General features: G+C 48.0%; 180 protein-coding genes, 7 tRNA genes, 1 rRNA gene and 2 riboswitches. Of the genes, 67 read left to right on the plus strand and 121 right to left on the minus strand.

All coding sequences use genetic code 11. The features are described from left to right. The first annotated feature begins 235 nt into the window (after positions 1-235). Complete coding sequence (locus tag ITJ88_RS14950) at positions 236-1,885, plus strand: methyl-accepting chemotaxis protein (RefSeq protein WP_195866129.1); 1,650 nt, start codon at positions 236-238, stop codon at positions 1,883-1,885. Positions 1,886-1,933: 48 nt separating this feature from the next. On the opposite strand, the gene ITJ88_RS14955 is transcribed toward ITJ88_RS14950, so the two are convergent. After that, complete coding sequence (locus tag ITJ88_RS14955; protein WP_195866130.1) at positions 1,934-2,461, minus strand: NUMOD4 domain-containing protein; 528 nt, start codon at positions 2,459-2,461, stop codon at positions 1,934-1,936. Between the two features lie 132 nt (positions 2,462-2,593). Here ITJ88_RS14955 and ITJ88_RS14960 point away from each other — a divergent pair, with 132 nt between their 5' ends. Next, complete coding sequence (locus tag ITJ88_RS14960) at positions 2,594-3,172, plus strand: AAA family ATPase (protein WP_195866131.1); 579 nt, start codon at positions 2,594-2,596, stop codon at positions 3,170-3,172. Positions 3,173-3,208: 36 nt separating this feature from the next. Here the strand turns inward: ITJ88_RS14960 and ITJ88_RS14965 are convergent, their stop codons facing one another. Genes ITJ88_RS14965 through ITJ88_RS14975 form a run of 3 tightly spaced genes read right to left on the minus strand, consistent with a single transcriptional unit; the run spans position 3,209 to position 5,637 of the window. Continuing rightward, a complete protein-coding gene (locus ITJ88_RS14965; protein WP_195866132.1) occupies positions 3,209-3,550 on the minus strand; it encodes a GNAT family N-acetyltransferase in 342 nt (113 codons plus the stop codon). Next, the gene (locus tag ITJ88_RS14970) at positions 3,551-4,597 is read right to left on the minus strand and encodes a DNA alkylation repair protein (RefSeq protein WP_195866133.1); all 1,047 of its coding nucleotides are present in this window, start codon (positions 4,595-4,597) and stop codon (positions 3,551-3,553) included. Beyond that, positions 4,594-5,637 (minus strand): bifunctional transcriptional activator/DNA repair enzyme AdaA, encoded by a 1,044-nt coding sequence (locus ITJ88_RS14975; protein WP_195866134.1) that lies wholly within the window; start codon positions 5,635-5,637, stop codon positions 4,594-4,596. The genes ITJ88_RS14970 and ITJ88_RS14975 overlap by 4 nt, the downstream gene beginning before the upstream one ends. 162 nt (positions 5,638-5,799) lie before the next feature. Between ITJ88_RS14975 and ITJ88_RS14980 the strand changes: the two genes are divergently transcribed. From ITJ88_RS14980 to ITJ88_RS14995, 4 genes are all read left to right on the plus strand, one after another. Then, positions 5,800-6,375, plus strand: coding sequence for a class I SAM-dependent methyltransferase (locus ITJ88_RS14980; protein WP_023466855.1), 576 nt, complete (start codon positions 5,800-5,802; stop codon positions 6,373-6,375). After that, on the plus strand, positions 6,353-7,042 hold the full coding sequence (locus ITJ88_RS14985; RefSeq protein WP_195866135.1) for a response regulator transcription factor: 690 nt from the start codon (positions 6,353-6,355) through the stop codon (positions 7,040-7,042). Before ITJ88_RS14980 ends, ITJ88_RS14985 begins: the two co-directional genes overlap by 23 nt. After that, positions 7,039-8,388 carry a sensor histidine kinase gene (locus ITJ88_RS14990; RefSeq protein ID WP_195866136.1) on the plus strand — a complete coding sequence of 450 codons (1,350 nt, stop codon included), beginning with the start codon at positions 7,039-7,041 and terminating at the stop codon, positions 8,386-8,388. The genes ITJ88_RS14985 and ITJ88_RS14990 overlap by 4 nt, the downstream gene beginning before the upstream one ends. Positions 8,389-8,523: 135 nt before the next feature. After that, on the plus strand, positions 8,524-10,317 hold the full coding sequence (locus ITJ88_RS14995) for an acyltransferase family protein (protein WP_195866137.1): 1,794 nt from the start codon (positions 8,524-8,526) through the stop codon (positions 10,315-10,317). A 49-nt stretch (positions 10,318-10,366) separates the two neighbouring features. On the opposite strand, the gene ITJ88_RS15000 is transcribed toward ITJ88_RS14995, so the two are convergent. The 3 genes from ITJ88_RS15000 to ITJ88_RS15010 all read right to left on the minus strand — a co-directional run bounded on the left by ITJ88_RS15000 (position 10,367) and on the right by ITJ88_RS15010 (position 13,311). Then, positions 10,367-11,419 carry a copper resistance D family protein gene (locus ITJ88_RS15000; protein WP_195866138.1) on the minus strand — a complete coding sequence of 351 codons (1,053 nt, stop codon included), beginning with the start codon at positions 11,417-11,419 and terminating at the stop codon, positions 10,367-10,369. Next, positions 11,353-11,880, minus strand: coding sequence for a copper resistance CopC family protein (locus ITJ88_RS15005; RefSeq protein ID WP_195866139.1), 528 nt, complete (start codon positions 11,878-11,880; stop codon positions 11,353-11,355). Before ITJ88_RS15005 ends, ITJ88_RS15000 begins: the two co-directional genes overlap by 67 nt. A 63-nt stretch (positions 11,881-11,943) precedes the next feature. Next, on the minus strand, positions 11,944-13,311 hold the full coding sequence (locus tag ITJ88_RS15010; RefSeq protein ID WP_195866140.1) for a copper amine oxidase: 1,368 nt from the start codon (positions 13,309-13,311) through the stop codon (positions 11,944-11,946). Positions 13,312-13,558: 247 nt separating this feature from the next. Between ITJ88_RS15010 and ITJ88_RS15015 the strand changes: the two genes are divergently transcribed. After that, the gene (locus ITJ88_RS15015; RefSeq protein WP_195866141.1) at positions 13,559-14,578 is read left to right on the plus strand and encodes a hypothetical protein; all 1,020 of its coding nucleotides are present in this window, start codon (positions 13,559-13,561) and stop codon (positions 14,576-14,578) included. A 58-nt stretch (positions 14,579-14,636) separates the two neighbouring features. On the opposite strand, the gene ITJ88_RS15020 is transcribed toward ITJ88_RS15015, so the two are convergent. The 4 genes from ITJ88_RS15020 to ITJ88_RS15035 form a co-directional block, all read right to left on the minus strand. Then, positions 14,637-15,122: a FixH family protein gene (locus ITJ88_RS15020; RefSeq protein ID WP_195866142.1), complete on the minus strand. Its 486-nt coding sequence runs from the start codon at positions 15,120-15,122 to the stop codon at positions 14,637-14,639. Then, the gene (locus ITJ88_RS15025) at positions 15,115-16,488 is read right to left on the minus strand and encodes a PepSY-associated TM helix domain-containing protein (protein WP_195866143.1); all 1,374 of its coding nucleotides are present in this window, start codon (positions 16,486-16,488) and stop codon (positions 15,115-15,117) included. Before ITJ88_RS15025 ends, ITJ88_RS15020 begins: the two co-directional genes overlap by 8 nt. 79 nt (positions 16,489-16,567) lie before the next feature. Further along, the gene (locus tag ITJ88_RS15030; RefSeq protein ID WP_195866144.1) at positions 16,568-17,014 is read right to left on the minus strand and encodes a hypothetical protein; all 447 of its coding nucleotides are present in this window, start codon (positions 17,012-17,014) and stop codon (positions 16,568-16,570) included. Then, entirely contained in the window at positions 17,011-18,381 is a 1,371-nt protein-coding gene (locus tag ITJ88_RS15035; protein ID WP_195866145.1) for a PepSY-associated TM helix domain-containing protein, read from the minus strand. Before ITJ88_RS15035 ends, ITJ88_RS15030 begins: the two co-directional genes overlap by 4 nt. Before the next feature lie 378 nt (positions 18,382-18,759). Between ITJ88_RS15035 and ITJ88_RS15040 the strand changes: the two genes are divergently transcribed. Genes ITJ88_RS15040 through ITJ88_RS15055 form a run of 4 tightly spaced genes read left to right on the plus strand, consistent with a single transcriptional unit; the run spans position 18,760 to position 21,920 of the window. After that, the gene (locus tag ITJ88_RS15040; protein WP_195866146.1) at positions 18,760-19,938 is read left to right on the plus strand and encodes a right-handed parallel beta-helix repeat-containing protein; all 1,179 of its coding nucleotides are present in this window, start codon (positions 18,760-18,762) and stop codon (positions 19,936-19,938) included. Further along, on the plus strand, positions 19,935-20,477 hold the full coding sequence (locus tag ITJ88_RS15045; RefSeq protein WP_230088888.1) for a nitrous oxide reductase accessory protein NosL: 543 nt from the start codon (positions 19,935-19,937) through the stop codon (positions 20,475-20,477). The genes ITJ88_RS15040 and ITJ88_RS15045 overlap by 4 nt, the downstream gene beginning before the upstream one ends. Then, on the plus strand, positions 20,474-21,265 hold the full coding sequence (locus tag ITJ88_RS15050) for an ABC transporter permease (RefSeq protein ID WP_195866147.1): 792 nt from the start codon (positions 20,474-20,476) through the stop codon (positions 21,263-21,265). Before ITJ88_RS15045 ends, ITJ88_RS15050 begins: the two co-directional genes overlap by 4 nt. A gap of 1 nt (position 21,266) precedes the next feature. Further along, positions 21,267-21,920: an ABC transporter ATP-binding protein gene (locus ITJ88_RS15055; RefSeq protein ID WP_195866148.1), complete on the plus strand. Its 654-nt coding sequence runs from the start codon at positions 21,267-21,269 to the stop codon at positions 21,918-21,920. 81 nt (positions 21,921-22,001) lie between these two features. Here ITJ88_RS15055 and ITJ88_RS15060 read toward each other — a convergent pair whose 3' ends face one another. Next, complete coding sequence (locus tag ITJ88_RS15060; RefSeq protein WP_195866149.1) at positions 22,002-22,583, minus strand: DedA family protein; 582 nt, start codon at positions 22,581-22,583, stop codon at positions 22,002-22,004. Positions 22,584-22,855: 272 nt separating this feature from the next. Between ITJ88_RS15060 and ITJ88_RS15065 the strand changes: the two genes are divergently transcribed. Further along, positions 22,856-23,641, plus strand: coding sequence for an NUDIX domain-containing protein (locus ITJ88_RS15065; protein WP_195866150.1), 786 nt, complete (start codon positions 22,856-22,858; stop codon positions 23,639-23,641). Between the two features lie 47 nt (positions 23,642-23,688). Here the strand turns inward: ITJ88_RS15065 and ITJ88_RS15070 are convergent, their stop codons facing one another. Next, a complete protein-coding gene (locus ITJ88_RS15070; protein ID WP_195866151.1) occupies positions 23,689-24,537 on the minus strand; it encodes a VOC family protein in 849 nt (282 codons plus the stop codon). A gap of 121 nt (positions 24,538-24,658) precedes the next feature. On the opposite strand from ITJ88_RS15070, the gene ITJ88_RS15075 reads away from it, so the two are divergent. Both ITJ88_RS15075 and ITJ88_RS15080 read left to right on the plus strand, forming a co-directional pair. Further along, complete coding sequence (locus ITJ88_RS15075) at positions 24,659-25,009, plus strand: winged helix-turn-helix transcriptional regulator (protein ID WP_195866152.1); 351 nt, start codon at positions 24,659-24,661, stop codon at positions 25,007-25,009. A gap of 103 nt (positions 25,010-25,112) precedes the next feature. Continuing rightward, positions 25,113-25,895 carry a nucleotidyltransferase domain-containing protein gene (locus ITJ88_RS15080; protein ID WP_195866153.1) on the plus strand — a complete coding sequence of 261 codons (783 nt, stop codon included), beginning with the start codon at positions 25,113-25,115 and terminating at the stop codon, positions 25,893-25,895. Positions 25,896-26,154: 259 nt separating this feature from the next. Here the strand turns inward: ITJ88_RS15080 and ITJ88_RS15085 are convergent, their stop codons facing one another. The 3 genes from ITJ88_RS15085 to ITJ88_RS15095 form a co-directional block, all read right to left on the minus strand. Continuing rightward, entirely contained in the window at positions 26,155-26,739 is a 585-nt protein-coding gene (locus ITJ88_RS15085) for a DUF4352 domain-containing protein (RefSeq protein ID WP_195866154.1), read from the minus strand. A gap of 167 nt (positions 26,740-26,906) precedes the next feature. Then, positions 26,907-27,842 carry an NADP-dependent oxidoreductase gene (locus tag ITJ88_RS15090; protein WP_023466832.1) on the minus strand — a complete coding sequence of 312 codons (936 nt, stop codon included), beginning with the start codon at positions 27,840-27,842 and terminating at the stop codon, positions 26,907-26,909. Between the two features lie 112 nt (positions 27,843-27,954). After that, positions 27,955-29,424 carry a methyl-accepting chemotaxis protein gene (locus ITJ88_RS15095; protein WP_195866155.1) on the minus strand — a complete coding sequence of 490 codons (1,470 nt, stop codon included), beginning with the start codon at positions 29,422-29,424 and terminating at the stop codon, positions 27,955-27,957. A 153-nt stretch (positions 29,425-29,577) separates the two neighbouring features. Between ITJ88_RS15095 and crcB (ITJ88_RS15100) the strand changes: the two genes are divergently transcribed. Together crcB (ITJ88_RS15100) and crcB (ITJ88_RS15105) are read left to right on the plus strand one after the other, a co-directional pair. Then, positions 29,578-29,976 carry a fluoride efflux transporter CrcB gene (gene crcB, locus ITJ88_RS15100; protein ID WP_195866156.1) on the plus strand — a complete coding sequence of 133 codons (399 nt, stop codon included), beginning with the start codon at positions 29,578-29,580 and terminating at the stop codon, positions 29,974-29,976. After that, on the plus strand, positions 29,977-30,327 hold the full coding sequence (gene crcB / locus ITJ88_RS15105; protein WP_064300526.1) for a fluoride efflux transporter CrcB: 351 nt from the start codon (positions 29,977-29,979) through the stop codon (positions 30,325-30,327). Between the two features lie 54 nt (positions 30,328-30,381). Here the strand turns inward: crcB (ITJ88_RS15105) and ITJ88_RS15110 are convergent, their stop codons facing one another. The 11 genes from ITJ88_RS15110 to ITJ88_RS15160 all read right to left on the minus strand — a co-directional run bounded on the left by ITJ88_RS15110 (position 30,382) and on the right by ITJ88_RS15160 (position 43,407). Then, on the minus strand, positions 30,382-31,236 hold the full coding sequence (locus ITJ88_RS15110) for a DegV family protein (protein WP_195866157.1): 855 nt from the start codon (positions 31,234-31,236) through the stop codon (positions 30,382-30,384). A gap of 69 nt (positions 31,237-31,305) precedes the next feature. Next, positions 31,306-32,334 carry an aldose epimerase family protein gene (locus tag ITJ88_RS15115; RefSeq protein WP_195866158.1) on the minus strand — a complete coding sequence of 343 codons (1,029 nt, stop codon included), beginning with the start codon at positions 32,332-32,334 and terminating at the stop codon, positions 31,306-31,308. 92 nt (positions 32,335-32,426) lie between these two features. Continuing rightward, positions 32,427-34,103, minus strand: a complete 1,677-nt coding sequence (locus tag ITJ88_RS15120) for a LytS/YhcK type 5TM receptor domain-containing protein (protein ID WP_195866159.1) — start codon at positions 34,101-34,103, stop codon at positions 32,427-32,429. 178 nt (positions 34,104-34,281) lie between these two features. Then, positions 34,282-35,598 carry a hemolysin family protein gene (locus tag ITJ88_RS15125; protein ID WP_195866160.1) on the minus strand — a complete coding sequence of 439 codons (1,317 nt, stop codon included), beginning with the start codon at positions 35,596-35,598 and terminating at the stop codon, positions 34,282-34,284. Between the two features lie 36 nt (positions 35,599-35,634). Further along, positions 35,635-36,003, minus strand: coding sequence for a MerR family transcriptional regulator (locus ITJ88_RS16410; RefSeq protein ID WP_029343230.1), 369 nt, complete (start codon positions 36,001-36,003; stop codon positions 35,635-35,637). Positions 36,004-36,157: 154 nt separating this feature from the next. Further along, positions 36,158-38,293, minus strand: a complete 2,136-nt coding sequence (locus ITJ88_RS15135) for a (Fe-S)-binding protein (protein WP_195866161.1) — start codon at positions 38,291-38,293, stop codon at positions 36,158-36,160. A 177-nt stretch (positions 38,294-38,470) separates the two neighbouring features. Next, positions 38,471-39,805 (minus strand): alkaline phosphatase, encoded by a 1,335-nt coding sequence (locus ITJ88_RS15140; protein WP_195866162.1) that lies wholly within the window; start codon positions 39,803-39,805, stop codon positions 38,471-38,473. Positions 39,806-39,909: 104 nt separating this feature from the next. Beyond that, positions 39,910-40,347: an NUDIX domain-containing protein gene (locus ITJ88_RS15145; protein ID WP_195866163.1), complete on the minus strand. Its 438-nt coding sequence runs from the start codon at positions 40,345-40,347 to the stop codon at positions 39,910-39,912. A gap of 55 nt (positions 40,348-40,402) precedes the next feature. Next, the gene (locus tag ITJ88_RS15150; RefSeq protein ID WP_050677289.1) at positions 40,403-40,822 is read right to left on the minus strand and encodes a hypothetical protein; all 420 of its coding nucleotides are present in this window, start codon (positions 40,820-40,822) and stop codon (positions 40,403-40,405) included. Beyond that, positions 40,812-41,234 (minus strand): YwiB family protein, encoded by a 423-nt coding sequence (locus ITJ88_RS16355; protein ID WP_370567847.1) that lies wholly within the window; start codon positions 41,232-41,234, stop codon positions 40,812-40,814. Before ITJ88_RS16355 ends, ITJ88_RS15150 begins: the two co-directional genes overlap by 11 nt. A gap of 472 nt (positions 41,235-41,706) precedes the next feature. Continuing rightward, a complete protein-coding gene (locus ITJ88_RS15160; RefSeq protein ID WP_230088890.1) occupies positions 41,707-43,407 on the minus strand; it encodes a glycoside hydrolase family 13 protein in 1,701 nt (566 codons plus the stop codon). A 350-nt stretch (positions 43,408-43,757) separates the two neighbouring features. On the opposite strand from ITJ88_RS15160, the gene ITJ88_RS15165 reads away from it, so the two are divergent. The 9 genes from ITJ88_RS15165 to ITJ88_RS15205 all read left to right on the plus strand — a co-directional run bounded on the left by ITJ88_RS15165 (position 43,758) and on the right by ITJ88_RS15205 (position 53,471). Continuing rightward, entirely contained in the window at positions 43,758-45,194 is a 1,437-nt protein-coding gene (locus tag ITJ88_RS15165; RefSeq protein ID WP_195866165.1) for an NAD-dependent succinate-semialdehyde dehydrogenase, read from the plus strand. Further along, positions 45,191-46,819 (plus strand): acetolactate synthase large subunit, encoded by a 1,629-nt coding sequence (locus ITJ88_RS15170; RefSeq protein WP_195866166.1) that lies wholly within the window; start codon positions 45,191-45,193, stop codon positions 46,817-46,819. The genes ITJ88_RS15165 and ITJ88_RS15170 overlap by 4 nt, the downstream gene beginning before the upstream one ends. Positions 46,820-46,824: 5 nt before the next feature. Next, the gene (gene ytxJ / locus ITJ88_RS15175; protein WP_029343222.1) at positions 46,825-47,151 is read left to right on the plus strand and encodes a bacillithiol system redox-active protein YtxJ; all 327 of its coding nucleotides are present in this window, start codon (positions 46,825-46,827) and stop codon (positions 47,149-47,151) included. Between the two features lie 238 nt (positions 47,152-47,389). Next, complete coding sequence (locus ITJ88_RS15180) at positions 47,390-48,925, plus strand: DHA2 family efflux MFS transporter permease subunit (protein WP_195866167.1); 1,536 nt, start codon at positions 47,390-47,392, stop codon at positions 48,923-48,925. 118 nt (positions 48,926-49,043) lie between these two features. Next, on the plus strand, positions 49,044-49,340 hold the full coding sequence (locus ITJ88_RS15185) for a metal-sensitive transcriptional regulator (protein WP_195866168.1): 297 nt from the start codon (positions 49,044-49,046) through the stop codon (positions 49,338-49,340). Positions 49,341-49,353: 13 nt separating this feature from the next. After that, positions 49,354-51,483, plus strand: a complete 2,130-nt coding sequence (locus tag ITJ88_RS15190) for a heavy metal translocating P-type ATPase (protein ID WP_195866169.1) — start codon at positions 49,354-49,356, stop codon at positions 51,481-51,483. Beyond that, complete coding sequence (locus ITJ88_RS15195) at positions 51,480-51,686, plus strand: cation transporter (RefSeq protein WP_035399161.1); 207 nt, start codon at positions 51,480-51,482, stop codon at positions 51,684-51,686. The genes ITJ88_RS15190 and ITJ88_RS15195 overlap by 4 nt, the downstream gene beginning before the upstream one ends. A gap of 87 nt (positions 51,687-51,773) precedes the next feature. Further along, a complete protein-coding gene (locus tag ITJ88_RS15200; protein ID WP_023466807.1) occupies positions 51,774-51,998 on the plus strand; it encodes a hypothetical protein in 225 nt (74 codons plus the stop codon). Positions 51,999-52,169: 171 nt separating this feature from the next. After that, positions 52,170-53,471, plus strand: coding sequence for a globin-coupled sensor protein (locus ITJ88_RS15205; RefSeq protein WP_029343217.1), 1,302 nt, complete (start codon positions 52,170-52,172; stop codon positions 53,469-53,471). Between the two features lie 56 nt (positions 53,472-53,527). Here the strand turns inward: ITJ88_RS15205 and ITJ88_RS15210 are convergent, their stop codons facing one another. Together ITJ88_RS15210 and ITJ88_RS15215 are read right to left on the minus strand one after the other, a co-directional pair. Then, the gene (locus ITJ88_RS15210) at positions 53,528-54,136 is read right to left on the minus strand and encodes a class F sortase (protein ID WP_029343216.1); all 609 of its coding nucleotides are present in this window, start codon (positions 54,134-54,136) and stop codon (positions 53,528-53,530) included. Continuing rightward, complete coding sequence (locus ITJ88_RS15215; RefSeq protein WP_023466804.1) at positions 54,108-54,896, minus strand: DUF4397 domain-containing protein; 789 nt, start codon at positions 54,894-54,896, stop codon at positions 54,108-54,110. Before ITJ88_RS15215 ends, ITJ88_RS15210 begins: the two co-directional genes overlap by 29 nt. A gap of 220 nt (positions 54,897-55,116) precedes the next feature. On the opposite strand from ITJ88_RS15215, the gene ITJ88_RS15220 reads away from it, so the two are divergent. Together ITJ88_RS15220 and ITJ88_RS15225 are read left to right on the plus strand one after the other, a co-directional pair. Further along, the gene (locus tag ITJ88_RS15220; RefSeq protein ID WP_195866170.1) at positions 55,117-55,575 is read left to right on the plus strand and encodes an Lrp/AsnC family transcriptional regulator; all 459 of its coding nucleotides are present in this window, start codon (positions 55,117-55,119) and stop codon (positions 55,573-55,575) included. Next, entirely contained in the window at positions 55,575-56,168 is a 594-nt protein-coding gene (locus tag ITJ88_RS15225; RefSeq protein ID WP_195866171.1) for a LysE family translocator, read from the plus strand. Before ITJ88_RS15220 ends, ITJ88_RS15225 begins: the two co-directional genes overlap by 1 nt. Before the next feature lie 45 nt (positions 56,169-56,213). Here ITJ88_RS15225 and speB read toward each other — a convergent pair whose 3' ends face one another. From speB to ITJ88_RS15240, 3 genes are all read right to left on the minus strand, one after another. After that, positions 56,214-57,086 (minus strand): agmatinase, encoded by an 873-nt coding sequence (gene speB, locus ITJ88_RS15230; RefSeq protein WP_195866172.1) that lies wholly within the window; start codon positions 57,084-57,086, stop codon positions 56,214-56,216. Between the two features lie 114 nt (positions 57,087-57,200). Continuing rightward, on the minus strand, positions 57,201-58,043 hold the full coding sequence (speE, locus tag ITJ88_RS15235; RefSeq protein ID WP_195866173.1) for a polyamine aminopropyltransferase: 843 nt from the start codon (positions 58,041-58,043) through the stop codon (positions 57,201-57,203). 144 nt (positions 58,044-58,187) lie between these two features. Next, the gene (locus ITJ88_RS15240; protein WP_195866174.1) at positions 58,188-58,859 is read right to left on the minus strand and encodes an NAD(P)H-dependent oxidoreductase; all 672 of its coding nucleotides are present in this window, start codon (positions 58,857-58,859) and stop codon (positions 58,188-58,190) included. A 378-nt stretch (positions 58,860-59,237) separates the two neighbouring features. Between ITJ88_RS15240 and ITJ88_RS15245 the strand changes: the two genes are divergently transcribed. Together ITJ88_RS15245 and ITJ88_RS15250 are read left to right on the plus strand one after the other, a co-directional pair. Continuing rightward, positions 59,238-60,794, plus strand: coding sequence for a BCCT family transporter (locus ITJ88_RS15245; protein ID WP_195866175.1), 1,557 nt, complete (start codon positions 59,238-59,240; stop codon positions 60,792-60,794). Positions 60,795-60,883: 89 nt separating this feature from the next. Next, the gene (locus ITJ88_RS15250) at positions 60,884-61,729 is read left to right on the plus strand and encodes a metallophosphoesterase (RefSeq protein ID WP_195866176.1); all 846 of its coding nucleotides are present in this window, start codon (positions 60,884-60,886) and stop codon (positions 61,727-61,729) included. 35 nt (positions 61,730-61,764) lie between these two features. Here the strand turns inward: ITJ88_RS15250 and ITJ88_RS15255 are convergent, their stop codons facing one another. Then, positions 61,765-62,259 (minus strand): YwhD family protein, encoded by a 495-nt coding sequence (locus ITJ88_RS15255; protein ID WP_023466794.1) that lies wholly within the window; start codon positions 62,257-62,259, stop codon positions 61,765-61,767. A 65-nt stretch (positions 62,260-62,324) separates the two neighbouring features. Next, positions 62,325-62,849 (minus strand): hypothetical protein, encoded by a 525-nt coding sequence (locus ITJ88_RS15260; protein WP_195866177.1) that lies wholly within the window; start codon positions 62,847-62,849, stop codon positions 62,325-62,327. A gap of 168 nt (positions 62,850-63,017) precedes the next feature. Here ITJ88_RS15260 and ITJ88_RS15265 point away from each other — a divergent pair, with 168 nt between their 5' ends. Together ITJ88_RS15265 and ITJ88_RS15270 are read left to right on the plus strand one after the other, a co-directional pair. Beyond that, entirely contained in the window at positions 63,018-63,203 is a 186-nt protein-coding gene (locus tag ITJ88_RS15265; protein WP_023466792.1) for a 2-hydroxymuconate tautomerase, read from the plus strand. Positions 63,204-63,275: 72 nt separating this feature from the next. Further along, complete coding sequence (locus tag ITJ88_RS15270) at positions 63,276-63,920, plus strand: NAD(P)-dependent oxidoreductase (protein ID WP_195866178.1); 645 nt, start codon at positions 63,276-63,278, stop codon at positions 63,918-63,920. Between the two features lie 54 nt (positions 63,921-63,974). Here ITJ88_RS15270 and ITJ88_RS15275 read toward each other — a convergent pair whose 3' ends face one another. The 3 genes from ITJ88_RS15275 to ITJ88_RS15285 form a co-directional block, all read right to left on the minus strand. Further along, entirely contained in the window at positions 63,975-65,153 is a 1,179-nt protein-coding gene (locus tag ITJ88_RS15275; protein WP_195866179.1) for a NupC/NupG family nucleoside CNT transporter, read from the minus strand. Between the two features lie 122 nt (positions 65,154-65,275). Continuing rightward, the gene (locus ITJ88_RS15280) at positions 65,276-66,130 is read right to left on the minus strand and encodes a phosphotransferase family protein (protein ID WP_195866180.1); all 855 of its coding nucleotides are present in this window, start codon (positions 66,128-66,130) and stop codon (positions 65,276-65,278) included. Continuing rightward, on the minus strand, positions 66,127-67,434 hold the full coding sequence (locus tag ITJ88_RS15285) for an HD domain-containing protein (protein ID WP_195866181.1): 1,308 nt from the start codon (positions 67,432-67,434) through the stop codon (positions 66,127-66,129). Before ITJ88_RS15285 ends, ITJ88_RS15280 begins: the two co-directional genes overlap by 4 nt. Before the next feature lie 145 nt (positions 67,435-67,579). Between ITJ88_RS15285 and lipL the strand changes: the two genes are divergently transcribed. Together lipL and ITJ88_RS15295 are read left to right on the plus strand one after the other, a co-directional pair. Beyond that, the gene (gene lipL, locus ITJ88_RS15290; RefSeq protein ID WP_195866182.1) at positions 67,580-68,401 is read left to right on the plus strand and encodes an octanoyl-[GcvH]:protein N-octanoyltransferase; all 822 of its coding nucleotides are present in this window, start codon (positions 67,580-67,582) and stop codon (positions 68,399-68,401) included. A gap of 16 nt (positions 68,402-68,417) precedes the next feature. After that, entirely contained in the window at positions 68,418-69,266 is an 849-nt protein-coding gene (locus tag ITJ88_RS15295) for a DegV family protein (protein WP_195866183.1), read from the plus strand. A gap of 66 nt (positions 69,267-69,332) precedes the next feature. Here the strand turns inward: ITJ88_RS15295 and ITJ88_RS15300 are convergent, their stop codons facing one another. The 9 genes from ITJ88_RS15300 to ITJ88_RS15340 form a co-directional block, all read right to left on the minus strand. After that, entirely contained in the window at positions 69,333-69,548 is a 216-nt protein-coding gene (locus ITJ88_RS15300) for a hypothetical protein (protein ID WP_149426666.1), read from the minus strand. Further along, entirely contained in the window at positions 69,541-69,951 is a 411-nt protein-coding gene (locus ITJ88_RS15305) for a hypothetical protein (RefSeq protein WP_195866184.1), read from the minus strand. Before ITJ88_RS15305 ends, ITJ88_RS15300 begins: the two co-directional genes overlap by 8 nt. Continuing rightward, complete coding sequence (gene floT / locus ITJ88_RS15310) at positions 69,951-71,471, minus strand: flotillin lipid rafts scaffold protein FloT (RefSeq protein WP_023466783.1); 1,521 nt, start codon at positions 71,469-71,471, stop codon at positions 69,951-69,953. The genes ITJ88_RS15305 and floT overlap by 1 nt, the downstream gene beginning before the upstream one ends. Beyond that, on the minus strand, positions 71,468-71,989 hold the full coding sequence (locus tag ITJ88_RS15315) for an NfeD family membrane protein (protein ID WP_055969938.1): 522 nt from the start codon (positions 71,987-71,989) through the stop codon (positions 71,468-71,470). Before ITJ88_RS15315 ends, floT begins: the two co-directional genes overlap by 4 nt. After that, the gene (locus ITJ88_RS15320) at positions 71,979-72,206 is read right to left on the minus strand and encodes a hypothetical protein (protein ID WP_195866185.1); all 228 of its coding nucleotides are present in this window, start codon (positions 72,204-72,206) and stop codon (positions 71,979-71,981) included. The genes ITJ88_RS15315 and ITJ88_RS15320 overlap by 11 nt, the downstream gene beginning before the upstream one ends. 151 nt (positions 72,207-72,357) lie before the next feature. Then, positions 72,358-73,545 carry a multidrug effflux MFS transporter gene (locus ITJ88_RS15325; RefSeq protein ID WP_230088892.1) on the minus strand — a complete coding sequence of 396 codons (1,188 nt, stop codon included), beginning with the start codon at positions 73,543-73,545 and terminating at the stop codon, positions 72,358-72,360. Positions 73,546-73,556: 11 nt separating this feature from the next. Further along, positions 73,557-74,690, minus strand: coding sequence for a YfbR-like 5'-deoxynucleotidase (locus ITJ88_RS15330; protein WP_195866187.1), 1,134 nt, complete (start codon positions 74,688-74,690; stop codon positions 73,557-73,559). Positions 74,691-74,741: 51 nt separating this feature from the next. After that, on the minus strand, positions 74,742-75,506 hold the full coding sequence (locus ITJ88_RS15335) for a TerC family protein (protein WP_087681790.1): 765 nt from the start codon (positions 75,504-75,506) through the stop codon (positions 74,742-74,744). Between the two features lie 189 nt (positions 75,507-75,695). Then, positions 75,696-76,553, minus strand: coding sequence for a TerC family protein (locus ITJ88_RS15340; protein WP_195866188.1), 858 nt, complete (start codon positions 76,551-76,553; stop codon positions 75,696-75,698). A gap of 329 nt (positions 76,554-76,882) precedes the next feature. Between ITJ88_RS15340 and folE2 the strand changes: the two genes are divergently transcribed. The 4 genes from folE2 (at position 76,883) to ITJ88_RS15360 (ending at position 82,273) form a co-directional block, all read left to right on the plus strand. Next, on the plus strand, positions 76,883-77,788 hold the full coding sequence (folE2, locus tag ITJ88_RS15345; protein ID WP_195866189.1) for a GTP cyclohydrolase FolE2: 906 nt from the start codon (positions 76,883-76,885) through the stop codon (positions 77,786-77,788). 109 nt (positions 77,789-77,897) lie between these two features. Next, a complete protein-coding gene (locus ITJ88_RS15350) occupies positions 77,898-79,664 on the plus strand; it encodes a LytS/YhcK type 5TM receptor domain-containing protein (protein ID WP_195866190.1) in 1,767 nt (588 codons plus the stop codon). Further along, on the plus strand, positions 79,645-80,340 hold the full coding sequence (locus ITJ88_RS15355; RefSeq protein WP_195866191.1) for a LytR/AlgR family response regulator transcription factor: 696 nt from the start codon (positions 79,645-79,647) through the stop codon (positions 80,338-80,340). Before ITJ88_RS15350 ends, ITJ88_RS15355 begins: the two co-directional genes overlap by 20 nt. Positions 80,341-80,479: 139 nt before the next feature. Next, positions 80,480-82,273 (plus strand): carbon starvation CstA family protein, encoded by a 1,794-nt coding sequence (locus tag ITJ88_RS15360; RefSeq protein WP_195866192.1) that lies wholly within the window; start codon positions 80,480-80,482, stop codon positions 82,271-82,273. Positions 82,274-82,550: 277 nt separating this feature from the next. Here ITJ88_RS15360 and ITJ88_RS15365 read toward each other — a convergent pair whose 3' ends face one another. From ITJ88_RS15365 to pta, 15 genes are all read right to left on the minus strand, one after another. Further along, positions 82,551-83,375, minus strand: coding sequence for an energy-coupling factor transporter transmembrane component T family protein (locus tag ITJ88_RS15365; protein ID WP_195866193.1), 825 nt, complete (start codon positions 83,373-83,375; stop codon positions 82,551-82,553). Beyond that, complete coding sequence (locus tag ITJ88_RS15370; RefSeq protein WP_195866194.1) at positions 83,366-85,069, minus strand: ABC transporter ATP-binding protein; 1,704 nt, start codon at positions 85,067-85,069, stop codon at positions 83,366-83,368. Before ITJ88_RS15370 ends, ITJ88_RS15365 begins: the two co-directional genes overlap by 10 nt. Before the next feature lie 70 nt (positions 85,070-85,139). After that, positions 85,140-85,691 carry an ECF-type riboflavin transporter substrate-binding protein gene (locus tag ITJ88_RS15375; protein ID WP_058704610.1) on the minus strand — a complete coding sequence of 184 codons (552 nt, stop codon included), beginning with the start codon at positions 85,689-85,691 and terminating at the stop codon, positions 85,140-85,142. Beyond that, positions 85,688-86,545, minus strand: a complete 858-nt coding sequence (locus ITJ88_RS15380; protein WP_195866195.1) for an SAM hydrolase/SAM-dependent halogenase family protein — start codon at positions 86,543-86,545, stop codon at positions 85,688-85,690. The genes ITJ88_RS15375 and ITJ88_RS15380 overlap by 4 nt, the downstream gene beginning before the upstream one ends. A gap of 372 nt (positions 86,546-86,917) precedes the next feature. Next, positions 86,918-87,361 carry a GDYXXLXY domain-containing protein gene (locus ITJ88_RS15385; protein WP_195866196.1) on the minus strand — a complete coding sequence of 148 codons (444 nt, stop codon included), beginning with the start codon at positions 87,359-87,361 and terminating at the stop codon, positions 86,918-86,920. Further along, the gene (locus ITJ88_RS15390; protein ID WP_195866197.1) at positions 87,358-88,545 is read right to left on the minus strand and encodes a DUF2157 domain-containing protein; all 1,188 of its coding nucleotides are present in this window, start codon (positions 88,543-88,545) and stop codon (positions 87,358-87,360) included. Before ITJ88_RS15390 ends, ITJ88_RS15385 begins: the two co-directional genes overlap by 4 nt. Positions 88,546-88,712: 167 nt before the next feature. Further along, on the minus strand, positions 88,713-90,692 hold the full coding sequence (locus ITJ88_RS15395; RefSeq protein WP_195866198.1) for a methyl-accepting chemotaxis protein: 1,980 nt from the start codon (positions 90,690-90,692) through the stop codon (positions 88,713-88,715). A 156-nt stretch (positions 90,693-90,848) separates the two neighbouring features. Further along, positions 90,849-91,148: a rhodanese-like domain-containing protein gene (locus tag ITJ88_RS15400; protein ID WP_029343185.1), complete on the minus strand. Its 300-nt coding sequence runs from the start codon at positions 91,146-91,148 to the stop codon at positions 90,849-90,851. A gap of 218 nt (positions 91,149-91,366) precedes the next feature. After that, positions 91,367-92,812: a glycoside hydrolase family 1 protein gene (locus ITJ88_RS15405; RefSeq protein ID WP_195866199.1), complete on the minus strand. Its 1,446-nt coding sequence runs from the start codon at positions 92,810-92,812 to the stop codon at positions 91,367-91,369. Between the two features lie 24 nt (positions 92,813-92,836). Beyond that, positions 92,837-94,666, minus strand: a complete 1,830-nt coding sequence (locus tag ITJ88_RS15410) for a beta-glucoside-specific PTS transporter subunit IIABC (protein WP_195866200.1) — start codon at positions 94,664-94,666, stop codon at positions 92,837-92,839. 105 nt (positions 94,667-94,771) lie between these two features. Continuing rightward, a complete protein-coding gene (gene licT, locus ITJ88_RS15415; protein ID WP_195866201.1) occupies positions 94,772-95,623 on the minus strand; it encodes a BglG family transcription antiterminator LicT in 852 nt (283 codons plus the stop codon). Positions 95,624-95,920: 297 nt separating this feature from the next. Next, positions 95,921-97,297 carry an amino acid permease gene (locus tag ITJ88_RS15420; RefSeq protein WP_195866202.1) on the minus strand — a complete coding sequence of 459 codons (1,377 nt, stop codon included), beginning with the start codon at positions 97,295-97,297 and terminating at the stop codon, positions 95,921-95,923. Between the two features lie 221 nt (positions 97,298-97,518). Then, complete coding sequence (locus tag ITJ88_RS15425; protein WP_195866203.1) at positions 97,519-98,820, minus strand: nucleobase:cation symporter-2 family protein; 1,302 nt, start codon at positions 98,818-98,820, stop codon at positions 97,519-97,521. Beyond that, a complete protein-coding gene (locus ITJ88_RS15430) occupies positions 98,817-99,401 on the minus strand; it encodes a xanthine phosphoribosyltransferase (protein ID WP_023466757.1) in 585 nt (194 codons plus the stop codon). The genes ITJ88_RS15425 and ITJ88_RS15430 overlap by 4 nt, the downstream gene beginning before the upstream one ends. A 75-nt stretch (positions 99,402-99,476) precedes the next feature. After that, positions 99,477-99,576, minus strand: a riboswitch (purine riboswitch). Positions 99,577-99,646: 70 nt separating this feature from the next. Beyond that, a complete protein-coding gene (pta, locus tag ITJ88_RS15435) occupies positions 99,647-100,633 on the minus strand; it encodes a phosphate acetyltransferase (protein WP_055969917.1) in 987 nt (328 codons plus the stop codon). 345 nt (positions 100,634-100,978) lie between these two features. Here pta and hemQ point away from each other — a divergent pair, with 345 nt between their 5' ends. Both hemQ and ITJ88_RS15445 read left to right on the plus strand, forming a co-directional pair. Further along, positions 100,979-101,755: a hydrogen peroxide-dependent heme synthase gene (gene hemQ / locus ITJ88_RS15440; RefSeq protein ID WP_023466755.1), complete on the plus strand. Its 777-nt coding sequence runs from the start codon at positions 100,979-100,981 to the stop codon at positions 101,753-101,755. A 92-nt stretch (positions 101,756-101,847) separates the two neighbouring features. Beyond that, complete coding sequence (locus ITJ88_RS15445) at positions 101,848-101,997, plus strand: hypothetical protein (RefSeq protein WP_023466754.1); 150 nt, start codon at positions 101,848-101,850, stop codon at positions 101,995-101,997. Between the two features lie 97 nt (positions 101,998-102,094). Here the strand turns inward: ITJ88_RS15445 and ITJ88_RS15450 are convergent, their stop codons facing one another. Both ITJ88_RS15450 and ITJ88_RS15455 read right to left on the minus strand, forming a co-directional pair. After that, entirely contained in the window at positions 102,095-102,463 is a 369-nt protein-coding gene (locus tag ITJ88_RS15450) for a DUF423 domain-containing protein (protein WP_023466753.1), read from the minus strand. Between the two features lie 2 nt (positions 102,464-102,465). Continuing rightward, complete coding sequence (locus tag ITJ88_RS15455; protein WP_023466752.1) at positions 102,466-103,071, minus strand: trimeric intracellular cation channel family protein; 606 nt, start codon at positions 103,069-103,071, stop codon at positions 102,466-102,468. A gap of 165 nt (positions 103,072-103,236) precedes the next feature. Here ITJ88_RS15455 and ITJ88_RS15460 point away from each other — a divergent pair, with 165 nt between their 5' ends. The 4 genes from ITJ88_RS15460 (at position 103,237) to ITJ88_RS15475 (ending at position 107,662) form a co-directional block, all read left to right on the plus strand. Beyond that, complete coding sequence (locus ITJ88_RS15460; RefSeq protein ID WP_058265463.1) at positions 103,237-104,865, plus strand: ABC1 kinase family protein; 1,629 nt, start codon at positions 103,237-103,239, stop codon at positions 104,863-104,865. Positions 104,866-105,006: 141 nt separating this feature from the next. Beyond that, on the plus strand, positions 105,007-105,858 hold the full coding sequence (locus ITJ88_RS15465; RefSeq protein WP_195866256.1) for a GRP family sugar transporter: 852 nt from the start codon (positions 105,007-105,009) through the stop codon (positions 105,856-105,858). A 17-nt stretch (positions 105,859-105,875) separates the two neighbouring features. After that, positions 105,876-106,661, plus strand: a complete 786-nt coding sequence (locus ITJ88_RS15470) for a glucose 1-dehydrogenase (protein WP_195866204.1) — start codon at positions 105,876-105,878, stop codon at positions 106,659-106,661. A 32-nt stretch (positions 106,662-106,693) separates the two neighbouring features. After that, on the plus strand, positions 106,694-107,662 hold the full coding sequence (locus ITJ88_RS15475; protein ID WP_195866205.1) for a cation diffusion facilitator family transporter: 969 nt from the start codon (positions 106,694-106,696) through the stop codon (positions 107,660-107,662). A gap of 433 nt (positions 107,663-108,095) precedes the next feature. Here ITJ88_RS15475 and ITJ88_RS15480 read toward each other — a convergent pair whose 3' ends face one another. From ITJ88_RS15480 to ITJ88_RS15490, 3 genes are all read right to left on the minus strand, one after another. After that, complete coding sequence (locus ITJ88_RS15480) at positions 108,096-108,731, minus strand: thermonuclease family protein (RefSeq protein WP_230088893.1); 636 nt, start codon at positions 108,729-108,731, stop codon at positions 108,096-108,098. Between the two features lie 150 nt (positions 108,732-108,881). Further along, positions 108,882-109,532, minus strand: coding sequence for an SDR family NAD(P)-dependent oxidoreductase (locus tag ITJ88_RS15485; protein ID WP_029343173.1), 651 nt, complete (start codon positions 109,530-109,532; stop codon positions 108,882-108,884). A gap of 60 nt (positions 109,533-109,592) precedes the next feature. Continuing rightward, complete coding sequence (locus ITJ88_RS15490) at positions 109,593-109,859, minus strand: DUF5327 family protein (protein ID WP_195866207.1); 267 nt, start codon at positions 109,857-109,859, stop codon at positions 109,593-109,595. A 57-nt stretch (positions 109,860-109,916) separates the two neighbouring features. Between ITJ88_RS15490 and ITJ88_RS15495 the strand changes: the two genes are divergently transcribed. Continuing rightward, positions 109,917-110,885, plus strand: a complete 969-nt coding sequence (locus ITJ88_RS15495) for a Gfo/Idh/MocA family oxidoreductase (RefSeq protein WP_195866208.1) — start codon at positions 109,917-109,919, stop codon at positions 110,883-110,885. Positions 110,886-110,917: 32 nt separating this feature from the next. Further along, complete coding sequence (locus ITJ88_RS15500; protein ID WP_064300486.1) at positions 110,918-112,579, plus strand: glycerol-3-phosphate dehydrogenase/oxidase; 1,662 nt, start codon at positions 110,918-110,920, stop codon at positions 112,577-112,579. Positions 112,580-112,623: 44 nt separating this feature from the next. Here the strand turns inward: ITJ88_RS15500 and bcaP are convergent, their stop codons facing one another. From bcaP to ITJ88_RS15530, 6 genes are all read right to left on the minus strand, one after another. Beyond that, positions 112,624-114,060: a branched-chain amino acid transporter BcaP gene (gene bcaP, locus ITJ88_RS15505; RefSeq protein ID WP_195866209.1), complete on the minus strand. Its 1,437-nt coding sequence runs from the start codon at positions 114,058-114,060 to the stop codon at positions 112,624-112,626. Positions 114,061-114,285: 225 nt separating this feature from the next. Continuing rightward, positions 114,286-115,581: a DUF2252 domain-containing protein gene (locus tag ITJ88_RS15510; protein WP_195866210.1), complete on the minus strand. Its 1,296-nt coding sequence runs from the start codon at positions 115,579-115,581 to the stop codon at positions 114,286-114,288. Between the two features lie 67 nt (positions 115,582-115,648). After that, positions 115,649-116,596, minus strand: coding sequence for a peptide-methionine (S)-S-oxide reductase MsrA (gene msrA / locus ITJ88_RS15515; protein WP_149426647.1), 948 nt, complete (start codon positions 116,594-116,596; stop codon positions 115,649-115,651). Positions 116,597-116,665: 69 nt separating this feature from the next. Continuing rightward, the gene (locus ITJ88_RS15520; RefSeq protein WP_195866211.1) at positions 116,666-116,848 is read right to left on the minus strand and encodes a hypothetical protein; all 183 of its coding nucleotides are present in this window, start codon (positions 116,846-116,848) and stop codon (positions 116,666-116,668) included. 60 nt (positions 116,849-116,908) lie between these two features. Further along, on the minus strand, positions 116,909-118,669 hold the full coding sequence (locus ITJ88_RS15525; RefSeq protein WP_195866212.1) for a solute:sodium symporter family transporter: 1,761 nt from the start codon (positions 118,667-118,669) through the stop codon (positions 116,909-116,911). A gap of 549 nt (positions 118,670-119,218) precedes the next feature. Then, on the minus strand, positions 119,219-120,700 hold the full coding sequence (locus tag ITJ88_RS15530) for an amino acid permease (protein ID WP_023466735.1): 1,482 nt from the start codon (positions 120,698-120,700) through the stop codon (positions 119,219-119,221). Positions 120,701-120,831: 131 nt separating this feature from the next. Then, a riboswitch (Lysine riboswitch) is annotated at positions 120,832-121,020 on the minus strand. Positions 121,021-121,185: 165 nt separating this feature from the next. Here ITJ88_RS15530 and ITJ88_RS15535 point away from each other — a divergent pair. Together ITJ88_RS15535 and ITJ88_RS15540 are read left to right on the plus strand one after the other, a co-directional pair. Then, positions 121,186-121,641 carry a MarR family winged helix-turn-helix transcriptional regulator gene (locus tag ITJ88_RS15535; protein ID WP_058265451.1) on the plus strand — a complete coding sequence of 152 codons (456 nt, stop codon included), beginning with the start codon at positions 121,186-121,188 and terminating at the stop codon, positions 121,639-121,641. Positions 121,642-121,779: 138 nt separating this feature from the next. Further along, a complete protein-coding gene (locus ITJ88_RS15540) occupies positions 121,780-122,871 on the plus strand; it encodes a diguanylate cyclase (protein WP_230088894.1) in 1,092 nt (363 codons plus the stop codon). A gap of 42 nt (positions 122,872-122,913) precedes the next feature. Here ITJ88_RS15540 and ITJ88_RS15545 read toward each other — a convergent pair whose 3' ends face one another. Continuing rightward, positions 122,914-123,519 (minus strand): TetR/AcrR family transcriptional regulator, encoded by a 606-nt coding sequence (locus ITJ88_RS15545; protein ID WP_055969891.1) that lies wholly within the window; start codon positions 123,517-123,519, stop codon positions 122,914-122,916. Positions 123,520-123,711: 192 nt separating this feature from the next. Between ITJ88_RS15545 and ITJ88_RS15550 the strand changes: the two genes are divergently transcribed. The 4 genes from ITJ88_RS15550 (at position 123,712) to ITJ88_RS15565 (ending at position 127,658) form a co-directional block, all read left to right on the plus strand. Further along, entirely contained in the window at positions 123,712-124,368 is a 657-nt protein-coding gene (locus ITJ88_RS15550) for an HlyD family secretion protein (RefSeq protein WP_035399222.1), read from the plus strand. A 12-nt stretch (positions 124,369-124,380) separates the two neighbouring features. Beyond that, a complete protein-coding gene (locus tag ITJ88_RS15555; RefSeq protein ID WP_064300480.1) occupies positions 124,381-126,072 on the plus strand; it encodes a DHA2 family efflux MFS transporter permease subunit in 1,692 nt (563 codons plus the stop codon). A gap of 345 nt (positions 126,073-126,417) precedes the next feature. Beyond that, the gene (locus ITJ88_RS15560) at positions 126,418-126,975 is read left to right on the plus strand and encodes a hypothetical protein (protein ID WP_023466728.1); all 558 of its coding nucleotides are present in this window, start codon (positions 126,418-126,420) and stop codon (positions 126,973-126,975) included. Positions 126,976-127,100: 125 nt separating this feature from the next. Next, positions 127,101-127,658, plus strand: a complete 558-nt coding sequence (locus ITJ88_RS15565) for a nitroreductase family protein (RefSeq protein ID WP_023466727.1) — start codon at positions 127,101-127,103, stop codon at positions 127,656-127,658. Positions 127,659-127,778: 120 nt separating this feature from the next. Here the strand turns inward: ITJ88_RS15565 and ITJ88_RS15570 are convergent, their stop codons facing one another. Genes ITJ88_RS15570 through ITJ88_RS15580 form a run of 3 tightly spaced genes read right to left on the minus strand, consistent with a single transcriptional unit; the run spans position 127,779 to position 130,748 of the window. Next, the gene (locus ITJ88_RS15570; RefSeq protein WP_195866214.1) at positions 127,779-128,981 is read right to left on the minus strand and encodes a CDP-glycerol glycerophosphotransferase family protein; all 1,203 of its coding nucleotides are present in this window, start codon (positions 128,979-128,981) and stop codon (positions 127,779-127,781) included. A gap of 31 nt (positions 128,982-129,012) precedes the next feature. After that, positions 129,013-130,038 (minus strand): ribitol-5-phosphate dehydrogenase, encoded by a 1,026-nt coding sequence (locus tag ITJ88_RS15575; RefSeq protein ID WP_029343156.1) that lies wholly within the window; start codon positions 130,036-130,038, stop codon positions 129,013-129,015. Next, complete coding sequence (locus ITJ88_RS15580; protein WP_195866215.1) at positions 130,035-130,748, minus strand: IspD/TarI family cytidylyltransferase; 714 nt, start codon at positions 130,746-130,748, stop codon at positions 130,035-130,037. Before ITJ88_RS15580 ends, ITJ88_RS15575 begins: the two co-directional genes overlap by 4 nt. Before the next feature lie 292 nt (positions 130,749-131,040). On the opposite strand from ITJ88_RS15580, the gene ITJ88_RS15585 reads away from it, so the two are divergent. From ITJ88_RS15585 to ITJ88_RS15595, 3 genes are all read left to right on the plus strand, one after another. Continuing rightward, positions 131,041-132,813, plus strand: a complete 1,773-nt coding sequence (locus ITJ88_RS15585) for a CDP-glycerol glycerophosphotransferase family protein (protein WP_195866216.1) — start codon at positions 131,041-131,043, stop codon at positions 132,811-132,813. Further along, complete coding sequence (locus tag ITJ88_RS15590) at positions 132,810-133,871, plus strand: acyltransferase family protein (RefSeq protein WP_195866217.1); 1,062 nt, start codon at positions 132,810-132,812, stop codon at positions 133,869-133,871. The genes ITJ88_RS15585 and ITJ88_RS15590 overlap by 4 nt, the downstream gene beginning before the upstream one ends. A 363-nt stretch (positions 133,872-134,234) precedes the next feature. Continuing rightward, positions 134,235-135,431: an MFS transporter gene (locus ITJ88_RS15595; RefSeq protein ID WP_195866218.1), complete on the plus strand. Its 1,197-nt coding sequence runs from the start codon at positions 134,235-134,237 to the stop codon at positions 135,429-135,431. A 52-nt stretch (positions 135,432-135,483) separates the two neighbouring features. Here ITJ88_RS15595 and ITJ88_RS15600 read toward each other — a convergent pair whose 3' ends face one another. The 3 genes from ITJ88_RS15600 to ITJ88_RS15610 are packed head-to-tail and all read right to left on the minus strand — an operon-like array spanning position 135,484 to position 137,170. Next, a complete protein-coding gene (locus ITJ88_RS15600; protein WP_370567849.1) occupies positions 135,484-135,978 on the minus strand; it encodes a DM13 domain-containing protein in 495 nt (164 codons plus the stop codon). A 60-nt stretch (positions 135,979-136,038) separates the two neighbouring features. Then, on the minus strand, positions 136,039-136,491 hold the full coding sequence (locus ITJ88_RS15605) for a DUF4385 domain-containing protein (RefSeq protein WP_035399231.1): 453 nt from the start codon (positions 136,489-136,491) through the stop codon (positions 136,039-136,041). A 49-nt stretch (positions 136,492-136,540) separates the two neighbouring features. Then, positions 136,541-137,170, minus strand: a complete 630-nt coding sequence (locus tag ITJ88_RS15610; protein WP_195866220.1) for a TetR/AcrR family transcriptional regulator — start codon at positions 137,168-137,170, stop codon at positions 136,541-136,543. A 108-nt stretch (positions 137,171-137,278) separates the two neighbouring features. On the opposite strand from ITJ88_RS15610, the gene kynU reads away from it, so the two are divergent. From kynU to kynB, 4 genes are read left to right on the plus strand one after another with little or no spacing between them, the layout of a single operon-like run. Then, the gene (gene kynU / locus ITJ88_RS15615; protein ID WP_195866221.1) at positions 137,279-138,556 is read left to right on the plus strand and encodes a kynureninase; all 1,278 of its coding nucleotides are present in this window, start codon (positions 137,279-137,281) and stop codon (positions 138,554-138,556) included. A gap of 10 nt (positions 138,557-138,566) precedes the next feature. Further along, positions 138,567-139,946 carry an amino acid permease gene (locus ITJ88_RS15620; protein WP_230088895.1) on the plus strand — a complete coding sequence of 460 codons (1,380 nt, stop codon included), beginning with the start codon at positions 138,567-138,569 and terminating at the stop codon, positions 139,944-139,946. A gap of 23 nt (positions 139,947-139,969) precedes the next feature. Next, the gene (kynA, locus tag ITJ88_RS15625) at positions 139,970-140,809 is read left to right on the plus strand and encodes a tryptophan 2,3-dioxygenase (protein WP_195866223.1); all 840 of its coding nucleotides are present in this window, start codon (positions 139,970-139,972) and stop codon (positions 140,807-140,809) included. A gap of 13 nt (positions 140,810-140,822) precedes the next feature. Next, complete coding sequence (kynB, locus tag ITJ88_RS15630; protein ID WP_029343146.1) at positions 140,823-141,446, plus strand: arylformamidase; 624 nt, start codon at positions 140,823-140,825, stop codon at positions 141,444-141,446. 40 nt (positions 141,447-141,486) lie between these two features. Here the strand turns inward: kynB and ITJ88_RS15635 are convergent, their stop codons facing one another. The 3 genes from ITJ88_RS15635 to cydD all read right to left on the minus strand — a co-directional run bounded on the left by ITJ88_RS15635 (position 141,487) and on the right by cydD (position 145,689). Continuing rightward, entirely contained in the window at positions 141,487-142,128 is a 642-nt protein-coding gene (locus tag ITJ88_RS15635; RefSeq protein WP_195866224.1) for a cyclase, read from the minus strand. Between the two features lie 124 nt (positions 142,129-142,252). Then, positions 142,253-143,962 carry a thiol reductant ABC exporter subunit CydC gene (gene cydC, locus ITJ88_RS15640; protein ID WP_195866225.1) on the minus strand — a complete coding sequence of 570 codons (1,710 nt, stop codon included), beginning with the start codon at positions 143,960-143,962 and terminating at the stop codon, positions 142,253-142,255. Further along, positions 143,959-145,689, minus strand: coding sequence for a thiol reductant ABC exporter subunit CydD (gene cydD, locus ITJ88_RS15645; RefSeq protein ID WP_195866226.1), 1,731 nt, complete (start codon positions 145,687-145,689; stop codon positions 143,959-143,961). Before cydD ends, cydC begins: the two co-directional genes overlap by 4 nt. A 208-nt stretch (positions 145,690-145,897) precedes the next feature. On the opposite strand from cydD, the gene ITJ88_RS15650 reads away from it, so the two are divergent. Continuing rightward, entirely contained in the window at positions 145,898-146,380 is a 483-nt protein-coding gene (locus tag ITJ88_RS15650; protein ID WP_064300467.1) for an Rrf2 family transcriptional regulator, read from the plus strand. Positions 146,381-146,402: 22 nt separating this feature from the next. Then, positions 146,403-146,771, plus strand: coding sequence for a nuclear transport factor 2 family protein (locus tag ITJ88_RS15655; RefSeq protein ID WP_195866227.1), 369 nt, complete (start codon positions 146,403-146,405; stop codon positions 146,769-146,771). 272 nt (positions 146,772-147,043) lie between these two features. Here the strand turns inward: ITJ88_RS15655 and ITJ88_RS15660 are convergent, their stop codons facing one another. Both ITJ88_RS15660 and ypfJ read right to left on the minus strand, forming a co-directional pair. Next, entirely contained in the window at positions 147,044-147,211 is a 168-nt protein-coding gene (locus tag ITJ88_RS15660; RefSeq protein WP_195866228.1) for a hypothetical protein, read from the minus strand. Positions 147,212-147,293: 82 nt separating this feature from the next. Continuing rightward, the gene (gene ypfJ / locus ITJ88_RS15665; protein WP_195866229.1) at positions 147,294-148,136 is read right to left on the minus strand and encodes a KPN_02809 family neutral zinc metallopeptidase; all 843 of its coding nucleotides are present in this window, start codon (positions 148,134-148,136) and stop codon (positions 147,294-147,296) included. A gap of 183 nt (positions 148,137-148,319) precedes the next feature. Between ypfJ and ITJ88_RS15670 the strand changes: the two genes are divergently transcribed. Continuing rightward, the gene (locus ITJ88_RS15670; protein WP_195866230.1) at positions 148,320-152,765 is read left to right on the plus strand and encodes a hypothetical protein; all 4,446 of its coding nucleotides are present in this window, start codon (positions 148,320-148,322) and stop codon (positions 152,763-152,765) included. 266 nt (positions 152,766-153,031) lie between these two features. On the opposite strand, the gene ITJ88_RS15675 is transcribed toward ITJ88_RS15670, so the two are convergent. Beyond that, positions 153,032-154,204: a glycosyltransferase gene (locus ITJ88_RS15675; RefSeq protein ID WP_195866231.1), complete on the minus strand. Its 1,173-nt coding sequence runs from the start codon at positions 154,202-154,204 to the stop codon at positions 153,032-153,034. A 49-nt stretch (positions 154,205-154,253) separates the two neighbouring features. Here ITJ88_RS15675 and ITJ88_RS15680 point away from each other — a divergent pair, with 49 nt between their 5' ends. Genes ITJ88_RS15680 through ITJ88_RS15690 form a run of 3 tightly spaced genes read left to right on the plus strand, consistent with a single transcriptional unit; the run spans position 154,254 to position 157,436 of the window. Then, the gene (locus tag ITJ88_RS15680) at positions 154,254-155,432 is read left to right on the plus strand and encodes an MATE family efflux transporter (protein WP_195866232.1); all 1,179 of its coding nucleotides are present in this window, start codon (positions 154,254-154,256) and stop codon (positions 155,430-155,432) included. 1 nt (position 155,433) lies between these two features. Then, complete coding sequence (locus ITJ88_RS15685) at positions 155,434-156,573, plus strand: glycosyltransferase family 4 protein (RefSeq protein ID WP_195866233.1); 1,140 nt, start codon at positions 155,434-155,436, stop codon at positions 156,571-156,573. Continuing rightward, positions 156,570-157,436 (plus strand): glycosyltransferase family 2 protein, encoded by an 867-nt coding sequence (locus ITJ88_RS15690; protein WP_195866234.1) that lies wholly within the window; start codon positions 156,570-156,572, stop codon positions 157,434-157,436. Before ITJ88_RS15685 ends, ITJ88_RS15690 begins: the two co-directional genes overlap by 4 nt. Here the strand turns inward: ITJ88_RS15690 and ITJ88_RS15695 are convergent. Next, on the minus strand, positions 157,420-158,031 hold the full coding sequence (locus ITJ88_RS15695) for a response regulator (RefSeq protein ID WP_075643154.1): 612 nt from the start codon (positions 158,029-158,031) through the stop codon (positions 157,420-157,422). The genes ITJ88_RS15690 and ITJ88_RS15695 overlap by 17 nt on opposite strands. 40 nt (positions 158,032-158,071) lie before the next feature. On the opposite strand from ITJ88_RS15695, the gene ITJ88_RS15700 reads away from it, so the two are divergent. Continuing rightward, complete coding sequence (locus ITJ88_RS15700; protein ID WP_195866235.1) at positions 158,072-159,406, plus strand: sugar phosphate nucleotidyltransferase; 1,335 nt, start codon at positions 158,072-158,074, stop codon at positions 159,404-159,406. A 41-nt stretch (positions 159,407-159,447) separates the two neighbouring features. Here ITJ88_RS15700 and manA read toward each other — a convergent pair whose 3' ends face one another. From manA to ITJ88_RS15765, 13 genes are all read right to left on the minus strand, one after another. Next, positions 159,448-160,398 (minus strand): mannose-6-phosphate isomerase, class I, encoded by a 951-nt coding sequence (gene manA, locus ITJ88_RS15705; protein WP_195866236.1) that lies wholly within the window; start codon positions 160,396-160,398, stop codon positions 159,448-159,450. A gap of 176 nt (positions 160,399-160,574) precedes the next feature. After that, complete coding sequence (locus tag ITJ88_RS15710; RefSeq protein ID WP_195866237.1) at positions 160,575-161,216, minus strand: peroxiredoxin-like family protein; 642 nt, start codon at positions 161,214-161,216, stop codon at positions 160,575-160,577. Positions 161,217-161,256: 40 nt separating this feature from the next. Next, positions 161,257-162,324 carry a YcjF family protein gene (locus tag ITJ88_RS15715; protein WP_195866238.1) on the minus strand — a complete coding sequence of 356 codons (1,068 nt, stop codon included), beginning with the start codon at positions 162,322-162,324 and terminating at the stop codon, positions 161,257-161,259. A 98-nt stretch (positions 162,325-162,422) separates the two neighbouring features. After that, positions 162,423-162,905, minus strand: a complete 483-nt coding sequence (locus tag ITJ88_RS15720; RefSeq protein WP_195866239.1) for a GNAT family N-acetyltransferase — start codon at positions 162,903-162,905, stop codon at positions 162,423-162,425. A gap of 65 nt (positions 162,906-162,970) precedes the next feature. Continuing rightward, entirely contained in the window at positions 162,971-164,329 is a 1,359-nt protein-coding gene (locus ITJ88_RS15725) for a DUF4179 domain-containing protein (protein WP_195866240.1), read from the minus strand. Next, on the minus strand, positions 164,304-164,846 hold the full coding sequence (locus ITJ88_RS15730; protein ID WP_195866241.1) for a sigma-70 family RNA polymerase sigma factor: 543 nt from the start codon (positions 164,844-164,846) through the stop codon (positions 164,304-164,306). The genes ITJ88_RS15725 and ITJ88_RS15730 overlap by 26 nt, the downstream gene beginning before the upstream one ends. 102 nt (positions 164,847-164,948) lie before the next feature. Beyond that, positions 164,949-165,386 (minus strand): GNAT family N-acetyltransferase, encoded by a 438-nt coding sequence (locus ITJ88_RS15735; RefSeq protein WP_370567852.1) that lies wholly within the window; start codon positions 165,384-165,386, stop codon positions 164,949-164,951. A 107-nt stretch (positions 165,387-165,493) separates the two neighbouring features. After that, complete coding sequence (locus ITJ88_RS15740; protein ID WP_195866243.1) at positions 165,494-166,195, minus strand: YjjG family noncanonical pyrimidine nucleotidase; 702 nt, start codon at positions 166,193-166,195, stop codon at positions 165,494-165,496. A 2-nt stretch (positions 166,196-166,197) separates the two neighbouring features. Further along, complete coding sequence (locus tag ITJ88_RS15745) at positions 166,198-166,668, minus strand: DMT family transporter (RefSeq protein WP_023466690.1); 471 nt, start codon at positions 166,666-166,668, stop codon at positions 166,198-166,200. A gap of 12 nt (positions 166,669-166,680) precedes the next feature. Continuing rightward, positions 166,681-167,343, minus strand: coding sequence for a Crp/Fnr family transcriptional regulator (locus ITJ88_RS15750; protein WP_370567853.1), 663 nt, complete (start codon positions 167,341-167,343; stop codon positions 166,681-166,683). A gap of 12 nt (positions 167,344-167,355) precedes the next feature. Further along, a complete protein-coding gene (locus ITJ88_RS15755) occupies positions 167,356-167,781 on the minus strand; it encodes a DMT family transporter (protein WP_023466686.1) in 426 nt (141 codons plus the stop codon). Between the two features lie 190 nt (positions 167,782-167,971). Next, entirely contained in the window at positions 167,972-168,826 is an 855-nt protein-coding gene (locus ITJ88_RS15760; protein WP_195866244.1) for a PPK2 family polyphosphate kinase, read from the minus strand. 74 nt (positions 168,827-168,900) lie between these two features. Further along, complete coding sequence (locus tag ITJ88_RS15765) at positions 168,901-169,755, minus strand: SDR family oxidoreductase (protein ID WP_195866245.1); 855 nt, start codon at positions 169,753-169,755, stop codon at positions 168,901-168,903. Between the two features lie 116 nt (positions 169,756-169,871). On the opposite strand from ITJ88_RS15765, the gene ITJ88_RS15770 reads away from it, so the two are divergent. After that, positions 169,872-170,210: a winged helix-turn-helix transcriptional regulator gene (locus ITJ88_RS15770; protein ID WP_041254964.1), complete on the plus strand. Its 339-nt coding sequence runs from the start codon at positions 169,872-169,874 to the stop codon at positions 170,208-170,210. A gap of 61 nt (positions 170,211-170,271) precedes the next feature. Here the strand turns inward: ITJ88_RS15770 and ITJ88_RS15775 are convergent, their stop codons facing one another. The 4 genes from ITJ88_RS15775 to ITJ88_RS15790 all read right to left on the minus strand — a co-directional run bounded on the left by ITJ88_RS15775 (position 170,272) and on the right by ITJ88_RS15790 (position 173,275). Beyond that, positions 170,272-171,264, minus strand: a complete 993-nt coding sequence (locus ITJ88_RS15775; RefSeq protein ID WP_195866246.1) for an NAD(P)/FAD-dependent oxidoreductase — start codon at positions 171,262-171,264, stop codon at positions 170,272-170,274. Between the two features lie 64 nt (positions 171,265-171,328). Further along, positions 171,329-172,222, minus strand: a complete 894-nt coding sequence (locus tag ITJ88_RS15780; protein WP_195866247.1) for a phosphotransferase family protein — start codon at positions 172,220-172,222, stop codon at positions 171,329-171,331. Next, a complete protein-coding gene (locus ITJ88_RS15785) occupies positions 172,219-172,701 on the minus strand; it encodes a GNAT family N-acetyltransferase (RefSeq protein ID WP_195866248.1) in 483 nt (160 codons plus the stop codon). Before ITJ88_RS15785 ends, ITJ88_RS15780 begins: the two co-directional genes overlap by 4 nt. A gap of 13 nt (positions 172,702-172,714) precedes the next feature. Then, entirely contained in the window at positions 172,715-173,275 is a 561-nt protein-coding gene (locus ITJ88_RS15790) for an isochorismatase family protein (RefSeq protein ID WP_195866249.1), read from the minus strand. Positions 173,276-173,405: 130 nt separating this feature from the next. On the opposite strand from ITJ88_RS15790, the gene ITJ88_RS15795 reads away from it, so the two are divergent. Further along, positions 173,406-173,579 (plus strand): hypothetical protein, encoded by a 174-nt coding sequence (locus ITJ88_RS15795; protein ID WP_195866250.1) that lies wholly within the window; start codon positions 173,406-173,408, stop codon positions 173,577-173,579. A 38-nt stretch (positions 173,580-173,617) separates the two neighbouring features. Here ITJ88_RS15795 and ITJ88_RS15800 read toward each other — a convergent pair whose 3' ends face one another. From ITJ88_RS15800 to rrf, 18 genes are all read right to left on the minus strand, one after another. Continuing rightward, positions 173,618-174,217: a short chain dehydrogenase gene (locus ITJ88_RS15800; protein WP_195866251.1), complete on the minus strand. Its 600-nt coding sequence runs from the start codon at positions 174,215-174,217 to the stop codon at positions 173,618-173,620. A 38-nt stretch (positions 174,218-174,255) separates the two neighbouring features. After that, positions 174,256-175,023, minus strand: coding sequence for an alpha/beta hydrolase (locus tag ITJ88_RS15805; protein ID WP_195866252.1), 768 nt, complete (start codon positions 175,021-175,023; stop codon positions 174,256-174,258). A 23-nt stretch (positions 175,024-175,046) separates the two neighbouring features. Further along, positions 175,047-175,613 carry a hypothetical protein gene (locus ITJ88_RS15810; RefSeq protein ID WP_195866253.1) on the minus strand — a complete coding sequence of 189 codons (567 nt, stop codon included), beginning with the start codon at positions 175,611-175,613 and terminating at the stop codon, positions 175,047-175,049. 75 nt (positions 175,614-175,688) lie between these two features. Beyond that, complete coding sequence (gene glmS / locus ITJ88_RS15815; protein ID WP_064300436.1) at positions 175,689-177,485, minus strand: glutamine--fructose-6-phosphate transaminase (isomerizing); 1,797 nt, start codon at positions 177,483-177,485, stop codon at positions 175,689-175,691. A 413-nt stretch (positions 177,486-177,898) separates the two neighbouring features. Continuing rightward, positions 177,899-179,254: a phosphoglucosamine mutase gene (glmM, locus tag ITJ88_RS15820; protein WP_029343107.1), complete on the minus strand. Its 1,356-nt coding sequence runs from the start codon at positions 179,252-179,254 to the stop codon at positions 177,899-177,901. A 29-nt stretch (positions 179,255-179,283) separates the two neighbouring features. Further along, on the minus strand, positions 179,284-180,570 hold the full coding sequence (locus ITJ88_RS15825; RefSeq protein WP_064300434.1) for a CdaR family protein: 1,287 nt from the start codon (positions 180,568-180,570) through the stop codon (positions 179,284-179,286). Beyond that, positions 180,570-181,430: a diadenylate cyclase CdaA gene (cdaA, locus tag ITJ88_RS15830; protein ID WP_370567854.1), complete on the minus strand. Its 861-nt coding sequence runs from the start codon at positions 181,428-181,430 to the stop codon at positions 180,570-180,572. The genes ITJ88_RS15825 and cdaA overlap by 1 nt, the downstream gene beginning before the upstream one ends. A 79-nt stretch (positions 181,431-181,509) precedes the next feature. Next, complete coding sequence (locus tag ITJ88_RS15835; RefSeq protein WP_029343104.1) at positions 181,510-182,130, minus strand: anti-sigma factor; 621 nt, start codon at positions 182,128-182,130, stop codon at positions 181,510-181,512. 16 nt (positions 182,131-182,146) lie between these two features. Beyond that, positions 182,147-182,710, minus strand: a complete 564-nt coding sequence (sigW, locus tag ITJ88_RS15840; protein WP_023466660.1) for an RNA polymerase sigma factor SigW — start codon at positions 182,708-182,710, stop codon at positions 182,147-182,149. 125 nt (positions 182,711-182,835) lie between these two features. Further along, on the minus strand, positions 182,836-183,744 hold the full coding sequence (gene rocF / locus ITJ88_RS15845; protein WP_029343103.1) for an arginase: 909 nt from the start codon (positions 183,742-183,744) through the stop codon (positions 182,836-182,838). 211 nt (positions 183,745-183,955) lie between these two features. Next, a tRNA-Ala gene (locus ITJ88_RS15850) sits at positions 183,956-184,031 on the minus strand. A gap of 9 nt (positions 184,032-184,040) precedes the next feature. Continuing rightward, positions 184,041-184,112: transfer RNA gene (locus ITJ88_RS15855), tRNA-Gly, on the minus strand. A 6-nt stretch (positions 184,113-184,118) separates the two neighbouring features. After that, positions 184,119-184,191: transfer RNA gene (locus ITJ88_RS15860), tRNA-Lys, on the minus strand. A 4-nt stretch (positions 184,192-184,195) separates the two neighbouring features. After that, a tRNA-Tyr gene (locus ITJ88_RS15865) sits at positions 184,196-184,279 on the minus strand. A gap of 37 nt (positions 184,280-184,316) precedes the next feature. Beyond that, a tRNA-Thr gene (locus ITJ88_RS15870) sits at positions 184,317-184,389 on the minus strand. 13 nt (positions 184,390-184,402) lie between these two features. Beyond that, positions 184,403-184,477, minus strand: a tRNA-Glu gene (locus ITJ88_RS15875). A 2-nt stretch (positions 184,478-184,479) separates the two neighbouring features. Continuing rightward, positions 184,480-184,554 (minus strand) — tRNA-Asn (locus ITJ88_RS15880). A gap of 11 nt (positions 184,555-184,565) precedes the next feature. Then, positions 184,566-184,642 (minus strand): 5S ribosomal RNA (gene rrf, locus ITJ88_RS16490); the annotation flags it as partial.

Genomic DNA, 184,642 nt, shown 5'->3' on the forward strand with positions numbered 1-184,642 from the left:
CAGTCCATCAGCCTGAGAACCTATACGGTCTGTCTCAGGAGGGGTGATGGCACACCCCTACCTCAAGGCTCGGACGAAGCAGAAATGGATTGAGTCCGCCAAGCACTTGAGAATCCCTCCCTCACCAACGGTGTGGGCTTGCGGCTTTAGCCGTGGGAGTGTCAAACAAGCCGTACAACACCTTCATACATCTTGACTCTTCTCCTTCCGATAGGTACACGGGAGGAGATGTTTTATGCTTACGAAAAAACGATTACTGGCACAACAACTAAATGGATGGTTGATTCCGATCGTCGCCATCGGACTGATCGTGATCAGCGGTCTAAGCGTCTACGCTTCCTATCAACAATCCGTCGCAGCAACCGAGGAACGGCTGATGCGTGAATTGACGATGTTCGACGCGAACGTCCGGGCAACGTTTCTCGCGTATCCGGAGGACGCAACAGACCGCTCGCGTGCCATTAAACGATTGCAACAGCAACAGCGAACCGACTTATCACGTGACGACTACACGGTTCGCTTTCAAAGCCTGAACACGAGTGAGGCGTTCCGACCGTTGACACTCGAACCGACAAAACGAAAACAACTACTACAGCACTTAAAGAATACACGTACATATGCCTTTTCGTATCAAGACCAATTTCTTGTCGCGATGACGATTCCAGAACTCGATGACGTCATCTTACTGACGACCGACCGTGATAAATTAATCGCCCCTGCTCGAGATTTAGCTTGGACACTCGTCTGGGTCAGCGTAGTCACACTTGTCAGCATCAGCCTCTTGATTCGCTGGCGAATTCAGCGCCAACTGGCACCGTTATCGAAACTCGCCTTACAGATTGAAGAAGCGCATGCGAAGCGATCGTATCGTCCATTAACGCTCAAAACGACGACCTTTGAGTTACAACAGCTGACGTTTCAATACAATCAGTTAATGCAACAAATTAATGACTTAACGACGGAGATGCAACAAGCCAGTCAGGAACTTGAATCCGTCCAGCCCCACTTCTCTTCGCGCTTATCGGCGATGGATCAATCGGTGCAAGCCGTCGATGAAGTCGCCGGTTCCTTACTTGCGCAATCAACACAGATGGATCAGACAATCGTTGCCTCGACACGTTTGACGGCACAAGGACACGATGCGTTAAGCGAAATGCAAACGACACTGCTCAACAGTCAACATGCCGTAACCCGTTTTCAACAGACTGTTCAGACGAATCACACGACACTTGAGACCTTACAAGAGGAAAGCCAGTTGCTGAAGGAACAATCCACGACGACAGAGCAGATTTTGCAACAGACCTCACACCTACAGCAACAGATGGATACCTCAATCTCGCACATCCAGCGTGTTGCTGAAGAGACACGCCGTTTGTCGCTGAACGCGTTAATTGAGGCAACCCGTGCTGGAGAAGCTGGTCGTGGCTTCACGGTCGTCGCTAAGGAGGTCGAAAAACTCGCAATTGATATTAGGACGAGTACGGACCATATCCGGCAGGTCAATCAGATGTGGACGGCGGGGCTCGATCAAGTCGAACAAGCACTCTCGCAGATGACGGAACGGTTTCTTTCGACGTCACAACAACTCGAGACGGCAACGGAGCATTTAAAACAGATGCTGACTGAAGCGACGACGATTGAGACGACACTGGGTACCGTGGAACACCAACGTCAAATCGTCGCAGATGTTCAGTCGAACATGCAGGAACATCTGCAGTCCGTTCAGCAGTTGATGTCGGAGCTCTCGTCTTACAGCCAGGTGCTCGGGGAACAGATGCAACACCACGTCACCCAACAGACGGAACTGAAGACACATAGCGCCGTACTCGAGTCACGGATCAGTTCGTTGCAACAGACCGTTCGCTCGAGTGAATCGCCGGCCTAAATAAAAGGAGCGCCCGCCATTCTTGGCAAGCGCTCCTTTCCTCTGTTCTCAGCCGATATAACGTGCTTCCTTTTTATCGATGATGTTGCGAATCCGGTTCTCCGTCACCTGATACTGCTCTGCCAATTGACGAATCGTTTTCCCTTTTTCGTATTGCGCGCGAATCGCTCGAATCTGAAATGGCGACAGCGTCACATGTTGACCTAACAAGAGATCAAACTCACCAAGTAGTTCGTTATATTGCTGATCGATTGAAGGCAGGACGTCTAAATTCGACAACTGATCGTCAGCCCGTTTGCCGTTGCGTCGGACGAGTTGTGCTTCCGTGACGTCTGTCGTCAGAAAAGCTTGTGCAACAAGCATTCCGACCTGCACGCGTTCTCCTCGACCACGTTGATAAAGCGTGACTTTCCGGTAGCCTTCCCGATTGAGCCGTGGACGGAGCAAGACACCTTTTCGGCGTTGCCGGACACCGCGACACGTCACGATCGTCCGGTCGAGCGACCTTACGCGACCTAGCGACGAGACTTCATATATACCTACATAGCCGATGACGGCTTTCCATTGTTCTTGCATGATTGTCCTCCTTCAGACAAGGACACGACGGGACTTCATACCTGAATTATACCAAATTACGAACAAACGTTCTAGTGATGTCACTCGTCGGAATGTGCTATTCTTAGCAGAAAAAGGAAATGAGGTTCGTCCATGAAATTTGTCTTGTTACTTGGTCCGCAAGCGGTCGGAAAGATGACGATCGGTCAGGAAATCGAACGGTTGACGAAGATGAAAGTCTTCCATAACCACCAGACGATCGACCTGTTATTGCCTTATTTTGATTTCTCTGAACCCGCACACCATCGCTTAAAGGATACGATCCGCCGCGAAATGTTCAAGGAAATGGCGAACAGTTCGCTTGAAGGTGTCCTGTTTACATTCCTCTGTCTATTCGGCGTCGAAGGCGGCGGTCTCGAGTTCATTGAAGAGACAGTCGAATTATTCGAACAAGCGGGTGCTGACGTCTATATCGTTGAACTCGATGCGCCGGTCGCAACCCGTCTGCACCGGAACACGACCGAAAACCGATTGACGCATAAAGTAACGAAGCGCGATCTCGCTGCTTCTGAACAGAACTTACGCGAGACGGCGGACGGATATCGGACACGCTCGCTACCGGGCGAACTACCGGACGTCAACTATCTCTTCCTTGATACGGAACAGTTAAGTGCACGTGAAAGCGCTGAAGCGATTTGCGATCATTTCAAATGGTCCAAAACAACGGTCTAATCACTAAAGCCCCGTCCTGCTCAAGCAGGCGGGGCTTTAGTGATGGAGTTCGCGTGCATATCGATTCGCTTGCAACTGAAATCCGTTCCGACGCCAGACCGTCTCACTGCCTGCCTCGCCATAGACACGCGTCAGTAATAACGTCCGCGCGAGATACGATAGAATCGATGTCAGTGCTTCCCTGATGTACCCGCGCTGATCATCCTCATCCGTCGTCGTGTAACGTAAGTTTCCGGTCGATCCATTCCATGTGAAGGTAATCGTTCCGACGATCGTTCTCTCACGTAACGCATGTAGCGTCCACTTACAACCCGATTCTTCATCCGTTGCTTCGACAAACAGACGTGACGTCGTAAAATCCGGATGTCTCCCTTGCATTCAGCTCTCCTCCTCGACCTCGAACGTTGCTGTCGCGTAAGCCTCTCCGTTGATCAAAATCGTCAATGTATGTGTTCCGGGATAATGGACACGCGTCGTCATGTTCCGAAACGATTGGCGTCGTTCGACGTGTAAGACACCTTTGACTTCCCGCTCCCGCAGTTGAAACACCTTTCGACTCGTTCTGCGTTGTTTGACGTAATCGATCGCGTATTCAAGACGCAGACGTTGTTCAACGGAACTGTGCACTTGAAACGAAAATTGTAACTCCTGACCAATCGTCACCGGTGAAACGACCAAGTCCGTCACCGCGACCTCACCTTGCGTAACGTGTCCGAACAACTGCAACACGTCAGGGTTTCCGCGCTTCAGTAACGTCCGGGAGGCGTGGCGCAAAATCCAGTCCGTGTTCGGATCTGTTCCTAAGTGGCGTTCGATTCGCTCGATCAAGTATTCCGGATGTGTCTTTGAAATATCATTCAAATGATTGGCGACACTTTTTCGGACGTAGAGTGACGGATCCTGTAGTAAGGCATCAAGAATCGGTAATGCTGGACGCGGGTCAGCAATCAAACGTGGAATCGCTTGTCCCCATGGTAGACGTGGTCGTGTTCCTTCGGACGCTAAACGCCGAACGTGTTCATCGTCTGATCTTGTCCATTTAAGTGCCTGCTCGAGGAAACGTTCCTGATCAGCAAGTAAAAAGCGACGAACGGCGAACTCTGAAGTCGAATGTGGCGTCAACTTGGCAAGTGTCTCTATCGCAAGCGTCCAGTCAGCAAGGTCTGCCGTCCGTTCGACATACTCTGGAAAAACAATTCCCGGTAACCCGGTAAACTGCGGTGCGAGTCGCTCTAGCTCCCCCGCTGCATCCGGAAACGCTGGCAAGATCGTCTCTAGTGTCTCCGCCACACGACGGACGCGTTGTTTAAACGCGAGTTCTTCCCAGTCCTCCCGTTCGACTCGTCTTCGAAAATCCGGTACGTCGACCGCTGCTCCTAAGCAATCGAGCCAACTCGGTGAAAATACATCTTTAATCAAACTCATCCTTCATCCAGTCCCCTCTGTGTGCGCTCCAGTTTGAGCAATGTTTCCTTGCGTGCGAGTCCACCTGCGTATCCACCTAAATCTCCATTCGTCCGAATAACCCGGTGACACGGAATGACGATTGCCAGTTGGTTCGCTCCGTTTGCTCGTGCGACGGCGCGAACGGCGGTCGGTTGACCGATCCGGATCGCCAGCTCTTGGTACGAGATCGTCTCCCCGCTCGGAATTCGCTCGAGTTCTTCCCAGACGCGGCGTTGAAATGGTGTCCCGTACCGCATCAAGGGTGTCTGAAACGATACCGGCTCTCCTTTGAAATACCGACGGAGCTCCGCTTCAATCTGTCCAAAGACTAGTGACTCCCCGGGGACGATGACAGCGCGCGCTTTTAAACGCAATTGTTCGATTTCCCGCTCCAGTCCACGTCGGTCGACGAACTCGAGCAGATGTAAGAGTTGATCGTCGGCAATCGCCAGCATCGAACCGAGTGGTGTATCAAGCCATTTGGCGCGTAAGACCTGCCCGTCAAAGCGCGATGGTGCTTGTCCGAGAATCCGTGCCGATGCCTCACGAAAACCACTACTCGATTCATAACCTCCAGCTAACTGTCCTTCGATGACCGGCTTACCAGTCCGGATCTCCTTCATCGCAAGCCCCATCCGTCGTGCCCGAGCATACGCGACGAACGTCATCCCGAAACGCTTCTTGAACTGACGGCGTGCCGTTGATTCGTCGAGACCAAGTGCTCGGAAATCGGCCTCCTTGAATCGTTTGTCTGGTTCTGCCTCGACCGCTTCGATCAAGCGTTGAATCGTACCATGATCTCCGGGATAAGCAAGCGGATGACAACGACGGCACGGTCGATAAGAGGCAAGTAATGCCTCTTGCGCCGTCTCAAAAAACTCACAGTTCTCCGCTTTCGGTTTTCGTGCCGGACACGTCGGACGGCAAAAGATGCCGGTCGTCTTGACGCCGACGAAAAACGTCCCTTCGTACGTCGCGTCCCGGCGAACGAGCGCTTCATAATACGTGTGATGTTCCATCGCCTTCCCCTCCTTTGTCCTTAGTATACCGGCTTATCCAGTCATCATGTCGCCGAAAATCAGGCATTGATATGTTTAAGATTCACTTAAGAAACATCGTCCTGTTTTCGAAAGGGACGACGTGCATACTACATGATATACTCAACGGAAAGTAGGGTTTTCATGTTTGATTTCTTAAAAGAAGCACTTCACGCACCACTCCGTGTTGGAGCCGTCGCACCAAGCAGTCCACGTCTGGCTGAGATGATGGCACGACGCGCCGTCGCCGATCGTCCACGCCAGATTCTTGAAGTCGGAGCGGGTGACGGGGCAATCACAAAAGCTTTACTGGCCGCTCGTTCGCCGGAAACACATCTTTTGATTTGTGAACGGAGCGAAACGTTCCGTCCGGCACTCGAACAATTGCTGGCTCAAGAAACGAATGTCACCCTCTTCATTGGTGACGTTCAAGGATTATCCGATTCATGGAGCGGACAGATTGACGTCATCGTCAGTGGTCTCCCGTTTGCGTCATTCCCGGCAGCGTTACGGCATGACTTACTAGCACAGTTCCAAACGTTACTACGACCAGGCGGTCACTTCATCGCCTTTCAATACACCCGGTTCCAGTTCAAGATGTTCCGGGACTATTTCCAAGAACACAGTTATTCGCACACGCTCTACAATCTGCCCCCCGCTTATGTTTTCGAGGGGGTGCAACAGGAGGAATCTACACATGCCCACGCTCTTGATCGTTGATGATGAAGCAGATATCCGTCAATTGCTTCGACTGTATTTAACCAATGAAGGGTACGAGATCATTGAAGCCGAAAACGGTGAGGAGGCATTAGCGACTCTTGCAACGCGTCCAGTTGATGCGATGTTGCTCGACGTGATGATGCCCGTTCGTGATGGCTTCTCGACCGTTCAAGCAGCACGTGCTGCCGGTCACACGTTACCCGTCTTGATGCTGACAGCGAAACGCGAAGACATGGATAAAATTCAAGGTTTGACCTTCGGGGCGGACGATTACATCGGTAAACCGTTCAATCCGCTTGAAGTCGTCGCCCGCGTCAAGGCGCTACTGCGCCGCGTCAGTCAGTATCATGTCCCGACTACTGCTTCAGCGATTCAGGTCGGTCCGTTCACACTCAAAGAAGACGAACGCGTCATCTTTAAATACGATGTACCGCTCGCCCTGACCCGCCGTGAATTTGATTGTTTAGCGCTGTTCTTGAATCATCCGCGTCGTGTCTTCTCGGCTGACGACCTGTATGAACGGGTCTGGCAGGAGGAAGCGCTCGGTTCCGCGTCGAACGCTGTCATGGTCCTGATCCATAAGCTCCGTGACAAAATTGAGGATGTCCCAAAAGAACCGCGCCACCTCCAGACGGTCTGGGGCGTTGGTTACAAGGTTGAGCCATGAGACGGATTAAACTAACTGTTTGGATGCTCGTCTTACTACTGCTTGCTGCGCTCCTCAGTACTGCATTATCTTGGTTGTTGTCTAGCCAATTACCGATTGGCACAACGACGATTCCTCGTTATTACTATACGACAGAAGCGCAAACGATTCAGGACGTCAAACAGGACATCACTCGCTATCAACAAGGGCAAACACCGAACGGTCCTTACGAATGGGCAGTCTATGGAGCGGATGGGCGTCGTATCGCTGCGTCCGACAAATATCCGGAAGATTTGACGCCCAGTCGACTGCTCGCTGCCCAAACGCCATCGGAACGTGAGCCCTCTAACGAAGGAAAGATACGGACATTGCATCATATCGAAGCCATTTCCCTACCGAACGATGAGTCTGGTTTTTTCCTGACAGTAAAACGAGAAAAACCAACATTAAATGAATATCAAGTCGGTAATCCGAATGCCTTCTTCATTTTACAAGTCGGCTTGTTCATCCTCTTTTTACTACTCTTGACGCGTTGGATTGCCGGATTGTTCCGGGAACTCGAGCGACGACTCGAACGGTTGACGGTCGAACCGCCACCAACTGAATCACTCCCACCGGTCAGAGGACCGAAGGAGTTTAAACTGTTCGCCCAATCGATCGAACGAATCGAGCAGGAACTCCGAACGTTACGGATGCGTGATCAGGAGCGGTTCGTCGAGCAGTTGCGCTTGATCACCAGTCTATCGCATGACTTACGGACGCCCTTGACCTCAATCCAAGGTTTCATCCAGTGGCTGACGGAAAAACATGAGACGTTATCCGCGACAGAACGGACGGAGCTTCTAGCGGTCGTCACCCGCCAGTCGGAAACGCTCGCTGCCCGGATCGATGAACTGTTCACGCTCGCTAAATTATCGAACACTGATTATCCGGTCGAACGGATCTCACTCGACCTCGTGACTTTAACGGAACAAGTCCTGGAGCTGTTTCCTAGCACTTCCGCTACTGTCAATGCTCCTGCACACGCGACTCTCTTTGCCGATCCGATGCTCTTACGGCGCTTGCTTGAGAATTTGATTCGCAATGCAACACTTCACGGGACCGGGGATCTTCGAATTACGATCAAAGAAGAAACAGAAGGCGTCCAGCTGATCTGTTCGAATGCGATTGAATCGACTTATACGCTAGAGGAACTAAACGAATGGCTGACGCCGTTCGGGACGTCCGATGCTTCCCGCTCGTCTGGTGGCTCCGGCATCGGTCTGTCGATTGTTCAGCAAATCATGGCACGTCATGCAGGGAACGTCGCGTTGACTTCACAAGACAACCGCTTCATCGTGACCTGTCGTTTTCCACATGTTTCGTAAGCCTGCATCCGATGTGCGCATCGGGTGCTTTTTTGGTTAGGTTGTTACTTCTTAGACACTTCTTTGAAATTGGAATTCGATACACTAAAGACTGTTAGAAATTAGTTGTCGTTTTAAAGGAGTTGTTCGTGTCTTATGAAATCCTCGTCTCGTTCGATTACATATATGCCAGGGCTTGATGGCTTACGTGCCTTTGCTGTTCTATCTGTCATTCTCTACCATCTGTCTGTTTCATTCTTCTCCGGTGGTTTCCTCGGTGTTGATCTCTTTTTCGTCCTATCCGGTTATCTGATTACCGGTCTCTTGTTACGCGAGTGGCAAACGACCGGACGCCTCGATTTGAAACGGTTTTGGATTCATCGCTTCCGTCGCCTATTCCCAGCCCTATTCGTCATGCTGTTACTCGTTCTCGGGTACGTAACCGTCTTTGAACGCGAACTGTTGCATACGGTTCGCCAAGATAGTGCCTTTGCGCTCATTTACGGGACGAACTGGTGGTATATCTTCCATGACGTCTCGTATTTCGAGTCGTTCGGTAAACCGTCACCGATCCAAAACCTTTGGTCGCTCGCAATCGAGGAGCAGTTCTACCTGCTATTCCCGATCTTACTTTGGTTCGGAATGAAAAATCGCCGACTGTTCCTGCAATTGATGGGGGTTGCGGTCGGTGCATCCGTGCTCGCGATGGCGATTCAGTTCACACCCGGTGAAGATCCAAGTCGCGTCTACTATGGCACGGATACTCGGTTATTCGCCCTATTGATTGGGAGTCTGCTCGCGTTCGCATGGCAGCCGACTCGCTTTAAGCTCGATATTCCGACACGCGGTGTCCGGTTACTGAATCAAACAGGTGCCGTTACTTTGCCACTCTTGCTTATATTAATGATCGTCACAAGTGAGTTCGGCAGTTTCTTATACCGGGGTGGCTTTTTCCTTGTCGCCGTCCTTGCTGCGCTATTGATTGCTACAATTGCTCACCCGGCGTCGATCTGGAGTCGCTGGTTTGCGCATCCAGCACTTGTTGCGATTGGTAAACGATCGTACGGTCTGTATCTGTGGCATTTTCCCGTCATCACACTGATGACGCCGGTCGAGCAAATCGGTACGTTCTCATTGTTCCGGACCGTGCTGATCGTCGTCGTGCTTGTTGCCTTGACCGAAGGATCGTATCGCTTCATCGAACGTCCGATCCGTCAGCATGGACTGTCCGGTTACCTAAAACGTCTATCGTTACATCCGCGACAGTTACGTCAGTTTTCAACGATGCAGTGGACGAGTGTTGCCGTGTTGACGATCCTCATCGTCAGCTTCATCGGTAACTTATCGATTCTTGCTGTCTCCGATACGCCAAAGCCAGAACCTGCCTTCGAGAAAATAGCGGCGCCAAAAGAAAAACCGAAGCCGGTTCTTAAACCGACGACACCGAAAGCAACATCCGATCAGCGAAAAATCTGTCGCCCGACGCTTGCGATCGGCGACTCGGTCTTGCTCGGTGTCGAAGATTATCTCGGCAGTACGCTCAAGCAATTAACGATTGATGCGAAACTCGGTCGTCAGCTGCGAGAAGCGATTCCGCTGAGTGAGCAGTATGCCGCGTACAATCAGCACGGACGGCAAGTCATTCTACACCTCGGAACGAACGGTAGCTTCCGGAAGGATCAGTTGAACAGTTTACTCGATCAATTCGCAAATGCCGATCACGTCTATCTGGTCACTGCACGCGTCCCGCGTCCATGGGAAGCAGAAGTCAATCAGATGTTACGCGAGGCATCGAAGCGGAAGCGAGTCGAACTGATCGACTGGCATGCCGTTGCCGTCAAACATCCATCTTACTTCGAAGAGGATGGTGTCCATTTGAATATCAAGGGCGCACGTGCCTATTCGAAGATTCTTGCGAAGGCAACGAATTGCGCTGTTTCAACAAAATAAAACCACGTCAAACAAGGTAGCGGAGATTTCCTCCGCTACCTTTTCATGTTCACCCTGTCGCTAGCAATCCAAGATAAATCAGACTGACGCTGAATAAGCTTAACAAGACACCCACTGCATGGCGACGATATCCGAGTAAGAGCAGTGGTAAGCTCGCAATGCCCATCATCAAGACCCACCCGTCCCCTGCTGGACCACTGACCGGTAGTTGCCCTAGCGTCGGTTGTTCTAGACGACTGAGTGAAGCGCTCGCCATGAACAGCAATATTAAAATGATACTTTCCATCCGGAGTAGTGGACGCGGATCGTACGTTGAGTCAAAACGCAACCGACGCCTTACGAGCGTGCCATTACAGAAAGCATAGAATAAAAGCGGCAACAGCAAGAGATGCTTCAGTAACAACGCTTGACCGTATGGCACACCCCAGAGATTCGGATAACGTTCAAGCGGAATCGCCAGTTGCATCAGTAACAGACCCGACAGGATGACACCCGTAAAGGCAATCCGGGCAAACGGACTGAACCAACTTAAAAAGGCAGACCAATGAGCGGTCGAGCGGGCACCGATAGCTACCCAAAACACGACACCGATCCAAGCTGTCACACATAAGAAGTGACTAAATTGAAGTGTCCACCCGAGCGCACCGTATTTGGCCGCCGCGTGACTCGTTCCTGCGATGCCAATCCATAACGGGATCGTCAAGAGTGCGAGCAGGATGGACCGTCGCTTTTGCCACGCGAGTACAATCAATAGGAGTAAAGCAGAGAAGTAAACGACAAGAAACATCCGACCGATATGCAACTCCAGTAATCCTGTTCGAAGAGCCTCTGTCATCGTTTGCGTCGAAAGCAGAAAACGAACGGCACCGATGACTGGGATACTCGTTCCAAGAACAAGCATCCCGAGTCCCGCTAACGCCCATGACGCACCGTCCATTAATGGCGGTTTGCGTTTCGTTGAGATGAAGCGTAATACCAAATAGCCCATCCAAAGCGCACCACCCATGTAGACGAGTAGTTCTCCTAGAAACGCACTCATGTCGTGCGACGACGTAACAACAGAAGGATGACGATACTGATTAACAGTCCTCCGACGATCCATGGGAGCAGTGTCGGAACGAGTCCTTTTGAAACAGGTTCTGCTTCCGGAACAACTGCTGCTTTTGTTTCCATCGGCTCAGCCTTTTCTACGGTGCTTGTTTCAGCTTTTGTCGCACCCAGTACCGTAAAACGAATCGTTCCTTTCACCGGATGACCATCATCTGAAATCGATGCCCACTTGATCGTGTATTTTCCTTCCGTTAAAGGCTCTGAGACGACAGCACTCAGTTCATTTCCGATGATAAGTGGTTTTGCGAGAGATTGTTCGACGCCACTCGCATCTACTACACGTAAGGTGCTCGTTTTTTCAACAGCCTCACTGAACGTCAACCGGATTCGATCGACGGGTTCAGATAATGCCGATCCCTCTGCCGGATTCGAGCTTTTTAGACTCGTATGTGCTTCGACCGATATGGGCAACAGACAAATGAGGAATAGAAGTACAAATCGGATGATGCGCATGTCGTTTACCTCCTTTCTGCTTGATGTGTACAAGAAAACCCGCTGTTGCCAGCGGGTCGTCCTTTATTGTTGCGGGCGACGACGGAGTGCGAAGAATCCAAGGATCGATGCTGCTGCGATACCAAGTAGTGACCACACGATGCCTGTCGTCGATGATTCTTGCATCCCACCAAGACCTGTGTTCGGCATTCCAGATGGTGCGCCTTTGAATTTATCTGGGAACTGATCGACGATTGCTGTCGCAGTTCCTTCCCCTACGCCGTACATATGCGCGTACGCTTCGCGAATCGCTGGGTACGTTTTGTCATAATCTTTTTCATTGTAGCTATTGAAGGCAAGCAAGAGTTGGTCAATGTGAACCTTCAACCCTTCTTCCAAATCTTTCGCTTTCAAGCGTCCTTCTGTTGCTGCATCGAGGAATGCTGCCTGTTCAACACGGTACTCATCAAGTTCCTTCACAGCCATGTCGCGTGCTTGATCATCTTTCGCACCTGTTGCTTTGACATAATCAACGAAGTAGCCGATATGGCTCGACCAAATCTTTTTGAATTGTTGCGCTGCTTCGCTACCATAAACAGAACCAATCGAAGCAGTCAGGTCATCCGTATTTTGATTCAAGGCACCAGCTGCAGCATCAAAGTCTTTTGCTCCGTCAATCCCTTTTTGCATTGCGAGCACTGCAAGCGCCGCGTGCTCCGAGAAGTTCCGGTTCAGTCCAGCACGAAGATCGGCTGCTGGTGTATCAACTTTCGTATTTTTGAATTTATCCGGGTACTGATCGACGATCGCACCAGATAACCCTTCTCCCACCATATACATATGCTCAATCGCTTTACGTAGATTGCTATAAGCAGCGTCATAATCACCCGCTACATAGCTATCAAACGATGTTAACAGTTGTGTGATATGGACTTTAAGTCCGGCTTCCAGATCCGCTGCCTTCAGACGTCCTTCTGTTGCCTTATCAAGGAATGCAGCCTGTTCGACGCGGTACTCATCCAAATCTTTTAGTGCTTTTTGTTTCGCATCTTCATCTTTTGCTCCGGTCGCTTTGACGTAATCGACGAAGTAACCGATATGGCTCGCCCAGATTTCTTTGAAGGCAGCGCCTGCTTCCTCCCCGTAGACTGATCCGACAGCTGCCGCTAAATCATCCGTGTTTTGATTCAAGGCACCCGCTGCTTGTTCAAAATCTTCTTTACCATCGATCCCTTTTTGCATCGCAACGACTGCGAGATATGCGTGTTCAGATAGAATTTGATCAAGTGTCGCTCGCAAATCCGATGCTGGGGACGAGACGTCCAGTGAGACTTTTCCTGAACTATGAGACATCTTACTATGGTCCTCATTACCGTGAGCACTGACACCTGCTACTGGAATCAACAATGCGGCACTAAGCGGAACAGCGAGATACGACTTTTTCATCTTCATCTTATGAACACCCCTTTGATTTTTATGGACTTCACATAGATAACGTAACAAGTTCATAAATAGTTTTATTTTTTTACTTTTTTTATTTAAAATATTTTTTTGTCAGAAATACATTCATTTATTACTTTAATTATTTTTAGTTTTTATTTACTCATTTCAAGAAATAAACAACTTATTTTCTAACGATTTCATTAAAATCTTCTTATCACCATATCTTTTATTTCTTATTCAGAACAGGAGTGGACTCATGAAACGGATCGTCATTGGCGCATTACTGGCTTCTCTCGTCGTCTCACAAGCAATTGGACCAGTCGAAGCAAAAAGTAAATCGAAAAAGAAACCTGTCGTGCAGGTCGATCAAGACAAAAATGGTATTCCGGACGCTTGGCAAAAACAATATCATTTGGGATATGGAAAACAAGTCGCAACAAAAGATTACGATCGCGATGGTTTGACGAATACTCAAGAGTATCAACTTCGCCTCAACCCTACAAAATCGGATTCTGATCAGGATCGGATCAAAGATGGACAAGAGGATGCGGATCGCGATTCACTAACAAACACGCAAGAATACAGTGTACGTCTCAATCCATTGAAGAAGGATTCTGATCAAGATGGTATTTCTGATGATAAAGAAGACCAAGATCAGGATCGATTGACGACACGAGAAGAGTTCATCGTCGGTACGCAACCACTGACAAAAGATTCAGATCGCGATGGTATCAAAGATAACGAAGAGGACCGCGATCAAGATACACTTTTGAATGAAGACGAATTTGAACTCGGTTCTGATCCAACAAAAGCCGATAGCGATCAGGATGGAACACGAGATGATCAGGAAGATACGGATCAAGACGGCGTTCAAAATAATCAAGAACTCAAACGGATCATAATCAAAGTAACGGATACGAACAAGAAAAAGTTCGAGTGGCGCTACAGTAATGAACACCAACGGAAAGAACTCCGTTTTAAAGATGAGATCGGTATCACTGATGTCGCGACGTTAAAAGACCGCCTTCTCGTCACGCCATCGATGACGGAAGAGGAATTAGTAACGTTAGTTGCACAAGCACTTCAATTGCCAAATATCAAAACGTTACACGTCCAGATCAAGTTCTATAATGGACAGGAACTCAAATCAGAAGATGAGCACTCGGATGACGATGATTCTTCGGATTACTCAGATGATGATGATCAAGATGATGATTCAGACAATCATGGTGACGATGACGGGGATGACCACGGAGATCATGGTGGTGACGATTAATCATCTATACGAAAAAGAGAGAACGGAAAATTCCGCTCTCTCTTTTTTCATACTCCTATTAATGATGATGACCGCTACTGCCACCAGCTGGTTTTGCTCCACCTTGTAAAATCTTCAAATCTTCTTTCGATAACTCACCGACGATGAACTGTTGCGTTGGCATGATCATATCGCCGTTGCTGCTCGCATGTGCTTTGACATAATACAAGCCAGACTTCGGAAGTGCTTTTGCAATCGTATAGACACCCGGTTTCGTTTCCTCTGCCGGTTCCATACTATAGCGTACGGTTCCGTCCGCTTTCCAGATTTCAAAGTGGACGTAGTCGACTTGTTGAGCCGGTTTCGCTTCACGCCAGACCGTCGCTTCGAACGTCTGCTTTTTCTCCGCATCCGGTTGTACGTCTTTTGGGACATTCATTTTGATTGATAACGGCTTAGATACGACATATTGTGCCGCTGCATCGGAGTCGACCGCACAGCCAGCAAGACTCGTCGTCGTGACGAGCAGTCCGCCGAGCACGAGTGTTTGCATCGATTTACGCATTGAAGAACCTCCTTACACTCGGAATACGACGGATGACGAGGAAATCGAGTAGCCAAACGACGAGCAACGAAAGTCCGACGAGCGGGAAGACGATCCCAAGTACGACGAGTACCGCAAGGAATCCTTTTAACATGAATGCTTTCGGACCTTTTGGCGCCCCCATTCCCTTACTTGGTTTCCGCTTCAGCCAGAGATAGAAACCACTGACTGCCACGAGAATGATTCCAAGACAAATCAAGAGACTGATCAATTGGTTGAACCAGCCGAATTCCGTTCCTTTGTGGAGCGTGATTCCGGTCGCGACGATTTTCCCGACGATACCATAGTTGTCATAACGGTAGTCGGCGAGCACGGCACCGGAATATTGATCGAGATGGATCGTCGCTTCATCCTGTGCTTTCGCTGGATACGCGGATAGTGTATAGACACCGCTCGGATCACTTGGAATACTGATCTTGAAGCTTGGATCCATCCCTTGCTGTTTGCCGATCGCAACGATATCATCGATGGAAGCTGGAACAGTTCCTTCGACTTTCGATTGCGGCACATCAAGTGTTTCGGCAGCCCACGGGACTTCCGCGATATCCTTCGTTTGAAGTGTTGACGTCGGTGCATCGCCACCCCAGATCGACGGTGGATAGCCAAGTCCTTGGTTCGTGACAAGTGACTGGAAGTTCGCTCCCCAGAAGCCGGACCACGGAAGACCTGTCAAGATGAGGAACAGCATCCCTGCTGTAATCCAAAATGCAGGAACCGCGTGAAGATCACGACGGAATAACTTCTTACCTTGACGAAGACGCGGGAACAAAACACCTGACAGTCCCTTTTGCTTGCGTGGGAACCATAAGAATAATCCTGTCACGATCAAGACGATTGCCCAACAAGCAACGAGTTCGACAATTCGGTCACCGGTCGTCCCTGCCATCAGTTCTCCGTGGATTTCTTCAATTTTGTTCATGATTCGATCGTCGTCCGATAACGTTCCGATGATTTTCCCAGAGTATGGATTGACGAAGACTGTCGCCGACATCTTAGGTGACGAGATGTTCACTTCACTGGATCGATCGTCCGATTCACCCGGTCGGTATGACGTAACGAGCGCGTCCGGATACTTTGCTTTGACGCGATTGATCTGTTCCGTCGCCGTGATGCGATCTGCTTTTGGTGTGACTTCATAATACGATTGATACAGGACGTTTTCGATTTGTGGCTTAAATAGATAGATCGATCCTGTCACGGCAAGCATGACGAGGAACGGTGCAAAAATGATACCAGCATAAAAGTGCCACCGCCAAATCGTCCGGTACGCTTTGTTAGATGACGTCGTGACTTGTTTCTCTTCCGTCATCGCTTGCGGTTGATTCATGACATTACCTCGGTTCTCTAAAATATTCATATGACATCATGAAGGTGAGGTCGCTCATCGCTCGCTCACCTTTACATGATTAATGATGATGATGTCCGTGTCCACTACTCGTTGACACGTTCGACTGAAAACTTGCTTGTGCGTCTTTGAAATCCGCGTCAGACACCTTTCCGACACGAACGAGTGTTTTGGGCGTATAAACGGCTTGACCTGAGTGCACCATGCCGTTGACGACATAGATTCCTGCCTGCTTAAACGGAACACTACTGACATAATGTCCTTCCCGATGTGTCGTCTCGAATGTTTCCGTTTCCTCACTGCCGTATGGTGTCACTTGAACATGAACTTCATCGACATTGTCAGGATGTTCGATCTCAACGGACACCGTCGTATTAGCAGGTGACTCCATTTTTTCCGGTGCATACAAGCCGACTTTCATCGCGACCGGAGCCGCTTTCGTCTCGAACTGACAGCCCGCTAATAACACGGCACTCCCAATCATGACTGTCGTAACGATTCGTCTCATGCCGCCACCTCCTCTTCCCCTGTCCGGCGACGGAACAGAATGAAATCAAGAATTAAGATCGCAAAGACGGAAAGCGCTGCGAGTGGCATCGTCAGACTGATCAGGACGATCAGCAGTGCGACGATTCGTTTGACACGCTGGTCGACGGCACGTTTTGGTGCCGATAATTGACCCGCGCCATTCCGGCGTTTCCACCATAAAACGAACGAACTCACGACAATGAAGATCAAACCGAGACATAGTGCGAGTCCAACGAGTTGATTCAATAGACCGAAAAGACGTCCTTCGTGGAACCCGATTCCCATCGAGATGGCTTTTGCCATGAAGCCATAATCGGCAAACGTGACGTTCGACAAGACATTGCCCGAGTACTGATCGACGTTCATCGTTTTTTCCTTCAGCGGCTCACTATGCAAGGAAGAGAGTGTGTAAACCCCTTGTTCTCCTTGTGGCAAGCTGATTTGATAAGGTCGCTCCATACCAAGTTGTTTTGCTTGTGTTGCGATGTCCGTCACTGACAACGAGATCGGTTTTGCCGGTCCAGAAGTCGGAACGACATCGTTTTGTGTTGCCCATGGAATATCTTGTGCGATATCCTTCGTGACGATTTGCGATTGCATCGTCTCATCCGGACCAAAGGCATACTGTGGGAAGTTCGAGTTCGTCTTCGTCGCAGCCGTGTTGATCCATTCGCCTGCTACACCAGACCAGGCTAGTCCAGAACCGATGATGATCAGAAGACCAAGCGTTGACCAGACAGCAACTGATCCATGCAGTCCCTTCCAGAAGTTACGTGATCCTTTCGACTTCTTGAATGAAGGGAGAAACACACGTTTAAAGCTCCCTTGTTCCCCACGCGGCCAAAATAGATATGTACCTGTGATCAATAAGATGATCGCCCAGCTAGCTGCCAGTTCAACAAGCAGGTTCCCGACTTTCCCCGCGAACAGTTCTCCGTGAATCGTCTTGATGAAGCCAAGAGGTCCATCCCCCATCCGTTGTCCCGTTACTTCTGCTGTGTACGGATCAACATAGGCATATCCAGCTTCTTCCCCAACTTGAATCCCCATCCGTATCGTCCGATCCGCATCTTCAAATTGACCGATCGACGTGATCGTTGCTTTCGGATACGCATCCTTGACCGCATCTATCTGTTTTTCAAGCGTAACGGGTTTTCCTGTTTCTTGTGTGAAAATCATATCACCATATAAAGCATCTTCAATTTGCGGTTTAAAGAGATAAATCGATCCTGTGACAGCTAAAATGATAAAAATAGGTGCAAAAATAATACCTGCATAAAAATGCCACCGCCACATCGATTGATACCAACTCTGCCGCTTTCTTCTGACGTGTTGTTCTTCTTTCATCGTGATCCCCCTTGACCCCAATTAAATATGTCCACTCTGTGAACACCTCTTAGTATAAGCGGTTACAAACCATTTTTAGACAGCTACCTGTGACGATAAATTGCCAATCCGGTGTGTAAATCAGGTGTCTTTTAAGAAGTGTTTACCGTCATTTTTTGACAATGATTTCACTTTTTTTATGTATCATTTCTTATTTCAGAAAACATACTTCTTTTATAAAATTACGCTTCTTATAGTATGTCATCCGGCAATTTCCATTTAAAAATAGTATGTAGAAAATATGAATTATTTAGGTGTTAATCACTAACTAAATGACACATTTTTTCATGGATGTTTTTGTATACTGTGTCAGTAACCGTTTCCATAAAGGGGGAATACATGCGCTATCTATGGATGATCCTACTCATCATGATTCTGTCATCTCCATCGACTATCTATGCCGAGCAACAGACAGTCGTACAAAAATCGATTTCCTTACATACCGGTGAACACTTTGATGGTCAAGGACAGACATTCGCTTCCTGCGATCAACCTGCTTTTCAGATAAACGGAACGGATGTCCAATTGACAAATGTTCACATCAAAATGTGTCCAGGCACGAAACACCCTGCTATTTTGATGAAACAATCTAGTGGTAGCCTGCATCACATTTCGATTGATACCTCGCATGTAGGAATCCAGATGACAGACGGAAAACGAATCGACCTTCAAGACATTCAAATCACGGGGAATAAACAAAAAGAGGGAGTCGCCATATTCGACGGACGTCACATCTCACTCGAACACATTCAGATCAATCGGGTGCGTGACGGAATCTATGTCGAAGGTGGAAGCGATATTACGATGAAAAACGTCGAGACACAACAATCTCGCTACGGCATTCACTTGATGTTCCCGCGTCATGTCTCCATCGATCGTCCACGAATGTCGAAGAATCAGGCAGGTGCGATGATTATGGGAACCACCGATGTCACGGTTTCAAATGGTCGGATGATTGATCAAAAGAGTGCATCCGGTAACGGGTTCATGTTGTTCGATGCTAAACAAACAGTACTTCAATCCAATCGTGTAACGGGGAATCGAGTCGGGATCTATGCCGAAAAATCGGAAGATACGAAAATCATGAGCAATGACATTCAAGGCAATGTACTGGGTTTTCAATTGAAACAAGCCAACGGGATGATAATCTCTAAAAACGATGTCCGGGGTAATCGCTATCCGGTGACGATGATTGATTCTGCAGACAATCAATTAGAAGGAAACGACTGGGATAGCCAGACACTTGATCTGAATGGAGACGGTAATAGTGAAATCCCTTATCGCACCGATCCTTATCTGTTCTTGCTAACCGATCAATATGAGGCACTCGAACCGCTCTACGGTTCCCCTGGCCTATTCATATTAGGTCATCTGTTACGAAGTCCAGAGGAAGTCACATTAACAGACGCTACCCCGAAACATCATGCGTTTGACTTGAAATGGCATACCAATTTGCTAGGTTTCTGTTTAATTGGAGCAACATTACTATTATGGATTTTAGGGAGGAAACGAATATGAATACAACAAAAAAATGGATGACTGGATTAATGATCGGCGGAGCGAGTGTAGCTCTTGCTGCCTGCTCAACTGCTTCTGCCGAGCCGTTTGAGATTAAATGGGGAAAAACGGAATGTGAAGTCTGTAAGATGAAAGTGACCGATCGTCAATTCGCTGCGGAAGCAGTCATGGAAAATGGAAAAGGATACGCGTTTGATGATATCGGGTGTCTGATGCGCGACTGGTACCCAAAACAAAAAGAAGATAAGATCGCCGCGATGTACGTCAAGGATTACAAGACGAAAGCATGGGTGGAGTTAGAAGACGGACATTACGTCTACGATGAGATGGCAAAAACGCCGATGGCCTACAATATCGTATCATTCGGTAAAGAAACGGATGCCAAATCTTACATGAAGGATCATGGTGGAAAGCTCATGGATCTGGATGATTTGAAAAAGCATGACTGGAAACGCGGTAAGATGGAAATGAAAATGGATGGAGAAGATAGCGAGATGAAGATGGACGATAGTTCGTCTGATGAAGGACATAGCCATTGATTCGTTTTTGGCGCGTCGAGTGGCATCGCACGCTTCGTCAAAAAGAAACGTACTTTTTCCTGATCGCGTGGCTCGTCGTTTTAATCTTACTCGGGGGTCTCAGTCAAGCGCTACCCGTGGCAACGGATTACACGAATATCAGCTCGACGCTCCTGACGATCATTGGATTGATTTTACCTCTATTCGTATTACTGATGACCGCCGTTCAATGGGGCAGTGAACGAGAATCAAAGCGCATCCGGCTCTATCTGACGTATCGCATTCACCCGTTCCGATTGATTTGGACACGGTTTTCGACGTTTGTCACGACACAATGGATCGTCTTGCTGTTTGCAATCGGTGTAGCATCATTTTTTGTATCCGTGTCTACTCAAGCCTGGCTTGGACTCTTTCTGTATGCTGCCGGGCTGATTGTTTTTTGCGCCGCTCTTGGTACATGGATTGGAACATGGAGTCGTTCGCGTCTTCATGCTGTCATCATTGCCTTTTTCACTTGGGTGTTCCTTGTCCTTCTTTGGCCGACCTTACTTGTCACCATCGTCTCGTTTTTTCCTTACGATAGCCAGTTGACGACAATAATCGTCAGTACACTGTTGAACGGAACAGAACTGCTGCGGATTTTCATGACTGCTCGGTTAGCTGCGCCTGACGTCTTTGGTGGATTATTCGAGCCGTTCATGGGGGTCTTAGCTGGCGGAAGAGGCATTTTGTTGCTTGTTGCCTATCTGATGCTTTCAAGTGGTCTCTTTTTGTATTTAGCCATGCGGGGAATGACAAAGGAGGACTAACATGATTTACTTTCAAAATGTCGGCAAACGTTACAAGAAGACGTGGGCGTTACAACCAATGTCCGAAACGCTACAAGCTGGTACGATCCTTGCTTTAAGTGGACCGAACGGTGCCGGAAAATCAACCATTTTAAATCTACTCACTCGCTCGATTCGTCCGACTGTCGGTACCATCCAAATGGATACCACATCTGTCGCTTTCATGCCGGATGATTTCGAATTTGAAGCCATGTGGACCGTCCAAGAAACCTATGTCTATTTGACAGCGATGCAAGGTGAAGAAGCAGACCTATCTATTTTAGAGCGCGTAGGTCTCTTCGAACATCGAAACAAAAAAATCTCAATGCTTTCTAAAGGCATGCGTCAACGTCTATTGCTTGCCCAAGCCCTCATCACTCGCCCCACTATTCTTTTACTGGATGAACCGACGAACGGATTAGACCCTAGCTGGATGAACATGTTATCCCTCCTCTTACGTGAGGAAGCCGAGCGAGGTTGTACGATCGTCCTTTCAACACACCAACTCGATATCGCCTCTCAACTTGCCGACGAAATCTGGTGGCTCGATCAAGGAGTCGTCCAAGAAAAAATCGTAGTGACTGATGCTTCTGTCGCCTATGATCGTTTAAGTCATCACTTTCTCCATCAATCGTAAACGAGATGTGCGATTCCGCTACACAAAAAGATCCATCCATTCAGCTTCTGCTCATGGATGGATCTTTCTTATGGCATCACTTTACATCGAAGACCTCTCTTCTACCGCATCTTTTTGACGACGATGATGCACGATACCGATGACGGCAATCCCGATCACGATGATCACGACAGAGCCGACGATTCCTGGATTCACCTGCAACCAGTTCCACAGTTCCGACCAGGTGACGGCTTCTCCGATCCGGACGATCAAAAAGGTCCAAAGACCTGTATACACGCCTGCTGCTAAGAACGTCATTACTAAATAGCGTGGTAACGGATAACCGAGGAGTCCGGCGACATAATGAATCGGGTGTCTGACTCCGGGTAAGAAGAACGATAGTCCGATTGCCCATAATCCCCGTCGTTCAATGATTTTTTCTGCTCGCTCCAAGAAACGTGATTTCATCCAGCGTTTGACGAGCGGAATCTCACGGAAAAATCGAGCAAGTAGATAAAACCACGTAAAGGCGATGAAGAAGACCGGCCAAGCGGTCAACCAGATGACGATCGGGTACATCCCCTCTCGTAATCGAAGTGCTGCAAAACTCATCATCAAGACATCGTCCGACAATGGGGTGAACATGATTCCGCCAGCCAGGCGGACGAGTGCCATGATATCCATCACGTATCCCTTCTTTCTGTTTCTCTCTATATTCAGTATCCCCGATTTTTCTGAAGTTGAGCCCTATCCATTTCTTAAGTTCTTCTTTAGTTACACTTTTCTGATCAAAAGAGATCATCATTGATGATTTAAAGTCACGTAGACCGGAGGACATGTATGCGCAATCGTTCAATAAAACATCCTTTTCCCACATCGAGAAAAAGGGTTTCATCCATCCGTTCGAGAAGGGGTACAACGTACATCTGAACGCTCATCTGATAGGAGGAATTTCCATGTTACATCGCCGGAAGACCTATACGATTCGTCCCGAACGCCTAGAAGAATTCACTGAGTTTTTCCATACCTATTTGTACCCGCTCCAAGTCAGTCATGGTGCCCGTCTTGTTGGTCGCTGGGTGACCGAGGCAGAAGATGAAGTCATCGCCATTTGGGAATACCGTGACCGCGAACACTTCGAACAAGTCGATCGTGATGTCCGCAACAGTGCCTTACGTCGCGAAGCGATGAAGAAGCGCGCGCGCCTCGGCAAAAACCTCTATATCAAATCCTATGAAGATTTCATGACGTCGACTGGTACGTATGCTCCTCCTCGCGCGATCGTCAGCGTGACCGCGTATATCACGAATGATGCCGGTGAAGTCTTACTCGTTCGCAATCTCCACCGGGGTGATACGTATGAGATGCCGGGTGGACAAGTCGAAAATCATGAGTCGATTCTTGACGCCATCAAACGGGAAGTCAAAGAAGAAACCGGTGTTGATGTCACAATCGATGGGATTACCGGAATCTATCAAAATGTCTCAAGCCACGTCCTGTGCGTCTGCTTCCGCGGGAAAGCGGTCGGTGGTGAACTTACGACACAAGAAGGTGAAACGACGGATGTCGGCTTCTTCCCACTGACACGTGACTCGCTGAAGGAGTATATCAAACGGGAACACTTCCAGTTGCGGACGCTTGATGCGATGGATCCACACTACTTCCCGCATGCCTTATATAAAGTCAGACCGTATGAACTGATCAGCCGGTATGACGGCAATACGACGTCGTCGTCACGGTAAACCAAAAATCCCCTTACAGTGTTTTCACTGCAAGGGGATTTTTTCGGTTACGTTGTTAATCGAGCGGTAATTCCAGCATCATCGGTGACATAGACATCGCCTGCTTGATTCGTAACGGTATAAGCAGAAGACTTCAACGCCTCGCTCGCTGCTTGAAGCGTCGCTTGATCCGGATAACGTAGCGTCCAGTAGACAAGTCCAACCGCATCTTCCGGATTCGTCGGTGCGTTGACTCCAGACCAGACGTTCAGACCGATGTGATGGTGATAGCCACCGGCAGCAACGAACAACGCACGCATTCGCGAAGCGTCAGCGGCCACTTCAAAACCAAGCGTCTCGACATAAAATGTCCGCGCTGCTTCGAGTGTCTTGACGTGGAAATGGACATGTCCCATGACCGTCTCGCTCGGCATGCCGTACCAATCTTCTTCTCCCGCTTCGACGAGCATGCTTTGCCAATCGACGGGATCCGTCGTCATCTTAACGTCGCCATTCGCTTCATACGTCCATGTCTCACGTGGACGATCGGCATAAATCTCGATCCCGTTCCCGTCTGGATCCGACAGATAAAAGGCTTCACTGACGAGATGGTCACCTTGACCAATCTCGATTCCTTGTTCGATCAAATTCCGGATGACGAAACCAAGTTCTTTTCGGCTCGGTAGCAAAATCGCAAAATGGTATAACCCGGCGACCGAGTTCGGTGGAAAACGGCGGGCATTCGGATGGACTTCAAGTTCAACGAGTGGTGTATCTTGTGCACCAAGTACCGTTAGCTGATCCGTTTGCGTCAGCACGCGTAATCCAAGTGACGTTGTATAAAATAAAATCGAACGATCGAGGTCCGTGATTCGCAAGCGAACAGGACCGAGTGTGATTTGTGGATGAATGGACATCTTGTTTCCTCCTTCAATGAAATAGCTCGTATCCCTATTATTACGCGGAAGCGATCGAAGCGGAAGTAGGCACGAATAAGTGGTATAGTATCCTAAACGATACCATGAAGGAGGAAGACCGATGGAAGAGACACCAAGCTGTCGCGTCGAGACAGCACTCGAAATCTTGACCGGAAAATGGAAACCGTCGATTTTACTCGTCTTGATCACACACGGAACGCTCCGCTTCAGTGAATTGAAACGACAATTGCCGAACATTACGCAAAAGATGCTGACGGCTCAACTACGCGAACTCGAACTGAACGATATCATTCATCGCGAGATTTATCAGGAAGTTCCCCCCCGCGTCGAGTACTCGCTGACGGATTATGGTCGGACGCTTATCCCGGTTCTTGACGCCATCAATGCATGGGGTGAACAACATGTCCTCCATCTTGAACAGAAAGAAAAATTAGCATCTGCCTCTCAATGAGAAATCCATTTCAATGTGATTTCTCATTTTTTATGGAAAAACCTGTCTATTATCCCGTATACTGACGTAATAGACTTCTGTTTTTGGAAAGGAATGAGTCCTTATGCATCAACTTCATGCGATCGAGCAACTGGTTGCTCGACTCAAACAAGATCCTGCAGTCGAAGCTATCTTCTTGAAAGGATCTTTTGGACGGGGAGAAGAAGATGTCCATTCAGACATCGATCTGTACTGCCTCGTCTCGGAAGAACGTCAAACAAAATTCTTATCGCGTCGTTTGTCCCACCTTTCTGCTTATCGTTCAATCATCTGGAAAGATGAGATTGATATCATCGCCCCTCAAATGATCGTCGTCTATGATGATCTGCTACATATTGATTTATTCACAGTGACGCTTGATTCGCTGAACCATAAGGATCAATTGCGTGTCTTATATGATCCACAAGAACAGTTGACGGACTTTACCGACATATGTGACTTAACACTTTCTGCTCAAGAAGCGACCGATGAAGCAATCGATGCCGTCTGGTTCTTGTTCCAATATAAAAAAGCAGCAGCTCGCGGAAATGACTTATGGGCAGTCGAGATGCTCCGTAGCGCCTTGATCAAGTTCGCAAAAGTCTTACTCCATCATCATGCTCCTGAACGAGCGCAACTGGGATTAAAGACGATTCCGACGACATTGCCAGACCATCCACGCCTTGCTCTTGAAGCAATCTACGACGTCCTGACACCCGCAACGCATGCTGAAGCGGCTCAACGTTATCTAGCGTGTCTAGAGACTGAACGGCACGCACTCGACCAGACGCTTGCCGCACATCCAGAGACGCTCGCTTTACTCGATCGATTAACGCCTGAACTCTCGATCCAACAATCAAGACGGTAACAAGAAGGGGCTGACTCAAAAGTCAGTTTCCACAAAGATAAGGGTGGCAGAATGATGATTTGCCACCCTTATCTCGTAACCAAAAGAGTGACGCGTTTCACGCCACTCCTACAGGAAAAGCGCATTGTTGCGCTGTCAGAGACAAACAAGACCCGCTTTCCTGCTTCAATGAAGCAGGAAAACCGGCTTGTGTCTCACCTGAGGAAAGGGCGTGAAAAGACGTGTCATTTTTTTATTGAGTCTCTTCTATGGTCGCTCATTACCGTGTCAATTGAATCTCTTTTGATTGTCCACCTGCCCAGCCAAAGCCAGACGAGACTTCAAGCTTCGGATTTTTCACCTGTTTCGGTAATTCGAAGACGATGTTGCCGGTTTTCTCGATATTCGGGTTGATCGTCTCTAAGAAGAAGCCCATGCCGTCTTCATTCGCATAGAGATCGAGTTCCGTATCGGCTGAATACTCGGTATCGCCGACGTTCACTTTAAACATGTTGCTATCAACGAACCGTTCTTCCTTGTCTCCATTTAGAATCGTCAGACCGATGACTAAGAATTGTCCTGACGTTTTCTTTTCGCCGAGGACGTTCGACAATGTATCGACCATCTTGACGTCATTGACGACGTACGTCAGTTTTCCGACCTTTACCTGATCATTCACCCCGTACATTTTCTTGACCGGCTTCGCGGTTGCTTTTGCTTTTACTGGTTTTGCTTCTGATTTGACTGCTTCTTGTTCGACTTCTACTTTTTTCTCCGGTGCTGCTTGTTCTTCGTCATCTCCTAGATTTCCTAAAATGACTGCGCCGATCACGATAATTCCTGCCCACTTCAATCCTTTTTTCATGTTACTTCCTCCTTTTAATGTGGCTGACTCACGTCTGATAGCCCTAGTATAGGAAGAAGCAACCCCTTATCCTTTACACTTTTTTAACCAGGTTATTTTTTGTTTAAGGTTCGATAAAAAGATTGACAAAAATAAAAGAGAACGCTGATTTCAGCGCCCTCCTCTTCTTATTCTCCTTTGACCCGAATGACGATTTTTCCTTTTGCGTGTCCTTCTTCGCCATAATCATGCGCTTCCTTGATTTGATCCAGATCAAAGATCCGATCGACGACAGGTTGTAGCTCGCCACGTTCGACAGCTTTAGCGATATGTTGTAAACGCTCACCTGTCGGTTGCATGAAGACGTAGGCTGAACGCGCATTATGCTCTTTCGCTTGTTCTTCATCAGGTGGTGTGGAAATCGAGACGAGCATGCCGTTCGGCTTCAGCATCTGATAGAGTTCCCCTTGCTTATCGCCACCCATCGTGTCAAACACAAAATCGACGTCGCGAACACGATCGGCCGGATTTTCCTGTTTGTAGTCAATGACTTCGTCGGCTCCAAGCGCTTTTACCCAGTCGACATTTTTGGTACTTGTCGACGTGATGACGTACAAACCATTCGCTTTTGCAAGTTGAATCGCAACCGTTCCAACGCCCCCTGATCCGGCACCAATGAAGATCCGGTCACCCGGCTTCGCATCCATCACTTCGAACATGACCTGCCACGCTGTATGCGAGACGAGTGGCAGCGACGCTGCTTCAGCGAAACTGAGCGATTCTGGTTTTTTGACGACGAGGTGGGCATCGACTGCGACGTACTCGGCATATGTTCCTTGGCGAGCGATTTCCGGACGGCTGAAGACAGCGTCCCCGACTTGAAGATCGGAGACGTTTTCTCCGACTTCCTGAATCACACCGGCAACGTCCCAACCGATGACGAGCGGCATTTCGTAGCTCAACATTTGACGCAAGTATCCTTCGCGTAGTTTCCAATCGACCGGGTTTACACTCGCGGCATAGACTTCGATTAAAACATCATCTGGTCCGATGACCGGCTTGTCCAGTTCTCCGACCTTAAATTGTTCCGATCCACCATACTGTTCAATGTAAGCTGCCTTCATCCGTTGACTCCTCCTTCAATATTCGTTCCCTATCTTCTTCCCCGTCCGTCCTACCGACAAACAGTCTGAAGATACACAACAGCTCCCCATCGATCGATGAGGAGCCGTTTCGTTAACGATTCGTTTGCTGAAGGGTGGATGCCGTCTCGTTCAAGGCATGAATCGCCTGTTGCAGTTCCATGACCTGACCGACTTGATGACGCGTCAAGCCGGATAACGACTCACTTTGCGCGAGCAACGCATTCATGAACGTATCAAGTTGACCTGCTGCTGTCGTGATAGCAGTAAGACTGCTCGTCATCGTCGCGAACTGGGTCTGCGCCGACTGGATCGAACCGACGACTTCTGTTGCATCCATCTCAATCGTCTGCAGCGCTAACTGACTCTCTGCCATCCGCTCTTCCTGCTCACGTAGTAATGTCGTACTGGCATGAATCGAGTTGCCGGTTTGCGTGACGTCCTGATCAACCCGTTCGATGATCGCATTGATTTCTTTCGACGCTTCTGCCGTCTGTGCTGATAGATTACGAATTTCTTGCGCAACGACCGTAAAACCTTTTCCGAACTCACCCGCACGAGCTGCTTCGATCGATGCGTTAAGACTGAGCAGGTTCGTTTGCGCCGCAATCGCATTGATGCTCGACGTGATGGCGACGATTTCTTGGAACCGTCCAGCGAGTTGTCCGAACGACGTGACCGACTCATCCATGCTCGTCGTCAATTGTTGCAGGGATTGTCCGGCAAGACCAATCGTCTGCCTGCTCTGTTCGGCTGTCGTCCGCGAGGACGAACTGCGCTCGAGTGCGTGATCGACTGAAACGGTCACTTCCTCCATCCGGTTAACTTGCTGTTCGTTCAATTGACGGATTTCACGAATCGCTTGGACGCTACCTGCTGCATCATCTGCCAGCTGTTGCATCGCCAAATCAACCTGACTGAAGGAATCCTTCGCTGCGTCGACCGTTTCACTCATCTCTTCCGTGAATGTCGTTACTTCCGTTGCGGTTGCTGCCGTTTGCTCGAGGGCAATTTGCGACGTTGCCGCGTAGGCTTCCGACCGTTCTTGTTCTTGGCGGACGGCTAGCATGACGTTTCGTCCAAAGACAGCGACGAAAACCGCTGCTGAGAAAATCATCAAATAGATGACATAGGCGACGATCAAATCGAATGCATTCGTAAAGACAATCGTTCCAAGCATTGTGAATACAGCCATTTCAACTAAGCCAAGGATTCCGGCGAGAATGACCAAACGCGGAATCAAATAGACGATTGAAATCGTCAAGTAAAGATAGGCGATCGTCCAAATGCTCGGCGACGGCAAGGTCATCAAAACGAGAGCAAGGACGAAATACGTTAACGTCACTTGGACGTACTTCCCGCTCGGGCGATGTCCAAGTAGGCGGTTGCCCACAAGCAACGCGACCGTCAAGATCAAACCACCGACTAAAAACTGATAAAACACACTGATTGGGACGTAATTCATTTGCGAAAATAAGAAAATCAATGGATGCGCAATCGTAATTAACGTTGCAATCAGGCGGGACAAAATCTTTGTACTTTGTTGCTCGAGGGCAGATACCATCTTGTTCAAACTCCTTCACCTTATTAAAGTCATACAGTTGTTCATCGGCAGAAAGAATTCATTCGTTAAGTCCCTCAAGTGACTTTTTTTCTTGACGCTTTCTTGAAAGCGGGAGTACGGTTAACGTAGACTTTTTCAGAAAAGAGGATTCATATGCTGTATGTACTCGTAGGTCTCGCAGGTGTTCTCGGAGCCTCGGCACGGTATGGGCTCGGACTGCTGATTGGCGACTTCACGACTGGTCCGTTCCCGTGGCCAACGCTTGTCATCAACTTGATCGGGAGTTTTCTGCTCGGCTACGCGACACACTTTTTATTTCGAACGAAACTCTTACACCAATATGCGATCACAGCCATCGGCACGGGTTTCATTGGCTCCTTTACGACGTTTTCGACATTCAGCGTCGAGACCGTGACCTTACTCAACGAACATCATTTAGCGGACGCGTTCCTCTACGTACTCGTCAGCCTATTCGGCGGTTTGTTCCTATCTTATCTTGGTTACACGCTCGGAACACGACGACTGCGTCACGTGACGAAAGGACGTGAGTGAATGACGCTACTTGCTCTTGCCATCGGTGCTTTTTGTGGCGCCATCAGTCGGTTTGCCGTCAGTCAATGGATGAAGACGTTTTGGAAACGCGAATTTCCACTAGCGACGTTCCTGATTAACGTACTCGGTTCGTTTTTGCTTGGACTCGTCATCGGTGCGCATCTGGATACGACATGGACGTTACTCTTAGGTACAGGTTTCCTCGGATCATTTACAACGTTCTCGACGTTCAAAATCGAGACATTGCAGCTATTTCAGGACGGAAATCGTAAAGTGCTTACCCTCTATCTCATCTCGAGCTATGGTTTCGGGATTCTTGCAGCTTTCCTTGGAATCACACTTACAGCTTGAACGAAACAAGAGGCGACGGAAAAATCCGTCGCCTCTTGTCGTATCCGTTTTAATTTAATCATTCATCCAGAATAGACCGACCGTCTCTGCTCCGGCATGCGTCCCGATTGCTGGTCCGAACGTGCCTTCGAGAATCGTCAAATCCGGGAACTTCGCTGCGACTTGTTGCCGCAGTTCCGCTGCCATTTCCGGTGCCATCGTCGTCGCGACATAAATCCGGTTCTTGTAGAACGTGTGCTGACGCATCGATTCGTCGATTTGTTTAACCATTTCAATGTAAGCTTTCTTTAAAGAACGTGCTTTTTTGAATGGTACGATTTTTCCGGCTTCATCCGTCGTGATGATCGGTTTAATGCTGAGTAGGTTCGCAAGAAACAAGTCACCGGATGAGACACGTCCACCACGGCGCATAGTCTCCATATTACCGACGATCATATAGAAATGAGTCTTTTTCGTCAATGCTTGTAAGGCAGCGACGATTTCCTCGACGGATTTCCCCTGTTCCGCAAGCTCCATCCCGTAACGAATGAACTCTTGTTGGTTCTCAAACGCTGTATGAGAGTCGATGATATGAACCGGGAAACTGGCTGCTTCCGCTGCTGATGCTGAACTTTGGACGGTACTTGAGAGTCCATTCGTACAGTGCACTGCAATGGCACAGTCATAGCCTTCTTCTTTCAAGCGTTCGTATGTTCCGACGAATTCACCGAAAATTGGTTGTGATGTTTTGGCAATCAGTTTCTTATCCGCATCAAGCGCACGGAACAATCGCTCGACCGTGATCGCATTCTCTTGATACGCCGTATCACCGAGCAAGATTTGAATCGGTACGACATTGACGCCGATTGCTTCTGCCTCTTCCTTCGTGAAATAGGCCATACTATCGGTCACCCATGCTATTTTAGTCATTTCCCTAGCCTCCGTTAGATTCTTCTCGCTTTATCCTACCATATACAGAAGTGGAAATCGCAAGAAACGTCATGACATCATCTGAAAATGAAACGATGTATGCTTATGATAGTGCTCATCGGCATGCAAGACGACGGAAGGAAAATTCGGTTGGTTGATCGCATCCGGTAATCCTTGTGTCTCAAAACAGATTCCGAGGTATGGGGTTGCTCGTCTTCCGCAAATCGTAAACTCGCCCGACAAATGATTAGCGGTATAGACGACGACTCCCGGTTGATCCGTCACGACGCGCAATCGCCGCCCGCTGATGGGTTCATCGAGAACAATTTCTCCATTCTCTCTAAGCAGGAAGGGATGATCGACCCCACTACCCGCTTGGCGGAGTTGTTCATCTGATGCATGTGTCACCTCATGCAGGGGACGGGCATCGAGAAAATCAAAGGCAGTGTCTGTCACCGGGAGAATGTCACCGGTCGGTACCGCATCTTTCGTCAACGGAACATAAAAAGGTGCATCCATTCGTAACAGATGCTGTTCAATCGTCGTCTTCGCCTCACCCGTCAAGTTAAAGTACGTATGATTCGTCGGACTGAATGGTGTCGAAGCTGTCGTCTCCGCTTCATAATGGATATGCAGGACGTTCTCGTCCGTCCATTCGAACGTCAGCGTGAACGACAAGTGCCCCGGATAGCCGTTCTCCCCACTCGGACTATCTAAACGTAGAACAAGTTTGTCGTCGTTGATTTCGTGCGTGAACATTCGGTTCGCCCAATTTTCGCTTCCTCCATGGAGGTGATGTTCACCCTCATTTTGTTCAAGGACGTACGTCATCCCTTCGAGTGCAAACGCGCCATTTGCGATTCGTCCGCCGACGCGTCCGATCGTGGCGCCTAAGTGATGCGGATCATCTTGGTATTCTGATAGGTCGTCAAACGCGAGTACGACATTTTCGATCATTCCATGCTGATCCGGAACCCGGATGGCAAGAATTTTTGCGCCTCGGTTCAAGATATCGATACTATGCCCATGCACATTCTGTAACGTGAATCGTAACAAGGACTGATCACCTAGTTGTCCCACTTCTGTTGTCGTAATCATCATCTGCTTCCTCCTGTACGATACATTTTCCTGTTTTCGTATTTACCCTCGGAACGAGACAAAAAAACAACAATGGCAAAAGACCATTGTTGTTACAGAGACGGAAGTGCTAATCGCACTTCGATCCGAGTCCCTTGATGGATGATCGAGTGGACGTGTAATGTTGCAGTCGGACCGTATGTCACGTCTAATGCGCGTCGAATCAGGAACAGGTTCGAATCCCCCGCTTCCTGTTGATCCAGTTGTTGCATCACAGCAAGCGGCATCCCCTGTCCGTTATCTGTGACTTCGATGACCCAGTCTGTCGTCGCCTTGAAGGCACGGACATCAATCCGGTGATGTCGTCCTGCCTTTACGAACGCATGACGTAGTGCATTATCGACGAGCTGCGTCACAAGGAACGGGAAAACGAAGTATTCTTCAACAGCGGTCTCGATATCAAGATCGATCGTGATATCAGCGGAGGTCAGTTGATTCGGGCGACGTCGTGTTCCTTCTAGTGATAAATAGGCCTTCAGAGTCGCCAGTTCCTCGCGGAGTGGATGTTCATCATGCCGCGTCGCTGCCGTCAACAGTTGAAGTAGCGCATTCAGTTGATGTTTCACAGGAGTTCCCGGATCAGCTGTCCGCTGGATTTCTTCGATGATGCCTTTCAGATAGCTGACATGTAACATCGGTTTCATCTTTCTTCCGCTTAACCGGAGCAACTGATCTTCTCGATGCATATGCAGCTCTCGTGCTAATAAACGGACGAGTTGTTCCGTCATTCGCTCGACGGTGTCGTCAAATAAGTCTTTCGAAAAGTAACAGATGACACCTGCTTTTTGACCGTTAATGCGCATCGGATGAAAACTGAGAATTTGTCCCGTTTGCTCGTCTTCCTGTCGGACGGGTTCTTCTGCTTCGATCCATCGTTGTTCCTCACGTCTTGGTTGCTCGCCACAGACTGCTGGTTGCTGGTCCGTCATATCGATGACGACCTCTGTCGCCCCGAGCACGACGATCCGTTGCATCTTCGTCTCCTTCAATAATGTCGCTCCGATCTGCCGTGCGACTTCCGACGTCAATCCCTGCTTTCGTAAGGGTTGTAACGCTTGCAGTAGACGATCGGATCGCTCGGTCTGGCGAACGAAAAGATCACCTTCGAGTCGAAGTTGTGTTCGTAAGATCATGATGAACAGTACGACCCCACACATGTTTGCGAACAGTAACGGAAAAGCGGCACGACTCATCAAATCCAGTGCTTCTGCTGTATCAGGTGCAAGTAATAATGTAATCCCACTTTCGAACAATAATGCCGTCAATACGATACCGATGGGTGGAACGAGCGCATAACCATCATGCAAGCGCCAGCGTTTTCGATACCAGCCGCTCGCAAGTCCAGCGAGCATGGCAATGATCCAACCGGCTTCTGCCCCTAACGAACCGAGTACGTAGCGGTGTAGACCAACCAAACATCCCGTAATGCCGCCGATCACTGGTCCACCAATCAATCCGCTCGTCACGATGACAGCGAGTCGGGTATCGAGCAACAGGGCATCCTTCTCGACAGCTAATCCGAGTAACGGATCAATCGTCGTATCTTGCGAGAGTTCAATTCCTGCGTAGTTCATCAAAATACCGGATGACACGAATGCAAAGAGCAGTGGAAGATTCATTCCGCGGTCCATCTTGAATATGTATCGGGAAATGCGCCACTGGGACAATAAAAAGGCTAACAGTGCTAACATACCTAAACGACTCAGTAAGAATGGGATCTGCTCGAGCACGGAATACCTCCTTGTTTCATAGGACGCGAATCAACAATAAAGTCGTATTAGATTACATTCCCGCTCCTCTCTGCATTCTCCTATCATGACGGCTGAAAGTTCGCACAATCCGTCCATTCTTGATTTTTTGACTGATGCGATGAAAAAAAGCCGGTTCCTCCATGAGGAACCGACCACCTTATGCTTCTGCTTGTTCAGCTGGATGCAACCAAATCTTGACGCGATTGATTTGATAGTTTTCCATCTCCATCACTTCGACGGAGAAGTCCGGTGTGTCGATATGCTCACCTGGCTGAAGATCGATGTTATGCATCTGAATCCAGCCACCGATCGTATCGACATCTTCGACATTCGTAAAACGAATATTGAAACGTTCTTCCAAGTCAGCGAGCAAGACTGTACCGTCGAGTAGGAACTCGTCCGATTTGACCTGTTCGATTTCTTCGACTTCATCTGCATCGAATTCATCACGGATTTCACCGACGATTTCTTCGAGTAAGTCTTCCATCGAGACGAGTCCTGCCGTTCCACCGTATTCATCGACGACGAGAACGAGATGGGTCCGGGTCCGTTTCATCTTGCGAAGTGTCTCTTGAAGCGACGTCACTTCCGAAACAACCGGTAAATCCTTCAGATAATGTGTCACCGGATGCTCATTGCCGTTCGCATAATCCGTCAAGACTTCTTTGACGTTGACGTATCCGAGAATCCGGTCTTTATCATTTTCTTCTGTAACCGGATAACGCGTGTATGGATTATCCATAAAGATTTCCATCAGTTCATCCTTCGTCAAACGTTCCGAGATCGTCTCCATCCGCATTCGCGGTACCATCAAGTCTTTGACGATGTGCTCATCAAACGCAAAGACGTTTTGCATGAGGGCAAGTTCCGTTTGGTTGATCTCACCACTTTGGAAACTTTGCGCCATGATGATTTTCAATTCATCTTCCGAGTGGGCTTGTTCGTGCCCTGCTGGTTTGACACCGAACAGACCGAGGAATAAGCGCGCTGAACCGTTGAGTAACCAAATGAATGGGTACATGATTTTACCGAACACATAAAGTGGACGGGCAAACAACAATGTCATGCGTTCTGCATACTGAATCGCAAGCGTCTTCGGAGCAAGTTCACCAATGACGACGTGTAAGAACGTTACGGATACGAATGCGATACCGAACGACAAGAGTGTCGAAACAGCAGCAGAGATCCCGAAGTCATCGAAGACAGGATGCAATATCTTTTCAACGGTTGGTTCACCAAGTGCCCCAAGACCAAGTGCCGTGACCGTGATACCAAGCTGACAGGCAGACAAGTAGTAATCGAGATCGCTCGCGATTTTTTTCGCAAGGACGGCACTTTTGTTCCCTTCTTGAATCATTTGATCCAAACGCGACATCCGAACCTTAACGACAGCAAATTCCGATCCGACAAAAAACGCCGTCAACGCAATCAACAAGACCACTAAAAATAAATTGATGAATAATATAGTATCCAAAATCCCCTAAACAGGGGTCACCTCCATTGTTTTGTATTAAAGCTGTGCAATCAAGGAAGCAATCAATGTCAGACGCCGGGACAGTTCTAAGCGGATCGCTTGTTTTTCGACGTCCGTCGAATCTAACAGACGCTGCTCGAGTCCTTCAACCGTCGCCTGAAGTTGTTTCACTTCCTGATAAATCGTCTCCCCTGTTTTTTGTTCCCGTTCCGTAAAAGAAGCAAGAATCTCTTGCAGGGAAAGCCGTTGAGACTTCAAATATTCAATCTTTTCGATTTGATGAATGACCGATTCGTCATACAGACGGTAGCCAGACGCGGTACGCTCTGGTGTTAACAGACCGAGTGATGTGTAGTAATCGATTGTTCGTTTTGATAAGCCGGTGGTCTCCGCGACCTGACCGATTCGAAGTAACGCCTTCCCAAAAGATTCTCACCTCCTTTCTATAGCTAGTTCTTTTATCTTATCATGTCAAAACCATACAGTAAAACGTCGCGCTTTTTCAGAGAAAAAACGACTACTCCCGTTCGCACGAGAATAATCGTTCCATCTTACTTTTTTATACGGTTACGACAGGTTCTTCGACGGGTATACCGACGATCGACCGTTCCAGTAATTCAACGACGTCGTACGTGGCAACCGCCTCGTCGACTTCCTTCGCCTTCGTGCCGTCACTGAGCATCGTCAGACAGTATGGACATGCTGACCCAATGACAGACGGTTGGACCGTCAACAATTGTTCCGTCCGTGCGACGTTGACGCGTGCGCCGACTTTTTCTTCTTGCCACATCATCCCGCCGCCAGCACCGCAACACATTCCCTTTTCCCGGTTGCGTTCCGTCTCGACGAGTGTGATGCCTGGAATCTTCTCGAGAATATAACGTGGTGCGTCGTAAATATCATTGTAGCGACCAAGGTAACACGAATCGTGATAGACGACACGCTCCTTGACTTCATGAAGCGGTGTGATCCGTTTCTCGTCAATCAGTCGTGCGAGCAATTCCGTATGGTGATAGACTTCAACGTCCGGACTCAGTCCGAAGTCTGGATACTCGTTTTTAAACGTGTTGTAGGCATGCGGATCAATCGTGACGATCTTTTTGACGCCATATTTCTCAAATGATTTAATGTTGGCTTCCGCGAGTTCTTGGAACAAGACTTCGTTCCCGATTCGGCGCGGTGTATCGCCCGAGTTCTTCTCATCGTTTCCGAGAATCGCAAACGAGATGTCTGCCTCATTTAGAATACGTGCAAACGCCATCGCGATTTTTTGACTTCGGTTATCGTACGACCCCATCGCACCAACCCAGAACAGGTACTCGAAGTCTTCGCCCGCTTTTTTCTTCTCCTTCGCTGTCGGAACGACGAGTTCATCCCGGTTTTCCCGCCAGTTTTCGCGTTCTTTCCGGTTCATTCCCCATGGATTACCTTGACGTTCGATGTTTGCCATCGTCCGTTGCATCTCCGGATCCATCTTGCCTTCCATCATGACGAGATGACGACGGAGGTCGATGATCTTATCGACATGTTCGTTCATGACCGGACACTGATCTTCACAGTTCCGACAAGTCGTACACGCCCAGATCTCTTCTTCCGTAATGACGTTCCCAATCAATGAATCCGGAACGATATCCATCTGTCCGGCTGCAGCCAGTGAAGCGATTTGATTGCCTTGCGATCCTTCGAACGCAAAGGCAGGTGCCCATGGCGAACGTTGAGTGATTGCTGCCGTTTTCATGTTGAGATGGTCCCGTAATTTAACGATCAAATCCATCGGCGACAGCATCTTCCCCGTTCCGCTCGCTGGGCACATATTCGTACAGCGTCCACACTCGACGCAGGCATATAGATCAACGAGCTGTTTCTGATTGAAATCCTCGATTCGGTTAACCCCAAAGCTGAATTCCGCTTCGTCGTCTTCTGCCTCTTCCATGACCGATAGATCGATCGGTGCCAAACGCCCGACTTTCGACGTTCGACCGAGCCAGACGTTGGCTGTACCGGCAATCAAGTGTGCATGTTTACCTTGCGGGATGTAAACCATGAAGCTAAGTAAGAACAGTAAGTGCGCCCACCAGAAGAAAACGAATAATCCAAACGCAACTGATTCCGGTACCCAACTGAATAAGAACGCGATGCTTGAAGCAACCGGTTCACCGAGCGTCGAATGATTCTCATAGACAAGGAAGAATCCGTTTCCGAACAGGACAGCGACCATCAAACCACCGATGAAGATCAACGCAAGACCTGCCATGAAATTCCGCTTCAAGCGGACGAGTTTCTCGACGTACCGGCGATAAAATCCCCAAACGACGGCAATCAAGATGACAAGCATGACGAGTTCTTGGAAGAATGTAAAAATCGGATAAAGCGGACCGAGTGGGACGTGCGGGAAACGCTGACCGACGGCGAGTCCTTTCCAGATAAAATCGATCGCTCCGAATTGAACGAGTAAGAAGCCATAGAACATCATGACGTGGATAGCGCCACTTTTCTTATCCTTTAATAATTTCTTTTGACCGAAGACGTTGACTAAGACCGCGTCGAGTCGTTCTTTGTTCGTCAGTGTCCATTCCGCCTTTTTCCCCCGTTTGATGGCGGCATAACGACTTTTGACGAGTGACGTGAACAGATAGCCCGCATAGCCGATAACGAGTAGGAAGGCAATCCAGTTAATGAGTAAAAACGTATTCATGTTCGAACAAACCCCTTTCCCCCTAAAGCAGTTGTGTTGAAATGAGTATAGCATATAATGAATGGCTATTCATTCATTTTTTTCATTTAGTTTTTACTGCGTCACACAAGCAGATACGTACTCAAAAAAAATCAAGCGGTGGATGATCCACCGCTTGATTTAATCACGTCCAATACGTCATTTTTTTAATTTCATGGCATTGGCCATCAGACCAGGGATGTCCGTATTTTCATGCAATCCACTGAACTGTTCGCTTTGTGGACCGTACGCGTAGAGCGGAACGTCAACACCAGTATGCACGGCAGTCGTCCAGCCGACATACGCTCGTTTACTGATCATCTCATTCAATGTCATGACGCGTTTCTTCGCATCCACTTTTTGCAACGTCTGAATTTCTTCAGCCGTCAAATCAAACGTCGTTTCTCGTTTGACGACAGAGGCGATGTTCGATAAGTCGTCGTTGAACTGACGAACCATCTCATCCCCCGTCGCCTTGACGTTTTTCAAGACTTCCGGTTTCGCTACGTACTCATCGTATCCACCGACGGACATACCACCTGTATCATGGTCACCGGCGACGACGACCAATGTGTGTTTATCTTTTGCTGCAAAACGAAGCACTTTTTCGACTGCCTGGTGGAACGCTTCTGCATCCTTCATCGCCCAAGCAGCATCATGCGCGTGACCCGCCCAGTCGATCTGACTTCCTTCTACCATCAAGAAGAAGCCATCGCGGTCTTTCTTCAATGTTTGCAGGGCTTTCGATGTCATCGTCGCAAGACTCGGTTGATTCGTATTTTCCCGGTCCAGTTCTGGTGCCATTCCTTCTTCTGCAAACAATCCAAGAACTTTACGACCGTTCGTCTCATTCAGGCTTTCGAGTGAATCCGCATACTGATATCCTGCTCGTTCGGCTTTCCTCACCAGATTACCAGCCTCTTGAACGCCACCATTCTTTTGATCAAAAAAGAACTTCTGACCGCCACCAAGTAAGACGTCGACTTTCATTTCATCCATGTATTGCTTCGCGATGTCCGCTTCGTTCGCACGCGTTGCGACGTGCGATGCAAAAACAGCTGGTGTTGCATGGGTAATGGCTGATGTCGAGACAAGTCCTGTTGCTTTACCGGCTTGATCCGCCCGATCAAGAATCGACGCCACTTCTTTTCCACTTGGATCCATACCGATTGTTCCGTTGTTCGTTTTTGTTCCTGTTGCCATCGCCGTTCCGGCAGCAGCTGAATCGGTCACTTTCGTGTTTGCCGAATACGTCCGCATCATTCCTTTTAAGTGACCGTCGAGTTCCGTCTCCTCGCCTCCTTGATACCAGCGATAATTCGTTGCATAGGCAGCTGAATAACCGTCCGGAATCATGAAGATGACATTTTTAACCTTTGCTTGTTTCGTGTTTTGTTTTGCCTCGACCGGCTGAGCCGATTCATATGTATAACCCGCAACTCCCGTCATAAGCACTGTACCGAGAATACCTGTCGCCATCCATTTCTTGTTCATTTGTGTTTCCTCCCTGTTCACGATGATGGTTTCATCATACCGAGAGAATGTAAATGAACGATGGAGACGGCTTTAAGGAATGTAAAGAAACAATGACAGCCGAGTTACCACTTCATCTCTTCAAACATGTAATAGCCTTTGTGCTGTTCTTTTAAATATGCCGATAATGGAAGACGAACGTCTTCACTTGTGATGTACTCCGCTAACTCCGTTTGATTGATCCACTTCGTCTCGATGATTTCTTCATCGGGATCATTTGGATCAAGTACACCACTCACTTCGCAGTCAAAATACGTCACGAGGCTGTGCGCTTGATACGTCGGCATGAAGTTCTCCGTTAAGAAAGCAAACGACGACGATGTGACCGTCAAACCGGTTTCTTCTTCCACCTCGCGACACAATGCTTGCTCGAGGGTCTCTCCAGATTCAATCTGTCCACCGGGTAAGCTCCAGCGCTTCTCTTGACCCGATTGATTATTGACGATGAGCAGTTGATCGCCCTTTCGGATGATCGCGACGATGATTCGATAGAATGGATACATGACGCTTCCTCCTAAAAAGACCATCTTGCCTAAAACAAGATGGTCCACTGATTGTTTATTCTAAACCGAGCGACTGTGGCAGACGAACTGCACGTGCGAAGGCATTTTTATAGTCCTTTTTCGCGACTAATTTTTCGACTTCACGGATTGCTGGATGCTGTTCGTCCGCAAACGCACCAAGGATCGTCAAGTAACGCTCGTATACTTGATCGTCTTCCTGACGTGCTTTCAAGAGCGCTGTATACAGCATGACGGTATCTTCACCGTATAAGACCGGTAATTCTTCATTGATTAAAAGTAACGTATCGATCGACTCCGGGTCGACCTTCGGATTGTATTCCGTGATGACCTGCTCTGCGAGTCCTTCGAGTTGATCGCGCCATTCGTTGTAGCGCGGCTCATCGTTTTCGAGCCATTCAAACCATTCCTCTTCCAACATCTGCTCCATTTGACGTACTGTTTGTTCAAATGCCATTCGTCTCACTCCGTTTCCAAGTTAAATCAATCGTATACGTACCGACTGCTTGTCCATTCATCTTTAATGTATAGCGAAACTGCATCTGCTGCCGTTTCATCTCAATCGTCTCCGTGTCCGTTTCCATCAACATCTGACCGAATTGACTGCCATACTGGCTTTTGGTCGTCTCTCCTAAAATGAAGACATGATGCATCGCAACAGGACCTTTGCGATTCAAAGCGATCTGATCTTTTGACCATTTGATCGTCGTATCGATCGGTTGTTCATCCGGCTGAACGAACTTCACGGCAAAACCGTCTTTTGTTTCGAACAACGTGCCGTCCGCCTCAAGTTCGACCGATTCACGCATCGGACCGTCTTCGATCGTCGTCACCTGTCGTAATGACACCGGGTACTTTACTGGTTTCACTTCTATCACCTCATCGTTTAGCGTACACGATTTTTTCGTCTGATGCACCTTCTGCTTACATGCAAGAAGAAAATGTAGACAAATGGACTGACTCAAAAAATGACGCACCTTTTCACGCCCTTTCCTCAGGCGAGACACAAGCCAGTTTTCCCGCTCCATTCGAGCAGGAAAACGGGTCTTGTTTGTCTCTGACAGCGCAAAATTGCGCTTTTTCCTGTAGGAGTGGCGTGTAACGTGTCATTCTTCTTTGTACCCGGAAGGAGAATCAGAAAAGCGTTTTATTCACTCGACATCGCTTCCTAGGGAAAAACAAGCAAGAGCGACCCTGCAGCGAAGCGAAGCGGCGCGATGCTTGTCCCAGGAAAACGATGCGAGACGAACAAAAAAAGCGCAATCCTTCTCGTTAGAGAACAATTGCACTTATCTTCAGTCTCAAACGGATTCGATGTACTTCGAATCCGTTCAAAACATATTAGCGGACACGGTACAGACGAGCTTCGAATGGACGAAGTTCCAGTTCTGTTCCTTCATGGTGCATCGTCGGATAGTTGCCGAGCAACATATTATCCGAGTGCAAGATGATATCCGTATCGATTTCTGCTGTTTCGCCTTTTAAGTTCGTAACGACCAAGAACTGTTCGTCACCAAGTGTCCGTGTATACGCGTAGACTTTCGTATCTTCCGGTAAGATGAGATCGTACGCACCGTAAATCAATGTCTCTTCCATCTTACGGATTTGGATCATTCGTTTGTAGAAGTTCAAGATTGAATCTTCATCTTGTTCTTGCGACGCGACGTTGATGTCCGCGTAGTTCGGATTGACACCAAACCATGGAGATTGATTCGAGAAGCCACCGTTTTGCTCATTTGTCCACTGCATTGGTGTGCGTGAGTTATCACGGGACGAGTTCCAGATGACTTCCATGATTTCCTCATGTGTTTTCCCGAAAGCAAGTTGCATCTCGTACATATTTTTTGTCGCAACGTCATCATAATCCGAGATGTCCGGGAATTGAACGTTCGTCATCCCAATCTCTTGTCCTTGATAGATGAACGGTGTGCCTTGCATGAAGAAATACATCATTGCAAGCGACTTCGCGCTCTCTTTCCAGTATTGTTCCTCGTCACCCCAAAGAGAGACCGAACGAACCTTATCGTGGTTTTCGAGATACAAGGCATTCCAACCTGTTGCTTCAAGTCCTTTTTGCCATTTCGTCAGCACTTGTTTCAGTTTGACGACGTCGACGCCTTTTTCAGCGTCGGCGCGCCAGAGATCCATGTGCTCGAACTGGAAGACCATGTTCATCTTGCCATTCTCTTCTCCGACCCAGAGATCTGCTTCTTCCGGCGTGACGCCGTTTGCTTCTCCGACTGTCATGATATCGTATTTCGAGAACGTCTCATCCTTCAACTCTTCGAGATACGCATGGATGCCTTCGACGTTCATATGCATGTCGAATGACGGAACATACGGCATACCGAGCGGGTTCGGGAGATCAGCGAATGATTGATCCTTATTGATGTGACTAATTGCATCGATTCGGAAACCGTCGATACCTTTATCGAGCCACCAGTTGATCATCGTATAGACGGCTTGACGCATGTCGCGGTTTTGCCAGTTCAAGTCTGGTTGACGACGCGAGAAGACGTGCAGGAAGTACTGCTCCGTCTTTTCGTCATATTCCCATGCTGATCCACCGAAAATACTTTCCCAGTTATTCGGTTCTCCACCATTGACGGCATCTTTCCAGATGTACCAATCGCGTTTATCGTTGTCTTTTGATGAACGTGATTCAAGAAACCACGGGTGTTCATCCGATGTGTGGTTGACGACGAGATCAAGCAAGACCTTGATGTCACGCTTGTGCGCTTCTTCCATTAAGAGATCGAAGTCCGCCATCGTACCAAACTCATCCATGATGTCTTCATAATCACTAATGTCATATCCGTTATCGTCGTTCGGTGACTTGAACATTGGGCAAATCCAAAGAACGTCGACGCCAAGATCCTTCAAATAATCCAGTTTTGCGATGATACCCGGAATATCGCCGATTCCATCGTTGTTTGCATCGTAAAAGCTGCGTGGATAGATTTGGTAAGCAACTGCTTCTTTCCACCAAGCTCGTGTAATTGTTTGTTGGGCCGTTTCAGGGCGCGGTATCATTTGTGTCATGTGTCGTGAATCCTCTCGTAGGTCAGTCTTTGGAGTATTATTTTCATCAGTCAGGTTACTTTTATACATATAGCGCAACCGATTGCGCAATTCCTCTACTTTCATCTTATCAAATCCACTTTTAAAGTCAATGTTTCGAGGGTGATTCCACCATTTCACATCAACGGTTGTCACTCTTCGTTCACACTGAATATTTCAGGTCGTTTTACATTACATTTACTGAATTATCCTACACTGTTTATCGGTCGATTTCTACCCTTTTGCATAACCTTTCCTTCCGAAAGTGAATCTTTTTTTCTTCGTTCGGGTATACCCTTACCAATGCATATAAAAAAAGGGGGATTTTCAGGATGAAGGGACAATTCTTTATTGGTGGACAATGGCTAGATCACGGACGAGAACGGACGGATGTTACGAATCCAGCTACTGGAGAAGTCGTCGGTAGTGTGCCAAACGGAACAAAATCAGACGTCAACGACGCAGTAGAAGCAGCACGGAAGGCATTTCCTGATTGGTCGAAACGGACAGTCTACGAACGTGCCGAACTTCTTGAGAAGTTATATGCGAAGATGATTGAGAAAAAAGATGAACTGGCTCGCCTGATGACGCTTGAAATGGGGAAACCGCTCGCTGAATCAGAAGGTGAAGTGCAGTATGCCGCAAACTTCGTCAAATGGTTTGCAGAGGAAGGAAAACGCGCTTATGGACGTGTCATTCCAACGCATGATGCTTCTAAACGACTTCAAGTCATTAAACAGCCGGTTGGTGTCGTTGCTGCGATCACACCATGGAATTTCCCGGCTGCCATGATTACCCGAAAGCTTGCTCCGGCACTCGTCGCCGGATGTACGTTCGTCATCAAACCACCAACAGCGACTCCGCTTACCGCACTTCGTCTTCTTGAACTCTGTCAGGAAGTCGGGATTCCAGAAGGCGTCGTCAATGCCGTTACAGGTAGCGGGAAAGCGCTTGGTGAATCACTCGCGACACATCCACATGTCGATAAGATTACCTTCACTGGTTCAACCGAAGTCGGACGGACGCTGATGGCTCAAGGAGCAGAGACGATTAAAGCGATGTCGCTTGAACTCGGCGGACATGCCCCGATTCTCGTCTTTGATGACTGTGACCTTGATTTAGCTGTCGCTGAGACGATTAAGTCGAAATTCCGTAATGGCGGTCAAACGTGCGTCTGCGGAAACCGGATTTACGTATCCGACTCGATCTATGACGCGTTCGTTGAAAAACTCGGTCAAGAGACAGCGAAGCTGAAGACCGGAAATGGTTTGGATGCTGAGACGAAGATTGGACCGATGATCAATAAAGCGGGTTACGATAAAGTCAAAAAACATGTTGACGATGCGACATCTGCTGGTGCGCGAGTCGTCACGGGCGGAACAGGAACGACGGATGAAGACAATGATGTCTATTATTATGAAGCAACCGTTCTCGCAGACGTAAAACCCGGCATGCTGATCATGAACGAGGAGACGTTCGGACCTGTCGCTCCCGTCCAGCGTGTCAGTTCGGATGAGGAAGCAGTTCGTTACGCCAACCAGACACCGTTCGGTCTCGCTTCGTACGTCTTTACGAAGGATTACGCGCGTGCGATTCGTGCAATCGAAGGGCTTGATTACGGAATCGTCGGCTGGAATGACGGCGTACCTTCCGCTGCGCAAGCACCATTTGGTGGAATGAAACAGTCCGGTCTCGGACGCGAAGGTGGCAGTGAAGGACTCGAAGCGTATCTCGAGACAAAGTACATTTCCATCGGTGGACTAGCGTGAACGCGGCGGATTGGTTCGTCCAATGTTTAGAGGCAGAGGGCGTCACGCATATCTTCGGTGTTCCCGGTGAGGAAAATATTACATTGCTCGAATCACTCAGTCGTTCATCGATCACGTTCATCACGACACGTCACGAAACGAACGCTGCGTTCATGGCAGCGATGTTCGGTCGCCTGAGTGGGCGACCGGGTGTCTGCTTATCGACGCTTGGTCCCGGTGCGACCAACATGATGACCGGTATTGCAAGTGCGACGATGGATCACTCCCCTGTCGTTGCGATCACAGGTCAAGGCGCGACAGCACGGCAACACAAAGCATCGCATCAAATGTTTAATCTCGTAGACCTCTATCGTCCTGTCACGAAGTCTAGTACGTCCGTTCTGTCAGCGGAGGTCATTCCGGAAATCGTTCGACGTGCCTTCGCGACAGCAAAAAGCGAAAAACCAGGGGCAACCCATATTTCTTTTCCAGAAGACATTGCAAAACAAGAACGTGATCAAGCAGCGACACCCCTACAGCAGGACAGTACACCAACGCATCTCCATTCCTTGACGATTGACGATCCCGATGCCTTACGTCTGATTGAGCGCGCAAAACGTCCAGTCATCATTGCTGGATTTGGTATTCATCGACAACAAGCACTCGATGCGTTTCGAGCATTCGTCGAAAAGCTCCAAGCTCCCGTCGTCGAGACGATGATGGGAAAAGGAGCGATTTCTTCGCACCATCCGCTTGCTGCACACACGATCGGTTTACCAGACGTCGATTACAACCAGCGGATTCTCGATGCGAGTGACCTCATCATCACGGTCGGCTACGATATTACGGAGTTACCTCCGCAAAAATGGAATCCGAAAAAGACACCAATTGTCCATTTGGATACGAATCCTCACGAAATCGATGCCTATTATCCGGTCGTCGCGAACCTAGTCGGACCACTCGTCGATATGCTGACTGTATTGACTCCTTTACTGCCCGAGCGTGCGTGGAACGACTGGCAACAAGATCGCGATAAATTACGCGACGAGATTCAAGAAACGTACTCGCTTGCTTTGCCTTTACATCCTCAAAGTATCGTCCGTGAACTCGAACGAACTGTCGGCGAAAATGGCATGGTCTTTTCGGACGTCGGCGCACACAAAGTCTGGCTCGCACGCCATTATCAAACGACACGTCCGGATCAGTTATTCATTTCCAACGGATTTGCTTCGATGGGCTACGGTTTATCGAGTGCACTTGCAGCCAAGCTGTTATATCCGGACCGGCGAATTGTCTGTGCCGCTGGAGATGGTGCCTTTTTGATGAATGGTCAAGATCTTGAAACTGCCGTTCGTCTGAAGCTTCCACTCGTCGTGTTGATTTGGCGTGACGGAACCTATGGACTCATTGAATGGAAACAACAACAAGCGTATGGGCGGTCGTCCTACATCACGTTTGACAATCCAGACCTCGTTCAACTGGCTCACGCTTTCGGCGCACTCGGTCTCCGTGTCGGTGAACACGGCTCCCTCGCACATTGTCTCGATCAAGCATTTGCAAGTGATGGACCCGTTTTGATTGACTGTCCGGTCGATTACCGGGAAAATCTAAAGTTAAGTGAACGTCTCCGGACGTATGGAGGGTGATATACATGACACAACCACGTAAGCTGCAATCCATTTCTGATTTTGATCAATTTGCGTCCGAACACACCGCGTTCGTGATTTGCAAACACAGCACGACATGCCCGATCAGTGCCGCAGGCTTCTCAGAGTATACGAAGTTCGCGGATGAAACGTCTGTTCCAACGGCGTATCTTTTCGTCCAAGAAGCACGGACGTTATCGAATCACATCGCCGAACATTACAGCGTTCGACACGAGTCACCACAAGTCTTATTCATTCAAGACGGTAAATCGGTCTGGACAGCCTCTCATTACGACATCACGAAAGACGCACTCGAAACAAACGTCCAGTAATGCTAGCAACAAGGCCCCGGCTGTTTTAAATCGAAGACAAAGCGTAATTTTCTCTAATGAGAAGGATTACGCTTTTTTGTTTACTTCACTAGAAAAACGCTTTCAATCTTACATAAAAAATAAAATTATCTTTCTTAGCTATTATTATTTGTAATTCGAACTAAATCAGATTAAGATAAACTACAGATAGAACGACCGTATAGAAATATGTACCGTCAGTTTAGTTAGGAGGATATTCATGCAACAAAGTGCTACTCACACAGCTCGAGCTCCTTACGGCATTCTCGCCGTTTTGATGATCGGGGCATTCATTGCTTTCTTAAATAATACGTTGCTCAACATCGCCCTGCCTTCCATCATGAAGGATCTTGCGATTGAACCATCAACTGCCCAATGGCTGTCGACTGGTTTCATGCTCGTCAACGGTGTCTTGATTCCGACATCTGCGTTCTTGATTCAAAAATATTCGGTTCGTCGCCTCTTCTTACTCGCGATGACGCTCTTCTCGGCCGGAACGATTCTTGCCGGCTTCGCAGAAGTCTTCCCTGTGCTACTCGCAGGACGAATGATTCAAGCATCTGGTTCTGCAATCATGATGCCGTTACTGATGAACGTCATGCTCGTCAGTTTCCCGATTGAAAAACGTGGGACTGCGATGGGCTTCTTCGGATTAATCATGATGGGGGCTCCAGCGATCGGACCGACGTTGTCTGGTTGGATCATCGAGCACTATGATTGGCGGATGTTGTTCCACTTCATCACACCAATCGCCTTGATCGTTCTCGTTGCTGGTTTCTTCTTACTTCGTGACGTCAAGGAACGGTCTGCCACTCGGATCGATTTCGCTTCCGTGGCACTTTCGTCACTTGGTTTCGGTGGCTTACTGTATGGATTCAGCTCAGCTGGCTCTAAAGGTTGGGACAGCTTCCACGTCTACGGCGCGTTGATCGTCGGAGTCATCGCACTCGTGACATTCATTTACCGTCAGCTCCATATGGAACGTCCGATGCTCAACTTCAAGATTTATCGTTACCCGATGTTCGCCTTGTCTTCTGCGATCTCGATGGTCGTCACGATGGCGATGTTTTCTGGGATGTTATTGCTTCCGATTTATGTCCAGACGATTCGCGGTATCTCACCACTTGATGCCGGTCTCATGCTATTACCAGGAGCGATCTTGATGGCCGTCATGTCCCCGATCAACGGGAAACTATTTGATAAGATCGGTGGACGTCCTCTTGCGTTGACTGGTTTGTTCATCACAGTCGTTACTAGTTATTACTTCAGTCAGCTTGAGATGGATACGACGTATACGCATCTGATCGTTCTGTATTCATTACGGATGTTCGGGATGTCAATGGTCATGATGCCAGTCTCGACGAACGGTTTGAACCAGTTACCAACACGCTACTATCCACACGGCACAGCGATGAACAATACGTTGCAACAAGTATCCGGTGCGATCGGAACAGCGTTGCTCGTAACGATCATGTCGACGCATGCGAAGACACGTGGAACAGAACTCGCGGCTGAAGCGGCGAAAAACATGACGAGTCAACCGACAGCTGAAGCGGCTGCTGCTTTAAAACAGCAGATTACGATGCAAGCGACGCTTGATGGAATCAATTATGCGTTCTTCATCTCGACGTTCATTGCTGGTTTAGCATTCGTTCTTGCCTTCTTCATTAAACGGGCGACACAAGCTGAAGATATCATCAGCGATCAACGCTCACTGAACGAAACGATCGTCAAACCACAGGTTTCCAATCAATAAGTACAAAAGCAGTCGCTTCTCGCGACTGCTTTTTTATCGCTCAAGCTATATACTGGTACCCCCCATACCTATATGTTAGAGTAAAGATAACAACAAGATCATCAAAGGAGGTACGACTATGACACACGATCACCCCGTCGTTCCACGAACGAACGAAGAACAAGATGCGTTGATGAAACGACTAAAGCGTATCGAAGGGCAAGTCCGTGGCATTGCCAATATGGTATCTGAAGATCGGTATTGCATCGATATCTTAACGCAAACGGCATCGATTCAAGCAGCATTACGACAAGTCGAACTACAAATCATCGAGCGCCACGTCAAGATGTGCATGCATGAAGTGGCCACCCGTCAAGACAGCACGGACGCTTACGTTGATGAGTTGATGGCAGTCATCGCTCGATTGAAAAAGTAAGGAGGGTTTTCTGATGTCAAAAACGATTGAGTTTGATATTGAAGGCATGACGTGTGCCGCCTGCTCCGCCCGGATTGAAAAAGTCCTCAACCGGATGGACGGGGTCGAAGCAACGGTCAACTTGCCGCTTGAAACCGCTCGTGTTTCGATCTCTGATGCCTATGACGATCAAGCAATCATCGAAAAAATCCGAAAAATCGGCTACGAGGCAACGGTCAAACAAGCACCACACGCAACCAAATCAAATCGCCGGATGCTGTATCGCTTTATAATCGCGGCCATTCTATCGTTACCGTTGCTCGCGAGCATGCTGACGCATATTCCGAACAGTCCGTTCCACTTTCCATTCTTGATGAATCCGTGGCTACAGTTTGCTTTAGCGACACCGGTGCAATTCATCATCGGAGCGCCCTTCTATAGTGGGGCTTATAAAAGTTTACGGAGCGGTAGTGCCAACATGGATGTCCTCGTTGCACTCGGAACATCGGCAGCTTACTTTTATTCCGTTGCTGAAATGCTGCTCGTCTCTGATATGCCGCATCTCTACTTTGAGACGAGCGCGATTTTGATTACACTCGTCTTGCTCGGGAAAGTCCTCGAAGACCGTGCGAAACAACAGACGACGGGAGCGATTAAAAGCCTGCTCTCCCTACAAGCAAAAGAAGCCGTCGTCTTAGAGGACGGGAAGGAACAAGTCGTTTCGATTGAGGCGATTCAAACCGGGATGATTTTACTCGTAAAACCTGGGAACAAAATTCCGACAGATGGTGTCATTCGTGCAGGCGACGCGTATCTCGATGAGTCAATGTTGACCGGCGAATCCGCGCCTGTCCATAAAACGGTTGGGGCATCCGTCATTGGCGGCACGCTGAATACGAATGGATCTTTACAAGTCGAAGCGACAAAAATCGGACAATCGACGGTTCTCGCACAAATCATTCGCGTCGTCGAACAAGCACAGACTGAAAAGGCACCGATTCAACGACAAGCCGATCGAATTTCTGGTGTGTTCGTGCCGATCGTCGTCGCCATCGCACTTCTGACGTTAGCTGCTTGGTGGATGATCAGCGGCTCCTTCGCGGAAGCGATTCGTCCTGCCATCGCGGTGCTCGTCATCGCTTGTCCATGTGCGCTTGGACTTGCGACACCGACTTCGATCATGGTCGGAACCGGAAAAGGGGCGGAACGAGGGATTCTCTTTAAAGGGGGCGCTCAACTTGAGAACCTCCAACATGTCGATGCTGTCGTCTTTGATAAGACCGGAACACTGACAGTCGGTCGCCCCGTCGTCGTCGAAACGTTCGGTACGGAGACAGCGCTCGATTTCGCTGCTGCGCTTGAACGACAATCGGAACACCCTCTTGCTCGCGCCATCACAGCAGAACGGGATGTCGTCTTTGATATCGAACGGTTCCACGTCGAATCAGGACGCGGGATCACAGGACAAATCATGGGACATGATCTGATCGTCGGATCGGCGCGAATGATGCAGGAACGACACATCATCCTTCCTGATTGGACATCACCTGGAGCGACACTCGTATACGTCGCTGTCGATGGAGAAGTCGCCGCCGGATACGCCATCCGTGACGCGCTAAAAGATTCAGCGAAAGAAACGATCCGGCGGTTGCGCGAGACTAAGGAAGTGTATCTCTTGACCGGTGATCGTCGTGAAGTCGCCGATCATTTAGCAACAGAACTGGAACTCGATCCAGCGTTCGTCTTTGCGGACGTTTTGCCGGTTGAAAAGGCAGATGTCATTCAGTCACTTCAACAAACGAAACGTGTCGCGATGGTCGGAGACGGTATCAATGATGCCCCTGCTCTAGTAACGGCGGATGTCGGCATCGCGCTCGGTAGCGGAACGGACGTTGCCCTTGAAGCAGCAGACGTGACGCTACTTGGACACGACTTAAAACAAGTCTTACTTGCGATCGAACTGAGTGAGCAGACGATGAAAAACATTCGTCAAAATCTCGTCTTCGCACTTGGCTACAATACGATCGGTATCCCGGTCGCTTTTTTCGGTCTGCTTGCCCCATGGCTTGCGGGTGCCGCCATGGCATTCAGCTCTGTCTCTGTCGTGACGAATGCGTTACGATTAAAACGTACCCCACTATCTGAAGGAGGAACATCATCATGAAAGAAACAACATTATCTGTTATCGGTATGACATGCAATCACTGTAAAGCGAGTGTCGAATCCGCTCTATCTGAAGTCGAAGGTGTGCAACAGGCAACTGTCTCACTCGAACAAAACCAGGTTACAGTCCAACACGAAGATGTTCCTCGTGAACGTCTCGTCGATGCGATTGAAGAGATCGGCTATGATGTGCCGACTGCATAATTTTTTTAAGCCAAACTGCTTCTAACACGCAGTTTGGCTTTTTTATTTTTTGAAAAGCGGGAATGTACGGAATAAGGAGGGGTTCGTATGGTACCGAAAATCGAATTCGTAGAACACTTCGACGACAACAAAGGAAAACGATTTAAAATCGAACTTTGGAATCTCGGAACCTTCACATTCAGTGCCGAGTCAGCTCGTGGACCTGTCACCCGTTTCACCTCCATTGACATTCAATTCGTTCAAGCTTGCGTTCAACGAATGCGCTCGATCGTGGACGCCAAAAAAGCATTTCAGGAAGACCAACCAGTCTAATCCTGTTCTTTTTCCATTCTCCTCATGGCACTTGCCATGAGTTTTTTTGTTTCCGGTCAATGTTTTTCAATATTCTCGTCTTTTTTTCGAAAATCAGTATCACTTCGTCAAGATGAACCGATAAAAGACAGACATCATTTTATTCACATCTTGAGTACTGGAGGCAACTACGTGCGTAACCCTTTTAAAAGTAAGACTACTTCGGCTTATCAAGCTACCATCGGCTTTCCTGATTCCCGTCTCATCACAAAGACGGCAGATCCTGATCTCACATCCCGTCTCGTATACATGGGCTATACAGAAGAACAGCTACAGACGCTCAAATCGATGGCACCTGTCGTTCAAGGGATTTTAGATGAGGTCCTTGAACAAGTTCTCGATCACCTTCTATTAAATCCAGAGATGGCAACGATTGCGAAACAATCATCGACACGTGAACGACTGAAAAAAGTCTTCGCCGACTACTTCACGAGTCTACTGACAGGAAACATGGACGAGTCGTTCCTCGCGATGCGGACGCGAATGGGACAGACGCATAAACATAACTTCGTTCCCGTCACTTGGTTCATCGCTTCGTATGCAGCGTTTCAGACGTTGTTGATTCCAAAAATCGTTGAACATTATCAGCATGATCCAGCGCAACTGACGACAGCCGTACTCGCTTTGACACATGCGATGAACTTAGATGCTCAAATCGTGACGAGCCAGTATGTCGATTCTCGTCTTCATGAAGTGACAGCAGCGAACGAGTCGCGTCGTCAACTTTTGACAGACGTCGTTCGTGTCAGTCAAGAAGTCGCAAGCTCGGTTGAGCATACGGATCATGCCATCATTGAGACGAGCCGTCGTGCCTCACAAGTGTTGGCAGAAACAGCTCAGACAGAGCAGACGAGCCAGCAGCTCGTTCAAATGACGATTGCCAACGAACGACAGATGCAACAGATGGAGCAACAATTCGCTCAATCGACACAACAAGTCGGTACTTCGCTTGAAAGCATCCATGAATTGAAGACGACGTCGGATGACATCGTCCAGATGACGCAAAGCATCGAAGCGATCGCCAATCAGACGAACTTGCTCGCGTTGAATGCGTCAATCGAAGCAGCACGTGCCGGTGAACACGGTAAAGGTTTTGCTGTCGTCGCGACGGAAGTCCGGAACCTCGCTGAAAATGCTAAGTCATTGAGTAGCAGCATCAACGGTCTGATTCAAAAGAACAATGGGAATATCACACAACTTGTTTCTCAGATGGAAGACATCACACGCGCCAACACCGCATCTCAGCAAGAATTGCAACAAGTTAAACAAGGAATTCAAACCGTTAAGAGTGAGATGGAGAACTCCCTCACCTTATTTGGACGTAACAAGGAAAACCTCGGGCAAATCGTCGAGACGATCCAAGGTCTCAGTAAGACGACACAAGGCTTGACGACACTGACGACGGATCTCGTCGCGGCTTCCGAAACACATTAAAAAATAGGCAATTCTTATTCACGGTTCTGACCGAAATAAGAATTGCCTATTTTACTTTATTCGTCTTGTTCTGCTGTGACGACAAGACGCTGATCGTATCCTTTTGATTCTGAAAACGTACCAATACATGAAATGAGCGTCAGTTTGTTCATGACGGTCGCACCGAAGATTGATCCGACAGGTGCTTCATCAACAGGATAGGACATGACGTTCGTCACCACGTATGATACCTGTTGTCCTGCTTTTCCCGTCACTTCAATTCGTTGCCCTTTTTTCATCTTGGCTAAATCATAAAAAACAGCGGGACCTTCTTGATCATCCAAGTGTCCGGCTAGTACAACATTTCCGGTTTGTCCGGCTTTTGCTCCGTACTTGTACCAAGCGACCTGATCGGTCTGTTTCGGAACATCCATCCGTCCTTGTTTATCCTTTCCGACGACTTCGATGTTCGCTTTCACATCGAGCGTCGGAATTGTAATACGCGTCGGTATGAAAGCCTCTTCGTCCACCTTTTCGGATGGAGTGGACGAAGAAGACGTCGTTGTTTCGGTTTGTTTTGGTTTTTCCGGCTTTGTAGCATCTGGAGGTGATCCCGATTGGCATCCGGCTAATACGAGTAAGAGAAGCAGGCTGCTCTTAAGCGTTTTGTTTACGACGGACGACATACGCTGTTCCTACTAACAAGGCAGCAGCTGCTGCGACTGCCCATGGTGTAGCAGAAGCCGTATCAGATGAACCACCAAGTCCTGTTTCTGGCATTGATGCCATTTCACCACCGTCTGGGATCAAGAGGACTTCAAATGCTGGTTCGCCTTCAAGTAAGCCGATTGCGAGTGCTGTATAGTTTTTACCACTGTCGAGTTTGACGCCATCCAGTGCTTTGACGACATCCGTTGCGCCTGCAGGACGGACTTCGAGGTCATACGTACCTGCATCAAGTGTACCGTAGTCAGAGACTTTCGAGAATTCAAGGTTACTGAAGAGTGGGTCTCCACCTTTTGGTGCGACATCAACAGCTGGTGCATCTGGTGCAAAGTGTGCGACACGAACCATTGATTTTCCATCTTCGCCTTTACCGTTGTCTTCCATGACCGCGAGTTTGATATCAGCTAATTTGCCGATTGCTGCGACCGAATAGAATTTACCAGCTTCGACGTTGAGTGTTTGAGAGAGCACAGGATCTTTTGTAGTTCCTGCAGCGAATACTTCTACTTTATGTTCGCCAGCTGGTAGTGTGAGATAATCTGTGACATCTTTGAATTTTGCTCCTGATACCGCTTTTTTGCCATCGACCGCGATATCGACTGCCGGAGCATCTGGTGAAGCATGAATGACACGAACCATTGCGTCATCTGCTGCGCCTACTGGTAGCACGAATAGTGCAAACAGTAACGTAGCGGTCACAAACGATAAGAGTTTCTTCATCTTTTTTCCACCTTTCTGATTGTCAAATGTACATCGCTCTCAAACCAATGTTCTTACACTTCAGAACATTTCCTTCGTGGTGACATCTTAAACTTAAGACACTGCCGTAAATGTGTAAAGATTTCAGTGTGCTATGAACTTGTTTTACAAACACATTGACTTTTTATTTATTTTCGAAATAAAATATTTTAAATAACAATAGAAAAGAAGGTTAAAAGCTATGGATTCCTACGATTTAAAAATTATTAATTTTTTGAAAAAGGATGCCCGGATGAAATGGTCAACACTTGCACAACACATCGGCTTATCGGCACCGGCTGTTGCAGAGCGAGTTGCCCGCTTACAAGAGCAAGGTATCATCCGTCAGTTGACGACGGTGCTAGACCCTTCCTCCTTTGACTATCGCCTTGCTGCATTCGTCGCTGTTTCACTCGAGCGACCAGAACATCGAGCGCCATTTCTAAAACGAGTTCAAGAACTTGAACATGTACTGGAATGCCATCACGTCGCCGGGGACGATGACTATTTACTCAAAATACGCTGTCGGGACACGGAACAGCTTGATGAAATCATCACATACCAGATTAAAGGGCTACCAGGTATCCTGCGGACAAAAACGACGATCATCATGCGCACGGAAAAGGAATCGCTTCATTTTCCGTTACCCGAGGTCGACTGATGTTTACGACTGGTTTTGGAATCGGGTTTGCGTTAGCGGCCCCGGTCGGTCCAATCGGCCTTTTATGCATGCAACGGACTCTTCGACATGGACGAATTTCCGGCATTGTTTCCGGACTCGGAGCCGCAACGGCAGACTTCATTTATGGATTGCTTGCATTATCTGGTTTTTCCCTCGTCCAATCTATACTCACCCAAGCATCCTGGATGCAACTGATCGGCAGTCTGTTTTTGTGTTACATCGGCTGGTCGATGTTTCAAGCTTCTTCGAACGCCTCGATTTCCGATACAGCCTCGTCACGGTTAAGTGGCTATCTATCCGTCTTATTCCTGACGTTCTTAAACCCGATGACAATCACGCTATTCCTGGCGTTGTTTGCACGCTTTGAGTTAACGATGACGAACGGACAGGATGCGTTTTTGTTCCTAATCGGTATTTTTCTCGGTTCTGCTGCTTGGTGGGTTATCCTAGCGAACATCACGCACCTGCTCAAGCACCAGCTTGCGGCACCCACTTTACGTATCATCCAGTGGACGTCAGCCAGTCTAATCATCGGATTCGGTGCATTCGGGGTCATTCAGTTCTTCTTTTGAGCAAAACAAAAGAGACCGACATTACGTCTGGTCTCTTTTGTTTTTTCATTTAATGAATCCAATCATCATTTCGCGTAATACTTTTGCTGCCGCGATCGCTGTCATGTCGGATTGATCGTACGCTGGGCATACTTCTACCAAATCCGCGCCGATGACGTCGACGTCTGCTCGTGCGATCATGTGAACGACTTCGAGCAGTTCCTTTGTCGTCACTCCACCGATTTCTTGTGTTCCTGTTCCTGGTGCTGCTGACGGATCTAGCACATCGATGTCGATCGTGACATAGACCTTTTTACCGGCAAGTGTCGGAAGAACTTGACGAAGCGGCTCGACGATCTCGTATTTGAAGAGGTTGTAGCCTGACGTCTTCGCCCATTCGAACTCTTCCTTCATCCCTGAACGAATTCCGAACGAATAGCAATTCTCTGGTCCGATCAAGTTTGCGATCTTCTTGAGTGGTGTCGAGTGCGACAATGGCTCTCCTTCATACTCGTCACGTAAGTCCGTATGCGCATCAAAGTGAAGCACGACGAAATCATCATAGTGTTTATCGAACGCTTTGACGACGGGCCATGTGACTAAATGTTCGCCACCCATACCGAGCGGGAACTTGCCTGCTGTCAGTAACGAATCGACGTATTCTTCAATCATATCAAGTGATTTTTGTGCATTCCCGAATGGTAACGGGATATCTCCCGCGTCAAACAACTTCGCATCGGCAATATCACCATCTAAGTATGGGCTATATTCTTCTAGACCAAGTGAGACTTCACGGATACGTGCCGGACCGAATCGTGAACCCGGACGGAAACTAACCGTCCAGTCCATCGGCATGCCGTACAAAATTCCTTTTGCATCTTCGTGAGTCGTTTGACTCGCGATAAAGACTTTTCCTGAATATGCTTCATCAAAACGCATGATCCATTCCCCCTATTCGTTGGTCGTTTACTGATGCAAACGCCTCTTAACCTGACAACAGAGCGATTTCGAAGATCGAAACCGCTCTGTTCATGTGTGCTATAGTGACTGAACTCAGTCGTTCGTCAAATCTTTAACGAACTTCGGAAGCGCGAAGGCTGCCGTGTGAAGCTCAGGCGTGTAATACTTCGTGTCGATCTCGTGGAAACGCTCTGGTGCAACTGCAAGCGGATCGTGTTTCTTTGATCCGATCGTGAACGTCCAAAGACCACTTGGATACGTCGGAACGTTTGCGATGTAGAGCTTCGTGATCGGGAAGATTTCTTTGACGTCGCGTTGAACATCACGGATCAAGTCTGGTGTGAACCATGGGTTATCCGATTGTGCGACGAAAATGCCGTCTTCTTTTAATGCTTTTGAAATACCAGAGTAGAAGCCTTTCGTGAACAAGTTGACCGCTGGACCAACTGGTTCTGTCGAGTCGACCATGATGACATCATACTCGTTTTCTGCTTCTGCGATATGCATGAATCCATCCCCAACGATGACTTCGACGCGTGCATCGTCCAATCCACCTGCAATGTTCGGGAGGTATTTTTTCGAATACTCGATGACTTTTCCGTCGATTTCAACCAAAACAGCTTTTTCGACGGACGGGTGTTTCAAGACTTCACGGATGACTCCGCCGTCTCCTCCACCAACGACCAGAACCGATTTTGGATTCGGGTGTGTGAACAATGGGACGTGCGCGACCATCTCGTGGTAAACGAACTCGTCCTTATCTGTCGTCATGACCATTCCGTCAAGTAACAACATCGTACCGAACTCGTCCGTTTCAACCATCTCTAGGCGTTGAAACTCCGTTTGTTCGCTCTCATAAACGTGGTTGACACGGAATGTGATACCGTAATCTTCCGTTTGGTGTTCCGTGAACCATAACTTTAATTTTTGTTCCATTTGCGATAGAACCCCTTTCTTTCATCAAGACAAAAGTTGTTCGTATGCGAGTGGCGTTTACGGCGCTTCTTAATCATACAAAAGCGAGTATACCGAATTTTGAAAGAAACTTCTATATAATTCGAAAATTTTTGTCTTCCATCTTTACTCAACAAACGTCACGATTTCATCAAGTGGACGACGCTGCTTCTCACGTTTTGGTTCGTCTGCCCGGTAACCGAAAGCGACCATGACCGGCACCGTGAAAACAGAGCGATCGAGCAGTCCACGATCGACGAGTAATTGCTCGACGGCTTGCTGGTCGAATCCTTCGATTGGGCATGAATCGATTCCGATTTGTGCTGCCGTCGACATCATGTTCCCAAGTGCAATATAGGCTTGTTTTGCTGCCCAGTCTTCCATCGCTTTCGAGTTATCACCAATCGCGAAATCCTCCTCTAAAAACAGACCGTAACGCTTCGTCCGTCCGGCTTTTGCTTCTTCAGATAGACCAAGGAAATCCATCATTTGCGTGACATGTGGACCATCTGCCTGCATTTGTTCTCCTGTCCGGGCGAGGAACAAGACGAAGTGACTCGCTGTCGGCAATTGTCCTTGTGCGCCCCAAGAAATTTCTTTTAAGGCTTCTCGGATTTCTGGATTTTGAATGACGAGCATGTTCCACGGCTCATATCCGAACGAGCTCGGTGACAGACGCGCCGTTTCTAAGATGAACCGGAAATCGTCTTCTGGGATCATTTGACCATTAAATACCTTTGTCGCATGACGAGATTGAAATGCTTCAAGAATCGCTTGTTTTTGTTGTTGTTTTTCCATGGGAAATGCCTCCTTCAAAATGATGACTGCTCTTGTTATATCAAATCTGATTTCAGACCGCCTCTGATTTGCTCATATCAGTCATTACGTTAGTTTTTAAGTAAAACGGGAAATAAGAATATTGACGTCTTTCTTTTCATTATTTAAAAATTATTTTAAGCATTTGATGATCCGTCATTTTACATCTTTCCTTTCTGGTAATCCCCTTGTTTCTATGGTTTCATTTCCCAAACGGTTTGCTTTTTCGCACAAATGTTTGTTACGGTAGTCACCTGCGTGATTAGGTTTTGTTATCGGACAAACGGGGAATCATTATTGTCGTTGTTATCATTCGATTCAAAACAACCATGTAAAATTCGAAAGAAGGTGTGGAACACGATGGAAAATAATCGAAAAAGTAAGATCACAAAAGTCTTTATGGTATCTGTCATTTTCTGTGTGCTCTTTACCATATGGGGAATCTTACCGGAATCCCTAATCGGTGCAGCCAGTCTCGGAAATGTCACATCAATAGCACAATCGTTTGTCTCCAACCGTTTGGGTTGGCTTTATCTCCTCGGAATGAGCGCATTTCTCTTAATTGCCATCTTCCTTATTTTTTCCCGCTTCGGTTCAATCCGACTCGGTAAGGATTCAGACCGTCCTGAATACAGTTTGCTTTCCTGGTTCGCGATGCTCTTTAGTGCTGGTATGGGAATCGGGCTGGTTTTCTGGGGTGTTTCAGAACCACTGACGCACTTCCATACGCCACCAATCGCAACAAGTGACCCGACAGAAGCCGGTCCTCTTGCGATGCGTTATTCATTCTTCCACTGGGGCTTGCACCCTTGGGCACTATACGCAGTTGTCGCGCTTGCGATTGCTTACTCGACATTCCGTAAAGGGCGTCCCGCTACTATCGGGGATACCGTCGCTTCCCTAATGAAGCCGCGCTATGAAGCAGCCGGTAAAGGAACAGTTGAAGTACTCGCAATCGTTGCAACAGCTTTTGGTGTCGCAACATCGCTTGGTCTTGGTGCGCAGCAAATCTCAGGTGGACTCAACTTCCTGACGAGCAGTGTTCCAAATACGTTCACAACACAAATCATCATCATCGCTGTCGTTTCGGTATTGTATATGATTAGTGCTGCATCTGGTCTTGATAAAGGGATCGTCCGCCTCAGTAATGCCAATATCGTCTTAGCGACTTTATTGATGATTGGCGTCATGTTCCTCGGACCATTCAGCTTCATCATGGACCTCTTCGTGCAAACGACGGGCGCTTATCTGCAAAACTTACCGGTCATGAGTTTCCGTGCATCTGCCTTCAACCCAGATGAACGTGAGTGGATCAACGGTTGGACGATCTTCTACTGGGCATGGTGGATTTCATGGTCACCATTCGTCGGAACATTCATCGCTCGTGTCTCGAAAGGACGGACGATTCGTGAGTTCATCATCGGCATCATGCTCGTTCCAACGATTTTTGGTCTCCTTTGGTTCTCAGTCTTCGGTGGTTCAGCGATTTGGAACGAATTGTTCCAAAACGTCGACCTTATCTCGACTGTTAACGATAAAGGGGTTGAAACTGGAATGTTCGCATTGTTCGAGACATTCGGTGGCTTAGGAACATTCCTCAGCATTGTTGCCGTCTTCTTGATCACGACGTTCTTCATCACTTCAGCTGACTCCGCGACATATGTTCTCGGTATGCTATCGTCTGGTGGTAGCCTGATGCCAAGCTTACGCATTAAGCTCGCTTGGGGTGTCGTACAGTCATCGATTGCCGCTGTACTCTTGTATGCTGGTGGATTAGGTGCGTTGCAGGCTGCTGCCATATTAGCCGCTTTCCCATTCATCTTCGTAGTCGGGATGATGGTCGTCGCCCTATTCAAAGATTTGTCGGATGAACCCGACGCACAAAAAGAAACAACTGAATTAAAACAAGACGCTTAAATCGAATTGATTTCCTCCTTCCGTCGCATACGGAAGGAGGTCTTTTTTGTTATCCTGAATTATGATTAGTGGAAGAAATGAGGTGGCTTATGCGTAAACGTACACGCTGGCTGTTATCCCTTGGCGTCCTCGCCTTAGGGGGCTGGTTTTTATATCGTGAAAATAACGTCATTGATGTCTCACAGGTGACGGTCACGTCGAATCGCTTACCGGAAGCGTTTGACGGATATCGTGTCGTGCAGATCGCAGATTTACATGGCAAGGCGTTCGGAACTGAGCAAGAACGACTAGTGAAGAAAATTGATCGCGAAAAGCCGGATCTCGTCGTCATGACAGGTGATTTGATTGACTCGAGGCGAAACGGTGAAGAAGCTGCCCTTACACTCATGAAAGCGCTCGTCGATCGATACCCCGTCTACTTCGTCACCGGGAATCATGAGGTTCGACTCAATCTAACGATTTTGCCAAAGCTTGAACAACTAGGTGTCACCGTTCTCCGGAATGAATCGCGTGTCCTTAAATACCAAGGTCAATCGATTTCGTTACTTGGCATCGATGACCCGACGACGACACGATGGCGTGAAGGACTGTCGGAACCAGATGGGATTCGCCAAAGTCTCGATCAAGCACTTCAAGACGTGTCGCCTGATGCGTTTCAACTCTTGCTCGCCCATCGTCCGGAATATAAATCCTTGTACGCGGAACGGTCCATTGATCTCGTCTTGTCTGGTCATGCGCACGGTGGACAGATTCGACTACCGTTTACGAAAGGTCTGTATGCACCTGGTCAGGGCTTCTTCCCACAAGTAACAGCCGGTCGCTATCAGGAAGAAGGAACAGAATTAATCGTCAGCCGTGGTCTCGGCAACAGCCTGTTTCCGTTTCGTCTGTTCAATCATCCGGAACTCGTAGTCTTGACGCTAAAACGACCATAAAAAAAGAACGTGTGCCGCGGCACACGTTCTTTTGTTTAGACCAACGCCTCATGTAAAGCAGCGTCAGCATTTTCCCACATCTCCGGTTTATGTGTCTGCAAGAAATCACGCAGTAATTCCTTTGAACGCTCATCCATATGATCGACGACGATTCGTCCTTTAAGGGATTTATCCATCTTATTGACATGATCAGCAAGAATCTTAAATCCGCGACGTGCTTCCGCATCGACTAGCAGATCGCAGGCAGCGACACCACCATAATAGAATCCTTCCGGCTTACGACCGACCGTCACCCAGACGATCCAGTACAATTTACCGTTTGGCGTATCAGCTTTATCCGTCGTGAACTTGACGCGTTTCTCGATGGCTGCTTTCGCGTGCATCGCGCCCATATCGATGTAAGCTTCGCCGTCTTCCGGAGAAATGATGACGGGTGACATACTATTTAAGCTAAGTGTTCCGACACCAAATCCTCCGTGACCGTCTGTAGAGTTATCTGAAATGATATTGAAGTTAATCTTTTTTTCCATCGTGTTTTGTCCCCTTTTAATCCTGTTGCTTCTATCATACCGTATTCCGAGGTGTCTGCAACCCGTCACTCGTAACGGAGAAGCTGTAATTGTTCCTCTGTCGCTCGGCGAATCGTTGGGAGACGATAACACGTCATGGACGCAATTTCCTCATGTGCCGGGGGATTGACCTCTTCGAGATGAACCAAAGCGCGGTCAAACAGAGTCTGCGCAGCACGACCGAACAAGAAGAGACGTTCCAGAGAAGAACACCGCGACCGAATCGCACGTAACTGATGCGCGAGTTCTCGTACCTTCGCCTCGACCTCTTCTTCCATGTCAGCCGTCGGTTTTCGGTTTTGAAACAACGGTTTAAAACGCACATCGTCCTCAAGCAACGTCAGCATCCCGTATCGCTTTGCTTCTTTTTGGTTCAGCAGTTGCGCGAGTTCTTTATCCGTCACGAGTCGTCCGAACGGAATGTTCTGTTCAAAGACGATATCTGCGACTTCGAGTCCTTTAGCACCAGACAACGGATAATTCGTATCCTCCGGTAACGCCCGATCAAAAATCAGTAACGTATGAATCTTCTTCCGTATGATTGCGTCCATATGTCTCTCCTTTTCTGCCGTATGTGTATGACTACCTTCGCTTCCGACAAGAATAGCTCCTACCTTATACCCTTCTTTTTCGAAAACGATGTTCGAATTGACGAATCCCCTATCGAATGCGCTATACTGATGGCGTATCGTCATCATGCTAGAGGGGGAAATGAAGTCATGCCATATGTTACGGTTAAAATGTTATCGGGTCGTACAGTCGAACAAAAACGCGCTTTGATTGAAAAAGTCACGGAAGCGGTGTCGGAAACGACGAATGCTCCTAAAGAAAACATCACGGTCTTCATCGAAGAGATGGAAAAAACAGATTACGGTCAAGCTGGCGTCATGTTCGCGGATAAATAACCAACAAGAGACGTCCGGTCGTTACCGCACGTCTCTTTTTCCCATCTACTTGATCTCTAAGGAGGAAAACTTATGACTACTGTTACTGTACTTGGTGCGACCGGTCGAACGGGTCGACCTTTGATTGATCGGTTATTAGAAAACGGCTACGACGTTCGTGCACTCGTACGTTCCACGTCACCGGACTTACCCGTCCATGACCGACTTCACGTCCTGACAGGAGATGCGACAAATCCAGCGGATCTCGAACAAGCACTCACAGGAAGCACCGCTGTCTTCAGTTGTCTCGGTACCGATCAACAGCAGGTCCTCTCGACAGCGATTCCACATCTCGTCACGAAGATGAAGGAAGCAGGCATCGAACGGATCGTCTTCATTGGTACAGCAGGCATTCTCGATGCATCAGAAGAACCAGGGAAGTATCGTTTCCAATCGAGTGAGTCCCGTCGACGCTCGACGATTGCAGCCGAGGATCACTTGAAAGCTTATCTGACCCTAAAGGATGCAGACGTCGACTTCACCGTCATCTGTCCAACACAACTGACCGAAGACAACGCACTTGCTGCTGACGATCTATTGATTGAAACGACACGTTTTACTGCACCGACAGGTCCGATTCCCCGGGAAAACGTCGCCCAGTTCGCCTTTGAAGTTTATCGTGACGGAACCCATCATCGCGTCCGTGTCGGAATTGCTTCGCATGGATCAACTGAATGAAAAACAAAAAGAGCAATGGATCGCTGATCCATTGCTCTTTCATATGTGTAACGATTACAGCAAGACGCTGACGACGATTGCTGTCAAGACACTGACGAGTGTTGCGCCGTAGAGTAACTTCAGACCGAAACTAGCTGCAACGCTTCCTTGACGGTCGTTCAATCCTTTAACCGCACCAGCGATGATTCCGATTGACGAGAAGTTCGCAAACGAGATCAAGAAGACCGACACGATTCCGAGTGTGCGCTCCGAGAATTCTTTTGAGTATTCTGGAAGGCTCAACATCGCAACGAATTCGTTCGTGATCAATTTCGTTGCCATGACACTACCGGCACTGACAGCTTCCGCCCATGGAATACCCATGATGAAAGCGAATGGAGCAAAGATATATCCGAGGATTTCTTGGAACGAGATGTTTAGAACCATCAAAAAGATATCGTTGACCATTCCGATCAAGGCATTGTAACCAATCAACATCGCACCAACGATGATTGCGACTTTGAATCCATCCATGATGTATTCGCCGAGCATCTCGAAGAACGTTTGTTTTTCTTCGACGATTTCAAGAATATCTTCTTCCGGGTCAACCGTGTACGGGTTGATGATCGAGACGATCATGAAACCACCGAACAAGTTCAAGACGATTGCTGTAACGACATATTTCGGTTCGACCATCGTCATGTATGCACCGACGATTGACATCGAAACCGTCGACATCGCTGACGCACACAATGTGTAGAGACGATTTGCTGGTAATTGACCGATTTGTTTTTTGACTGTGATGAATACTTCTGATTGTCCGATCGCAGCTGAAGCAACCGCGTTGTAAGACTCAAGACGTCCCATACCGTTGATTTTTGATAGGACGAAACCGATACCACGCATTAAGAGTGGTAAAATCTTCGTGAATTGTAGAATCCCGATCAAAGCAGAGATGAAGACGATCGGTAACAAGACATTAATGAAGAATGGTTGTGCGCCTTCGTTCGCTAAACCACCGAAGACGAAATCAATTCCGATTGCCGCATAACTAAGCAGTTTTTCAAAGACTTTCGCGACGCCACGAATGACGATATATCCGAACGATGTATTGAGTAAAATGAACCCAAGTACGAGCTGAAGAACTAGCATGACCGCAAGCGGTTTCAATTTGATGCCTTTACGGTTACTGCTGACAAGGAGTGCCAAGCCGAAAACGATAGCCAGTCCGAGTAGTGCGATAAGATATTTCATGAAGTACCCCTCTATCTATTAGTTGTTTATCAGTTGTACATTCGTACGATGTCTGACGTTTAATCTCTTTCCAAGTAATAGAATAATCAATATTTCGAAGAACTACAAGAGGAAAAGTTCATTTAGTAACCGCTTTCGTTATTTTCATAGACTTTCAAGACAAACTTTTCCAAGCGTTCCCGAACATTGTCCTGACTAAGGTTTTGCCTTCCATATGCTTTCCACCCCGGATAGACGTCAATCGTTTCAGGTTCAAAATCAAAAACAGCCCGAATATCCCACGCGTGATCGTAAGAACGGTTCGTCTGTTTGAGATAACTTTTTAAAAAATGATCCGCTATCTCAACAGATTCGAGCAAGGCAAGATTCAAACGACAATGCGCAAGGTCGACTTCAATGGGTCCTACACACGCATTAATCCAATCAATCGTATGGCACGTTCCATTCATTTCGTATAACACATTGACCGGATGAAAATCCCGATGAATGAACCGAATCGTTTGACTTTCGTCCGGTTCGACCGCCAGTAGCTGACGCCACCTTTCCGGATGCTGCGTCCACGTCGGAACGTGACGATCCGTCGCATACGGCTGATAGACATACCGAGATTCTGGTACCGGTAGCGCATGGATCGCAGCAAGCGTCTGTGCCAGTCGTTCGACATATTGCTCGTCCACCTGATCAAGCCGAATCCCTCCTGGTGAACGCGTCATATATAACCACGGCGGTACTTCGTCTCTAACATCGGTTTGATAGTCCAACACTTCTGGTGCTAAGTCACCTGCTGCTTGTAACACAAACACCTCATGCAAGACAAGATCCGGCTCCTCCTGTAGCCAGTCTTGATTCGTATGGACACGAAGAACTCCCTCACCGACCCGAAAAACAAGGGAGGATGTCGCGCCTTTTAAGACTTCGACCTCTCCCTCCTGTCCAAGCTGTTGCAAGATTTTCGTAAGGACAGCGGACGATATCATGATGTCACGCTGCCAATCAATAACTGGTCGATTTGCATCTTCTCATTCGCATATTCGCGCAAGTCGTGCAAAATTTCTTGCGGGAAGAACAGCTTCTCATCCGTCTGGCGTGACGTCGCGATGGCTTGAACGAGCGGTGAAACTTGCGAAATCTCTTTCATCTGCCCATCCTTCATCTGCAGCATGATCGGCTGCTTACTGATTTCACCGTTATCTCCATATAAATCGTAAGGAAGACGACTGAGTTTATCTTCAAGCAGATAATACGTCGGATTCAAGCCGATTGCTTCAAACAACTCACACAACTTATCGTGGACGAGTTCACGTTTTTCAGCCGGATAATCGACATACTTGAACAACTTTCGGTCAACGAATCGCCTCGAGAGATCCGCAAGGATTGAATCCTGCTCGTTCGCCCACTGCTGAAAATAGAAGTAGACGATCGTCTCATCGAGCCCAAGGAAATCACGCAACTCCATCTTCTGATCAAATAGCGGCATCAAATGGATCGGTGCGATGGCAAATGGATATGCGGACAGGTACAACTCCTGCGCCCGCTCGAGAATCGCTTTTAATAGGTAATCACTCGAACGTGTCACCGGATGCAGGTAGACTTGCCAATACATCTGATACCGCCGCATGATGTAGTCTTCGATCGAATGCATTCCGGACTGTTTGACGACCATCTGATTATGGGCTGGACGCAATACCCGAAGCATCCGCTCGAGATCGAATTTTCCGTAGCTGACACCAGCAAAGTGTGCATCGCGCAATAAGTAATCCATCCGGTCGACGTCGAGTTGTGAGCTGATCATCGTAACAAGCAGTTGATTCGGGTGCGTCTTGTTGATGATCGACGCTACTTCTTCCGCAAATCCGTCTCCGACTTGGTCGAGGACTTTCTTGATTTCCGTATCCCCGAGAATGATCCGCTCCGTCCACGTTTCGTGATTCACACCGAAGACGTTCTCGAATGCGTGCGAAAACGGACCGTGTCCGACATCGTGTAAGAGTGCCGCAGCCAGCGTCAACTCCCGGTACTGATCGTCCCAATCGGCGCGACCGTTGAAGACATCGATCAGTTGACGCGTGATTTCATAGACACCGAGCGAATGATGGAACCGTGTGTGCTCTGCTCCATGAAACGTCAAAAAGGATGTTCCGAGTTGCTTGATCCGGCGTAGTCGCTGAAATTCACGTGTACCGATCAGTTGCCAAATCAATTGATCACTGACATAGATATAGCGGTGAACCGGATCCTTGAAGACCTTCGTCTCCTTTAATTGTCCTAATGATTGATACATATGTTTCTCTCCTTTAAATCGTGTCTATGTCGTTGTTGTTCGGTTTTGTTTCCAAGGATTCCTGTCTCCCGCGGCGCTTCGCACAGAAACTTTACACACCCTGTGCTATAATGATGTCGCAAATCTACAATAAAGGAACGAGCCTATGGGAATCGAACTCTTAAAACAAGAACATTATCGTATTTTTGATCAAACGTCACTCGGAACTGCTTTCCATGCGACACAATCGTTTGCGATGGACGACACATTATGTGCTTCCGTTGCAACAGAAGGAGCCGCACTCCGCTCGTGGATTCACCACGAAACCGTCGTCCTCGGCATCCAGGATGCCCGTCTTCCTCATCTTGCTGACGGTGTAGCCGTCCTGCATGAACATGGTTTCTCGCCCGTCGTCCGTAATTCAGGTGGTCTTGCCGTCGTCCTCGACGCCGGTGTTTTAAATATTTCACTCGTCCTACCGGAACGCGGCGGCATCGATATCGACAGTGGTTACGAAGCGATGCTGGCGCTCGTCCGTCGTATGTTCGCACAAGAAACGGACGCAATCGTCGCTGGTGAAGTCGTCGGATCGTATTGTCCTGGTTCTTATGACTTATCGATTGCCGGTAAAAAATTCGCTGGTATCTCCCAGCGTCGTGTCCGTGGCGGAGTTGCCGTTCAAATCTATCTTTGTGTCAACGGAAGTGGAAGTCAACGCGCCGCTTTAGTCCGTGATTTTTACGCGGCAGCGCTTCAAGATGAAACGACAAAATTCGTCTATCCGACCGTCGTGCCGGAAACGATGGCGTCACTCGAGGAACTGCTTGGTACTTCCTTGACGGTCGAGGAGTGCTTACGTCGTGCGTATGAAGCGTTACTTGCGCTCGGTGCTGATTTGACGCCCGCAACGTTGACGGAACTCGAGAATGAGCGTTTCGGCGTCAACTTGAGTCGGATGCTTGATCGAAACGAAAAAGCCCTAGGTTAAGAAAGGAGAGAACGTGATGATCCGATTGATCACAGATAGTGGTGCTGATGCACCAAAAGACATGTTAGATGCTTATGATTTTACGGTCATGCCATTTGGCGTATTGATCGACGAAGACACGTTCTTCGACGGAGAATCGATATCTCCGAAACAACTGTATGATAAGATGCGTGACGGTGCAGCACCGAAGACATTCCAGGTCGAAGTCAGCCGGATGGTCGAGGTGTTCACGCGTCACTTCGAACAAGGGGATCCCTTCCTCTACCTCGCCTTCTCAAGCGAATTATCGGGAACGTATCAAACCGCGAAGATGCTTACGGAGGAACTCGCGGAAAAGTATCCGAACGTTCCTTACTTGGTACTCGATACGAAAACTGCTTCGACAGGACAAGGATTGTTCGTTCTTGACGTCGCAGAATATGCGAAGACGCATTCGTTTGAAGAAACAGTGGCTTATGCTGAAGCCAAGGTGAATACGATTCGTCATCTGTTTACAGTCGAATCACTCGAATATTTGATGCGCGGTGGACGCGTTTCACGAGCTAGCGCCTTCATTGGTGGTCTCTTATCGATCTTGCCACTGTTGACAGTCGAAGACGGGAAGTTGATTCCAAAAGAGAAAATCCGTGGTCAGAAAAAAGTCATGAACCGGATCGTCGAGTGGATGGAAGAAGCACGTCCAACGATTGACGGACATCGAATCATGATTGGTCATGGGGATTCGATTGAACGGGCAGAACAATTAAAACAATTGATTGAAGCACAGTTTTCACCAAGCGAAGTCATCTTGACGATCGCCGGCGCAGCGATCGGTTCACATACTGGACCGGGACTCGTCGTCATTGGGTATGACCTACCACGTTAATGGCACTCATTCTTATCTTATAGTACGAAAAAAGGGACAGACTCTGTTTAGAGCCTGCCCCTTTTTTTATGAATTGTATCCAAAGAACAGCAATGCCATGCTTAATCCAAGCGAAGAGACGATGAACACGATCGCCATCCCACCCATTCCGAAGACTAACAGCTTCGGTAAATCACGTCGCTTCTTCAGAAGGGCAGTTAATAACCCGACGTTGATCAAGAGGACGACGAGGAACGGAAGCAACAGCATCCAACGTTCTTGCAGTAAAAATAAACTATCCATTTCTTTGCTCCCTTCTTTCAGACTCCAAGAATGGTCGGAATAGATTCAGACATAAGAAACGGAACAAAACATAAGCGAACAGAAGTGTCGATACTACTTCGAAACCAACATATCCGACATCACGCCACGTGATTCCTGTCGTCACTCCGGCGAACCAATACGGGAAGTCGACCGTCAACAGACTACACATTAAAGCGAGAACGGCTTCTTGACGTGTTTGTCGATCGTAAAGTGAGTAAGATGCCTTCTTTATATTGAATATATTCGCGATTCCGTCATCCGATGTGTATCCTTTGATGATACCAATGACGCCGCCTAGTACCGCCAGTGCATACCATGGAAGTGGCCAAGCGACATGAAAGAGTAGGAGTGCGAACACAATCAATAAGACGCGGATTGCCATCAGTCTTCTGTTTTCGATGCTGCCACCGCATCATGGGAATTTAAGTTAACCGTCAACGGCTTTGCTGTTCCTTTACCGGAGAAATTCTCAATCAACTCTTTGACATCTAATCCGGACGACGCCTTTAACGTTTCTTGCAGCGACGCCATCAAATCCGTCGCGTAACCGGTGACACGGTTCGCACCGCCACCTTCACCACTACCTGTATCAACGACTGTGATTTTATCAATGTTACCGAGTGGTGCTGCGATCTCCTTCGCGTATTCTGGCATCATCCGAATGACCATGTCGAGAATCGCCGCTTGTCCGAATTGTTCGAATGCCTGCGCGATTTTTTCTTTCGCTTCTGCTTCCGCAAGACCTTTCAAACGAATGATCTCTGCTTCTGTTTCCCCTTGTGCCCGCTCCGCATCCGCTTTCGCAAGACCATCCAGACGAATTCGTTCTGCATCCGCTTTGGCCGATGCCTCGATCCGGTATTTCGTTGCATCTGCTTCCGCATATTGCTTCGCACGGTCCGCTTGGGCCGCTTGCTCAATCGAGTACCGATCCGCGTCAGCACGTTTTTTGACTTCCGCGTCGTATTGTTTCTCACGACGAAGGATTTCGCGTTCTTCAAGCTCGATTTGTTTTTGACGCTCGATGATTTTGATTTGCATCTGTTGTTCCGTGACTTCTTGTTGTGCGCGTGCATTTTCAAGATCATACGCTTGGTCGGCTTTCGCCTTCGCGATATCTTGTTCGCGGCGGTAGTCCGCCATCTTCAACTGATTTTCTTTTTCCGCTTCAGCGATTTCAGTTGCACGTTCGAGTTCTGCTTTTTTCGCATCTTTTGAAGCTTCCGCCCGTTTGATGCGTGTCTCTTTTTCAGCGTCTGCCGTTGCGATATCCGCATCCCGGCGAACCTGTGCAATCCGCGGCTTCCCGAGGGATTCTAAGTATCCGTTCTTGTCACGAACGTCTTTGATCGTAAACGAAACGATGACGAGGCCCATCTTCGCCAGGTCTTGAGACGCGACCCGCTGGACTTCTTGTGAGAACTTATCACGGTTCTTATAAATTTCTTCGACGGTCATCGACCCGAGAATCGAACGCAAGTGTCCTTCAAGAACTTCACGCGCTTCGCCTTCTCGCTCCTCCTTTGATTTTCCGAGGAACTGCTCCGCTGCCGTCGCAATCTCAGAAATCGAACTGCCGATCTTAATGATCGCTGTACCGTCAGCCATGACCGGTACACCTTGCTCCGTATAAACTTCAGGTGTCGTGACTTCGAGTTTACTCGATAACAAACTTAGTGGTGTCGCCTGTTGGAAGACAGGTAACACGAATGTTCCGCCACCTCGAATAATTTTTACCCGGTTGCCGGACTCATCGGTATTGACGTTGCGTCCTCCGAGATAACTACCAGATACGATCAACGCTTCTTCCGGACCGACCGTTCGGTACTTCGTGATGAATAAGACGATCAAGGCAACGATCAAGGCGACCGCGACGATTGATACGATTAACACTGGATTCATGTAAACATCTCCTTTTTCCATTGTTGGGGGTATGTCACGACAGACGCGACACCTTGTTTGATCTCGATGACAAGCACCTTCGTGCCTTGTGGTAAAGCAGGTCCTTCAAACAGAACGGCTGACTTTGATACGCGTCCTGAGACGTCATCAAGTAAGATTTCACCATATCCTTCAGTCGGAATCGGCACGATGACGGTTGCGCTGCGACCTTCTAGCATCTGTTCCGAAAACCCAAGCGACTGTTCGGCTTGTGCCATCGGAACAAATAAAAAGATATGCATCAGCGTCGTCACTAATAACGCAATCACACTGCTGATGATTAAAATCAACATCGAACGAAGTGGACTGAGCTGTTCGAGTCCGAATCCGATGGCTGACGTGATGATGACAAAAGATAAGATCAACGTGGGATGAAAGATTTGATCGACGCCTGGAATGACGTCTGAGAATAGGATGGACACAAACACACCACAAGCAGCGGCCGCTAACGCATATAAATAAAGTGTACTAACGTCCATCTTCGTTCACCTCGATGTAAGGATGTGAGCCATACAGTTCGTGGTAAGCCCTTTGATAAGCAATCCGGTTTTCCTCAAACAATAAACGAGCCAATTCTTTTCCTCGTTGATCGATGGCCTCTTCTTGACGACGTAAGTATTTTTTCTGTGCGGCAAAATGACGTGCTAATCTTGCCTCAATCGACGGTTCTCGTTCACGCTGCAGCTCCTGTTTCATCGCTCCACTCCTTTCTGAAGTACTGGCTTTCTTTCTCTTCTACGCTTATTTTTTAGAAAATGTTTCAAAATGAATTCCATTTCTTTTCCTTTCATTAAAAGAAAAAACGTTCGTCCCATACAGAGGACAAACGTTTTTGAATAATTAGCGTTTATGAACGATTCGGTCGACGAACAATCAGACCATAATAGAGAATGAGCGCCAGGCAATCTAAGGTCATGATGATCAGTCCCATTGGAACAGCCGATTGCTCTCCCATGATCCCGACGAGTGGTGACACGAGCGAGCCGACGAGCATCGGCAAAAGCCCTAAAAGTGCCGAGGCACTGCCTGCCGTTGCTCCGTAATTTTGCATCGCTAAAGTAAAACCGAGTGTCGAGATCAAACCGACGCTTGAAACGACGAAAAACAGTGGAATCATGACGAAGATCAGCTGATCCGTTAACGTCAAGGCGAGGAACAATAAGATACTCGCACTCGCAACGATCGTCAAACTGATTCGCATCAGCCGCTCTGAATCGACACGACCCGCAAGGCGACCAGCAATCTGTGCTGCTAAGATGATTCCGATTCCGTTTAAACCGAACAAAAAACTGAACTGTTGCGGCGAAGCGCCATAAATATTTTGTAAGACAAACGGTGAACCGGAGATGTAGGCAAACATTGCGCCCATGACGAATGCTTGCGCGAACGCATAGCCAATGAAAACGCGATCCGTCAATAAGCGTCCGAACGTCTTCAACGTCGTCGTCAGGTTTCCTTCAACACGTCTATCAAGCGGAAGCGTTTCTGGTAAACGGAGTGCAACAGCAAGTAACATCATCGTGCTTAAAATCGCCAGCAAGTAGAAGACAAAATGCCAGTCACCGAACCGAAGCAACTGTCCTCCGATGACAGGCGCGAGAATCGGTGCTGTTCCGTTGACGAGTGACAAGGCAGCAAAAAAACGCGTCAACTCGGGTCCATCAAACAAGTCACGAACGATTGCCCGGGAAATGACGATTCCTGACGCTCCAGCTGCTCCTTGGATGAACCGAAGTGCGATCAACACTTCAATCGTCGGTGCCATCGCACAGGCGAGAGAAGCGAGCAGATATGCAAGTAATGCAACCATCAGCGGTCGTTTACGACCGCGAACGTCACTGAGTGGACCAACGATCAATTGTCCGAGTGCCATTCCGAGCATACAAGCGGTCAAACTCAATTGGATCAGTGATGCACTCGCATCAAATGAGCGTGACATATCCGGAAAAGCAGGTAGATACATGTCGATCGAGAGCGGTCCGAGTGCAGCGAGTGAACCAAGGATCAAGATCAACGTTAAGCGGCGTGGGGTCATGGTTTCTTTTGTCATGACGTCACGTAATCCAAATCATGCAAGACATAAGCGAGGAAAAAGACGACCGATGGATTTTCATATGTCATCTGAACCTTTTTGAGTTGTGCCCGGTAACCGGTCTCATACTCGACCCCGTTCAACTTCCGTTCCATGTTCATTTTAATCAATGCATCGAGTTTATCGATCACATCAACCATCTGTCCTTCGTATGTCTCGTCTTTTGCTTCCACGACGAACCGACGGAATGGTGCTCGGATGTCTTTCGGTAAATTATTGATCAACGTCTCTCCTTCTGCCCGTTCGTAAGCTTCGAAGGCTGCTGCTGTAACCGGTGTCGCATGTTTGACAGGTCCAAGAACATCTCCTGTCGTTCCTTCAACGAGATCATGACACAAGAGACGCGAGACGACTTCTTCGATGTCGATCGTGACGCCATACTTTTCCGATTCAATCAGACCATTGAAGATACCAAGCGAGGCTGCGCGAAACGCATGTGTCGCGTCGTTATCATCAATCGTATTGAAACGTCCTTTCCAGCGCCGAATCGTATCCATCATCAAGACGTTTTCAATGAAATGAGACATCTCATCCTCTTCCATGACCGACTGTGTCAAGCGACGGATTGAAACGAGTGGATGTCGTTCCAAAACAGCCTGTAATTCCGCTGCTTTTTGTTCGAAAAAGGCGGACTCCGTCATCTGTGCTTCCCTTCGTGCGTACAACATCGCATCGAACGTATCGATGGCTTCGACGATCCGCCCTTCCGGTGATTCATCTTCTGCATGCACGAGATATGTCGTGAACGCTGGTTGAAGCGACTTCGAGAGTAAGGCAACGAGCTGTTCACTTGCTTGTTGTTCCATTGCCTGAATGTGTGCATGTAACGTTGGCTCTTTTTTCGTCCGGTGTTTAATGGGTCCGGTGATGACTTCGTTCATGTCATGGAATAAAGCTTTTCCGAGCAATGTCTGGCGGTCGACTGGTGGTTGCCCGTCTGCTTCTTCTAAATAGCTTGCCATCAAACTGAATAAGGCAACACGAAAACTGTGACTGGCTGCGTTATCCGGAAAACGTGGTGCGTATTCATCCCACCGTGGAACGTTTTGCATCCGCGTCAGCATCCGAATGAAATTACCGTTTTGCATGAAATCTCTCCTAACGAAAGACGGACAGAGAGTACCCTGCCCGCCATTGTATTATTTTGCTGATTCACTGGAGCTGTTTCCGCTACGGAACCAACCAATGATTAAAATTAGGGCAAGTACAACCCAGAAAATCGTTTGCCATAGTGTACTCTCTGGAAACTCATGCGGCAAGACGTCGATTGACGGATGCGCGAGTGTCATGACGACCAGTTTTACACCAACCCATGCGACGAGCCAAAAGGCAGCTTCTTCGATACCTGGTCGCTTTTGGAGCAAGACGACGAACCAACTCGCGAAGTAACGCATGATGACAAGACCGATAATTCCGCTAAAGAAGACGACCCAGAATTGTCCTGTGTTCAGACCACCGATCGTTCCACCAATCATCGGTAATGTCGTTGCCATGGCGACAGCGGCAAGTGTCGAGTCGACAGCAAACGCCAAGTCAGAGAACTCAACTTTAACGACCGTCCACCAAAAGTTCGGTGAGGCTTTTTGTGAGGCAATTGCATCCGGTACTTGATGTTTATTCGATCGAGCCTCGACGATTCCTTTAAACGCGACGTAGAAGAGGTAGATCGCCCCGAGTGCTTGAAGTTCCCAAATCGTCGCTAAGTACGAAGCAAAGAAGATTGCGACGAAACGTAAGACGAGTGCTCCGACAAGACCATAGAAAAGTGCTTTTTTGCGTTGATCGTCCGGTAGCGGACGCACAAGCACCGCCATGACCATCGCATTATCAGCAGAAAGTAACCCCTGCAAAATGATTAGTACGAGTCCGACGGTCGCATACTGCGTTATTAATCCAATATCCATACAAACGAATCCCCTTTTTTGTTCAGTCTATTCATTATATGCCGGACATGAGGAAAGAAAAAGAGACCTGCTCTCCTTTTTGATTTCACTGTGTCTCTTATTCCCGCTGTTTAAACAGTTGTAACGTGCGTGTCCTTCTTTCATGCGTTACACAAAAAACGACCCGTCATCGACGGATCGTTCCATTTCTTATAAGTTTTGATCGACTTTCTTTTCAGCATCTGGATTTGATTTTGTTTTTGGTGAAGAGAACCAACCCCAAAGAGCAAGACCGACCATGACTGTCCAGAAGAATGCCTGCCACGGTGTACTGTGGGCGAATCCTTCCGGAAGTTTCAAGGCTTCAAAGATCGTTCCTTCGATTGATGCGTGGTATTTCGGGTGTTCGAGCGCCAGAACAGCTAGCTTCACACCGACCCAAGCGACGATTGCAAAAGCTGCTGTCTCAAGACCTGGGCGATCTGCGAGTAATTTAACAAAGACACGTGCTGCGAACCGCATCAAGACGACACCCATCAAACCACCTGTTAGGATGACGATGAAGTGACCTGTGTTCAAACCACCGATTTCGCCTGTTCCCCAATCGGGAAGGGCAACGGCAAGAGCAACGGCAGCAAGAATCGAATCGACAGCGAACGCTAAATCTGCGAATTCGATTTTTGCGACTGTCCGCCAGAATTCACCTTTTGAAACTGGCTCTTCCGACTTCGGTTCTTCATCTAGCTCATTTTCAGCCCCATGGTTCTCACCGAGCTTTCTGGCTTTAACGGTCTTATAAATATGCCGTAGTCCCATGATGAGCAAGTACGCCGCTCCAAGTGCTTGGATTTGCCAAATGTCGACGAGGAACGAAATCGCGAACAATGCCGCGAATCGTAAGACGAACGCTCCAGCTAGTCCATAAAAAAGTGCTTTCTTTTGTTGTTCTCCTGGTAAGTGCTTGACCATGACCGCGAGTACGAGTGCATTATCCGCTGAAAGTAATCCTTCAAGCGCGATCAAGACGAGTACGACCCAGGCATACTGTAATAGTAACTGCCAATCCATCTCTGTCATCCCTTTCTCTTACTGCCTGTAAAATAAAAAAAATTCAATTATTGACCATGACAAAAAAACAATGATTACACGTTCACCTGAACATATACTATAGGATAGTATACCCGATTGCAAGTAAGTTATTCCTACAGATGTAGAATGTGTCGATTTTGAGTCGTGCGAGTTTCGTTTATCGAACGTTCGTGATAAAATTCAAGACAATACTTCTAGCGATGAAAAGATGAAACACATTTGCGGAATCATCAGACTTGCTCGTCTCTAGCATTCCTGTCATGTTATTACTATTGAAACACTACAAAAGGACAAAGGGGCCAATGAATATGTCTACCTACCCGATTACGTTACCAACGAAAGAAGAGCGCCATAAGCTGTTCGGTTCGGTACCACCGATCAAAGGAACAAAACCGACTGAAAAAGATAAGATGGTCGACTTGCAAAATACACCGAAGAACTTCCTGTTCGCACTAGATGCTGTTGGAATCTCAAACGTTAAACATCCTGTCGTCATTCAAGACGGGGACAACACACAAGCAACAGTCGCGACGTTCGAGCTGTCGACGTCACTCGTACAAGACCGTAAAGGGATCAACATGAGCCGTCTCACGGAACAGCTTGATCAATACCACAACGAAGGTTGGACGGTCACGAACGAATCACTCATTCAATTCGCACGTGATTTAGCGGATCGTATGGAACAAACGGAAGGTCAATTGACGATCCGTTACCCATGGTTCTTTACACGTAAAGCACCTGCAACGGGACTTAGCGGTTTGATGAATGCTGAAGTGTGGCAAACAGTCAGTGTCAACACGGAAACAAACGAAGCGACATTGTCTGTCGGTCTGACGATCAACGTCACGACACTTTGCCCATGTTCAAAAGAAATCAGCGAATACAGCGCCCACAACCAACGTGGTTACGTCACGATGGAAGCATCGTTACGTGATGAAGCAGAAGACTTTGACTGGAAACAATCATTGCTTGATGCTGCGGAATCCAATGCCTCAGCGCCACTTCACCCGGTACTCAAACGTCCGGATGAAAAACGCGTGACAGAGATGGCATATGAAAATCCACGTTTCGTTGAAGATATGGTTCGCTTGATTGCTGCTGATTTGTACGAAATGGATCCAATCGCTTCGTTCTACGTCGAATGCCGTAACGAAGAAACGATTCACCAACACGACGCGATCGCACGGATCACGTTCGATAAAGACGCACAATAAGCAAGCTTGCCGTACGTCCTCTTCAATAGAGGACGTGCGGTTTTTTTGTATACCGGCATTGCCCTCCGTTTTGCGAGCGTTTACACTTAACTCGAATGGAGGAATGCACATGTTGGAACTGATTCCTTTTTTACTCGAACGACTTGGTATCATGATCATCTTGGCGTTCATCCTCGCCCAGTGGGGACCGACACGCCGGCTGCTGCGTCAACCGGAAGCCGGCTGGCAATTTCGTGTCCTCGTCCTGTTTTTTGCGACGTATGGCATTTTAAGTAACTATACAGGGGTCAAAGTCGACTTAGCAGAATTCTTGCCCCATGCTTGGCTCGAAGAAGTCGATGGGACATCGGCGATCGCGAATACGCGAACGATGATCGTCGTCATCAGTGGATTACTCGCTGGTCCACTCGGTGGATTGATGACCGGACTGATCGTCGGGGTTCACCGGTATTCCCTCGGCGGATTCACAGCATTCGCTTGCGCGCTTTCGACTGTCATTGCCGGCGGTGTCAGCGGTCTCTTACGCTCCTATTGGCGCGACCGCCTCAGTAGCCAAGCGTTATTGCCCGTGTGTCTGACTGCTTTTTTAATGCTGTTTGAAATGTCACTGATTTTACTGTTTTCCCGTCCCTTTGATGCGGCCGTCGAACTCGTCCAGTTCATCTTCTTACCGATGACACTGATCAACGTCCTCGGTGTCTGGTTGTTCTTATCGATCATCCGCCTTGCTGCGCGAGAAGAAGAAACGGTTCGGGCACGAGAAGCCGAACGGTCGTTGCATATCGCCGATTTGACGCTGCCGCATCTGACGCGTGGTCTACATATCCATACGGCAGAAGCTGTCGCGGAAATTCTGTTGCAACAAACGCGAGCCGAAGCCGTCTCGTTGACGGATCAATCCGTCATCCTCGCCCATATCGGTATTGGGAGCGACCACCATCAAGCTGGGAGTCACTGGACGACGAAACCGACCGAGCATGTCTTGCAGGACGGACAAGTCCGTCTTGTGACGGAACGACTCGATATCGGCTGTTCCGTAACCGATTGTCCGCTTCAAGCCGGCATCATCGCGCCGCTCATCGTCGGAGAAACGACGATTGGGACGCTGAAAGTCTATTATCCTCATGCCGAATTGCTCGACGCCGTCGAAGTCGAACTCATTGAAGGGTTAGCGAAACTGTTCTCGACACAACTGGCACTCGGGAACGCCCAGCGGCAAGCCGGTTTACTGAAAGATGCCGAGATTCGGGCACTCGAAGCACAAATTCATCCCCACTTCCTGTTTAATGCGATCAATACGATTTATGCGCTGTGCCGGACGGATGTCGAACAAGCACGCTCGTTGTTACTTGAATTATCGACGTTCTTCCGCAGTAACCTCCAAGGCGCGCGCTCAACAAAAATTCCGCTCCAAAAAGAACTCGAGCACATCGAAGCGTACACATCGCTTGAAGCCGCTCGTTTTCCGAATCGCCCGTTTCTCGATATCGATTTAGCAGACGAGACGACGTCTTTACTCGTTCCACCGTTCATCTTACAACCGTTGATCGAGAATGCGTTCCTTCACGCTTTTTCGACTGAGCAGACGGGATATGTCGGGGTGACGGCATGGTGTGAGGCGGATCAACTGTGTCTCGAAGTCGTCGATAACGGACGCGGGATCGACGCCTCGCGCCTTGCCCGTCTCGGTCGAGAAGTCGTTCCGTCTTCTGGTACCGGTACTGCGTTATTCAATACGGCAGAACGAATTCGAAGCCTGTATGGTGAAAAAGGACAGTTTACGATCACGAGTGACGGTCAAAACGGCACGACGATCGCGATTCGTCTCCCGATTGAAGTCAGAAAGGAGATTCAGCATGCGCACCTTGTTGATTGAAGATGAACCGCTCGCACGTGATGAGCTCCGTTATCACGTGACCGCAGCCGGTCTTGAAGTCGTTGGGGAAACCGGTAGTGTCGAGGAAGCCGAACGACTCGTTCGCTCCCTTCAACCCGACTTAGTCTTTCTCGATATCGAGCTGACGGACGGAAGTGGTCTTGAAGTCGCCAAACGCTTAAAGTCGATGCCACGTCCTCCGGCTCTTTTGTTTGTGACGGCGTATGATGCTCATGCGCTTGAAGCGTTTGAGCTCAATGCTTATGACTACATCTTGAAACCGTATGATCCGGCACGGATTGTCCGTGCGATTGAAAAAGTCGCGCGACCGCTGCCGAAAAAAGCACCTCGACTTGAACGTTTAGCCGTCGAGACGGGCGAACAACTGAAATTATTGTCTCCTCAAGATATCGATTACATCGTCGCTGAGAACGGGAAAACAAAGATCGTCACGGAACATGGAGCGTATCCATCGAACGAGACTTTACTCGAACTTGAACGAAAGCTTCAAGATCATCGCTTTTTACGGGTTCACCGCTCATATCTCGTCAACTTATCAGCAATTGACGCCATCGAACCTTGGTTCAACGGAGCCTATAATTTAAAGATTCATCAGATTGATGTGCCAGTCAGTCGGACGTACGTCAAACTACTGAAAGAAGCGCTCGGGATATGAGCGCTTCTTTTTTGTGATTCAAGGTCCATTTTCAACCTTTCATCGAACGAAACCGACAACTCATCTAAAAAATAAAGAAAGCGCTTCCATAACTTGTATACTAAATCCATCATAGTTCATTCAAGAGGAGGAATTTTAGATGAGCGCTACTCCAATCGTTATTGCTGTCATCTGTATCTTATTAATTGCGTATCGCCTTTACGGTACGTTCATGGCTGCGAAAGTCTTAAAAATCAAAGATGATCGCGAAACGCCCGCTCATAAATTAGCGGACGGAAAAGATTACGTCCCAACGAACAAATGGGTCTCGTTCGGACACCACTTCGCAGCAATTGCTGCTGCCGGTCCACTCGTCGGACCTGTTCTTGCTGCGCAGTTCGGATATCTCCCCGGCTTACTGTGGCTCTTGATCGGTGCCGTCATCGGTGGAGCGGTCCATGATATGGTCGTTCTTTTTGCCTCGATGCGCCAAGACGGTCAGTCGCTGTCTGAAGTCGCTAAAAAAGAGCTAGGACCAGTCGCTGGTTTTTGTGCCGGTCTTGCGATGCTCTTCATCATTACAATCACGATGGCTGGTCTATCGATGGTCGTCTTGCACGCCCTGGAACATAACCCATGGGGTACATTTGCTGTCTTCTCGACGATTCCGATTGCGATGTTCGTTGGGATTTACTTACGTAAAGGTGGTAACTTAGCACTTGCTTCAACGGTTGGGTTCTTACTGATTCTAGCTGCGATTGGTTTTGGTCCTCAGTTAACGGAAACATTCATCGGCGATTGGTTCGATCTTTCGTCACGTCAACTCGCGATTGCTTTACCGATTTATGCATTCTTCGCTGCTGCACTGCCAGTGTGGCTCTTACTCGCACCTCGCGACTATTTATCGAGTTTCATGAAAATCGGTGTCTTCCTTGCCTTGATCGTTGGTGTCTTCATCATCAACCCGGACATTCGATTCCCAGCATTCACGAAGTTCGTTGATGGCGGTGGTCCAATCATCGCTGGTCCTGTCTGGCCATTCATCTCGATCACGATTGCCTGTGGTGCGATTTCTGGTTTCCACGCTTTCGTTGGTTCTGGTACGACACCGAAGATGATCAACCGGTGGAGCGACATCAAACCGGTCGCCTTCGGTGCCATGCTTGTCGAATGTCTTGTTGCCGTCATGGCATTGATCGCCGCGACATCTCTTGAAGTCGGTGACTACTTCGCCATCAACTCAACTCCTGAAGTATTTGCGACGCTCGGTATGAGTACAGTTTATCTCGATGAGCTCTCACGTGAAATCGGTCTTGATCTGGCAGGTCGAACAGGTGGTGCCGTCTCACTCGCCGTCGGTATGACGTTCATCTTCCGCGCCATCCCATGGTTCAAAGAGATTGCCGGCTTCTTCTTCCAATTCGTCATTTTGTTCGAAGCTGTTTTCATTCTGACAGCAATCGATGCAGGAACACGCGTTGCTCGTTACTTGATTCAAGATTTCTTCGGGGAGTTTTATAAACCGCTCAAACGCGTCGACTGGATTCCAGGTGCGATCTTCGCTTCGGCACTCGGAACGTTCTTCTGGGGCTATCTCCTGTTCTCGGGTGACATCGGCTCGATTTGGGCATTATTCGGGGTATCCAATCAGCTGATGGCGTCGATTGGCTTGATCATCGGAACGACGATCATCTTGAAAATCGCCGACAAAAAAGTCTATGCGTTGACGACGTTCATCCCGCTCGTCTATCTCCTGATTACGGTAACGTTCGCGGATATCTGGATGGTCGCAAACGTCTATGCAAACCCGGATTCTCCAGGTTTCAGCATCTTGAATACGGTCTTGTCGGTAACGATGGGGCTGCTCGCGATCGTCATCACGATCTCAGCCGTCAAGAAATGGATTGAACTGTTGAATTCACCACGTTGGGAAAATCAAAAACGATCTGCGTAAGCGGATTGGTCATATGACAAAGGGGCTGACTCAAAAGTCGGTCTCTACAAAGATAAGGGTGGCAGAATGATGATCTGCCACCCTTATCTCGTAACGAAAAGAATGACGCGTTTCGCGCCACTCCTGCAGGAAAAAGCGCATTATGCGCTGTCAGAGACAAACAAGACCCGCTTTCCTGCTTAAATAAAGCAGGAAAACTGGCTTGTGTCTCGCCTGAGGGAAGGGCGTGAAAAGACGCATCATTCTTTTTTTTGATTCAGCCTTTCGTATCTCATTTTTAAAACGGATTATAAAAGCGATTGCCATCATGAAAGGTGGCGACGAACGAAAAAATCGTCAATAGTACGATACAACTGATCGCGACATAATCGATTCGTGTCATCGTCTGTTGGTTGTACCACGTCCGCTTTCGTCCGGCACCGAATCCACGGAGGTCCATCGCGTTACTGACCGTCTCAATCCGCTCGAGACTCGTAAATAGCAACGGAAGTAAAATCTGAATGCTATTACGTGCCCGTTGCCAAAGGGAACCGTGTGAGACGGCAATCCCCCGTGCTTCCTGAGCATTTGCGATTGTCCGAAAATCCGCTTGAACGTCCGGAATGTAACGGAGCGCTAAGGAGACCGCAAAGGCAATCTTATACGGAACACCAATCCGATTCAACGAAGAAGCGAACTCCGTCGGATGGGTCGTCACGAGAAACAACACAGCAATCGGAACAATCACACTGTATTTTAAGATTAAATTGAACAGATAAAATAATTGTTCTGCCGTCACCGTAAATCGTCCGATTCCTTCAAGTAAGACGTGACGCGATCCGTAGATCGCTACACCCTGCTCTGGTTCGAACAGATAAACAGCGAGTGCATTAATCAGGACGAATAGCGCTGTAAAGATCAAGACAAACCGGACTTCTCGAAACTGGATACGCGACAATCGGAATAACACGATGCTGACTAATCCCAGTACAAGTAAGACACGTGTATCATAGGTGAACATCGTTGCTGTTGTAAATAACAAGAATCCAATCAGTTTCGTCGTTCCCGTCAAGCGATGAATCGGTGACGTTTTTTCAATATAACCAAGCATTTCTACAGCCATTGTTCCCGCTCCTTTCGCTCCGCCGTAATCACGGACTCGACGAATCGTTCCGGGTCTATATCGAGATATTGCGCTATCGTAAAGAGTGATGTTTGTTTTAAATGGGCATGATGCAACAATTGTTCTTGATTCAGCAGTCCAAATGATGTTCCGGCATAACGGATACGCCCAGCTTGCACGAGGCAGACTTGATCGCTGTATTCTAAGACGAGGTGCATATCATGTGTGATGATGAGTAACGTCATCCCGTCCTGCTTCAATCCTTCTAAAAAGTCCATCATATCCGAATAATGCCGGTAATCTTGACCGGCTGTTGGTTCATCGAGAATCAAGATATCCGGTCGTCGAACGAGAATCGAAGCAATCGTCACTCGTTTCTTCTGACCAAAACTCAGTGCTTGAATCGGCCAATTACGAAACGGATATAATCCACAACGACGTAATGTCTGCTCGAGACGCTCGTTTTCTTCCGCTTCACTTAATCCGAGCGCCTGCATCCCGTAGCGGATTTCCTCCTGCACAAGGTGCTTCGAAATCATATGATTCGGATTTTGGAGAACGAATCCGATCGCCCCCGCCCGCTCTGCGATCGATTGGTTCGTGATGTCGATTCCGCCAAGTAGAATCCGACCACCTGTCGTCCGTTGATAACCACTCAATACTTTCGCAAGCGTAGATTTCCCGGCACCATTCTGACCGACGATCGTCGTCAGCGTTCCCTTTTGAAAAGAGGCTGTCACGTTCTCAAGCACCGGCGTTCCTTGGCGATAATGAAACGCCAACTGTTCAAGTTCGAGCCATGCAGTAGAGGTTACAGTCTCTTTTTGAGGCGCTTCCTCTAAACGCTCCAACACGTCCGTCTGATTGAACTGCTTTAAAAAGGGATCGATGCGGCTCGGCTGGTCGATAGGTTGAACGGCAAGCCCAGCCCAGCGCGCGGCACTGACATAGAGAGGTTCACGTAAAATCGCTTGTTGAAGCACGCCATTGCTTAAGATGACATCCGGATGGTCATCGGCAATGATTTCCCCATCGACCATGACGATGATGCGGTCAAACGGAATGACGAGTACATCCTCGATTCGATGTTCGACGACAATCAATGTACGATTCGTTTCACGTTGCAGTCGATCCATAAGCGCCATCGCTTCTTGTCCCGCTACCGGATCGAGATTCGCAAGCGGTTCATCAAACAGTAAGATATCCGCATCTTCGACGAGGACTCCGGCTAATGCCGCCCGTTGTCGTTGTCCTCCTGATAGATCATTCAATCGTGCGTGCAAGAGCGTCTCGACGTCCGTCATCCGTGCGACGCGTTCGACGATCTCCTGCATTTCTGGTCGCCCAGTCTGTTTGTTCTCGAGCGCAAAGGCGATGTCTTCGCCAACCGATAAACCGACGAACTGCGCATCTGGATCCTGTAACACCGTGCCAATATGCAACGAACGATCAAATAACGATAACTCCCGGGCATCTTGTCCTTCGATCAGGACCTGTCCTTCCCACGTTCCCGGGTATGAGAACGGAATCAACCCATTGATGCACTGGGCGAGCGTACTTTTTCCTGAACCCGACGGTCCAACGATTAAGATACGTTCACCTGCTTGAATCGTTAACTGAATCTGCCGGAGTGTCGGTTCCGACTGACTCCGATATGTAAATGAAAAATCCTGAAATTCGATTACGTTTGTCATGTCCTTCTCCCCCCAAGCTAAATGAGCTATGATCCTGCCGACTCTTCGCACAGGATCATAGCTCATTCGGTCAAACTTCGCGTTTCAAGCTGCCTGCTTTACTTCTTGTTTTGGCATACGTGACGAGCAACAACGTTCCAATGACACCGACTGTCAAGATGTTCGACGTCGCAGCGACAGCACCTTGGACGAAGACTTTATTCGCTGGCTCCGAGTAAATTAAGATATCGAGTACCGGTGCGATGATGATCCAACCGATCGCTTGCACGATGGCTTGTGTCGCATTGAATAAGACGATTTTACGTGTCGTCAATCCACCTTCTTCTAAGCGAATCCGGTTAGCGATCAATCCGATGCCAAACCCGACGAAGCCGGAGACGATGACCCAACTCCACCACGGGGAACCGTATAAAATCGCATCTTTTAATCCATGACCAATCAGACCGATCAAACCGGCTGTGACCGGTCCGAACAATACTGCCATGAATGCGAGGAATGCGTAGGCAGTCTCGATTGATGTGTTTGGTACGCCTGTCGGAATCGCAGCGAATCGACTTAAAATAATGAATACAGCTGCTCCGATCCCGGTTGCGACGATCTGTTTTGTCGTAAATCCTTTCATGTTCGATCTCCTCCTTTAATATGTTGTACGTTAACACTCCAATCATTTCCGATCCCAACCTCAAATGCATGCGCAAACGAACCTTGATTTAAGGCAAGAGCAATCTGATCCAGCGAATTGATGTAAACGACACCTGAACCGACCGGTACGTCGGCGAACGAATGACCAAAGAGCAGTGTCTGTTCATAGACGATTCGTTCCCGATACGAAATCGTTACCTTGACCTGGCTACCGATGTCGAGACCCGCCTGACGAACGAGAGCGACCGGAATGTTCGTCCAAACATTTCCGAAGCGAACATCGAGAATCTCGACGATACCAGTAACACCGGTATCCGACGACGAGGCAACTGTCCGGTCGAGTAAAACGATATCCGAAGCAGGTAAAACGGGTCCCACTTCCTCGAAGGTGATGACATGGCTCGATAATCGAGCTCCCGTGAAAGCAAAGATATCTCGTCCGTGGAACGTATACGATTCCCCCATCCGCGGTAAGCGATGTCGTCGATCATCGAGTTGCCTCACTTCAGCAATGTATCCGGCTTGCCAAAGATGCGTCAACGTTCCGTTATCTGGTGTGATGATATATTGATTCGCATGCGTCCGCGCGACGACACTCTTTCGACTTGATCCGACTCCTGGATCAACGACAGAAACGAACACCGTTTGCTCCGTCCAGTACGGCACCGTCTGCAGTAACCGATAGGACGCTTCCCAAATGTGAAACGGTGGAATATCATGCGTCAAATCAAAAATCCGAATCTCCGGATTAATGCTGTGGGCTACTCCATACATCGCACTCACTGCCCCGTCACTCACGCCAAAATCTGATTGCAATACCAATGCTTCTGCCATCTCGTCATCCTCCTCCTGCGCGAACGTCCCCACAAAAAAGACACCACGCCCTCATCTCTCAGGACGTGATGTCTGATCACGTGGTACCACCTTCGTTCATGGCTCAACTCACGTTCAGCCACCTCTAGGAGTACGAGACTCCATGGAATGCTAACGGTATCCGTCCTACCGGTCGGTTCTACTGATGAACACGGTTCACGTTCTTCCGACTGCTCCGGGACCATCTTCAAATGACGAAATCGTCTCATTTCCAGCAACAGAGACTCTCTATCGATTTCTGATCACTTTACTCTTCCCGTCTACGCATGCAGATTTAGTTGTCTGAAAATTTAAATTAATAGTACAACCGTTTGATTCCTGACGCAAGGTTTTTTACTCAGAAATTTTTAAATTCGTCGTCCGGATCGTTCCCCATGGTGACACATCCGCACGGACTTCTAGTGCTCTTGCTTTTTCGTATTGTTTTCCGCTTCCCTGTTCGACATAATACTGCGTTAACTGTGGGATCGACACGTATTGATCGTAGTAGTCGCCAGCAACACTTCCGAAAAATCGTGCATTCGAAATCCGATCGATTTGAGCATAACCGGAAGCATCTGTCTTGAAGCTGACATAGACACGTCCGTTTTGAATCGTCGGATCTGGTTCTAAATCCGGATACTGAAGCATCACGTATTCACCATAAACGGGATCAAACGGGTCAAACGGTTCTGCCCGAAAACGGTACGACGTTCCGAACCAGGAGGTCGCAAAAAAGCTGACGATCAACAGACCAACGGCGCACGTCTGCAATACAGGCATTAGATAGCGCTTCATGACGTCACACCTCCTCTACGGCGTAACCACCATAAGACACCAGACAATAGGAAGATGAGGAGCGCACCGATGAGGAAAAATAAAGACATGTTCAAACGATCCCACGCATAGATGACGTATATCGCGATTTGCACGAGAATGAAATAGAGAAAGGCTGGCCAGATGACGGCATGACGACGTTCTTGATACAACAGATACAGTAGCGCGGATAGTTCAACGAGGATGGCGAGTAGAATGGCCTGTTCATCAAGCCACAGGACTCCAATGAATCCAAGCGGAACGATAAACAATAAGGAGCGACGTTTTTGATAGAGGAAAATGCCTAACCCGATGGATACGATAGCTAACAGAATCGCTTCTGTCATGGATGGTAATGCGGCATTTGATTCCGCACGTACAGACAGATAGACGATCGAACTGATGGCAGCAACGACCAGATAGACCATTTCAACGATCCGACGATTGGACTCCTCACGAACAAGCCAGAGAACGGGAACGAGTAAAAATAGCGTCCAGACCGGCCACAGGAATCCGTCATACGATACGAGGAGAAACAAGGAGAGGCCACTGAAGAAGAGAAACAGCCAGCTAAACAAAAGCGATGGCAGACGTTGACTGAAGTAAAACCAACTGAACGACAACACGACCATCAGACCGAACGACGTCCAGTCGAGATAACTTGCCTGCTCCTGACCAAAACCACCAAGACTCGTAAAGATCGTCCATCCGGAAAGGAAGGCGACGACACCGTATGCTTCATGACGCCACAGCATATAATGCACTAATGCGGCGACAAACATACACCAGCTGAGCAGTGATCCTTCCATCGGCAAGTGAAAACTTTGGACAACAACGAGAATCGAGGCGCCAAACGCTAGGATTCCACCGATTCGAAAGACGACCGGATGAAGAATACGACGACGTTCCGAAAGATCTGCCATGATGTAACAGATCCACATGAGTGCTACGACAAGTCCGATTTTCCAGCCGACCGGCATCGCTTGCCAGTTGGCAGCTAAAAAGCTGAATACAGCCAAGACGACGAAGGTTCCTCCAACAATCAACAAGAGCGGGAAGCGTTGTTTCGTTGAATGTTGCTTTTCGTAATTCATGATTCGTTCGACGGTTGCTTCATCCAACAGACCCGCATCCTGCCACTCACGTATCTTGCGTAATTGCTTCACCGTACCCACCTCCTTCGAAGTGTTAGATATCTATTATTTTCCCGATTTATCCCTGTCTCAAGCCCGGATTTACAGGGATTCCAAGCCATTTGTTCAGTTCGTCACAGAATGGTGACAGACGAAAAAAGCAAGGAAGACTAGCTTCCTTGCTTTGTATAATCGATGGCTTAAACACGGAAACGGGCAACGAGTACCTGTAGCTCTTCTGCCATATCGGATAATGCTTTAGCGGATTGCGAAATTTCTTCCATCGCACTCAACTGCTCTTCCGTCGTCGCCGCCACTTGTTTCGACGCCGACGAATTCTCTTGCGCGATATGGGCGATTTCTGTCGCCGATGCTGATACCTCTTGAACGTTCGCTGCAATTTCCTCAACAGTTGCTGTCACATCTTCGATTCGTGGTGTCATCTCTTGTGTCCGTTCGAGAATCTTCTGGAATCGTTCTGCCGATGCTTCTGTCGTCGTCAAACCAGCTTTCGTCTGTCCTGAGACTTCCTTCATCATCGTAACCGATTGATCCGTCTCCTGCTTGATGTTTTGAATGAGTTGCGCAATCTGCTTCGTTGAATCTTGTGACTGCTCTGCTAGTTTCCGTACTTCGCTTGCGACGACGGCGAAGCCTTTTCCGTTTTCGCCTGCGCGTGCCGCTTCAATCGCCGCGTTCAGTGCCAATAAATTCGTTTGTTCGGCAATGCCGTTGATGACATCGACGATTTTTCCGATCTCATTCGAACGATGTGCGAGTGAACTGATGACACCACCAAAGTTTTGAACGGAGGCATCGATTTCTTTCATCTGCTTAACGTTCTGCAGGACAGCAACCGTTCCGTTCTCAGCTTCTGTTGCCGTTGAACGTGATAGCTCTGAGACGTCCGTTGAGCTCTCAGCGATCCGCATGATGCCGGCTGTAATCGACTGGAGCGAGACCGCATTCGCATCGAGTTGACGTTTCGATTGATCCGCCCCTGCTGCGACCTGTTGAATCGATCCCGCAATCTGTTCCGATGCGGACGTCGTCTGGGCAGAGTTCGCCATTAATTCCTGTGACGAACCGGCCACTTGTGTGATCGACTGATCGAGATTGATGATGATCGAGCGGAGTGAGTCGACCATGACGTTAAAGCTTTGTGCGACCTGTCCAACTTCATCGTTTGATTCAACGATGACCGGTTCCGTTAAATCACCAGACTGAATCCGTTCTGCTCCACGTGTCAAATGACCGAGTGGGCGAAGAATCGAGCGAAGGATGAAGTAGATGAAGACGGCTGCGACGAGTAACATTCCGCCAATGACAGCAAGTGTCGTCCAAAGAATGCTTGATGTCGCATCGGTGATTTCGTGATCGTACAGGGTTCCGGCAACCTTCCACTTCGTCAAATCATTCGTCATGAAGTCCATCTGTTTGCCTTCATTTTCGAATTCATAGGAAAATTGTCCAGCTGGATCCGCATAGAGTGGTGCAACCCAGTTCCCCGTTGCCTTTTCACCCGGTTTTAACGTCGGGTGCGTGACGAACTTTTTATTCGAATCGAGAATCGTCACGTAACCTTCCTTACCAATTTTAATCTTTTTTGCGATTTCCGCGATGCGGTCGACATCGACATCAATCGCGACGACGCCTCTTCCGTTACCCGTCGTCTGCGAGAGTGTGACCATCATCTTTTTTGAGGCCGCATCAACGTATGGATCGGTGATAACGACTTTTCCACCTGCTGCTTCCGCTGACTGGTACCACGGGCGTTCACGTGGGTCATAATCCTCGGGCATGACCTGTTCCGGGAAAATGTTCATATCCCCTTCCGTCGTCGCGAAGTAGATGTTCGCTGCCTGCGGATGCATATCGAGATATTCCGTCATTTTTTCTTTTAACGCTGCATTTTGTTTTCCTTTTTGATAGAGTGTTCCGTCAATCCGGTCCGCAAAAAAGGCGACATCGCGTCGCATCGGATCAATGATATTCTGAATTTCATCGTTCATCCGATCAACTCCACCGTGAGCTGACTGCAGGATTTGCTCCGTCATCGATTGTTTCGCCTGATTGTAGGCGACGAATCCGATTACGAGCGCTGGAATTACTAATAATAGAATCGATGTCAGTATTAACTTTTGTTTGATGCTCATCGTTCGTTTGATCTTTTGTTCCATGTGTCACTCCATTCCCGAGTGCAAGGACTCGCTATTCTACCTTCTCTATCGGAAGAATAGCGAAGAATATTCATAGTAAAAAATAATAATCGTTCATTGATTCACATGAAAAAAAGACGACCCGCATAGAGTCGTCTTCCTTGGTAACGCTTACCCTTATGCTTCTTGATCGCCTTTCCAGTTCATCATACCGCCTTCAACGTTGACGATGTCATATCCGTACTGCTCGAGGAAACGACCGACGTTTTCACTCCGTCCGCCCGCTTTACAGATCAAGTAGTAGGTTTCGCCTTCTTGCAGCTCTGTATAGCGTTCACCGATCTCAGACATCGGAAGGAAGCGGACGTTCGGAATATGTCCTGCATCGTATTCATCCTGCTCCCGAACGTCGACGACGTGTAACGCCTCGCCTGCTTCTAATCGCTCTTGTAACTCGTCTACATGAATCGTTTTCATTTCGTATGACCTCCTGTATGGTTCTGCCGTAAGTGTAGCAAATCTATCATCAAAACAAAACGAAACCGTACTTTATGAATCCCCTGATTAATAGATCAGAATCCAAATAATTATTGAAATCGATAACAAAGGTATTGATTCATTTAAATTCATTTCCACAATACAGATTAAAGCCCTAAAAGCAGACGCTTCTAGTCTGTTTTCAGGGCTTCATCTTTTTATTTTGAGACGGAAGTCTGCTTCAATGCAGCACCATTCGTAGCAATAACCTCTTTGTACCAATAGAATGAATCTTTTCGTGATCGGGCAAGTGTTCCCGAACCATTATCGTGTTTATCAACATAGATGAAACCGTATCGTTTACTGTATTCACCAGTCGACGCACTAACAAGATCAATACAACCCCAGCTCGTATACCCCATCATCTCAACGCCATCTTGAATCGCCTCCATCATGGCTTTCAAATGTCCTTCGAGATACGCAATCCGGTAGGAATCATGAATCGCACCATCTGGCTCCACTTCGTCGTAAGCACCGAGTCCATTTTCGACGATGAACAGCGGAATCTGGTAACGATCATACAGTTTATTTAAGATAATACGTAAACCATCCGGATCGATTTCCCAGCCCCAATCACTCGCTTTCAGATACGGATTTTTGACCCCGCTCATGATATTTCCGCCAGCTTCATCTCCATCTTTTTCTGCTTTTTCCGTCCGCGACATATAATAACTAAGCGAGAAGAAATCGACCGTATAGTCGCGTAACAGATCAAGATCACCGTCTTCGATCACCAACTCGATTCCGTTTTCTGCGAAGAAGCGGTCGGCAAATGCCGGATAAGCCCCACGGACATGGACGTCCCCGCAGAAATAGTTCATCATCCGTTCTGCATCGAGCGCAAACTGAACATCGACTGGATTTGAACTGTACGCATATACCGGTGCAGCGATCAGCATACAGCCAATTTGCATCGACGGATCGATTTCGCGAGCCGCTTTCGTCGCTAGGCTGCTCGCGACGAATTGATGATGTAACCCTTGATATGTTGACTGCAGCATATTTTCATCTTCACGCATTGCCATCCCAAGACTAAGCATCGGCATGAACTGGGCACCATTGATTTCATTGAACGTCAACCAGTACTTAACTTTCCCTTGATAGCGTTCAAACAATACTCGACTGTATCGCTCGAAGAACGTTACGAGTCGACGATCACGCCAGCCGCCGTATTCTTTTGCGAGATGGAGCGGCAATTCGTAATGCGAAATCGTCACGAGCGGCTCGATGCCGTGTTTCAACAACTCGTCAAAAACATTATCGTAAAACTGCAGTCCTGCTTCATTCGGTTCTGTCTCATCTCCATTCGGGAAGATACGACTCCAAGCAATCGACATCCGATATGTCTTGAAGCCCATTTCAGCGAACAAAGCGATATCTTCTTTATAGTGCTGGTAAAAATCGATGCCGTCATGATTCGGATACGTGTATTCTTCTTTCAATTCAAAATCAAACTGCGGATCGTGAATGACGTTCATTCGGTGCTTGCCGCCCGGCATGACATCAGCAATCGATAATCCCTTTCCATCTGTCGCATACGCACCCTCTAGTTGATTGGCTGCAGTTGCGCCGCCCCATAAAAAATCGGATTTGATTTGTTTCATGAAAAATTCCTCCTCTAATTTGGTTTAGACTAAGACGCGCAAAACATCACGCGACGGTTCGACTGTCCCTTGGTACGTCGGTAAAACATCCAGGTAACTTGCTGTATTTGTGACGATAACCGGTGTTATGATGTCGTAACCCGCTTGTTTGATCTGTTCAATATTAAAACGAATCAATGGATCTCCAACTCGGATCGACTGACCATTGTCGACAAGCGATTCAAAATATTGACCATTCAACTGAACCGTATCAAGACCAATATGAACTAAAATCTCAACACCAGTGTCAGATCGTAAACCAATCGCATGTTTTGATGGATAGACGGTCACGACTTCTCCGTCAAATGGGGCGTAGACAACACCTTCATCCGGAATGATCGCGAGTCCTTTTCCCATCGCACCGCTCGAAAACACGGTATCGTTCACTTCATCCAACGAAATAATTTGTCCTTTGACCGGTGCAAGTACTGGTAAACCTACTTGTTCACTGATTGTCGGTACTTCTTCCGTGACTTGTTGCTTGTCACGTGCAAAGAAATATGTCAATCCGAACGAAACTACTGTAGCAACAGCTAGTCCGATCAGTGCACCCCAGAACGAGAGGTTGATACCATTTTGCGGAATCATGACCGGTACTCCGAAAATCCCAAGTCCACCGAGTGCGTAGGAAGCTGTTCCCAGTGCACCGCCTACTAATCCACCTACAGCACCACCAACGACACCGAAGATGAATGGCTTTTTACGCGGTAATGTCAAACCATACATCGCGGGTTCCGTAATACCGAAGATACCGGCAATCGTGGAAGAAGTACCCAGTCCTTTGATTTTTGGATCCTTCGCCCGCATCGTAATCGCGAAAACTGCACCCACTTGACCGAAAGTTGCCATCAATACACCAACTGTGATGGTATCAAATCCATTGACAGACAAGTTATTGATGATGATCGGTACGAGTCCCCAGTGCAGACCGAACATGACGAAGATTTGCCAAAACGCACCGATGAAAGCAATCGCTATTACTGGACTCAAGTTATAGATGAACGAGTAGCCAGCTGCCAGTCCTTGGCTGGCATACGTTGCAAGTGGACCAATTGCAAGGAAAGTTAGTGGGACAACCAACATGATGACGAGCATCGGTGTCGTGAAGTTTTTGACTGCTTCATGCGAATGACGATTAAAGAATTTTTCAAGTTTTGATGAAACGAATGTTGCCAAGATGATTGGAATAACAGACGATGCGTAACTCATGAGGACGACCGGAATCGTCAAGAACGTTAAGCCATCACCAGAAGCCTGCAAGGCGACAATCGACGGGTAAACTAGTGCTCCCCCAATGATCATCCCGATATATGGGTTACCACCGAATTTTTTCGCCGCCGAGTGACCAAGGACGACCGGGAGGAAGTAAAATAAGGCGTCCGCTGTTGCATTTAAAACGATGTACGTCCCCATCGTCGGCGTCAACAGTCCCGTCGCTACAAGGATTGCAAGCAAGCCTTTTAGCAGTCCGCTTCCTGCCATCGGACCGAGAATTGGTGTAAAGATACCAGCAATCGTGTCGATGAAGCGATTGAACAGACTCGTTTTTTCTGTTTCTTCCGAAGTTTCCTGACCAATCCCGTTTAGTTCGTTATAGACTTCACCGACATGATTACCGATGACAACCTGGAACTGACCACCACTTTTTACGACGGTAATGATGCCATCGACTTGTTTTAATGCTTCAGCATCTGCCTGTTGTTCGTCCTTCAATTTGAAGCGTAAACGTGTCGCACAGTGAAAGACGGTTTTGACGTTGTCTTCGCCACCAACCAAGCGCACGATATCTTGTGCAAGAGCTTGATATTTACCCATTTGACTCACTCCATTCATATTTTTGGAATAAAAAAACCTAAACGACGGCAAGTGGAAAAACACCTGCAATCATTTAGGTTTGGCCCGTCGATGCGGTAACCATCCTTAGGATCGATTTTGTTTCATGAGATTTTCAATGTGAATCATCAAGTACAGACGCTCATCCTTCGAGACTTCATAGTCATACTTCCCAGTGATCAGATTAGCAATTTTCTCGACACAATCAAATGCGAGTGGATAACGTGATTTGACCATTTCATACAACTCCTCGTCTCCTCCAACTTTCAGCTTTGTCTTTGAGACGATTCGTTGTACAAAAAACTTCAGATGCGTTAAAAAACGAGCGTACGCATGAGATTCCTCATCCAGTTCCACCTGGAAATGGTACGTGATGATCGTCATGATCGCCTGTGTCGCCTTCGTCATTTCAGTAACGATATGCAGGCTCTCGCCTTTGACACCAGACATCGATGCATTGACGAGGTGCAAGGCGATCGAGACCGCTTCTTCTTCTTCCAAGTGAACTCCATGCCGGTCATTGATGAGTCGAACTGCCTCTTTTCCAGCAGCAAATTCCGGACCGTAAAATCGTTTCACTTCCCAGACGAGCGGGTTTCGAATCACAATTCCCTCCGCATATCGTGATAGCGCATAATGAATGTGGTCGGCTAGCGTTACGTAAATCGTATCATGGAGCGATTTGTTGAGCTTCGCTTCTGCCATCTTAACAATTTCCTTGACTGTTTCGATTTCAGCTTGCGGCATCTCATTTAAAAAATCGATAAATCGTTCTCGGCTCTCTTTACTCTCGAGCGTAAAGATTTTTTCAATCCGTGATTCGTCAATCACATCACCCATTCGTTTTTGAAACGCGATTCCTCGCCCCATGACGACGTGTTCCTGCCCATTCGATTCAATCGCCACCACGTTATTATTAAACACTTTCACGATTTGCATGGAATCTCTCACCTCCACCCTTGAGCATCGAATTGAAAAGAAAAAACCTAAATTCATATCCATCGCCGCAACACGCAACAGATATCAATTTAGGTTTTGCCTGCTTTTGCAGTAACAATCCTGAATGGTTTATTCTTTTCCCTATTAGAATACGACGGAATTAGAATGACGTCAACTTATTTATGAAGCGCTTTCAAAATTTGTTTAAATGAAAAACTGAGTCTAGTATTTACCAGACTCAGTTTATCGAGATCATCTCATATCTTGTCTTGCTTCCAATTAATCTTGTCTATCCGTTTATTCTCCTGATGCTCGACGCGTCGATTGTCGTGTCTCCTTATGCATTCCCCGTGCATAATAGACAGCGATCAGAATCGCGTACCACAGTGGTCCAACGACCAGAGCGATGCGTGTACTTGCGTCAAATGCCATCAAAACGATGACACCGGCAAGCGCCGCGAGGGCGATGTAGTTCGCGACCGGGAAGAATGGAACACCAAATTCTGCTGAACCGTGTACCTTCCGTGCCCGCATCTGAGCAATCAGAATCATCGCCCACGTCCAGACGGCTCCGAACGTCGCGATACTCGTAACGATCGCAAAGACGTCTTCCGGTAAGAAGTAGTTCAACGCAACACCAACGAGTAAGGCGACACCTGACAGAATCGTCGCCAGTGCCGGTACACCGTTTTTCGAGATTTTCGAGAAACGACGTGGTGCTTCACTGTTCTCGGATAAGTTCATCATCATCCGGGCTGTTGAGAAGATACCGGAGTTACATGACGAGAGTGCTGCAGTTAAGACAACGAAGTTGATGATGCCGGCTGCTGCCGGAATACCGAGCGATTGAAATAGTAATACGAATGGACTACTATTGTTCGCACCAACTTGATCCCACGGATAAATCGATAAAATGACGAAGAGCGCCCCGATATAGAATACTAAAATCCGAAGGAAGACGTTATTAACGGCTTTTCGAATCGTTTTCTTCGGGTTCTTCGCTTCCCCTGCTGTGACCCCAATCACTTCAATTCCTAAGAACGCAAACATGACCATCTGCATGGCAAGGAGTACTCCACCGAATCCGTTCGGCAGGAATCCACCATGTGACCACAGGTTCGAAATCCCAACCGGTGTGCCGCCATTTCCAAGACCAATGACAATTGTCAAAGTCCCTAAGATGATCATGGCGACGATCGCGACGATTTTAATCAACGCAAACCAAAATTCGAATTCACCATAAAATTTAACAGCAATGAAGTTGATGCTCGTCATCAAGACAAGTGCTGCTAGTGCCCATACCCACCCCTGGGAATCCGGGAACCATACTTTCATGTAAATACCGACTGCTGTGATTTCCGCCATACACGTAAAAATCCAGAGTAACCAATAATTCCAACCTGTTAAAAAGCCAGCTAATGGACTGACATACTTCCGGGCATACTCCGCAAAACTACCAGCCACCGGCTCCCGCACCGCAAGCTCCCCAAGTGCTCGCATGATAATGAAAATGATGACACCACCAATCAGATAACCAAGTAAGATCCCTGGTCCTGCTAATTGGATCGCTTTTGCTGACCCTAGGAAGAGTCCGACACCGATTGCCGCCCCCAGCGACATCAGTGTAATGTGACGTTCTTCCAGTCCCCGATTCAACTCTGTCTGTTGTTTCATTTTTACGACGTCCTTCCCGTCTCTGTTTGTTTCTTAGCAGTTCCCCGTACCGCTACGTTGTCAGTATAAAGAAGATGTGTCGATTTTGTAAACGTTTTCATATAATATTTCTTACCAAATCCACATACTCGGAATATTCTGATTACGTTAGCAGTATAAAAAAAGGAACCTCCTGCTACTAAGTAGTATACAGGACGGCTCCTTTCGGAAAGTTACAATTGTTAATCAACTTTAGCAAGTGGCGCGTCTGCTGTCTCAGACTTACTCGTCAATCGGAAGATGCCATTCAGTAATAATGCCGTTAGCGATCCCGCGACGATCGGGCTGTCTGTCAAGACACGGATTTGTGATGGTAGACCGGCTACGATCTCCGGATTCGCACTGATTCCTAAACCAATTCCGAGCGCGAGTGCTACTGTGATGACGTGTTCATTCTTCGAAAAATCGACCCGCGACAGAATACGAATCCCGCTCGCTGCGACTGTCCCGAACATGATCAACATTGCCCCACCTAGGACAGGTTTTGGAATCAACGTCGTGAATGTCGCCACTTTTGGTAAGAAGCCGAGCAAGATTAAAAATCCACCCGCAAATAAAATGACTTTACGTGTCTTCACGCCAGTCAACTGAACGAGACCGACGTTTTGGCTGTAGGTCGTATACGGGAAACTGTTGAAGATACCGCCAACGATCGTCGCGACACCTTCTGCCCGGTAGCCACGTGCTAGATCCTTATCCGTCAAGCGACGATCCGTGATCTCACCGAGTGTCAAGAACACACCTGTCGATTCAACCATCGAGACGAGACCAACGAGTGTCATCGTCAAGATCGCCGTCGCATTGAATGTCGGTACACCAAAGTAAAACGGCGTCACCATTTGGAACCAAGATGCTTCCGCTACCGGGCTGAAGTCGATCATCCCCATGCCGAACGCAACGAGTGTACTGATCATCACAGCAATCAAGACGGCTGCTGCTTTTGAGAAGACCGTGCCGTAACGATTCAAGATTAAAATCAAGACAATCGTTAGTCCGGCGAGTCCAAGATAACGTGCGTCACCAAAGTCCTTTACGCCCTGCCCGCCTCCGATATCGTTGATGGCAGCCGGAATCAAGGAAATCCCGATGATCGTCACGACAGAACCAAGGACGACCGGCGGGAACAGGACCGCAATCTTACTGAACCAGCCTGAGATGACAAGAATGATCAGACCGCTCGCAATCAAGGCGCCATAAATCGCTGTGATCCCTTGAAGACTACCGATCGCGATCATCGGACCGACTGCCGTGAAGGTACAACCGAGGACGACTGGAAGACCAACGCCTGTATATTTCGTGACGAGCACTTGTAGTAAGGTCGCTACGCCACACATGAAGAGATCAATCGCCACTAAATAAGCGAGTTCTTCTCCCGACAATCCGATCGCACTCCCGACGATCAGCGGAACGACAGCTGCTCCTGTGTACATCGCAAGCACATGCTGAAGTCCAAGACTAGCGGCTTTGAAGTTCGATAGTCTCATACGGTCACCGAGTCGACGAACGTCGCTTTTCCGTCCTTCAACGACTCCACACGAGCGAGTGACTCGACGCGGAAACCGGCTTCGATTAACTTTTGACGTCCCGGTTGGAACGACTTTTCAATGACGATTCCAAAGCCGGCAACTTCCGCACCTGCTTGCTCAACAAGGCGAGCAAGACCAAATGCCGCTTCCCCGTTCGCGAGGAAATCGTCGATGATCAAGACACGTTCCCCCGGTTGTAGGTATTTTTCTGCAACCGTAATCGTACTCGTCTGTTGTTTCGTAAACGAGAAGACTTCAGCTGAAATCGTTCCTTCATTCAAGGTAACGGATTTTGTCTTACGAGCATAGACCATTGGTACCCCTAAACGGAGCGCCGTCATCATTGCCGGGGCAATACCACCTGCTTCGATCGTCAAAATCCGCGTGATACCGGCATCTTGGAAGCGATCCATGAACTCATAGGCGATTTCCCACATCAAGGTCGGATCGACCTGATGGTTTAAAAAGGCATCCACTTTCAATACTTGATCCGATAAGACGATTCCTTCTTGATTAATCATGTCGTGTAGACGTTTCATACATGCATTCTCCTCTTTAAAAACGAAAAAACGTACAGCCGCTACCCGGGGGCAGCCACTGTACGCCAAAAAAGAGAGCAGTAACTCACCACCCGTAGTCGGACCGTTACGGCGATCCGGTAGAGACTCGTGGGCCAATTCCCACTATTATACGAGCGTTGCTATACGTTTACGTTTCGTGATTTTCGTGATGTGTACCATTGTACGGGGTTTAGCGAAAAAGTAAAGACTTTTTCACACCGTACTTAGGCTTGGCGTTCTTCGACTGCTTGTGCTGCCGTGATGATCGCGAGTTTGTAAACATCTTCTTCGTTACAACCGCGTGAAAGATCGTTGACCGGTTTGTTCAACCCTTGAAGGATCGGACCGATTGCTTCGAATCCACCGAGACGTTGTGCAATTTTGTAGCCAATGTTTCCAGCTTCAAGACTTGGGAAGATGAAGACGTTCGCTTGACCTGCAACATCTGATTCTGGTGCTTTTGATTTCGCGACGCTTGGAACGAATGCTGCATCGAATTGGAGTTCCCCATCGATCGCAAGCTCTGGTGCACGTTCTTTAGCAATGCGTGTTGCTTCAACGACACGCTCTGTCTCTGGTGATTTTGCTGAACCTTTTGTTGAGAAGCTGAGCAATGCCACTTTCGGATCGATCCCGAATGTTTTTGCTGTTTTCGCAGATGCGATCGCGTTCTCTGCTAGATCGTTCGCATCTGGTGCGATGTTGATTGCGCAGTCTGCGAAGACGTATTGCTCATCGTCACGTACCATGATGAAGACGCCTGATGTTTTTTTATAGCCTTCTTGCATTTTGATGATTTGAAGTGCTGGACGAACTGTATCGCCTGTTGCGTGCATCGCACCCGATACAAGACCTTCTGCTTGTCCTGTGTGAACGAGCATCGTACCGAACGTGTTCACGTCTTTTAAGATGACAGCACGTGCTTGCTCTTCTGTTGCTTTCCCTTTACGACGCTCAACGAACGATGCGACGAGCTCATCAATTCCAGCGTAAGAAGCAGGATCGATCGTATCAAGTCCCGTGACATCGATTCCGTTCGCTGCTGCTGTTTCTTCGATTTGTACACGTGGTCCGATGACGATCGGTGTGACGAGACCGTCTTTCTTCAAACGGACAGCTGCGCCAAGAACACGCGCGTCAATTCCTTCTGGGAAGACGATTTTCGGTTGGTGCGCTTTAATCTTTTGTTCTAACATATCGAATAATTGCATGAGTTTCTCTCCTTTTTAGGTAAACACGACGTCGTCGATTTGATCGATTTTCTTTTCCATCGTTTATTATACACAGTTCTCAATCGTTGTTAAAACAATTTGCAAAAAAGTTATCTAACAAAAGCACTGAAGCCATATTAACCGACTATTACAGTCATTTTCAAGAATGGTACAGAGATCGTTTCTAAGCAAAACAATGTCCCCTTCCCCTTTTACCCACTCTCTACTTTTTTCATGTGTTACGATCTCATGGACAAAGACCTTTTCGGGCGAAGCGTTTCAATAGAATGTGATAAGATAGGATATGGAAAAAGACAATTTATTTCAGACTCAGGAGGTCATCCCATGCAACACCAAACATCTGAACCGACTGCTACGCAACAAGCCGCTGAAACACTCGACGGCTGGTATACATTACATGATTTCCGCCGGATCGATTGGTCACGCTTGAAACAAGTCGACGCGACAGACCGTGCGCGCATGATTGAAGAATTCCAAGCCTTCCTCTCAGAACTTTCTGGTGTCGAAGCGGCAAAAGACGGCAGCCACGCACTTTACACGATCATCGGTCAAAAAGCCGATCTCGTCTTGATGGTTCTTCGTCCAACGATGGAACAAATTCAAGACGTCGAAGTCAAAATGCAGAAACTTGATCTCTATGATTACTTGATCCCGACGTATTCTTACGTCTCTGTCGTCGAACTCGGTACGTACCGTGGTTCAGGCGAAGGAAACCCATACGAGAACCCTTACGTGCGTGATCGTCTCTATCCAATCTTGCCGCAAGCGAAGCACATCTGCTTCTACCCGATGAGCAAGTCACGTCGCGATGGCGACAACTGGTACACGCTCTCAATGGAGAAACGAAAAGAACTCATGTATCGTCACGGTATGATCGGTCGGAGTTATGCTGGGAAAATTCAGCAAATCATCGGTGGATCAACTGGATTTGACGATTGGGAATGGGGCGTTACGCTCTTCTCAGACGACATTCTTCAGTTCAAGAAAATCGTCTATGAAATGCGTTTTGACGAAGTCAGCGCGAAGTACGGTGAGTTTGGTGAGTTCTTCATCGGGAACCGTCTCGAAAGTGAACAATTAAATACTCATTTTGCACTTTAATGTGTTGAATGACGTTTGATTGAAATATCTCATGGGAATATACTCCTTGCGGCTATAAAACAGTAAGTTGAATGACGTAAGGAGGAATTACCATGGGGAATGCTATGAACCGATCGACACGGTCGCGTGAATTGCAATTCGCTGTGCTTTCAAAAGAGCTGAAACCGGTTGCAGATCGCGTACTGGATCGCTATGAGCAAGCATTATCGAAGCTAAACAAAACTCAAACGACAAAACGATGAATTCGTTTTGATACCTACGCCTACTCCATCGCGAGTAGGCGTTTTTCATACAAAAAAAGACCGTTCTTCTTCATGACGGAAGAAAAACGGTCAATCCTCATAAGCCTTTGTAGGCACCAATCGCGACAAAGATCCATGCTGCGATGAACAAGACGCCACCGATCGGTGTGATAGCACCCAGTTTTGTTACGTTCGTCAATGCCATGACGTACAGACTACCGGAGAAGAAAACGATTCCGGCAAGCATCAGCCATGCAGCCAACGACCATTGTGGAATCGATGCTTTTAATAAGAGTCCCCCGAGTGCTAGGATACCGAGCGAGTGTACCATCTGGTAAAGAACGCCTGTCTGCCAGTTCGCGAGCATCCGTTCCGTCAACATATCTTTTAAGGCGTGTGCACCGAATGCACCTAGTGCGACCGATAACATCATCGAGATCGCGCCAATCATAATGAAAACTTTCATGTTTATTCTCCCCCTAACCGTCGTGCCGGTAAATTCCATTCATAATAATACGATAGCATACGTAAAACAGTGATGAGTCCGAGCAATGTGAACAAATGTAGAGGATTCGTCAATTGGAAGCGGTCAATCACAAGTGCTGCCATGACGGCCCACATCGCATAAATCTCTTTATGCAAGACGAGTGGTTTTCGACCAGCGAGTAAATCGCGAATCACTCCGCCACCAACACCAGTCAGTACAGCAGCCGAAATCGTTGCTGACAACGGCAGTCCTTTTGCTGTCGCCATCAAAGCACCTTGAATCGCAAACGCAGACAATCCGAGCGCATCCGCGAGGACGCCCCAACGTGTCCAGTGCGGCAAGAATAACTGGGGTAACATGAAAATCAACAACGCAACGAGAATCGCGACTAAAAAGAGACCACCTTGCGACCAGAGAGCCGATACCGGTACACCAATCAGTAAATTACGAATGGCACCACCGCCGAATGCTGTGATCAAAGCAAGTAACCAGACACCGAATAAATCATATTTTTCTTCCATCGCAACAATCGCACCACTCATCGCAAAAGCGACCGTGCCGATGATATTCAATAAGTCCCAGGACATGCGCACATTTCACCTTTCTACAAAGAAATTCCAATACTTACTATACTCTCTTTTTAGTTTCCGTAAAGCATTAATTTTCTGTCACCGTTTCGACCGTTTGCGAGTGACGTTTTTAGGTAAAGTAACCTATACTGAAACAAACTGTACAGGAAGCTAGGTGACCGTATGAAACGTTGGGCGCTTTATCGCATCGTCGTCATCGTGACGATGTTCGCACGTTACATCTTTACGATCTATCGATTCACCCGGAAAAACCGGCCAGGTACGAACAACGAAGAGTTTGAGCGCATCATGATCCGGATTGCGCGTGACTATAAGAAAAAAGCATTACGGTTAGAAGGGTTACTGATCAAGCTCGGTCAGTTCTTGTCGATTCGAGCCGATCTATTTCCTCCGTCCGTCTTGATGGAACTGACCGAACTGGTCGATAAAGTTCCTTCAAGTAAACTCGGTGAGTCACGAAAGATCATCGAAGAGGATTGGGGGATGCCGATTGAAGAGATCATCTCGGATATCAGTTCCCGTCCTGTCGCTTCTGCCTCGATTGGTGAGGTGTACAGCGGAACCTTAAAATCAAATGGTAAAAAAGTTGCGATCAAAGTTCAGCGACCGAACATCGAACAAATCATCAAAACCGATTTCCGTGCCATGCGCATCGTCATTGCCATGTTACGCCGGACTTCATTAAACAAATCGACTGATTTACAAAGTCTGTATCGCCAAATGGTCTTCGTCATCGGTGATGAGTTGAATTACCGAACTGAATTAAAAAATGGTCTCTACTTTAAAAAGATGTATGAGACGAATCCTGTCATCTATATTCCGAGTTATTATGAAGAACATTGTACGAATCGGGTGCTCGTCATGGAATGGATTGACGGGACACGTATCACCGATCTCGATTATTTAGCGGAACATCAGATTGACCGTGACGAACTAGCGCGTAATCTCTTCTTAAACGCTGGGGAACAATTATTGTTCGGCGGGAAATTTCACGCCGACCCACACCCGGGCAATGTTCTCGTCCAGTCCGACGGCAAAATCGTCTTGCTTGATTTTGGGATGATTGGAGCGACGACGCCTGACGACATGCGGGCGATTCAACGAATCCTCCAATCCTTCGTCACATTAGATTATGATGCAATCGTCGATGGTCTCGAAGATTTACGATTCCTGTTGCCAAATGCCAATAAGCAAAACATCCGACAAGCAATTGAAAAAGCGGTCACGTTCTATCTCGAGAGTGATATGGAAAACGTCGACACGAAACTGATTGAGAAGGTCTTATCCGATATCGAATTGCTCGTCCGAAACGAACCGATTCAGCTCCCTGCCGAGTTTGCTTTCTTCGGTCGTGCTGCCTCGACGATTCTTGGGATTCTTCAGATTCTTTCACCGCAAATCAACCTACTCGAGTTAGCCAAACCAATGGTTCGGCGTTGGCTCGATGACGAAGGAAAAAACCAAAATCGTTACCTCCAGATTGCCGGCTCTTACGGTGCGCGATTGCTCGCCTTCCCACGTCTTGTCAACGACGCTCTCAGCGAACCGACACGTTGGCGGATCATGGAGCAACAAAAGTTCTCTCGTGTCGCGAACATCGAGTCACTCAAAATCCGGCAGTGGACGAGTTCACTCGTCGGGATCATCAGTCTGCCTTTTAGTTATCTCGGCTATTATTTTACGCAGTACGACGTCATGGGCATTTCCTTGACGATCGCCGTCATCGCTTTATGGAATGGTCGACGGATCGGACGACAAATCGTCCGGATTGCTGACGAACCGTTCCGATAAACGAAATATCAGTAAACGTCCATTTCGATGGGCGTTTTTTATTTCAGAATAATTCTTCTTCGCGCTTCGAGGTTTTTCCTCGCGTCTCGCGGGGTACAGCTTCAAGTAGAGAGATAATAGTAAGGAGAGGTGAAACACTTGATTGATATTTTAATTGCCATCGTTCCTGCATTAATGTGGGGATCGTTGCCGCTCGTCGTCTCAAAAATCGGAGGCTCAACGGCGCAACAAATTATCGGTACGACTCTGGGGGCGTTGCTTTTCGCGATCGTTACCTTCTTTTTTGTCAGCCCAGAGATGTCGACGACTGCTTGGGTCGCTGGATTCTTTTCTGGTGCCTTCTGGGCGCTCGGTCAAAAAAATCAATTTGCCGCATTCCGGCAAATGGGTGTCTCAAAGACGATGCCCATCTCAACAGGGATGCAACTCGTCGGAACATCGTTGTTTGGTGTTCTCGCTTTTGGAGAATGGTCAACGACAACTGCGTTGATTCTCGGAATCAGTGCCCTTGTATTGATCATTGCCGGAGCAGCTTTCACGTCTTACAAGGAAGATAAGAGTAAGCAGGATGAGAATATCGGAAAAGGACTGACGCTCCTCCTCATCTCGACTGTCGGGTATGTCGGCTACGTCGTCATTGCCCGTTGGTTCGATATCAATGGATGGGAAGCAGTCTTACCACAAGCGATTGGGATGGTCGTGAGTGCGATTCTTCTCTCTTTACGAGAAGGAGATCTCTTCACGAAGAAAACAACTGGCAATATTATCGGTGGACTCATGTGGGCTGTCGGGAACGTCGCTTTATTATTTGCGACGGCAAAAGTCGGTGTCGCAACGAGTTTCTCCTTATCTCAAACAGGAGTGGTCATCTCAACGATTGGCGGCGTCCTCTTACTGAAAGAATCAAAAACGAAGAAAGAGATGACGTTCGTCATCATCGGTTGTATTTTAGTCGTTGCTGGCGGAATCATGATTGGATTTACGAAACAATAATGAAGGAGTGAAGCATCATGTATGAGAGTTTAAAAGGAAAAGTAGCGATCGTAACAGGTGGGTCAATGGGAATCGGTGAAGCCATCGTCCGCCGTTATGCAGAAGAAGGTATGCGTGTCGTCATCAACTATCGCAGTCACCCGGAAGAAGCGAAAAAAATCGCTGAATCGATTCAAGAACAGGGCGGCGAAGCCATTACCATCCAAGGAGATGTCTCGAAGGAAGACGATATGATCAACCTCGTTAAAGAGACTGTTGATCATTTTGGTCAATTGGACGTTTTCGTTAACAATGCCGGAGTAGAAATGCCATCTCCTTCACACGAGATGTCGCTTGAAGATTGGCAAAAAGTCATCGACGTCAACTTAACAGGGGCATTCCTCGGTGCGCGTGAAGCACTGAAATATTTCGTCGAACACGATGTCAAAGGTAGCATCATCAACCTATCAAGTGTTCATGAAATCATCCCATGGCCGACGTTCGTTCACTACGCTGCAAGTAAAGGTGGCGTCAAGCTAATGACACAAACCCTTGCGATGGAATATGCACCAAAAGGCATTCGCGTCAATGCGATTGGACCTGGTGCGATCAATACACCAATCAACGCTGAGAAATTCGAAGATCCGGAACAACGAAAAGAAGTTGAGAGCATGATTCCAATGGGCAATATCGGAAAACCCGAGGAAATCTCTGCCGTTGCCGCGTGGCTTGCGTCGGACGAAGCGAGTTATGTCACAGGTATCACACTCTTTGCAGACGGCGGAATGACACTTTATCCGTCGTTCCAAGCAGGACGCGGTTAACCTATTTTGAATAGACAAGGAGAGAACCGCTCATGACCACTTTTTTCTCATTGATCCGTCGCGGCAATAAGTCAGCACTTGCTGCTGCAATCGTCAACACAATTATTGCTATCATCAAGTTCGTCGCCTACATCCTGACTGGGAATGTGGCGATGTTCGCTGAAATGATGCATACGATCGGTGACGCGGCGAATCAGTTCTTCGTCTATATCGGTTCTGCTCTAAGTAAAAAAGCACCAACGAAACGATTCCCGAACGGATTCGGTCGCCTTGTTAACCTCGTGTTACTTGCTGCAATCATCGTCGTTGCCCTCCTTGCGTATGAGACGATTCGGGAAGGAATCTTACACATCACGCATGGTCCTGGTGAAGAAACGACGGGTCTTTGGATCATTTTGACGGCACTTGGTATCGGTGTCGTACTTGAGGTCGGGGTATTCTATAAAGCGATGAAAGAGATCGCGCATGAGACGGGACTTAAATCGAGCGGACTGACACTTGTCGGTCAAAGTTTTGCCCATCTAGGTCAAGCGAAACCGGCGACACGGCTTGTCTTCATGGAAGATCTTGTTGCGACTCTCGGTGGTATCATTGCGATCATCGCCGTTCTGATTTCGCATTACACATCGTTTTATCAAGCAGAGGGCATTGCATCGATTTTGATTGGTTTGATGATGTTCTACGTCGTCTATAATGTCTTTATTCAAAACGCTGCCGGTGCGCTCGGTGAGATTGATGAAGTACTGACTGCTAAAATCGGTGAAATCCTATTACGTGATGAAGCGGTTCGTGATATTGAAAAGCTTGAAGTCATTAAGGAAGGCGATCACTTCCATGTCGAAACAGAGATTGAAGTCGATCCCAACTTAACGATTGCGCAAGCGGACGACATCAAGGACCGGCTGGAACTGCAAATCCGAATTCTTAAAGGGGTCACCGATGTCACGATCTCCTTTGATGAAGATGATAAAGTACAACAGTATCAACCACCACCTGTATGATCGACAAAAAGCCATCGTTTCCGATGGCTTGAGAGACTGAAGACGAAGTGCAATTGTTCTCTAACGAGAAGGATTGCACTTTTTTGTTCGTCTCGTATCGTTTTCCTGGAACAAGCATCGCGCCGCTTCGCTTCGCTGCAGGGTCTCTCTTGCTTGTTATTTCCCTAGGAAGCGCTGTCGAGTGAACAAAACGCTTCTCTAATCCTTCTTCCGAGTATCAAAAGGATGACGCGTTTCACGCAACTCCTACAGGAAAAGCGCAATTTTGCGCTGTCAGAGACAAACAAGACAAGTTTTCCTGCTTGAACGGGGCGGGAAAACGAGCTTGTGTCTCGCCTGAGGAAAGGACGTAAAAAGACGCGTCATTTTTAGAGTCAGTCCATTTATCTACAGTCTGAAGCCATCGCTTCCGTTGACTTTTTGTGTGCGCTTATCAGCGTGCTGCGCGGACGAATCCAGCTTCTTCTGCTTCTTTTTCCGTACAGAACCGTTGCTCCGGCTTCACTTCATCGTAGGACTGTCCTCCCGGTACATGGTAGATTTTTTTACCTGACCGATTGATGTTGCCTTTGATGTCGCAGGATTTCGTTTCTGTAATTGCTTGAGCGTTAAAGCCACGATTCGTGACGTAACCATCGTGCTCCCAAATCTTTTTCTTCGCCTGCTTGGCTTCCTGTTCAATCTGTTCGAACATATCGACATAACGTGTGTCCGGCTCATAGACGAACGCTACACGTGCGAGTCCTTTTCGAAGTAACTCCTGATTCAACATCTTATCGCCGTACCACACGTATGCGAGTAATCTTCCGTATCGATCAGTCCGGGAATGATCACGCTCCAACCGAATCGCTGTTCCGCTCGGTAAGGTCTCCTTCGTAAATGCTGAAGCTTCCGTTCCATATGGTTGAACCGGTGTATTCGGTTTGACGGTTTCTGGTGTATCGACAAGGAGTAGACGAACGTCCTCCGTTTTCCCATCCGCCAACTTTACTTTTAATGTATCCCCATCGATGACGCGTTCGACCGTCGCCTTCGTGATTTTTTCGTCATCTGGTTGCTTAATTCCCAATAAGTCTGTCTCCTCTGGTGCACAACCGATGAGAACGAATAGAAAAAGTAGACTTATCGTGGCGTATCGTCTCACTTCTGTTTCGCTCCTTTCCATGAAAATGCGGATTCGGTCAAAGCCCGAACCCGCATACGCTATCTTGTTTATTCGTTAGTCTGCTGAAAGAACCGTTTCGACTTCATTTCGGTTCGTATAAAGTTGATAGAACGCTTCCGCTACATTTTTCGGATCAAGTGCCGTTCCACGCTTCACTTCCCCGGCAATCGTGACGGTTCCGACGTAGACACCGTCTTCCTTCAACGTATCGTGTAACATATGCGTCACTTGGCGAACGCCTGCCTTCCCGATGGAAAGCCCTGGTAGCGATTTGATCGCTTGCATCGCAGCGCCGCCTCCAGTAATCAGGATAGCGCCGTCTTTTCGTTCCTGCATCGACGGCGCGACGAGTTGCGCGGCATGCAATGCTCCGAGCACATCGATTTCGAACTCTTTCGTAATCTGTTCTGCTGAGACCTCAAGGACAGACGCTTGATGTAAAATCGAAGCATTGTAGACTAAGACATCGACTTGTCCGTATTGCTCCTCTGTCCATTCGATGAGGGATGCGATATCAGCTTTTCGTGAAGCATCACATTCCACTCCGACCGCTTCCACGCCCGCTTCTTTTAGTTCCGTGATGACGGCTGCAAGTGTTTCTTGTGTCCGCGCCGCACAAACGACTTGAAAGCCTTCTTGTCCGAATCGTTTACTGATTTCATATCCGTTTCCTGGTCCTGCTCCGATGACGATTACTGTTTTCATGACGTATCTCCCCTTCTCGTTTCAACTGTGATGGTTATTCCCTGAATCGCGTCATTTCATTCAAAAATCGAGCAATGAAGTGCCTTTTTCTTCTTTCTCCTGCGAAACACCCATGAAACGCGCTAACATCGGATCGACTGTTGGTGTTGCCTGAGGTGTTGATGTAGGTAGCGATATCGATGAACTTGATGTCGCCTCAGATTCAAGTAATAGTTCACAGTACGCCTTCATCGCTGCAATCTGCTCTTTCTGGGCGGCTCCTGTCGTTTGCTCAATGCGTTGCATCGCTTGACGCATCTTTTCGATGATGTGTTGTTCCGTAATCATCTTATATTCCTCCTTATGGTAGATTGAGGGTATGAACTTGAAAAGGATGTGTTTTCCATGATTCGTACCGCTTTAGTTGGTTTTGGTATTGCCGGTGAACATTTACATGCTCCTTATTTACACGCACCTGATTATCAGTTAGTCGCTGTTCAGTCGAGTCGTCCGGAAGCAGTCGCTGCTTATGACGCGACGCTACCTGTTTATTCGACACTTGAAGCCCTGCTCGCTAAAGAACAGATCGATTTAGTCGTTATCGCGACAGCAAATGAGCTACATTATCCACTTGCGCGCCTCGCTTTGCTATCGGGCTGTGATGTACTCGTCGAGAAACCATTCACTGTCACGCTCAAAGAAGCCGAAACGTTGACAGAACTAGCACGTGTACACGATCGGTTACTGACAGTTTATCATAATCGTCGGTATACGAAGGACTTTCGAACGCTGATGACCTTACTCGAATCCGGACGTCTCGGCACTCTCCAAACGTTCGAAGCGCATTATGATCGCTATCGCCCAGACGTTGAGGATCGTTGGCGCGAACAGGACGTACCCGGTGCTGGTCTCTTGTACGATCTTGGATCACATTTGATCGATCAAACACTCGTCGCCTTCAATGCAGTACCAGATCGCGTCTTTTGTGATCAAACGATCCAACGACAAGGTGGGATCGTTGATGACTATACACATCTGATTTTAGCATTCGGTACACGACGCGCTATTTTGCACATCGGTTCCATCGTTCCGGCTGTTGGTCCTTCGCTAATGGTACATGGAACAAAGGCTAGCTATTTCGTCGATGAAGTCGATACGAAACGCGCGACGTATCAATTGGCTGAAGCAAACGGTCCCCTTGAAGACTTTCCTTTTGTCTCCGGGCAATTTGGGGATTATTATACAGACCTCGCCCCAGCCATTCGACAGCGAACAACCCCACCTGTCTCTCCGAAACAGGCTGAACTCGTCATGAAAATCATTGATCGTGCTCAAAAAAGTGCAAAATCGGGTACATGGATAGAAGTAGACTAACTATCCATTCAGACGAACAGGGGGAAGACAAGATGTTTTCAAGTACGGAACGGACAGCTTGGTTAGAAGAAATGGGACAAGAACTTTTAGACGTACTCGTCATCGGGGGCGGTATCACGGGAGCCGGTATTTTGCTTGACGCACAAAGTCGAGGTATGCGGACAGGATTGATTGAGATGCAGGACTTCGCCGAAGGGACATCGAGCCGATCGACGAAACTCGTCCATGGTGGATTGCGTTATCTGAAGCAGTTCGAAATCAAACTTGTTGCCGAAGTCGGAAAAGAACGTGCCATCGTGTATGAGAACGCCCCACACGTGACGACGCCGGAGTGGATGATGCTTCCACTCGTCGAAGGCGGAACGTTCGGCAGCTTCTCGACATCGATCGGCTTACGCGTCTATGACCAGCTCGCAGGCGTCAAACGCCATGAACGCCGGACGATGCTCAGTAAAGAAGAAACATTACGTTACGAGCCACTATTACGTTCGGAACACTTAGTTGGTGGTGGTCGTTATGTCGAATATAAAACGGATGATGCCCGATTGACAGTCGAAGTCTTAAAGGCAGCCGTTGGTTACGGTGGACGTGCCGTCAACTATACGAAGGCTGAATCGCTCGTCTACCACAATGGAAAAGTTGTCGGTGTCGAAGTCCGTGACGTCTTAAGTGACAAAACGTATACGATTCGGGCGAAGAAAATCATCAATGCAACCGGTCCGTGGGTCGACGAACTACGTGAAAAAGATGGTTCGAAAGCTGGGAAATCGCTCCACCTGACGAAAGGGATTCATCTCGTCATCGATCAAGCGCATTTCCCACTCCAACAGGCTGTTTATTTCGACGTTCCAGATGGTCGGATGATCTTTGCGATTCCACGCGAAGGGAAAACCTATGTCGGAACGACTGACACGAACTATAAAGGAGATATTCTTGAGCCGGGTGTCACCGTCGAGGATCAGGATTATATCCTAGAGGCGACGAATCAAATGTTCAACGTCGAGTTACGACCTGAACACGTCGAATCGACATGGTCCGGATTGCGTCCACTCATTCATGAAGATGGAAAGGACCCAAGTGAACTGTCCCGAAAAGATGAGATCTTCGTCTCGAAATCCGGGCTGATGTCAATTGCTGGCGGGAAGTTGACCGGGTACCGGAAGATGGCAGAACGCATCATCGATATGGTCGCAGACCAATTCAAGACAGAAGAAAATCGAATTTACCTCGCTTCCCGTACGCACGATATCTTGCTTGGTGGTGGTCATCCACAAGGAAGTAAAGGATTTGCCCGCTATTTGAAGGAACAACAACCAAAAGGAGAAGCACTCGGATTGTCACCGAATGAGGCGACATGGCTCATCCAACGTTACGGTACGAACGTCGAACGTGTCTACGAGTTGATTCGGACACGTGGTGACGAAGCGGCTCGTTATCAATTACCGTTACACTGGTTCGGCGCCCTTCTATATGGATTAGAAGCTGAGCTCGTCATGCAACCTGGCGACTTCTTGAACCGTCGTGCTTCGGCCGTCTTCTTTGATTTCCCTCACGCTGAACAGTACGCAGATGGTGTTCTCGCCTTGATGCGTAGCGAACTCGGCTGGTCGGCAGAAGATGAAGCGAGAGCCAATGAAAGCATTCGTCGTGAATTTGATGCGGTCCGCGTCAAAGGACCTGTTCCACTTTCCTAACATCAGAAGACCCGATCGCCTTCAGGCGATCGGGTCTTTTTGTGTTACTGTTCTTCTTTCGAAGCAGCGAGTTCCGCTGCCGGCATGTTGCCTGGGTGTAAATTCGAACTTTTACGTGCAAACGTAAAGTAAAGAACTAAACCGATAGCAAGCCAGATTCCAAAAGCAATCCATGTCTCGAGTTTCAAGTTGAACATCAAGAAAAGACATGCAGCGATTGCTGCGATTGGCACGTATGGCATACCCGGACATTTGAAAGCACGCGGAAGATCCGGCTGTGTCTTACGAAGAATCAAGACAGCGACAGAAATCAAGACGAAGGCTGCCAGTGTACCCATGTTGACGAGGTTCGCGATGACATCGAGTGGAACGAATCCAGCGACGAGTGAGCTACCGAGTCCGATCATCCAAGTCGCCTTGAATGGTGTCTGGTACTTCGGATGCACTTCAGAAAATACTTTCGGGAACATTCCGTCACGCGAGATGGCGAACGCGAGACGCACCATTCCGTATGTCATGACGAGAATGACTGTTGTGATTCCGAGAATTGCACCAAGATCGATGAATCCAGCAACCCAGTTTTGACCTGCCATTTGAATCGCAAGTGAGACTGGGTGATCAATTCCTTCGAATTGTTGATACGGTACGATTCCTGTCATGATAGCTGCAACGATGACGTAAAGCACTGTACAAACAGCAAGTGAACCGATGATACCGCGCGGCAAGTTCTTTTGCGGATCGCGGACTTCTTCAGCTGCTGATGTGACGGCATCAAAGCCGATGTACGCGAAGAAGACGATCGCGGCACCCGAGAAGACGCCTCCCCAACCAAATGGTGTGAACGGTGCCCAGTTCGTTGGTTCGACATAACCGACACCGACGACGATGAACAATACGACGACCGCTAGTTTAATGACGACCATGATGTTGTTGACACGTTTCGTTTCCTTGATTCCCATCGACAACAATGCCGTAATGGCAAAGAGGATTAAGAACGCTGGAAGGTTGAAGTATGTCTTGGCTCCTTCGACTGCTCCAGGAGCTGCTGATAAGGCTGTTGGCACATGGATATTAAATCCTGCGAGTAAGGACTGGAAGTATCCAGACCAACCGGCTGCTACGGCACTCGAGGCGAGTCCATATTCGAGGATCAAGTTCCAACCGATGATCCAAGCGAAGATCTCTCCCATCGTTGCATACGTATACGTATAGACGGATCCACTGACCGGAATCGTTGATGCGAATTCAGCGTAAGCAAGAGCGGCTAGACCACAGGCGATGGCAGATAGAATGAATGATACGATAAGTCCTGGTCCTGCAGTCAATGCTCCTGTTCCTGTCAAAACGAAGATTCCGGTTCCGATGATGGCGCCAATTCCTAAAAACGTTAAATCCATCGCGCCAAGATTTCGAGCAAGTCCACTGTTTCGTTTACTTGCAGCAATCATAGCGGAAACATCTTTTTTCCGCGTCAAACTCATGATGTTTTTCCCCCTGTACCTGTTATGATTTGTCCTACGGAGCAAGTCGTCTGTAAGAACTTAATCAAAAATTTACGAAGTTTTCTGATAAATTGATATAGGTCATTATACCTATTTATATTTTGTTGAACGCTTTCATTTGTTAACCAAAAAAGTCTACACAAAAAAGATGGATGTGTAACACATGTTACATACCCATCTGACAAGCCTTAGTTTGTTAGGTTTTTAATTTGTTTGTCGAGTCTTCACCCACTCCAAAAACACTTGGTAATCCAGCTTTGTTCGTATCACGTAGGCTTCTGACCAACGCTCGATTTGTTCTAAGAAAGCAGTGTCTGAAACACCGATGGCTTGGATGATTTCAACGTCGGCATGATGCGTTAAAATTTTTTCTTTAATCCCGGCATCCTGATCCGCCCGTGCATGCACTTTGGCGGTAATTTGACCTTGAATGCATAAGACATTCTCAAGGTCATCCTGACTTTTGATATGCTTTGCTTTTAGCTTTTTCTTATACGCTGAACGTTCACGTATATAATATTCCTTTTGACCAATCGTCAAATAACCAAGATATGGATCTTCATGTGCCTGCATCGCTTTTTGAGATGTGATGATTCGGCGCCCTTGATGAACCGTTTCTGCTTCTGGACGATAGACAGGAAGGAATAATGAAGGAACAGAAGTTTGAGCTTGTTTCATTTCTAGAATCAAATCCTCCTCCCCTCCCTCCCCCTCAATCAGGATGTAATAGCGCTCAAGACCAATCGATGCCGTTCCACTGTCTAGTTTCCGCACGATATCCTTGATTGTATAGAACGCTTCTTCACGACGATCCTCTTCGTCAATCGTCTCGATATAGGAGGACCAGGCAGACTCAATCGCCATTCGCGTCGGATCATCTACCACTGCCATATCTGGTAATGTACAAAAACGTCTCACGCCATCCACCAGTTCCGTCCGCTCTCCCATTAATTCTTCACGTTTCTTTTCTGCTTTTTTGATCAACTTTTTGATTGGTCCTTTTGTATTTTCTCGCGTAAAGCAAACATCACTCGGATCTTTTCCGAGAGCGTACTTTTTTAAATCGTGTAAGTATTCAAGGACATAATTACGAATCGCAGGAGTCGGGTCGTATCCTGCCTCTTCAGCGAATAACCGGACGGAGACCGCCATGCGAATCAAATCATATAAATAAGATCCTAAGTATCCTTCATCAAAGTCATTGACGTCGTAGATGATCTCTCCCTTCGCATTGCCATGGACACCGAAATTCTCAAAATGAAGATCTCCCTGAATCCACGTCGGTTTATCACGAGGCGTATCAAAACCAAGGGGGATTCGCGTCACGTCATAATAAAACAGATGCGAACTTCCACGGAAAAAGCGAAACGGACTCAAGCTCATCTTGTCGTACTTTTCCTGACGTGCTTGCTCATCGAGCTGACGGATTTCGTGATCGTAGAAATCAAGTACCTTCGCAATCGTCATTTGTCGAATCTCTTCATACACGGGTCGAAACATTCAATTCTCTCCCTTCCATTTGAAAAAAGAGCAGTCAAAACGAAATCGTTTGACTGCTCCTTACGTGTTACTCGAAATGTTTTTTATATTCCCCATATCCTGCCGAATCAAGCTCTTCAAGCGGAATAAATCGTAATGCTGCTGAGTTGATACAATAGCGAAGACCACCAAGTTCTGTCGGACCATCATCGAAGATATGACCGAGGTGACTATCCGCATTCGCAGAACGCACTTCCGTCCGCGTCATCCCGTGACTCGTATCAAGTTCGACTTCCATCTTGTCTTCTGAGATCGGTTTAGCAAAGCTCGGCCAACCACAGTTCGACTGGAACTTATCTTTTGATGTGAAAAGTGGTGTGCCGTCAACGATGTCGACATACAGACCTGGACGTTCTTCATCCCAGTATTCGTTTCGGAAAGCGGGTTCTGTCCCGTTCTCTTGTGTGACTTTATACTGAATCGGCGTCAGACGCTCTTTCAATTCTTTTTCCTTACCGTGATCCTTCCACGCTTCCTTGATGAATTTCGCGCGACCTGAGCCAACACTATACATCTGATAACGGAACGGATTCTTTTTATAATAATCTTGGTGATATTCTTCAGCTGGCCAAAACGGCTTTTCTGGACGAATCTCTACCGCGACTGGACGCGAGAAGCGTCCTGATGCGTCAAGCGCTGCTTTCGAACGTTCAGCTGCTTCACGTTGTGCTTCATCGACATAAAAGATAGCCGGTTGGTACGATTCACCACGGTCATTGAATTGACCTCCGCCATCTGTCGGATCGATTTGACGCCAGAAGATATCGAGTAATTCTTCGTACGTAATGACGGACGGATCGTACGTGACTTCAACCGCCTCCAAGTGACCTGTCGTTTCCGAACAGACCTCTTTATAAGTCGGGTTCTCTGTATGACCACCGGTATATCCTGAAATGACCTGCTCTACCCCATCATATTTATGGAATGGCTTGACCATGCACCAGAAACAACCACCTGCAAATATTGCTTTTGCCATCTATCTTCCCCTCCTCTGTATGTGTCTATTTTACCGCGTTCAGAGAATGGACTCGACTTTCCTGCTCACTCAATCCTCCGGGTTCGTTTTTAAGCGGTGCATGACGAAGTAAATCGCCGCGAATACCAAAATCAAACCGCCGAGTGAGTACCAAATGTTATTCAAGCGATAAATCATCTGGTACAAGGCAAGCGTCACAAGCAATAATGCAATCGGTAAGAAGGCCCGCTTAAAGTGGTACCAGTAATTCACGAAGATCGCCTCCTGTTTTTCTTTCATCTTACCCGATATGTCATGTCTTCTGCGAGAGGATTATTCGGCTTGACGGTACTCTTCTTCGAGATAGGTCCGGTACTTCGCTTCCCAAGCGTTTAGCGACACACGCCATAATACGATCGTTGCCATGACAAGTCCTAACGTAATCGGCCAGAACCAAATCGATACGATGCCTGCTGTAGAAGCCAGTCCGATTTTTGAAAACAGAACGTACGTCCAAATGATGGATGTGCATAATAAGATCGAGACCGGAATCGCGAACTTCCATGGAGTGAGCTCGACAGACTGTCGTCGATTGATTTTTCTTGACTGGACGGCCGGGTAACGATATCCCATGAATACCATGAACAGCACTTCAATCATGAGTAGAATACCGTACCCATGAATATAGCTAATGCCATGATCCCAGCCGAACAGTTGTTTGAAACCGAAGACGAATAAGTAATACGCAAACACGTGAAAGACGATGACGATTTTCGCCGCAATTGCCGGAATTCGTTTCATGAAAATCCCCATTAATACGATGACGAGAATCGGAATGTTGAAAAATCCTGTGAATTGCCGGATCAAACTCCATAAGCCGTCCGGCGCGTACATCAAGAATGGTGCGATGACGAAAGAGATTAAAGCAACGATCGTTCCGAACCATTTACTGACACGAATCAAATGTTCATCACTCGCCTCTTTCGCAAACACCGGCTGATAGATATCGAGGACGAAAAGTGTCGCAATACTATTGAGCAACGAGTTAAACGAACTAAAGACGGCTCCGAGTAAGACAGCCAAGAAAAATCCCATCAGCGAGACCGGCAGTAACTCCGTAATGAGTCGAGGATATGACAAATCACCGCTTGTTAGTGTGTTCCCATACAAGTGATAGGCAATGATCCCAGGAATCAGCATGAAGATTGGAACTAATAACTTCAAAAATCCTGTCATGAGGACGCCCTTCTGTCCTTCCTTCAAATCTTTTGCCCCGAGCACACGTTGAATGACATATTGATTGAGTGACCAATAAAATAAGTTCGCAAATAGGATACCCGTGAAAATCGAGAAGAACGGAACGGCATCGGTTGAACTTCCGATTGCGTTCAGCTTCTCCGGTTGCACAGTCGCAATCGTCTTCATCCCTTGAAGTAAATTCCCGTCACCCAGTGTGATAAAGCCGAGTACCGGAACTAGGAATCCGACGAAGACGAGCCCAATCCCGTTCAAGGTATCTGAGACAGCCACCGCACGTAGTCCTCCAAAAATCGCATAAATTGCTCCGATGATCCCAACGATCCAGACGACTAACCAAAGGGATTGCGTATAACTAAGACCAAATAGTTCCGGAACATCGAACAGCTGCAAGACAGCTATCCCACCTGAATAAAGCATCGAAGGAATCGTGACGCACATATATCCGAGCAAAAAGAGTAAGACTGTCATCCGGCGCACCGTCTCGTCATACCGGTGACTTAAGTATTCCGGTAACGTCGAGATCCCAAGCCCAAGAAACTTCGGGAGCAGATAGATGGCCATGATAATCGCAGCAAATCCTGCCGTGACTTCCCACGCCATGCTCGACATGTTTCCCATGAAAGATTGTCCGTTTAGTCCAATCAACTGTTCTGCCGACAAATTCGTCAGCAGTAGCGATCCGGCAATGAAAACGCCACTTAATCCTCGTCCGGCTAAGAAGTATTCATCGACGCCTTGTGTTTTCCCACGCGTCAATCGGTAGGATATGTAGGCAACGAGCAACATGAAAAACGCTGCAGAACCTAATGTGAAAAATAATTCAGATGTAGTCATTCGTCTTCCCCCTATTCTTTATTCATATTTCTATTTTTGAATACTTATTCATTTATTCCTTTTTTATACTTTTTCAAAACTATATTTTAGAAAACGTTTTCATTTAAGGGAATAAAAAACCACCTTCATTTATAGAAGGTGGTTCCGATTGCAGAAAAATGGGCTGACTCAAAAATGACTCGTCTTCACGCCCTTTCCTCAGGCGAGACACAAGCCAGTTTTCCCGCTTCATTCAAGCAGGAAAACGGGTCTTGTTTGTCTTTGACAGCGCAAAATTGCGCTTTTTCCTGTAGGAGTGGCGTGTAACGTGTCCTTCTTCTTTATACCCGGAAGGAGAATCGAAAAAGCGTTTTGTTCACTCGACATCGCTTCCTAGGGAAAAACAAGCAAGAGCGACCCTGGAGCGAAGCGAAGCGGCGCGATGCTTGTCCCAGGAAAACGATTCGAAACGAACAAAAAAGCGCAATCTTTCTCATCAGACTCATCAGAGAAAAATTGCACTTTGTCTTCAATCTCAATCACCTTCATTTATAGAAGGTGGTTCACACATTATGATTGACGTGGATGTTCCGGGAAGTCCATCTCGTCATAACGAACGATCGACGTCCGGTTTTTGAATTTATGTCCTAACCAAAAGGCAAGGAATAATGGAATACCAACATACGTTGCGGCAATTCCGACCCAATCGATTTGATCAGCGAGGAATGCGGCATAGTTTTGACCGACGATGACGAGGAAACAAAGACCGAAGGCGAACAGCGGACCGAATGGGAATGCTGGTGCAACATATGGTAAGTCTTTCAACGAGTGACCTTGCGCAAGGAATCCTTTACGGAAACGATAGTGACTGATTGCAATCCCGAGCCATGCGATGAAGCCTGTCATACCGGAAGCATTGAGTAACCACAAGTAGACTTGTCCACCAAACATTGACGTCAAGAAGCAGAGCGCACCGACTGCTCCTGTTGCGAGCAAAGCGTTACGCGGTACACCGTTTTTCGATACTTTCGCGAACAACTTCGGTGCATCCCCTTGGCGAGCAAGTGTATAAAGCATCCGAGTCGAAGCATACATACCTGAGTTTCCGGCAGATAGAACAGACGTCAAGATGACGGCGTTCATGAGTGCTGCTGAGAAGGCAAGACCCGCTTTTTCAAAGACGAGCGTAAACGGACTAACCGCGACGTCCGTAATGTCATTGGAAACCAAGTTTGGGCTCGTATATGGAATGAGCATTCCGATGACGAAAATCGCGAAGACGTAGAAAAGCAAGATACGCCAGAAGACTTGTTTGACTGCTTTTGGAACATTCTTTTTCGGATCTTCCGATTCACCCGCGGCAATCCCGACCAGCTCCGTTCCTTGGAAACTGAATCCGGCAACGAGAATGATACCGATGACGGCAGGAATTCCACCGACGAACGGCGCATCGCCAAGAGCAAAGTTTTTAAAGCCAACCGGTGGCTCCGATGTAAAGACACCAAAAATCATCGCAACACCGACGACTAAGAAGACGATGACGGTGACGACTTTAATCATCGCAAACCAATACTCCGCTTCTCCGAATCCTTTAACGGAGAAGTAGTTCAAGCCAATCATGAGTAAGAGGAACAAGGCACTGAAGTAAAACCCAGGAACGTCCGGGAACCAGTACGTCATGACAATTTGTGCTGCGACGAGTTCGACTGCGATCGTGACTGCCCAGTTGTACCAGTAGTTCCAGCCAAGTGCAAAGCCGAATGATGGATCGACGAATTTCGTTCCATATGTCGAGAAGGATCCAGCGACCGGCATGTACGCTGCCATTTCACCAAGACTTGTCATGAGGAAGTAGACCATCAGACCAACGATTGCATACGATAGGAGCGCCCCACCTGGTCCTGCTGCTGCGACGGAAGCACCGGACGCAATGAAGAGTCCTGTTCCGATCGCTCCACCGATGGCGATCATCGACATATGACGGGCTTGTAATCCACGTTTTAATCCTTCTGCTGTCGAATCTGTTGTTTGTTTCACATCTAGATTGTTCATTTCGTTCGCTTCTCTCTTTAATAAATTTTTGAGAGGACACTTTTTGAATGAAAAAACAAAAAGCGCCCTCATCTTCCAGATGGAAGATGAGAACGCAACATAATAAAATGGATGCGCCTCATTCTACCGTCGTGAAAGATAGCTCTCCACAAGTAGGTGATACCCGACTTGTGACAGTATTAGACCTATTTGATCTAATCCCAATCGATCATCTTCAAAGCGATGATTGATTTCGGCAATTCTTCCTTTCAGGTCACCTCATCTGTCGCTTGACGACATCCGTAACCGTACTCTTAAGAACTGCAACCTCCATCCCACTGGTTGAGTGAGAACTGAATTAAGTTAGTTATTACTACGCCATATTACACAAATCGCCACGAAATTGTCAATTGCCATTTTCGAATATCGGGTAGTCGATGGTAAAAATCCGATATGTTTAGTACACTAAATGGTAGAAGTCCACTGAGAGAAAGGATGCTGCTTGCATGCCACAGGAACGTGATTTGCTAACTTATCGACTCGAAGAACAAATGCGTGTCATTCTTCGTACCCTGCGACGTGAACTTAACCGGCTATTTGAAGGAACGGCGACCCGGAGTGAATTTTTCATCTTACGAAGCCTTTCAGAAAATGGTCCTCAGCGCCCGACGCTTCTCGCGGAACAATTTGAGCTCGCGACGAGTCAAGTCACTGCTTTGACGGATAAGCTGTATAAACAAGGATATGTCACACGGACACGTTCGACGGAAGATCGTCGTTCAATCGTCCTCGCTTTGACGGAGGACGGAGAACGTGCATTTCGGGATCTCGAAATCGTCCGGAAAAACTATTTACAAGATCGCTTCGGCACATTGACGGAAGAAGAACTCGAAACGATGGTTCATGTCTTTGATAAAATTTTGCAGACGATGGATGAAGATACCCTTACTTCGTCTTCTTAAAAACGGTAGATTTTCTACCGTTTTTTCTATTTTGGTCTAAAGATTTCCCTCTGTCTAACCGTTATCTACTTGAGTATACTGGAAGTATATATATGGAAATCTGTTAGCTGGGGGAGTTGGGAGGATTTGTTGTCCATCATGAATCAATTCATCATTAACTTTTGTCTACTGTTCACAACGATTACTCTCTTGTTCTTACCGTTTCGGAATCAACCGCGTATTTCATTGAACTCCAAATGGAGCATTCGACTTATACTCGGAGCTGTCTCTGGTCTGATTGCGGTTTTATTGATGTTCAATGGGATTCAAATCGATGTCGCCCGTGTTGATTTACGTATCGTTCCCGTCGCGATTGCCATGCTGTTCGGTGGTTTCCCAAGCGCCATCGTCGCCGGTGTGATGATCATCGGGACACGTTACTTTTTAACACCAGTTGATCAAATGGAAGGCTTTTATTTATCGACGTTGATCATCGTCTTGTTCATCACGACGATCGGGATCATTCGTCGATTCGTCCATGTCTCGATGCGTCATTTTCAGCTTATGGTATTGGTCGGTATTCTCTATTCGTTACCCGCCATCTACGTCCTGACGCACAGCTGGTCGACATTCTTTAAAATCTCGATTGCGTACGTCTTCTTTAATTTATTAGCTGGCTTTGTTGCCTTTCGATTACTGACGGAATTACGCCGTCACTTCGAAAACATCCAGTATCAGCAGAAACTCGCCATGACGGATGCTTTGACAGGACTCGCCAATCGTCGTCGTCTGGATGACTCGCTTTCGCTTGTCGGCTCGACCGACCAAGGCTATTCGCTTGTACTCATCGATATCGATTTCTTCAAGCATGTCAATGATACATATGGTCATGATGCGGGCGATGATGTGTTACGCCAACTCGGCATGACTCTCGCTTCCTTGACGCGTCCAGACGACCTCGTCGGACGGTACGGTGGTGAAGAATTTTTAATCATCTTACCAAGTACTTCGGCGAAAGAAGCGCAAAAAATAGCAGAACTAGCTCGGCTGACGGTCGCACGTAACCTGTTCCCGACAGCAGATGTACCTGATCTGCAAATTACGATCTCACTTGGGATTTCCCATTCCAGTGGTTCGCATACGTCACTTGAAGCATTACAACAGGCAGATAAAGCGTTGTATTACTCAAAAGAAAACGGACGGAACCGGAGTACGATCTATACGAAAGAACTTGCATTCCGACAAGCTTAAACTGATTGGACACTTCCGTAGGGGAGTGTCTTTTTTACGTCTTCATTCCGTCTCTTTAGGAAAACCGATGCTTTCAACCGTTCCAAAAACAATCATCCGACTTAATTGTTCTGCCATGTATTCTGATGAATACGGTCGACCGTTTCGTAACCAAGAAATCAACAATCCCAACTGTCCACCAATGACATAGTTCAATAATAAGTCCCGATCGACGAACGTAGCTTCTTCTGTGATTTGCGGTCGAAACACAATTCGATAATTCTCTTTCAATGTATCGAGAAAACGAGAGATGAACGTTTTGATCGGTCCTTGAACGAGCATCGTCTGATAGAATAATTCATTTTCTTCGATATGAATGAACAAACGAGCAAAATAGCGACTCACCTGCTCGACTGTCGGAAAGACAGTTCCTGTACCCGTGATCCGAATCGCTTGTTCAAGTGCTTTCATTTGCTCCTCAACGACTTGGTCGAGCAAATCATACTTATCCGTATAGTGTGCGTAGAAGGTCGAACGGTTCACACCTGCTCCATCTGTCAACATTTTGACAGTAATGCTCGAGAAGCTGTGCGTCTTCAGTAAACGAAATAATTCCATCGTAATACGGTCACGTGACCGTTTTGGTCGGGGATCACGGCTCTCATTCATCCATATTTCACTCCTTTTTCACCATCTTTTCATTAATGAATCCGTTATCATCTATTTTTCCAACATTTTGTCGGAAATTGTCGGTTGTTTGTTAGCTAACGTTCCATATAATTAACTATATTAATTACTCCTCCCCCCAGAGGAGTACTTTTTTTGAATCGATTGTACACAAGAAAGGATGCTAACACACCCATGAGTATGAAAAAATTATTGATCATCAATATCGTGACACTCATCGTTTTAATCGGTGGTGGTGTTGTCGGATACTACTATTACGATCAAGCAACGAGCTATGTCAAAACAGACAATGCGAAAATCGACGGTAAGATGATAACGGTTGCGAGCCCAAGCGCTGGTAAATTAACAGACTGGTCTGCGAAAACAGGCGAATCACTTGCCAGTGGCGCAACAGTCGGACACGTCATGACGGCACAAGCCGGACAAAAACCGACGGATCTCTCGGTTTCAATGCCCTCAAAAGCAACGATCGTTCAGTCGATGGCGACAAAGAACGGCTTCGTCGCAGCAGGTACACCACTTGCCTATGGTTTTGACTTAAACGACCTTTGGGTCACAGCGAACATCGAAGAAACAGAAATCGATGAAATCAAAGTCGGACAAACAGTGGATGTTTACGTCGACAGCTATCCGGACACGACACTTTCTGGTGAAGTCGAGCAAATCGGTATGACGACGGCTTCCACGTTCTCAATGATGCCTTCTTCAAACGGAAACGCGAACTACACGAAAGTCGCACAAGTCATTCCTGTTAAAGTCTCACTCTCGCAAGAAAAATCACTCGACATTCGACCTGGTATGAATGTGACCGTCCGCATTCATAAGGATTAAGGAGGGACGTTCATGTCTACTACCTTCTTGTTCGGATACAGTGCGTTCACGATTCTGATCATCATCGGCGTCAACTGGATTGCCCGTCGAAGCCGCTCATCCGACACGGCACTGGCGACGGACGGACCGACACTCGAGGAATCCCTCGAGACGGAACCGACGATGACCGTGACACCACCAGTCGCAGCACCTTCAAAACAGGTATCGACTGAAAACGTCAGTATTCCGAAAGTACTGACGGTCTTACTCATCGGTATGTTCATTGCTATTTTGAACCAAACGTTGATCAATGTCGCGTTACCGGTTCTGATCAATGACTTTAACGTGTCGACATCCACTGCCCAATGGTTGACGACGGGCTTCATGCTCGTCAACGGGATTTTGATTCCGATCAGTGCCTTTTTGATGCGAAGCTATACGTTCCGCCAGCTGTTTCTCGCTTCGATGACACTGTTTTTCTTCGGATCGGTCATCTGTTCGATGGCAATGAACTTCCCGGTCATGATGATCGGTCGTGTCGTTCAGGCAGCGGGGGCTGGTATCTTGATGCCACTCGGATCAAACGTCTTCATGACATTGTTCCCACCGCATAAGCGCGGTGCTGCCATGGGAATGCTCGGAATCGCAATGATTCTGGCTCCTGCTGTCGGACCTACGATTACGGGATATGTCATCCAAAACTATGACTGGCACGTCATGTTTTATGCGATGTCGTTCTTTGGATTAGTGACATTGTTACTCGGTACAGCCTGGTTCCGCCTGACGCAGCCACTCTCGAAACCTTCTTTCGACGCACTGGGCGTCTTATTTAGTACGATCGGATTCGGGAGTCTCCTTTACGGATTCAGTGAAGCCGGGAATGACGGCTGGGATAGCCCGATCGTCATCAGCACGATCGTCATCGGCTTAATTGGAATTGCTGCTTTTGCAATGCGTGAGCTGTCGATGGAAGATCCAATGTTGAATATTCGTGTGTTAAAGGTTCCGGAATTTTCGTTCACCCTCTTCATCAATGTCATCGTCACGATGGCCTTGTTCGGCGGGATGTTGCTTTTACCGATTTACCTTCAAAGTATTCGCGGTTTTTCACCGGTCGATTCAGGTCTTCTCCTTTTGCCCGGATCACTGATCATGGGAATCACCGGACCGATTGCCGGTCGTTTATTTGACCGCTTCGGTATTCGACCGCTCGCTATCTTCGGTTTGACGTTGATGACGTACGGGACATGGGAATTGACGCAATTAAACATGGATACGTCGTATTATTCCATCATGGGCATCTACATGCTTCGGTCATTCGGTATGGCATTTATCATGATGCCAATCATGACTGCCGGTATGAACGCTTTACCGATGAAGATGATCCCGCACGGAAACGCGACCCAAAACACACTTCGTCAAGTCGCCGGCTCCATCGGAACGGCAATTCTCGTCACCGTCATGACCCGTCAAACGACGGCTCACTTGGCAGACGACGCGAATCAGTTTACGACGCTCGACCCGACGCTTTCGCAACATTTAAACGATCTTGGACAACAGTTGGGTAGCTCACAAGCCGCTTCAACGAGTTGGTTTACGATGCTGACGAAACAAGCGACGATCCAAGGGATCACCGATGCGTTCTGGATTGCGACCGTCTTATCTGCGCTTGCACTGATTCTGTCCTTCTTCTTGCACGGAAAAAAAGAACCGAATCTGGATTGATTGACGAAAGGGACTGACTCAAAAGTCAGTTTCCACAAAGATAGGGGTGGCAGAATGATGATCTGCCACCCTTACCTCATAACAAAAAGAATGACGCGTTTCACGCCACTCCTACAGGAAAAAGCGCATCTTTGCGCTGTCAGAGACAAACAAGACCCGCTTTCCTGCTTGAATAAAGCAGGAAAACTGGCTTGTGTCTCGCCTGAGGAAAGGGCGTGAAAAGACGCGTCATTCTTTTTTGAGTCAGCCTCTTTTCTTATACTTTACGAAAAGTTCTTCTTTGCACTTCAGCCTTAAAATCGATACACTAGGGACAATGAGTTTCATATCTAAAGGAGATGCTTTATGGTTGCCTTTCTGCAATTTTATGCGTTCATCTTTGCTTGTTGTTTTGCTTGGCAAGTTGGTCGACCATCCCCTTGGTCACAAAAGATCGTTCGTGCCTTTTTAACAAGTGTCAACGGGCTCTTCGTATTCGCACGTGCCTCGATTTCAATCTTTTTATTAGTTGGACCACTATTACTCGTCACCTATCTTGTCTTCCCACGGTTAATCGCTTTTGAAAATGGTTTAGCGATGGTGATCAGCGTGCTTGTCATTGGACTGGTTGATCGTCTCGTCAGTCTCGTCGTCCTGCCACTTATGCGTTCCTTTTTCTTAAAACGTCAACGCGTCATGCCACAATCGGTGGAAATGGTGCTTTATACGATGGCAATGGCTGTCTTGCTCTTCATACAGCTTCATGCTGTTCCTGGCGTTCAAATTCATGTAGCATTAACGATTTTCCTTGGTTTTACGATCTATTTCGCCCATTATCTATTTGCCTTATACCGGATTCGTCTTATGAAAAAGAAACTAACGACTGTTGCTCAAGATCAAGACGAGGAACGAAAAGCCTCTTAATTCGAATGCAACGAAAGATGATTTCCTATCGGGAATCGTCTTTTTTTGTTTTCTGACAAATAACGTTGACAATGATAATCGTTATCATTTATAGTGAAAAAGTACTCAGTGAGGAGATGAAACGGATGCATGCCCAACAAGTGATTGAAACACGCCGGTCGATCCGGTCCTATACGGAACAACCCGTTCCGGTCGAATTGGTAGAAGCATTACTCGACACGGCGATTTATGCCCCGAATCATAAATTAAGAGAGCCTTGGCGCTTTGTTCTCGCAATCGAAGACGGACAAACACGGTATGTCGATGCCTTGATGGAATTGCTGACAGCGCGTGGTCAATTCGAGACGAAAACGTCTGAACAACGTCAACAGGCTGAACAAAAATTACGGGAAGTTCCCGTTTATTTAACGGTACTTTGTCAGGTACAAGGGACACCGGATCAACAGCTCGAGGATACACTTGCAACAGCTGCGATGATTCAAAATCTACAGTTGGTAGCAACAGAACGAGGTCTTGGTTGTTGCTGGAAGAGCGGGAAACACTGGTTCACACCAGAGTATGCCTCACTCGTTGACGCTTCTGAAAACGAACGTGTTCTTGGCGTCATTCAAATTGGCTGGCCTGCCATCGTTCCACCTGTCAAACCGAGAACGTCCGCAAAGGACAAGTTGACGCACTTTTAAGAGGTGCGCATTCTGCGAGCTACCCCTGCTCGCGCCAATCAAGCCCCAATTCAAACATAAAAACGTTCCGATGACGTCTCTCTCCCCAAATGGAGACGCAATCGGAACGTTTTTCTGTATTCACACTGGTGTTTTCGTATAGACAGGCGCCTCTGGAATCGTGTCATATAACATATGGTCGACGATTCGTTTGGTCGCTTCTCCATCCTGATACGTAAAGAACTGATTCGCGAATGTCTCGATCTTCTGTGTATCGAATTGTCCACGTTTAATCCAAGCAATGACGTCTTCAAACGTCGACACGATTGGTCCCGGCACGAAGGTTTCGTATGGGAAGTAGAAATCGCGTTCTGCTTTATACGACTGCAGATCGTTGACGAGAAAAATCATCGGCTTCTGCAACAAGGCAAACTCGAAGATGACAGACGAATAATCCGTAATCAGAATATCCGCAATCTGCATCAGATCATTGATGTCCGGATAGTCTGTCATGTTAATGATTTGATCCGCATACGCGTCCGGTACGACTGGTGGATTGAGAACAAACGGGTGCATGCGAAGCAAGAGGACTGTATCCGGTCCAAGCTCACGACGGAACTTCTCAAAATCGAGCTCTTGATCGTAATGTGCCGTTGTCTGTCCATTTCCTCGGAACGTCGGCGCGAGTAAGATGATTCGTTTCTTGCGCCATTCTGGATATCGGTCATACAACTTTTCTCGAACACGGGCTTGGCGTGCTGTGTTCAGTAGCTGATCCGTCCGTGGAACCCCTAAGGGATAGATCCGTTTCTGCTCCATTCCGAAAGCGTCCGCATATGGTGTGATACATGCTTCACCGGAAACATAGACCTTGCTATAGTTCCGGTGAATCTGGACCATCTTCAAATAATCATCATCCGGTGAATACGATTTATCAAGCACACTATAGCCGAACTTTTTAAAGGCTCCGCAAGCATGCCATAGCTGAATGACTTCTGTTCCTTCCCGTAAGGACGACACATATACAGGGTAATAATAATCATCAATGATGAAGTAACGAGCAGTCGCTAACTCGTACGTCGCTCGCATCATATGAAAGACGTATTGGATTTGCCCCGCCAACGATTGAGGGAATCGCTTTAACAAAAAAACGTATTCATACCCTAAGTCGCGACGTTCGAGTTCATCGTAGACGGCACGAAAGTTATCGACAAGACGATCGGAACGATATGTCGCAAAGACGACTTTTTTCGGTTGAATCGGTAACCGTTTCGTCAACCAGTACGTCACAGCAAGCAGATAGTGGACCGTCCGTCGTTGCAATAACCGAATTTTTTGTTTCATAGACGATTCTCCTCTTTTTCAGCGCACATCGTTACATGCACCATTCCATGACCGTCTTTCCGAACCGGTTCGTCAAATCGTTTTCAAACGCTTTATGGATATCTTCGATTTGTCGAATTTGGAAGACGCCTGAAACCAGGTTCGATAAATAAGCTGGAATATCAGGATGTGTTTGATACAATTCCATCGTCCGTGCGAAATCAGCCGGTGTACTCCGACTTGAACCGTAGACACGAAGTCCTTTTTCAAGAATCATCCGCGTGTTGATCGCGACGGCATCTTCTGATACGCCAAGTAACGCCATCGTGCCTTCCGGAATGATATAGTCGATCATCTGATTGATCGCATATTGGCTGCCAATTCCCCCAACACATTCGAAACCGTGGTTGAAGGAGACATCGGCTGGAATCTGATCGATGTGGTACGTCTCGTCTGCAAACGAGAAATAGTCAAGCTTCGACTGCGTTTTGCCAAAGACGAGTAATTTCGCTTCCGGATACAACTTACGTAGCAAGAGTGCTGTGATGAAGCCAAGATTCCCGTCACCCCACACTCCGAACGTCTCCCGACGCGGATGGGCAATCTTTTCGAAACGAGTCAAGGCATGGACCGATACACTGACGAGTTCAGTGAATGCCGCGACTTCAGGATCAAGATCAGCCGGTACCTCGACAAGACGATCTGCTTTTAAGAACACATAGTCTTGCATATAGCCATCATATCCACTCGAACGGAAACGACTCGTTCGCAAATAGTTTTCACCGATGATGTCATCTTCTTCCGTCGGTGTATTCGGAACCATCGCGACGAGTGTTCCCTTCTTGAATGTTCCACTCGGATCATGTACGACTTTTCCGATGCCTTCATGAATCATGGCCATCGGTAATTTTTTCGCCAATACTTCCGCACTACGGCTACCCGTGAAGTAGCGTTGATCCGCGTGACAAATCGATAAATACGTTGGACGCACGACAACACGATCAGTATTCAATGACCGTTCATCATACGTCACTTCGATTTGACGCGGGGCGACGAGTTGATAGACTTGGTTAATCATTGATGAATCCGCTCCTTCAAGATAGCATTCGCAATCCGTAGGTCGTATGGTGTCGTCACTTTAATGTTGAACAGTTCCCCTGTGACGAGCGCGACATCTTCCCCTTTAAGTAAAAGAATCTTACAAGCATCAGTCAAAATAGCACGATCCTCGGTCGAGAGTGATTCATAATGCGCTTTCAATTTCGTGATCTGGAAACTTTGTGGTGTCTGTCCTTGATACATTTGATCACGAACCGGGATGTCCGTAATCGTTTTACCATTCGTCGAAGCGACGATCGTATCAATCGCTGAAATGACCGTGTCGCATGAGCCGAATTCTTGCGCTGCTTCAATGTTTTCTTTAATGATGCGATGCGTTAAGAACGGACGGACGGCGTCGTGTGTGACGATGATATCTTCCTCAGACAGACCGTTTTTCTCTTCGATCCAGTTCACCGCTGCCATGATCGATTCATTACGATCCTGTCCACCCGGTGTAATGACGAGGCGTTCATCTTTTCCAATGTATTTCTCCAAAATATCGCGCGTATAGTTAATCCAAGCAGTCGGTGTGACGATGATGATGCGGTCAAAATCCTCATGTAATAGGAATTTCTCTACTGTATGGACGATGATTGGACGTTCTCCGATCGATAAGAATTGTTTCGGTCGATCGACATTCCCCATTCGTGTTCCTTTTCCTCCAGCTAAAATGGCTGCATAAATCATCTTCTGACGCAGTGTCTCGTTGGCTCTTTCAAACGAGACGACCTGCTTCCCTCCCTTATGAAATAATCGAATTTCGGTTTTCTTTCCCTAGCGTTCAGGGTATGTGTAATGATGCAGTCTGTGTTGAAGTGTTATTTTACAAAAACACAAAAAAATAAAGAAATCCCTATTAATTTTAATGTCTCACGATATAATGAGTGGTGATTTCTAGTTTCACTATACTATGTTCACGTAAAATTTAAAAATCTATCATGATTGTGTAAATGCATTGTAATTATTCGAGCGAGGAGAGATGGTTTTGATCGAAGAGACACTGACCCCTACTTTACATGCTGAGGTCACCTACTTGGAATTAGTTGGAACGACGTTTCGTTTCGAAGCACGTTTAAGTGGATTGGCTGATTTTTTGCGTGCCGAACAAACGTTATTTGAAAATCCTACATCGCAACAGCAACCTGAACTTGAGGAACATGACGATGAGTATATTCAGTCTGAACCTACTGAAGCATTAATACCGCTTGAACGTGCCATCGTCTTTCGTAATAAACGAAACAAACGGACGTTCATTTGCCGCTTTCCGTTCGAAGGTGACTGGACGGAAGAAGCCTTTACGGGCGAATTGAACCTGAACCATATCACGCCGACAGGTCGTCCACTGCCGATGGGCTATTTTGATGCGTTCTTCGCCATCGTCCAAGGAAAAACGATCTTACATGAAGCGCCTTTTGGTGATACGCGTTCGTTAATCCCAGTCGCTTACCGCGTCGATACAAAACATAGTAACAGCTTGATCTTACTCGAATATGAACTTGTCGTGCAGTATTCGGAATACAGCAACTCTTTAGGTTTCCATTCCCTGAAGAAAGGCGAATCGAAACGTCTAATCCAAGTCATCGATCGCTATAAGAAGTGGAAGAAGAATATGAAAAAGCGCGCGTTCAAGTTTCGTCGTTTCACCTTCAAGGCGATTTATAACGTTACGAAATGGACGCAACCAATCCAAGAGAACAAAGTCATCCTCGCTTCGGATTCACGGAGTGATATCAGTGGGAACTTTGCTTATATCTTGGATGAAGTCAAGCGTCGTGATCTCGATCTCGATGTGAAGACCTTCTTCAAACCAAATCTTCAGTCTCGTCGTGATTGGCGTGACAAATTTGCCTTGCCATACCATTTAGCGACAGCAAAGACGATTCTTGTCGATGACTTCTATCCGATGATTTACCCGTTGAACATTCGGAAAGGCAGTGATTTGGTTCAAGTCTGGCATGCTGTTGGCGCCTTCAAGACATTCGGGTACAGCCGCCTCGGAAAACCAGGTGGTCCAAGCGCGAACTCGCTCAGTCATCGAAACTATACGAAAGCGATCGTCAGCTCGCATAATGTCGCCCGTCATTATGCTGAAGGCTTCGGGTTACGGGAAGATCAGGTCATCGCGACCGGTATTCCACGGACGGATATGTTCTTCGATCAACCGTTCATCGAGGAAGCAAAAGCACGTATCTATGAGGAATATCCCATCTTCAAACAAAAGAAAGTCATCATGTTCGCGCCGACGTTCCGAGGAAATGGTGCGAAAAGTGCCTATTATGATTTTGATCAACTCGATCTCGATGCGCTGTATGAAGCACTTCATGAGGAGTACGTCTTCGTCCTTAAACTGCATCCATTCATCCGCCGCCGGATGGAGATTCCGGAAGTCTACGCTGACTTCTTCCTCGATTTAACGGATCATCGTGAAATCAATGAGTTGCTGTTCGTCTCAGACATCTTGATTACGGATTACTCATCAACGTGTTTCGAGTTCTCCCTATTGAATCGACCGATGTTGTTCTTCGCGTATGACCTTGAGGACTACATCTCAAAACGTGATTTCTATTACGACTTCGAAGAATTCGTTCCGGGTCCAATCGTCAAGACATCGGACGAATTGATTGAACGGATTAAAAACAAGGACTTCGAAATGCATAACGTCAAAGCATTCGCAGAGTATTTCTTTGAACATCAAGACGGGAAATCGAGCGCCCGGTTCGTTGATCAAATCCTGCTGGGTGAGAAAAAATGAATCGCCCCATCAAACCAGTGACCACACCAGCGTACGATCATTGGCTTGGGAACTATAAGGTCTTACTCATCTTCATGGTCGTCTTCGGTCATTTGATCGAGACGTTCCGTGATTTACCGGGAAACGATAGTGTGAGGATGGCGTATAACGTCATTTACTTGTTGCACATGCCCGCCTTCATCTTCATGAGTGGCTACTTTTTCAAACAAGTTCGACCGCAACGCATCCTCGCCTTCGTTGCCCTGTATTTCATCTGGCAATCGATTCACGAAATCTATTTGTCCTACACGCAGGATGATTCCTTACGTGAGATGTTCGATGGGTTACTCCATCCGCTCGTTCCGAATTGGACGCTTTGGTATCTGCTTGGGATCATCATTTGGCAAACCGTCACACCGGCATTCCAGGTGATGCGTTTCCCGCTGATCGTCAGTGTCTTATTTGCGTTATTGATCAATGCCAACCCAGATTCAATCACGAACTTCCTGTCGTTACAAAAAGTCGTCAGTTTTTATCCGTTCTTTTTGATGGGTTACCTCGTCAAAGAGCGCGGTTGGCTGACTGACGCCGGCTGGCGAAAGCAGATGACGGCACCGATTGGTCGACTGACCGGACTAATCGTCTCACTCTTGATTGTCGTCTTCATGATTGTCTGGACGAAAAACGGATTTGATACGGTCTGGCTCTTCTACCGCGACACCTATGGAGAATTTGAAGTCTCACTTCTGAAGGGAGCAGCGATTCAATTGTTCCTCTATGCCGTCAGTACGATCATGATTTTCTCGGTCTTGTTGCTCGTGCCGCACCGGTCATTTGGAGATCGATTCGATCAGATCGGCATCCAGACGCTTGCGATTTACTTGATTCACTCGTTCATTGTCCGTTTGTTCCGTGATTCGGTTCCACCAGCCATTACGGAGTCGCCACTGTTACTGATTGGACTGTCCTTCTTGCTCGCTACCGGTTTCGTCTGGTTGCTGTCGAGTCGACCCGTCGTGACAATCTTCCGACCGTTGCTGTCACCGAACATCAAATGGTTATTAAAAAAAGAACAATAAGTCTGAATCGGGGCTGACTCAAAAGTCAGTCTCTACAAAGATAAGGGTGGCAGAATGATGATCTGCCACCCTTATCTCGTAACAAAAAGAATGGCGCGTCACACGCACCTCCTACAGGAAAAAGCGCATCGCGCTGTCAGAGACGAACAAGACCCGCTTTTCTGCTTAAATAAGGCAGGAAAACTGGCTCGCGTGTCTCGCCTTAGGAAAGGGCGTGAAAAGACGCGTCATTCTTTTTTTGAGTCAGCCCCTTTTTCGAATCCTCGACTCGTCTGCGTTGACAGGTCCTTTAGCTTGAATCTAAGATAATGAAGGTGAAACAAATAACCGCTTACAGAAAGCGGGTCGAAAGAAGGGGTCCCCTTGCACGCGGATCAACGAAAAAAATTAACGGTCCTCATGATCAATATGTTTATTGCGGTCGGGAGCTTCGGGATCATCATTCCGATTCTACCCGCTTACTTAGCGTCAATTGGACAAGGTGGGACGGCGGCTGGGTTAATGATCGCCATCTTTGCCGGAGCACAACTCGTCATGTCACCGATTGCCGGAAAATGGGCGGACCAATACGGTCGTCGCAAGATGATCATCTATGGATTGATCGGCTTGACGCTCTCGATGTTTGTCTTCTATTTCTCCAATTCCGTCACGGTCCTCTACATCTCGCGCGCAATCGGCGGTGCCGGTGCTGCACTTCTGATTCCAGCGATTTTTGCTTACGTCGCGGACATCACGACGATGGATCAACGCGCAAAAGGAAACAGTTACGTCTCAGCTGCGATGTCACTCGGTATTGTCATCGGTCCTGGAATCGGTGGATTCCTTGCCGAATACGACTTAAAATTGCCACTCCTCGTCTCAGCGATCGTCTCAGGGGCAGCCGTCTTGTTCAGCGTCCTGTTGCTTCAAGAAAGCGAAAAACACGATGCGACGGCGATGGCACCAGACGAAGGGTCGATGCTTAAGAAACTGGGCACATCATTTAAGAAACCGTACTTCGTCCCGCTCGTCATTACACTCGTCATGAGCTTCGGTCTCATGGCATACGAATCAGTACTTGGTCTATTCGTCGATGACCAATTCGGTGCTTCACCGAAAGACATCGCGATCATGGTGACGTCGACCGGGATCATCAGCGTCATTGCTCAAATCTTCATCGTCGATAAGCTGTCACGTAGTCTCGGAGAAGGAAAGGTCTTGAACCTATTCCTGTTCATCGCAGCGCTTGGCTTCCTGTTGTCATTATTGACATCAAGTTACGGTGGATTCTTTGCGATCACCCTCGTCATCTTCCTCGCGACGTCGATTTTACGTCCCGTCTTGAATACGATGATTTCAAAACTCGCTGGTAATGAGCAAGGCTTTGCTATGGGGATGAACAACGCCTACATGAGCATCGGGAACGTGCTCGGACCAACGCTTGCGGGTGTCCTATATGACGTCAATATTCTCTATCCGTTTGCACTCGGTCTGATTTTCCTCGTCGTGACGTTCATCGGATCGTTCATCTGGCAAAAACGTCAAGCACGACTGATTGCCAAGGTCGAACAGAGTTCTTAACGTCAAAAAAGCAATGCGTTTCCGATTTTTTATTCGGAAGCGCATTGCTTTTTCATTCATTCATTGCTTTTAAGTCACCTGTTCCAAAGTCAGCATCAAAGGCACGACACCAAATGACGACACGGCTATGTTTCGTCAAATCGACGTCTTTTGGAATTATATAGTTCTGATTTCCTTGATTCCCTTTTAAGGCACCGAGACGAATTCCATCTGCTGTATCTTCACCGGGCTCGACCAAATACACAAACAGATCTGGACCGTTCGTCGTTTGGAAATCTTCAAAACGTAGATACAACGTATCGTCTACAGTTAGCGTCCTAACGTCCCCTGATGTTTTGTAATTTTTTTCACCGTTCATGAATGTACCTGATAATTCAGCTTCTGTTTCTTTAGGAGAAGGTTGTGACGTTTCGGGGGTGTTTTCCTCCTCTTTTTGTTCCACTGTCGAAGAACCTGGCGGCAGTCCTTCATCGACTGATTCATTCAAAAAAAGAGGTGATGCGAGCCACCAAACTAAAGCCAGTACGAAAACAATGACGATTCCCACGATGACTTTTGATCCTGTTCGCACTACTTCCACTCCATTCCTCTATTAGAGAATCGCAATTTAACCGTATTGTTTTTGATGTTCCCGTTTTAACGCCAAGTACTCTTCATCCGCCCGGATCAAATCCCATTTTTCTTGAAAGATGGCCGCAGATTTTGCTTTTTCTTCGTCGATCTCGCGCGTGTGCAATTCTTTAGTCTCTTTATCTTTATATTTACGCCCACCCTTATAGTTCGCGTAACGTCGTGCGCGCGTATGTCCCATCTGAATGAACTTCCGCGCCATATCCATGCCGACGAAGTCTCCGTCTTCTTTATAAGCTAAATACATCTCATAAATTTTCTCAGACGATTCCTTCGCGATATCCGGCGTCTTAAAACGCCAATGTGGCAAAATCTCACTTTTATAAGGTTCGACGAGTAAGACCCCTTGCTCCCCGCGTCCAACCCGGTACTTTTCCGGCTCCTTACGAAAATCCGTCGTCTTGAAATCGAGATCGTAATCAAACGCCATCCCGGTCACGCTCCCTTCTACTTCGAAACGTTCCCTTCCCGTCCGTTCATCAATCCTCGACCCGGTAGAGTCCTTGCGTATAAATCGTCGATAAGACGTGCGCGATCTCTTCGATCGTCGCTGTCGCCTCTTCGCGGACGACTTCGAATAAATACATCTCATTCGCGAAGAACCACCCACGGGCGACGAGTTTCGGATTGACATCCTGCCGCGCAAGTCCTGTCTCCTGCGCGTACTGGATATCCTGACTGATCCGATCGATGAACCGTTCCCGAATCGCTTTCCATTTCGCACGGACGATGTAAGACATGCCGATTGCTTGCTCGACGATTCGTAGTATCGCTCGTTCTTCTTCCGCGAGACGTAAGAAATCCGTCGCTTGCGTCACGATACGTTCCTTTGCCTCTAGCGGCGTCGCCGGTTCGAATGTTCGTTCCGCGATCGCGTGGAAGCGGCTCATGACATCTTCCATCAGGACGACGAGCAGCTCATCTTTTCCTTCGAAATGGACATAGGCTGTTCCGTAGCCGACGCCCGCTTGTTTAATCACTTGTGAAATGGTTGCCGTTTGAAACCCTTGTTCTAAGAAGACGTCACGTGCCGCACTCAACAGTTTCTCGCGTGTCCGCACTGTGCGCAGATGACGTTTATCGATTTTTTCTGGTTGAGAAGATGACATGTCCTTCACTCCTTTTGTTTTCTCTATTCGATAATATTGACACAATGTCAATTTGTTTGCTACGCTTTTGTCAAAATTGATTGAGCATTCATTTGAGGAGGATGACGTATGACACTGCAAGCAAAACGGAGCGATGCTGTTGCTCGGGACGAGCAAGATGCACTCGCCGCCTATCGTGATGAGTTTTATCTGCAACCGGGTAGTATCTATATGGACGGAAACTCGCTCGGCTTGTTATCGAAGCGTGCCGAGAAGACGTTGCTCGAGTCGCTATCAGACTGGAAAGAACTCGGAATCGATGGCTGGATGAAAGGACGTCATCCTTGGTTTGAATTATCGGAACGTCTCGCTGCTCTCAACGCTCCGCTCGTCGGCGCACAAGCTGAAGAAGTCATGGTGACCGGTTCGACGACCGTCAATCTCCATCAACTCGTCGCGACATTCTTCCAACCAACAGAAGGACGAGACAAGATTTTAGCGGATGCGCTGACGTTCCCGTCGGATATCTATGCCCTCCAAAGCCAACTTCGCTTACGTGGCCTGGATCCGGAGACACACCTCATCCAAGTACCGAGTCGGGACGGTCGCTTTTTAGAAGAAGACGATATCATCGCTGCGATGACAGATGATATCGCGTTAATCGTCTTGCCGGCGGTACTTTACCGAAGTGGACAAATTCTCGATATGGAGCGTTTGACGAAGGAGGCACACGACCGTGGCATCCTGATTGGTTTTGATGGTTGTCATTCCGTCGGAGCCGTTCCCCACGCGTTCCATGACTGGGATGTCGACTTTGCCTACTGGTGTAATTACAAACACTTGAACGGCGGTCCTGGAACGGTTGGTGGATTATTCGTCCACGAACGTCATTTCGGAACGTTGCCTGGTCTGACGGGCTGGTTTGGTTCACGCAAGGATAAGCAGTTTGACATGGATCACACGATGACACCGGCGGCGCATGCCGGTGCCTTCCAGATCGGGACACCACACGTCTTAAGTCTTGCTCCACAAATCGGTGCATTAGAGATGTTTGACGAAGTCGGTATCGAAGCCGTTCGGACAAAATCACTCGCGTTGACGCAGTACATGATGGAACTCGTCGAGCAGGAACTCACACCGTACGGTTTCGTCATCGGAAATCCGATCGACGATACACGCCGCGGGGCGCATCTCAGCCTCGAGCACCCGGAAGCAGCACGGATCTGTAAAGCACTCAAGGAAAATCGGATCATCCCTGATTTCCGGGCGCCAAACATCGTCCGTCTAGCACCCGTCGCGCTCTACAATACGTTTACCGATGTCTATGACGTCGTCGCGACACTCAAACGAATCATGGAAGATAAAGAATACGAACGTTTCGCGAATGAACGCGAAGTCGTTGCTTAAGGAGTACACCATGGAACAACCTACTGAACTACGGCGTGATCTCAAGACACGCCAACTCACGATGATTGCGATGGGCTGTGCGATTGGTACCGGTCTCTTCCTCGGAAGTGGACTTGCGATCGGACTTGCCGGACCGAGTGTTTTGATCAGTTACGCAGTCGGTGCCTTCATCGTTCTACTTTTAATGGGCTGTCTGGCTGAAATGACGGTCGCCCATCCGACATCTGGCTCGTTCGGTACGATTGCCGAACGATACATTAGTCCTTATGCGGGTTTTCTCGTCCGCTATTCATACTGGATCGCAAACGTTCTCGCGATTGGCGTTGAGGTCAGTGCGATTGCTATCTATATGAAGTACTGGTTCCCGGACGTTCCCGGGGTCGTCTGGATTCTCGTATTCGCTGCCGCGTTGATTTACATTAATGCCACGACAGTCAATACGTTCGCGACCTTCGAATACTGGTTCTCAGTCATTAAAATCAGTGCCATCTTGCTATTCATCCTGCTCGGTGCCTACTTGGTCATTGGTAGTCCAAGTCCTGAGATTGGTCCACAAAACTTCACAAATGACGGTGGCTTCATGCCGTTCGGTTTCTCAGGTCTCTGGATCGCGATCTTCATCTCCCTGTTCAGCTTCCTCGGAACGGAATTGATTGCCGTAACCGCTGGTGAAGCGAAGGATCCAGATGTCGCCGTACCGAAAGCATTAAAAGCGACGGTCTTCCGTCTCTCGACGTTTTATGTCATCACGATTGCTTTGATGTTGATGATCGTCCCGTGGCAACAAGCAGGCGGCGTCGATCAAAGTCCGTTCGTCAAAGTAATGGAGATGCTATCGATTCCGTATGCAGGCGGCATCATGAACTTCATCATCCTGACAGCGGCGCTGTCTGCGATGAACAGTCAACTGTATGCTTCGACACGGATGATGTATTCGTTATCGAAGGCAACGTATGCGCCAAAAGTATTTGGACGCTTGAATCGAAAAGGTGTACCACTCTTCGCACTCGCCTTGTCAACGCTCGGGATTTTTCTCGCAGCGATCATCAGCAGTCAATCGAGCGTCTCTTATCCATTCATGATGGGGATTTCGATGTTCGGGGCGATTTTCACATGGTTCATGATTTTCATCTCCCATCTGTACTTCCGTAAAGCCTGGGAACGTGAGGGTGGACGGACGTTACCGGTTCGGATGATGGGCTATCCCTATCTGACTGCCCTCGGTGCATTGTTGTTATTCGCACTCGTCCTAACGACATGGTTCACGGATTTCCAAATCGTCTTGAAGTTTGGTGTACCGTGGTTAGTATTCTTGTCGATCGCCTATTTCTTCTGGAAACGGGCGCATCCGGAACAACCACAGACCGCTGAAAAACGAAAACTGAATTAATATGATAAAGGGGATGAATGGGAATGACAAAGACAGATCCTACGTCTATTGAAGCATCGATTCAAACGGATTTTAAGAAAGATATGTCCTACGGGGATTATTTGCAACTAGATCCATTGCTTACGAGTCAACATCGCTTATCGGGGCATCATGACGAGATGCTGTTCATCATCATTCATCAAACGAGCGAACTCTGGATGAAGCTGATCCTGCATGAGATGCGAGCAGCGACGCAAGCGGTCGCAAACGATGATCTCGAATCATCGTTTAAGATGCTCGCACGTATTTCAAAGATTCAGCACCAGTTGATTCAGTCGTGGAATGTTTTGTCGACCTTGACCCCTGCCGAATATCTGGAATTCCGTGATGCGCTTGGGCACTCGTCCGGTTTCCAATCGTATCAAAACCGCCAAATCGAATTCGCGCTCGGCTTCAAGAATGAGCAGATGCTAAAAGTGTATGCGCATGACGAAACACTCTATCCGATGATGCTGGAAGATCTGAAGACACCAAGCATCTACGACGAAACGATCCGAGCAATGGCGCGCCATGGGCTACCAATCGACCAATCCGTCCTTGAGCGTGATGTCACGCAAGACTGGACGCCGAATGCAAGTGTCGAAGCAGCTTGGGCAAGTGTCTATCGGGATGTCGAACAATACTGGGATTTGTATGAACTCGGTGAAAAACTACTTGATATCGGGAGCCAACAGCAGATGTGGCGCTTTAACCATATGAGTACCGTCGAACGGATCATCGGACAAAAGCCAGGAACGGGCGGTTCTTCTGGCGTCAGTTATCTACGCCGTGTGCTCGACCACCGCTTCTTCCCGGAACTGTGGTCAGTCCGCACGACATTATGAGGAGGATGAAGCGATGACACGATGGATTGATGTTTCACAACCACTTGATCGCCACGTCACGACGTGGCCGGGGGATACACCGTTTGAAGCAACATTGACATGGAATAAGGCAGACACCGGTTCCGTTAACGTCGGAAAGGTAACGATGAGTCTGCATACTGGCACTCATGTCGACGCGCCGTTTCATTTTGACGATGCTGGACAAAAAATCATCGACCTTGATCCGGATCTCTACATCGGACATGCACGTGTCATTTACTTACCAGGTCGTACAGAAATCACAGCCGCTGATTTAGATGGCTTTGAGCTAAATGACGTCCAGCGCTTGATCATCAAAACGGATGGTTGGATCGACAAATCAACTTTCCCAGAAACGATTCCCGTCTTGACGCCAAGTCTTGCTGAACGTCTCGGCGAACTCGGAATTTCGCTGATTGGTCTCGACTTACCAAGCGTCGATGCGATCGATAGCAAGGAAATGGCGGCCCATCACGCACTGGCGCAGCATGGAGTCCATATCCTCGAAGGACTCGTCCTTGATGCGATCACGCCTGGTGATTACCACCTCAACGCCGTCCCACTCCCGCTCGTCGATGGCGACGGTAGTCCCGTTCGTGCCTTACTTCGTCCATACTAAAAAATCCGTCCAGCAGGCTCTCTGCCGGACGGATTTTTTGTTACTTAGGTAGTGGTTCGAACAAACTGGCTTCGATTTGACGAACGACATGCCCAAGGACTGCAAGCGATGGATCGACCTCGAATCCTTGATCCAAGGAATGATTCGCTCCTTCAATAACATCAATCGTCAGTTGTGAGGTGCGACACGTTTCAAGTGCCGCTTCATCATAAAACTTATCGGCTGTTCCGATGACAAGGAGTCCAGCTTGCGACGATGTGGCGATTTGTTCGACTACTTCGGCTTCAAGAACGGGTGTTAAGAAGACGAAGCATGCTGTCTGTAGATTCGGCTTAGCAAGCAATGCCGCTAGCGGAATCGTTCCTAACGACTTTGCGATGAACTGAACCTTTTCGTATGTATGTGTCGCAAGCACTTCTGAGACGACGGCGTCGACCCGGCGCGTCATGCAGACATTCGATTCTGCGGCTGACATCGAAAATAGCTCTTCCGTCACATAGTGAATACAGATGACATCGATGCCTCGAGCTAGTAGTGCCATCCGGCTGTAGTAGAAGTAAGGATGATCGTACAAATAAGATGCTCCTGAGATTAAGAAGCAAACCTGTTTGGATCCCATTTGAAAATGATCATATGAAACGGTCGTCTGATCGACGACGATGGATGATTGTTCGATATGCATGAAATCCCTCCACACTTTTTCTAGACTTTACCATTTCAGAGGTAGACTGTCATGCCTTTTTCGGTTCTCCCTTATAAACTAAAAAGGCGATGTACCGCATTGGGTCATCGCCAATCCTATATCTTTATCCAATCGGAGCAAACACGGACTGTTCGACTTGTTTTAACTCATAGAACGCGCCTTGTCGCGCCATCAATTCGGTATATGTTCCGACTTCGATGACGTGACCTTGATCCATGACGATGATTTGATCCATCGCTTCAAGACCCGCTAACCGGTGGCTGACGAGGACAAGTGTCGCGTCCGCTGCCCGTGCGAACAACCGATCGAGAATCATCTGTTCCGTCAAAGCATCGACGGAAGACGTCGGTTCGTCAAGCAAGTAAAGCGACGCTTCCCGCAAGAGCACACGCGCAATCGCTAAGCGTTGTTTTTCTCCTCCAGACAAGTTCTCGCCTTTTTCAAATACACGATCGTTTAATTCGAACGTCGTTAACCCAACATCATCGAGTGCTTGACGCATCGCCTCGTCCGTTGCTGCTTCGTTCGCGAGTAATAGATTATCGCGAAGCGTTCCATAAAAGTAATGATTCTGTTGCAGGACGACATTTGCGTGTTGCCACAGTCCTTCCGGATCAACCGTCTGACTCTCTTGACCAGCAATCGTTAATCCGTCCGTTGGATACATCCGTAACATCAATTGAAGTAACGTGGATTTCCCGGAACCACTCGCCCCGACGATCGCCGTCTTCTTGCCGGCAGGAATCGAGACGGTGACGTCACGTAAAACCGGACGCGGTGCATCAGGGAAAGTGAACGTCAACGCGTTCGTTTCAAAGGACGGTGCCTGATCGAGAACGAACGTGTCATAAGTCGGCTCTTCTTGCTCGGTCACGACTTCATCAAGTCGTTTCGCAGCATGACGGCTATCTTCAAAGAAGCCTGGTAAAATCGCCATCGGTGCCGCATTCTCGAAAACGGTCAGCGATGTCATGACGAGTAAGGCGAGGAAGACCCCTTCGAGTTGTCCACTCGCGACGAGATAGGCACCGACACCAAGAACGAGCCAAGAGATGATCAGCGTCACCATCGTATTCAAGGCCAAGTTCGAAACAGCATGTAACCCATTCCGTTTTTCTTCCTCGACATACCGTTTCGCGACGGCATTCAAGTCCTGTTCTTTTTGATCAAGTTGCTGGTAAATCTTTAAATCCCGATAGCCTTGGAACAACTCTGTCACTTCTGTTGACAGATCACCACGGCGGACACGGACTGAGCGTGCAAAACGTTGTTCGCGGTACGCGAACCAGCCCGGAATCAAGAAACCGGTCAGAATCAAACCAAGTAGTAGAATCCCGGCAATCGTCCACGAGAAGAAACTGACGAAAAAAATCGTACAGAAGAAGACAAGCAACAAGACGATCGGTGGATAGAGAACACGTAAGAACGTATTTTGCAGACTTTCGACGTCACCGACGATCCGGGCAAGTAAATCCCCACTCCGGTATTTGCCGAAAATTCCTGGCGCGAGCGGCTCGAGTCTCCGGTAGAACGATGTCCGGATATCACTGAGGATCGTAAACGTCGCCCGGTGCGAATAATAACGTTCTGCATATCGACTGACGGCGCGCGTCAGACTCGAGATTTTTTGTAGCGCAATCAAGACGGCAAGCGTCTGAATCGGTGGCAATAAGGCTGCCTTTGAAATCAGGTAACCACTTGCTGCGAATAACCCGACCGCCGTCACTCCAGCGAGGACACCGAAGAAGATCGACCAGGCGATATCGCGTTTTTGATGCACCATCAAACGAAAGACTCCTAGTAGTTCCTTCATCGTGTTTCCTCCCCTCTCTGGACGCTACGCATCCGGGTATACTCCGAATCACGTCCAAGCAGTTCATCGTGCGTACCACGATCGACGATTCGTCCGCCGTCAAGGACGACGATTTGATCTGAGCGCTCGATCGTATGCAGGCGGTGTGCGACAGTAATGACTGTCGCTGTTTGTCCAAGCTGTTCGATCGCTTGTTGGAGCAGTCGCTCCGTTTTGACGTCGAGTCCTGTCGTCGGTTCATCAAAGACGATGACGTTCGGTCGTTTCAAGAACGCTCGTGCCAACGCAACGCGCTGTTTCTCGCCACCTGATAGACCACGTCCGCCTTCTCCAATTACTGTGTCAATCCCTTCAGGTAACGTCGCAATCAACTCCTCGAGTCCTGCCGCCTGCGCCGCCTCAAAGATTTCTCCCGGCGTCGCTTGACGGAGTTCACCGATCGCAATGTTTTCTGCCAGCGTTCCGGCATACAGATACGGATGCTGCGAGATGTAGCTCAACTGACGGAACCAGCTCGCTTCCTCCACCTGACTGCGATTAATCCCGTCAAGCAGAATCCGTCCTTCTTTTGGATCCGCGAGTCCGGCAATCAACTGCAAGACAGTCGACTTACCGGCACCACTGCGACCGATCAACGCCACCTTTTGGTACGGTTCAATCGCAAGTGTCACGTCTTGTAAGGCAAAGCGTCCTTCTTGATACGTAAAATCAACTTCATCCAAGACGATTCGTGGTGGACGGTTCATCGCAAGTTCTGATTGCCCGAAGGCAACAGGACGATCGTCTGCTGTTAGTTCGGCTGCGATCTGTTTTGCCGCCGCGACACTACCGCGTCCCGTATGGAAGGCAGCTCCCATCTCTTTTAAGGCAAGATAGTATTCTGGTGCCAACACGAGCATCAGGAACGCCGGAATGAAGGTGATGCTTTGGAACAGAATCAAGCGCAGACTGACTTCAAGCGCAATCATTCCCATGCTGAGCATCGAGATGAACTCAAGCATCAGCGACGATAAGAAGGCGAGCTTCAAAACCGTTAACGTCGCATCCCGGAAATCAAGACTGCTTTTTTCGATGACGTCACGTTGTCGTTTCGCACGACCAAATAACTTCAAGGTCGTCAGTCCTTGCAACGTATCAAGGAACGTTCCCGAGAATGCCGTCATCTTCTCGAGTTGAGCATCCGCCCGCTTTTGCGTCATGATGCCAATGATGATGTAGAACAACGGAATGAACGGTGCCGTAATCATCATGACGAGACCGGTGATCCAGTCATAGCTGAATGCTGCAATCAAGACCATCAAGGGAACGATCGTCGTCTGAACGACTTTCGGCAAGTATTGACTGTAGTAGCTGTCCATCTCGTCTACAGCGTCGAGCAAGACACTGACCTTCTGTCCCGCTTGCCCTTGTAGCATCATCTCGACCGAACGACCCGTGTATTTCGCAACGAGCGCTTCCCGAAGCGCCTGCTTCATGTGTGCCGATAACGTCGTACCGAGACGACCATTCCAATACGTCACGGCGACCCGGAGCAACAGCATCCCGAGGACAACGAGCAGTAACGGAATGACGGCTTCAAACGGTTGCTCTTTCAAGAAAATCCGATCGACCGTCAACACGATACCGTACGATTGACCGACGACCGCAACCCCCATCAGGAAAGCCGCGATGATAAATTGAATGAGAATACTGCGTGGAATCTGAACGATTCCTTTTAATGGATTCATATACAAACGTCCTTTCACAAAGTGTGAACGACTTTTAGTGAATATTTTCACATATCGTACATTTAGTATACCGAATCCGGAACGGGGATGCCATGCAGATGCTGTCGAAAAGGTGTGACGGTTTTGTGAGAGCATAAAACTCGACAATTCTTTCGAATAAAACTATTATGGATATACATTATCCACGTTTAACGAAAGGAGACTTCTCATGCAAATGAAAACCGGGGTCGAGCAATCCGTCTACGCGATGTTGCTTTTGACCTTCCTTCCGGATCGCGCTGTGTTGCCCGGTGAATTCATCAGCCAGCAACTCGGTGCCTCACCGACTTATTTTCAAAAGCTCTTACGAAAACTCGTCCAGGCGGATCTGTTGTATTCCGTACCGGGTGTCAAAGGCGGCTTTCGCTTACGGCGTCCGGCAGACGAAATTCAAATCTTTGACGTCTATCAAGCAATCGAGGGCAAACAGACGTTGTATGCGTCAAGCGGTGTCTTTGAGGATTTGATGGGAATTCAGGAACAGGAAATCGGTCTACTCTCGAATCTAATGACAGAGGCGGAAGAGGCGTGGCAATCGACGTTGAAGCGCGAATCGATTGGCTCGATCCGTCAAGCAATCGACGCCTCCTGTCCACCGGAACATTTAGAACGGTTGCATGCGTTAATCACAGACCGGATGATGACACTTTAATGAACAGAAAGAGGTTTTTACTATGGTATTGAATCGTTATTTCGACTTATTCGATGCGTCACGCACGGACGCACAAGCTTTTGAGGATCTCGTTTCCTTATTCACGACAGACATCACTTTCGTTCTGAACGGACAACCACAGCACGGGATCGACGCTTGGAAACAGTTCGTCCGTCATGTGTTTACGGCGAATCAGGATATTAAGCATATGTATGCAGGCTGGGAAGAAACAACACCCGGAACGTACGAAACACGCTGGGCAGTTTGCGGGAAACGGGCAGACGGTAGTGTCTTCACGCAAGACGGAAAAGATATCGCACGTCTCGATGAAAACGGACGAATCGCTTACCTGGAGAACGTTCCAGATGATCCGACGATGTTCCGTTCATAAGGCGGCTTTTAAATAACGAAGGGGCTGACTCAAAAGTCAGTCTCTACAAAGATAAGGATGGCAGAATGATGATCTGCCATCCTTATCTCGTAACAAAAAGAATGACGCGTCACACGCCACTCCTACAGGAACAAGCGCATTTATACGCTGTCAGAGACGAACAAGACCCGCTTTCCTGCTTCAACGAAGCAGGAAAACTGGCTTGTGTCTCGCCTGCGGAAAGGGCGTGAAAAGACACGTCATTCTTTTTTGGAGTCAGCCTCTTTTGGTATTTAGCGCTTTAGTACGAGTCGTTTCAACAAATAGCCTGTGATGACAAGTAACGATGCAATGGCGAAATAGACCATGTAGATCAACAAGTCCGGCGCAAATCGTGACACGATGTACGTCATTACAACGACAACCGTATAGAGCAACAAAAATAGACTGATGTGCTTCAACTTCGACACTCCCCTTTGAATCCTTCCCTCTTCTTTACGGAAAAGACTGGAAGATGTTTCAAAAGGACTGTCGTTTTCTGTCCTATAGATTCTTCGCTTTGAATGTGTCTCCGCCTTCGATCGTGCCGTTATCAAAGCCTTTTTGGAACCAACGTTCTCGTTGCGCTGATGTACCGTGGGTGAAACTTTCCGGTACGACATATCCTTGCCCTTTCTCTTGTAACGTATCATCCCCGACAGCATTCGCTGCCGTCAATGCTTCTTCAAGATCGCCTTCTTCGAGCAAGTTTTCTCCTTGCGCATGATGCGCCCAGACGCCGGCATAATAATCGGCCTGTAGCTCGAATCGAACGAGGTACTTGTTGAACTTCTCCTCACTCATTTGCTCTCGAAGGGGCATGATCTCGTCCGACTTTCCAAGTAACGTCTGAACATGGTGTCCGACCTCGTGCGCAATGACATAGGCCATCGCAAAATCGCCCGGGGCTCCGTACTTCGTCTGCAGTTCATCATAAAAGCTTAAATCAATGTATAATTTCTGATCACCTGGACAATAAAAGGGACCGACGGACTTCCCTGCTTGTCCGCAAGCCGAGCTGACTTGATCCGTATATAAGACGAGCTTCGGTTCTTTATAGGTCTTACCATCTTCTTTGAATTCCTTCGTCCAGACCCGTTCCGTATCCGCTAAGACGACGGAGACGAAGTCCGCTGCTTCTTTTTCCTGTGCTGTTTCTTCGTACGTCGTATTTTGCTGATCCCCACCGGTTAAGTCTCCGAGTAATTCAGCTGGATTACCGCCCATCAAGGTGATGACGATCAACAGGATGATTCCGACACCACCACCGATGCCGGCGATTCCTTTCCCGCCCATTCCCCGTCGATCCTCAACGTTTGAACTCCGCTGTCTTCCCTTCCATTTCATGCGCTTTCCTCCTACTCGTTTCGTTGTAGGTCTTTACCCAAAAGCAATCGTCCGTAACGCTCCGTCTTAGGGGGGACGTTCCTTCTCATATTTATTGCTAAAATAAGTACATCCATTTCTAGGAATATCGCCCTCCTGTAGAGAAGAAGTTCAGCACGGATTTTCGCAGAAAGGAGTTGTCCGATGCACTCGTTCCGTCAACGCCTCAAGAACTTCATGTATACATACCGTAAGGACATCCTTGTCCTATCTGGTATGTTTGTATTCATTCTGATCTATAGCTTCCCGTTGTTTCGTTCCGGAATGGTGACGTTCAGCGACATGTCTTTCGGACTGTCCTCACACCGTTATTTAGAAGAAATTTATGGGGCTTGGAACAACCGCTGGAGCACGACGACGCTTCTGAATGTCGCGCGATTGCTCTACATCCTGCCGTTTTATGTACTCAGTCTATTGTTTGGCTCATCCGGTCCCGTCTTGATCAAGTCATTCATCATCGGACTGTTAACGATCTCTGCTTTATCGATGTTCGCTTTTACGAAACGGCTCCATTCCGTTTATGTCTCGAAGCACTTTTCTTATCTCTCACTGATTGCTTTCGCGATTGCCGCATTGTTTTATGCCTTGAACCCGTGGGTGATTACGCGGATTCAACATATCTATTTATTATGTGGTTACTCCGTCTTCCCTTACGCTTTGATGTTGTTCTTCAACATCTTCGACCCGAAGTTTCGGGAACAGCTTGATCCCGGTTTTCGTTTCTCTGACCGATTGAGTCGACGGACTTGGATTGATATCACCGGACTATCGATCGTCTTCGCCTTCATGGCGGCGGGGATTCATTATTTCTTCTTCTCGCTGATCTATATGGGGATCATGGTCGGACTTATTTTCCTAAAGACAAGTTGGACGCGTCGCAAAGAATGGGTTTGGTCGTCGTTACTTTGGTTTTACGTACGAGCGACCTGCGCGTTTGGTCTCGTTTTTCTACTGTTCAATGGATATTGGTTCTTGATGTACGTCGGCTCGATTCTGACCGGCTCACAAGCTTCACAACACAATATCAATGTGTCTGATACGTTGATGTTGTTCAGTCGCCACTCGAACTGGACGAACGTTTTATTTTTAACGAGCTACTGGTGGCCGATGTTTGATTTGACGACGTTACCGCTGACGTTTTGGATTGGTGGTGTCATCACGCTTTTACTCATTTTACTAGGAGCCATCGTCGCGTATCGGCAACCGATTCACCTGTTCTTCAGTCTGCTCGCGATTCCGCTGATCGTCTTCGCGACCGGTACCCATGAACAAGTTGCCGATGCATTTGTTCTGTTCGTGACAAAGACACCGTTGATTGGTGCGATGTTCCGCGATCCAAATAAGCTAGTTGGTCTCTTGATGGTCAGTTACAGCTTGTTGCTCGCTGTCGGATTGAACGCCGTCTTTATCCGTGCGTCGCGGACGATTCCACTGAAGTTGTACCGGGTGGTCTCGATCGTCGGTACGCTAATCGTCGTCGCCTGCTTTTTCCTTCCTTACCGGACTGTCTATATGGAAGGCTTTTATCATCCGGTCAAGATGCCTAAGGAGTACACGGCTATCCAAGAAGAAGTCGATGGAAAGTGGTTGCAATTCCCGATCGCGGACGAGATGACGCAACCGAGTACCGGTATCGCAACCCCACGCTGGAATCAAAACCCTCGAAAAGGTGGCGAAATCAAAGCTACAGGTGACGTACAAGTCTATACGTCGGCACACGATACCGTCTTTCATCATGAAGGAGCATCACCGACGATTGGTTACATGATGACATTCATGCAATATCTACTCGACACCGGTCGCTCGGAACAAGCCGGACAGATCGCAAAAGCGTTCGGATTGAAGCAATTCGCCTACCGCGATGAATACACGGGGATGAAGGATCGACAGGACTTCAATCTAAAGGTTCTGCAGGAACAACGTGATCTCGTGCAGACGAAACAAGTCGGCTTGTTCACCTTATTCGACTTGATTGCACCGCTTGATACACGAACCGTTCCACAACTGATTTTGACCCCTTATGGACTCGAACGGTCAATCAGTTATCCGACACTGGCTGGCTATAATCTTGGTCGTCAATCCATTTTGTATGCGACACAGGCACATCAGGATAGCCTCTCCTGGATGAAAAAGGGTGATATCGTCGAGATGATCGAGGAAAACGACCTTATTCTCAGCCAAGTGCCGGACGAATACTACTGGAAACCGTTCGATGCGATTGATTCAGCCAATGCCTTCCTGAACTGGGGTAAGACGTTTCTCGCCAACAATGACTGGCGCTGGTATTTACGGACGCAAGGGATGACGAATCCGTCGTTTGATCTCGACTTCGGAGACGGGATCGGTCTCTCGTTTGCTTCCGCCCGAATTGACGCACCGGTCTACAAATTAGATGGATTAAAGGCGAAGCAGGTCGCCTCCTTTAATTCGATGCTTGAGGATGAGACGTTCTTCAAAGCCGATAACCCAGACATCGTCGACTTGTCTCCGAATCCGATGTCAAAAGATAATAATCTGCCTGTCCTTCATGCGGAAGTCGCGGAAGGTGATCCGAAATACATCTGGCAAGTCGCGAAATCCGGTAAGCTGCCGGCACGACCGAATAACGCCTACCGCTTTGATATTACAGCGAGCGGTCGTGGGGTCGACCGGCTCCACGTCAAGGTCCGGTTCTTTGATGAGAAGGATCGCGAGCTGAATCAAACGTATGTCGTCGCTCCGCGTGATTCCGGTGATGTCGATGCGATTCACTTGCAAGGTGAATATGTCACACCGCGAAACGCAAAAACGATGCGGATTGATTTACTCAGCTTCCAGCGTCCTGAGCGGAAAACGTACTGGTGGGTCCACGATATTAAAATATTCAGCTATGAGAATTATATGATTCCAAACACGTTTACGATGACGAAAGACCTGCCAGCCGGTCGTTACGCTGGGTTTGCCCGCGTGCTGCTGAACCAAAAAGGTGGTCAACTCGATTTGACCTTCAACAAACGAGGCGTCACGATTCCAACTCGACAACGATCCGGTGCTAAACTCGCTTGGGTTCCGCTCGGTTCGTTCACGACGCCGAGCGGTCCTGCAACGCTCAGTGTGACGAACACGGAAGGCTTCAATGCCATCCAAAATATCGTTCTGATTCCGGAGGAAAAGCTGACTGCTTTACGAAAACGCGTCGATGATACACTCGCCTTCACGAAGACCTTGATGGTACTCGAGGCAGAAACCGGATTCGATTACACCGGTCACTTGCAGTCGGAACGAAACTATCCTGGACTGAGCTTTGGGAAAGGAATCGCTGCGCAACGTGGACGTTTACAACGTTCGATCGATATTCGCGAAGCGACCGATTATCAGCTCCAATTGATGTTGACTCCACCGCCAGGCAACGATGGTCGAATCACTGTCAAAATCCGAGACGGAAAGCAGGTCGTCTTCGAACGCGCTTTGTCTCGTGCTGATATTCTAAATGGTCAAAAACATCAACAGCAGATCGGGAATCAGACGGTGACGTACGATCCGCTACACTTAGCGTTTCCGTACCGGATGACAGAGTTGAGTGATGTCTACCAAACGTTATACGAGGTCAAGTTGTCCGATATTCCACTCAAGAAAGGACGCTATCAAGTCGAATTATCCTATGCGAGCAAGGTACCGTCACTCGTCGAGTGGAAGGATCTGCACAAGTTCGACCCGAACGAGATCGTCACCGATAAAGCCCTCGCCGCTCCGGAAGCAGCAGCAAATTGTGCGACGTGCGTCTCGATCACGGACGATATGTTCGACGCGAGTGAGACCGAAAACGGCTATACGATTGATTATGAGCCGACCTGCTCCTGTGACTGGTATATTTATGCCTCGCAAAAAATGAAAGTGAAACCGTATCACGAATATTTAATTCAGTTTGACGCAGTCAGCAAGAACGTCCGTCAACGACACCTCAAAGTGTATTACTTGGATAAAGATGATCGTGTCATTGGTACGGATTTCATCAATGAAGTCGAAGAAAAGAAAAAGAAGCAGTGGAACCATTATGAACAAATCGTCATTCCACCGAAGAAGACCGTCCGGATGCAACTGCATATCTGGACGCGCGGAAATGAGAAAAAGGCTGGGCAATTGCGTCTGAAGAATTTAGAAGTGCTACCGTACGATCAACTGATTCTAGTCGATCAACTCGTTCTCTCCGAGCAAAGCGGTACGCTGTTCGCAACAGAACCTGCCCGTGCGCTTGACGTCGATGCCTCACAGATGGGACGGGATATAAACAGTGATGCACCACTCGGTCGCTTTACGGTCAATGATTCTCCGACACCGTTATTTAAACTCCAGACAGATCAGGAAACGATGCGTGGTGACACGGCATTAAACGGCGTCAGTCAGTTGTATCGTTCGAACGAAAAGGCGGCACATGTGACTGTCGTATTGCGCCCGATTTATTACACCGGACTGACCATTCTCGTTTTAGCGCTCCCACTTAGTATCTTGTTGATTTATTTCATGACAAGCACTCGGGGTCTGGCTATCCGACAACGTCTATCGTCCGTGTTCAAGCAACGTCTTCCTCGTCTAAAACGAAACCAGAAATAGTCTATCTAAAAAACTAAAAAGAAGCTGACTCAAAAAAAGAATGACGCGTCTTTTCACGCCCTTTCCTCAGGCGAGACACAAGCCAGCTTTCCTGCCTTATTTAAGCAGGAAAGCGGGTCTTGTTCGTCTCTAACAGCGCATAAATGCGCCTGTTCCTGTGGGAGTGGCGTGTGACGCGTCATTCTTTTTGTTAAGAGATAAGAGTGGCAGATCATCATTCTGCCACCCTTATCTTTGTAGAGACTGACTTTTGAATCAGCCCCTTCTCATTTGGCCGGTACTTCGTCTTTCCGGTGGCGTTGATACAGGCTGACCATCGTCTTTAAGAAAGCGACGGAATCCTTGACGAGATTGACGTGCGATCCTTCGCGTTCGATGCAGGTCACGGGTTGTTGGTAGACCCGTAAGCGTTCTTTTTTCGCTGCATACATCAGCTCTAAATCGATTGCGAGACCACTCTCGACGTGTAGATAAGGCAACAGACGATGGACGACCCGTCGGTTGATGATCTTCAGACCGGTCTGCGAATCGGTCACCCCTTTCGGTAAGAAGAACCGTGTCAGATTTCGTTTTCCAAAGCTCATGAAACGCCGGACGGCTCCACGGTCTTCGATCGTCAAATCCTTCGTCCCGACGACGATGTCATAATATCCTTCCTGGGCAATCGTCAATAGCCGTGCGATGTCTTCGATTCGAAACGAGTTATCCGCATCGACGAAGACATAATAATCACTCGAGACGTTTTTCATTCCCTCGATGAACAGACCGGCCTTCCGTGTATTTTGTTCGACCTGATGTACTTCGAGATATCCGACCGTGAACAACGTATCGGTCGCTTCCATGACGATCGATCGGTACTCCTGTAAGAGTGCTTTCGATCGATCTGATGAAGCATCATCAAAGAAATTGATCGAAGCGTGGATGTAGTCTTCGCTGATGAAGGTCGCAAGCGACTCTAAAAAATCTTTTACATAATTAAAACGTTTCTCTTCGTTAAATATTGGCAATATAAAGGCTATAGTATCCTTTAAAATGGGATATTCAGGATGGATGATATGCTGGATTTCAGCAAACAATTCATTCGGATAGGCTGGGCGATAAGAAAACAAGCGAAGCATCCCGTCTCCTTGAACCGTGTGATACGGAAAATCTCCTTTTAAACGAATCGCTTCTTTAATCAACAGGATTTTGGAACGTGGACGTACAGCTCGAATCTGATTGGCGATCGCAAGTTCCTCTTCACGTGTCTTATAGTCGACGACATACAACAGAATCTCGTGTTCTTCCGCTTCTTGAATTTCAGTGCTGGCGATTTGTTCGAACGAGGCAGGACATCTGCCAGGTTGTGTGTAAAACAAAACCGGATAATAAGAAATCAAAGATTCGTATGGAATATGCCGTGAGTGATCGGTGAAAACAGCAATATGTCCTTGACTCATAAGTTTCATCCTTTCCGTAAAACAGCTCTGACTGATGGGAGGTGGCTCCATGACAAGTTTCATTCAGCGACATGCCGTCCTGTTGATTTTTCCGATTCTCGATGTAGCGTTGAATCTCGTGAACTATGCCTATCATTTACTGTTAGCCCGTGAGCTTTCTAGTGCTGTCTACGGATTACTGAATGCTTATCTAGCTTTTTTAGGTCTTCTACTCATCATCGGCGGCGCCTTACAATGGACCGTGACGCGTGACTACAGTCAACAGAAGACAAATGATTACCAAAAGCTCCGTTTTCGTATACTGGTGGTTACAGGGTGCTTCTTACTTATTTTACTTTATGCATTACCTTATTTCCTGCCCTTTACCAAAATAAACCTACTAATTGTTTATTTCATCATCGTGTTTCATATCCTTCTCTCTTTTCGTCGTGGTGTCTTACAAGCGACCGAACGCTTCTATGCCCTGAACCTCTCGTATTACATCGAATCCGTCGTCAAAGTCCTAGCCACATGGCTTTTGATTCAACAAACGAACGTCAGTTATGCACTGTTGTTCATCTTGGCTGGCATGATCGCGTCCTATCTATTAAGTCTGATACAAGTCACGTTCCCGGTTAGTAGCGGGCGTATTCATGCGAACGGACTCGTCCATATGATCCATACACAGGTCGTCATGACACTGTTCTTTACACTCGATAGTCTTCTCGTCACCCGTTACTTCCCGCAATTAGCTGGAGATTATTCCGTTGCCTTACGATTCGGTCAACTCCTGTTGTTCGTTGCGTTATCACTCGCCCAATTGTTGTTGCCACGCTTAAGCCACAAAAGTCAGGACGAAGCCTTTCTTCTTTGGGAGCGTCGCTTTTACCGCATCTTATTAGGTGGACTCGCTCTTGCTGTTTTGGTGTACTGGACGATTGTTCCTTATCTGATTCCGCTTCTATTTGGGAGCGGCTATGACATGGCAACTCATTACATCAAATATATGGTTTTCGTTTATGTCGGCATCACATTGATTCAATACGAAGCACTCGTCCAGTTTTCCCTACATCGAACTGGTTACTTGAAAGGCTATTGGCTGATTCTGATTCTGTTCGTCCTTGTTTTGACGACATTTCACTCGACCGTCGAGATTTGGTTGCTTGCACAAGCAGGTGTCTTTTTACTTGGCGCCCTGATCTTACGTTTCACATTACCTCGACATCCCTATCCCGTGAAGGAGGCATAACATGAAACCCCATCTACTTTTTTTATCTTGGCGCGATATCAAACACCCGAAAGCAGGTGGCGCAGAAGTGTTCACCCACGAGATGCTCCGACGTGTCAGTGACGACTATGAGATTACCCATTTTTCACCTGCATTCGAAGGCGGACACGATGTCGAGTATTTGGATGGCATCACTTATATCCGGAGAGGTACTGCGCTTTCCGTTGTTCCGCTCGCCTTTTCTTATTATCAGTCGCATGCTGCGACGATTGATTTAGTCGTCGATCAGATGAACACACATCACTTTTTCACACCCTTGTATGTTCCATTAGCGAAACGTGCCCTCTTCATTCATCAACTGACACGTGAAATCTGGCAAATCAATGTTCGTCCTCCGTTTTCATACGTCGGCGAATGGACGGAAACACCGCGTCTGCAGCTGTACCGGACCGGTCGCGCGTTGACGGTCAGTCAGTCCACGGCAGACGATCTACTTGCTGTCGGCTTCTCCAAGGACGACGTGACGATTCTACCGGAAGGTCTCTCCTTTACCCCATGGAACGAAGAAGACTGGAAGCCGAAAGAAGCACATCCGACTTTTTTATACGCTGGACGGATGTCGGCCTATAAAGGAATCAATGATGCACTCCAAGCTTTCGTCATCGTTAAACGGGAGTATCCTGACGCTCGTTTCTGGGTGATCGGAAAAAAAGACGAGGCGTATATCACCGAGCACCTTCATCCAATCGTCCCGGAAGAGATGCGTGACGCCATCACCTATTTCGGATTCGTCAGTGAGGAAGAAAAGCTCGAACGGATGAGTCGCGCGACGGCGCTCCTGTTTCCTTCTAAACGAGAAGGTTGGGGTCTGACGGTCAGTGAAGCGGCGGCTGTCGGTACACCGACGATCGTCTATGACGCCCCTGGACTGCGTGACGCCGTCCAGTATGGTATGACTGGTTACATGGCCAAAAGTCAGACGCCGGGTGCCCTTGCTGCCGAGATGCGGGCTTGCTTACGTGACCCGGAAGAATACGAAATGATTCAAGCAGCCGGTCATCGTTTCGCTCAGACCTTGCACTGGGATCATACAGGTCAAGCGTTTCGTAACTGGTTGCAACGCGAATTGATACCCGTTGCACTAAAGGAGGATTTTTCATGATTGGAATCGCTATGTCCACATACGAAAATGAAGCAATCATCACGGAAACGATCCGCTCACTTCAGACACAACAGGCTTCTTTCCTTTGTGTCATCGCGGATGATGGTTCGACCGATTCGACTGTCGCGACGATGCGTCGATTGACCGCAAATGATACGCGATTCGAAGTGCTCGCGCTACCGCACGGTGAACGAGGTATCGCCCGCAAGACTGCGATTGATCGCTTAAAGCAACACGACGTTGAATACCTCTACATCATTGATTCCGATATGGTACTTGAAGATCAGCTATTAAAAAGTTGCCTCTTGTACCTTGAGGCACATGTAGAGGTCGGAGCACTCGTCATTCCCGAACGCGCGTACAGTGATTATGATAATTACTTCAGTCAAGTGAAGGTCTTTGAGCGTAACCTGTTCAACGTTCCGACGGATCAACTCGACACGCATACGATGGAAGCCGCGCGCTTCTGGCGACTCGAGGCGTACGTTGCCTCGGGCGAGATTGATCCGACGCAAATCAGTTTCGAAGAGACGCAGCCGACGATCCGTTATTTGGAACAAGGCGGGATCATTCGCCGTGCGACGTTCACCTACGTACACCACAACGAAAAGCAGGTCGAATTAAATGACCTGCTTCGAAAGAAACGCTATTACTTTGATGTCATGCCCGCGACGCTCGACGCGGAACAGGGCGGCTTCATGAAAGCCTTGCGACGTTGGTATTTCTTCCGTCCTGTTCTCTATCATCAGGCTAACTTAAGAAAATACAGCCGTCATCCGCTGTTGACCGTTGGCGTCATCTACATGTACTTGCGTCTTAGCTTCATTGGTGTAGAGTCCCTCTTCTTCAAACGGGTTTCGTAAGACTGCCGGTCAGCGATTGATAGAGGATGTACGTTCCGAACTGTGTCGGGAATTCGAAGCGATGAATACCGTTTTGGTCTTCTAGAATCTGTTCATGATGATCAATCGTCAGGGCACGTTGACTGATGATTGATCCATCTTCGTAAAAGAGACAATACGGACGATTTGAATTGATTAACACATCGGTAAAATGTTGCCCCAGATTCCGTTTACGTTGCTTCGTTTCCACGACCTCATCTCCGATGCGCGTCATGATACTAAGAACTCGATCGTCAATTTTCAATGGTTTCGTCATCATCCGACTGACGTTTCCTGCGTTCACAGCTGCCAGCAACGTATGGACTTGCATATAGTCCGTCAAGACGATTTGTTTCGTTAACGGCGCCCGTTGTTTAGCAGCACGCAACAGCTCGACACCATCCATTTCTGGAAGTCGAAGTTCCGTCAACAAGACATCAACGTCGGAATTGCTGAGTTGTTCCAAAGCCTCTTCTCCTGATCCTGCTTCCTGTACGTCTTGTCCCGCCGCCAGTAGTTTACGACGTAAAATCCGTCGTGTCGGTTCATGTGAGTCAACTAATAGATAAAGTGCCATATGCTATCGCCTCCGTTTTAAAAAGAAAGGATGGTCGTCAATGTATATTCTTTTACTATCAGGTGGATCCGGAAAACGGCTTTGGCCGCTCTCGAACGATTTAAACTCGAAACAGTTCTTAAAGATTCTAGAAGATCGCGATGGTAATAAACAATCGATGATGGAGCGGGTCTTCCAACAACTTCAAGAAGTCGGTCTGGACGATCGGACCGTCATTACGACGACGAGTTCACAAGTCGATGCGATTGAAAATCAGCTAGGCTTCCGTACTTCCATCATTCAAGAACCCTCACGTCGCGATACGTTCCCTGCCATCATGCTTGCGACAAGTTATCTCGCAGAACGGATCGATTTAGAAGAGACGGTCATTATCATGCCGGTCGATCCTTACGTTGAACTATCGTTCTTTGAACGCTTCGAGCAATTGGACCAAGCCGTCCAAGAACATCCGGATGCGCTTCATTTAATGGGGGTCGAACCGTTGCATCCGACATCAAAATATGGCTATATCATTCCGCAGACTTCCGAAAACATGTCCATCGTCGATCGCTTCCAAGAGAAGCCGACTGTTGAAGTCGCGAGTGACTTAATCGAACAAGGTGCACTATGGAACTGTGGTGTCTTTGCCTGTCGCCTTGACTTCTTGATGCAGTGTCTAGAAGAACAAGCTGTGCCGACGACATTCGAGGCGCTCCGTTCGAACTACGAGGCACTAGAAAAAACATCATTTGATTATGCGGTCGTTGAAAAGACCGATTCTTTATTCGTTCATCGGTATGAAGGCTACTGGAAAGATCTCGGAACATGGAATACATTAACGGAAGAGATGCCGCATCCGCTTCACGGAAACGCCCGGATGCTCCACTCGAAAAATACACATATCGTCAATGAATTACAGGTTCCGGTCCTTGGCATCGGACTCGATAACTTAATCGTGTCGGTGAGTCCAGATGGTGTCCTCGTTGCGTCCAAAGATGAGACACCTGCTTTAAAAGAATATTTGACGGATGATACTTTGCCACCACAATTTGAGTGGAAACGCTGGGGCTATGCGACGATTTTACATCAACAGCAACTAGAGGACGGGCGTTATGCCGTGACCCGACGGCTGCATATCAAGGCACATCAGCAAATCAGTCATCATTATCATGCGCATACCGATTCGACATGGAGCATCTTACAAGGTCGCGCTGAGGCACTGATTGATGGTCAGTCACAGCAACTCGGACCAACTTCTGTCGTGCATATCCCACAAGGTATTCCGCATACGCTGACCACATTAGAGGATCTGATTATGATTGAAATTAAATATTCCATCGATTGGACAGAGCAAGATAACTATCCGCTCCCGACCTCGATTCGTTCCAAACCATGATGTTAGAAAGGGCACCTCCTATCGGTGCCCTTTCGTCTGCTCTAATCTAAAAACACTTCACTTGTCACGAATGTGACGGATCCCGCTATTTCGTAATCTCCCGCTCGACGCGGTACAAAGAATTGTTTTCCTTTCTGTAAGGGAATCACGTGCTTCCCCTGTCGCGCTTCTCCTTTACCTTCGATGACAGTCAATAAACGAAAGACTGGATGATCCTGTAATGTATATCGACTGGTCACTTCATGACGGATCACCGTAAAGGAGGGTACTTGAAGCAACTTCGTCATGACACCCCCTTCCTTGATGATCGTCTCTGGTTGGTTCGTCCACGGCTCATCTGGAATCGTCGTGACAGCGATTGCCTTCTCAACGTGCAATTCTCTCGGTTTCCCGTCATCTCCTAATCTGTCGTAATCATATAGTCGATACGTCCGGTCGCTCATCTGTTGAATCTCAAGAAGAACGATGCCTGGTCCTAGAGCGTGGATCGTACCACTCGGAATGTAATAAAATTCGCCAGGTTTTACTTTTTGATGCCGAAGAGACGTCTCCCAGTCCTTTTCTTGCGCGCACCGGAACAAGGCATCTCGTGATTGTAGATTGTGACCAAGAATGATTTCTGCCTCTGGTGCAGCCTCTAAGATATACCAGCACTCATTCTTGCCGAATGGTTCTCCTTCTAGCCGTCGTGCCTCTTCATCATTTGGATGGACTTGTACCGATAAATAGGCGGACGAGTCCAGAAATTTTATATGAAGCGGAAAGGCATCCAGCAGATAATCACCGAATAATTCTGTCCTTTTCGTTTGCCATAATTCATCTAGCGTCTTCCCCTGATCAGGTCCATCTAAGAAGTACGTCCGTCCACTCGCGTGAGCAGATGCTGTCCAACATTCTCCAATTTGTCCTTCTGGTAACTCAAACTGAAACAACGCCTCTAAACGTCGACCGCCCCAAATTCGTTCTTTGAAAATCGGTTGAATGGCATACATATCGACGCGGACTCCCGATAGACTAGGAGCGACGCTTCACCTCCATCTATACGTTTAGTTACCTCTTTATACCCATTTTTATGTCTATATTATCCAAATAAAACAGATTGAATCATAAAAAAACCAACTCTTAGTGCATCACTAGGAGTTGGTTTTCGTATAGTTTGCTAGCTCTTTTATTGTTCAAGGTAATCGATGATCGTCTGTGGATCCACGCGTTTCGTATAATCCGATGATACTTCTGCGAAACGAATCACACCATCCGTATCAATGATGAACGTCGCCGGTTTCGGTAACTGCCAATCCTCATTTCCATTGTGCTTCGCTACATCGAGTCCCGATGCTTTGTAAATCTCAATCAAATAATCTGGCAGGTCAAACACGAGATCAAATTGACGAGATACATGTAAATCAACGTCACTTAAGACAGGGAAACTTAACGCATTCTTGTTTGCTGTCTGTTCAGCAAAATCAGGTGTCTCTGGACTGATTGCAACGACGGTCGCTCCCTGAGCACGAATTCGGTCGATTTCCCGTTCATACGCGCGAAGCTCGAGATTGCAGTATGGACACCAGCCACCCCGGTAGAATGTTAAGATGACAGGACCTTGCTCGAGTAATGTCTCGATTGCCACAGACTTGCCAGATACATCGGGTAACGTAAAGTGTGGAATCGTATCACCGACACCTAGACCTTTAGCGATACCAGAAGCAGCGAGCTCAGCTGTCGCTTCCGCCATCAACCGTTGTTTCTCAGCAGGTGCCTTTTGTCGGAATTCCGATTGATACTGTTTGATTTCTTCGAGTAATCGTGTCATGTGTTCTCCCCCTTTATTGCTGTATAGAATAACAGGGAGATTACTCGTTTGTCTCTTCTGACGACTCCTCCGCCTTCTTCCGGAATCGTTTCACGAACTCCATCAGTTGTTCCGGTGTCAGCTCGAGCTTATTCTCATAGACATATTTTGTTCCATATCCGAGTGCAAGGGTGGCGGTCGAAGCAACGCCCGCGGCAATGACGGCACCATACCCCGGAACGAGCTTCGCCATTTGCCGAAAGGCGGTTTTTCCGGAGTTTCCGACGATCGTCACGACAAGCAACTCCTTCGCACTCTCCTTGGATAACTGTCGTTCGTACAGATTCGATAACTTGAGCATCAAGCCGATTTGAATTGAAGTCAATGGAATGATATCAGCTCCCGGGAACGGGACGGCACCAATCGCACCAGCCGCTGTTCCGGCACCGACGATCCAGTTGTTGGCGATCTTGCCACGAACGGTTGGATCCATCTGACGAACGAACACATTATCCTTGTCGAACTTTTTTAAGATATCGAGGACCTCCCGACGGAGTCGATCAATGTTCGTTCCTTCTCGTGCTGATACGGGAATGATTTTGGGTCCTGGTAGTTTTTCTGCAATATGCTGAACGATCGTGTCGACATCATCCGTCGCATCCATCTTCGTAACGACGATCAAGACATTTTGGTTATGTTGATAGATCTTACGGAAGTTTTTCGTCTCCGTCTCAGATAAGACGGTACCTGCCGCATTTAAAAAGTAAAGGATGACATCGGCACTTTGATAGTACGTCCACGTCGCTTCCGAGTTCTGTGTATTGGCATCATTCAATCCCGGTGTATCGACGAAGATGACTTTATCTTCCGGATGCTGCCTTACTTGATCAATCCGGACCGTTTCGCCCGGGCGCGCTCCGACCGTTGCGACTTCACGACCAAGAATCGCGTTCAAGGTCGAAGATTTTCCCGCATTGACATCTCCGATCAGAGCAACCGTCACGTCCTGCTCCAGCGATTGATTGAAATCCCGTCGCTCCGATTCAAACGACTGATCAAAGATTTCCTCCAGTTTGCGTTTCCGTTTTTGTTGATTAGTCTCCAGTCCTTCACCAAAAAAATCATCCATCGTGATCCCTCCCCCTTCTTCTGCTGTCTGTCTTTTCCCGTTATCCCTTGCTTTCAACACAAAGAAGGCAAGGGAACATTGTGTCCACTTGCCAAATTTTAGAGATATGTGCTGCGTCGCTCAAGCAATACCGTATCGCGCCATCTGCCTCCGAGCCGACCAATTCGCTCCCGGCGACCGACTTCCCGAAAATCAAATCGTTCATGAAGGCGCAGACTCGCTTGATTTTCCGGAAAAATTTGCGATTGCAACGTCCAGATTCCGGCTGCTTCACTTGCTTGAATGACGTCGTCCATCAAGCGTGTGCCGACACCTTTACCGCGTGCTTCTTCCGCGATATAGAGGCTGATTTCAGCGACACCGGCGTATGCCGGAATCGAAGAGAATGGACTTAACGCGACCCAACCGAGCAGTTGCTCGTCTTCCATCGCAACGAGGCGGCTGTGTGCGTGATGATGCTTCGTCCATTCTTCGTACGGTAATGCTTCCGTGCGAAACGTCGCATTCTCCGTCTTTATTCCTTGTTCGTAGATCCGAACGACTTCTGGGTAATCGTCCGCTGTCATTTGACGTACTTTCATCTCACCAGACTCCTTTGTTGCTCACATGCTGATTCTAGTTCGACAGCATGTCAGGAGTCTCCTGTTTAATCGACGGTGAACGGGATCGGTTTCAAGTCGATTGGTGTGTTCGTCACGGTGTTGGAATAGCCCGTTTGTAGATAGAAGTCATCGATTGCCTCTATTTGCGACGCTGATAACGTGAACGTCGCCCGTAGTAACTTTTGTTTCGCATCGATGACTTCAACAGTCGGTTTGATTTCACGACCATCCGGTGGTTCGTTTCCTTGAATCAGGAACATGCTGTTTTTAACATCCAACTTGATATCTGAACTTTTTTGATCCGAGTTCGTCAAGAAATCAACCTGTACGTGAGAACCGGACGTCTCTACCTGTTGAATCGTCATCTTTAATGGATGATGCGCATCTTGTTGCGTATAAGGGAAGGATGTCTCCTTTAATGACAGCCAATGTGTCTTCGGTGAAAGGCTCAAAGAAGGATGCAACGTATAGGACCCGGATGGAATGACATAATTTCCGAATCGAATCCGCGAGACATCCGTTCGTTGCGACCCGCTGACCGTACCACTTACTAACGATGTTCCAACTGACCAGTTTTTGATGATCTCCTTCCCTTTATCATCAAATAGAGCCAGTTCTAGCCAATATTGATCCGACTTCGGATAAACCGCCGTATAATCAAACGTCGTACTTGCCTGTCCTTTTGTCATCTGTTTCAAGATGACATCGACCGCATAATCAGGATTTTTTACCGTCGTATTAAACGTCTGTTCAATCGCTTGCAATCGTTTGACCGGAACCTCGAATTGCCAGTTCCCGTCTAGACCAAACATTTCCGAAATCACGAGTGGTACCTGCATTGCATCACTTAATTTCTGTAAGCCGACATCATATTCGATTCGTGCTTTCCATACCTTACCGTCCTGTTTGAAATGTGCCAGTTCTTGATTTTCAGTACCTTCGAATCGTTTATCCCCTTTGAACACTTCATAAAACGCAGCTCGTTTCGTTTCGTTGACGTCTGGTACACCAGTTGCCGTCAGATTCATCCCGATCGTCGTACCATCATAGTAGGCGTCGACGACCTTGATCGTAATGCCTTGATCGGTTACCGTCTGATCAATTGCTGTTGCAAGTTGTTTCTTCTCGATTTCCGTACCGACTGTGCCCTGTTCTGTAAAAGGACGATACAATCCACCAATCAATGGAACATGCGACATCGCGGAAGCAAACGGTGGAACGATGAACGTCGTCACGAATAGCGAGGCGGCAAGACCCGCAATGGCGACATACTGTTTCCGACGAGGACGTCGTTGTTTTCTTTCCGCTACGCCTTGCGTGATGCCTTGACGAATCCGGTCTTGTAAGGCGTTCGTCGGAACAGGAATTTTTTCATAGTCATTTCGTAGATCGTGCTGCTCCATAATCCATTCCTCCTAACTGTATCTTCAATTCTTCGCGTCCTCGCTTTAAGTACGTCTTGACCGTATTGAGAGTAATGCCGATGAAGCTTGCGATCTCTTTCATCGGAATATCATGAAAATAGAAAAGAACTAAGACATCCCGGTATTCTTTTCGCAGATGCGATAAAGCGTGCACGAGATCAAGATGTTCGTCTCGCGATTGGTCTTCCTGTATCGGAACATGAAGTAAGATGTTATCGGTTGGTTGTTGTTTTTCCAACACGCGATAACAATTGCGGATCAGGATTTTCGTGATCCATGTCACGAAATGTTTTGGTTCCTTCACTTGTTCGATCGAGATGAACGCTTTATAAACTGTCTCTTGTACGACGTCTAAGGCATCGTGTTCGTTCTTCACATATAGATACGCTGTTCGGTAGAGTTGTTCGCTATGTAGGAGCACCAATTGCTCAAATGCCGCTTCATCGTGCTTCATCGCACGGCGGACGAGTGTCGTGTGCTCGTTTCGTAAGTCCATCGTGTTCCCTCCCTTTACTTATTAGAGCATGACGAGTCACAAAAAGTTTCAAAAAATATCCAAAAGAAAAGGACTCTTGCGTTTCAAGAGTCCTTCCATCCTTCAAATGTCTAATCGTACTGCCATTTCCCGACCGAATCGGTCCCCGTGGTCGATGAAGCCGAGACTCGCATACAGACGGTGTGCCGCCTGATTATCCGGTCGATAGCCGACGACGATTCGTTGCGCTGCAGGTAACGCGCGCATCTCGTCAATCACGGCGTGCATCGCCAATCGTCCGATTCCGTTCCCTTGCTGCGCTTGATCGATCATGATGCGGTAAATCCAGTAGCCGTTGAGTTCTTCTAACTCCGTGTTGTACATCACAAAACCAACGACGGCTTCACCTGCAATGATCGCCCGAAGGACAAGGCTCGGTTCGAACTTCGCTTGCGCGATCGAGTAGACATTCGCTTCCATGAAGTCTTGCTGTTCTGCTGTCAGTGTCAGCTCACAACACGCTTCCCAGTTTTCTGCTGTTACCGGTACAAGTTGAATCATGTTCATTTCCCCTTTTAGTTAGACGGGAGTTGCCTCCAGCGTCTGTTGATCACATCGTTGCACAGTGATCGCCCCCTTTCCTTCTCTCTCCTATCGGTTGGTTTGATTCATTGTTGAAGGACTGCTGCGTTTTCAAGCAACGTAGGTAGTTCGGCTAACGACGTAATCGTAAACGTCGGCTTGATATCCGCCGCTGATTTTCCTTCTGGATTAAACCAACATGTGGCGATACCAGCTTGATTTCCACCTGCGATATCAGCTGACAAGGAATCCCCGACGATGATCGTTCGCGCCGGGTCGAATTGCGGAATTCGCGCAAACACGTGGTCGAAGAATCCTGCCATTGGCTTTTGAAAACCCGTCTCCTCTGAAACGAAAATTCCTTCAAAGAAGTCCGTTAATCCAGCGCCCTCGAGCCGTGCGCGTTGCGTCTTCGAAATACCGTTCGTGACGACGTACATCGTGACGTTTCCGGCTAGCTGCTCAAGCAGCGCCGTCGCACCCGGAATCAATTCTGTTCCTTGTGCGAGATAGCCGCGATACGTTTCGTCAACTTCTCGTCCGTCGACCGTCCGTCCTTCTTCCGCGAAGAACGTCACGAACCGTGAGTGAATGACTTCCTCGCGTGTCACCTCGCCTCGTTCGAGCGCTTTCCAAAGTGCTTGATTGAGTGTTTTATAGCGCGTTTCTCGCTCCGGCGTCCACTGCAACTCTTGTTGCTCGAGCAGGCGGCGAAAGGCAGTCCGTTCCGTCGCTTCAAAATCGAGTAATGTATGGTCAATATCGAATAATACCGTCGTGTAAAACATATTCAAGCTCCTTTTCGTACGTGTTGTACAGTCGTTGTTTTCCCGCCCAGTTGAAATAAAAGAACTCCGCCACCAATCAGTAGCACGCCGAGTGCTTTCGTCCACGTAAACGGAACGGTCTGTAAACCGAACCAACCGAGCGTATCCCACAGTAAGGCAAACAGGATTTGTGATACCATGACGATCGAAATCGCACGACTCGGTCCGAGTTGTTGAACGCCTTGCGTCACACAGAGGACGACACCGACACCAATGATTCCACTGAACCAAAACCAGGTTTGTGCCTCTTTTAGTGCAAACAGTTGTGATCCTTCGACGATCAGACCAATCGTCAATGAAGCGAGAAACCCGAGTCCAAGGACTAGCGTCGTCGTCGCCCAAGCACCGACGTGTTCTTTGACTTTTGCGTTAAACGTATTTTGAATACAGACGAGCATGCCCCCACAAAGGGCAAGGATGATTCCCGTAACCATGTCGCACCTCCTTCATTCGTAAATGCTTTCTCCGACTCGCTCAATCAATCCGTCTCGATCAATGATCTCAATCGTATGCTGCGTCCGGCGGATCAACCCATCGTCGACGAACTGGCGTAAGACACGATTGACATGACGATAGCTCGTCCCGATCAAATCTGCCGCATCGACGAGTTCCTTACTCGCAAAAGCATCCGTATTAGGTGTCATCGACAACAAATAACTGGCGAGCCGGACTTCGACCGGGTACAACAGGTTGAAGCTGAGCGTATGAGATTTTAATTCAAACTTTTTCGTAATCGTCTCGAGTAAAAATAATAGAAAGGCAGGATGATGGACACGTGCTTCTTCCAAATCCGGATAGGCAATGCGTAAGACAGTCACTGGTGTCACTGCCTCGACCGTGTTCATCAAATCAATCTTTCGGACAAACTCGATATCACCGACGAGATCAAACGGATGCTTGAAGGACAACACGAGACGTTTCCCCGTTGCCGACATATGCGTGATCTTCAATTTCCCTTCGACGAGCAGGTAGAGTTCATGCGCAACATCACCTTGTCGGCATAAAGCCTCACCCGGTGCGAACGTCTGAATGTGCATCGCCTTGCGTAGCGATGCGTCAAAAACATGCGTTAACTGATACCGCTCCAAATAGCTCACAATGTCCGTCACTTCTTCTCCTCCTTAGCTCTTTAAGATGAAGATGCCTGCGACCATCATCAAGATGCCGATGATCTGCGGTCCCCGCAGTCGACGTTTCATGACGCCGAACCAGCCTCTTCCGTCAATCCAGAGTGCCAGCGCTAATTGCGCCAGTAAAAAGAGCGAAATCGTCAAAGTCACGCCCATCCGGTGGACAGCCGTCATGTTACTGAATAATATGATCGCCGCAAAGGCTCCCCCTGCCAGATAGAGCGGCTTGACACGTCGCATCGCTGAAAAACTGCGATCCCGTAAGACGATTGCTAAGAGGATCGCAACGATGAACCCGGTCATCTGGGTGATCGTCGCCGCTTGCCACGTCCCGATCGTTTGACTGATTCGGGCATTAGCAACACTTTGAAGCGTTAAGAAAAAGCCACCCGCAATCGCAAATAAGACACCACGCATGTGCATACTCCTCTCTTGTTCCATAATACTTTCATTTAACGAGAATCCTTCTGATTTGAACAGGACATTTGTCCTGAGATATTTAGAAGTTCAGACTTTATGTTGACTAAAAAGGATTTCATACAAAGCCAAGTGTATCAAAAAAGCGATTCTTCTCAGCAAGAGAACAATCGCTTTTGGTGTAAATGATTTATGCTTCTTCTTCCAATCGTTTAATCGCTTCATCTAGTTGTTCCTGATCCTCTTCCGACAATTTCGGATATTGCGGATCAATTTCTTTTAGCACATCATTCATGACTTCGGTAACGATATAGCGGGAGTACCATTCGTCATCTGCCGGCAAGATATACCATGGCGCATAAGATGTCGATGTCGCTGTGACAAGTTCGGCAAAAATATCATGGTACTCGTTCCAGTGTTTTCGCTCCTCGATGTCATTAAACGAGAATTCAAAGTTTTTCTTCGGATCCTTTAAGCGGTCCAACAACCGCTTCCGCTGTTCTTCTTTTGAGACGTGGAACAGAAACTTGACGACACGGAAGCCGTTCTCGACGAGATACCGTTCGAAGTCATTGATTTGACGATAGCGCATCTGCCACACATCACCATTATTCGGCTTCTCCTCTTCTTCGATTAAATTATGAATCCGGGGAGCAATGACTTCTTCATAATACGAGCGGTTCAAGATGCCGATCTCGCCTTTTCCTGGTAATCCTTCATGGATCCGCCATAGATAATCGTGTTTTTGCTCTGTATCCGATGGCTTCTTGACGGAAATCGTCCGGAGTCCTTGTGCGTTCAAGTTAGAAAAGATGTAGCTGATCGCCTCATCCTTCCCCGCTGCATCAATCGCTTGCAGGATGACGAGGACGCCGTTCTTTTCTTCGGCATACAAACGCCAGTGTAACTCTTGTAACCTCTCGACACTTTTCGGAATCCGCTTCTCTCGCAATTCCGCTTCCGAAATCTCATGTTTTTCTGATGTCGGGTAATTCGAAAACGAGACTTGCTCGCCTTCCTTGACACGATAGGATGACAGTTTCATGGTAGGGCTCCTCCTTTAATTGCTTCTAAAAGGGGTTTACCCTACTCGTTTATCCTAAAAACGTTCAGATGAACTTATCTTTTCAAAAGGAGACGGACTCCCTCTTCCAGCGTCGTCACAGGACGACCGAGTAATTCTTTAAAATCAGTACTTTCCACTGCCAGAGTTCCTGCTGCGATATCTGCCTGGATACCCGTCAACATTGGAATCAAGAAGTCAGGTAAGCCAGCTGCTTGCATCCGCTCGCCATAGGTCGCGCCATCTACTTCATCTAAAACGACCGATCGTTTAAGCACTGTTCCGACTGCAGTCGCGAGTTCTGCTTGTGTATGCAATGGTCCAGAGAGTTCATAGATTGGTTTTGGATGTTCAAGCGTCAGCCCTGTCGCAATCGCCTGCGCATACTCCTCTTGTAACGCCCATCCGACTTTGCCTTCACCTGCTGCCGTTAACCAGTCTGCGCCTTGCGCGACGGCATCAATCGTTCCGAGTTCATTTTCGAGATACCAGTTGTTGCGGAAAAAGACATACGGGATACCTGTCGCTTGAATCGCTTCTTCTGTGACCCGATGTGTTCGCGCAAGTCCGTTCGTGCTGTGTGCCGCATTGGCGATACTCGTATAGCCGATCAGCTTGACGCCTGCCGCTTGTGCTGCCGTGACAGCGGCTTGATGTTGCCGAATCCGTGTTGCTTCTTCACCGTCCGTCGAGATGATCAGCAGACGATCGATACCTTGAAATGCGTGTCCGAGTGTTTCCGGCTGATCGAAATCACCATGCCGGACGTCGATTCCTTGCGCTGCAAGCGACGCTGCTTTTTCAACGTCACGGACACTAACTGCTACATGCTTGTTGCCGACTTGTTCACTGAGATGTTGCACGATGCGCGCACCTAATTTTCCGGTTGCTCCTGTAATTAACCATTTCATGATGAAACCACTCCTTTGAAGTTTGATGTTGTTCTTCATGATACGCCAGGTGATACACTAAAAAAAGTAGGCACTTATCTGAAACTAGGTCCCTCAAAACGAACCAATGGGAGAGGATGAACGTGGCTGTATTTGATTCAACGACTAATCAACGGACGGCTTGTCCAGTCACTCGGGTCCAACAGATGGTCGCTGGCAAATGGAAAATCATCTTGCTCTGGCACCTGACACACGGGACGCATCGTTTTCATGAACTGCAACAATTAACAGGCATCTCTAAAGGAACATTAACGCGTCAGCTTCGCGAGCTCGAGGCGGACGGTTTGATTCAACGACACGTCTTTGGCGAAGTTCCTCCTCGCGTTGAATATTCCCTGACGGATGCCGGACATAGTTTTTTACCGATTCTTGACCAAATGGCCGCTTGGAGTGAGCAACACTTCCAGGGGGAATGATCGTGAGTAACAAAAAAACATGCGCTTCTTCTCGATTTAGAAAAGAAGTGCATGTTGTCGTTCATTCCGTCGCTGTCACCGTCTGACGTAAGTGGGTGTCGATGGCTTCAGCGACGCGTAATCCGGAAATGACAGCACTCTCGACGCGCGTCCGCCCTGACGCATCATCGGCTTCAAGAAACGCATCCCCGGCAAGCCAAAGCGGATGTGCCGCTAGTTTCAAATGCGGTGTCCGGTAAACCGCACGTGCCTGAGCGTAACGCCAACGTTTGAGCTGACGCGAAACAATCGTCACCGGTCCGAGTTGCTGTTGTAACAGCCGCTCGACTTCAGCGAGTGTCTCTTCTTCCGGACGCTCGTACCAGTCTTCACTGAAGCGAGCTGTCATATAGACGCTCAAGAGTGTCGTCTTCGAAATCTGCTTCTCGGCATTATTGACGAGTTTTAACATCCCATCGACGAGTTGTTCGTCTTGTAGGCCGACTTCCCCGATCATCAGTCGCTCTTTGATTTCAAACAGACCCACGAATGTTGGCTCGAACGTCACTTGGCGCAACTGCTCATGATCGTCATCTCCAAGCGCCAGATCAGAAGACTGCAACAGTTCATATGCTTGCGGCACAGGCGCCGTCACGAGTAACGCATCATACGTACCTTGATGATCCGTCGCTTGTGTGACGAGTTCATCCTCTGTTGCCGTAATATGCGTGACCTGCTCATTCAATTGAACGGGAATTCCTCGACCAATCGCTTGTACGAGTTGATTCATACCGTTCGTTGCGACATAGCGTGGAAAATCCGTTCCGAACCACTTACGAATCCATCCCTTCTCAAGCCATTCATCGACTTCGCGTCCTAACTCTTCCGTCCGAACTGTGAAGAAGACGGCACCATGATCCGCTGTTCCTTGATCAATCCGACGAGTTGCCATTCGCCCCCCGACGCTCTGGCTTTTTTCGATGATTTCAACAGCATGTCCTGCTGCCTGCAATTGACGTGCCGCAAAGATTCCGGCGAGCCCACCACCGATGATTCCGATTCGTTTCCCTGTCATCTCGCTTCCCCCTCATATTCCTCATTTCCCTAAGTATAGAGGTTTCTTCCAAGACATGGGTGAATCAATACCCGTCCGATATGCTCGTCATCTGTAATTCCTGCTCGATGAGCATGATGTTCTCCTCAAAGAACGCCCGGTGCTCTTCTAGTCCACGTTTGATGCACCACCCAACGGCCGTGAGTGCTTCCCACAAACGATAGTATGCTAGATACGTCTCGATCGGAACGTCTGGGTGTAACGTCGCGTATCCTTCCTGAAACGCCGAGACATAAACGGAACCGAACGTATTGAGATTACGGACGATCTTCGTGAAGTCCATCTCGACGGCCCCGTAACGGGTCGTCTCGAAATCGATCACCCCTGTAACGTGATCACCTACCGCCAGTAAATTCGCTAGGCGGAAGTCACAATGTGTGGCAACGGGACGTGAAGGCTCCGGTAACAACTGTTCCCGTCTGATTAATTCGGTTTGGATGTTCTCTAAAAAACCGGGATCGAGTTCGGACGTGATGAACGGCATGAATCCATCGAGCTTTTCATTCCGGAAGCGTCGCCAGTCCTGAACCGGATAGGCATAAAATCCATCTTCCGTATACTCGCCGTAAACTTCTCCTGTACACGTATGCAGCATTGCGAGCGTTCGACCAATTTCGTACGCCAATTTCTTCGTCATCGTGACCGGTGCCTGTCCCGCTAAGGCAGCGAGGACGAACGCCCCTGTCGTCTGCCCGGGAGCTGCTTCAGCTAAGATGTGCGGCACGGGTACAAATTCTTCTAGTGCATGAATCCAGCCACGTTCCCGGTACCACTTTTCAGCCGTATACGGGCGCTTTAAGAAAACGACCTGACCATCCGTTAGGACGAGACGATCGACTTCAGAACTATACGATTCGTCGACAGTCGCGCATGCTGCGACGTCGAGTTGAAAATGTTCAATCCATTCGTCTCGCGTCATTCCGTCGTTCCCACTATTTTCTGTAGCGTTTCACCTGGTAGACCGTCAATCGGTCCAACATAGGTCGATTCAAAACCTAATCCGATCAAAATACGGCGCGACGCTTCATGTGCTGGATCAATCGTCGCCGTGACGACCTGTAGCTCTTCTTCTGTCGCTAGCTGTAAGAGACGCTCTGCAATCGCTGTGCCGTATCCGCGTCTCCACTGATCGGGTAGCAGCATGTAACCGAGCTCTGCTTCGAACGGTTGCGTTTGACTCCGGGTCATGTGCCCGATTCCAATCCATGTCTCTTCGGCATAAATCAGATACGATCCGAGTCGGTCGTGCTGCTGTTGTTCAAGGATTCGCTCAAAGCGTTGTTTCGTTTCCGTATCTGTTAATGCCTGTTCCGTGATGTAACGCATGACACGTTCATCTTGGACGAGCGTCGCGTAGCGATCGTAATCGGACGCTGTTATTTTTCGTAATTCAATCATCTTATTCTCCTCTTCATGTCCGGTAGTCATTGTGGGTTGGGGTGAAGACATCTTCCGTCGACGGACGAACGATCGCAAAATGTTCGACGTTATAATGACCGTGCAAGACTTGATTATGGTGGGCGATCATTTGCTCCGGCGTCAGTATATCGGACCCGTTCGTCGTATGCCCGTCGGCGACGAGTGTGACATCAAAGCCATGCACTGTCGCACTGCGCACCGCGGTATCGATGCAGTGTTCCGTCTTACAGCCTAAGACGATCAGATGTTCAATCGATGCTTGGCGTAGATAATCAAGCAAGGGGGTGCCATGAAACGAATTCGTCGCCGCTTTATCGAACGTGACACTGGAAGCTGGAACGGGAATCGAGTCATGGACTGCAAACCCAGGTCCTGTTCCGCTAGCGACGTCCAAATCCCGAATAAAGACGACCGGAACGTTTCGTTCGTCTGCTTCAAGCACGACCGCTTCGATGACGTGCGCGACTTGCTCTTTTAAGTATACCGGACGTTCTTCCGTGTTTCCGTCGACGAGTTCCTGTTGAAAATCAATCACTAGGACTGCTTGTTTCATCGTCATGTTCCTCCTTGTAAAAATCGACTGCTTGTTTCCTTCCCGTTCATCTGAATGATTTCCTGCTCTTGACGGGCGTGAAACTTTTCAGCTGTTGGATTCGTTAAGAAGAAGGAAAGGATGTGTCTGGATGATTTGGTTTGGCGTCATCTTCTTATGTGTGCTTCTCGTCAATCTGACACTGGAGAAACTGATCATGAACCGGACGATGACAGGTCGCTGGTTCGTACGTAACTTACTTATTTGTCTTGGTATTAGTTTATTATTGTTCGGAATCAGACATTTTTTGACACCTGGACTCTAAAAAAGCAGATAGCGATTTTTCGCTACCTGCTTTTTTAGTTAATAGACTTCGTAATTTTGCCCCGTTTGCGCCCCTTCGACACTCTTTTCGAACGCCGTCGCGACACGTGATGCCGGAACGGCTTCAAAACCACGGAAGAAGGGTCCGTACTTTTCAAGCGACTCGATCAGTACGTTCGGGCTGACACTGTTGATCCGAATACCTCGTGGCATCTCGATCGCTGCTGCATGAACAAACGCTTTGACTCCACCGTTCGCAAGCGCAGCAGATGCGCCTTGGCGAATCGGATCGTCCATCATGATGCCGGTCGTCAGCGTAAAGCTTCCGCCGTCTCGTACGGACTCTAAACCAAGCAAGACGAGATTGACCTGACCTTTTAGTTTACTGTCGATTCCGATTTGATTAAGTTCCGGTGTTAAGTCCGTCAATGGGCCAAAATGAGCGCCACCTGTCGCACTGATAACGGCGTCAACAGAACCGACTGTTTCATACATTGCCCGAATACTTTCCTCTGACGTAATATCGACTTGTACATCCGCTCCGCTTCGTCCGGCACGAATGATGTCATGCCGCTCACTCAGCCGTTCGACGACTGCCTGCCCAATCGTTCCGCTTGCTCCTACTACTAAAATTCGCATGATCCCTTCCCCTTTCACGTCTAGCTTACCTATCTAGCCTACTGCACAGCAGATGATGGTTTCAAGGATTCTACCGGATGCGTCTTCAAGAAGATGAGGATTTCTTCGAACAAACGTTGCTTATCCCGATCGAGCGTCAGTAAATGTTTACTGTTCGGAAGAAGAACCTTTTTCTGATCTCGGCTCAGCACCGTCGTTTCGATTCGCTCGAGACTCGCATGATAGACGGCATCATCTAAGGCGCCAAGGAATAGAGCGATCGGCTGCGTGATCTTCGGCAAGACGACTCCTGTGTCGAGAATGAACTGTTGCAGTGCCCGTAAGTCTTTCTCCGGTCGTGGAAAATGACGGTTGACAAAGTCTACGATCCACTCCGGTGAGCGATCGTCAAATTGAAAATACCGTTCTGTATACCGACGGACGCGGTGCTCGAGTCCCGCAATCGTCCGCTCAAGAATCGGCGTTGAGAGTAAGACGAGTCCAGCGCATCCTGACTGTTCTGCTAGTCGAAGTGCCATCACTCCACCGAGTGATTGTCCGATCAAAAAGATGTCGTTGTGCCCTTGATCACGTAAAAACGCGAGTCCGACTTGCGCGGATTGCCAGACGTCTTCGATCGTCGTCGCAAACAAGCGCTCCGGCGATTCCCCGTGCCCGGCGTAATTGGGCGCGTAACAGGTATAGCCGACTGCATGTAAAAAACGAGCGAGTCCCCGCATCTCATTCGCACTTCCAGTAAAACTATGTAACAACAAAACAGCAGGTCCGGGTCCTTCTAAGTACAGATCCTTTGATTTCGTAATCAAGTGCGCCCCTCCTTTTCATCTTTTCACACTTCTTCTACCGAAGCATCCTCCCGTAACGATTCTATAATCCGAAAGCCTGGATAGTCCGCTTCGGATCGTCGTTCGCCACTTGACCGATAATAAGCATTCCAGTAACTGATCATCCGGTCTTCGATTCGCTTCATGTATGCCGGATCATCCTCAACGAATCGCCGCTTCACTTCCGGATCCCATTGCTCGATTGCGGGTACGATGATGTCGACGATTTCACGGACGTATTCACTAGCAAGTTCGATGAGATAGGCGAGAACCCATGCGTCGTATGAATGGTTTTTAAGTAACTGCTGAAGATAATGCTCACGAACATGACCATCATGGTGACGGGTGTAGAGACAATATAACATCGTTTGTTGTGTCGACGTCAGTTCCTCGATCCGCTCCGAGTCGATTTCTGACACGTATACACGCATCGGAATCTGTATCTGTTCCTGCTCTACTTTCACTTTGATTGTTCCTGGTGATAAGCGTGTCCATGCAAATGGTAGACATGCTTTAACGACCCGAACGTCCTGTTCATATCGTTTAGGAAATGCTGTAAGCCAGCGGTTCATCTTATTCTCCTCTCATATAAAAAACTCCAAACGGCAGACGCTTACACGCCTGTCATTTGGAGTCGATTTGTTTCCTTATTCAACCGTTACCGACTTCGCCAAGTTACGTGGCTTATCGACGTCACAGTCGCGACCGAGTGCCGCGTAGTATGAGATCAATTGAAGTGGTAAGACAGACAAGAGCGGTGACAAGAGTGGCTCGACTGCTGGGATGACGAATGCATCCGTCGGCAATTCAAGACCTTCTGCTGCGATGACACATGCGTTTGCCCCACGTGCGACGACTTCCTTGACGTTCCCACGGTTGTTGAGGTGAACGTGTGGTTGTGTCACGAGCGCGATGACCGGTGTGTTGTCTTCGATCAAGGCGATTGGACCGTGCTTGAGCTCTCCACCTGCGTATCCTTCTGCTTGGATATACGAGATCTCTTTGAGTTTCAATGCACCTTCCATCCCGACGTACGCATCTTGTCCGCGACCGATGAAGAACGCGTTACGTGACTCAGACAAGTATTCTGTCGCGATTTCTTGGAAACGATCCTTTTGAGACATGACCGATTCCATCGCACTTGAGATTTTACCGAGTTCCTTCATGAGATCGAAGTTGACGGCAACTCCTTTTGCTTGAGCAAGGTCAAACGCAAGGACAGCAAGGACAGCAATTTGAGCTGTATACGCTTTTGTTGAAGCAACGGCGATTTCTGGACCCGCGTGGAGCAACAATGTTGCGTTTGCTTCACGTGACAATGTTGATCCTGGAACGTTCGTGATCGTCAGTGCCGGGTGACCAAGTTTCTTCGCTTCGACGAGAACGGCACGGCTATCCGCTGTTTCACCTGATTGTGAAAGGAAGAGGAAGAGCGGTTTCTCTGTCAATAATGGCATGTTGTATCCAAACTCAGAAGAGATGTGCACTTCTGTCGGGATGCCTGCGATTTGTTCGATCAACTGTTTTCCGATCAAACCAGCATGGTAGCTTGTTCCGCAACCGATGATGTAGACACGGTCACGACCAAGTACGAGATCACGGACCGATTGGTCGAGTGTGATGTCGCCTGCTTCGTTTTGATATTTTTGAACGATGTTACGAATGACCGCTGGTTGCTCATCCATCTCTTTGAGCATGTAGTGCGCGTACGTTCCTTTTTCGATGTCTGATGCATCGATTTCAGCCGTGTACGCTTCACGCTCTTGAACGTTCCCGTCGAGATCTTGGATCGTCACGCTATCACGCGTCAAGATGATCATCTCGCCATCATGCAACTCGATGAATTGATCCGTTACTTGTAACATTGCCATTGCGTCTGACGCGACGACGTTGAACGTACCGTCACCGAGACCAACGAGAAGTGGTGATTTGTTTTTTGCGACGTATAAGACGTCTGGATTTTCAGCATCGATCAATGCGAGGGCATACGAACCGTGCAAGACACGGAGTGTTTGACGGAATGCTTCCGCGACGTCACCCGTCTCGTTGAAGTTCTTTTCGATCATCTGAACGATGACTTCTGTATCCGTGTCGCTCAGGAGATCGACATTCAATTCTGCTTTTAGCTGCTCATCGTTCTCGATGACGCCGTTGTGCACGAGTGTGAAACGTGCTGACGCACTTTGGTGTGGGTGCGCGTTTGGTACGCTTGGGACACCGTGTGTTGCCCAGCGTGTGTGTCCGATTCCGACTGTGCCGTCTGCATCAGCAGGAACGACTTCGCGTAGCGCAGCAATCCGGCCTACTTCTTTATGGACTTGGACGCCGTCGTTGACGAACGCAAGACCTGCCGAGTCATAGCCGCGGTACTCGAGCTTCTCGAGACCTTTTAATAAAATTTCCTTTGTGTTGACCTGTCCGATCATACCTACGATTCCGCACATGTTACATCTCTCCATTTACAAGTATTTCCCTAAAGAGGAAACGGCTCTTGTTGAGAGGATCCCGATCGGTCTGTTTGTCCGTCCAATCACTTGAACGATTTCAGAACGATTTACGGTATGGATCTGGTACCGGGAGGCATCCGCCGAATGATTCGATAAACCTCCACCTCGTCAGCTTTCATCCTACGAAGAAAGCCCTGGCGCTTCTTGTTTCCGTCTGACCCCGTTTCTGTCCGACTTCACCATCATACGAACTTTAATCTGAAAAAGCAAGAAAGGTAACGTATTTGTAACTATTCCCGATATTTTTCTATTCAATACGCATAATCCCTATTTTTTGTAAAAATCTCAATCTGTTTTTCTAAAATAATTGTAAAAAAAAGAAGCAGAGCAATCGCTCTGCTTCGGGCTACTTAGTTTTCTTGTAACGCGTAGTTCTCACGAACGACGTTCGCGATCCGCTCGACGTATGCATCACATGCTTCTTGTGTCGGAGCTTCTGCCATGACACGAACGAGTGGTTCTGTTCCTGACGCACGAACGAGGATCCGTCCGTTCCCCGCCATCTCCGCTTCGACTTCGGCAATGATTGCTTGCACGGCAGGACCGCTCATTGCGCCATTTTTGTCTGAAACACGGATGTTTACGAGACGTTGTGGGAAGATCGGCATCTCAGCTGCAAGTTCCGATAACTTCTTCCCTGTCGCTTTCATGATTTGCAACAACTGGACGCCTGACAACATGCCGTCTCCTGTTGTTGAGTAGTCCATGAAAATGATGTGACCCGACTGTTCGCCACCGAGTGTATAGTCGTTCTTACGCATCTCTTCGACGACATAACGGTCACCGACCGCTGTCTGCAGCGCCGTCATCCCGTTTTCTTCGACGGTTTTATGGAAACCGAGGTTACTCATGACCGTCGCCACGATCGTGTTGTCTTTCAGACGACCAAGTTCGTTCAAGTATTTCCCGCAGATGAACATGATTTTATCGCCATCGACGATATCACCGTTCTCATCGACTGCGATCAAGCGGTCGCCGTCTCCATCAAACGATAAACCAACGTCTGCGCCTTTTTCCTTAACGAAGGCAGCGAGATGTTCAGGGTGTGTCGAACCGACACCATCATTGATGTTGAGTCCGTTCGGAGTTGTACCGATCGTCGATACTTCTGCTTCCAAGTCACCGAATAGACGTGGTGCGAGGCTTGACGTCGCCCCGTGTGCGCCGTCGATCGCGACATGGATACCTGAGAAATCTTCATCCGATGTCTGACGAAGCATGTGGAGATATTTCTGAGCCCCTTCATAGTAATCATGAACGAAGCCGAGCTCTTTTCCGGCTGGGCGTGGCAATGTATCTTCTGCTTCATCGAGCAATGCTTCGATCTCAAGTTCTGTTGCGTCATCGAGCTTAAAGCCGTCTGAACCGAAGAACTTGATCCCGTTATCTTCCACTGGATTGTGCGATGCAGAGATCATGACTCCGGCTGTCGCATCCATCGTTTTTGTCAGGTATGCAACACCTGGTGTCGAGATGACACCAAGACGCATGACTTCTGCACCGATTGATAACAGACCCGCGATGAGTGCATTCTCAAGCATTTGACCAGATACACGTGTATCGCGTCCAATCAAGACTTTTGGTCGTGTGCTTTCGTGTTTCGTCAACACGTAACCACCTGTTCGACCGAGGCGATACGCAAGTTCCGGTGTCAATTCTACGTTTGCGACGCCGCGTACGCCGTCAGTTCCAAAATACTTACCCATGTGTTATTTCCTCATTTCACTAATTTGTTTTAATTGGTCGGAATCGATGTCCGGGGAATTGCTTTTAATGTGACATCCATATTATCCGGACGCAGGACATCAAAGGCTTTTGATGTCTGATACGAGATCGGCAATCCATGCGTTCCTTCTTTTAATCCTGTCACGTCGATGACCGCTTTGATATCCGTCGCATCAATCGATGCTAAATCAGATTCTTTCCCGCGGACGACGACATCAATCGTTTGATTGTAATCAATCGTATACTTTGATTCATCGAATCCATTCAACGTGACCGTCACACCTGGAATTGTTTTCTCCGCTCGATCCTCGACGGTTTCTGTCGTCGAATTGGCATTTTCTTTTTCGACGACGATATTGACGGTGACCTGTGTCGGATCCATCGCCGTCGCGTTTTCTGGTTCGACGAGTTTGACGGTTTTTTCGGTCGTCTTCGTCAATCCTTTGAGCGAGACTGCTTCCGTATCAACAGAACCGATGCGCTCTAATTCTTCTTTTGTTCCATATAGACGAGCTTCCGTCGTGACGGGAACGATCTTGACGACGGTATACCCTTTTTTGACGTTGTCTTTTGTCTTCACATTAATCGGTACCGTCTTACTTTCCTTATAGATCGGTACTGTGATTTCTAATTGTTCCGGTTGATAAGATGCACTGATCGTATTTCCGTTCGTGTCAGTCGCTTTAGCATTGAACGTCTCTTTGAACGTCTCTGCCCGACCGGTCACATCGATCGGTACTTGGATTGCTGAAATCGCCTGTAACTTCTCTGCGCCTCCCGTGACTTCAACAGTTTGTTGGTTCGGTTGCGCTTCTCCAGCGACATATCCTTCAGCGATTTTGTTTTTATTGAGTAAGGCGACTTGTACCGGTACTTCCTTTGTAATCTTCTTATCGAGGAAAACTTCAATCGTCTCCTGTTTCGGTGTCACCTCGACATCTTTTCCGAAGCCGGTTGCTGTGACACGGACACGATGATAGCCAGGGTCGAGTCCCTTCAAATCAATCGATAATCCAAAATCCTGAACGAGCCGGAGCATCGTCAAACTACTCGAAGGCCCTTTGACGGTCACTTCCATACTATCTGGAATATTATAGGCGACCCACTGCGATTCATCATACTGGACCGTGACCGGTACGTCAAATTTCGTCGAACCTTGTCCTGCGATCGGTAATAGACTAGCGGCATCACTTTTTCCCGTCGTATTCGAACCTGCGACCATCAAATACAACATGACAGCTAAGGCGACGGCAACGATGCGTAAAAACCAGCGTTCATTGAACCACTTTTCGAACATTATTTTTTCGCCCCCATCCAGTTCAAGAAGGAAGTATTCGTCGGTTCGACCTTGACGATCGTCTCAAGTAACTTCGTCCGTAAGGATTCTTCGTCGAGTTCCCGGTACAGCCGTCCATTGATGGCGAGTGAGACACCACCCGTTTCTTCCGAGACGACGAGCGTGACGCTATCCGTCACCTCACTGACACCGATGGCAGCACGGTGACGTGTTCCAAGCTCTTTTGAGATATGTGCACTCTCAGACAGCGGTAAGTAACAAGCGGCTGCTGCTAACTTGCCTTGCTGGACGATGACGGCGCCATCATGTAAGGGTGTATTCGGAATGAACAAGTTGATCAGCAACTGACTCGTGATTTGTGAGCCGAGCGGAATACCCGTCTCCACGTATTCACTCAGTCCGGTCTCCCGTTCAATCGTCACGAGTGCCCCAATACGCCGTTTTGACATGTACTGAGCAGACGATACGAGTGCATCGACGATTCGAACTTGTTCATCTTCATCACTGACCGCACTACGTGAGAAAAATTTACTCGTTCGTCCCAAGTGTTCCAGCCCACGCCGAAGTTCGGGTTGGAAGATGATGATGATCCCCAGTAACCCATAGGTGATGATTTGATTCAATAAGAATTGCAGTGTTTTGAGTCCAAAAAAGCCACTCAAGAACCAACTGATCAAAATGACCGAGATCCCTTTGATGAGCTGGACCGCTTTTGTTCCTTTGACGATGATCATGAGACGGTAAATGACGAACGTCACGACCGCGATATCAATCACGTCATTAATATAATCGTACCAATGTACGTTTTCTCCCAGTTTCAACAATTGAAATTGAAGTGGTTGCCAGCTGAAGTAATTCACCAACCGTGCCCCCTAACTCATCTGATTTAAACAGTTTCCATTATAGCACAAAGGGACGAGTTCGACTCGTCCCAGCTGATTATTGAAATAGACGCTTGATTCCGTACCATACGCGTTCAAATAATTGATCAATTTCCTTGATTTCTCCGGTCACGCTACCGGCACTCGCCGTGTACGCTTTCCCGTCAACGGTCATGACGTCACCATTGACTTTCCCTTCGATTCGGACGTTCCCGCCTTCTACATATAGATCTTGATCGACCGTGACACCTTTCGGAACGACGACCTCGCCATTTTGAGCGACGATACCTGGTGCATTCGTATAGGATAAGTCATGTTCTTCTTGTGCCATATAACCACCTAGGCTACCGACCGACAAGAGTAAGAAAACAGCCGCTGCCGCGAGCAATGGGTACTGCTTCATCTTCCCTCCAAAACGAGATGGTTGCGGTTGGTGCAGCAAAGCAGCGCTTGGCGTCTCCACCTGGTCGGGCAATTGTGCCAGCACGCGGGATGTAAAATCTGCCGATAATTTAGGCGCTGGAAGTTGACGCAGTCGAGCATCAAGGAGCCGATACTCTTCGAACTCGTCCATCGCGTCTACTTCTCGTAACTCTGCTTCTAATCGCTCGAATTCCTCAGGTGGTTGGTTTTGATCTAAATAATCCTGGATCCGTTCATGTACATGCTCTCGTGACATGGTGAGTTCCTCCTTCTCATCGTTTGGCAAAATGCTTCTTCAGCGCTTCTCGTCCACGATGAATTCTAGTTTTGACAGTAGCGACAGGTAATTCGATCATTTCACTGATTTCCTTTAGCGAAAGATCCTCTACATATTTCAGGACGAGTGGGACACGGTATTTTTCTGGTAAAGCTGCAATCGCGTCCCCGACTTCGTTTCGTTGCTCGTTATCGACCACTTGGTCCTCCGGCAAGGTGTCCTTGCTCTCGAGTTGTGAATACAATGTCAGTCCTTCAGTACCTGACATCTCAGCATCAAGAGAATAATCAGGTTTCTTTTTCCGTAATCGGTCAATCGATACGTTCGTGACGATTCGGTACAACCAAGTCCGGAACTTCCATTGTGCATTATACGAATCAATCTTCGTAAATACACGGATGAAGGCTTCTTGTGTCGCATCCTCCGCTTCCATTCGATCGCGCAAGACACGGAAAGCCACAAGAAAGGCACCTTCCTTATATAGATCAACAAGTGCCGCGAATGCATCACGGTCTCCCTGTTTCACTCGCTCAATTAAGCGTAGTGTCGTTTCTTCCACTTTGAATACCCCCCGCTCTATGCGGTCAATCTCTTATACGAAGTCGACCGATAAATGTTTCATCTCCTTTTAAATTGTAACAAAAAAAACTTGAACCCCGATGAAAAGAGTTCAAGTTCTATCCATTATTTTACTAAGCGATGTGTTTCCATTGCCAAAAGTAGATCTCCGATCAGTTCATTTGCAAGTTCTGCTGTTCCGTTTCCTTCTTCAAGTAACGGATTCACTTCAACGAATTCAGCTGCAATGAAGTCTTCTGCCGTTGCGCAATGCTTGAGCACCGTCTTCGCATCGTCTAAGAAAATACCGTCAGCGACACGTGTTCCTGTACCGACGACGAGCGATGGATCGAGACCATCCATATCGAAGCTAAGATAGAACGCATCCGTCGTTTCCTTCAAATAGGCAATCGCTTCTTCCATGATCGCGTCCATTCCCCGAGTTCGGATCGCTTCCATATCATAGACACGAATACCAAGACGATCAATCAGCTCTTGTTCGCCTGGATCAACGTCACGTAATCCGATGAAGACGAGATGTTCCGGTTGCAGCTTGACATCTGTTCCTCCGACTTCCGTTAAACGCTGATGTCCTTCCCCAAGGGCTACAGCGAGCGGCATACCGTGGATGTTACCAGACGGTGATGTTTCCGGTGTATTCAAATCACCGTGTGCATCGAACCAGATGACGCCAAGACGTGGTACAGTCTGACGAAGCCCTGCAATCGTTCCGATCGCCATGCTGTGATCGCCACCGACTAACAACGGAAAACGTTGTTCCGATAACGCGTCACGTACGATCAGGTGCAGGTCATTCGTCGTGTGGACGACGCCTTCAAGACGTTTCAGCTTCGGATCTTCTTCCCGGACTGCATCCTCGGATAAGACAGCCGCTTCCCCGTAGCGTACTGCTTCTTGTCCCCGTGCTTCGAGTGTCGCGAGTAGACCCGCTTTTTCGACAGCTGCAGGTCCATGTTCAGTGCCTGGCTTTCCTTGTCCATAACGGTACGGTACGCTGATATACGCGATGTTCATACGATATTCCCCCTATGTCATAGTCACTTCTACATGTATTGTAAGCGGTAACAAACAAGTGGTTCAACTCAACAAAAAAACGCATGAATATACAAAAAAACACCGTGAAGGGAATCACGGTGTTCTTGCGTACGTACTCTGGTTATGCTTGGCATTTCATATAAAAAAAACTTAAGACGAACGAAACTCGCTTAAGATCTTTAAATAAAATTGGTGGAGCCTAGCGGGATCGAACCGCTGACCTCCTGCGTGCAAGGCAGGCGCTCTCCCAGCTGAGCTAAGGCCCCGAAAGAAAAAGCGGAAGACGGGATTCGAACCCGCGACCCCGACCTTGGCAAGGTCGTATTCTACCACTGAACTACTTCCGCAAGAAATGAGCCATGCAGGATTCGAACCTGCGACCCTCTGATTAAAAGTCAGATGCTCTACCAACTGAGCTAATGGCTCGACATGGTGGGGGGGGGCGGATTCGAACCGCCGAACCCGAGGGAGCGGATTTACAGTCCGCCGCGTTTAGCCACTTCGCTACCCCCCCAGTTTGTCTAGGAAACTTATACAATTGAGAAAAACAGTGCCGGCAACAGGAGTCGAACCCGCGACCTACTGATTACAAGTCAGTTGCTCTACCAGCTGAGCTACACCGGCACAAAAAGTATAATGGTGACCCGTACGGGATTCGAACCCGTGTTACCGCCGTGAAAGGGCGGTGTCTTAACCGCTTGACCAACGGGCCATTGGCTCCGCAAGTAGGATTTGAACCTACGACCTACCGGTTAACAGCCGGTTGCTCTACCACTGAGCTATTGCGGAATAAATTAAATGCCTGGCAACGTCCTATCCTCACAGGGGGAAGCCCCCAACTACTTTCGGCGTTCAAGTGCTTAACTTCCGTGTTCGG

The sequence above is a fragment of the Exiguobacterium abrahamii genome, from assembly GCF_015645365.1.
GTDB lineage: Bacteria > Bacillota > Bacilli > Exiguobacteriales > Exiguobacteriaceae > Exiguobacterium_A > Exiguobacterium_A abrahamii.

What these genes read in the sequence shown, in the direction of transcription:
- ITJ88_RS15140 (WP_195866162.1), bottom strand. Translation starts at nt 39,805, where the DNA reads ATGAACAAGAAATGGATGGCGACAGGTATTCTCGGTACAGTGCTTATG.
- ITJ88_RS15375 (WP_058704610.1), bottom strand. Translation starts at nt 85,691, where the DNA reads ATGAAAGGATTTACGACAAAACAGATCGTCGCAACCGGGATCGGAGCA.
- ITJ88_RS14985 (WP_195866135.1), top strand. Translation starts at nt 6,353, where the DNA reads ATGCCCACGCTCTTGATCGTTGATGATGAAGCAGATATCCGTCAATTG.
- ITJ88_RS15285 (WP_195866181.1), bottom strand. Translation starts at nt 67,434, where the DNA reads ATGTATCAATCATTAGGACAATTAAAGGAGACGAAGGTCTTCAAGGAT.
- ITJ88_RS15270 (WP_195866178.1), top strand. Translation starts at nt 63,276, where the DNA reads ATGACTACTGTTACTGTACTTGGTGCGACCGGTCGAACGGGTCGACCT.
- ITJ88_RS15510 (WP_195866210.1), bottom strand. Translation starts at nt 115,581, where the DNA reads ATGTTTCGACCCGTGTATGAAGAGATTCGACAAATGACGATTGCGAAG.
- glmM (WP_029343107.1), bottom strand. Translation starts at nt 179,254, where the DNA reads ATGGGTAAGTATTTTGGAACTGACGGCGTACGCGGCGTCGCAAACGTA.
- ITJ88_RS15710 (WP_195866237.1), bottom strand. Translation starts at nt 161,216, where the DNA reads ATGACACGATTACTCGAAGAAATCAAACAGTATCAATCGGAATTCCGA.
- ITJ88_RS15545 (WP_055969891.1), bottom strand. Translation starts at nt 123,519, where the DNA reads ATGAATGAGAGCCGTGATCCCCGACCAAAACGGTCACGTGACCGTATT.
- ITJ88_RS15535 (WP_058265451.1), top strand. Translation starts at nt 121,186, where the DNA reads ATGCCACAGGAACGTGATTTGCTAACTTATCGACTCGAAGAACAAATG.
- ITJ88_RS15150 (WP_050677289.1), bottom strand. Translation starts at nt 40,822, where the DNA reads ATGGCATTTGAACAAACAGTACGTCAAATGGAGCAGATGTTGGAAGAG.
- ITJ88_RS14995 (WP_195866137.1), top strand. Translation starts at nt 8,524, where the DNA reads ATGAAATCCTCGTCTCGTTCGATTACATATATGCCAGGGCTTGATGGC.
- ITJ88_RS15250 (WP_195866176.1), top strand. Translation starts at nt 60,884, where the DNA reads ATGCGTAAACGTACACGCTGGCTGTTATCCCTTGGCGTCCTCGCCTTA.
- ITJ88_RS15420 (WP_195866202.1), bottom strand. Translation starts at nt 97,297, where the DNA reads ATGAAACAACAGACAGAGTTGAATCGGGGACTGGAAGAACGTCACATT.
- ITJ88_RS15760 (WP_195866244.1), bottom strand. Translation starts at nt 168,826, where the DNA reads ATGAAACTGTCATCCTATCGTGTCAAGGAAGGCGAGCAAGTCTCGTTT.
- cydC (WP_195866225.1), bottom strand. Translation starts at nt 143,962, where the DNA reads ATGAAGGAACTACTAGGAGTCTTTCGTTTGATGGTGCATCAAAAACGC.
- folE2 (WP_195866189.1), top strand. Translation starts at nt 76,883, where the DNA reads ATGTCTACCTACCCGATTACGTTACCAACGAAAGAAGAGCGCCATAAG.
- ITJ88_RS15605 (WP_035399231.1), bottom strand. Translation starts at nt 136,491, where the DNA reads ATGGCGTTTGATTACGATCTCGATTTCAAGACGACGGATTTTCGTAAG.
- ITJ88_RS15275 (WP_195866179.1), bottom strand. Translation starts at nt 65,153, where the DNA reads ATGAAATATCTTATCGCACTACTCGGACTGGCTATCGTTTTCGGCTTG.
- ITJ88_RS15500 (WP_064300486.1), top strand. Translation starts at nt 110,918, where the DNA reads ATGTTTTCAAGTACGGAACGGACAGCTTGGTTAGAAGAAATGGGACAA.
- ITJ88_RS15620 (WP_230088895.1), top strand. Translation starts at nt 138,567, where the DNA reads ATGGAACAACCTACTGAACTACGGCGTGATCTCAAGACACGCCAACTC.
- ITJ88_RS15080 (WP_195866153.1), top strand. Translation starts at nt 25,113, where the DNA reads ATGCATCAACTTCATGCGATCGAGCAACTGGTTGCTCGACTCAAACAA.
- ITJ88_RS15055 (WP_195866148.1), top strand. Translation starts at nt 21,267, where the DNA reads ATGATTTACTTTCAAAATGTCGGCAAACGTTACAAGAAGACGTGGGCG.
- ITJ88_RS15735 (WP_370567852.1), bottom strand. Translation starts at nt 165,386, where the DNA reads ATGATTCAACTTGTACCGGTAACAGCAGAAAACTGGGAAGCGTGTTGT.
- ITJ88_RS15380 (WP_195866195.1), bottom strand. Translation starts at nt 86,545, where the DNA reads ATGGCAGAAGCATTGGTATTGCAATCAGATTTTGGCGTGAGTGACGGG.
- ITJ88_RS15470 (WP_195866204.1), top strand. Translation starts at nt 105,876, where the DNA reads ATGTATGAGAGTTTAAAAGGAAAAGTAGCGATCGTAACAGGTGGGTCA.
- ITJ88_RS15010 (WP_195866140.1), bottom strand. Translation starts at nt 13,311, where the DNA reads ATGAAGATGAAAAAGTCGTATCTCGCTGTTCCGCTTAGTGCCGCATTG.
- ytxJ (WP_029343222.1), top strand. Translation starts at nt 46,825, where the DNA reads ATGACACAACCACGTAAGCTGCAATCCATTTCTGATTTTGATCAATTT.
- floT (WP_023466783.1), bottom strand. Translation starts at nt 71,471, where the DNA reads ATGAATCCAGTGTTAATCGTATCAATCGTCGCGGTCGCCTTGATCGTT.
- ITJ88_RS15240 (WP_195866174.1), bottom strand. Translation starts at nt 58,859, where the DNA reads ATGGAAAAACAACAACAAAAACAAGCGATTCTTGAAGCATTTCAATCT.
- ITJ88_RS15350 (WP_195866190.1), top strand. Translation starts at nt 77,898, where the DNA reads ATGTTGGAACTGATTCCTTTTTTACTCGAACGACTTGGTATCATGATC.
- ITJ88_RS15425 (WP_195866203.1), bottom strand. Translation starts at nt 98,820, where the DNA reads ATGAGACTATCGAACTTCAAAGCCGCTAGTCTTGGACTTCAGCATGTG.
- ITJ88_RS15695 (WP_075643154.1), bottom strand. Translation starts at nt 158,031, where the DNA reads ATGGCACTTTATCTATTAGTTGACTCACATGAACCGACACGACGGATT.
- ITJ88_RS15450 (WP_023466753.1), bottom strand. Translation starts at nt 102,463, where the DNA reads ATGAAAGTTTTCATTATGATTGGCGCGATCTCGATGATGTTATCGGTC.
- ITJ88_RS15655 (WP_195866227.1), top strand. Translation starts at nt 146,403, where the DNA reads ATGGTATTGAATCGTTATTTCGACTTATTCGATGCGTCACGCACGGAC.
- pta (WP_055969917.1), bottom strand. Translation starts at nt 100,633, where the DNA reads ATGCAATTATTCGATATGTTAGAACAAAAGATTAAAGCGCACCAACCG.
- ITJ88_RS15730 (WP_195866241.1), bottom strand. Translation starts at nt 164,846, where the DNA reads ATGGACTTACGAAACGAGCACACGACACTCGTCCGCCGTGCGATGAAG.
- ITJ88_RS15690 (WP_195866234.1), top strand. Translation starts at nt 156,570, where the DNA reads ATGATTGGAATCGCTATGTCCACATACGAAAATGAAGCAATCATCACG.
- ITJ88_RS15220 (WP_195866170.1), top strand. Translation starts at nt 55,117, where the DNA reads ATGGATTCCTACGATTTAAAAATTATTAATTTTTTGAAAAAGGATGCC.
- ITJ88_RS15180 (WP_195866167.1), top strand. Translation starts at nt 47,390, where the DNA reads ATGCAACAAAGTGCTACTCACACAGCTCGAGCTCCTTACGGCATTCTC.
- licT (WP_195866201.1), bottom strand. Translation starts at nt 95,623, where the DNA reads ATGCAAATCGTGAAAGTGTTTAATAATAACGTGGTGGCGATTGAATCG.
- ITJ88_RS15790 (WP_195866249.1), bottom strand. Translation starts at nt 173,275, where the DNA reads ATGAAACAAGCAGTCCTAGTGATTGATTTTCAACAGGAACTCGTCGAC.
- ITJ88_RS15490 (WP_195866207.1), bottom strand. Translation starts at nt 109,859, where the DNA reads ATGATTACGGAACAACACATCATCGAAAAGATGCGTCAAGCGATGCAA.
- ITJ88_RS15675 (WP_195866231.1), bottom strand. Translation starts at nt 154,204, where the DNA reads ATGAGTCAAGGACATATTGCTGTTTTCACCGATCACTCACGGCATATT.
- ITJ88_RS15785 (WP_195866248.1), bottom strand. Translation starts at nt 172,701, where the DNA reads ATGATTGAATTACGAAAAATAACAGCGTCCGATTACGATCGCTACGCG.
- ITJ88_RS15200 (WP_023466807.1), top strand. Translation starts at nt 51,774, where the DNA reads ATGGTACCGAAAATCGAATTCGTAGAACACTTCGACGACAACAAAGGA.
- ITJ88_RS14980 (WP_023466855.1), top strand. Translation starts at nt 5,800, where the DNA reads ATGTTTGATTTCTTAAAAGAAGCACTTCACGCACCACTCCGTGTTGGA.
- ITJ88_RS15780 (WP_195866247.1), bottom strand. Translation starts at nt 172,222, where the DNA reads ATGACGCGAGACGAATGGATTGAACATTTTCAACTCGACGTCGCAGCA.
- ITJ88_RS15045 (WP_230088888.1), top strand. Translation starts at nt 19,935, where the DNA reads ATGAATACAACAAAAAAATGGATGACTGGATTAATGATCGGCGGAGCG.
- ITJ88_RS15400 (WP_029343185.1), bottom strand. Translation starts at nt 91,148, where the DNA reads ATGAAAACGATTCATGTAGACGAGTTACAAGAGCGATTAGAAGCAGGC.
- ITJ88_RS15485 (WP_029343173.1), bottom strand. Translation starts at nt 109,532, where the DNA reads ATGAAAACAGTAATCGTCATCGGAGCAGGACCAGGAAACGGATATGAA.
- ITJ88_RS15495 (WP_195866208.1), top strand. Translation starts at nt 109,917, where the DNA reads ATGATTCGTACCGCTTTAGTTGGTTTTGGTATTGCCGGTGAACATTTA.
- ITJ88_RS15165 (WP_195866165.1), top strand. Translation starts at nt 43,758, where the DNA reads ATGAAGGGACAATTCTTTATTGGTGGACAATGGCTAGATCACGGACGA.
- cydD (WP_195866226.1), bottom strand. Translation starts at nt 145,689, where the DNA reads ATGAATCCATTAAAAGGAATCGTTCAGATTCCACGCAGTATTCTCATT.
- ITJ88_RS15020 (WP_195866142.1), bottom strand. Translation starts at nt 15,122, where the DNA reads ATGCGTAAATCGATGCAAACACTCGTGCTCGGCGGACTGCTCGTCACG.
- ITJ88_RS15315 (WP_055969938.1), bottom strand. Translation starts at nt 71,989, where the DNA reads ATGGACGTTAGTACACTTTATTTATATGCGTTAGCGGCCGCTGCTTGT.
- msrA (WP_149426647.1), bottom strand. Translation starts at nt 116,596, where the DNA reads ATGGCAAAAGCAATATTTGCAGGTGGTTGTTTCTGGTGCATGGTCAAG.
- ITJ88_RS15740 (WP_195866243.1), bottom strand. Translation starts at nt 166,195, where the DNA reads ATGTTTTACACGACGGTATTATTCGATATTGACCATACATTACTCGAT.
- ITJ88_RS15190 (WP_195866169.1), top strand. Translation starts at nt 49,354, where the DNA reads ATGTCAAAAACGATTGAGTTTGATATTGAAGGCATGACGTGTGCCGCC.
- ITJ88_RS15395 (WP_195866198.1), bottom strand. Translation starts at nt 90,692, where the DNA reads ATGGAACAAAAGATCAAACGAACGATGAGCATCAAACAAAAGTTAATA.
- ITJ88_RS15410 (WP_195866200.1), bottom strand. Translation starts at nt 94,666, where the DNA reads ATGGGTAAATATCAAGCTCTTGCACAAGATATCGTGCGCTTGGTTGGT.
- ITJ88_RS14965 (WP_195866132.1), bottom strand. Translation starts at nt 3,550, where the DNA reads ATGCAAGGGAGACATCCGGATTTTACGACGTCACGTCTGTTTGTCGAA.
- ITJ88_RS14970 (WP_195866133.1), bottom strand. Translation starts at nt 4,597, where the DNA reads ATGAGTTTGATTAAAGATGTATTTTCACCGAGTTGGCTCGATTGCTTA.
- ITJ88_RS15260 (WP_195866177.1), bottom strand. Translation starts at nt 62,849, where the DNA reads ATGGACGCAATCATACGGAAGAAGATTCATACGTTACTGATTTTTGAT.
- ITJ88_RS15075 (WP_195866152.1), top strand. Translation starts at nt 24,659, where the DNA reads ATGGAAGAGACACCAAGCTGTCGCGTCGAGACAGCACTCGAAATCTTG.
- ITJ88_RS15160 (WP_230088890.1), bottom strand. Translation starts at nt 43,407, where the DNA reads ATGACACAAATGATACCGCGCCCTGAAACGGCCCAACAAACAATTACA.
- ITJ88_RS15725 (WP_195866240.1), bottom strand. Translation starts at nt 164,329, where the DNA reads ATGGAGCAGCACGATCTACGAAATGACTATGAAAAAATTCCTGTTCCG.
- ITJ88_RS15305 (WP_195866184.1), bottom strand. Translation starts at nt 69,951, where the DNA reads ATGGCAATCCGCGTCTTATTGATTGTGTTCGCACTCCTACTCTTTCAT.
- ITJ88_RS15385 (WP_195866196.1), bottom strand. Translation starts at nt 87,361, where the DNA reads ATGAAGCGCTATCTAATGCCTGTATTGCAGACGTGCGCCGTTGGTCTG.
- ITJ88_RS15405 (WP_195866199.1), bottom strand. Translation starts at nt 92,812, where the DNA reads ATGAAACAAATCAAATCCGATTTTTTATGGGGCGGCGCAACTGCAGCC.
- ITJ88_RS15460 (WP_058265463.1), top strand. Translation starts at nt 103,237, where the DNA reads ATGAAACGTTGGGCGCTTTATCGCATCGTCGTCATCGTGACGATGTTC.
- ITJ88_RS15770 (WP_041254964.1), top strand. Translation starts at nt 169,872, where the DNA reads ATGAACGTGGCTGTATTTGATTCAACGACTAATCAACGGACGGCTTGT.
- ITJ88_RS15000 (WP_195866138.1), bottom strand. Translation starts at nt 11,419, where the DNA reads ATGGATCGTCGGAGGACTGTTAATCAGTATCGTCATCCTTCTGTTGTT.
- ITJ88_RS15590 (WP_195866217.1), top strand. Translation starts at nt 132,810, where the DNA reads ATGAATCGCCCCATCAAACCAGTGACCACACCAGCGTACGATCATTGG.
- ITJ88_RS15475 (WP_195866205.1), top strand. Translation starts at nt 106,694, where the DNA reads ATGACCACTTTTTTCTCATTGATCCGTCGCGGCAATAAGTCAGCACTT.
- kynA (WP_195866223.1), top strand. Translation starts at nt 139,970, where the DNA reads ATGACAAAGACAGATCCTACGTCTATTGAAGCATCGATTCAAACGGAT.
- ITJ88_RS15795 (WP_195866250.1), top strand. Translation starts at nt 173,406, where the DNA reads ATGATTTGGTTTGGCGTCATCTTCTTATGTGTGCTTCTCGTCAATCTG.
- ITJ88_RS15455 (WP_023466752.1), bottom strand. Translation starts at nt 103,071, where the DNA reads ATGTCCTGGGACTTATTGAATATCATCGGCACGGTCGCTTTTGCGATG.
- ITJ88_RS15215 (WP_023466804.1), bottom strand. Translation starts at nt 54,896, where the DNA reads ATGAAGAAACTCTTATCGTTTGTGACCGCTACGTTACTGTTTGCACTA.
- ITJ88_RS15800 (WP_195866251.1), bottom strand. Translation starts at nt 174,217, where the DNA reads ATGCGAATTTTAGTAGTAGGAGCAAGCGGAACGATTGGGCAGGCAGTC.
- ITJ88_RS15245 (WP_195866175.1), top strand. Translation starts at nt 59,238, where the DNA reads ATGGAAAATAATCGAAAAAGTAAGATCACAAAAGTCTTTATGGTATCT.
- ITJ88_RS15635 (WP_195866224.1), bottom strand. Translation starts at nt 142,128, where the DNA reads ATGCATATCGAACAATCATCCATCGTCGTCGATCAGACGACCGTTTCA.
- ITJ88_RS15715 (WP_195866238.1), bottom strand. Translation starts at nt 162,324, where the DNA reads ATGGATGATTTTTTTGGTGAAGGACTGGAGACTAATCAACAAAAACGG.
- ITJ88_RS15115 (WP_195866158.1), bottom strand. Translation starts at nt 32,334, where the DNA reads ATGATTACGACAACAGAAGTGGGACAACTAGGTGATCAGTCCTTGTTA.
- ITJ88_RS15005 (WP_195866139.1), bottom strand. Translation starts at nt 11,880, where the DNA reads ATGCGCATCATCCGATTTGTACTTCTATTCCTCATTTGTCTGTTGCCC.
- ITJ88_RS15060 (WP_195866149.1), bottom strand. Translation starts at nt 22,583, where the DNA reads ATGGATATCATGGCACTCGTCCGCCTGGCTGGCGGAATCATGTTCACC.
- ITJ88_RS15685 (WP_195866233.1), top strand. Translation starts at nt 155,434, where the DNA reads ATGAAACCCCATCTACTTTTTTTATCTTGGCGCGATATCAAACACCCG.
- ITJ88_RS15320 (WP_195866185.1), bottom strand. Translation starts at nt 72,206, where the DNA reads ATGAAACAGGAGCTGCAGCGTGAACGAGAACCGTCGATTGAGGCAAGA.
- ITJ88_RS14990 (WP_195866136.1), top strand. Translation starts at nt 7,039, where the DNA reads ATGAGACGGATTAAACTAACTGTTTGGATGCTCGTCTTACTACTGCTT.
- ITJ88_RS15810 (WP_195866253.1), bottom strand. Translation starts at nt 175,613, where the DNA reads ATGAACCGCTGGCTTACAGCATTTCCTAAACGATATGAACAGGACGTT.
- ITJ88_RS15335 (WP_087681790.1), bottom strand. Translation starts at nt 75,506, where the DNA reads ATGGATATTGGATTAATAACGCAGTATGCGACCGTCGGACTCGTACTA.
- ITJ88_RS15070 (WP_195866151.1), bottom strand. Translation starts at nt 24,537, where the DNA reads ATGTCCATTCATCCACAAATCACACTCGGTCCTGTTCGCTTGCGAATC.
- ITJ88_RS15835 (WP_029343104.1), bottom strand. Translation starts at nt 182,130, where the DNA reads ATGTCACGAGAGCATGTACATGAACGGATCCAGGATTATTTAGATCAA.
- ITJ88_RS15525 (WP_195866212.1), bottom strand. Translation starts at nt 118,669, where the DNA reads ATGACTACATCTGAATTATTTTTCACATTAGGTTCTGCAGCGTTTTTC.
- ITJ88_RS15195 (WP_035399161.1), top strand. Translation starts at nt 51,480, where the DNA reads ATGAAAGAAACAACATTATCTGTTATCGGTATGACATGCAATCACTGT.
- kynB (WP_029343146.1), top strand. Translation starts at nt 140,823, where the DNA reads ATGACACGATGGATTGATGTTTCACAACCACTTGATCGCCACGTCACG.
- ITJ88_RS15085 (WP_195866154.1), bottom strand. Translation starts at nt 26,739, where the DNA reads ATGAAAAAAGGATTGAAGTGGGCAGGAATTATCGTGATCGGCGCAGTC.
- ypfJ (WP_195866229.1), bottom strand. Translation starts at nt 148,136, where the DNA reads ATGAAATGGAAGGGAAGACAGCGGAGTTCAAACGTTGAGGATCGACGG.
- ITJ88_RS14960 (WP_195866131.1), top strand. Translation starts at nt 2,594, where the DNA reads ATGAAATTTGTCTTGTTACTTGGTCCGCAAGCGGTCGGAAAGATGACG.
- ITJ88_RS15280 (WP_195866180.1), bottom strand. Translation starts at nt 66,130, where the DNA reads ATGATATCGTCCGCTGTCCTTACGAAAATCTTGCAACAGCTTGGACAG.
- ITJ88_RS15745 (WP_023466690.1), bottom strand. Translation starts at nt 166,668, where the DNA reads ATGGTTACGGGAATCATCCTTGCCCTTTGTGGGGGCATGCTCGTCTGT.
- ITJ88_RS15530 (WP_023466735.1), bottom strand. Translation starts at nt 120,700, where the DNA reads ATGAACAATCTAGATGTGAAACAAACAACAGATTCGACAGCAGAAGGA.
- ITJ88_RS15025 (WP_195866143.1), bottom strand. Translation starts at nt 16,488, where the DNA reads ATGAATCAACCGCAAGCGATGACGGAAGAGAAACAAGTCACGACGTCA.
- ITJ88_RS15015 (WP_195866141.1), top strand. Translation starts at nt 13,559, where the DNA reads ATGAAACGGATCGTCATTGGCGCATTACTGGCTTCTCTCGTCGTCTCA.
- ITJ88_RS15145 (WP_195866163.1), bottom strand. Translation starts at nt 40,347, where the DNA reads ATGTATCCATTCTATCGAATCATCGTCGCGATCATCCGAAAGGGCGAT.
- ITJ88_RS15765 (WP_195866245.1), bottom strand. Translation starts at nt 169,755, where the DNA reads ATGAAATGGTTAATTACAGGAGCAACCGGAAAATTAGGTGCGCGCATC.
- ITJ88_RS14955 (WP_195866130.1), bottom strand. Translation starts at nt 2,461, where the DNA reads ATGCAAGAACAATGGAAAGCCGTCATCGGCTATGTAGGTATATATGAA.
- ITJ88_RS15065 (WP_195866150.1), top strand. Translation starts at nt 22,856, where the DNA reads ATGTTACATCGCCGGAAGACCTATACGATTCGTCCCGAACGCCTAGAA.
- ITJ88_RS15565 (WP_023466727.1), top strand. Translation starts at nt 127,101, where the DNA reads ATGCATGCCCAACAAGTGATTGAAACACGCCGGTCGATCCGGTCCTAT.
- ITJ88_RS15300 (WP_149426666.1), bottom strand. Translation starts at nt 69,548, where the DNA reads ATGGATAGTTTATTTTTACTGCAAGAACGTTGGATGCTGTTGCTTCCG.
- manA (WP_195866236.1), bottom strand. Translation starts at nt 160,398, where the DNA reads ATGTATGCCATTCAACCGATTTTCAAAGAACGAATTTGGGGCGGTCGA.
- ITJ88_RS15330 (WP_195866187.1), bottom strand. Translation starts at nt 74,690, where the DNA reads ATGCAAAACGGTAATTTCATTCGGATGCTGACGCGGATGCAAAACGTT.
- ITJ88_RS15430 (WP_023466757.1), bottom strand. Translation starts at nt 99,401, where the DNA reads ATGAAACGTCTACACGACATGATTAATCAAGAAGGAATCGTCTTATCG.
- ITJ88_RS15135 (WP_195866161.1), bottom strand. Translation starts at nt 38,293, where the DNA reads ATGAATACGTTTTTACTCATTAACTGGATTGCCTTCCTACTCGTTATC.
- speE (WP_195866173.1), bottom strand. Translation starts at nt 58,043, where the DNA reads ATGGAACAAAAATTAAAGTTATGGTTCACGGAACACCAAACGGAAGAT.
- glmS (WP_064300436.1), bottom strand. Translation starts at nt 177,485, where the DNA reads ATGTGCGGAATCGTAGGTATGATCGGACAGGTCAACACAAAGGAAATT.
- ITJ88_RS15365 (WP_195866193.1), bottom strand. Translation starts at nt 83,375, where the DNA reads ATGGCTGTAGAAATGCTTGGTTATATTGAAAAAACGTCACCGATTCAT.
- rocF (WP_029343103.1), bottom strand. Translation starts at nt 183,744, where the DNA reads ATGAACATCGCGTATATCAGCGTACCGTACCGTTATGGACAAGGAAAG.
- ITJ88_RS15755 (WP_023466686.1), bottom strand. Translation starts at nt 167,781, where the DNA reads ATGCGTGGTGTCTTATTTGCGATTGCGGGTGGCTTTTTCTTAACGCTT.
- ITJ88_RS15210 (WP_029343216.1), bottom strand. Translation starts at nt 54,136, where the DNA reads ATGTCGTCCGTCGTAAACAAAACGCTTAAGAGCAGCCTGCTTCTCTTA.
- ITJ88_RS15650 (WP_064300467.1), top strand. Translation starts at nt 145,898, where the DNA reads ATGCAAATGAAAACCGGGGTCGAGCAATCCGTCTACGCGATGTTGCTT.
- ITJ88_RS15110 (WP_195866157.1), bottom strand. Translation starts at nt 31,236, where the DNA reads ATGACTAAAATAGCATGGGTGACCGATAGTATGGCCTATTTCACGAAG.
- ITJ88_RS15370 (WP_195866194.1), bottom strand. Translation starts at nt 85,069, where the DNA reads ATGACAAACGTAATCGAATTTCAGGATTTTTCATTTACATATCGGAGT.
- ITJ88_RS15340 (WP_195866188.1), bottom strand. Translation starts at nt 76,553, where the DNA reads ATGGATTGGCAGTTACTATTACAGTATGCCTGGGTCGTACTCGTCTTG.
- ITJ88_RS14975 (WP_195866134.1), bottom strand. Translation starts at nt 5,637, where the DNA reads ATGGAACATCACACGTATTATGAAGCGCTCGTTCGCCGGGACGCGACG.
- ITJ88_RS15585 (WP_195866216.1), top strand. Translation starts at nt 131,041, where the DNA reads ATGGTTTTGATCGAAGAGACACTGACCCCTACTTTACATGCTGAGGTC.
- ITJ88_RS15580 (WP_195866215.1), bottom strand. Translation starts at nt 130,748, where the DNA reads ATGATTTATGCAGCCATTTTAGCTGGAGGAAAAGGAACACGAATGGGG.
- ITJ88_RS15720 (WP_195866239.1), bottom strand. Translation starts at nt 162,905, where the DNA reads ATGAAAGTACGTCAAATGACAGCGGACGATTACCCAGAAGTCGTTCGG.
- ITJ88_RS15700 (WP_195866235.1), top strand. Translation starts at nt 158,072, where the DNA reads ATGTATATTCTTTTACTATCAGGTGGATCCGGAAAACGGCTTTGGCCG.
- ITJ88_RS15555 (WP_064300480.1), top strand. Translation starts at nt 124,381, where the DNA reads ATGTCTACTACCTTCTTGTTCGGATACAGTGCGTTCACGATTCTGATC.
- lipL (WP_195866182.1), top strand. Translation starts at nt 67,580, where the DNA reads ATGGGAATCGAACTCTTAAAACAAGAACATTATCGTATTTTTGATCAA.
- ITJ88_RS15570 (WP_195866214.1), bottom strand. Translation starts at nt 128,981, where the DNA reads ATGAAACAAAAAATTCGGTTATTGCAACGACGGACGGTCCACTATCTG.
- ITJ88_RS15560 (WP_023466728.1), top strand. Translation starts at nt 126,418, where the DNA reads ATGGTTGCCTTTCTGCAATTTTATGCGTTCATCTTTGCTTGTTGTTTT.
- crcB (WP_195866156.1), top strand. Translation starts at nt 29,578, where the DNA reads ATGCTGTATGTACTCGTAGGTCTCGCAGGTGTTCTCGGAGCCTCGGCA.
- ITJ88_RS15540 (WP_230088894.1), top strand. Translation starts at nt 121,780, where the DNA reads ATGAATCAATTCATCATTAACTTTTGTCTACTGTTCACAACGATTACT.
- ITJ88_RS15325 (WP_230088892.1), bottom strand. Translation starts at nt 73,545, where the DNA reads ATGACCCCACGCCGCTTAACGTTGATCTTGATCCTTGGTTCACTCGCT.
- ITJ88_RS15355 (WP_195866191.1), top strand. Translation starts at nt 79,645, where the DNA reads ATGCGCACCTTGTTGATTGAAGATGAACCGCTCGCACGTGATGAGCTC.
- ITJ88_RS15030 (WP_195866144.1), bottom strand. Translation starts at nt 17,014, where the DNA reads ATGAGACGAATCGTTACGACAGTCATGATTGGGAGTGCCGTGTTATTA.
- ITJ88_RS15550 (WP_035399222.1), top strand. Translation starts at nt 123,712, where the DNA reads ATGAGTATGAAAAAATTATTGATCATCAATATCGTGACACTCATCGTT.
- ITJ88_RS15265 (WP_023466792.1), top strand. Translation starts at nt 63,018, where the DNA reads ATGCCATATGTTACGGTTAAAATGTTATCGGGTCGTACAGTCGAACAA.
- hemQ (WP_023466755.1), top strand. Translation starts at nt 100,979, where the DNA reads ATGCAACACCAAACATCTGAACCGACTGCTACGCAACAAGCCGCTGAA.
- ITJ88_RS15670 (WP_195866230.1), top strand. Translation starts at nt 148,320, where the DNA reads ATGCACTCGTTCCGTCAACGCCTCAAGAACTTCATGTATACATACCGT.
- bcaP (WP_195866209.1), bottom strand. Translation starts at nt 114,060, where the DNA reads ATGAGTTTGACGCGGAAAAAAGATGTTTCCGCTATGATTGCTGCAAGT.
- ITJ88_RS15775 (WP_195866246.1), bottom strand. Translation starts at nt 171,264, where the DNA reads ATGACAGGGAAACGAATCGGAATCATCGGTGGTGGGCTCGCCGGAATC.
- ITJ88_RS15680 (WP_195866232.1), top strand. Translation starts at nt 154,254, where the DNA reads ATGACAAGTTTCATTCAGCGACATGCCGTCCTGTTGATTTTTCCGATT.
- ITJ88_RS15040 (WP_195866146.1), top strand. Translation starts at nt 18,760, where the DNA reads ATGCGCTATCTATGGATGATCCTACTCATCATGATTCTGTCATCTCCA.
- ITJ88_RS15090 (WP_023466832.1), bottom strand. Translation starts at nt 27,842, where the DNA reads ATGAAGGCAGCTTACATTGAACAGTATGGTGGATCGGAACAATTTAAG.
- kynU (WP_195866221.1), top strand. Translation starts at nt 137,279, where the DNA reads ATGACACTGCAAGCAAAACGGAGCGATGCTGTTGCTCGGGACGAGCAA.
- ITJ88_RS15575 (WP_029343156.1), bottom strand. Translation starts at nt 130,038, where the DNA reads ATGATTAACCAAGTCTATCAACTCGTCGCCCCGCGTCAAATCGAAGTG.
- ITJ88_RS15225 (WP_195866171.1), top strand. Translation starts at nt 55,575, where the DNA reads ATGTTTACGACTGGTTTTGGAATCGGGTTTGCGTTAGCGGCCCCGGTC.
- ITJ88_RS15825 (WP_064300434.1), bottom strand. Translation starts at nt 180,570, where the DNA reads ATGTTCGAAAAGTGGTTCAATGAACGCTGGTTTTTACGCATCGTTGCC.
- ITJ88_RS15295 (WP_195866183.1), top strand. Translation starts at nt 68,418, where the DNA reads ATGATCCGATTGATCACAGATAGTGGTGCTGATGCACCAAAAGACATG.
- ITJ88_RS15035 (WP_195866145.1), bottom strand. Translation starts at nt 18,381, where the DNA reads ATGAAAGAAGAACAACACGTCAGAAGAAAGCGGCAGAGTTGGTATCAA.
- ITJ88_RS15095 (WP_195866155.1), bottom strand. Translation starts at nt 29,424, where the DNA reads ATGGTATCTGCCCTCGAGCAACAAAGTACAAAGATTTTGTCCCGCCTG.
- ITJ88_RS14950 (WP_195866129.1), top strand. Translation starts at nt 236, where the DNA reads ATGCTTACGAAAAAACGATTACTGGCACAACAACTAAATGGATGGTTG.
- ITJ88_RS15255 (WP_023466794.1), bottom strand. Translation starts at nt 62,259, where the DNA reads ATGGAAAAAAAGATTAACTTCAATATCATTTCAGATAACTCTACAGAC.
- ITJ88_RS15445 (WP_023466754.1), top strand. Translation starts at nt 101,848, where the DNA reads ATGGGGAATGCTATGAACCGATCGACACGGTCGCGTGAATTGCAATTC.
- ITJ88_RS15185 (WP_195866168.1), top strand. Translation starts at nt 49,044, where the DNA reads ATGACACACGATCACCCCGTCGTTCCACGAACGAACGAAGAACAAGAT.
- crcB (WP_064300526.1), top strand. Translation starts at nt 29,977, where the DNA reads ATGACGCTACTTGCTCTTGCCATCGGTGCTTTTTGTGGCGCCATCAGT.
- speB (WP_195866172.1), bottom strand. Translation starts at nt 57,086, where the DNA reads ATGCGTTTTGATGAAGCATATTCAGGAAAAGTCTTTATCGCGAGTCAA.
- ITJ88_RS15610 (WP_195866220.1), bottom strand. Translation starts at nt 137,170, where the DNA reads ATGTCATCTTCTCAACCAGAAAAAATCGATAAACGTCATCTGCGCACA.
- ITJ88_RS15360 (WP_195866192.1), top strand. Translation starts at nt 80,480, where the DNA reads ATGAGCGCTACTCCAATCGTTATTGCTGTCATCTGTATCTTATTAATT.